At 61.9% G+C, this 226,410-nt stretch carries 207 protein-coding genes, 5 tRNA genes and 1 other RNA gene (1 of these 213 only partly in view); 132 read left to right on the top strand and 81 right to left on the bottom strand.

Going from position 1 to position 226,410, the window contains the following annotated elements; all coding sequences use genetic code 11:
- Positions 1-38 precede the first annotated feature (38 nt).
- Positions 39-788, bottom strand: coding sequence for a 3-oxoacyl-ACP reductase family protein (locus AC5PZ0_RS00005; RefSeq protein ID WP_493854058.1), 750 nt, complete (start codon positions 786-788; stop codon positions 39-41).
- A 118-nt stretch (positions 789-906) separates the two neighbouring features.
- Between AC5PZ0_RS00005 and AC5PZ0_RS00010 the strand changes: the two genes are divergently transcribed.
- Positions 907-1,845, top strand: a complete 939-nt coding sequence (locus AC5PZ0_RS00010; RefSeq protein WP_027596033.1) for a LysR family transcriptional regulator — start codon at positions 907-909, stop codon at positions 1,843-1,845.
- Between the two features lie 97 nt (positions 1,846-1,942).
- On the opposite strand, the gene AC5PZ0_RS00015 is transcribed toward AC5PZ0_RS00010, so the two are convergent.
- Positions 1,943-2,413 (bottom strand): GreA/GreB family elongation factor, encoded by a 471-nt coding sequence (locus tag AC5PZ0_RS00015; RefSeq protein ID WP_085273712.1) that lies wholly within the window; start codon positions 2,411-2,413, stop codon positions 1,943-1,945.
- Between the two features lie 2 nt (positions 2,414-2,415).
- Positions 2,416-2,802, bottom strand: a complete 387-nt coding sequence (locus AC5PZ0_RS00020) for a hypothetical protein (RefSeq protein ID WP_027596035.1) — start codon at positions 2,800-2,802, stop codon at positions 2,416-2,418.
- Positions 2,803-2,933: 131 nt separating this feature from the next.
- Here AC5PZ0_RS00020 and earP point away from each other — a divergent pair, with 131 nt between their 5' ends.
- Positions 2,934-4,067 (top strand): elongation factor P maturation arginine rhamnosyltransferase EarP, encoded by a 1,134-nt coding sequence (earP, locus tag AC5PZ0_RS00025; protein ID WP_493854059.1) that lies wholly within the window; start codon positions 2,934-2,936, stop codon positions 4,065-4,067.
- A gap of 48 nt (positions 4,068-4,115) precedes the next feature.
- Positions 4,116-4,685 (top strand): elongation factor P, encoded by a 570-nt coding sequence (gene efp / locus AC5PZ0_RS00030; RefSeq protein ID WP_265968164.1) that lies wholly within the window; start codon positions 4,116-4,118, stop codon positions 4,683-4,685.
- Positions 4,686-4,743: 58 nt separating this feature from the next.
- Here the strand turns inward: efp and AC5PZ0_RS00035 are convergent, their stop codons facing one another.
- The 3 genes from AC5PZ0_RS00035 to AC5PZ0_RS00045 all read right to left on the bottom strand — a co-directional run bounded on the left by AC5PZ0_RS00035 (position 4,744) and on the right by AC5PZ0_RS00045 (position 6,779).
- A complete protein-coding gene (locus AC5PZ0_RS00035) occupies positions 4,744-5,172 on the bottom strand; it encodes an organic hydroperoxide resistance protein (protein ID WP_493854060.1) in 429 nt (142 codons plus the stop codon).
- 140 nt (positions 5,173-5,312) lie between these two features.
- The gene (locus AC5PZ0_RS00040; RefSeq protein WP_027596039.1) at positions 5,313-5,768 is read right to left on the bottom strand and encodes a MarR family winged helix-turn-helix transcriptional regulator; all 456 of its coding nucleotides are present in this window, start codon (positions 5,766-5,768) and stop codon (positions 5,313-5,315) included.
- Positions 5,769-5,822: 54 nt separating this feature from the next.
- A complete protein-coding gene (locus AC5PZ0_RS00045) occupies positions 5,823-6,779 on the bottom strand; it encodes a LysR family transcriptional regulator (RefSeq protein ID WP_265968165.1) in 957 nt (318 codons plus the stop codon).
- Positions 6,780-6,893: 114 nt separating this feature from the next.
- Between AC5PZ0_RS00045 and AC5PZ0_RS00050 the strand changes: the two genes are divergently transcribed.
- Positions 6,894-7,643, top strand: a complete 750-nt coding sequence (locus tag AC5PZ0_RS00050; RefSeq protein ID WP_493854061.1) for a sulfite exporter TauE/SafE family protein — start codon at positions 6,894-6,896, stop codon at positions 7,641-7,643.
- A gap of 142 nt (positions 7,644-7,785) precedes the next feature.
- Here the strand turns inward: AC5PZ0_RS00050 and AC5PZ0_RS00055 are convergent, their stop codons facing one another.
- Complete coding sequence (locus AC5PZ0_RS00055; RefSeq protein ID WP_027596042.1) at positions 7,786-8,637, bottom strand: LysR substrate-binding domain-containing protein; 852 nt, start codon at positions 8,635-8,637, stop codon at positions 7,786-7,788.
- 96 nt (positions 8,638-8,733) lie between these two features.
- Between AC5PZ0_RS00055 and AC5PZ0_RS00060 the strand changes: the two genes are divergently transcribed.
- Positions 8,734-8,952: a DUF1127 domain-containing protein gene (locus AC5PZ0_RS00060; protein ID WP_493854062.1), complete on the top strand. Its 219-nt coding sequence runs from the start codon at positions 8,734-8,736 to the stop codon at positions 8,950-8,952.
- Positions 8,953-8,976: 24 nt separating this feature from the next.
- Here the strand turns inward: AC5PZ0_RS00060 and AC5PZ0_RS00065 are convergent, their stop codons facing one another.
- Positions 8,977-10,323 carry a class II 3-deoxy-7-phosphoheptulonate synthase gene (locus AC5PZ0_RS00065; protein ID WP_027596044.1) on the bottom strand — a complete coding sequence of 449 codons (1,347 nt, stop codon included), beginning with the start codon at positions 10,321-10,323 and terminating at the stop codon, positions 8,977-8,979.
- Positions 10,324-10,439: 116 nt separating this feature from the next.
- Between AC5PZ0_RS00065 and AC5PZ0_RS00070 the strand changes: the two genes are divergently transcribed.
- Both AC5PZ0_RS00070 and AC5PZ0_RS00075 read left to right on the top strand, forming a co-directional pair.
- Positions 10,440-11,195, top strand: a complete 756-nt coding sequence (locus AC5PZ0_RS00070; RefSeq protein WP_099453281.1) for a spermidine synthase — start codon at positions 10,440-10,442, stop codon at positions 11,193-11,195.
- Between the two features lie 432 nt (positions 11,196-11,627).
- Entirely contained in the window at positions 11,628-13,310 is a 1,683-nt protein-coding gene (locus tag AC5PZ0_RS00075; protein ID WP_027596046.1) for a DEAD/DEAH box helicase, read from the top strand.
- A gap of 182 nt (positions 13,311-13,492) precedes the next feature.
- On the opposite strand, the gene AC5PZ0_RS00080 is transcribed toward AC5PZ0_RS00075, so the two are convergent.
- Entirely contained in the window at positions 13,493-14,260 is a 768-nt protein-coding gene (locus AC5PZ0_RS00080; RefSeq protein WP_099428599.1) for a DODA-type extradiol aromatic ring-opening family dioxygenase, read from the bottom strand.
- Positions 14,261-14,371: 111 nt separating this feature from the next.
- Between AC5PZ0_RS00080 and AC5PZ0_RS00085 the strand changes: the two genes are divergently transcribed.
- Complete coding sequence (locus tag AC5PZ0_RS00085) at positions 14,372-15,022, top strand: thiopurine S-methyltransferase (protein ID WP_493854063.1); 651 nt, start codon at positions 14,372-14,374, stop codon at positions 15,020-15,022.
- A gap of 60 nt (positions 15,023-15,082) precedes the next feature.
- Here AC5PZ0_RS00085 and htpX read toward each other — a convergent pair whose 3' ends face one another.
- Both htpX and AC5PZ0_RS00095 read right to left on the bottom strand, forming a co-directional pair.
- Positions 15,083-15,970, bottom strand: coding sequence for a protease HtpX (gene htpX, locus AC5PZ0_RS00090; protein WP_003259721.1), 888 nt, complete (start codon positions 15,968-15,970; stop codon positions 15,083-15,085).
- A gap of 459 nt (positions 15,971-16,429) precedes the next feature.
- A complete protein-coding gene (locus tag AC5PZ0_RS00095; RefSeq protein WP_412765493.1) occupies positions 16,430-17,641 on the bottom strand; it encodes a pyridoxal phosphate-dependent aminotransferase in 1,212 nt (403 codons plus the stop codon).
- A gap of 167 nt (positions 17,642-17,808) precedes the next feature.
- On the opposite strand from AC5PZ0_RS00095, the gene msrB reads away from it, so the two are divergent.
- Together msrB and AC5PZ0_RS00105 are read left to right on the top strand one after the other, a co-directional pair.
- Positions 17,809-18,204 carry a peptide-methionine (R)-S-oxide reductase MsrB gene (gene msrB, locus AC5PZ0_RS00100; protein WP_027596050.1) on the top strand — a complete coding sequence of 132 codons (396 nt, stop codon included), beginning with the start codon at positions 17,809-17,811 and terminating at the stop codon, positions 18,202-18,204.
- A 13-nt stretch (positions 18,205-18,217) separates the two neighbouring features.
- Entirely contained in the window at positions 18,218-18,706 is a 489-nt protein-coding gene (locus AC5PZ0_RS00105) for a glutathione peroxidase (RefSeq protein ID WP_027596051.1), read from the top strand.
- Here the strand turns inward: AC5PZ0_RS00105 and AC5PZ0_RS00110 are convergent.
- Positions 18,696-21,053, bottom strand: a complete 2,358-nt coding sequence (locus tag AC5PZ0_RS00110; protein WP_493854064.1) for a hybrid sensor histidine kinase/response regulator — start codon at positions 21,051-21,053, stop codon at positions 18,696-18,698. The genes AC5PZ0_RS00105 and AC5PZ0_RS00110 overlap by 11 nt on opposite strands.
- A 199-nt stretch (positions 21,054-21,252) precedes the next feature.
- On the opposite strand from AC5PZ0_RS00110, the gene AC5PZ0_RS00115 reads away from it, so the two are divergent.
- Both AC5PZ0_RS00115 and AC5PZ0_RS00120 read left to right on the top strand, forming a co-directional pair.
- Positions 21,253-22,140, top strand: coding sequence for an ATP-binding protein (locus AC5PZ0_RS00115; RefSeq protein WP_027596053.1), 888 nt, complete (start codon positions 21,253-21,255; stop codon positions 22,138-22,140).
- Positions 22,141-22,623, top strand: coding sequence for a GAF domain-containing protein (locus tag AC5PZ0_RS00120; RefSeq protein ID WP_027596054.1), 483 nt, complete (start codon positions 22,141-22,143; stop codon positions 22,621-22,623).
- Positions 22,624-22,707: 84 nt separating this feature from the next.
- On the opposite strand, the gene AC5PZ0_RS00125 is transcribed toward AC5PZ0_RS00120, so the two are convergent.
- Entirely contained in the window at positions 22,708-23,475 is a 768-nt protein-coding gene (locus tag AC5PZ0_RS00125; RefSeq protein ID WP_027596055.1) for a hypothetical protein, read from the bottom strand.
- 332 nt (positions 23,476-23,807) lie between these two features.
- On the opposite strand from AC5PZ0_RS00125, the gene AC5PZ0_RS00130 reads away from it, so the two are divergent.
- From AC5PZ0_RS00130 to AC5PZ0_RS00150, 5 genes are all read left to right on the top strand, one after another.
- A tRNA-Glu gene (locus tag AC5PZ0_RS00130) sits at positions 23,808-23,883 on the top strand.
- Between the two features lie 4 nt (positions 23,884-23,887).
- Positions 23,888-23,963: transfer RNA gene (locus AC5PZ0_RS00135), tRNA-Gly, on the top strand.
- Positions 23,964-24,055: 92 nt separating this feature from the next.
- A tRNA-Glu gene (locus AC5PZ0_RS00140) sits at positions 24,056-24,131 on the top strand.
- Positions 24,132-24,134: 3 nt separating this feature from the next.
- Positions 24,135-24,210: transfer RNA gene (locus AC5PZ0_RS00145), tRNA-Gly, on the top strand.
- Between the two features lie 87 nt (positions 24,211-24,297).
- A tRNA-Gly gene (locus AC5PZ0_RS00150) sits at positions 24,298-24,373 on the top strand.
- Between the two features lie 57 nt (positions 24,374-24,430).
- Here the strand turns inward: AC5PZ0_RS00150 and AC5PZ0_RS00155 are convergent.
- The 4 genes from AC5PZ0_RS00155 to AC5PZ0_RS00170 all read right to left on the bottom strand — a co-directional run bounded on the left by AC5PZ0_RS00155 (position 24,431) and on the right by AC5PZ0_RS00170 (position 35,495).
- Entirely contained in the window at positions 24,431-25,735 is a 1,305-nt protein-coding gene (locus AC5PZ0_RS00155; protein ID WP_493854065.1) for a hypothetical protein, read from the bottom strand.
- A 279-nt stretch (positions 25,736-26,014) separates the two neighbouring features.
- Positions 26,015-28,195 carry an autotransporter outer membrane beta-barrel domain-containing protein gene (locus AC5PZ0_RS00160; RefSeq protein WP_493854066.1) on the bottom strand — a complete coding sequence of 727 codons (2,181 nt, stop codon included), beginning with the start codon at positions 28,193-28,195 and terminating at the stop codon, positions 26,015-26,017.
- A 182-nt stretch (positions 28,196-28,377) separates the two neighbouring features.
- Entirely contained in the window at positions 28,378-30,375 is a 1,998-nt protein-coding gene (locus AC5PZ0_RS00165; protein ID WP_493854067.1) for a hypothetical protein, read from the bottom strand.
- A 254-nt stretch (positions 30,376-30,629) separates the two neighbouring features.
- Positions 30,630-35,495: an RHS repeat-associated core domain-containing protein gene (locus AC5PZ0_RS00170; RefSeq protein WP_493854068.1), complete on the bottom strand. Its 4,866-nt coding sequence runs from the start codon at positions 35,493-35,495 to the stop codon at positions 30,630-30,632.
- 191 nt (positions 35,496-35,686) lie between these two features.
- Between AC5PZ0_RS00170 and AC5PZ0_RS00175 the strand changes: the two genes are divergently transcribed.
- The 6 genes from AC5PZ0_RS00175 to AC5PZ0_RS00200 are packed head-to-tail and all read left to right on the top strand — an operon-like array spanning position 35,687 to position 49,779.
- Entirely contained in the window at positions 35,687-37,501 is a 1,815-nt protein-coding gene (locus tag AC5PZ0_RS00175) for a hypothetical protein (RefSeq protein WP_493854069.1), read from the top strand.
- A 26-nt stretch (positions 37,502-37,527) separates the two neighbouring features.
- On the top strand, positions 37,528-40,053 hold the full coding sequence (locus AC5PZ0_RS00180) for a hypothetical protein (RefSeq protein ID WP_493854070.1): 2,526 nt from the start codon (positions 37,528-37,530) through the stop codon (positions 40,051-40,053).
- A 57-nt stretch (positions 40,054-40,110) separates the two neighbouring features.
- On the top strand, positions 40,111-42,540 hold the full coding sequence (locus AC5PZ0_RS00185) for a hypothetical protein (protein WP_493854071.1): 2,430 nt from the start codon (positions 40,111-40,113) through the stop codon (positions 42,538-42,540).
- Between the two features lie 4 nt (positions 42,541-42,544).
- On the top strand, positions 42,545-45,451 hold the full coding sequence (locus tag AC5PZ0_RS00190) for a hypothetical protein (protein WP_493854072.1): 2,907 nt from the start codon (positions 42,545-42,547) through the stop codon (positions 45,449-45,451).
- Entirely contained in the window at positions 45,441-45,935 is a 495-nt protein-coding gene (locus AC5PZ0_RS00195; protein WP_493854073.1) for a hypothetical protein, read from the top strand. The genes AC5PZ0_RS00190 and AC5PZ0_RS00195 overlap by 11 nt, the downstream gene beginning before the upstream one ends.
- 37 nt (positions 45,936-45,972) lie before the next feature.
- On the top strand, positions 45,973-49,779 hold the full coding sequence (locus tag AC5PZ0_RS00200; protein ID WP_493854074.1) for an RHS repeat domain-containing protein: 3,807 nt from the start codon (positions 45,973-45,975) through the stop codon (positions 49,777-49,779).
- A 53-nt stretch (positions 49,780-49,832) separates the two neighbouring features.
- Here the strand turns inward: AC5PZ0_RS00200 and AC5PZ0_RS00205 are convergent, their stop codons facing one another.
- The 6 genes from AC5PZ0_RS00205 to AC5PZ0_RS00230 form a co-directional block, all read right to left on the bottom strand.
- A complete protein-coding gene (locus tag AC5PZ0_RS00205) occupies positions 49,833-50,927 on the bottom strand; it encodes a fimbrial protein (RefSeq protein WP_493854075.1) in 1,095 nt (364 codons plus the stop codon).
- A 58-nt stretch (positions 50,928-50,985) separates the two neighbouring features.
- Entirely contained in the window at positions 50,986-53,481 is a 2,496-nt protein-coding gene (locus tag AC5PZ0_RS00210) for a fimbria/pilus outer membrane usher protein (RefSeq protein WP_493854378.1), read from the bottom strand.
- A 36-nt stretch (positions 53,482-53,517) separates the two neighbouring features.
- Complete coding sequence (locus tag AC5PZ0_RS00215; protein WP_493854076.1) at positions 53,518-54,270, bottom strand: fimbrial biogenesis chaperone; 753 nt, start codon at positions 54,268-54,270, stop codon at positions 53,518-53,520.
- Positions 54,271-54,354: 84 nt separating this feature from the next.
- Positions 54,355-54,897 (bottom strand): fimbrial protein, encoded by a 543-nt coding sequence (locus AC5PZ0_RS00220; RefSeq protein WP_493854077.1) that lies wholly within the window; start codon positions 54,895-54,897, stop codon positions 54,355-54,357.
- A gap of 182 nt (positions 54,898-55,079) precedes the next feature.
- Positions 55,080-55,490: a PA2817 family protein gene (locus AC5PZ0_RS00225; protein ID WP_099428616.1), complete on the bottom strand. Its 411-nt coding sequence runs from the start codon at positions 55,488-55,490 to the stop codon at positions 55,080-55,082.
- 83 nt (positions 55,491-55,573) lie between these two features.
- On the bottom strand, positions 55,574-58,021 hold the full coding sequence (locus AC5PZ0_RS00230; RefSeq protein ID WP_493854078.1) for an acyl-CoA dehydrogenase: 2,448 nt from the start codon (positions 58,019-58,021) through the stop codon (positions 55,574-55,576).
- 283 nt (positions 58,022-58,304) lie between these two features.
- On the opposite strand from AC5PZ0_RS00230, the gene AC5PZ0_RS00235 reads away from it, so the two are divergent.
- The 3 genes from AC5PZ0_RS00235 to AC5PZ0_RS00245 all read left to right on the top strand — a co-directional run bounded on the left by AC5PZ0_RS00235 (position 58,305) and on the right by AC5PZ0_RS00245 (position 60,770).
- A complete protein-coding gene (locus AC5PZ0_RS00235; protein WP_099453294.1) occupies positions 58,305-58,928 on the top strand; it encodes a glutathione S-transferase in 624 nt (207 codons plus the stop codon).
- 133 nt (positions 58,929-59,061) lie between these two features.
- Positions 59,062-59,994, top strand: coding sequence for an ABC transporter ATP-binding protein (locus tag AC5PZ0_RS00240; RefSeq protein ID WP_099428619.1), 933 nt, complete (start codon positions 59,062-59,064; stop codon positions 59,992-59,994).
- The gene (locus AC5PZ0_RS00245) at positions 59,991-60,770 is read left to right on the top strand and encodes an ABC transporter permease (RefSeq protein ID WP_016500910.1); all 780 of its coding nucleotides are present in this window, start codon (positions 59,991-59,993) and stop codon (positions 60,768-60,770) included. Before AC5PZ0_RS00240 ends, AC5PZ0_RS00245 begins: the two co-directional genes overlap by 4 nt.
- Here AC5PZ0_RS00245 and AC5PZ0_RS00250 read toward each other — a convergent pair.
- Positions 60,654-61,280, bottom strand: coding sequence for a DUF2062 domain-containing protein (locus tag AC5PZ0_RS00250; RefSeq protein ID WP_143491078.1), 627 nt, complete (start codon positions 61,278-61,280; stop codon positions 60,654-60,656). The genes AC5PZ0_RS00245 and AC5PZ0_RS00250 overlap by 117 nt on opposite strands.
- Positions 61,281-61,421: 141 nt before the next feature.
- Here AC5PZ0_RS00250 and AC5PZ0_RS00255 point away from each other — a divergent pair, with 141 nt between their 5' ends.
- The 10 genes from AC5PZ0_RS00255 (at position 61,422) to AC5PZ0_RS00300 (ending at position 71,299) form a co-directional block, all read left to right on the top strand.
- Positions 61,422-63,638, top strand: a complete 2,217-nt coding sequence (locus AC5PZ0_RS00255) for a DNA internalization-related competence protein ComEC/Rec2 (protein WP_493854079.1) — start codon at positions 61,422-61,424, stop codon at positions 63,636-63,638.
- A 179-nt stretch (positions 63,639-63,817) separates the two neighbouring features.
- Entirely contained in the window at positions 63,818-64,453 is a 636-nt protein-coding gene (locus AC5PZ0_RS00260; RefSeq protein ID WP_027596066.1) for a MotA/TolQ/ExbB proton channel family protein, read from the top strand.
- Positions 64,450-64,884: an ExbD/TolR family protein gene (locus AC5PZ0_RS00265; protein WP_027596067.1), complete on the top strand. Its 435-nt coding sequence runs from the start codon at positions 64,450-64,452 to the stop codon at positions 64,882-64,884. Before AC5PZ0_RS00260 ends, AC5PZ0_RS00265 begins: the two co-directional genes overlap by 4 nt.
- Positions 64,884-65,894 carry a tetraacyldisaccharide 4'-kinase gene (gene lpxK / locus AC5PZ0_RS00270; RefSeq protein ID WP_493854080.1) on the top strand — a complete coding sequence of 337 codons (1,011 nt, stop codon included), beginning with the start codon at positions 64,884-64,886 and terminating at the stop codon, positions 65,892-65,894. Before AC5PZ0_RS00265 ends, lpxK begins: the two co-directional genes overlap by 1 nt.
- A 43-nt stretch (positions 65,895-65,937) precedes the next feature.
- On the top strand, positions 65,938-66,123 hold the full coding sequence (locus AC5PZ0_RS00275; protein ID WP_003247142.1) for a Trm112 family protein: 186 nt from the start codon (positions 65,938-65,940) through the stop codon (positions 66,121-66,123).
- Complete coding sequence (kdsB, locus tag AC5PZ0_RS00280; RefSeq protein ID WP_099453299.1) at positions 66,120-66,884, top strand: 3-deoxy-manno-octulosonate cytidylyltransferase; 765 nt, start codon at positions 66,120-66,122, stop codon at positions 66,882-66,884. Before AC5PZ0_RS00275 ends, kdsB begins: the two co-directional genes overlap by 4 nt.
- Entirely contained in the window at positions 66,884-67,348 is a 465-nt protein-coding gene (locus tag AC5PZ0_RS00285) for a low molecular weight protein-tyrosine-phosphatase (protein ID WP_099428622.1), read from the top strand. Before kdsB ends, AC5PZ0_RS00285 begins: the two co-directional genes overlap by 1 nt.
- The gene (murB, locus tag AC5PZ0_RS00290; protein ID WP_493854081.1) at positions 67,345-68,364 is read left to right on the top strand and encodes a UDP-N-acetylmuramate dehydrogenase; all 1,020 of its coding nucleotides are present in this window, start codon (positions 67,345-67,347) and stop codon (positions 68,362-68,364) included. Before AC5PZ0_RS00285 ends, murB begins: the two co-directional genes overlap by 4 nt.
- Before the next feature lie 222 nt (positions 68,365-68,586).
- On the top strand, positions 68,587-69,828 hold the full coding sequence (locus tag AC5PZ0_RS00295) for a glutamine synthetase family protein (protein WP_265969592.1): 1,242 nt from the start codon (positions 68,587-68,589) through the stop codon (positions 69,826-69,828).
- Positions 69,829-69,958: 130 nt separating this feature from the next.
- Positions 69,959-71,299: an MFS transporter gene (locus tag AC5PZ0_RS00300; RefSeq protein ID WP_027593061.1), complete on the top strand. Its 1,341-nt coding sequence runs from the start codon at positions 69,959-69,961 to the stop codon at positions 71,297-71,299.
- 58 nt (positions 71,300-71,357) lie between these two features.
- Here the strand turns inward: AC5PZ0_RS00300 and AC5PZ0_RS00305 are convergent, their stop codons facing one another.
- The 5 genes from AC5PZ0_RS00305 to flgA form a co-directional block, all read right to left on the bottom strand.
- A complete protein-coding gene (locus AC5PZ0_RS00305) occupies positions 71,358-71,936 on the bottom strand; it encodes a hypothetical protein (RefSeq protein WP_493854082.1) in 579 nt (192 codons plus the stop codon).
- A gap of 151 nt (positions 71,937-72,087) precedes the next feature.
- Positions 72,088-72,831 (bottom strand): flagellar brake protein, encoded by a 744-nt coding sequence (locus AC5PZ0_RS00310; protein ID WP_099454954.1) that lies wholly within the window; start codon positions 72,829-72,831, stop codon positions 72,088-72,090.
- Between the two features lie 79 nt (positions 72,832-72,910).
- Positions 72,911-73,378, bottom strand: coding sequence for a flagella synthesis protein FlgN (locus AC5PZ0_RS00315; RefSeq protein WP_099428626.1), 468 nt, complete (start codon positions 73,376-73,378; stop codon positions 72,911-72,913).
- A gap of 50 nt (positions 73,379-73,428) precedes the next feature.
- Positions 73,429-73,743 carry a flagellar biosynthesis anti-sigma factor FlgM gene (gene flgM / locus AC5PZ0_RS00320; protein WP_099428627.1) on the bottom strand — a complete coding sequence of 105 codons (315 nt, stop codon included), beginning with the start codon at positions 73,741-73,743 and terminating at the stop codon, positions 73,429-73,431.
- 156 nt (positions 73,744-73,899) lie between these two features.
- Positions 73,900-74,652 carry a flagellar basal body P-ring formation chaperone FlgA gene (gene flgA / locus AC5PZ0_RS00325; protein WP_493854083.1) on the bottom strand — a complete coding sequence of 251 codons (753 nt, stop codon included), beginning with the start codon at positions 74,650-74,652 and terminating at the stop codon, positions 73,900-73,902.
- Between the two features lie 77 nt (positions 74,653-74,729).
- Here flgA and AC5PZ0_RS00330 point away from each other — a divergent pair, with 77 nt between their 5' ends.
- From AC5PZ0_RS00330 to AC5PZ0_RS00600, 55 genes are all read left to right on the top strand, one after another.
- The gene (locus AC5PZ0_RS00330; protein ID WP_412765469.1) at positions 74,730-75,659 is read left to right on the top strand and encodes a chemotaxis protein CheV; all 930 of its coding nucleotides are present in this window, start codon (positions 74,730-74,732) and stop codon (positions 75,657-75,659) included.
- A gap of 51 nt (positions 75,660-75,710) precedes the next feature.
- Entirely contained in the window at positions 75,711-76,538 is an 828-nt protein-coding gene (cheR, locus tag AC5PZ0_RS00335) for a protein-glutamate O-methyltransferase CheR (RefSeq protein ID WP_027593054.1), read from the top strand.
- Positions 76,539-76,950: 412 nt separating this feature from the next.
- Positions 76,951-77,358: a flagellar basal body rod protein FlgB gene (gene flgB / locus AC5PZ0_RS00340; RefSeq protein WP_099428630.1), complete on the top strand. Its 408-nt coding sequence runs from the start codon at positions 76,951-76,953 to the stop codon at positions 77,356-77,358.
- A 2-nt stretch (positions 77,359-77,360) separates the two neighbouring features.
- Positions 77,361-77,804 carry a flagellar basal body rod protein FlgC gene (gene flgC, locus AC5PZ0_RS00345; RefSeq protein WP_027593052.1) on the top strand — a complete coding sequence of 148 codons (444 nt, stop codon included), beginning with the start codon at positions 77,361-77,363 and terminating at the stop codon, positions 77,802-77,804.
- Positions 77,805-77,816: 12 nt separating this feature from the next.
- On the top strand, positions 77,817-78,518 hold the full coding sequence (flgD, locus tag AC5PZ0_RS00350; protein ID WP_493854084.1) for a flagellar hook assembly protein FlgD: 702 nt from the start codon (positions 77,817-77,819) through the stop codon (positions 78,516-78,518).
- Positions 78,519-78,545: 27 nt separating this feature from the next.
- Positions 78,546-79,868, top strand: a complete 1,323-nt coding sequence (gene flgE, locus AC5PZ0_RS00355; protein ID WP_099428633.1) for a flagellar hook protein FlgE — start codon at positions 78,546-78,548, stop codon at positions 79,866-79,868.
- A 154-nt stretch (positions 79,869-80,022) separates the two neighbouring features.
- Positions 80,023-80,214 carry a hypothetical protein gene (locus tag AC5PZ0_RS00360; RefSeq protein WP_274888745.1) on the top strand — a complete coding sequence of 64 codons (192 nt, stop codon included), beginning with the start codon at positions 80,023-80,025 and terminating at the stop codon, positions 80,212-80,214.
- 159 nt (positions 80,215-80,373) lie between these two features.
- Positions 80,374-81,114 (top strand): flagellar basal body rod protein FlgF, encoded by a 741-nt coding sequence (locus AC5PZ0_RS00365; protein WP_186679627.1) that lies wholly within the window; start codon positions 80,374-80,376, stop codon positions 81,112-81,114.
- A 46-nt stretch (positions 81,115-81,160) separates the two neighbouring features.
- Entirely contained in the window at positions 81,161-81,946 is a 786-nt protein-coding gene (gene flgG / locus AC5PZ0_RS00370) for a flagellar basal-body rod protein FlgG (protein ID WP_027593047.1), read from the top strand.
- 48 nt (positions 81,947-81,994) lie between these two features.
- A complete protein-coding gene (gene flgH / locus AC5PZ0_RS00375) occupies positions 81,995-82,690 on the top strand; it encodes a flagellar basal body L-ring protein FlgH (protein WP_016488460.1) in 696 nt (231 codons plus the stop codon).
- A 12-nt stretch (positions 82,691-82,702) separates the two neighbouring features.
- Complete coding sequence (locus tag AC5PZ0_RS00380) at positions 82,703-83,812, top strand: flagellar basal body P-ring protein FlgI (RefSeq protein ID WP_454244228.1); 1,110 nt, start codon at positions 82,703-82,705, stop codon at positions 83,810-83,812.
- A gap of 11 nt (positions 83,813-83,823) precedes the next feature.
- Positions 83,824-84,978: a flagellar assembly peptidoglycan hydrolase FlgJ gene (flgJ, locus tag AC5PZ0_RS00385; protein WP_027593045.1), complete on the top strand. Its 1,155-nt coding sequence runs from the start codon at positions 83,824-83,826 to the stop codon at positions 84,976-84,978.
- Between the two features lie 10 nt (positions 84,979-84,988).
- The gene (flgK, locus tag AC5PZ0_RS00390) at positions 84,989-87,031 is read left to right on the top strand and encodes a flagellar hook-associated protein FlgK (protein ID WP_493854085.1); all 2,043 of its coding nucleotides are present in this window, start codon (positions 84,989-84,991) and stop codon (positions 87,029-87,031) included.
- 12 nt (positions 87,032-87,043) lie between these two features.
- Entirely contained in the window at positions 87,044-88,609 is a 1,566-nt protein-coding gene (locus AC5PZ0_RS00395; protein ID WP_493854086.1) for a flagellar hook-associated protein 3, read from the top strand.
- A gap of 294 nt (positions 88,610-88,903) precedes the next feature.
- Positions 88,904-89,833, top strand: coding sequence for a ketoacyl-ACP synthase III (locus AC5PZ0_RS00400; protein WP_265970322.1), 930 nt, complete (start codon positions 88,904-88,906; stop codon positions 89,831-89,833).
- A gap of 370 nt (positions 89,834-90,203) precedes the next feature.
- Positions 90,204-91,907, top strand: coding sequence for a flagellin N-terminal helical domain-containing protein (locus tag AC5PZ0_RS00405; RefSeq protein WP_265970336.1), 1,704 nt, complete (start codon positions 90,204-90,206; stop codon positions 91,905-91,907).
- A gap of 76 nt (positions 91,908-91,983) precedes the next feature.
- A complete protein-coding gene (locus AC5PZ0_RS00410; protein ID WP_238215392.1) occupies positions 91,984-92,334 on the top strand; it encodes a flagellar protein FlaG in 351 nt (116 codons plus the stop codon).
- A 79-nt stretch (positions 92,335-92,413) separates the two neighbouring features.
- Positions 92,414-93,769, top strand: a complete 1,356-nt coding sequence (gene fliD, locus AC5PZ0_RS00415) for a flagellar filament capping protein FliD (protein WP_493854087.1) — start codon at positions 92,414-92,416, stop codon at positions 93,767-93,769.
- Positions 93,770-93,847: 78 nt separating this feature from the next.
- Complete coding sequence (gene fliS, locus AC5PZ0_RS00420; RefSeq protein ID WP_186703692.1) at positions 93,848-94,243, top strand: flagellar export chaperone FliS; 396 nt, start codon at positions 93,848-93,850, stop codon at positions 94,241-94,243.
- Positions 94,244-94,259: 16 nt separating this feature from the next.
- Entirely contained in the window at positions 94,260-94,553 is a 294-nt protein-coding gene (gene fliT, locus AC5PZ0_RS00425; protein WP_099428639.1) for a flagellar protein FliT, read from the top strand.
- A gap of 168 nt (positions 94,554-94,721) precedes the next feature.
- Positions 94,722-96,197 (top strand): transcriptional regulator FleQ, encoded by a 1,476-nt coding sequence (fleQ, locus tag AC5PZ0_RS00430; protein WP_099428640.1) that lies wholly within the window; start codon positions 94,722-94,724, stop codon positions 96,195-96,197.
- Between the two features lie 244 nt (positions 96,198-96,441).
- A complete protein-coding gene (locus tag AC5PZ0_RS00435; RefSeq protein ID WP_274888752.1) occupies positions 96,442-97,659 on the top strand; it encodes a sensor histidine kinase in 1,218 nt (405 codons plus the stop codon).
- Positions 97,659-99,023: a sigma-54-dependent transcriptional regulator gene (locus AC5PZ0_RS00440; RefSeq protein ID WP_027593034.1), complete on the top strand. Its 1,365-nt coding sequence runs from the start codon at positions 97,659-97,661 to the stop codon at positions 99,021-99,023. Before AC5PZ0_RS00435 ends, AC5PZ0_RS00440 begins: the two co-directional genes overlap by 1 nt.
- Positions 99,024-99,270: 247 nt before the next feature.
- Positions 99,271-99,603, top strand: coding sequence for a flagellar hook-basal body complex protein FliE (gene fliE / locus AC5PZ0_RS00445; RefSeq protein WP_027593033.1), 333 nt, complete (start codon positions 99,271-99,273; stop codon positions 99,601-99,603).
- A gap of 15 nt (positions 99,604-99,618) precedes the next feature.
- The gene (gene fliF, locus AC5PZ0_RS00450) at positions 99,619-101,397 is read left to right on the top strand and encodes a flagellar basal-body MS-ring/collar protein FliF (protein ID WP_027593032.1); all 1,779 of its coding nucleotides are present in this window, start codon (positions 99,619-99,621) and stop codon (positions 101,395-101,397) included.
- On the top strand, positions 101,390-102,409 hold the full coding sequence (gene fliG, locus AC5PZ0_RS00455; protein WP_027593031.1) for a flagellar motor switch protein FliG: 1,020 nt from the start codon (positions 101,390-101,392) through the stop codon (positions 102,407-102,409). The genes fliF and fliG overlap by 8 nt, the downstream gene beginning before the upstream one ends.
- Before the next feature lie 160 nt (positions 102,410-102,569).
- Entirely contained in the window at positions 102,570-103,340 is a 771-nt protein-coding gene (gene fliH / locus AC5PZ0_RS00460; RefSeq protein WP_085272502.1) for a flagellar assembly protein FliH, read from the top strand.
- Positions 103,330-104,688 carry a flagellar protein export ATPase FliI gene (gene fliI, locus AC5PZ0_RS00465; RefSeq protein WP_085272503.1) on the top strand — a complete coding sequence of 453 codons (1,359 nt, stop codon included), beginning with the start codon at positions 103,330-103,332 and terminating at the stop codon, positions 104,686-104,688. Before fliH ends, fliI begins: the two co-directional genes overlap by 11 nt.
- Positions 104,689-104,694: 6 nt before the next feature.
- On the top strand, positions 104,695-105,147 hold the full coding sequence (fliJ, locus tag AC5PZ0_RS00470) for a flagellar export protein FliJ (protein ID WP_027593028.1): 453 nt from the start codon (positions 104,695-104,697) through the stop codon (positions 105,145-105,147).
- 387 nt (positions 105,148-105,534) lie between these two features.
- Complete coding sequence (locus tag AC5PZ0_RS00475) at positions 105,535-105,840, top strand: STAS domain-containing protein (RefSeq protein WP_099428642.1); 306 nt, start codon at positions 105,535-105,537, stop codon at positions 105,838-105,840.
- Positions 105,841-105,848: 8 nt separating this feature from the next.
- The gene (locus AC5PZ0_RS00480) at positions 105,849-107,540 is read left to right on the top strand and encodes a SpoIIE family protein phosphatase (RefSeq protein WP_493854088.1); all 1,692 of its coding nucleotides are present in this window, start codon (positions 105,849-105,851) and stop codon (positions 107,538-107,540) included.
- 60 nt (positions 107,541-107,600) lie between these two features.
- Positions 107,601-107,948 carry an Hpt domain-containing protein gene (locus AC5PZ0_RS00485; protein ID WP_027593025.1) on the top strand — a complete coding sequence of 116 codons (348 nt, stop codon included), beginning with the start codon at positions 107,601-107,603 and terminating at the stop codon, positions 107,946-107,948.
- 72 nt (positions 107,949-108,020) lie between these two features.
- A complete protein-coding gene (locus tag AC5PZ0_RS00490) occupies positions 108,021-109,286 on the top strand; it encodes a flagellar hook-length control protein FliK (protein WP_493854089.1) in 1,266 nt (421 codons plus the stop codon).
- A gap of 158 nt (positions 109,287-109,444) precedes the next feature.
- A complete protein-coding gene (fliL, locus tag AC5PZ0_RS00495; RefSeq protein ID WP_085272506.1) occupies positions 109,445-109,942 on the top strand; it encodes a flagellar basal body-associated protein FliL in 498 nt (165 codons plus the stop codon).
- Positions 109,943-109,951: 9 nt separating this feature from the next.
- Positions 109,952-110,920: a flagellar motor switch protein FliM gene (fliM, locus tag AC5PZ0_RS00500; protein ID WP_027593022.1), complete on the top strand. Its 969-nt coding sequence runs from the start codon at positions 109,952-109,954 to the stop codon at positions 110,918-110,920.
- Between the two features lie 47 nt (positions 110,921-110,967).
- Positions 110,968-111,432: a flagellar motor switch protein FliN gene (gene fliN / locus AC5PZ0_RS00505; RefSeq protein WP_027593021.1), complete on the top strand. Its 465-nt coding sequence runs from the start codon at positions 110,968-110,970 to the stop codon at positions 111,430-111,432.
- Positions 111,433-111,444: 12 nt separating this feature from the next.
- Entirely contained in the window at positions 111,445-111,879 is a 435-nt protein-coding gene (fliO, locus tag AC5PZ0_RS00510; protein ID WP_033693999.1) for a flagellar biosynthetic protein FliO, read from the top strand.
- Entirely contained in the window at positions 111,879-112,634 is a 756-nt protein-coding gene (gene fliP / locus AC5PZ0_RS00515) for a flagellar type III secretion system pore protein FliP (RefSeq protein ID WP_027593019.1), read from the top strand. The genes fliO and fliP overlap by 1 nt, the downstream gene beginning before the upstream one ends.
- 21 nt (positions 112,635-112,655) lie before the next feature.
- Positions 112,656-112,925 carry a flagellar biosynthesis protein FliQ gene (gene fliQ, locus AC5PZ0_RS00520; protein ID WP_027593018.1) on the top strand — a complete coding sequence of 90 codons (270 nt, stop codon included), beginning with the start codon at positions 112,656-112,658 and terminating at the stop codon, positions 112,923-112,925.
- Between the two features lie 7 nt (positions 112,926-112,932).
- Positions 112,933-113,709: a flagellar biosynthetic protein FliR gene (gene fliR / locus AC5PZ0_RS00525; RefSeq protein WP_027593017.1), complete on the top strand. Its 777-nt coding sequence runs from the start codon at positions 112,933-112,935 to the stop codon at positions 113,707-113,709.
- 2 nt (positions 113,710-113,711) lie between these two features.
- Positions 113,712-114,854, top strand: a complete 1,143-nt coding sequence (flhB, locus tag AC5PZ0_RS00530) for a flagellar biosynthesis protein FlhB (protein ID WP_027593016.1) — start codon at positions 113,712-113,714, stop codon at positions 114,852-114,854.
- 318 nt (positions 114,855-115,172) lie between these two features.
- The gene (flhA, locus tag AC5PZ0_RS00535) at positions 115,173-117,302 is read left to right on the top strand and encodes a flagellar biosynthesis protein FlhA (protein ID WP_027593015.1); all 2,130 of its coding nucleotides are present in this window, start codon (positions 115,173-115,175) and stop codon (positions 117,300-117,302) included.
- An 11-nt stretch (positions 117,303-117,313) separates the two neighbouring features.
- Entirely contained in the window at positions 117,314-118,621 is a 1,308-nt protein-coding gene (flhF, locus tag AC5PZ0_RS00540) for a flagellar biosynthesis GTPase FlhF (protein WP_027593014.1), read from the top strand.
- Positions 118,622-118,714: 93 nt separating this feature from the next.
- A complete protein-coding gene (gene fleN, locus AC5PZ0_RS00545) occupies positions 118,715-119,548 on the top strand; it encodes a flagellar synthesis regulator FleN (protein WP_027593013.1) in 834 nt (277 codons plus the stop codon).
- Entirely contained in the window at positions 119,545-120,285 is a 741-nt protein-coding gene (gene fliA / locus AC5PZ0_RS00550; protein WP_027593012.1) for an RNA polymerase sigma factor FliA, read from the top strand. The genes fleN and fliA overlap by 4 nt, the downstream gene beginning before the upstream one ends.
- Before the next feature lie 117 nt (positions 120,286-120,402).
- The gene (locus AC5PZ0_RS00555; protein WP_077068541.1) at positions 120,403-120,777 is read left to right on the top strand and encodes a chemotaxis response regulator CheY; all 375 of its coding nucleotides are present in this window, start codon (positions 120,403-120,405) and stop codon (positions 120,775-120,777) included.
- A gap of 20 nt (positions 120,778-120,797) precedes the next feature.
- On the top strand, positions 120,798-121,586 hold the full coding sequence (locus tag AC5PZ0_RS00560; RefSeq protein WP_027593010.1) for a protein phosphatase CheZ: 789 nt from the start codon (positions 120,798-120,800) through the stop codon (positions 121,584-121,586).
- A 12-nt stretch (positions 121,587-121,598) separates the two neighbouring features.
- A complete protein-coding gene (locus AC5PZ0_RS00565; protein WP_099428647.1) occupies positions 121,599-123,818 on the top strand; it encodes a chemotaxis protein CheA in 2,220 nt (739 codons plus the stop codon).
- Between the two features lie 46 nt (positions 123,819-123,864).
- Positions 123,865-124,998 carry a protein-glutamate methylesterase/protein-glutamine glutaminase gene (locus tag AC5PZ0_RS00570; RefSeq protein WP_186679667.1) on the top strand — a complete coding sequence of 378 codons (1,134 nt, stop codon included), beginning with the start codon at positions 123,865-123,867 and terminating at the stop codon, positions 124,996-124,998.
- Positions 124,998-125,738, top strand: a complete 741-nt coding sequence (locus AC5PZ0_RS00575; protein ID WP_027593007.1) for a flagellar motor protein — start codon at positions 124,998-125,000, stop codon at positions 125,736-125,738. Before AC5PZ0_RS00570 ends, AC5PZ0_RS00575 begins: the two co-directional genes overlap by 1 nt.
- A 2-nt stretch (positions 125,739-125,740) precedes the next feature.
- Entirely contained in the window at positions 125,741-126,586 is an 846-nt protein-coding gene (gene motD, locus AC5PZ0_RS00580; protein ID WP_186679668.1) for a flagellar motor protein MotD, read from the top strand.
- Positions 126,587-126,761: 175 nt separating this feature from the next.
- On the top strand, positions 126,762-127,550 hold the full coding sequence (locus AC5PZ0_RS00585) for a ParA family protein (protein WP_027593005.1): 789 nt from the start codon (positions 126,762-126,764) through the stop codon (positions 127,548-127,550).
- Entirely contained in the window at positions 127,550-128,425 is an 876-nt protein-coding gene (locus AC5PZ0_RS00590) for a CheW domain-containing protein (protein WP_099428650.1), read from the top strand. The genes AC5PZ0_RS00585 and AC5PZ0_RS00590 overlap by 1 nt, the downstream gene beginning before the upstream one ends.
- A 42-nt stretch (positions 128,426-128,467) precedes the next feature.
- Positions 128,468-128,947 carry a chemotaxis protein CheW gene (locus AC5PZ0_RS00595; RefSeq protein WP_003254393.1) on the top strand — a complete coding sequence of 160 codons (480 nt, stop codon included), beginning with the start codon at positions 128,468-128,470 and terminating at the stop codon, positions 128,945-128,947.
- A 1-nt stretch (position 128,948) separates the two neighbouring features.
- Entirely contained in the window at positions 128,949-129,344 is a 396-nt protein-coding gene (locus AC5PZ0_RS00600) for a DUF2802 domain-containing protein (RefSeq protein WP_027593003.1), read from the top strand.
- Between the two features lie 186 nt (positions 129,345-129,530).
- On the opposite strand, the gene AC5PZ0_RS00605 is transcribed toward AC5PZ0_RS00600, so the two are convergent.
- From AC5PZ0_RS00605 to fliK, 3 genes are all read right to left on the bottom strand, one after another.
- Positions 129,531-132,269, bottom strand: a complete 2,739-nt coding sequence (locus AC5PZ0_RS00605; RefSeq protein WP_493854090.1) for a dermonecrotic toxin domain-containing protein — start codon at positions 132,267-132,269, stop codon at positions 129,531-129,533.
- A gap of 81 nt (positions 132,270-132,350) precedes the next feature.
- A complete protein-coding gene (locus tag AC5PZ0_RS00610) occupies positions 132,351-132,689 on the bottom strand; it encodes an EscU/YscU/HrcU family type III secretion system export apparatus switch protein (RefSeq protein ID WP_412765460.1) in 339 nt (112 codons plus the stop codon).
- The gene (gene fliK, locus AC5PZ0_RS00615) at positions 132,686-134,242 is read right to left on the bottom strand and encodes a flagellar hook-length control protein FliK (RefSeq protein ID WP_493854091.1); all 1,557 of its coding nucleotides are present in this window, start codon (positions 134,240-134,242) and stop codon (positions 132,686-132,688) included. The genes AC5PZ0_RS00610 and fliK overlap by 4 nt, the downstream gene beginning before the upstream one ends.
- A gap of 165 nt (positions 134,243-134,407) precedes the next feature.
- Here fliK and ccmA point away from each other — a divergent pair, with 165 nt between their 5' ends.
- From ccmA to AC5PZ0_RS00700, 17 genes are all read left to right on the top strand, one after another.
- Positions 134,408-135,040, top strand: a complete 633-nt coding sequence (gene ccmA, locus AC5PZ0_RS00620; RefSeq protein WP_027592999.1) for a cytochrome c biogenesis heme-transporting ATPase CcmA — start codon at positions 134,408-134,410, stop codon at positions 135,038-135,040.
- Positions 135,028-135,705, top strand: a complete 678-nt coding sequence (gene ccmB, locus AC5PZ0_RS00625; RefSeq protein WP_371097214.1) for a heme exporter protein CcmB — start codon at positions 135,028-135,030, stop codon at positions 135,703-135,705. The genes ccmA and ccmB overlap by 13 nt, the downstream gene beginning before the upstream one ends.
- Before the next feature lie 46 nt (positions 135,706-135,751).
- Complete coding sequence (locus AC5PZ0_RS00630; protein ID WP_027592997.1) at positions 135,752-136,519, top strand: heme ABC transporter permease; 768 nt, start codon at positions 135,752-135,754, stop codon at positions 136,517-136,519.
- On the top strand, positions 136,516-136,692 hold the full coding sequence (ccmD, locus tag AC5PZ0_RS00635) for a heme exporter protein CcmD (protein ID WP_099428656.1): 177 nt from the start codon (positions 136,516-136,518) through the stop codon (positions 136,690-136,692). The genes AC5PZ0_RS00630 and ccmD overlap by 4 nt, the downstream gene beginning before the upstream one ends.
- Positions 136,689-137,144: a cytochrome c maturation protein CcmE gene (gene ccmE / locus AC5PZ0_RS00640; RefSeq protein WP_099428657.1), complete on the top strand. Its 456-nt coding sequence runs from the start codon at positions 136,689-136,691 to the stop codon at positions 137,142-137,144. Before ccmD ends, ccmE begins: the two co-directional genes overlap by 4 nt.
- Positions 137,145-137,155: 11 nt before the next feature.
- Positions 137,156-139,129: a heme lyase CcmF/NrfE family subunit gene (locus AC5PZ0_RS00645; RefSeq protein ID WP_172960407.1), complete on the top strand. Its 1,974-nt coding sequence runs from the start codon at positions 137,156-137,158 to the stop codon at positions 139,127-139,129.
- Positions 139,126-139,662, top strand: a complete 537-nt coding sequence (locus AC5PZ0_RS00650) for a DsbE family thiol:disulfide interchange protein (RefSeq protein WP_027592993.1) — start codon at positions 139,126-139,128, stop codon at positions 139,660-139,662. Before AC5PZ0_RS00645 ends, AC5PZ0_RS00650 begins: the two co-directional genes overlap by 4 nt.
- The gene (locus AC5PZ0_RS00655) at positions 139,659-140,147 is read left to right on the top strand and encodes a cytochrome c-type biogenesis protein (protein WP_493854092.1); all 489 of its coding nucleotides are present in this window, start codon (positions 139,659-139,661) and stop codon (positions 140,145-140,147) included. Before AC5PZ0_RS00650 ends, AC5PZ0_RS00655 begins: the two co-directional genes overlap by 4 nt.
- Complete coding sequence (ccmI, locus tag AC5PZ0_RS00660; RefSeq protein ID WP_085272511.1) at positions 140,140-141,330, top strand: c-type cytochrome biogenesis protein CcmI; 1,191 nt, start codon at positions 140,140-140,142, stop codon at positions 141,328-141,330. Before AC5PZ0_RS00655 ends, ccmI begins: the two co-directional genes overlap by 8 nt.
- A 12-nt stretch (positions 141,331-141,342) precedes the next feature.
- On the top strand, positions 141,343-141,762 hold the full coding sequence (locus AC5PZ0_RS00665; RefSeq protein ID WP_493854093.1) for a hypothetical protein: 420 nt from the start codon (positions 141,343-141,345) through the stop codon (positions 141,760-141,762).
- Positions 141,763-141,858: 96 nt separating this feature from the next.
- On the top strand, positions 141,859-142,797 hold the full coding sequence (locus AC5PZ0_RS00670) for a 2-hydroxyacid dehydrogenase (protein WP_493854094.1): 939 nt from the start codon (positions 141,859-141,861) through the stop codon (positions 142,795-142,797).
- 51 nt (positions 142,798-142,848) lie between these two features.
- Complete coding sequence (locus AC5PZ0_RS00675) at positions 142,849-143,637, top strand: PhzF family phenazine biosynthesis protein (RefSeq protein ID WP_493854095.1); 789 nt, start codon at positions 142,849-142,851, stop codon at positions 143,635-143,637.
- Between the two features lie 388 nt (positions 143,638-144,025).
- Positions 144,026-144,967 (top strand): DMT family transporter, encoded by a 942-nt coding sequence (locus AC5PZ0_RS00680; RefSeq protein WP_493854096.1) that lies wholly within the window; start codon positions 144,026-144,028, stop codon positions 144,965-144,967.
- 41 nt (positions 144,968-145,008) lie between these two features.
- Entirely contained in the window at positions 145,009-145,347 is a 339-nt protein-coding gene (locus tag AC5PZ0_RS00685) for an FKBP-type peptidyl-prolyl cis-trans isomerase (RefSeq protein WP_493854097.1), read from the top strand.
- 309 nt (positions 145,348-145,656) lie between these two features.
- Positions 145,657-146,163: a hypothetical protein gene (locus tag AC5PZ0_RS00690; RefSeq protein ID WP_099428663.1), complete on the top strand. Its 507-nt coding sequence runs from the start codon at positions 145,657-145,659 to the stop codon at positions 146,161-146,163.
- 236 nt (positions 146,164-146,399) lie between these two features.
- Positions 146,400-147,062, top strand: coding sequence for a hypothetical protein (locus AC5PZ0_RS00695; RefSeq protein ID WP_027592985.1), 663 nt, complete (start codon positions 146,400-146,402; stop codon positions 147,060-147,062).
- A 45-nt stretch (positions 147,063-147,107) separates the two neighbouring features.
- The gene (locus tag AC5PZ0_RS00700; RefSeq protein ID WP_493854098.1) at positions 147,108-148,301 is read left to right on the top strand and encodes a D-amino acid dehydrogenase; all 1,194 of its coding nucleotides are present in this window, start codon (positions 147,108-147,110) and stop codon (positions 148,299-148,301) included.
- A 214-nt stretch (positions 148,302-148,515) separates the two neighbouring features.
- Here the strand turns inward: AC5PZ0_RS00700 and AC5PZ0_RS00705 are convergent, their stop codons facing one another.
- From AC5PZ0_RS00705 to AC5PZ0_RS00715, 3 genes are all read right to left on the bottom strand, one after another.
- Positions 148,516-149,244 carry an aspartate/glutamate racemase family protein gene (locus AC5PZ0_RS00705; RefSeq protein ID WP_027592983.1) on the bottom strand — a complete coding sequence of 243 codons (729 nt, stop codon included), beginning with the start codon at positions 149,242-149,244 and terminating at the stop codon, positions 148,516-148,518.
- 15 nt (positions 149,245-149,259) lie between these two features.
- The gene (locus AC5PZ0_RS00710) at positions 149,260-150,792 is read right to left on the bottom strand and encodes an NCS1 family nucleobase:cation symporter-1 (RefSeq protein WP_493854099.1); all 1,533 of its coding nucleotides are present in this window, start codon (positions 150,790-150,792) and stop codon (positions 149,260-149,262) included.
- A 471-nt stretch (positions 150,793-151,263) separates the two neighbouring features.
- A complete protein-coding gene (locus AC5PZ0_RS00715) occupies positions 151,264-151,701 on the bottom strand; it encodes an Lrp/AsnC family transcriptional regulator (RefSeq protein WP_027592981.1) in 438 nt (145 codons plus the stop codon).
- A 133-nt stretch (positions 151,702-151,834) separates the two neighbouring features.
- Between AC5PZ0_RS00715 and AC5PZ0_RS00720 the strand changes: the two genes are divergently transcribed.
- The gene (locus tag AC5PZ0_RS00720; RefSeq protein WP_493854100.1) at positions 151,835-152,731 is read left to right on the top strand and encodes a DMT family transporter; all 897 of its coding nucleotides are present in this window, start codon (positions 151,835-151,837) and stop codon (positions 152,729-152,731) included.
- Positions 152,732-152,878: 147 nt separating this feature from the next.
- Positions 152,879-153,805 (top strand): class I SAM-dependent methyltransferase, encoded by a 927-nt coding sequence (locus tag AC5PZ0_RS00725; protein WP_493854101.1) that lies wholly within the window; start codon positions 152,879-152,881, stop codon positions 153,803-153,805.
- Positions 153,806-153,924: 119 nt separating this feature from the next.
- Here the strand turns inward: AC5PZ0_RS00725 and AC5PZ0_RS00730 are convergent, their stop codons facing one another.
- The 4 genes from AC5PZ0_RS00730 to AC5PZ0_RS00745 all read right to left on the bottom strand — a co-directional run bounded on the left by AC5PZ0_RS00730 (position 153,925) and on the right by AC5PZ0_RS00745 (position 159,385).
- Positions 153,925-155,949, bottom strand: coding sequence for a mechanosensitive ion channel family protein (locus tag AC5PZ0_RS00730; RefSeq protein ID WP_493854102.1), 2,025 nt, complete (start codon positions 155,947-155,949; stop codon positions 153,925-153,927).
- A 93-nt stretch (positions 155,950-156,042) separates the two neighbouring features.
- Entirely contained in the window at positions 156,043-157,245 is a 1,203-nt protein-coding gene (locus tag AC5PZ0_RS00735) for an alginate lyase family protein (protein WP_493854103.1), read from the bottom strand.
- 102 nt (positions 157,246-157,347) lie between these two features.
- Positions 157,348-158,346, bottom strand: a complete 999-nt coding sequence (locus AC5PZ0_RS00740) for a sulfate ABC transporter substrate-binding protein (RefSeq protein ID WP_085272522.1) — start codon at positions 158,344-158,346, stop codon at positions 157,348-157,350.
- Positions 158,347-158,563: 217 nt separating this feature from the next.
- Positions 158,564-159,385 (bottom strand): ion transporter, encoded by an 822-nt coding sequence (locus AC5PZ0_RS00745; RefSeq protein ID WP_493854104.1) that lies wholly within the window; start codon positions 159,383-159,385, stop codon positions 158,564-158,566.
- A gap of 132 nt (positions 159,386-159,517) precedes the next feature.
- Between AC5PZ0_RS00745 and AC5PZ0_RS00750 the strand changes: the two genes are divergently transcribed.
- Positions 159,518-160,243 carry an RHS repeat-associated core domain-containing protein gene (locus tag AC5PZ0_RS00750; RefSeq protein WP_493854105.1) on the top strand — a complete coding sequence of 242 codons (726 nt, stop codon included), beginning with the start codon at positions 159,518-159,520 and terminating at the stop codon, positions 160,241-160,243.
- A 50-nt stretch (positions 160,244-160,293) separates the two neighbouring features.
- Here AC5PZ0_RS00750 and AC5PZ0_RS00755 read toward each other — a convergent pair whose 3' ends face one another.
- From AC5PZ0_RS00755 to gcl, 6 genes are all read right to left on the bottom strand, one after another.
- Positions 160,294-161,169 carry an urea transporter gene (locus AC5PZ0_RS00755; RefSeq protein ID WP_493854106.1) on the bottom strand — a complete coding sequence of 292 codons (876 nt, stop codon included), beginning with the start codon at positions 161,167-161,169 and terminating at the stop codon, positions 160,294-160,296.
- 188 nt (positions 161,170-161,357) lie between these two features.
- Positions 161,358-162,773, bottom strand: a complete 1,416-nt coding sequence (gene pyk, locus AC5PZ0_RS00760; protein WP_493854107.1) for a pyruvate kinase — start codon at positions 162,771-162,773, stop codon at positions 161,358-161,360.
- Entirely contained in the window at positions 162,770-164,044 is a 1,275-nt protein-coding gene (locus tag AC5PZ0_RS00765) for a glycerate kinase type-2 family protein (RefSeq protein WP_099428673.1), read from the bottom strand. The genes pyk and AC5PZ0_RS00765 overlap by 4 nt, the downstream gene beginning before the upstream one ends.
- A gap of 199 nt (positions 164,045-164,243) precedes the next feature.
- Positions 164,244-165,137 (bottom strand): 2-hydroxy-3-oxopropionate reductase, encoded by an 894-nt coding sequence (locus AC5PZ0_RS00770; RefSeq protein WP_099428674.1) that lies wholly within the window; start codon positions 165,135-165,137, stop codon positions 164,244-164,246.
- A gap of 166 nt (positions 165,138-165,303) precedes the next feature.
- Positions 165,304-166,086, bottom strand: a complete 783-nt coding sequence (gene hyi / locus AC5PZ0_RS00775; protein ID WP_493854108.1) for a hydroxypyruvate isomerase — start codon at positions 166,084-166,086, stop codon at positions 165,304-165,306.
- Between the two features lie 54 nt (positions 166,087-166,140).
- Positions 166,141-167,916, bottom strand: a complete 1,776-nt coding sequence (gcl, locus tag AC5PZ0_RS00780) for a glyoxylate carboligase (protein ID WP_027592968.1) — start codon at positions 167,914-167,916, stop codon at positions 166,141-166,143.
- 257 nt (positions 167,917-168,173) lie between these two features.
- On the opposite strand from gcl, the gene AC5PZ0_RS00785 reads away from it, so the two are divergent.
- Entirely contained in the window at positions 168,174-168,614 is a 441-nt protein-coding gene (locus tag AC5PZ0_RS00785) for a GlcG/HbpS family heme-binding protein (protein ID WP_027592967.1), read from the top strand.
- Positions 168,615-168,727: 113 nt separating this feature from the next.
- On the opposite strand, the gene AC5PZ0_RS00790 is transcribed toward AC5PZ0_RS00785, so the two are convergent.
- Positions 168,728-169,339: a TetR/AcrR family transcriptional regulator gene (locus AC5PZ0_RS00790; protein WP_099428678.1), complete on the bottom strand. Its 612-nt coding sequence runs from the start codon at positions 169,337-169,339 to the stop codon at positions 168,728-168,730.
- 130 nt (positions 169,340-169,469) lie between these two features.
- Here AC5PZ0_RS00790 and AC5PZ0_RS00795 point away from each other — a divergent pair, with 130 nt between their 5' ends.
- Positions 169,470-170,378, top strand: coding sequence for a DUF808 domain-containing protein (locus tag AC5PZ0_RS00795; RefSeq protein WP_454243150.1), 909 nt, complete (start codon positions 169,470-169,472; stop codon positions 170,376-170,378).
- Here the strand turns inward: AC5PZ0_RS00795 and AC5PZ0_RS00800 are convergent.
- Complete coding sequence (locus AC5PZ0_RS00800; RefSeq protein ID WP_493854109.1) at positions 170,368-172,311, bottom strand: LTA synthase family protein; 1,944 nt, start codon at positions 172,309-172,311, stop codon at positions 170,368-170,370. The two genes, AC5PZ0_RS00795 and AC5PZ0_RS00800, sit on opposite strands and share 11 nt — an antisense overlap.
- A 151-nt stretch (positions 172,312-172,462) precedes the next feature.
- Between AC5PZ0_RS00800 and AC5PZ0_RS00805 the strand changes: the two genes are divergently transcribed.
- Positions 172,463-172,777 carry a hypothetical protein gene (locus AC5PZ0_RS00805; RefSeq protein ID WP_493854110.1) on the top strand — a complete coding sequence of 105 codons (315 nt, stop codon included), beginning with the start codon at positions 172,463-172,465 and terminating at the stop codon, positions 172,775-172,777.
- Positions 172,778-172,842: 65 nt separating this feature from the next.
- Here the strand turns inward: AC5PZ0_RS00805 and AC5PZ0_RS00810 are convergent, their stop codons facing one another.
- The 7 genes from AC5PZ0_RS00810 to puuE all read right to left on the bottom strand — a co-directional run bounded on the left by AC5PZ0_RS00810 (position 172,843) and on the right by puuE (position 179,781).
- Positions 172,843-173,625 (bottom strand): outer membrane protein OmpK, encoded by a 783-nt coding sequence (locus AC5PZ0_RS00810; protein WP_027592962.1) that lies wholly within the window; start codon positions 173,623-173,625, stop codon positions 172,843-172,845.
- Between the two features lie 353 nt (positions 173,626-173,978).
- Positions 173,979-174,764 carry an outer membrane protein OmpK gene (locus tag AC5PZ0_RS00815; RefSeq protein WP_085272528.1) on the bottom strand — a complete coding sequence of 262 codons (786 nt, stop codon included), beginning with the start codon at positions 174,762-174,764 and terminating at the stop codon, positions 173,979-173,981.
- Positions 174,765-174,907: 143 nt separating this feature from the next.
- Positions 174,908-176,263 (bottom strand): nucleobase:cation symporter-2 family protein, encoded by a 1,356-nt coding sequence (locus AC5PZ0_RS00820; protein WP_027592960.1) that lies wholly within the window; start codon positions 176,261-176,263, stop codon positions 174,908-174,910.
- A gap of 163 nt (positions 176,264-176,426) precedes the next feature.
- Entirely contained in the window at positions 176,427-177,743 is a 1,317-nt protein-coding gene (locus tag AC5PZ0_RS00825) for a urate hydroxylase PuuD (protein WP_099428683.1), read from the bottom strand.
- A gap of 43 nt (positions 177,744-177,786) precedes the next feature.
- Positions 177,787-178,290, bottom strand: coding sequence for an ureidoglycolate lyase (locus AC5PZ0_RS00830; protein ID WP_027592958.1), 504 nt, complete (start codon positions 178,288-178,290; stop codon positions 177,787-177,789).
- Between the two features lie 49 nt (positions 178,291-178,339).
- The gene (gene uraD, locus AC5PZ0_RS00835; protein WP_493854111.1) at positions 178,340-178,855 is read right to left on the bottom strand and encodes a 2-oxo-4-hydroxy-4-carboxy-5-ureidoimidazoline decarboxylase; all 516 of its coding nucleotides are present in this window, start codon (positions 178,853-178,855) and stop codon (positions 178,340-178,342) included.
- Entirely contained in the window at positions 178,855-179,781 is a 927-nt protein-coding gene (puuE, locus tag AC5PZ0_RS00840; RefSeq protein WP_027592956.1) for an allantoinase PuuE, read from the bottom strand. Before puuE ends, uraD begins: the two co-directional genes overlap by 1 nt.
- 375 nt (positions 179,782-180,156) lie before the next feature.
- Between puuE and uraH the strand changes: the two genes are divergently transcribed.
- Both uraH and AC5PZ0_RS00850 read left to right on the top strand, forming a co-directional pair.
- Complete coding sequence (gene uraH / locus AC5PZ0_RS00845) at positions 180,157-180,510, top strand: hydroxyisourate hydrolase (protein ID WP_264312247.1); 354 nt, start codon at positions 180,157-180,159, stop codon at positions 180,508-180,510.
- A gap of 180 nt (positions 180,511-180,690) precedes the next feature.
- The gene (locus AC5PZ0_RS00850) at positions 180,691-181,407 is read left to right on the top strand and encodes an RHS repeat-associated core domain-containing protein (RefSeq protein ID WP_493854112.1); all 717 of its coding nucleotides are present in this window, start codon (positions 180,691-180,693) and stop codon (positions 181,405-181,407) included.
- Positions 181,408-181,465: 58 nt separating this feature from the next.
- Here the strand turns inward: AC5PZ0_RS00850 and AC5PZ0_RS00855 are convergent, their stop codons facing one another.
- Positions 181,466-182,815, bottom strand: a complete 1,350-nt coding sequence (locus AC5PZ0_RS00855; RefSeq protein WP_493854113.1) for an NCS2 family permease — start codon at positions 182,813-182,815, stop codon at positions 181,466-181,468.
- Positions 182,816-183,096: 281 nt separating this feature from the next.
- Between AC5PZ0_RS00855 and AC5PZ0_RS00860 the strand changes: the two genes are divergently transcribed.
- Together AC5PZ0_RS00860 and aqpZ are read left to right on the top strand one after the other, a co-directional pair.
- Positions 183,097-183,852, top strand: coding sequence for a GntR family transcriptional regulator (locus AC5PZ0_RS00860; protein ID WP_027592953.1), 756 nt, complete (start codon positions 183,097-183,099; stop codon positions 183,850-183,852).
- A gap of 236 nt (positions 183,853-184,088) precedes the next feature.
- Positions 184,089-184,787, top strand: coding sequence for an aquaporin Z (aqpZ, locus tag AC5PZ0_RS00865; RefSeq protein ID WP_027592952.1), 699 nt, complete (start codon positions 184,089-184,091; stop codon positions 184,785-184,787).
- On the opposite strand, the gene guaD is transcribed toward aqpZ, so the two are convergent.
- The 4 genes from guaD to xdhA form a co-directional block, all read right to left on the bottom strand.
- Complete coding sequence (gene guaD, locus AC5PZ0_RS00870) at positions 184,784-186,088, bottom strand: guanine deaminase (protein ID WP_493854114.1); 1,305 nt, start codon at positions 186,086-186,088, stop codon at positions 184,784-184,786. The two genes, aqpZ and guaD, sit on opposite strands and share 4 nt — an antisense overlap.
- A 10-nt stretch (positions 186,089-186,098) precedes the next feature.
- Positions 186,099-186,944 carry a xanthine dehydrogenase accessory protein XdhC gene (xdhC, locus tag AC5PZ0_RS00875; protein WP_085272530.1) on the bottom strand — a complete coding sequence of 282 codons (846 nt, stop codon included), beginning with the start codon at positions 186,942-186,944 and terminating at the stop codon, positions 186,099-186,101.
- A gap of 120 nt (positions 186,945-187,064) precedes the next feature.
- Positions 187,065-189,464: a xanthine dehydrogenase molybdopterin binding subunit gene (gene xdhB / locus AC5PZ0_RS00880; RefSeq protein WP_493854115.1), complete on the bottom strand. Its 2,400-nt coding sequence runs from the start codon at positions 189,462-189,464 to the stop codon at positions 187,065-187,067.
- Positions 189,457-190,911: a xanthine dehydrogenase small subunit gene (gene xdhA / locus AC5PZ0_RS00885; protein ID WP_493854116.1), complete on the bottom strand. Its 1,455-nt coding sequence runs from the start codon at positions 190,909-190,911 to the stop codon at positions 189,457-189,459. The genes xdhB and xdhA overlap by 8 nt, the downstream gene beginning before the upstream one ends.
- Before the next feature lie 267 nt (positions 190,912-191,178).
- Here xdhA and AC5PZ0_RS00890 point away from each other — a divergent pair, with 267 nt between their 5' ends.
- The 8 genes from AC5PZ0_RS00890 (at position 191,179) to AC5PZ0_RS00925 (ending at position 202,781) form a co-directional block, all read left to right on the top strand.
- The gene (locus AC5PZ0_RS00890; protein WP_027592947.1) at positions 191,179-191,838 is read left to right on the top strand and encodes a GntR family transcriptional regulator; all 660 of its coding nucleotides are present in this window, start codon (positions 191,179-191,181) and stop codon (positions 191,836-191,838) included.
- A 2-nt stretch (positions 191,839-191,840) separates the two neighbouring features.
- Entirely contained in the window at positions 191,841-195,329 is a 3,489-nt protein-coding gene (smc, locus tag AC5PZ0_RS00895) for a chromosome segregation protein SMC (RefSeq protein ID WP_493854117.1), read from the top strand.
- A gap of 204 nt (positions 195,330-195,533) precedes the next feature.
- The gene (zipA, locus tag AC5PZ0_RS00900; RefSeq protein WP_493854118.1) at positions 195,534-196,415 is read left to right on the top strand and encodes a cell division protein ZipA; all 882 of its coding nucleotides are present in this window, start codon (positions 195,534-195,536) and stop codon (positions 196,413-196,415) included.
- 239 nt (positions 196,416-196,654) lie between these two features.
- Entirely contained in the window at positions 196,655-198,985 is a 2,331-nt protein-coding gene (gene ligA / locus AC5PZ0_RS00905; protein WP_493854119.1) for an NAD-dependent DNA ligase LigA, read from the top strand.
- 255 nt (positions 198,986-199,240) lie between these two features.
- Positions 199,241-199,337, top strand: an RNA gene (gene ffs, locus AC5PZ0_RS00910) — signal recognition particle sRNA small type.
- A gap of 270 nt (positions 199,338-199,607) precedes the next feature.
- On the top strand, positions 199,608-200,690 hold the full coding sequence (locus AC5PZ0_RS00915) for a type I restriction endonuclease (protein WP_493854120.1): 1,083 nt from the start codon (positions 199,608-199,610) through the stop codon (positions 200,688-200,690).
- 251 nt (positions 200,691-200,941) lie between these two features.
- The gene (locus tag AC5PZ0_RS00920; protein WP_493854121.1) at positions 200,942-201,496 is read left to right on the top strand and encodes a GNAT family N-acetyltransferase; all 555 of its coding nucleotides are present in this window, start codon (positions 200,942-200,944) and stop codon (positions 201,494-201,496) included.
- Positions 201,497-201,590: 94 nt separating this feature from the next.
- Positions 201,591-202,781 (top strand): MFS transporter, encoded by a 1,191-nt coding sequence (locus AC5PZ0_RS00925; protein WP_493854122.1) that lies wholly within the window; start codon positions 201,591-201,593, stop codon positions 202,779-202,781.
- Here the strand turns inward: AC5PZ0_RS00925 and AC5PZ0_RS00930 are convergent.
- Entirely contained in the window at positions 202,728-203,171 is a 444-nt protein-coding gene (locus tag AC5PZ0_RS00930; protein WP_027592941.1) for a helix-turn-helix domain-containing protein, read from the bottom strand. The genes AC5PZ0_RS00925 and AC5PZ0_RS00930 overlap by 54 nt on opposite strands.
- Before the next feature lie 93 nt (positions 203,172-203,264).
- Between AC5PZ0_RS00930 and AC5PZ0_RS00935 the strand changes: the two genes are divergently transcribed.
- Positions 203,265-203,738, top strand: coding sequence for a DUF2938 domain-containing protein (locus AC5PZ0_RS00935; RefSeq protein ID WP_493854123.1), 474 nt, complete (start codon positions 203,265-203,267; stop codon positions 203,736-203,738).
- A 15-nt stretch (positions 203,739-203,753) separates the two neighbouring features.
- Here the strand turns inward: AC5PZ0_RS00935 and AC5PZ0_RS00940 are convergent, their stop codons facing one another.
- Positions 203,754-203,933, bottom strand: a complete 180-nt coding sequence (locus AC5PZ0_RS00940) for a hypothetical protein (RefSeq protein ID WP_085272538.1) — start codon at positions 203,931-203,933, stop codon at positions 203,754-203,756.
- A gap of 30 nt (positions 203,934-203,963) precedes the next feature.
- Positions 203,964-204,158 (bottom strand): hypothetical protein, encoded by a 195-nt coding sequence (locus AC5PZ0_RS00945; protein ID WP_085272539.1) that lies wholly within the window; start codon positions 204,156-204,158, stop codon positions 203,964-203,966.
- A 414-nt stretch (positions 204,159-204,572) separates the two neighbouring features.
- Here AC5PZ0_RS00945 and AC5PZ0_RS00950 point away from each other — a divergent pair, with 414 nt between their 5' ends.
- Positions 204,573-204,911, top strand: a complete 339-nt coding sequence (locus AC5PZ0_RS00950) for a hypothetical protein (protein WP_493854124.1) — start codon at positions 204,573-204,575, stop codon at positions 204,909-204,911.
- Between the two features lie 282 nt (positions 204,912-205,193).
- On the opposite strand, the gene AC5PZ0_RS00955 is transcribed toward AC5PZ0_RS00950, so the two are convergent.
- Positions 205,194-205,961, bottom strand: a complete 768-nt coding sequence (locus AC5PZ0_RS00955; RefSeq protein WP_493854125.1) for a substrate-binding periplasmic protein — start codon at positions 205,959-205,961, stop codon at positions 205,194-205,196.
- Between the two features lie 123 nt (positions 205,962-206,084).
- Between AC5PZ0_RS00955 and dnaX the strand changes: the two genes are divergently transcribed.
- The 3 genes from dnaX to recR all read left to right on the top strand — a co-directional run bounded on the left by dnaX (position 206,085) and on the right by recR (position 209,251).
- Positions 206,085-208,160, top strand: a complete 2,076-nt coding sequence (dnaX, locus tag AC5PZ0_RS00960) for a DNA polymerase III subunit gamma/tau (RefSeq protein ID WP_493854126.1) — start codon at positions 206,085-206,087, stop codon at positions 208,158-208,160.
- 64 nt (positions 208,161-208,224) lie between these two features.
- The gene (locus tag AC5PZ0_RS00965; RefSeq protein WP_008093501.1) at positions 208,225-208,560 is read left to right on the top strand and encodes a YbaB/EbfC family nucleoid-associated protein; all 336 of its coding nucleotides are present in this window, start codon (positions 208,225-208,227) and stop codon (positions 208,558-208,560) included.
- 88 nt (positions 208,561-208,648) lie between these two features.
- A complete protein-coding gene (gene recR / locus AC5PZ0_RS00970; protein ID WP_493854127.1) occupies positions 208,649-209,251 on the top strand; it encodes a recombination mediator RecR in 603 nt (200 codons plus the stop codon).
- Between the two features lie 134 nt (positions 209,252-209,385).
- On the opposite strand, the gene AC5PZ0_RS00975 is transcribed toward recR, so the two are convergent.
- The 16 genes from AC5PZ0_RS00975 to ccoN (AC5PZ0_RS01050) all read right to left on the bottom strand — a co-directional run bounded on the left by AC5PZ0_RS00975 (position 209,386) and on the right by ccoN (AC5PZ0_RS01050) (position 225,174).
- Positions 209,386-209,934: an adenine phosphoribosyltransferase gene (locus tag AC5PZ0_RS00975; RefSeq protein ID WP_252825231.1), complete on the bottom strand. Its 549-nt coding sequence runs from the start codon at positions 209,932-209,934 to the stop codon at positions 209,386-209,388.
- Between the two features lie 53 nt (positions 209,935-209,987).
- Complete coding sequence (gene fnrA, locus AC5PZ0_RS00980) at positions 209,988-210,722, bottom strand: Crp/Fnr family transcriptional regulator FnrA (RefSeq protein ID WP_027592933.1); 735 nt, start codon at positions 210,720-210,722, stop codon at positions 209,988-209,990.
- A gap of 186 nt (positions 210,723-210,908) precedes the next feature.
- A complete protein-coding gene (gene hemN, locus AC5PZ0_RS00985; protein WP_027592932.1) occupies positions 210,909-212,291 on the bottom strand; it encodes an oxygen-independent coproporphyrinogen III oxidase in 1,383 nt (460 codons plus the stop codon).
- 257 nt (positions 212,292-212,548) lie between these two features.
- Positions 212,549-213,232, bottom strand: a complete 684-nt coding sequence (locus tag AC5PZ0_RS00990) for a sulfite exporter TauE/SafE family protein (protein ID WP_099428696.1) — start codon at positions 213,230-213,232, stop codon at positions 212,549-212,551.
- Positions 213,225-213,440, bottom strand: coding sequence for a cbb3-type cytochrome oxidase assembly protein CcoS (ccoS, locus tag AC5PZ0_RS00995; protein WP_027592930.1), 216 nt, complete (start codon positions 213,438-213,440; stop codon positions 213,225-213,227). The genes AC5PZ0_RS00990 and ccoS overlap by 8 nt, the downstream gene beginning before the upstream one ends.
- A 13-nt stretch (positions 213,441-213,453) precedes the next feature.
- Positions 213,454-215,898: a heavy metal translocating P-type ATPase gene (locus tag AC5PZ0_RS01000; protein ID WP_493854128.1), complete on the bottom strand. Its 2,445-nt coding sequence runs from the start codon at positions 215,896-215,898 to the stop codon at positions 213,454-213,456.
- A gap of 148 nt (positions 215,899-216,046) precedes the next feature.
- Entirely contained in the window at positions 216,047-216,574 is a 528-nt protein-coding gene (locus AC5PZ0_RS01005) for a FixH family protein (protein WP_085272544.1), read from the bottom strand.
- A gap of 15 nt (positions 216,575-216,589) precedes the next feature.
- On the bottom strand, positions 216,590-218,005 hold the full coding sequence (gene ccoG, locus AC5PZ0_RS01010; RefSeq protein ID WP_027592927.1) for a cytochrome c oxidase accessory protein CcoG: 1,416 nt from the start codon (positions 218,003-218,005) through the stop codon (positions 216,590-216,592).
- A gap of 299 nt (positions 218,006-218,304) precedes the next feature.
- Positions 218,305-219,285 carry a cytochrome-c oxidase, cbb3-type subunit III gene (gene ccoP, locus AC5PZ0_RS01015; protein WP_027592926.1) on the bottom strand — a complete coding sequence of 327 codons (981 nt, stop codon included), beginning with the start codon at positions 219,283-219,285 and terminating at the stop codon, positions 218,305-218,307.
- Positions 219,282-219,479, bottom strand: coding sequence for a CcoQ/FixQ family Cbb3-type cytochrome c oxidase assembly chaperone (locus AC5PZ0_RS01020; RefSeq protein WP_033699345.1), 198 nt, complete (start codon positions 219,477-219,479; stop codon positions 219,282-219,284). The genes ccoP (AC5PZ0_RS01015) and AC5PZ0_RS01020 overlap by 4 nt, the downstream gene beginning before the upstream one ends.
- 5 nt (positions 219,480-219,484) lie before the next feature.
- Positions 219,485-220,093, bottom strand: a complete 609-nt coding sequence (ccoO, locus tag AC5PZ0_RS01025; RefSeq protein WP_003254286.1) for a cytochrome-c oxidase, cbb3-type subunit II — start codon at positions 220,091-220,093, stop codon at positions 219,485-219,487.
- A complete protein-coding gene (ccoN, locus tag AC5PZ0_RS01030; protein ID WP_027592924.1) occupies positions 220,093-221,535 on the bottom strand; it encodes a cytochrome-c oxidase, cbb3-type subunit I in 1,443 nt (480 codons plus the stop codon). The genes ccoO (AC5PZ0_RS01025) and ccoN (AC5PZ0_RS01030) overlap by 1 nt, the downstream gene beginning before the upstream one ends.
- A 454-nt stretch (positions 221,536-221,989) precedes the next feature.
- Entirely contained in the window at positions 221,990-222,931 is a 942-nt protein-coding gene (gene ccoP, locus AC5PZ0_RS01035; RefSeq protein ID WP_027592923.1) for a cytochrome-c oxidase, cbb3-type subunit III, read from the bottom strand.
- Positions 222,928-223,122 carry a cbb3-type cytochrome oxidase subunit 3 gene (locus AC5PZ0_RS01040; RefSeq protein ID WP_027592922.1) on the bottom strand — a complete coding sequence of 65 codons (195 nt, stop codon included), beginning with the start codon at positions 223,120-223,122 and terminating at the stop codon, positions 222,928-222,930. Before AC5PZ0_RS01040 ends, ccoP (AC5PZ0_RS01035) begins: the two co-directional genes overlap by 4 nt.
- A gap of 5 nt (positions 223,123-223,127) precedes the next feature.
- Positions 223,128-223,736, bottom strand: coding sequence for a cytochrome-c oxidase, cbb3-type subunit II (ccoO, locus tag AC5PZ0_RS01045; protein ID WP_027592921.1), 609 nt, complete (start codon positions 223,734-223,736; stop codon positions 223,128-223,130).
- A gap of 13 nt (positions 223,737-223,749) precedes the next feature.
- Positions 223,750-225,174: a cytochrome-c oxidase, cbb3-type subunit I gene (gene ccoN, locus AC5PZ0_RS01050; protein ID WP_027592920.1), complete on the bottom strand. Its 1,425-nt coding sequence runs from the start codon at positions 225,172-225,174 to the stop codon at positions 223,750-223,752.
- Positions 225,175-225,223: 49 nt separating this feature from the next.
- On the opposite strand from ccoN (AC5PZ0_RS01050), the gene AC5PZ0_RS01055 reads away from it, so the two are divergent.
- Positions 225,224-225,916 (top strand): alpha/beta family hydrolase, encoded by a 693-nt coding sequence (locus AC5PZ0_RS01055; RefSeq protein ID WP_265969799.1) that lies wholly within the window; start codon positions 225,224-225,226, stop codon positions 225,914-225,916.
- A 113-nt stretch (positions 225,917-226,029) separates the two neighbouring features.
- Here the strand turns inward: AC5PZ0_RS01055 and ppnP are convergent, their stop codons facing one another.
- Entirely contained in the window at positions 226,030-226,314 is a 285-nt protein-coding gene (gene ppnP, locus AC5PZ0_RS01060; protein ID WP_099454863.1) for a pyrimidine/purine nucleoside phosphorylase, read from the bottom strand.
- Positions 226,315-226,387: 73 nt separating this feature from the next.
- Positions 226,388-226,410, bottom strand: the end of a protein-coding gene (locus AC5PZ0_RS01065) for a 3'-5' exonuclease (protein WP_027592917.1). The gene runs 529 nt beyond the window's last position; the window shows 23 of its 552 coding nt (coding positions 530-552); its start codon lies beyond the right edge, outside the window; the stop codon is at positions 226,388-226,390.

Here is a 226,410-nt window from a genome sequence, read left to right on the forward strand (position 1 = left end):
TAAAAAAACCACGGCCTACCCCCAGAACCGCGCCCACCTCAAGCCGCAAACCCACCATCCGCCGTCAAACTGGCCCCAGTGATGTACCCCGCCTCTGGCCCTGCCAGGTAGGCCACGAAGCTGGCAATCTCATCCACCTGCCCATAGCGCCCAACGGCCATCAGCGGTATCAGGCTGTCGGCAAACTCGCCGCTGGCCGGGTTCATGTCGGTGTCTACCGGGCCGGGCTGCACGTTGTTGACGGTGATGCCCTGGGGGCCGAGGTCGCGTGCCATGCCGCGGGTCAGGCCCACCAACGCCGACTTGCTCATGGCGTAGGGGGCGCCACCGGCAAAGGGCATGCGCTCGGCGTTGGTGCTGCCGATGTTGATGATGCGCCCGCCCTGGCCCATGTAGCGCACGGCCGCTTGGCTGGCGACAAACACACTGCGCACGTTCACCGCCAGCATGCGGTCGAAGTCCCCCAGGTCAAACTCGGCGATCGGCGCCACCGTCAGCACGCCGGCGTTGTTCACCAGAATGTCCAGCCCACCAAAGGCCTTCGCGGTGTCATCCACCGCCAATTGCACGGCGGCGGCGTCGGCGCTGTCGGCGCGCAGGGCGAGGGCTTGGCCGCCGTTGCCGATGATTTCCTGGGCCAGCTGTTCTGCCGGGCCGGCGGAGCTGACGTAGGTGAAGGCAACCCGAGCACCGTCGCGGGCCAGGCGGCGCACGATGGCCGCACCAATGCCGCGGGAGCCGCCCTGGACCAGGGCTACCTTACCGTCGAGTGGAAGTTGTTTGGACATGCTGATCTCCTGCTGGGAAGCAAGGCCGAATGCCTTGGATGGGCGCAGTATCGGTGGCTAATTACCTGCTGATAAGATGGCAATCACTATTAGCAGAGTAAACCTTTGGTTGTTAATCATGGCCGTGGAATCGTTCAACGCCCTCGAATGCTTTATCCGCAGCGCCGAGGTCGGCAGCTTCGCCGAGGCCGCTCGCCGCTTGAGCCTGACCCCCGCCGCAGTGGGCAAGCATGTGGCTCAGCTGGAAGCCCGGTTGGGCGTGCGACTGTTCCAGCGTAGTACCCGCAAGCTGACCTTGACCGAAGCAGGCCAGCGTTTTCTGGGTGAAGTGAGTGACAGCTTTCGTACCATCCAGTACGCCGTGGCTAACCTGGCCAGTGCCGAAGGCCAGCCGGCCGGGCTGCTGCGGGTCAGCATGGGCACGGTGTTCGGGCGGTTGTACGTGTTACCCCTGTTGGGAGAATTCTTGCGCCGTTACCCGGCGATTACCCCGGATTGGCATTTTGACAATCGCCAGGTCGACCTGATCGGCCAGGGCTTCGATGCTGCTATCGGTGGCGGTTTTGATTTGCCGCCGGGGGTGGTGGCGCGCAAGCTGACCCCGGCGCACCGAGTGCTGGTGGCAGCGCCTGCCTACCTGGACCAACAGGCGCCGATCGAGGACCCGCAGGCGCTGCAGCGCCACGCCGGCATTCTGATTCGCTCACCGCAGACCGGCCGGGTGCGCTCCTGGCCGCTGACCAGTCGCTGGCAGGAGCAGCAGCCGTTGGTGCTGCGCCAAGCAATGACCATGAGTGATTCGGATGCGGCCTGCGCGGTGGCGCAGCAGGGGTTGGGGGTTGCCTTGGTCAGTCTGCCGTTTGCCGTGCCTTACCTGCAGGCCGGGCGGCTGCGGCGGGTGTTGCCGGATTGGTATGTGGACGATGGGCATATCAGCGTGTATTACGCCCAGCACAAATTGTTGCCCGGGAAGACGCGGGCGTTTATCGATTTTGTCGTGGAGCAGTTCGCGCAGCAGGGGTTGGCGGGGCAGTTCGATGCGCTGCAGGGCCTTTAGGTTGATGCTGCCTGATCCGGCCTCTTCGCGGGTAAACCCGCTCCCACAGGGATGGCGCAAAACCTGTGGGAGCGGGTTTACCCGCGAAGAGGCCTGTTCAGACAACATCAACAATGAAGAATACCTGCGCCCCCAAGCTAACCTCGTCATCCACCCGCTTGCCCACCAGCTGCTGCCCCAGCGGCGAGCGCGGTGTGATCACGGTCACCAGTTCATCCCCTTCACCCACTTTCAACCCCGCCGCCTCAGGCCCGAGGAACAGCCTACGTTGCTGGCCATCCTCGTCCTCAAGGGTCACCAGGTTGCTCACCTGCACGCCACGCGCAGGGTCGTAGTCACGCAACAGCAGTTGCTGGTAAATCTGCAATGCTTGGCGAATCTCGGCAGTACGCCGCGCCTGGCCGGTGGCCAGGTACGAAGCTTCAAGGCCCAAGGTGTCATACTTGTTTTCGGCGATGTTCTCTTCCGCGGTGGCGGCTTCGTACGCGGTCTGCGCGGCGCGGCTCAGCACGTCTACGTCATGTTCGAGGGTCGCGACGATGCGCGTGAGTAGCAGGGGCTTGTCCATCTTCAGTAACAGAACTCCAGCACATGGGCCTGGCTTTTTTCGGTGGGGGCGGTGCGGTTCTGTTGCAGCCAGAACTGGCACTTGGGGCTGTTGAGGTTGCGAGGGTTGCCTTGGGCAGCCTCGGCGGCCTGTTGCAGTTGCTGCTGGTGCAGGATGTCCTTGTAGCGCTCGAACATTTCGCCCTGGGCATCTACCGGTGGCGGCGCGGCGGGTTGGCTGCGGGCAGGGGCCACGGCCTGGGCGACCGGCTGCACCTGCTCTGGCCACAGCTGCAACGCCAACCACAGGCTCATGGCGATGGCCACGGCGCCCAGCCACAGGCCAAAGGCCACGCAGAGGATCAGTTGCAACGGCTTGAGGGTGATTTTCAGTTCGCGGTGGCGGGGCATGGCAGCCTCCTGGCAGGGCAGTTCGAGGTGCATTGTCGCACGCTGTCGGCGAATTTTACCCGTGGGTGCTTTTGTCCACGGCAATTAATCCGCAGAATTCGCGGTTTTGGGCATCATGAGGGGGAGGGCACATGAAGGCCACCTGGGACATCTTTTGCACCGTCGTCGACAATTATGGCGACATCGGCGTCACCTGGCGCCTGGCGCGGCAACTGGTGGACGAGCACGATCTGGCGGTGCGCCTGTGGGTGGACGACCTGAACGCCTTCGTGCCGATGTGCCCCGGCGCCGATGCCACGGCGCTGCAACAATGGCAGCACGGTGTCGATGTGCGCCAGTGGCCTGCCGAGTGGCTGCCGGTGGAGCCTGCCGAGGTGGTGATCGGCGCGTTCGCCTGCCAGCTGCCGGCGCACTATGTCGAGGCCATGCGTGCCCGGCCCAAGCCGCCGCTGTGGCTGAACCTCGACTACCTCAGCGCCGAGGACTGGGTTGAGGGTTGCCACGGTTTGCCGTCGCCCCAGCCCAACGGCTTGCGCAAAGTGTTCTTCTTCCCAGGCTTTACCGAGAAAACCGGTGGCTTGTTGCGTGAGGGCGATTTGCTGGCGCGGCGCGAAGCCTTCGCGCAGTCTGCCGAAGCCCGGCAGGCGTTCTTGCAGCGCCTGGGTGTACACCCCGAGGCGCAAGCGCGGCTGATCTCGCTGTTCGCCTATGAGAACACCCAGCTGGGCAACTGGCTGGATGCGTTGGCAGCAGATACCCAGCCGACCCACCTGCTGGTCCCGCAAGGGCGCATCCTGGCTGACGTCGCCCATTGGCTGGGCGAGCCGGGGCTGGCGGTGGGCGATGTGCGCCTGCGCGGGTCGCTGACGGTGCAAATTTTGCCGTTCGTCAGCCAGGACGATTATGATCGCCTGCTGTGGGCTTGCGACTTCAATGCCGTGCGCGGTGAAGACTCCTTCGTGCGTGCGCAGTGGGCTGGGCGGCCGATGCTGTGGCACATCTATGTGCAGGACGAGAACGCCCACTGGGAAAAACTCGAAGCGTTTCTTGCGCATTATCGACAAGGCCTGTCAGACGATGCCGCTGACGCACTGGTTGCGTTGTGGCGTGCCTGGAACATGGACAACGACGTCGGCCAGGCGTGGCAAGCGGCCCAGCGGCACTGGCCAGAACTGCAGCAGCATGCCCGAGATTGGGCGGCCCGGCAGGCCACTCGGCCGGACCTTGCCATGACGCTGGTACAGTTTTACCGAAATTGGCTATGATATGCGGCCTCGATTTTTATAAATCCATCCAGATTCGGATACTTCGTAATGAAAACTGGTAAAGAACTGAAACCCGGTACCGTACTGCGGATCGACAACGACCCGTGGCTGGTTCAAAAAGCTGAGTTCACCAAATCGGGCCGTAACAGCGCGATCATGAAAACCAAGCTGAAGAACCTGCTGACCGGCTACAAGACCGAAACCGTCTACGGTGCGGACGACAAGCTGGACGACGTGATCCTGGATCGCAAAGAAGCGACCCTGTCGTTCATCAGCGGTGACTCGTACACCTTCATGGACACCACCGACTACACCATGTACGAACTGAACGCCGAAGATATCGAGGCTGTTCTGCCGTACGTCGAAGAAGGCATGACCGACATCTGCGAAGCCGTCTTCTTCGAAGACCGCCTGGTATCGGTAGAGCTGCCGACCACCATCAGCCGTAAAGTTACCTACACCGAAAACGCTGCTCGCGGCGACACTTCGGGCAAGGTCATGAAGCCAGCCAAGCTGAGCAACGGCACTGAAATACAGGTTGCTGACTTCATCGAAATCGACGAGATGATCGACATCGACACTCGCGATGGCACCTTCAAGGGCCGTTCCAAGAAGTAATTCTTCTTGTGATGCGCACAAAAAACCCGGCCTCGGCCGGGTTTTTTTATGCCTGCATTCAGACCGTCACGTGCAGCCTTACATCCACATTGCCGCGGGTGGCGTTGGAGTAAGGGCAGACCTTGTGCGCCTTCTCCACCAAACCTTCGGCATCGACCTGGGCCAGGCCCGGCAGGTTGATGTGCAGGTCGATGTCCAGGCCGAAACCACCCGGGATCTGGCCAATGCCCACGTTTGCAGTGATCGAGGCATCGGCTGGAAGGGCTTTTTTCTCTTGCCCGGCGACAAATTTCAGCGCGCCGATGAAGCAGGCCGAGTAGCCGGCCGCGAACATCTGTTCAGGGTTGGTGCCGTCACCGCCCGCGCCGCCCAGTTCCTTGGGGGTGCTCAGCTTGACTTCCAGCTTGCCGTCGCTGGAGCGGGATTTACCGTCGCGCCCGCCAGTGGAGGTGGCTTCTGCGATGTACAGCGGAGTGACCTTTTGCATCTTGAGCCTCGCTAATGTGCTGTGCGCAACCGGGTGGCGGCGGCGCTGGGTAGGTGTGGGATTTAAATTAGCGCGCAATTAGTTTGCGCGCAAGATAAATCATCACCGTTCATCCGAACGGCCATCACACAGCATAGCGCTCAGAGGTTTTTCTGCAGGTTGTCGCGCAGTTCGAGCAGGTCGGCTTGCAGCTGTTTCAGGCGTTCCAGGCTGCGCCCGCTGGCCTTGAGGATGCACGGAGGCACCTGTTTGGCCTGTTGTTGCAAATCACGGCCCTTGTCGGTCAGTTGCACCAGTACCACCCGTTCGTCCTCGCGGCTGCGGGTGCGCTTGAGCAGGCCTTCGCTTTCCAAGCGCTTGAGCAGCGGGGTCAGCGAGCCAGGGTCGGTGAGCAGGTGCTGGCTGATCTCGCCCACGGTCAGGCCATCCCGCTCCCACAGCACCAGCATGGCCAGGTACTGCGGGTAGGTCAGGCCCAGCGCTTGCAGCAGCGGCTTGTAGACCTTGGTCATCAGCAACGAGGTCGAATGCAGGGCGAAGCAGACCTGGTTGTCCAGCAGCAGCTCGTCACAGGAGGCTTGGGTGTCGGCGTTCATGCAGGTCCTTGGAATAATCAATGGGGAAATCTAGCACGCTGATCATTAGTGCGTTCATTGCCAGCGCAGTTCACTGCGCAGAGCCAGGTCCCAGGGTGGAATGGGGCTGAAACGGCTCTTGAGAAATTCGAGCAGTAAACGGCTGCGAGAGTTCGTTTCATGTGCCAGGCGTAACGCATAAATGCCACTGGACTCGGCGGCTGGCAGGCCACCTTCGCAAAACAGCGGGACCAGTTCGCCGCGCAGCAGGTAGTCGCTGATCAGCCAGGTGGGCAGGTGGGCAATGCCCAAACCCGCGAGGGCGCCGAACAGCAGGGTTTCGGCGTTATTGGCGGCCATGCGCATGCGCGACGGCCGGTACAGGCGGGCCTGGCCGGCCACGCTGAAGCGCCAGGCAAACGGCGGCGCCAGGCCGTCCCAGTCTAGGCCGTCGTGCGCAGGCAACTCGCTGGGGCACGACGGTACGCCTCGGCTGGCCAGGTAGGCCGGGCTGGCGCAGGCGATGCGGACCATGTAGGCCAGCGGTGTGGCGACCAGGCGCGTATCGGCCAGGGGGCCTGCACGCAACACCAGGTCGACTTCGCCGAGGTGGCTGCCTTGCAAGTCGACGAAGCTGTCGATCAGGCGCAGGTGCACGTCAAGCCCGGGGTAGGCCACGAGGAAGTCGGCGATGGCTGGGGCGAGGTGGCGGCGGCCAAACGCGGCGGGGGCGTCGATGCGGATGAGGCCTTCCGGGGCGCTGCTCAACGAGACGGCTTCGGCGCGGGCCAGGCGCAGCTCCTCGATGATGCGTCGTGCGCGTTCGGCAAAGGCGTTGCCGGCCGGGGTGGCACGCACAGCGTGGGTGCTGCGGGTGAACAGCCGGCTGCCCACGGCGCTTTCGAGGTTGTCGATGCGCCGGGCAACGGCCGACGGCGTCAACGGGTGGCGCCGGGCGGCGGCAGAGAAGCTGCCGGTTTCCAGCACGTCGAGAAACAGGCTGAGTTGGTCGGTGAGGATATCGGGGTTCATGGTGGCTCGGCTTTGCATAAAACGCACAGCCATTGTGCGCTGCTGTGCGTTTCCCCACCAGCCCCGACTCGGTAGCATGCCCACCATTGCAAGCGAGAGGCGCAGAGGCCCCTGATGATTGAGTGGTTGTTGTATATCGCGTTGGGCGCTGCCCTGGGCACCATGGGTGGTTTGTTCGGCATTGGCGGTGGGTTGATAGCAATCCCGGCGCTGGGGGTGTTGTTCGGCTTGGACCAACAGCTGGCGCAGGGCACTGCGTTGGTGATGGTCGTGCCGAATGTATTGCTGGCGCTGTGGCGCTACCACCAGCGCAACCGCATCGAGCTGCGCCATGCGCTGCCGTTGGCACTGTGCAGTTTCCTGTTCGCCTGGCTGGGGTCGATTTGGGCGGTGGGCATCGATGCCCAGTCCATGCGGCTGGGCTTTGTCGGCTTTCTGATGGCGCTGGCGGTGTGGAACGTGGCGCGGATGTTCCTCAAGGTCGCGCCGCCCAGCCCTGAACTGCGTTACGCCTGGCCGTGGCTGGGCGTGCTGGGCAGTTTTGCCGGGACCATGGGTGGGTTGTTCGGGGTAGGGGGCGCGGTGGTCGCCACGCCTATTCTGACCAGTGTGTTCGGGACCACGCAGGTGGTGGCGCAGGGGTTGTCGCTGGCGTTGGCGGCGCCCAGTACGACGGTGACCTTGTTGACCTATGGCGTGCACCAGAGTGTTGACTGGGGGGTAGGGATCCCCTTGGCGGTGGGTGGGCTGCTCAGCATCAGCTGGGGGGTGAAGTTGGCGCATGCCCTGCCAGAGAAGGTGCTGCGGGCGATGTTTTGTGCGTTTCTGGTGGTGTGTGCGGTGATGTTGGGGTTTGAGCTTTAAGCGCACATGCAGCAGCCGTCTCCCTGTAGGAGCAGCCTTGCGCAGCGAAGAGGCCCGTTCAAGCTTCGCAAAATGTCGCTGAAATCACCGGCCTCTTCGCAGCACAAGGCTGCTCCTACACAAAGCTATGGCTGCCACTGATCTATTTGAACCCTTCGACGATGTAATCGGCCATGCAATCGGTGATCGGGGACGGGTGCTGCGTGCTGCGCACCAGCATCACATTGGCCACCGGTAACTGCGGCAGCCCGTCGCTCTCGCCCAAAATCCGTATGTTGCCGCCGATCAGGCTCTGCAACTGTGCCGTCACCGCCAACCCGGCAGTGACGATGGCAAAGATCGCCGCCAGGCTTGGGCTGGTGTAGGCAATGCGGTAGTCGATGCCTTGCGCTTCTAGCGCATTGCAGGTCCAGGCGCGGCAAAAGCAGTCGGTGTTGAACAGCGCCACCGGCATGGGCCGTTGCTCCTGCGGGCAAAACCCTTCGGCGGCAGCCCACACCAGCCGTTCCTGGCGCAACAGCTGGCCGACTTCGTTGCCCGGTTCGCGGGTGACGATGGTCAGGTCCAGGTCCTGGCGCAGCATCAATTGCTTTGACGAATCGCAATGCACCTCCACCTGCACCAGCGGGTAAGCCTGGGCAAAACTCGACAGGATGGTCGGCAGAAAGCGCATGGCGTAATCGTCGGGTGTGCCGATGCGTACCACCCCGACCATATGCGGCATGCGCAAGGTATTGAACACTTCGCCGTGCAGCTTGAGGATGCGCCGGGCATAGCCAAGCAGTACCTGCCCTTCAGCGGTGAGGCGTACCTGGCGGCCCTCGCGCTCGAACAGCTGGCGCTGCAGGATGTCTTCCTCCAGGCGTTTCATTTGCATGCTGACCGCCGACTGGGTGCGGTTGACCACCTCGCCGGCGCGGGTGAAACCGCCTTGCTCGGCAATGGCGACGAAGGTGCGCAACACGTCGGCATCAAGGCTTTGATACTGGGACATTGCATCAATCTCCGAGATGCATGGCATCAGAAACATTCGTTGGATTGATCTTAAGCCCGGCGCGAGACTGGAGCCATCAACACGGAGGGCTTCACGATGAAAGGTCAAGTCAGCAGCATCCAGCAACCTGCCTTTTCCCTGAACCACCTGTGGCACGCAGCCCTGCAGCGCCCGGCGCGTTGGTGGGAGCTGTACCGTCAGCGCCAGGAACTGGCCAGCCTCAGCGATGCGACATTGCACGACCTGGGCTTGAGCCGGGCGGATATCCAACAAGAAGCCGAGCGGCACTTCTGGGATGATCCGCTGCGCAAATAGGCCGTTTTTTGTAGGTGCGGCGGTTTAGCGGCGCACCTGCTTGAGGGTTTCGGCAATCAGAAACGCCAGTTCCAGCGACTGATCGGCATTCATGCGCGGGTCGCAGTGGGTGTGGTAACGGTCCGATAGGCCGTCTTCGGTGATCGGGCGGGCGCCGCCGATGCATTCGGTGACGTTCTGCCCGGTCATCTCGATGTGGATCCCGCCTGCATGGCTGCCTTCGGCCTGGTGCACCTGGAAGAACTGCTTCACCTCATCGAGGATCTGCGCAAAGTCGCGGGTCTTGTAGCCACTGCTGGCCTTGATGGTGTTGCCGTGCATGGGGTCGGAGCTCCACAGCACCTTGCGCCCCTCGCGCTCGACAGTGCGGATCAACCCTGGCAGGTGGTCGCCGACCTTGTTGGCGCCCATGCGCACGATCAGGTTGAGGCGGCCGGGGTCGTTGCTCGGGTTGAGGGTGTCGATCAGGCGGATCAGTTCTTCGGGGTTCATGCTGGGGCCGACCTTGACCCCGATGGGGTTGTGCACGCCGCGCAGGAACTCGACATGGGCGCCGTCGAGCTGGCGCGTGCGGTCGCCGATCCACAGCATGTGCGCCGAGCAATCGTAGTAGTCGCCGGTCAGGCTGTCCTGGCGCACGAAGGCTTCTTCATAGTTGAGCAGCAACGCTTCGTGGGCGGTGAAGAAGCTGGTCTCGCGCAGTTGCGGCGCGCTGTCCAGCCCGCAGGCACGCATGAAGGCCAGGGTCTCGTCGATACGGTTGGCCAGTTGATGGTACTTGTCGGCCAGCGCCGAGTTGGCGATGAAGTCCAGGTTCCACTTGTGCACCTGGTGCAGGTCGGCAAAGCCACCTTGGGCAAAGGCGCGCAGCAGGTTGAGGCTGGCGGTGGCCTGGTGGTAGGCCTGCAGCAGGCGGTCCGGGTCGGGGATGCGGCTTTTTTCATCAAAGCCGATGCCGTTGACGATATCGCCACGGTAGGCGGGCAGGGTGACGTTGCCGATGGTCTCGTCGCCCGCGGAGCGCGGCTTGGCAAATTGCCCGGCCATGCGCCCGACCTTGACCACCGGGCAGCCGGCAGCAAAGGTCATGACGATGGCCATCTGCAGCAGCACCTTGAACGTGTCGCGGATCTTCGCGGCGGAAAACTCGGCAAAGCTCTCGGCGCAGTCGCCGCCCTGCAACAGGAACGCGCGGCCTTCGGTGACCTCGGCGAACTGCCGGCGCAGCTCGCGGGCCTCGCCCGCGAACACCAGCGGCGGGTAGCTGGCCAAGGTCTGTTCGACCTTGAGCAGGTGCGCGGCGTCGGGGTAGGTCGGTTGCTGCTGGATAGGCAGGGCACGCCAGCTGTCAGGGCTCCACGGTGCGTTCATTTCGGGCTCGATCTTGTGGGTTGTAGGCTTTGGGTCATGGTAACAGTTGCCGCCGCGCTTGTTGCATCGGGGGTGTTGGCGGACAATGCGCGTTTTTGCACGGGCGAGTGGCGAACATGACGGCGGAACGGGAAGAGCGGCTACTGGCACGGGTCGAAGATGCCTTTGGCGTCATCAGCGTGTACGAGGTGGACGACTACCGTTTTCTCGAATTCGGCGACGCGATCGAGCAGAGCTGCGTGTTCACCGCCGACCCCAGCTGGCTGGAATATGACTACACCCGCGCCATGCTGGTCGGCGCCTTGTGCCACGCGCAGCCCGAGAGTGCGCTGTTTCTGGGCCTGGGCGCCGGCACGCTGACCCAGGCCTGCATGAAGTTTCTGCCGCTGGACGATATCGAAGCCATCGAGCTGCGCCCGGACGTGCCGCGCCTGGCCATGGAATACCTGGGCCTGGACGATGACCCGCGCCTGTATGTGCGGGTGGGCGATGCCATCGAACTGCTGCCCAGCGCAGAAAAGGCCGACCTGGTCTTCGTCGACCTGTACACCGACTTTGGCCCGGGTGTCGGGCATTTGGCCTGGGGGTTTCTGGACAACTGCCAGAAGCAGCTCAACCCTGGGGGGTGGCTGGTGATCAACCAGTGGGCCAGCGATGACGGCAGGCCGCTGGGCGCGGCGCTGCTGCGCGGCTTGTACCACCGGCATTATTGGGAGTTGCCGGTGAAGGAGGGCAACGTGATCCTCTTGGTGCCGGCGGACCTTGAGCAAACGCTGGACATGCAAGGGCTGCGAGCGCGGGCTGAGGCGCTGGCGCCGCAGTTGGGGTATAGCCTTGACGGGCTGATAAAAGAAATTCGGCCTGCTACCTGAGCAGATGACATCCCCTTGTAGGAGCAGCCTTGTGCTGCGAAGAGGCCGGTGAAAGCAGCAAGAATTTACGCTGCCTGCAATGGCCTCTTCGCAGCGCAAGGCTGCTCCTACAAGGGGATGTGAATTAACGATTCAGCCCGTCGTCCCTAGTGGCTACGTGGTGGCTCCGGTCTACCGAAAATTTTCCTCACGTAACCCATTAATTCGGGTATAGTACGCGCCGGTCTTTTAGCGGACCTCAAAATCAGGTGGTGCAAATCCTCCGAGTCCAGCTTCGGCTGCACGTCCGCTAGGCGGACCTTCCCAAGTTTTTCTTTTTCAATCGTTTTCGCAAATCCCCGCCGCCAAAGCTGCCTGGGTGACCTTCTGGTCTTTCAAGGCATGTGCAGCTTTGGAGCATGGGTCTTTGCGGATGCACCTAGAGGCAGACCCATGACCCAGGAAACCGGCGGATTCGCCGCTCTCGATCTCAATCCGAATATTGTTGCTGCTGTACTGGCTACCGGCTATGAAGAGCCGTCCGCCATTCAGCATCAGTCGATCCCGATCATCCTCGCCGGTCACGACATGATCGGCCAGGCGCAGACTGGCACCGGCAAGACCGCTGCCTTCGCCCTGCCGATCCTCAACAAGATCGACGTGAGCAAGCGCGAACCGCAAGCCCTGATCCTGGCGCCAACCCGTGAGTTGGCGCTGCAAGTTGCTACCGCTTTCGAAACCTACGCCAAGCAGATGCCGGGCGTTAACGTGGTCGCTGTTTACGGTGGTGCCCCGATGGGCCCACAGCTGCGTGCCATCCGTAACGGCGCACAAATCGTCGTCGCTACCCCAGGCCGTCTGTGCGACCACCTGCGTCGTGACGAAAAAGTCCTGTCGACCGTACAGTACCTGGTACTGGACGAAGCCGACGAGATGCTCAAGCTGGGCTTCATGGATGACCTCGAAGTGATCTTCGACGCAATCCCAGCTAGCCGTCAGACCGTTCTGTTCTCCGCAACCCTGCCGTCGTCGATCCGCTCGATCGCCGAACGTCACCTGCGTGAACCCAAGCACGTCAAGATCCAGAGCAAGACCCAGACCGTTACCGCGATCGACCAGGCCCACCTGATGGTCCATGCCGACCAGAAGATCCCGGCTGTTCTGCGTCTGCTGGAAGTTGAAGAGTTCGACGCGCTGATCGCCTTCGTGCGTACCAAGCAAGCCACCCTGGACCTGGCCGCCGCGCTGGAAGCCAAGGGCTACAAGGCTGCTGCGCTGAACGGCGACATCGCCCAGAACCAGCGTGAGCGCGTCATCGACTCGCTCAAGGATGGCCGCCTGGACATCGTCGTCGCCACCGACGTCGCTGCCCGTGGTCTGGACGTACCGCGCATCACGCACGTGTTCAACGTTGACATGCCGTACGACCCAGAGTCCTACGTTCACCGTATCGGCCGTACCGGCCGTGCCGGTCGCGAAGGCCGTGCACTGCTGCTGGTCACCCCGCGTGAGCGCCGCATGCTGCAAGTGATCGAGCGTGTTACCGGGCAGAAAGTTGCCGAAGCACGCCTGCCGAATGCCCAGGCCGTTCTGGATGCTCGCATCAAGAAACTGACCTCGAGCCTGGCGCCGCTGGTGGCCGAATCGGAAGCCAGCCATGGCGACCTGCTCGACCGTCTGACCACCGACCTGGGTTGCAGCCCGCGTGCCCTGGCTTCGGCCTTGCTGCGCAAAGCCACCAATGGTCAGGCGCTGGACCTGGCTGCCGTAGAGCGCGAGCAGCCGCTGGTACCGGGCGTTGGTGCACCGCGTGAGCGTACCGGTGAGCGTGCCGAGCGTGGCGAGCGCAGTGACCGTGGTGACCGTGAGCGTCGTGCGCCAATGCCGCTGGCTGAAGGCCGCGTGCGTTGCCGTACTGCCCTGGGTGCCCGTGACGGCATCGCGGCCAAGAACCTGTTGGGTGCGATCCTCAACGAAGGCGGCCTGGCCCGTGACGCTATCGGCCGTATCCAGGTACGCGACAGCTTCAGCCTGGTCGAGCTGCCGGAAGATGGCCTGGAGCGTCTGCTGTCCAAGCTCAAGGACACCCGCGTGGCTGGCAAGCAGCTGAAGCTGCGTCGCTACCGCGAAGATTGATCCTGGCGTAATAAAAAAATCCCCAGCCTGAGCTGGGGATTTTTTTTGCCTGCATGAAGCGCACAAGGCCCCTTGTAGGAGCAGCCTTGCGCTGCGAAGAGGCCAGTGCAACCACAGTGAATGCTTGCTGCTTGCACCGGCCTCTTCGCAGCACAAGGCTGCTCCTACAGGGGATCTGTGTTTCAGTCGAACCTGTAGATATCCATCCCCAGTGCGCCCAAGGTGAACCCCTGGTGGACGATGCCGAACGTGCCCCCAGCCCCGAGGGCAAAAAACAGCGGCAGCAAATGCTCATCACTGGGATGGTTGCGCACCGCAAACGGTGCCGCTTGCCGGTAACCCACCAGCGCCTCCCGGTCATCCTCCTGCAGCCGCGCCACCACCCAATCCCGAAATGCCAGCGCCCAAGGCTCGATCACGTCCGGCCCGGCGTGCCAGTCCAGTTCGCCCAGGTTATGGGTAATGCTCCCCGAGCCCACCAGCAGTACCCCCTGCGCGCGCAACCCAGCCAGTGCCTGGCCAACCTTGAGCTGCAAGGCAGGCCCCAGCTGACTGGGCAGCGACACCTGGAGCACCGGGATATTGGCGCCCGGGTACATCAGCGATAACGGCACCCAGGCGCCATGGTCGAACGGCCGGTGCGCATCGGTGCGCGCCGGCAAGCCGGCAGCGCCCAGCAACGCGCACACCTGCTCGGCCAGCGCAGGGGCACCCGGTGCCGGGTACTGCACGGCATACAGCGCCTGGGGGAAGCCGTGGAAGTCGTGCCAGGTCTCGGGCTGCTGGCTGCCGGTCACCAGCAGCTCACGGCTTTCCCAGTGCGCCGACACCACCACGATCGCCTTGGGTTGCGGCAGGGCGTTGGCCAACCCGGCCAGGGCCGGCCCGCTGGCGCCTGGCTGCAGGGCAAGCATGGGGGAACCATGGGAAATGAACAGGCTGGGCAGCATGGCGATGTCCTGAGGGTTAAGATGCAGTCATCTTCGATCAGTTATCGATCGAAATCCAAACCAAGTTTTCTGCGCTATGTATCGAAGCGCTTGATAAGTACAGGAGCAACCATGGAGCCAGCGTTCTGGCACAAACGATGGGCCGACAACCAGATCGGCTTCCATCAAGCGCAGGTCAACCCCTACCTGCAAGCGCACTGGCCAGCGCTGGCGCTGCCGGCTGGCAGCCGTGTGCTGGTGCCGTTGTGTGGCAAGAGCCTGGACCTGGCCTGGCTGGCAGGGCAGGGGCATCGGGTGCTGGGGGTGGAGCTGTCGCGGCGGGCAGTGGAGGGCTTTTTCCAGGAGCACGGGCTTGAGGCAGACGTTACGCAGAAGGGCGCGTTCGAGGTTTGGCGCAGCGCCGAAGTAGAGCTGTGGTGCGGCGACTTCTTTGCCTTGCAGGCCCAGGATGTAGCCGATTGCGCGGGGTTCTATGACCGTGCGGCGTTGATTGCGTTACCACCCCAGATGCGCCTGCGCTACATGCGGCTGTTGGCTGACATGCTGCCAGCGGGGTGCCAAGGGCTGTTGGTGACGCTGGATTATGACCAGGCGCTGTTGGCTGGCCCGCCGTTTTCGGTGGCCGATGATGAGGTGCGGCACGGCTTTGCCGGTCGGCAGGTGGAGCCGCTAGAGGTGCTTGAAATCATCGAGCAGAGCCCGAAATTTGCCCAGGCCGGTGCTACCAGCCTGCTCGAGCGGGTGTATCGCATAGGCCTCTGAAGGGGGCCACCCACAAAAAAGGGCGACCGAAGTCGCCCTTTCTTGTTTTTGCCGGGTGGATCAACCGCGACGGCGCAGCGCCTCGATACGGTCTTCCAGCGGCGGGTGGCTCATCAGCAGCCCGGCCAGGCCGTGCTTGAGGCCGCCATTGATGCCAAAGGCCTTCATGGTGTCCGGCATATGGACTGGCAGGCCTTGCTCCACACGCAGGCGCTGCAGGGCGCCGATCATCGCGGCTGTGCCGGCCAGCTGTGCGCCGGCTTCGTCGGCGCGGTACTCGCGGCGGCGCGAGAACCACATGACGATCATGCTGGCCAGGATGCCCAGGATCAGCTCGGCAACGATGGTCGCGACGTAGTAGGCAATACCCTGGCCTTCTTCGTTCTTGAAGATGACCTTGTCGACGAAGTTGCCGATGATGCGGGCAAAGAACATCACGAAGGTGTTCACCACGCCCTGCACCAGCGCCAGGGTGACCATGTCACCGTTGGCCACGTGGCCGATCTCGTGGGCCAGCACCGCACGCACTTCATCGGGCGAGAAACGCTCCAGCAGGCCCTGGGACACCGCTACCAGGGCGTCGTTGCGGTTCCAGCCGGTGGCGAAGGCGTTGGCCTCGTAGGCCGGGAAGATACCCACTTCGGGCATCTTGATGCCGGCCTCGCGCGACAGCTCCTCGACCGTTTGCAGCAGCCACTGTTCGTGGCGGGTGCGCGGCTGCGAGATGATCTGGGTGCCGGTGGTCATCTTCGCCATCCACTTGGAGATGAACAGCGAGACAAGGGAGCCGGCAAAGCCGAACACGGCGCAGAACACCAGCAGGCTGCTGAGGTTGAGGTCGACCCCGTTGGCGGCCATGAACCCGTTGAAACCGAACAGGCTCAGGGTAATGCTTGCAACCAGCACCACCGCGAGGTTGGTGGCTACAAACAACAGAATGCGCATCATGGTTGTTACGTTCTCCTGACGGATGAGTGTGTTGCTTACTGCGGGGTATATAAGGTGCAAGCCGTGCCGATTCAATCGGGCGACTATTTCAAACTGTGTACGGCGGAGTATGGCAGAGGATGCGGTGGGGGCTGTGAGGTAGAGCGTTGCAGGATGTAAGAAGATTGTTGCAGGGGTGCTTGCCTTGAGTGTTGTGTCGTTTTCAGGATCGAGCGCCGCCCGCGCGGCGCATCGCGAGCAACGCTCGCTCCTACGTTTGTTACTGGCCAGTAACGCCTGTGACAGGCGCGCGCGACCGCCTTGTTTGTTAGACGCGATATTACGCCATGCGCCAAGGCGGTCGCGCGCATTTACCCCAGAAATAACTGGCCCGAAACAAACGTAGGAGCGAGCGTTGCTCGCGATGCGCCGCGTGGGCGGCGCTCGATCTCCGCGCCACCGCAAAAACCCCGTCGAACCCTACTGCGAATACCCTTTCAGGAAATTCCCGATCCGCCCGATCGCCGCTTCCAGGTCGTCCACCCGCGGCAAGGTCACCACGCGGAAGTGGTCCGGCCATGGCCAGTTGAACGCTGTACCTTGCACGATCAGCAGTTTTTCCGACAGCAGCAGGTCTAGCGCGAACTTCTCGTCATTGAGGATCGGGCAGACCTTCGGGTCGATCCGCGGGAACGCATACAGCGCGCCCATCGGCTTCACGCAGCTCACGCCCGGGATGTCGTTGAGCAGCTCGTAGGTGCGGTTGCGCTGCTCCAGCAGGCGGCCTTGTGGCAGCACCAGGTCGTTGATGCTCTGGTAGCCGCCCAGGGCGGTCTGGATGGCATGCTGGGCCGGCACGTTGGCGCACAGGCGCATGTTGGCCAGCATGTCGATGCCTTCGATGTAGCTCTGGGCGTGGTGCTTGGGCCCCGAGATGATCAGCCAGCCGGAACGGAAACCCGCCACCCGGTACGACTTGGACAGGCCGTTGAAGGTCAGGCACAGCAGGTCGGGGGCCAGCGAGGCGGTGCTGATGTGCACGGCTTCGTCGTAGAGGATCTTGTCGTAGATCTCGTCGGAGAACACCACCAGGTTGTGCTGGCGCGCCAGCTCCAGCATGCCCAGCAGCAGCTCCTTGGAGTACACCGCGCCGGTCGGGTTGTTCGGGTTGATGATCACCAGGGCCTTGGTGTTCGGGGTGATCTTGGCCTTGATGTCTTCAAGGTCAGGGAACCAGTCGGCCTGTTCGTCGCACAGGTAGTGCACCGGCTTGCCGCCAGCCAGGCTCACTGCGGCGGTCCACAGCGGGTAGTCGGGGGCCGGGATCAGCACTTCGTCGCCGTTGTTGAGCAGCGCCTGCATCGACATGACGATCAGCTCGGACACGCCGTTACCGAGGTAGATGTCCTCGATGGTGACGCCTTCGATTTCCTTCTGCTGGCAGTACTGCATCACCGCCTTGCGCGCGCTGAACAGCCCTTTGGAGTCGCTGTAGCCCTGTGCGGTGGGCAGGTTGCGGATCACATCCTGGAGGATTTCGTCCGGCGCCTCGAAGCCAAACGGCGCCGGGTTGCCGATGTTCAGCTTGAGGATGCGGTGGCCTTCCTCCTCCAGGCGTTTGGCGTGCTTGAGCACTGGGCCGCGAATGTCGTAGCAGACATTGGCGAGCTTGTTCGATTTGCTGAACTGCATGATGGGGTCCCGGTTGAGAATACGCACCGCGCCCTTTCGAAAGGTTTGAAAGGGCAGGAAGCGGGTGCCAGACTGAACGCCTGGCACACGAAGCCAACTAATATACGTGCCACCCGCGTTACGGAAAAGACGGCGCGGGGTGAAATTAAGCCTGTCGAGGTCCCTACATGCAAAAGATCGAGAAGACACTTGAACAATGGCGGTCGATGCTCGACCCCGAGCAGTACCAGGTGTGCCGCCTCAAAGGCACCGAGCGGCCGTTCAGCGGCAAGTACAACAGCGAGCGCCGTGATGGTATCTACCATTGCATCTGCTGCAGCCTGCCGCTGTTCGATGCGCAAACCAAGTTCGATTCTGGCTGCGGCTGGCCGAGCTTCTACGCGCCGATCGAAGACAGCGCGATGATCGAGATTCGCGACACCACCCACGGCATGATCCGCACCGAAGTCACCTGCGCCCGCTGCGATGCGCACCTGGGCCACGTGTTCCCCGACGGGCCACCCCCGACCGGCCTGCGCTATTGCATCAACTCGGTGTGCATCGACCTTCGACCACGTGACTGACCGGAGCCTGAACATGGCTGGATCGATGCTGGACATCCCTTGCGTGACCCTGGGGGGCGAGCACAAGAAGCTCGGTGACTTCCCAGGCAAAGTCCTGTTGGTGGTCAACACCGCCAGCCAGTGCGGCTTTACCCCGCAATACAAAGGCCTGGAGCAGTTGTGGCAGGCCTACCGCGAGCGCGGCCTGGTGGTGCTGGGCTTCCCTTGCAACCAGTTTGGCAAGCAAGAGCCGGGCGAAGCGCGGGACATCGCGCAGTTTTGCGAGCGCAATTTCGGCGTGAGCTTCCCGCTGTTTCGCAAGGTCGAGGTCAACGGGCCGGGTGCTCACCCGCTGTTCGTCGAGCTCAAGCAGCGCGCCCCCGGCCTGCTGGGCAGCCAGAAGATCAAGTGGAACTTCACCAAGTTCCTGGTCGACCCGGCCAGCGGCCAGGTCACGCGCTATGCGCCGACCACCAAACCGCAGGCACTGGAAGCAGACATCGAGCGCCTGCTCAGCCGCTGATCGGCACCCAGTGCTCGACCAGCGCCAGCAGCTCTTCGCGGCGGAACGGCTTGGCCAGGTAGTCGTTCATGCCCGCCGCCCGGCAGCGTTCGCGCTCTTCGGGCATGGCATTGGCGGTGAGCGCGACGATTGGCAAGTCTGGCCAGCGGCCACTCTGGCGGATACGTCGGCTGGCTTCGTAGCCGTCCATCACCGGCATGTTGCAGTCCATCAGCACCAGGTCGAAATCCTCTTGTTCTAGCCACGCCAGGGCCTCGGCGCCCTGGGTGGCCAGCTGTACCTGGCAGCCGAGCTTGGCCAGCATGCCCTTGGCCACCAGTTGGTTCACCGGGTTGTCCTCCACCAGCAGAATCCGTGCACGGCCTTCTTCCGGGGAGGTGTGCGGGTTGGCCAGCGGGTGCTCGGGCTCGTGGCCTTGCAGGATGCGCCGTAGCGTCTGGTACAGCGCATTGCGCGCCAGTGGCCGGGCCAGTTGGTGCAACGGCGCAAGGTTGATGGATTGCTCATTGGGCAGGAAATTGCCGTAGGCCGTCACCAGCAGGATGGGCGTTTTCACTGCAGGGCGCAGCGCCAGCAGGTGCTCCAGGTCGTCGGTGATCAGCAGGTCGAACGTCGCAGTGTGCAGGCCTGCGCTGCTGTCGTGGCGTTGGTACGCCAGGCCCCAGGCGGGCAGCAGGTCTTGCAGCAGCTCATGCAGCCCGCTGCTGGCATCGCTCAGGGCCACCACGCGGCCCTGCAGCGGCGCCGGCGGGATGGCTTCAGTGTGCAGGGCCAGTGGCAGCTCTGCGCTGAAGCGGCTGCCAAAGCCTGGTTCGGACTGGATATGCAGGTGCCCCTGCATCGCCTTGCACAGGTTGCGCGTCAGTGCCAGGCCCAGGCCGGTGCCGCCGTACTGGCGGGTGATGCCAGCGCCAGCCTGGGTGAAGGGCTGGAAAATCCGCGCCTGCGCCTCCTCGGGGATGCCGATGCCGGTATCGCGCACTTCCAGGCGCACACCGCCGACAATCGTCACCAAGCGGATGTCGACGCGGCCGAAGCGGGTGAACTTGAGCGCGTTGGACAGCAGGTTGCTGACGATCTGGCGCACCCGTGTCGGGTCGCCGAGCACGCTGCTGGGGAAGTCGCGGGCGATAAGGCAGGTCAGCTCGACGCTTTGCGCGGTGTTCTGCGACAGCAGGTTGGCGGTGTCCTCGACCATCGAGCCCATGTCGAAGGCAATGCGTTCGAGCTCCAGCTGGCCGGCATCGAACTTGGACAGGTCGAGAATATCGTTCAGCAGCTCCACCAGTACCTTGCCTGAGTCGTGGGCGATGGTCATCTGTTGGCGCTGCTCGCTGGGCAGCGGGCTGTCCAGGGCCAGGGCGATCATGCCGAGCATGCCGTTGAGCGGGGTGCGGATCTCGTGGCTCATGTTGGCCAGGAAGGCCGCGCGTGCCTGGGCCATGTCCAGGGCCCGGCGCCGGGCTTCTTCGAGCTCTTGGTTAGACAGGCTCAAGCTGCTGTTGCTGGCCTTGAGCTGGTCGGTGCGCGCCGACACGATGTCTTCCAGCTCGTTCAGGTACTGGGTCAGGCGGTTTTCGGCGTTACGCCGCTGCTCGATCTCGGTGGCCATGCTGACGAACTGCTGGTTGGCGACTTTGACCAGCACGCCGATCTCGTCGTGTTCGTGGCCGTGGGGGCATTCCAGCCGGGTTTGCCGCGGCTTGCGCGGGTCGCTGCCGCTGAGCGCGCCAATCACGGTCACCAGCGGTTTGGTCAGCATCATGTAGAACAGCGCCAGCAGGATCCCGGTCAGCACCAGGCTGCGGGCGAAGCCGTTGAACAGGGTGATGCCGGCGCGGTCGAGGAAGCGGCTGCCGAAGGCGTAGGTGTCGACGTCCAGGTACAGGGTGCCCAGGTATTCATTGGGCATATGGGCGAGAAACAGGCGGTCTTGAAGCTGGCGCTGCTCGCCGAACAGGAAGTCGCTGAGCGGGCGGTAGCGGTCTTCAAGGCGCGGGCGCTCGACGTCGGCCAGCACGGTATCGTTGTTGTCGATCAGCCGGGCGCGGATCACCGCTGGCGATTGCAGCAGGCCCCGGGTCAGCTCCAGGGCCAGTTCGGCATCGATGTTGTAGGCGATGCGCGAAGCCGGGTTGTGGCTGATTTGCAGCAGTGCACGCACTTCACGGTTGATGGATGCGTCTTCGCTGGCATAATCGATGCCGATCTGGATGAGACTGAGCAATGTTCCCAGGATGAAGCCGACCAGGACTGTCAGCCGGGCTTGCTTGTATGACAGGCGATTGGTGAACTTGATATCCATGAGTCCCGAGCCGGTTTCACGTCCCTTGCGCTGCGCAAGCATAGCCGAATAGCCCCGGCTGCTGGCGGGTCTGTCACACATTCAACCTTGATTGCTTGTATGCAGTGCCGGCCTCTTCGCGGGTAAACCCGCTCCCACAGGTTATTTCGCAGCCTTCAGCGCTGTGCAGTACCTGTGGGAGCGGGTTTACCCGCGAAGAGGCCGGCACTGCATCCCAGAATCTGAATTTGTAGGAGTCGTCATGGACGCTCGCTTGATTGCTTTTCTGGACCGCGCCGAATCGGTACTGGCGCGCCTTGAGCCGCTGTTGCCCGCACCACGCCCGGACATCGACTGGCACACCACCTTGGCCGCCCGCTGGCAGCGCGATGGCCGCACCGGTTACCTGATGCCCCTTGAAGTCAGCCTGGACATCCGCCTGAGCGACTTGATCGGGGTCGACCAGCAACGTGACCAGCTGGGCCGCAACACCCACCAGTTCATCAATGGCCTGCCCGCTAACCACGCCTTGCTGTGGGGCTCGCGTGGCACCGGCAAGTCGTCGCTGGTGCGCGCCTTGCTGGCCGAGCACGAAGGTGCCGGCCTGCGCCTGATCGAAATCGAGCGCGACCACCTGGCCGACCTGCCGCGGGTGGTCGAGCAACTGCAAAAACTGCCACAACGCTTCATCCTGTTCTGCGACGACCTGTCGTTCGAAGCCGGGGAGGGCGACTACCGGGTGCTCAAGAGCGTGCTCGACGGTTCGCTGGAGCAAGCCCCCGACAATGTCTTGCTGTACGCCACCTCCAACCGTCGCCACCTGGTGCCGGAGAAAGAGAGCGACAACGAGAACTGGAAGCGCGTCGACGGCGAGCTGCACCCCAGCGAAGCCGTGGAAGACAAGATCGCCTTGTCTGACCGCTTTGGCCTGTGGCTGTCGTTCTACCCCTTCACCCAGGACCACTTCCTTAATGTGGTCGAACACTGGATCGGCCAGTTGGCACGTCCTGCCGGGTTGAACTGGCAGCGGGACGAAGCCCTGGACATCCTCGCCGTGCGCTGGGCCACTGGCCGCGGCAACCGTAATGGCCGTTGTGCCTATCAGTTCGCCCGCTACTGGGTCGGGCTGCAATTGCTGGAGCAAAAGTAAATGATCGACCTCAATGCCAGTGGCGCCGGCCTCGATGGCTATAACCTGCTGGCCGCGCAAGTGCAGGCGCTGTTTGCCGACGAGCGTGACTTCATCGCCAACGCCGCGCAGTTTTCGGCGTTTCTCTATAACCAGGTGGACGACCTGAACTGGGCGGGGTTTTACCTGAACCGCAACGAAGAGCTGGTGCTCGGGCCGTTCCAGGGGCAGGTGGCGTGTGTGCGCATTCCGTTCAGCAAGGGTGTGTGTGGCGCGGCTGCGGCCACGCGGCAAACCCAGCGTGTGGAAGACGTGCATGCGTTCCCGGGGCATATCGCTTGTGACAGCGCGTCCAACAGCGAGCTGGTGATTCCGTTGGTGAAGGCGGGCAGGTTGATTGGGGTGCTGGACCTGGACAGCCCGAAGGTGGGACGGTTCAGTGAGGCGGACCAGGTGGGGTTGGAGCGGTTGGCGGCGATTTTTCTGGAATTGACCGACTGCTGATAATTGGGTTGCCTGTTCCGGCCTCTTCGGGTCCACCCTGTGGGAGCGGGCTTGCCCGCGAAGAGGCCAGTGCAGGTTTAGCAATCAGTCGTACATCGCCTTCTTCTTCCAGGTCTCTTCCTCGTCGGTCTTCAGGCCGTCGGTCAGTTCGTTGTGCTCGTCCTCTGCCGGTGCCATGCGGTCCATCACCTGGGCGTTGGCCCGTGCCAGCAGTTTCTCCAAGTAAGTCAGCTGCTCTTCATACACCTTCGGCTCTGGCTGCTTGCGCAAATACTGCACACCCCGCTCGAAGGCGAGGCGTGCCTGGCCCGGCTGAGCTTTCTGCAAGGCCAGCTGGCCAAGGTTGTTGAAGAACTCGATGTGCAGCAGCACCAGGATATGACGGATCTCCTTGACCCACTGCTTGGCCTCGTTGGCAGGCAGGAAGCCCTCCTGTGCGGCGCGGGCGACCTGCGTGTGCAGCGCTTCGAGCAGAAAACGCACGTCCTTGGCCTTGGCCTCGGTCTGGATCGGGTTAGGCGGGTTGTTCACGGGGATCTTTTCGCCCAGGGCGATCTGGCCTTCCAGCTCGGCGATGCGCGCTTTGAGTTCAGCATTGTGCTTGTCCACCGTCAGCTGGCGCTGGTTGAGGTTCAGCTCCAGGCGGGCCAGCAGCAGCTTGAGGGCCGGTGTCATGAACTGGCCAGGGAAGGTCTCGGTGATTTCGCCGCAGCGGCGCAAGCGGTCGGCCAGCTCGATCTTCAACCGTGCGCGTTCCAGCTTGCTGTTCTCGACCACATTGTTGAGGTAGCCGATCACGATCAGCAACGCGATACCCGCCACGATGAGCAGAGTGATCAGAAGTGGTGTCACCGTTAATGCCTCATGAATAGGTTTGCATTATTGAGTGTAGGCGCGAGCTTGCTCGCGAGAGGCCCTGACAGGCATTCTCTTTCTATCGGCAAACTGTGCCATGGCTGGATGCTGGCACATTAATGCTGACTTGACGCCAGAAAATCAACGCCAAACCCCTGCGGGCTGCCTGAAACAGCGCTCGGCACACCCGGAAGTCATTGATTTAAATAAATTTCTACAAAGGGGTTGACGCACCTTCGAAGCATCCATAGAATGCGCGCCACTTGCAGCGTAAAGCACACAGCGAAACGCGGTAGGGAGTGAAAGCAGCATGTAAATGCTTGCAGCGTGTCCCCTTCGTCTAGTGGCCTAGGACACCGCCCTTTCACGGCGGTAACAGGGGTTCGAGTCCCCTAGGGGACGCCATATTGCGGGAATAGCTCAGTTGGTAGAGCACGACCTTGCCAAGGTCGGGGTCGCGAGTTCGAGTCTCGTTTCCCGCTCCAGTTTCTCCGGCAGCGCTTAACGGCGGGGCAGGAAAAGAAAGCCCAGGTTGAATCGTGAGGTTCAATATCTGGCGCACTGAAAAGTGTTGTGTGTCCCCTTCGTCTAGTGGCCTAGGACACCGCCCTTTCACGGCGGTAACAGGGGTTCGAGTCCCCTAGGGGACGCCATTTGCGGGAATAGCTCAGTTGGTAGAGCACGACCTTGCCAAGGTCGGGGTCGCGAGTTCGAGTCTCGTTTCCCGCTCCAGTTTAAATACTGTGGCGTCTATGCGGTGCAGTGGTGGTGAAGGTCGTCAAGGCGCTTCACGCCGATTAGCGGTAAAAGCTTCACAATGCGGGAATAGCTCAGTTGGTAGAGCACGACCTTGCCAAGGTCGGGGTCGCGAGTTCGAGTCTCGTTTCCCGCTCCAAACATGAAAAACGCCACTCTTCGAGTGGCGTTTTTTTTTAACCTTTTAAAAGGTCTACTAAAAAATCGGCCGGTCCTCAAGCGTAGCCGCCGCATAGGGGAATTTCAGCCAGCTCACTTTATCGTCGAACGAGACCTCTACCGATACGTGGAACTGATAGTTCAGCGCCAGTTTCATCAGGTCAGTCTTGCTCACCGCGCCCAGTGTCAGGATGCCGGCCTCGGTGGATACCGGGAGTTCATTGGCGATGGCAAGCCTGATGACCTTGGAGACGTCGCCGCGCTCCACCCCTTCAATCCAGGCGTTGACGTATTGCGACGGGTGCCGGAGTTGCCAGTCTCCCAATGTGAACGTAGCGCTTTCCCCCATTGAGCGCAGGTTAATCGCGCCATTCTGGATTTTGCTGCACTGCACGATCGGTAGGCCTTCGATCGCCCGTACCGTAACAAGATGTGAGGGAGAGACCGGCACATCGGGTTTATTGATTTGGTAACGCAACTCGGCCCGATTGTTCATGTGCGGCGGGATATGCACACGTGGGATACGGACCTCACGCACGCCTGGTGGCATGCTGGCGGAGGTCCCCCCCAGTGTTCCTGGTTCGCCCCAGAATGCGGTGACGGTTTCATTCGGCCTGATGTCCGCATCGTCCGGGATGACGAATGTCACGCCATTGACTGCGTCTCTCGGAACCAGCGTGCTGAAGTACTCGTTGCCTTTGGCTTCTTTGATGCGTGGTGGCGGTAGCACGCGTGGCGGGGGAGAAGGGTCTGAGCTGAGCGAGCGTGCCAGTGCCCGCTGGGGCGCCGTACCGGCCCGGTCCTGCACTTCATAGCGGGCGAAGCGGGTACCGTTCCTGGACTGGCGAATGAAATCACCGGGATAGATAAGCGTGACCGGTTTGCTGATACTTTGCGCGCCCAGGGTTTCAATGTGGTCGCTGGCAAGTGTCATCATGCCGACCATGTGCTGGCCTACGGGGTCGTCGCTCCAGTACCACTTCACGGTGTCGCCCACCTCCGCACCCAGGATGGGAGGGACAGTGGCTTCTACCTTGTCACCATTGGCCGCGAGGTAATCTTCAGTGACCCCCTGGCGGATGACGTAATCGGAAAACTCAAGCCTGTCGTCATCCGGGTTCAGCAAGGGTGGGGTCTTGTCGATGTAGATATCCAGCGGCCGCGAAGCCCCTGGGGTGTCATTGAAAATGGTGACCTCGTAGTGCAACTGGTGCGGCCCTTCGACCATCGTGCGAACGGGTACAAGAATAAAGAGCTCTTCAGGCTTGATGGGCTGGTTGAAGGTCTTCTTTTCAACCAGCACGCCGTTCCAGTACAGGCATAGATATTCTTCGTCCGTCACGCTGGGGTTCGAGTGAGCCCACAGGGGGAATTCTACCCGCAAGGGCAGATAGGTTGCCCGGAACGACACCGTGTTCGGTATTCCTCCTTCTATATCGGGCACTAGTTCTGGCACGTTTGGAGGTACGAGGAGGGCTGTGTCTTTGGCGGTCGCTTTCTTTGCAGGTGCCTTCCTGGTAGACGATTTCGCTTCAACGGAGCTTTTTTTCTGTGTCATCGACCTTCCCTTCCTCTGATGCATGAATGAAAAAGGGAAGGCGCTTGGGCCTTCCCTTCGTTGTCACCAGTTGTAACGCACGCCGAAATTAACGCCCCACGGCTGTTCTATCTTGCTGCCGTTGCTGTAGTCGAAGTCGGCGTGTGCTTGCCATTTATCGTCCCAGGCGACTGCCATCCCGACACCCACTTCGCCGCGCGAGCCTGACAGGTCGGTGCCGAAGCGGTTGTCGTTCACTTTCACCTGGTTGTCATTGACGAATTCGTGAACGGCGGCAACCCGCAGGTAAGGTTGCACGCTGCGCCCTTCGCCGGCGGTGAAGGTGCGCCCGACGGTGCTGCCCACTTTGCCCAGCACCGAACGGGTGCGTTCGCTTTCGGCACGCATGCCGTTATCCAGGGTGTAGTCCTTGCCTTGCACCACAAGCCCGGACAATTGCGCGAAGGGTTCGACGAACCAGCCATCTGCCAGGGCCAGTTGGCGCCCCACTTCCAGCGATACGCCGGCGCCCAGGGCGGCATAATCGCCCTTGGCCTTGCTGTCGTCGCTCATGCGCACGTCAGCCTGGTTCTTGAACCGGTTGAGCCGAGCCACGGCGTCGAAGTAGTAGCCGCTGTCGGGATCCAGCCAGGTGGCATAAGCGCCGGCATGGTAGCTGTCGACGCTGGCCGACGAGCCCCGGGTGAGGTTGAGGTCGGAGTTGCTGTAGCCAGCCGTGACCCCGACCAGCCAGTTACCGTCGCCGGCTGCCACAGGTGTGTCGGTACCGATCGACAGCCCTTGCTGCTGTTGCTGGTAAGCAGCGCCAGAGGTGCCCGAAACGTTGTACTGGTTGGCGTAGGTCCGTACCCAGCCACCGGCCTTGCGCGGGTCACGGCGCACCTCGCCCATGCGGCTGCGCAAGGTGCCCAGCTCGCCATACCAGATGGTGGGTGCCACATTGGCCAGTGCCATGACCGACTGTGTGCCTGGGCTGACCGTGCGGGTAGCTACGTCCAGGTACCAATCGTTGCTGTCTCGTTGCACCAGGTCGTAGGAGTACGCACCCAGGTCCACAGCGCCCCCCGCCAGTGAGAACTGCGCATCGCCCGCGGCGGTGTGCACCACATGCAGGCTGTTGTCGGCAAGCGGGTCATTGCCGCTGGGGCTGATCAGCAGCTGATGAGTGCCGCTGGCGGTGCCGGTCACCTCAAGGAAGTCCGACTGAGCGGTGCTGAAGTCAGCCTCCATGATAAAGGTGCCGTTGCCTGCCAGCTTGTCCACCGACAGGGTGAAGAAGTCCCCTGGCCCGCCGAAGCGCACTGCCCCCCCATTGAGGGTGAGGTCGCTGGTGTGGCTGTTCTCGATCAGGACCCACTCGGCGCCGCTGTTGATCCCCAGGCTGGCGACGTTATCCAGGCGGCCCGTGAGGGTGGCGCGGTTCTCCAGCAACACGTTCGCGGTGCCGCCGGCGGCCGCGACGATATCGCCGTGCAAGTGGCTGTCATTGACCCGCAGGTTGGCCGAAGCGTCGTCCGCCACCTCTAGCAATACGCCGTTGCCACCGCTCAAGGTAGCGCCGTTGAGCACGTCGATCTGCGCGGAAGCTGCTAAGCCTGCACCGCGGCCTACCATGATTGCTGGGCCGTTGCGCCCTTCGACCAGGCTGTTGTCCACGACCAGCGTCGAGCCGCCGCGGCCATTGTCCTCAAGGATGCGCGCACCATAGCTGCCACCACTGAGGGTGCTGCCCTCTTTGGCAGTCAGGGTGCCCGCCACCATGCGCACCCCCTCGCTGGCATCATCAGTACCCCTCAGCGCGCTGCGTTGCAGTTCGGCAGTGCTGGCGTTGATGGTTGCGCCCTGGACGCCGCCCTCGACCACGCTGTCGCTGATCACGGCGGTCGAACCGTTGCTCAAGCCAAGGCCGCGGGTGTTGCTGCTGATGGTGGTACGTTGCACGGTGGCGCTGGCGCTTCTGAGCGACAGGCCATTGGCGTTGGTTTCGGCCGTGACCTGGCTGTCGGACAGGTTCACGGTGGAGCCTGCCTCGGCGGCGATCTGCAGGGTCGTCGCACCCTCGGCGGTAAGGGTGGCTGGGCCGATTACCCGGTAGCTGTCCAGCGTGCTGCCTGCACCGAGCTGGGTATCGTCGCTGATCAGGGTTTCGCCCCAGGCAGAGGTGGCGAACAGCAGGGGGCCGAACAGCATGAACCCGGCCGCTGGTGAACGGCGGCGGGCAGGGAAGGGAGGGCGACTTGGCATGGGGGCACCATCAAAGTGAATGTTTTCCTGTAAGACCCTTCTCTTATTTGTGAGGGACGGATCTGTTAAGCCGCGAGGTTAGTCACGGTTGGTCGCGAAAAATGTAGGAAAACTCCTACTCAATCGATGGAAAATTCGTCACCAGGCAACGGCCCTGGATTCAGGCCGTTGCTGGTGCAGGATCACGGCCTGATCAAGTCGCAAGAATCGGTGGTGCCCTGATCGGACATGCTGATCCTGTTCTCGGTTGGTCTGGATATACGGGGGGGGATGGTGTTGATGACGTAACTCACCTGCGCGCGCCCACCTTGGCGGTTGGCCGTGAAAATGGGCTGGATATGCTTGAGGTAGGGCTCGACCCTCCAGATGAAGCCGTTACTGATCTGGTCTGCGGTCAATGTCAGGGTTTCCTGCTTCTCCACCCCAGCGATCAGGTGACCGCCCACAGTTTCGTTATACATCAACCAAGACAGCGTTATGGTGGTCTTCTCTTCTAAGCCGCGGCAGGGGGGTACAAAAACCCTGATTGCCGGGGCTGCGGCGGGGTCGACGGGGTCCCAGATCGACGGGCAGCTCAGCCAGCCTCGGTCGGTAAGGCCATGGAACGCAAGATCGTCCGGCGTCATGTCGATAGCCGTTACATGCACGTACCGAGGGAGGGATTCCTGCTCGTTGATTGCTGTGAGGCTGGCACGTACGGTGTAGTGCACGGGCAGTGCCGAGTCGTTGCCTGCACGCTCGATATAGCTCCAGGGAATCGTGACGCTCTTTTCGGTGTCGGTGGCTTGATCTACCACCCAGCGAGCCTCGGTCACCAGGGTGCCTTTCCAGTAGAAGTCCACTACCTGGCCGTTTGCGGCGTCGGGGTATACGTCGAACGTCAGGGTGGCATCTTGGCCACGGTCTGGTAGTGCAATCTCGTTTTCAAGTCCTGTGAAGCTGGTAATCGTTGGCGCAAGCAGGGCGGGGTTGACTGGCCAGGTTGGGTCTGGGTCTGGGCGTTCGGGGCCGGCGATGGACAAGTCGACATTGAAGTCATCGTCTGCCGGCCCATAAGGGGCGTGATGGCGCAGCACTTTGTAGCTGACGTTGGTGGGCACTACCCCGGTGGCTTTACCGTATTCGTCACGCAATACACGGTGGGGAACGAAAATCTTGATCGGGAATGGACCTGAGCCTACCTGCTCTGTGGGAAGGACCGTCGAGCCCCAGGTCACCAAGATTTTGTCATCGTCTTTGCGGTTGGTGTACAGCTCTATTTCGACGGCCACACCTGCGTGAGCATCATCCAAGCTCAGCACGCCATCATCCGTAGCCAAAGGCACTTTCGGTCGCTGAAGGTTGGCAGGCTCCGGCGTGAGTACCACGTCGATCGTGGCCGGCAAACGGATGCGACTGCGGTTGCGTGCTTTATCGAAGAGGTAGTACACGATATAGAACCTGCCATCGCCCAATAGGCGGACTGAGTCTGCCGGTAAGATGACCTTGAGGTCGTCGGTAACGGCGCCTGCAGCGGCTGGGTTGTCATAATCGGTATCTTCTTCGGACCATTCTTTCAGGTAGAAGACCTGATAAGTGTCACCTGGTGCCCGGTCTTGGTAGTCGGGCAAGTCCAACTCGATGCCTTCTGGGTGGTTGACCAAATAGCGTTCGTTGATGATTTCGATGGGCGGCAGGAGTGGGGGCGCGGGGTCGTCCCCCCATGGGGCGACGCTGTCACAGATCAACTCGATAGGGAGAGAAACGTACTTATCGCCTAAATGGTCTATGAGTTCATAGCGCACCCAGAGTTTGCCATTGCGTGGAATGGAGTCTTGGGGGAACTCGAGAATAAGTGGGAAGTCGCCAGGGACAATCGGTGGGTCGAATCTCCTTACAGGGCCAATAGCCACAAAGGTATGCTCGGCGCCGGTCAAGGTAAATTGCAACTGCAGCGTTACATAGTCTGAAGGATCACTGCCGGGGGGCAGAAAAGGCCATTGAGGGATCTCTACGATCAGGTTCTGCTTCAAGCTGTCCTTGTGCAGCGTGCCGTCTTTGTCGTCGACGATGCCGAGGACGTTGGGTTTGGTGAGTTCAGCCAGCGCAGGCGTTGAGGGTGCGTCTTGTAGTTTCAGAAAGTTGCGCCGGGCTTTTTCGGCACGGAAGAATTTGAGAGAAGTTGATTTTGAATTGTTCATTGTCACTCTCCGGGGATGCAAGTACTTGTTTTGCTGTTAGTGGCTTGTGCAACACCGCCGGGAAATTCAGGGTGATGTTGGCGGTGAATTATTTGCTAGCGGCTTCAATTTATTCTAATTCCGAGGCCAGCGAGTTCGTGTCGAATAAAATCTCGTCGTAAAAATACGGAGTTTGCAACACGCTCCGGGTCGTTACGGCGGATGCTGATGCCTGGGCAGCACTCGACACTTCCAACGGCGGTAATGACAATTTTCTAGATGCGTGTGCTAGGAATGTTAAAACCCCTGGCCCGCAAAAACACGGCATTTGCGCTGATCTTTGGAACTGCGGTGGGGACCCCGGGTGTGTTGACTGCGGCGAATGCAGTGGGTGTAGCAGATACGGTGGCTGCGGCAGATGCTGGTGCCTGGACAATCCTCGAAACTTCCATAATTGCCTTAGCTGCCGTTTTGGCAAGCTGGAAAGTACCGGCGACCATCAGCGGCAACCCCACGATTGTCGCCGCTATGCCGAGAGCCGCTGCGATTCCTTGTCTGTCTTGGCTGCCAGACAATGTCGCTTCGATGCTGATAATGAAACCCGCGGTTCCTAGCCCAGCAGCTGTAGCCCCCACAGCTGCGCCTACGAGCATTGCAGTCGTCGACATACCAACCGCCGCTGCGGTTGTTGTCATGGCAGCGCTCAATGTCATTGTTGGTATGGCTACGGTTAAGCCGATTGCCGCGAGTGGGGGAGCCAACAAGGCAGCAGCTGCGACGAGGCCTAACAGGATCGCGGTAGCCGATATCCCTGTACTGGTCCAGAACATGGCATCTGGCCTGAAACCGCGCGAGCTTCGGTTCCTTGCCAAGTCCTCCAGCGACCGGGTCTGCCCCGTGTTACCGATGCTGTAATGCCCGGTCGGGTCGCGGAACGTCACCGGGTTGCCCTGGCAATACCCGTAGTAATTCAATCCCCCTTCACCGAACGGGCTGAGCGCATCTGGGCTGTTGAAGCGCATGAGCGCAGGGTTGTAGGCGCGGTAGCCATTGCCCAGCAGGTACCAGCCACTGTCCGGGTCGAGTGCTTCGCCGTTGTAGCCCAGCGCGCTGTGAGCAGGGTCGTCGGTGTGGCGCTCGCCGTACGCCGAGTAGCGGATGGCGCCCAGTCTGCCTGCCTGGCTTTCGGCAACCACGCTGTGGCTGGCGCTGGTATGCAGCAGCACGGGTGGTTGCGCGCCAACGCCAGATTGCTGTTGGCCCAGCGGCTGCTCGCCCTGGTGCAGGAACAGTGTTTCCAGGCCATCACGCACGGCCATGCGCAACTGCAGGCCGTCATGCAGCAGCAGGGTCGGCTTGCCCGCTTGCAGGGCGGTGATCAACAGGCCGTTGGCGTCGTGGCCGTAGCTGTCGAGGTCACCCGCCTGGTTGAGGCCAAGCAGCCGGTTCTGGCTGTCGTAACGGGCCGGGCGGCCGCGCTCGTCGCGGGTCAGGTTGCCATTTTTGTCGTAGGTTAAACGGGGGGTGGGCTCCGTACGCGGTGGGTTGTACTCGATGCGTTGTAGCTGGCATGGGTCGCTTTCGGCATAGGTGAACCTTGCCTGCTCAGGGCGAGGCCCGCCGGCGAACATTGTGAGGGTTACGCTGATGTTGTCGTAGGCATCGAACGTGAATGTCTGCCGCGTTATGCTGCGGCCTTGCGGGTCTTGGGGCAGCTCAAGGCCAGTACAGGTGTGGGTGACAAGGCGCGAGCGCTTGTCGTACCCGAAGCCCTCTTGCAACAACGACACCGCGGCGGCTTTCAAATGCCGGCTCTGCAGCAGGTCATCATCGCCCCAGACCTGCTCCTGGGTGCGTTCGGCATGCCCGGCCTGGCGCCAGGTACGCTTGTCCTCGCGGTCCTGATCGTCGTACGTGATTGCGGTTTCCACCACGTTACCGGTGCTCAGGTCATGGCTGCTGATATGCGATACAAGGCCCAGATCATCGTAGGTAAAGCTAGCCTGCATTAGCCCCTGGCGGGTAGACGCAAGGCGGCCAGTGGCGTCGTCATAGCTGTGCTCGGTCTTCACGCCATTGGCTTCAGTGGTTGTCATGAGCCGGTCGTGAAGCGTGCTGAGGTGCGTTCTGCTCCAGGTCTTACCGCTGCCGTTGTCATCCCAGTGCTCTGCGACCAACTGGTTGGCGATGTTGTAGTCGAAGCGCCGTTTGCCTTGTCTGTTGTTGCAGCTCAGCAGCCGCGCGCTGGAGTCGTGATAGTTGAAGCTGGCGCGATCGTCCGGCGCATCACTGCTGATGGGTTCATTGGTCAGTTGCAAGTTGTAGTCCAGTTCGAGGGTTTCACCGGCAGGGCTGATGCGCTGACGGGGCATCGGTTCGCCATCACGGAACAGGAAATACTCGGTACGGTTACCGGTGGTGGCACCCATCAGCCGGTTGAGCCCGTCATGGTATTGCGCGCCAATTTGCCGAGCGGGCTGCAGGACGTTGGCCGGTTTCACCACAAGGCTAGCCGGTAGGTCGTCGGAAGCATGTGCGGCATAGGTGCGCGTGAGCTGGGTGTTGTCGGGCAAGTGAGTGCCGAGCATGCGGCCCCAGGCGTCGTAACTGAACGTGGTGGAATGGCCGCGCTCGTCCTTTTCTTCGAGCGTTCGCCCCAGGCCGTCGTAGCGGTAACTGCGCTCGGCGAGCAGCTCGCCCAGCGCGTTCAGGCGCTTGCGCAGCACCGGCTTGTCGAACAGGTTCAGCCAGGTTTCGGTCCGGGCGCTGACCGCGCGCGCTTTTTGGGTGAACTTGGCTTTTTTGCCGTGCCGTGAAACCACTACAGTACGTGTTTTCAGCTCGCCACCTTCGCGCCAGGTGCGACGGATGGGGCCTTTGTGGGTGGGCGTGCCGATGGGGCAAAGTACGTTGTGCTCTTCAACACCATCCGGGCCTATGGTGCAGCTCTGCTCGCCCCAGTCATCGTATTGGAAGCGGGTCGTCAGGGTCAGCGACTTGCTGCCTTGCAGCCAATCTGTGCTGGTTGTTTCAACTCTGTTGCCGAAGGCGTCATGCTTGAAGGCTGATATTTCGAAGAACATACCTGGGCGTGCCTCAAGCACATTGTCCCGTTTCTCGGTAACAGGCCTGCCCAGGCCGTCCAGTTCGGTCAGCGTGCTGACCCCTCGCGCGTTTTTCACCTGCTGGCTGGCAATGTCGCCGTTGGCCGCACAGAGGGAGTAAACGTAATGCCTGCTGGCTTCATAGCGTGTTCCGGGCGATACCTTTTCACAGGTGGTACGGCGCAGAACATCGAAGTCACGCTGGGTTTCAACGCCGCTTTGATCACGCTCGAAGAGTGTTTCGCCAAGCAGTAACGAGCGTCGCTGTAGGGTTGATTGCGTTGTGCCGTCATAACCGATCAGGGTTTCGATGGTTTGCAGGGCCGAGTGCAGGCTGAGGGGGTCGACCACCACTGTGAACTGATGCTGGGTTGTGGTCTCGAGCTTGTTGCGCTTGACGACCTGCTGATAGCGCCGGCCATGCAGCAAGCTGGCGCTGGGTGCGTCTATGTAACTGTACGTGGTGTGCTCCAGCGGTTGCGCTTCGTTACCCTGTTGCACCAGCGTTTCGCTATGCTCGACCACCATGGGATTGAGCTTTGTGGCATTACCTGCCAGGGGTGGCAGAGCGCTGTATCGGTAGTGGTGAGTGAGGGTAGGGGCCGCCCCCTTGCCAGTGCTGGCAGGGGTGGTCGTTTTACTTTTGAGGTGGCGAACAAAACCATTGGCGTCGCCTGGGTAGCCATCTTGCTCCTCGGTGCTATACCAGGTACTGGTTTCGGTCACGCCGTTGGCGAGCTTGCGCAGGGTCACGTTACCGTGGGTGTCGTAGGTTGTCTCGACGGTTTCCAGGCGGCTGCGTGTCACGTCATAGGTCTTCGACCAGCGTATCTGCTCTTTGATGGGCAGTTGCAGGGTGGGCGGTTGCTGGTCGAACGGCACATCCCGGAGGTTGTAGGTGGTGCTGGCCTCGTGAACGCTTTCGTTCTGGACGGTCCTGGTTGAGGTCAACAGGTGAAAACGGTTGAAGGTGCGGGTGATGCTGCGCAGGGGCTTGGCATCGGCGTCACACAGCGTCTCCACAGACTTATATTCATAATTACCCGTGTGCTTGTAGAGGTTATCTCTGCCATCGTCGGCCCAGGGTACCTGAATGCCGTGGCCCAGGAAGTTGGCTGAGTTTGGGTAGGTATAGTCACTCATAAACGAGGGTTGCCCCAGGCCGGGTTCGACGATGTGACGGGTGACACGGGGCAACGGGTCGCGACGGCTGCCGGCAGGGAACAGGTGGCCGCCGTCGCGGTATTGCAAGTACTCGCGCGCACCGGTCGGCGTCTCTATTTTCTCAAGGCACAGATGGCCCAATACTTGCCGGTATTCCAGGCGCCAGCTGGCCTGTTCCGGGGTTGGCAGCACAATAGACTTCACCCAGTCGCCGTTGACCAGGTTCATCACATAACGGGCAACCGGCTGGCCATCACCGCCCTCATACGGCCGCTCGCGAAGTTCGATGCTGCCATTAGCACGTTCAACCTCCAACAAGATCTGCCCACGCCCGTCGGTGATCGTGCTGAGCATCATGTAGGCAGCGTTGAACGGTTTGTATGCGAAGTTGAGCCTGTGCCCGGTAGGGGAATACACCTCGACGGGCAGGGCGATGCGCCCGAGCAGGCTGCCCATCACTTCGAGGATTTCCACCATGCCCGAGCGGTGGACAACGCGATAACGTGCGTTGCCGCCAGGCCCTGCGGGCTCCCGATAGAAATGGAAGTGAGGCAGTTTTTGTTCGGGCATGTACAGGCGATCGCCCGAAGTACCCGTAACTTTGAATGTTTCACCGGTATGGGTGGTGATGACCTGGTTGTGTTCAGTGAACTGCGTCAGTAACAGGTTCCAACCTTTGCCCCACCCCGAGTCGATGATGTTGAGCGGGTTGAAGGTTATTGTGAGGGGTACATCCGGGCCTTGGAAGTAGTTGGCGCCAAGTTCCGGCAGCGCGATAGACAAAGTGTATTGCCCAGTGCGGGTGTCTACGCCACTTTCCATAAAGCTCATGAAGTTCAGGGCGTTGGAGTGTAATGAAGATTCCGTGCTCATGGTGGAAGTGCTCGCTTTACACGTGGTGAAAGAGGTTGGGCGCACGACCGTTGTGCCCGGAATATGAGCAGACACTAGTCGAAGTATGCCTCGCTGGCACCTAGCATTTTTGCCAGGTGTGGGGGCGTGAGTGGGGTGATATACCTGTCGTCAATTCCCATGATTGGTTATTGGCCACAGAGGACACTTTCATGAATACGCCAGATATGCCGGACGTTGCGCACCTCGACGTGAGGACAAATTCGGTTGATCTGGATGCGCTGGCATCAGGCCCATTGGATACCTGGATAACCTACCGCGGTATCACTGCTGGAGATTACGTGAAGATCAACTGGCGTGGCCTGATGGAAGATGGCTCCGTTGATGATATTTTCGGTGAGGATGAAGTGGATGTAGTTGACGCTCAGCAGCGCTGGCGGTTCAGGATCGAGTTCGATCGTGTTTCGAAGTTGCGAGGCGGTACGGTGTTCTATTCGTTCCAACTTCCGGATAGCACCGGCGCTTTTACGAGGGAGTCGAAGCGCAGGCACTTTTACATTAACCGAATGGCCGACGGCCTGTGGGCCTTGCCGGTCGCGCACCTGCAGGGTGCCCATGACTTGATCATTGATGTTACTCAACTCAAGGATGAGGGCCTGCAACTGGCGACTCCGCCATATGTCTCCATGGCTGAAGGGGACAAGGTATTCCTGGTGTGGGAGCCTTATTACGGCGAGTTCATGCCTGGCGAACCGATCGAATTGCTGCATGAAGTCAGCAACGCTGACCTCGGCCAGCCGTTGCTTTGGCACTTGGAACGTGGTGATGTCGAAAACTACATGTTCGGCTTCGGGGTTTTGCGCTACCGCATCGAATATACCGGTGGCTCGGTAAGCCGTTCGCCTGAGCAACGTTTCGACATTGTTTGGCCCGATCCAAGTGACCCTCCTGCCACGCCTCTGCTGGCGGCGCCCAGTATTCCGGGGCATGTAGGAGACACGCTCGACCCCGATGGCGATGCTTATAAGGACGGTCTCTGGCTGCTGGCCGAGCCTTACCCAGACCTACGCCTGGGCGATTCCCTGATGCTCTATGTAGAAGGCCCGGAGGTGAGCCTGCGCAGCGTGCGAGCAGATGTCAGTTCGCTCGACAGCCAACACTTGGCGTTTCATCTGGACCGTGCGTGGCTGCAGAGCGAGGTCAACCGTGGCAAGCAAATTACCTTCAGCTATGAGTACGGACGCCCTGGGGCACAAAAGCGCTCGGAGGGGCTGGCCGTGGCCTTGCAGCGCCCCTTGAACCTGCCACTGCCCGTCATCAAAGATGCCGTGCCGGAATGGAACGATGAGCCGCATCAGGGCACTGTCCACCCGCGTAACCTCAATGGCGGCGCCGAAGTGCGTATTCCGGCGGATGCAGAGTTGGGCGAGGGGGAGCTGCCGGCACCGCAGGTCAGTGTGCACTGGGAGGGGCATGGCAGCACGGGCTCGGTCATCGTGCCACAGCCCGTCTCTGGTGACCTGCGCCTGTTCAGGGTGCCGCGAACGGCCATCGCCGCCAACATGGGCAGGCGCCTTGATGTCTATTACACCGTTACCAAAACTGGCGAATTGCCCCGCAGCTCACAGAAATTCGACCTGAAGGTGGCCGATTACGGCCAGCAGAGCTACCCGCTCATACAGGTGGCGGGGGTTGAGAACGAGCAACTGTCGTTGGGCATAGTGCCGTCTGGCGGCGCGCTTTGCACTTTGGGGGCATGGGCATTCATGGCAGAAGGGCAGCTGCTGGGGATCGAAGCCGAAGGTGTGCCGAAAAGCCGTAAAAGTGCCAAGCATATCCTGCGCCCGCGCTCAACCGAGGTGAGTGCTGACGAGTATTACGATGGCCGTGTCGAGGCGTACTTGCCCAAAGCATTTCTTCAAGGGTTGCAACTGAACAGAAAGTTCAGGTTGACGGTGTCTGCCAGTTTTGATGATGGCGACACCTGGCGGAACTTTCGTTCCGTCGATATCGAATTGATTGCTTGAAATCCAACTCTTGCGTGAGGTGAATCATGTCGACTAATTCCAAGGCGAGCTTGCTGAAGTGGTTGGAGACGGGTGATCGACTGCTGGGCAATGACTCTGTTTTTGCAATTGATAAAGCCAAGGCAGACAGGCTGCTGACTCAAGAGTATATCAGGCGCTTCAAGACCAGTTCGTACCTGCCGCCGGTGAATGGTGAGACCGAGGCAGACAATGGTTACAAGGTTTTCATGCAGAATTTTATTCTGGATCACCCTAGGCTGTCTTTCGATAACACCGATATTACCAGCTCCCGCGCCAGCCTGCGTATGAAGATGGTGGGCGGCAATCAGGTAGGCTTGAAGCAGGCTGGCGCTAACTGGTACCCCCAGCGTATTGATCGGATCGAACCTTTGGTGGGCCCAGAGTTGCGTTTGAATCTGCAGTTGAGTGAGGTGCCGGGGCATGTCGATGCTGGCGGCGCGTTGACCTTGGACCTGCGCAATAGTGACGATTTTGTCATGATGTTTTCCGATTCCAGGCGTATTCGAGAGTCGGGTGGCGACTTTTTTAAAGCGTTGTTCAAAGCGTTGCCGGATGAAAAACGCGTCTGGTCACTGGGGCATATCGAGCACGGTGATGATGACTTGCTGCGGCCGGAGTCGTTTCAATTGTATACCCAGCGCAATCCTTCGGTAACGCGTTCGCCGATGGATATCGAGGGGGATGCTGATACGGACGGGGCGTTGCTGGGGACGATTCGCATGGTCGGTGGCAGTAGCGAAGAAGATTCTACACCTGGGAAAGACTATCGTTATTTGATACCTGGCGACAGCAGTGAATATTCCGCGGCGGTGATGTTCGGGAAAAATAGGGTTGCGCTCGCAACTATTCTTCGGAATATGCCGCGGACCCTTTTCGAGGCGGCAGAATTCAACGTTGAGTACGCGAATGATGGCGCGGCAGCAACCGCAACGTTCACGGATGGGCAACTAAAGTTTTCAGGTGGGGCCGATAGCGCATTTTTTGAAGGTGACTACGCCGATAGCGGTTATGGGTGGTTTTTCAGTGAGATGAATATGCGGGTGCCAGCGGGGACGATGCCGTTGGCGGGAAATCTGAAAATTCATATTGCTAATGGTCAGGCGGTCTTGGAGTTTGATAAAACGGCTTGGCTGGATGTTGAGGTAACCCGGTATTGGGATTCTTGGGGGTATGCGGACCCTTGGAACCCAGGAACGCACCCGAGTTTTATGCTGGGGGGGTGGTCGGCGGAGTCTCGATTAATTATAAAAATTACTTGGAACATTGATGATCAGCAAGGCGGTATGTTGAAGTTGGCAGGCATCAACATTGATTTTCCGAATGCGTGGGATTTGTATAATCTTGAGAGAGGCTGGCCAGTGCCTCCGGCGGAGGGTAATCAATTTGGTACCAGTGTAGCGCACGCTGTTTGGATGAGGAAAAGTGTGTACGCGGCAGTGGAAAATGTTGTACGTGGCACGTCTATACCTCAGTTGCGGGCCGCACTCGCAAAAGACCTTGCCACCGATTTGTATATGAATGAGGTGGTAGAGAAAACGATCCAGCTTAACTTCGGCGGTGCCATCGCTGGGCGCGATCTTTACTTGCCTCGCGACGTGGTGAGCTTCGGTAGCGTCAACCCGAAATTGACTACGTTTACCGTCTCGCCACTCGAAAAAGTCATGGTCCAGGGGGACAAGCTACAGCTCTCTGTCGTGCCTGCGCAACAGAAGATCGAGTGGTCCGTCGAGTCAGTGGAAGGCTCTGCTGACGATGCGGGCAATTTCGACCCCGCTACTAATGGACTTTACCTGGCTCCCGGTGCCAGTGGTATCGGAGGCGACTTTACCCGTGTGCGCATCACCGCCACCGCGCCAGCCACAGGTTTCTCCAGTTCCGCGTTGGTCACCGTGGTGAAAAACGCGCTCGGTGTGAGCCCACTGGTGGAGCTTTGCCAGGTTGGGGATGAAGGGGTGACCCTCAAGGCTGGTCATGTGTCCGAGGGCGAATTGAACTGGAGAATTCTGGGCGCGCAACCTCATGGCTCTCTCGCTCATGCATCCGGTGCCACCAACACCTACATACCTGGCCCAGACCTGCAGGGCAAGGCATTTGTGCTTGAGGAGGTAGAGGTCAGCAACAGCACCGGTGAACGCCGTTCGGTGTGCCTGATCACAAATAGCAAACTTAAACCTCCCACCACAGTGATCATGTCAAAGCACGATGTGAAGTTGGGCAGGGCATGGCTGCAGTTATTTAGCGGCGGTGCTGCTATTCCGGGTGAACTGACAGTGGTCCATGGCCCAGGCCAGATCGGCAAAGACGAAGACGGCAATCCCTATTATCAAGCCGTTACGTCAGATGCTCCGTTCAGTGTGGTCCGGTGCAACTTGCAGACGCAGGCGGAGGTGGAGTTCCCGCCAGGCTCGGGGAACTTCATCCCCATCCCCCTCAATTATGACGGTTTCATTGTACTGCCGTTGCCCTTGGTTGAGCACCCGGGGGCCTATGGAACGCTCGAGCGGGCCGCAAGGCGTCTCACACGCAAGTAGCTGAACAACGTTCAATCACACGAATGCCTTACAGCATAAATTGAACAGGGCCATATCATGTCTAGTAACTATCTGTCAGTCATCCTGGCATGGATGAAGCAGCACCCCAGCCATATGAATTGGGACCTCACGTTCGCAATGCGTCCCGAGCAGGCCAACGACCTTGTGGAGCTGGCGCACTACAGTCGCGAGAGCAGCGCGCTGGGCGATATCGAAGGCGAGATCGCTGTGCCGGGTAGCGGTATTACCCACGTGCTGACTGGCTACCGCATGGGGCCGCCACGGTTAGGGGATATCGAGGCGGCGTATTCATCGCCCAACGTGCGGCAAACCATCGCACTGGAAGGCGGTATGCACTTTATCATGGACAAGGCCGACGGCCTTCTCGGTGTGGCGATGCACGACCTGCTGGATCCGTTGCAGGTCAAGCAAGAGCTGGCATTGACAGCCAACTCGCAAGGTGTGCAGGCCGACTTGAAAGAGGGTGTGGAGACTGAGCTTGACCTGGGCGGTGGATTGCCCCAGCGGCTGGCTGCCGGGCGCTTTTTCAAGGACTTCGTCAGTGGGCTGGATATCGCCCGTCGAGTCTATCCGTTGGTGGACTTTCAGGCGCTGGCTGGCAATCCGTACCTGCAGGTGCGTGACAGTGCGGTCCGTACACATGTCAGCAAATTAGACGGCAAAGCTGCGATGGTGGTGTTCGCAGGCCTGGAAAATGGCCCGTTGGGCAACTTCCCTACCGAGCAGAACAATTACCCTTTCCTGCTGCCGGATGATCTGTCGCAACCGGTCACCTCCACCCTGCTGCTGTCTTCGCGCTTGTTGCACAGGGCTGCTTACGCTACAGGGCTTGAGGAGATGCTTGAAGGCGGGGTGTTCGAGTCGCACCTGGACGCGGATAAAACGCTAGCGCGTATGGACGCCAAGGCCGGCCAGTTGCGTGTTCACCCCAGCACCTATGAGAGCAACGATTACCAGTTCGAGTGCGATGAGTTCGTTATTCCGGTGGGGGGGGCTGCGCCTTCAGACGCCGCAGGGGGCAACCGTTCCCTCAGCCAGCATGGGCAGGCATGCTGCTGTTGCTGCACTCCCGCCACTGAGAGCGCCCGCGGACAGGCGCCCCAAGGCGCTTTCCAGTCGCCGCTTAGCATTGAGTTCGACCACGATGAAGTTCGCCAGCATTGGCAGTCGTTCTGTACCTTGACACTGCGTTACAGGAGCAAACGCGACAACGTGTGGCAAACCCATACAGCGACCTTCAAGTTCGATCTGCGCACGTTGTTCCACTTGGACAAACCTGCAACGCCAGAGGAAGACGCTGGGTGCATGCTGCTGGGCCATGTGTTGTGGCCTTGGGAGCAGGCAGCCGAGGTAACACCGGTCAATGGCCTACCCGATGGTCTGTCAGCGCAGACGAAACGAGAGATCAATGCGTTCGTCGCCTTCGTCATCAAGCAAGCAGTGCTGGAAGGGTTGGCCAAAAAGCTGACGGCGATGGTGCCGGAGCAGATGAGCAACGGCGTGACGCTGGCCCCTGATCATCGGTTCGTCCCATTCCACTTTGAGCTTCCCGCGGGTATGGCGTTGTTCGCGAACCAGAACAGCGCTGCATTTTTCCGTGTTGTTGACCCACCCGTGGTGATTGCACCCGGCAAGCGCCATACCTTTACCGTCGAACCCGCGCGTGAGGGGCTGGTCTGGAGCCTTGAGGCGTTGCCCGGTGCCCAGGGTGATATTGGGCGGATCGACGCTCAGGGTGAATACCGCGCACCGCCAGCGCATGCGATGGGCGGGCAGCAGGTTCGCGCGCGGGTCATCGCCACGGACCCGTTCACTGGCCAGCGCAGCATGAGCAGGGTTACGGTGTTGCTCGCTGCATTGACCGTCAACCCCTTGATTCGCGTGTGTTACATCGACAATCAGTTGACCCTCACGGCTGGCACGCTGGGTGGGGATTTGAAGTGGTCGGTACTCGACCCCGACGCAGAGGGGCGGGGTTCGGTGCAGCCCAGCGAAGATGGCAAGCGGTGCATTTACACCGCAGGTGGCCTCGTAGATGCCAACCAGACCTATGTGCTTGACCAGATCAAAGTAGAGGACGCTCAAGCGGGCGAGTCTCGCTTGATTCATGTGCTGGTGCGCCAGCGCAGTCCGGAGCTCATCATTGAGGTTGCCCGTACGTTGCCCAATGGCGCCTTGCAGTTGCAGGTGCGGTTGAGCGGGAATGTCATACCCGGTGTGGAACAGATCCTGCCGATTGCGGGTACCGGCGAGATCGATGCCAGTGGCGTCTTCACGCCTCCTGACCCTGACGCCGGTATGCCTTTCGCGCTGATCCTGGCCAAGTTAGCGATACCAGATTACAACCTCATTTTCGAAGGCCATCTGATCCTGCCGCTGCCTTTGTCGCAGTATTTCGATGCCACGCGCCGCGCTGCCATTCCGGCGGGCCTGCGTGTGCGCTCGCAACAGTCTTTCGGAGGGTAATGCCATGTCTAATTCATTGGCGCAGTTGCTTGCACACATGCGTAAGGGGTCGGTGACGCTGGGTTGGGGGGCAGTTGCTGCCTACAGTCGCCAGCGGCTGAACCATTTGCTGGAGCAGCAATACTTGACGCGACTTAAGGAAAACACGTACCTGCCGCCCTACAGTGACTCGCTGCCAGGGCAGGGCGTGGGTGACTCTCTGAGATTACAAGGTCTGGAGTTTGGTTCGCCGTTGCTGTCTTTCGACAGCGCATCGATGAGCGACGCCAAAGCCACGGTGGCCATGAACATTATCAAAGGTACGGTCATTACTACTGGGGCTTTGATCAGCGATATCAAGATTACTGAGGCAGCGGGGTATTGGCTGAAAATGGAGGTAGACCTCGAAACGGTACTCGGTGAGGTAGATCCCTATGGCCGAGTTACGTTGAATCTGGCCAAAGGTGCGTCTTTCAGGACCAACCTGCTGGAGGAGGATGAAAACTTTAACGAGGTGCTTATCAAGGCACTGGAAAGCTGGATGCACGAAAGGCCTGCCCGTTGCGCAATGTTCGATCTTGGGACGGTGGACTTCGAAGGGTACGAACCGCTGACACCCAAGCGTTTCATTCTGCGTACCCAGGCTGCCCCAGGTGCACGCGTGCGTGGTGCGAGCAATCAAGGGGATGGGGCGGTACTGGTATTCATTCGTCTGCGTGACAACACAGTTGACGGGCAGTCACCTGATGACAGTTTTCCGTACCTGCTGCCCGATGGCGACTACTCGGCGACGCTTGTACTGAACAAAGACATGCTCGGCCATGCGTCCGACGAGGGCCTGGAGTTGCTCGCAAGCCTGTTGTTCCCCGAGCTCAATGCGTTTGTAAAAAAAGAAGATCATGTACCGCTGGACCGGGCCGTGTTTGGCAATATCGATCCGCTGCGCACGAGCTTGACGGTTGAACCGGCGCAGCGAGCAGTGATAGCTGCAGGCAAACAGCAGCAGTTCGTGCTGCACGACGGCGAGGGCAAGCCGCTCAGCGCTTCGCGTTGGAGCGCAGTTAGCCCACAAAGCAGTACCCCGGAAGGCCACGGCAAAATCGATAACAATGGCCTGTACACCGCCCCCTCCCAGGAAGACATGGCGGAGGAGATCCAGACCATCATCGTTATCGCTGAGTACGACGAGGGCGACAACACTTACAGCGCTGCAGCCCGTCTCTTGGTTACCTTCGAGGGCTTGTTGGTAACGCCCAGTGCCGTTGCTTTCCGCCCTGCACGTCATGCAGCGGGGGTGGACGTATGGAATGCGGGTGAAGAGCCCGTCGGCTGGGAACTGCTTGAGCCACCTATGGGTGAGTTGGCGACCCTTGGCGACAGGCATGCGCGGTTTTCCCCTCATCGTAGAGCATTGAGACGGATCCTGACTGTGCAGCAGGTACAGGCCGCGGCGAGTGAGCAGAGGAACGCTGCGCTGATCATGGTGAATAGCCAGCCACTGGTGACGCTCGCACCCCCTTTCGTGCCGAAGCTCGCTTATGGTGGCAGTATCCAGCTGAACGACGTCCAACGCATTATGCCTAATGAACCCAGACGTTGGCGGGTGTTGGGCGGCGCTGGCAGCGTGACGCCATCGGGTCAGTTCACCGCATCGGCGCAGCACAAACCGCAAAGCAATGTGGTGGCCTGTGAAGTGGTGCGCAACGGTGTGGTATTCGCCACAGGCTACAGCGTGCTGAAAACGTCCGCACTGCAGGCGCAGGCCAGTTGGAAGTCGCTGCAACGGTTCGACATCACCGTCGGCAAGAGCAGCCAGGGCACACGCGGGATGATTGACTCCAACGGCTATCAGCAGCTGGAGGTGGAAGTTACCGTGGAAACCGACCAGGTGGATGGCAAGGATTACAAACTCAGCCCGGCAGAAATCGCGTCAATGACGCTGTTCGATCGGGCGGGACAGAAAATCCCCAGCCTGTGTGACAACGAGGAAGGCATTGGTTCTGTTTACGGAAGTGTCTGGCGCACCAGCTTGAAAAGAAACATTTTTTTGCTGGGCAACGAAACCAGCCCCGTGGCTGTCGAGACAGCAGCGCAGCCTGTTACCGAACGGGTGCCGGAAAACCGCACCATCAGGCAGATCTTCTACCTGCAGCGGCGTGGAACATCCAGTTCGCAGGTGTTTTACGCGGGCTTTCAGGCCGCGAGTGGCGAGTGGTTCTACTCCAATGACACTTCACACACCAATGCCACCATTGAAGTTCAGGTCCGCACACCGGAGCCTTACAAATCCAGTGATTACACCTTCATTCGCAAGCGCGTGGCGGGCGGGGGCGGGGACCTGGGGGGGGCGGACCCGGAGCATGCAGATTTCGATATGCACCCGATCACCGACGATTACTGGATGCTGGATTACAAGGCGGGAACGTTCTATACCGCCGAGTTTGTAAAGGCTCGGCAAAGTGACAGGGAGCGCGACGTCAATACTTCAATGGTTCGCTGGGAAAGCAGCGCGGGTAACGAAGTGTTCCACAGTTACACGGGGTATTTGTTCCAGAACCAGGGGACGGCGGAACCGCAGAAAGTGTCTTTCGACGGTGGCATGGCAGCGGTGTTGGGGCGACTGGACTTCGAGCGGCCGGTGGCGACGGAATATGAGGCCGGATTGCTGGTGATTGCGAACTTCCGCAATTGGAATCGCTCATTAAGCGATGCACGTGATCTTGACGCATTTGCCAAGATGACCAAGCCGTTGCGTGTGCAGTTACGTGACGCACGGGGCAACCTGCACCTGATTCAAATTGATTATCTGTCGGCCGACACCATTGGTGACCGGAATGTGCTGGTGCACAGCGTGCCTTCACGTCCACGTGCAGAAAACGTTACGACGATTCGCTTGACTGACCGAAGTGCAGGGGGTTGTGATGAAAACTAATGCTCACGTGTTAAGCATGCTGTTTGCGGGCCTTCTTATTGGCGGCGGTGTTGGGCAAACGGTGCAGGCAAGTGAAACGCAGGCCGCAGCAATCATAAAGTTCGCGCAAAGGATGGATGGCGATCAACTCCCTGGCGGCAAACAATGTTCTGTAACCGTGCCGGCTGCAGGGGCGGATGCCAAGCAGTTCAAGATGGACGACTGTGGCAACGACGTGGCGACATTCGTTAAATTCGAAAACGTCCCCTCCAGTACCATTGTGACACTGATGTCTGAGAGGTCATGTTCTTACAGCGGGGATTGGTGGTTCGATGTTCGCGCTATCAAGCATCCCACCTCTTCGCTTTGGTTTGATATTCGTGATCTCAAGGATGCTGTCGATACAATTATCGTGCCGGGTGTCATGAGGACGACGGGTGACTATGATCACGGAAATATTGAGGGGAAGTTGTCCTGTGCGGTTATTCGTTCTCCTCGGAAGTGAATAAAGAAGTTTGATTATGGCTTGAGGGCTACTTAAAATGAGTGCATCAACTTCCGTACATTCCAATGCTTTTAATTTTTCCTCTTACATCGAATCGGGTGTCGACTCGCGCACAGGCCAATACACGGTATCCATCAAGCTGCCTGAGTTGAAAGGTAACGACCTGCAGGGTCCGGACTTCAACCTGGGTTTGTTCTACAGTCCCTTGAACGTTGAAGACTCGGGCTTTGGCAAGGGCTGGAACCTGCAACTCACCCAAGTGCGCAACAATATAGTAACGTTGCGCAGCGGCGAAACGTACAAGATTACCGGTGAGTCCACGGTCACCGGCCGTCTGGAAATGAGTGAGCAGAAACTCAGGCAGTTTGACCTCTACCATGAACCGCCAGGCCAGAATGGTGCCAAGCGTTACCGCGTTGAACACCGTTCTGGCCTGGTCGAAGTGCTGGAGACCATGGGCCCTCAGCAGGCACAGGTCTCTCTGCCCATCGAGTTGCATTCGCCCCTTGGGCATGTGCTCAACCTGACATACGAGCCGGCGCTGGCTAACCATATGCGCTTGCGCACTGTTACCGACGGCACTGAGGAAATCCTCAGGCTCGAGCGGCAAGGCAACAGCCGGGTCGATATTCTCTGTTACCCCTATGGTGGCGATGATGGTAGCCCGCTTGCTCGTTACGTGATGACCCTGAGCCAAAGTGATAACCGAGTCAGCGAGATCATCCTGCCCACCCCCAACCAGGCTCGTTGGCGTTTTACCTATCGTGACGTGCGCGGTTTCTTGTGCCTGAACGAGGTCACGACCCCGTACGGGGGGCACGAGAGCATCTTTTACGACGACTTGGGGCATGAATTTCCACCCAGCGCCGGGCGTGCCAATCTGCCCCGGGTAACCCGCCATGAAACCTCGCCGCGTTTCGAGCAGCCGACGATGGTGGTGAAGTATGAATACCCTGGCGTGAACAATTTCGTCGGGGGCGGCCGTACGATCCCCTGGGATGACGAAGGGCTGGATAATCTCTACAAGGTGGCGAAGGACTATTCCTACCAGACGCGCGAGATACAAGAGTCGAATAACAATCGAACGATTACGCGCACGTTCAATCGTTTTCACTTGCTGGTGTCCCAACAGACCTCTCAAGGTGAGAATGAGCTGGATGTCACCACTGCCTACGGTGAAATTGACGGCTCTTTCGACCAGCAACCGCCTGCCTTCCAGCTTCCGGTCGAGGTAACCAGCCGTTGGACCGGGCCCTTCCAGGAGCCCGGCAAGCCTCCAGTGGAAAAACAGCGGTTGGAAAAGCAGGTCACCAGCTACGATAATCAGGGAAATGTGCTGACCCGCCTGGAACCCAACCAGGTGCTTGAAACCAATGTCTGGTACAGCGCCGAGGAGGAAGGCAAGCCTCACGGTTTCGTGCGCCATTTGAAATCCCGAACCGTACGGCCCGCCCCCAATGGGCAAGGGGCCGCGCCCACCCTGACCCAGCTCTATGCATACAAGCCGCTGGCGCCGCGGGGCAGCTATCTGACGCAACCCTGGTGGCTGGTGGAAAGTGAGAGCATTTTCGAGGCGGGCGGCAAGCCTGATGATTTCATCGAAAAAATCAGTTTCGAATACTATGACGCGTTAACCGCACCCACTTACCAGTACGGACGAGTCAGTACCAGAACCGTGAGTTACCACGGGTCCGAGGCTTACGATACGATCACCCGTTACGCCTACAGTACACCCGTAGCGAAGGCCGTGTTGCAGACCACCGAGACGCTCGAGGGTTTCGATGGGCAAACCAAGGTCATCACCCTGGAGCACGACCTCCAGACCGGTGAGACGGTGCTCAACCGTGACGACAACAACGTCGAGATTCGTTACGAATTTGACGCGCTGCGTAGAGTAACGCGTGAGACCGTTGCTCCGGGCACGGACTTCGAGGCGTACCGGCGTTACAAGTACCACCTGTGCGCTTATGACAATGAACAGGCCCAGCAATGGGCGTACGACGTCAAGGGGGTCGAGACCAGCACGTACTTCGACGGGCTCAGCCGGGCAATTCTAGAAACACGTGAAGACCATGACAGCAAGACGTTCGCGGGGGGCTCGAGGCCGATCTACCGTGCGAAGTACGATCAGCTGGGCCAGTTGAGCGAGGAAACCGAAATCGACTGGCTGGGTGACCAACTGCTGGAGTTGACCAGCACTTACGCCTACGACGACTGGGGCCAGCAGCGGTCCGTCACTGGCCCCGATGGGGTGACGGAGGTTGAGGAAGTCAGCCAGGTGCAAAGCCCCGATGGCCCGGTTCAGCACAACTGGCGTGAACGTGATGGAATACGGCTCAGCGGTATCACGCAGACATGGCACAACCTGTTTGAAAAGCCAGCGAAAATCGAGCGTTTTGCCCTAGATGGAACGACGAGCATCAGTCTGCAGGTCAATGGCTACGACGGGCTTGGACGGCTCAGCAAGGAGGCCAAGGGCAGCGGCACCGGCCAACGGATCGACGAGTATGTATATGACGCCTTTGACCGTTTGCTCGTCCACACATTGGCTGACCGTAATAATCGGGTTTATCGTACGTATGCCAAGCACAGCCGCAACGACCTGCCAGTCAGCATCAAGGTGGGCACTACCGAAGCGAACGCCAAGTTATTGGGCGAGCAGGCGTTCGATGGCCTGGAGCGGCGTATCAGCGCCACGACCGGTGGGCGCCTGCAAACCTTCGAGTACGACCCGGGTGAGCGGCAGCCGCGCTGGGTGACGGCCCCAGATGGCAGGAAGATCGAATACACCTACGTCCCCGTACTGGGCGAGGAGCCCACAACGCGTGTGCTCAGCGGAAAGCCCGCTTCTTACGTATACGATCCCAAGAATGCCAAGCTGACCCATTGTGAAGAACCAGGGGACGCCAGAGACCCCGGGCATAGCATGGACAGAACCTATTTCCTCAGTAACGGCGAGGTCAAGACCGAAACGCGTATTCTGGAGGGTGAAACCTTCAGCATGACCTATGACTACAGCTACCGTCGGCGGATGCGCGCTTATCTGGACGTGCAGGGTCAGAACCAGGTCTATGCATACGATGATTGTGGGCGCCTGGAAAGCACCACGCTGAGTAAACCTGTGCCCACCCCTTCCCGTTACCGAGTGCGCCGCAATCCGCTGGCTGATCAGATACTCTTGTCGGCATCGTTCACCTATGACGATCTTGGGCGTATGGAAAGTACCACCACCCAGGATGTCACTACCGGTCAGCAATTGACCACACGGCTTGAATACGACGAGTTCGACCGGGAAACGCAGCGCACCTTCGACTTTGGCGACATTCTGCAAACGCTGGAGCAGGGGTATGACGAGTTCGATTGCCTGACGCACCGAATACTCAAAGAGCGCCCCAAGGATGCAGACGAAGAGGATGCCAAGCTGTTGCGCCATGAAAAATACGCGTACGACCGGCGCGGTCGGCTGCAGCGTTATGACTGCACCGGCCCTGAGGCGCCGGTCGATCCTTCCGGCAATATCATCGAATGGCAGACGTTCGGTTTCGATGGCTTGGACAACATCACCTCGGTCATTACCAAGAGCCCAGGGGGAACACCGCAGCGGACACTGTACGAGTTCACGAATGTCGACCCGGCGCAATTGAGCAAGATCGTTCCGCCGGCTCCGCAACCCGCTATCGACTTGCATTATGACGCCAATGGCAACCTGATCAGCGATGAGCAGAAACGTGTGCTGGTGTACGACGAGCTCAACCGCCTGATCAGTGTCGAAACCCAGCAAGGGGAGGCCTGTCGTTACCACTACGACCCTGAAAACATCCTGTCGGGTACCACACAGGCTTAGCCGGATTAACCAGGTGAAACCAGGCCGGCCAGAGGGGCCGGCCTTTTTACCCGCTAGCGGTAGCGGATGGTGAAGTTCAATGCGCCCTTGGCCAAGCCAGCACGCAGGTTGCTGCTTGGCTCTGTTTGGTAGAAGCGCGCCTCGAAGTTCAAGGGTACGGTGCCATCTTGTACCGACCTCAGCCCAATTTCGGTATTCAATGGCATCGGCTGGCCGTTGTGAAGCATCTGGATTCCCATCCCTCGGGCGTCGGAATCGCTGGTCAGGCTGAACACATGCTCACCCACAGGCCCAATGGGTTGTGAGCCATCTCGTCCCTCAAGTTCGATGGTCGCAAGGGTTTCGTTGTCCGGGTCGGGGTCGACCTGGCAACTGCTCAGGCGGATCTGGAACGGCGTAGCGGTGGTGGTGTAACCGGCGCCGGTGAAGTCGCTGGTGCTCCATTCACCGAGCTTCACCGGGTTGGCGCTGACCGCGTCGCTGAGGACCTCGCACTGGCTCTGAATGATCGTTGCCCTGAGGGTGTACTCCATTACCTGGCCCATACCTTGGAAGTCGAGGTGGCCGGTAATCAGTTGGCCATCCAGCTGGTGGACGCCAGGGGCCAGGTCGCCGGTCTTCACCAAGGTAACCTCATGAGCGAATCTGAGCAGCGCTACGCCACCTAGCAGCGTAGTTTCGTAATAGGCCGCGAAAGGGACCAGCGGTGGGTTGCTGCCAATCGGAATCCACTGATCGGTGCCTCCATTAAAGGGGCGCCGTACCTTTACGATTGCACCTAAACCAGGAATGTTGGTCCTGAGAACGTGACCGTCCATATTTTGGCCATCAATGGGAGCCATTGGAGGGTGGACGCCGCGGGCTGCTTTCATGTCGAAGTTCATTCGCACACCGTAGCTGAAACACCTCAAGCTCAAATTATTCTGGTCGCTTGTTTGCTCGTAGGCGTCAGCGGGGCCGATTAGCGTGCCGACTCGCGCGTCCCGTGGCACGTACAACGTACCCATGTCGCGGACGAATACCTTGAGCAAGTTGCTCTTGAGCGGCCCGAATTCGCAGCGGGTGTCCGCGCTGGCCATGGCCTCGGCCGCCGGCCATGTCATTGCGGCCAGCAATGCCAGGCGCAAGGTTGTTTTGATGTTTTTCATAGATGTCCTGGAGCTCCCAGCGCGGCAGAATGCGAGGGCCGCATTGCGAGCTTGGTCGCTAAATACAGGGCAGGGTTTGCAGGCGATAGCCGTCAACGGGCGGCGTGGCGTCTGAGTCGATGGCCAGCTGGCAGCTGTTGTCCGGCCGGTCACCCCAGCTCACCTGCAACGGGCGATCGGAGGCCTGATGCGTGAGCATTACTTGGCCGGCTTGGCCTACCATGCCGAGCAGTTCGCCTTGCTGGTCTTTTACCTGGGCCCCGAAAGGCAGTGGCTGGCCACTGGCGTCGTGCAGGGTCAGGACCATCCGCGAGACATGGCGTGCTTCGAAGCGGCTTTTTACGATCGCGCCTCGGCGGGGGACCACCTGTGCTGCGCCGTTTTCGATCTCCACGTCAGGCCCCAGCCGGTCGATATCCAGTACAACCGCGTTGGTCCTGTAGGGTTGCAGGTAAGGCAGCAGCGCATACCCACGCGCGTTGGTGCGCGTGCCGGGTACGTTGTGCAGGCCCACATCGGCCACACCCGGCACTTCGATCAGGGCCGCGGTATCTCCCAAGTAGGGGCCGAACTCGACGCCGTCAGCGTGCAGCAGCACGGCCCCACTGGCATTCAACGACAGATTGCGATAGTCCTCAGCTTCGGTAAAACCACCCGCCAACGTTGCATAGGGGGCCTGATAGCCAAGCGACAGTGCCGCAGTCCGGCGATTGCTTTCGTCCTCGCTCAGGCTGGCGCTGTAGCTCAGCGCTCGCTCGGCGATGCCGCCACCGAGGGAGGCGCGTTGGCTAAGGCCCCGGGCATTGTGTTGCATATCGAAGGTGGCATTGGCGCGGTGACCGAACTGCAACGGCAACGATATGCTCAAGCCGAATTGACGATCGCTGCCATATCGGTCGGTCAACGACTGAGAGGCAAACAGGTTGTAGTTTACGCCGCGGTGATGCGTGCTGAAGTTGAACTGGTATTGACGCTGGGTATCGCTGCGCTGCCAGTAATCCTGCTGAGACAGGGTAAGGGTGAGCGAGCTGTTCTTGCCCATGCTCTGGTGGACCGATGCCTCCAGGCGGCTGCGGCTACTGCCGGTATACCCTGATGCCTGGCTGCGCTGGCGCACGGCTTCATCGAAGTCGCGGTAACCCTCAGTCGAATAACGGTAGCCGGCAAATCGCAGATTGGTCTGGCTGGTGAAGGCTTTACCGTATTTCAGGGCATAACTCGTACCCTGTACGTCACGCTCATGTGGGGTGTCGACCTCGCTGAACGATTGCGTCAAATCGAAAGCCAAGGCACCCAGGCTACCCAGATCCTTACTGATGCCCAGGCTGCCCGCCCGGTAGTAGTCGCTGGCCATCAACCCGCCGTAGAGCGTCGTGTTCCAGTGGCTGCCCATGGCCAAGGTGCCTTGCCAGAGCAAGGGGGTGTCTACATCACTGGAAGGGTTATAGCGCCCAACCGTCGCACTGTAACGCCAAACACCCGGCCTCAGCAGGTTGCTGATGGTCGAAAAGGGCTGAATGAAGCGCCGGACCTGGCCGTCTGACTCGGTCAGAACAATTTCCAGTTCGCCGCTGCCCGAAGTACTGAGGTCGTCAATGGCGTAAGGGCCAGCGCTGACATACGTGGAATAAATTGAATAGCCGTTCTGCCAGACCTCAAGCTTCGCTCGGCTCTGCGCGACACCACGGATGACAGGGGCATAGCCCCGTTGATTGTCGCCGAGCATGCTCATGTCCGATGCCACGCGTATGCCAGAGATGGGAATGCCGCGGAATATATCGCTGTCGGTGAATGTTTCCCCGACTGTTAGGTTGGCGCGGGTCCCGGGGATATCGCGTTGCGCGTAAGTCTGGGCCCTGGTCCATTCACGGTTACCCTGTTGGTCCTGACGCCAGGACTGAGTGCTGCGCAAGCGCCATTCGCCAAGGTTGACGCCGCTGTTCAAGTGCAGGTCGTCACTGCTGTAATTGCCCGTGTAACGGCTGCGGCCTTGCAGGGTGGAGGCTTGATAGCTGACGAAGGCAGCGTTGATACCGCTGTCCCAGTGCGCGGGGTCGGCCTGGCCGCTGGCGTCTCGGCGCATGGCGATTTGCGGAATCGAAATGGCCACCCGCAATTCGCTGGCCCTGAAGTCGATTTGCGCGCCGGGGACAACAGCCTTCAGGTCCAGGCAGGCGCGATGCTGATCCTCGATGTTGGCCAGTGCATCAAGTCGCAAACCCCATTCACCCAGCAACTTGGCGGGCAGGCAAGGTTGCAGCTCACCCTCGGCGGTAGGCTGGAAATCCAGTTCGTGCTCGCCCTGTGGTTCAAGGTTGACGTGCACGCTCACCCGGTAGAGGCCTGGTGCAAGGTCCTGGTCGCGGGTCAACATGCCCAATGACCAGGCGCCTACGTCTTCGGATTGGCCCGGCACCTGGCGAAGAAAGCCGCTCTGGAAGCCGGTCTCCGCTTTAACAGTGGGCACCAGTATCAATGCCGAGCTACCTAGCAGGCACAGCAATGCGCCGCGCTGATGGCGTGACGCACGCCAGCGTGATAAGGGGAGGAACATCATGACGATTCCTTGCGACTTGCGTGGTGGCTGGCTCTAGTTAGGCAGGTGGATCGGCAGCGTCAGAGGCTCGGTGTAACCGCCATAGTCATTGATGACGGAAAACTGTGCCTGCAAGCCTGGAGCGGGCTTGATTCCCGTGAGCGGGTAGGCATGCTCGGCGAAGGGTTCCAGCATGTCGGTGTTGTTCAAGGTGTGCTGCTGCCCCTGGCCGCTGACCTCGAGTCGAACGAAGGTGATGTGAAACGGCGATGGGTTGCGAACCAGCAAAGAGTGGGTGCCATTTTTCTCGCTCAGCGAGAACACCAGAGACTTCAACTGGCCCGCGGGCGTGCCCTTCAGCGCTGGCGGCCGATAGAACAGTTTGATTCGCGTGCGCAGGGCGATATTGAGTTGGTTGCCGGGCTCGGTGCTGGCTTGGGGGATTTCTTGCAAATTGAAAAAAAACAGTGACTCGCGGTCATTCGGTAATGTGTGGGGTAAACCGCTTATTTGGATAAGTTGTTCGTTGGCCGCGCTGAGTTTGAATAAGATGGGCGAGATGGCGAACGGAACAGCCGTGGTGGTGTCATCCGCGACGGTATTGATCCAGGTTTGTACCGCGTACGTACTCTTGGACGGGTTTTTCACGATGACGGACGTGCTTCGCTTATCGCCATTGAAAACAATGCGGGTATTATTCAATGTCAAAGCGGCCTGGCTGATGGCAGGGGCGGCGAGCATGCTTATGGCCAGGGAAATACAAGCGGCAAAACGTAAGCCAGCCGTGAATCTGAGTGGATTGATCATAACGGTTACCCATTGCACCCAGGCGTATCATCAACGCCTGGATGGTTTAGCGAGGTGCGCAAGGCACCGGGTGACACGCGTTGCTTACTTATAAGCAACCGAATAGCGGACGTGAGCCGATGCTGGGCCTGCGGTTACCGTAGCGGCGGTGGAGCGGTAGTAGGCATCAAACTTCAGGTCGGTGGGCCCAATGGCGTTGAGTGCATAGTCAACCGACGTTCCGCCAGGCGCGACCGATGCCTTGCTGCTGTCGCGGATCACGATCGAGACACCCGTGGCGGCGCCGCTCACAGGGTTGACCTTGAAGTAGCTTCCGCTGCCGTCCGCGTCACCGTTGAAGGTGACATTCGCATTGTTTTCGGTAACGCCGCAGCTACCTTTATCCGGTACGCGGACGGCAAAAGTGGCACCACGTACTTCGGTGCCGGCGGCGCCACCGAACCTGCCCAGCGGGACGTCACCCATTGCAACCCGATTGTCCACGCTACCATCGCCTGGGTTAACAATTTCGATCGGGCATGTTTCAGCAGTGATGCTGCCTTCGAAGAAAACGGAACTGGCGAAGGCGGAGCTGCCCATCAAGCTGGCAAAGAGGCCTAGGGGGAGTGCGATTAGTTTGCGTTTCATACTGTGGCTCATGGTTGAAGGGGTTAGTGAGGGTGAGGAAATTGCACGAAGCGTGCCTGTAACGCCTCGACGCAAATACTAACGGCCATGAGTTTTGCAGGATGTAGGAATAAACTAATTGATTGTAGGATTTTTAACGGAGCGCCTTGATGCAAAGCAAGGCGCTGGGGAGGTGTTTCAGTTTAGTGGGTACTGCCTTTGTCAGTTTGACTCAGTCGTTGCTTTTCCAAGTGCCAGTCGAATGGCTCACCCTCTTGCTCAGCTTCATGGCGGCGCTCTTCCAGTTGCTGGTAGAGGTCGAGTTCATCGTCGGGCATGAAGTGCAGGCAATCACCACCAAAGAACCACAACAAATCGCGTGGCACGAGGTGAGCAATTTGCGGATAACGCTGGATCACTTGGCAGAGCAGGTCCTGGCCGAGGTACTGGCTTTCCAGCGGGTTCTGGGGCAGCAGGGTGAGCAGTTCGTCGAAACGCTCGAGGAATAGGGCGTGGCTTTCTTCCGGCACCTGCTCGGCTTCACCGAGGGCAGCCAGGATGGTGCGCAGGTGTTGCAGCAGTTGCAGGTGATACTCCAGGTGCGGGTTGGCCATGAAAGGGTCCTCGGTGTGTCTGAAAAACGGGGCCGGAGTATACGCTGGCAGGGACCGCTGTGCGGCCCCTTTTGCGCGACCGTTCAACGTACCTTGCCGGTTGTAGGCCCCAGCTGCTCCTTATCGAAAGCATCGACATCGATCACTGCGCGCCGAGCCTGTTCCGCGGCATGAAGGCGCTGTGCCTCAGCAGGCTGCAGTGCGCCAGCCTCGACAGCAGCATCGATAGCCGATTGCCCTGCGGCCGGTTTTACTCTGCCTTCCTTCAGGGCCTGATGCAGTGCCTTGTGCAAAGGTGCGGCGTCATCCAGTAAGTCGCTCGCACGCTGCAGCGCAGCGACCGGATCACCCTCAGCTTGTGGTCGATAACACCCAGCCAGCAGTTCTTCCAGCGCCGGGTCACCCTGCTGCCGGCCAATCAGTTCCGCCACTTCGGCGTCCAGTTCATCGCTGGGGCCGGTGTGGCAGCGGCCGAAGGGGAAGACCAGCACGCGCAGGGTGCAGCCGACGAAGCGGTTGGGGAAGTTGTCGAGAAGCCGGTCGAGCGCCTGCTCGGCCTTGCCCAGGCTCTCTTCCATAGCCCAGCGCAGAAGAGGTTGCATGTGCTCCGGCGAGCCGAGGTCGTGATACCGCTTGAGTGCCGCGCTGGACAGATACAGGTAGCTCAGCACGTCACCCAGGCGAGCGCTCAGGCGCTCGCGGCGCTTGAGTGCACCGCCCAGCAGCATCATCGACAAATCTGCCAGCAGAGCAAAAGCTGCAGCCTGGCGATTCAAGGCACGGAAATAGCCCTGGCTCAAGGCATCGCCTGGCACCCGTTCGAGGCGCCCCAGCCCCAGGCCGAGCACGATGGTGCTGGCGGCGTTGCCGGCAGCGAACATGATGTGCTTCATTAGCAGCTCATCGAACTCGACCAGCGCCTGCTCACGGTCTTCGCGGCCGGCCAGCGCCATTTCCTTGAGCACGAACGGGTGACAGCGAATGGCGCCTTGGCCAAAGATCATCAGGTTGCGCGAGAGGATGTTGGCCCCCTCGACGGTGATGAAGATCGGCGCACCCTGCCAATTGCGCCCCAGGTAGTTGTTCGGGCCCATGATGATGCCCTTGCCGCCGTGCACGTCCATGGCGTGCTGGATGCACTCGCGGCCACGTTCGGTCAGGTGATACTTGAGGATCGCCGACAGCACCGAAGGTTTTTCGCCCAGGTCCACTGCTTTGGCGGTCAGCAATCGGGCGCTGTCCATCAGCCAGGCATTGCCGCCAATGCGCGCCAAGGACTCCTGGATGCCTTCGAAGGCTGCCAGCGGCACGTTGAACTGTTCGCGGATATTGGCGTACTGGCCCGTCACCAGGCTGGTGTACTTGGCGGCACCAGTGCCCACTGCTGGCAGCGAGATGGAGCGGCCCACCGACAGGCAGTTCATCAGCATCATCCAGCCCTTGCCGAGCATGGCCTGGCCGCCGATCAGCATGTCTAGCGGGACGAACACGTCCTTGCCGCTGTTGGGGCCGTTCATGAAGGCGGCGCCGAGCGGCAGGTGGCGCTTGCCGATCTCCACGCCCGGAGTGTCGGTAGGAATCAGCGCCAGGCTGATGCCCAAGTCCTCTTCGTCGCCCAGCAAGTGCTCTGGGTCGTAGGCCTTGAACGCGAGGCCGAGCAGGGTCGCGACCGGGCCGAGGGTGATGTAGCGTTTTTCCCAGTTCAGGCGCAGCCCGATGACTTCTTCGCCTTGCCAATGGCCTTTGCAGATGATGCCGGTATCCGGCATGGCGCCGGCATCCGAGCCCGCCAGTGGGCCGGTCAGGGCGAAGCAGGGGATCTCGTCGCCGCGCGCCAGGCGCGGCAGGTAGTGGCTGCGTTGTTCATCGGTGCCGTAGTGCAGCAGCAGTTCGGCCGGGCCGAGCGAGTTGGGCACCATCACCGTGGACGCCAGGTCACCACTGCGGGTGGCCAGTTTCATGGCTACTTGAGAGTGGGCGTAGGCGGAAAAGCCCTTGCCGCCGTATTCCTTGGGGATGATCAGGGCGAAGAAGCCCTGCGCTTTGATGTGCGCCCAGGCTTCAGGGGGCAGATCCATGTCCTGGCCGATCTGCCAGTCGCTGACCATGGCGCACAATTCTTCAGTGGGGCCGTCGATGAAGGCCTGTTCTTCTTCAGTCAGTTTCGGCGCCGGGTAGGCCAGCAAGGTGCGCCAGTCGGGGCGGCCGCTGAACAGTTCGCCATCCCACCAGACGGTGCCGGCGTCGATGGCTTCTCGCTCGGTCTGCGACATGGGCGGCAGGGTATGCTGGAACCACTTGAACACCGGGCCGGTGAACACCTTGCGTCGCCATTGTGGCAGGGCCACCAAGGCGATTTTCACGGCCAGCACGACCCACAGCAGGGCCAGCAGCCAGCCGGGTGCGCTGCTGAAAATACCCATCAGCAGCACGTAGGCCGCCATGATGCCCAGTATCTGCAAGGGCGCCAGGCGCCGATGCGTGAGGTATGCCGCGCCGATCACCAGTACCACCAACCACAACAGCAACATAATCGGTCCTCCTTGGAACCAAGGGCTTGAGCCGTCCCAGACAGCTTAGACGCAACGCTGTGAACGGCCTGTTCAGAACAGTGACAGGGTGTGGCGGTGGGAGTTTCAGATCATTGTTGGCCTGTGCCGGCCCTTTCGCGGGCAAGCCCGCTCACACAGGGTTACCCGTGGCTTGAAGATTGGGGTGCTTCCTGTGAGAGCGGGCTTGCCCGCGAAGAGGCCAGTACAGGCAATAAGACTCTGGAGTAGACTGGACCACCTCCGCATTTATAAGGACGTTGCCATGCTGAAGATCTGGGGCCGCAAGAATTCGAGCAATGTGCGCAAGGCGCTGTGGATCGCCCACGAGCTGGGCCTTGATTTCGAATCCATCGACGCCGGCGGCGCCTTCGGCGTGGTCAACGAGCCGCATTACCGCGCCCGCAACCCCAACGGCCTGGTGCCGATGCTCGAAGACGGCGACCTGACGCTGTGGGAGTCCAACACCATCGTCCGCTACCTGTGCGCCGAGTATGGTGCCGAGCAGGGCTGGTACCTGGAAGACCCGCGCCAGCGCGCCTTGGCCGACAAGTGGATGGACTGGACCACCTCGTCCTTCGCTACCCCCTTCCGCCCGCTGTTCTGGGGCCTGCTGCGCACGCCGGAAGACCAGCGCGACTGGGTCGCGATCAACGCCGCGCACAAGCAGTGCGCGCAATTGCTGGCCATCGCCGACGAAACCCTGGCCCAGCAGCCGTACCTGTCCGGTGACCAGATCGGCATGGGCGACATCCCACTGGGTAGCTTCATCTACGCCTGGTTCGAAATGCCTATCGAGCGCCCGGCCATGTATCACCTGGAGGCCTGGTACGCGCGCCTGAAGCAGCGCCCGGCCTACCAGGCGGCGGTGATGACCGCGCTGACTTGAACCTGCCTCGATAGTCATTATCAATACATGTGACTGTACTTGTGTGGCCGGGCCTTGCACCATGGCCGCACTCACTGCGCCAGTGACTTTGCCTGGCGTGTCCTGAACCTTTTTTTTCGGTAAATGGCCCGCTATGAGTTCCGCCCTGTCCATTCGACAGCTGACCAAGACCTACGGTAATGGCTTCCAGGCCCTCAAGGGCATCGACCTGGACGTTGCCGAAGGCGACTTCTTCGCCTTGCTCGGCCCCAACGGCGCCGGCAAATCCACCACCATCGGTATTCTTTCGACCCTGGTCAACAAGACCAGCGGCACGGTGAACGTATTCGGCCACGACCTGGACCGCGAGCCCTCGGCGCTCAAGCGCTGCCTGGGCGTGGTGCCGCAAGAGTTCAACTTCAACCAGTTCGAGAAGGTGTTCGACATCGTCGTCACCCAGGCAGGCTACTACGGCATCCCGCCAAAGCTTGCCAAGGAGCGCGCCGAGCAGTACCTGACCCAGCTGGGGCTGTGGGACAAGCGTGACGTGCCTTCCCGCTCGTTGTCGGGTGGCATGAAGCGCCGCCTGATGATCGCCCGTGCCTTGATCCACGAACCGCGCCTGCTGATTCTCGACGAGCCCACCGCGGGTGTGGACATCGAGCTGCGCCGTTCGATGTGGAGCTTCCTCACCGAGCTCAACCAGAAGGGCATCACCATCATCCTGACCACGCACTACCTCGAAGAGGCCGAGCAGCTGTGCCGCAACATCGGCATCATCGACCACGGCACCATCGTCGAGAACACCAGCATGCGCCAATTGCTGGGCAAGCTGCATGTCGAGACCTTCGTCCTCGACATCAAGCAGGACCTGGCCTCGGCGCCTGTGCTGCAAGGCTACCCGTGCCGGCTGCTGACCCCGCACACCCTGGAAGTGCAGGTGGACAAAGACATCGGCATCACCGCGCTGTTCGGCCAGCTGGCGCTGCAGAACATCGAGGTGCAAAGCCTGCGTAACAAAACCAATCGACTCGAGGAGCTGTTCGTGTCCCTGGTGGAAAAAAACCTGTCGAAGGTGGCCGTATGAGTGTGGAACTGCGCACCAACTGGGTGGCCCTCAACACCATCGTCTACCGCGAAGTACGGCGCTTTTTACGCATCTGGCCGCAGACCCTGCTGCCGCCAGCGATCACCATGGTCCTGTACTTCGTCATTTTCGGTAACCTGATCGGCCGGCAGATCGGCGACATGGGCGGCTTCACCTACATGCAGTACATCGTGCCGGGGCTGATCATGATGTCGGTGATCACCAACTCCTACGGTAACGTGGTGTCGAGCTTCTTCGGCAGCAAGTTCCAGCGCTCCATCGAGGAGCTGATGGTGTCCCCTGTGTCGCCACACACCATTCTCGTGGGGTATGTGCTGGGTGGCGTGCTGCGTGGCTTGGCGGTCGGGGTGATCGTCACCATCCTGTCGATGTTCTTCACCGACCTGCAGGTGCACCACCTGGGTGTGACCGTGGTCGTGGTACTGCTGACGGCAACCATCTTCTCGTTACTGGGCTTCGTCAACGCGGTGTTCGCGCGCAACTTCGACGATATCTCGATCATCCCGACCTTCGTGCTGACGCCGCTGACTTACCTGGGCGGGGTGTTCTACTCGATCAACCTGCTGCCGCCGTTCTGGCAGACCGTGTCACTGGCCAACCCGGTGCTGCACATGGTCAACTCGTTCCGCTACGGCATCCTAGGGGTGTCGGATATCAGTATCGGGACGGCGATCACCTTTATGTTGGTGGCTACCGCAGTGCTGTACACCCTGTGCATCCGCCTGCTGGTCAGCGGCCGCGGCATGCGCGCCTGAGCCTTTGAGTTTGCGCCGGCGCCACTGCCGGCCCACCCACCAACGCCAGTACAGCAAGGTGCTGAAGTAGGCGAGGATGCCCAGCACCACGCCACACACCACCGAGCCGAGCAGGAAGGGTTGCCACAGGGTCGACAGCTGGTCGGTGATCCATTCGAAGGTCAGGTCGTCGGGCAGGGTGCGCGGCGGTATCTGCAGCAGCCAGGCGCCGGTCATGTAGGTGACGAAGAACACCGGTGGCATGGTCAGCGGGTTGGTCAGCCACACCAGGCTGACCGCGATCGGCAGGTTGCCGCGCACCGGGATCGCCAGCGCAGCGGCCAGCAGCATCTGCATGGGGATGGGGATCAGCGCCGCAAACAGGCCCACGCCCATGGCCCGGGCCACCGAGTGCCGGTTCAGGTGCCAGAGGTTCGGGTCGTGCAGCAACGTGCCGAAAAAGCGTAAGGACTTGTGTTCCCGAATGCTGGTCGGATCCGGCATGTAGCGTTTGAAAAGTCGGCGCGGCATGTAGGCTCCCGGGGCGTTGATCGGGGCAGTATGCCTTGATTCCTTAACGGCCTCGTTTAGAGTTTGTGACAATTGTTGAGCAAGCTTTGCCGGCATTTGCGCTATGCCTGAGAAGGTCATTTCGCAGCGGAGCTCTACCTCATGCGCACAGGGATGTTTGCGCTCGCGCTCGGGCTGCTCTGCCTGGGCTTTCTCCCCGTATTGCCATCGGTCGGATGGCTACTTCTGCTGTTTGTCGGTGGTGTTGCCAGCCTGTTCACGCGGTTTTGGCCAGTGGGCTGTTTTCTGTTGGGCTTGTGCTGGGCGTGCGGATCGGCCCAGCGAGCGCTGGATGATCGACTCGCGCCTGAACTGGATGGCCGCACGTTGTGGCTGGAGGGCAAGGTTGTCGGGCTGCCGAGCCGTACCGCGCATGGCGTGCGCTTCGAACTGGAGCAGCCCCACTCACGGCGTGGCGAACTGCCGCGGCGCTTGAAACTGAGCTGGTTCAACGGGCCGGCTGTGCGTGCGGGCGAACAGTGGCGGTTGGCAGTGACCCTGCAGCGGCCTGCCGGGCTGCTCAACCCCCATGGGCCTGATCGAGAGGCGCAGTTGCTGGCTCGGCGGGTCGGGGCTACCGGCACGGTCAAGGCTGGGCAGGTATTGAGCGCTGTCGCGGGCAGCTGGCGAGACCAACTGCGGCAACGGTTGTTGGCGGTCGAGGCCAATGGGCGGCAAGCGGCGTTGGTGGCCTTGGTGCTGGGCGACGGTGCGGGCCTGGCCCGCGAGGACTGGCAGACGCTGCAGGCCACAGGCACGGTGCACCTGCTGGTGATTTCCGGGCAGCACATCGGCCTGGTGGCGGGTTTGCTCTATGGCCTGGTTGCCGGGTTGGCACGCTGGGGCCTGTGGCCCGCGCGGCTGCCCTGGCTGCCCTCGGCCTGCGGCCTGGCGATGGCCGCTGCGCTGGCCTACGGCTGGCTTGCCGGTGGCGGTGTGCCGGTGCAGCGGGCCTGCCTGATGCTGGCGGTAGTGTTGCTTTGGCGTCTGCGCTTTCGTCACCTTGGCGCAATGCTGCCATTGCTGCTGGCGCTGGTCGCGGTGCTGTTGTTCGAACCCTTGGCGGCGCTGTTGCCGGGGTTCTGGCTGTCGTTTGCCGCTGTGGCGACCTTGATCTACTGCTTCAGTGCCCGCTTGGGCGGCTGGCGGCCCTGGCAGGCCTGGACGCGTGCGCAGTGGGTGATCGCCATCGGCTTGCTGCCGGTGCTGCTGGCCACTGGCTTGCCAGTGAGCCTGAGTGCGCCCCTGGCCAACTTGCTGGCGGTGCCGTGGGTCAGCCTTGCTGTGTTGCCGTTGGCTTTGCTGGGCACGCTGCTGTTGCCTGTGGCGGGCGCCGGCGAAGCGTTGCTGTGGCTGGCTGGGGGCTTGCTGGAGGTGCTGTTCAGGGTCTTGGCCCTGGCCGCGAGCTGGCGCCCGGCGTGGGTGCCGCCAGCCTTGCCGCTGTGGGCTTGGTTAGTGGTGTGCCTGGGTGCGTTGCTGGTGCTGCTACCCCGTGGCGTGCCCTTGCGGGGGGTGGGCGGCCTCATGCTGCTGGCGTTATGGGTGCCCCGCGAGTCGGTGCCCTTGGGGCAGGTAGAAGTCTGGCAGTTGGACGTCGGCCAGGGGCTCGCGGTGCTGCTGCGTACCCGCCATCACAGCTTGCTCTACGATGCGGGGCCAGCAAAAGGGGAGTACGACGCGGGGGAGCGGGTGGTGCTGCCGACCCTGCGCAAGCTGGGCGTAAGCCACTTGGATGCGATGCTGATCAGCCACGCCCATGCCGACCATGCCGGGGGCGCGCTGGCCATTGCGCAGGGCATCCCGGTCAAGCGGGTGCTCGGTGGCGAGGGGCTGGAGGGCCTTGGGCTGCAGCCGTGTGTCACGGGTGAGCAATGGGAGTGGGATGGCGTGCGTTTTTCCCTGTGGCATTGGGCTGAAGGGCAGAGCAGCAACGACCGCTCATGCGTGCTGCTGGTCGAGGCGCAAGGGGAGCGCTTGCTGTTGGCTGGCGATTTGGAAGCCGCTGCCGAACGGGCCTGGCTGGCATCCACTGAAACACCCCGCATCGATTGGCTGCAGTCCCCGCACCATGGCAGTCGCAGCTCGTCCACCGAGGCATTCATCCGCGCCACGGCGCCACGTGGGGTGCTGATTTCGCGGGGGCGCAACAATGGTTTTGGGCATCCGCATGCCCAGGTGCTCGAGCGCTATCGGCGGCATGGGCTGGCGATTCATGATACAGCGGTGGAGGGCGCGTTGCGCTTGGTGCTGGGGGGGCAGGGTGACGTTGAGGGTGTGCGGGGGCAGCGGCGCTTCTGGCGTGAAGCCGGCAGTGGCTGATCGGGCCCTTTCGCGGGCAAGCCCGCTCCCACAGGTGCAGCACTCCTTTCAGGTTTGGTGCTGTATCTGGACTGCCCCCAAGGCGGTAAGTGGGTCCGGCCAATTCCCTGACCTTCGGCAGATGAGCCCCCGGCGGTCCTATGGTAGAGTGGCGGCCTTTTTCCGAAGGGGCGTTTACTGTGTGGGAATTGGTCAAGTCCGGTGGTTGGATGATGCTGCCGATCATTCTGAGTTCCATCGTTGCCATGGCTATCGTCGTCGAGCGCCTGTGGACCCTGCGCGCCAGTCGCGTGACCCCGCCACACCTGCTAGGCCAGGTCTGGATGTGGATCAAGGACAAGCAACTCACCAGTGACAAGCTCAAGGCCCTGCGCGCCGATTCGCCGCTGGGCGAAATCCTTGCCGCAGGCCTTGCCAACTCGCGCCATGGCCGCGAAATCATGAAAGAGTGCATCGAGGAGGCCGCATCGCGCGTCATCCACGAGTTGGAGCGCTACATCAGCACCCTCGGCACCATTGCCGCGATGGCCCCGTTGCTGGGCCTGCTGGGCACCGTGCTGGGCATGATCGACATTTTCAGCGCCTTCATGGGCTCGCAGATGACTGCCAACGCTGCCGTATTGGCCGGGGGTATTTCCAAGGCCCTGGTCACCACCGCAGCCGGCTTGATGATCGGTATCCCGGCGGTGTTCTTCCACCGTTTCCTGCTGCGCCGCATCGATGAGCTGGTGGTTGGCATGGAACAAGAGGCGATCAAACTGGTGGAAGTGATCCAGGGCGACCGTGAAGTCGAAGTGGCCGGAGGCAAGGCGTGAAGTTTCGGCGCAACCGCCAGCGGGAAAACGTCGACATCAACCTGGCGTCGCTGATCGACGTGGTGTTCGTCCTGTTGCTGTTCTTCGTGGTCACCACCACCTTCACCCGCGAGACGCAACTGCGCGTCGAACTGCCCGAGGCCGCCAGCGCCGAGCAGCCGCCGGCCGATGAGCGCAAGCTGGTGGAAGTCACCATCAGCGCCGAGGGCGTGTATTCGGTCAACAACAACCTGCTGCCCAAAAGCGACCTGGCCACCTTGAGCGAGGCCATCGAGCGTGAGTCGGGCGGTGATCACACGTTACCGCTGGCGATCAGCGCCGACGGCAAGACACCGCACCAGGCCGTGGTGACCGCGATGGATGCGGCCGGCAAGCTCGGTTTCAGCCAGTTGCGCATGACCACCGTCGAGGCAGCCCAGGGGACGCCTTGATGGCCTTTGCCGACCGTTTGCTCGCCGCCTGGTACGCCGGGCACCCGGCCCTGGCGCTGCTGCGCCCGCTTGAAGCCCTGTACCGCCGCGTGGTGACGCGCAAGCGTGCGCGGTTTCTCAGTGGCGAAAGTGCCAGCTACCGCGCGCCGGTGCCGGTGATCGTGGTGGGCAACATTACCGTGGGTGGCACTGGCAAGACGCCGATGATCCTCTGGCTGATCGAGCATTGCCGCCGGCAGGGGCTCAAGGTCGGTGTGGTCAGCCGCGGTTATGGCGCCAAGCCAGTTCACCTGCCTTGGCGCGTTGAGGCCGACCAGGCTGCCGACCAGGCTGGTGACGAGCCGCTGTTGATCGTCCAGCGCACGGGCGTACCGTTGATGATCGACCCCGATCGGTCGCGCGCGGTGCAGGCGCTACTGGTCAGTGAGCCGCTTGACCTGGTCCTGTGCGATGACGGCATGCAGCACTACCGCCTGGCGCGAGACCTGGAGCTGGTGCTGATCGACGCCGCCCGTGGCCTGGGTAATGGCCGCTGCCTGCCCGCCGGGCCGCTGCGCGAGCCGGCCGAGCGCCTGCAAGAAGCCGACGCGGTGCTGTTCAACGGTGCCCGCGACGACTCACCCGCGGGCTTTGCCTTCAGCTTGCAGCCCTCGGCACTGGTCAATGTGCGCAGCGGTGAGCGGCGTGGCGTGGATCTGTTCCCGCCTGGCCAGCGCCTGCACGCGGTGGCGGGCATCGGTAACCCGCAACGTTTCTTCAATACCCTGCAAGGGCTAAACTGGCAGCCGGTGCCGCACCCGTTCGCCGATCACGCGCAGTTCAGCGCCGAGCGCCTGTCGTTCACGCCGCCGTTGCCGTTGGTGATGACCGAGAAAGATGCGGTCAAATGCCGTGCCTTCGCCGCTGACGACTGGTGGTACCTGGCCGTCGAGGCGCAGCCGTCGCCTGCCTTCAGCGCCTGGTTCGACAGCCAGTTGCAGCGCCTGCTGCCTGGGCATCCAACGCCCTGAGCCCCTTTTCAATTTCCGGCCACCTGGCCTCAAGGAAGCTTCCATGGACACCAAACTGCTCGATATCCTGGCCTGCCCGATCACCAAGGGCCCGCTTAAGCTCAGCGCCGACAAGACCGAGCTGATCAGCAAGGGCGCGGGCCTGGCTTACCCGATTCGCGACGGCATCCCGGTGATGCTGGAAAGCGAAGCGCGTACCTTGACCGACGATGAGCGCCTGGACAAATGAGCCTGGACTACACGGTAGTGATCCCCGCCCGCCTGCGCTCTTCGCGCCTGCCGGGCAAGCCGCTGGCGCTGATCGCCGGTAAGCCGATGGTCCAGCACGTGTGGGAACAGGCGCGCAAGAGCGCGGCCAGCCGTGTGGTCATCGCCACGGATGACGCCAGCATCGTCGAGGCCTGCCAGGCATTTGGCGCCGAAGTGCTGCTGACTCGCGCCGACCACGAATCCGGTACCGACCGCCTGGCCGAAGTGGCAGCGCACCTCGGGCTGCCCGCCGACGCCATCGTGGTCAACGTGCAGGGCGACGAGCCGCTGATTCCGCCGGTGATCATCGACCAGGTGGCGGCCAACCTGGCGGCCCACCCGGAAGCTGGTATCGCCACCTTGGCCGAGCCGATCCACGAGCCACAGGTGGTGTTCAACCCTAATGCGGTCAAGGTGGTCTGCGACAAGAACGGCCTGGCCCTGAGCTTCAGCCGTGCGCCGCTGCCCTGGGCGCGTGATGCCTTCGCCGCCAACCGCGAGCAACTGCCGGAAGGTGTGCCTTATCGTCGCCACATCGGCATGTATGCCTACCGCGTGGGCTTCCTTCAGGACTTCGTCGGTTGGGGCCCGTGCTGGCTCGAGCAAACCGAAGCCTTGGAGCAATTGCGTGCCTTGTGGCATGGCGTGCGCATTCATGTCGAAGACGCCCTCGAGGCACCCGCGGTGGGTGTCGATACCCCTGAAGACCTGGAGCGCGTACGGCGCTTGCTGGAGGCCTGATGCGCGTCCTGTTCGTTTGCCTGGGCAACATCTGTCGCTCGCCTACCGCCGAAGGCGTGCTGCGCCATCAGTTGCAGGCTGCGGGGCTTGCCGAGCAGGTGCACGTGGCGTCCGCCGGTACCGGTGACTGGCATGTCGGCAAGGCGCCCGACAGCCGCACTTGCAAGGCCGCCATGGTGCGGGGTTACGACCTTTCGCAGCAGCGCGCCCAGCAGGTCAATGTGGCCCACTTTGCCGAGTACGACCTGATCCTGGCCATGGACGAAAGCAACTTGAGCCATTTGCGTGCCATGCGCCCGCAGTCTGCGCCCGGCGAGCTCGACCTGTTCCTGCGCCGCTATGGCGCGAAACTCGATGAAGTGCCAGACCCGTACTACGGCGGCGCGGAGGGTTTCGAGCAGGTCCTGGACCTGATTGAGGAAGCGTGCAAAGCGTTGGTCGTGGAAATCAAGGGGCGGTTATGACAGCGCTGTGGCAGGAGCACGTTTCGCTCAAGCCTTACAACACCTTTGGCATTGACGTCTGGGCCCGGCATTTCAGCCAGGTGCATGATGATGACGAGGTGCGTGAGGCGCTGGCCGAAGCGCACCGCCGAGGCGTGCCGGTGCTGGTCATTGGCGGTGGCAGCAACCTGCTGCTGACCGGTGATGTCGACGCGTTGGTGCTGCACATGGCCAGCCGTGGCCGCCGCGTGCTCAGCGATGACGGTGAGCACGTTGTGGTCGAAGCCGAGGCGGGCGAGCCCTGGCACCCGTTCGTGCAGTGGACGCTGGCACAAGGTTTTTGCGGGCTGGAGAACCTCAGCCTGATCCCGGGCACGGTGGGCGCTGCGCCCATGCAGAACGTGGGCGCCTATGGCGTCGAGATCAAGAACGTGTTCGCCGGCTTGACTGCGCTGGACCGCCAGACCGGTGAGCTGCGTGACTTTGGGCTGGAAGAATGCGCCTTTGGCTACCGCGACAGCCTGTTCAAGCGTAACCCTGGGCGCTGGCTGATCTTGCGCGTGCGCTTCATGCTGACCCACACGCTGCAAGCCCACCTGGACTATGGCCCTGTGCGCCAGCGTTTGGTGGAGCAGGGCGTAGTGCAGCCGAGTGCGCAGGCGATCAGTGATGCCATCTGCAGCATTCGCCGCGAGAAGTTGCCGGACCCAGCCGAGTTGGGCAATGCCGGGAGCTTTTTCAAGAACCCAGTGGTGTCTGCCGCGCTTGTCGAGCGTATACGGGGGCAGTTCCCGAGTGTCGTGGCTTATCTCCAGGCCGATGGCCAGGTGAAGCTGGCGGCAGGCTGGTTGATCGAGCAGGCGGGATGGAAGGGCTATCGCGATGGCGATGCCGGCGTGCATCGGTTGCAGTCGTTGGTGCTGGTCAATTATGGCCAGGCGAGCGGGGCGCAGCTGCATGACCTGGCGCGACGGATTCAGGCAGATATCCACGAACGATTCGGGGTCGAGCTGGAGATGGAGCCTAACCTGTACTGAGGCGTGCTGTAGATACAAGGCTGCTCCAACAGAATGGGGGCCATCCAGAATCAGGTGCTTGATATTTTAAACACCCCCAGCCTATGTTGTTGCCAACCTATAACAACAAGGACAAGCGTCATGACCACCCCAGGCCCGAGCACCCTCGCCGAGCACCTCCAGGGCATCGATGAAATCGAATGCGTCACCCCCGACCTCAACGGAGTGCCGCGCGGCAAGGTGATGACCGCCGAGGGCTTCCTCGAAGGTCGGCGCCTGCAGATGGCGCGCGGTGTACTGCTGCAATGCATCATGGGGGGTTACCCGCCGGCAAGGTTCTATGGCAGTGATGATGGCGACCTGGCGCTGGTGGCCGAGCCCGCTCACATTCACCGTCTGCCCTGGAGCGAAGACGGCCGGGCCTTGGCGATCTGCGATGCCAATGAACTGGATGGCAGGTCTTCGGCGTTGTCCACCCGCGGTCAGCTCAAGGCGGTCATCGCCCGCTATGCGGCGTTGGGCCTGGCACCGGTGGTTGCGACAGAGCTCGAGTTCTTCGTCTTCGCCCCCAACACCGACCCGCTGCAGCCGTTCTTGCCGCCACTGGGCAAGGATGGCCGCCGGGAGCTGGGCCATTCGGCGTTCAGTGTCAGCTCCAACAATGGCCTGCGGCCGTTCTTCAATGAGGTCTACCGCTGCATGGCGGCGCTTGGCCTGCCGCGCGACACCTTCATGCACGAGATGGGCATCAGCCAGTTCGAGATCAACCTCTTGCACGGTGACCCGCTGCTGCTGGCCGACCAGACGTTCCTGTTCAAACACCTGCTCAAGGAAGTGGCGCTCAAGCATGGGCTGACCGTGGTGTGCATGGCCAAGCCATTGGCGCATACGCCGGGCAGTTCCATGCACATCCACCAGAGCCTGGTGGACATCGACAGCGGCCGAAATGTGTTCAGCGATGACCAGGGGCAGCCGACCGAGACCTTCTACCACTTCATTGGCGGCCAGCAGGCGTGCATGGCCGACTTCACCGCGCTGTTCGCGCCCAACGTCAATTCGTATCAGCGGCTTTGTCACCCCTACGCCTCGCCCAACAATGCCTGTTGGTCCGAGGACAACCGTGCCGCAGGGCTGCGCATCCCGGCCAGTGCGCCGGTGGCCCGGCGTGTCGAAAACCGCCTGCCGGGCGCCGACGCCAACCCCTACCTGGCCATCGCCGCCAGCCTGGCTGCCGGGCTGCATGGCATCGAGCAACGCCTGCAGCCGACCCCGGCGATTCAGGGTGAGTTCGCTGTGCCAGAGCACCTGAGCCTGCCATGCACGCTGCACGCGGCACTCGAACGACTGAAGCGCAGTGCACTGGCGCGGGAACTGTTCGGGGCTGAGTTCATCGAAGGCTACGTCGCCACCAAGACCCTGGAGCTGAGCGATTTCTTCGACGAGATCACACCCTGGGAGCGGCGTGTGCTGGCAGCACAGGCCTGATCGCGACACAACCACTACTGGACGCGTCCCCCGTTGGCTATTTCGCCGGCAGGGGACTGCGCCGCGGCAAAATTGCTTTTATGCTAGCCAGCAAGCCAACGCCACCTGACCAGGGAGCCCGACGGGACGTATGCGAAACATCTGGAAGCCGTTTCAGTCGCTGTATTTCGCTGCCTTGATGATGCTTATCGGCTCGGGCCTGCTCAGTACCTACCTGGCACTGCGCCTGGCAGCCGATCATGTCGACAGCTTGTGGGTCGGTGCGTTGATGGCCGCCAACTACTTTGGCCTGGCCGTGGGCGGCAAGGTCGGCCACCGGCTGATCGGCCGGGTAGGGCACATCCGCGCCTATGCGACTTGCGCCGGCATTGTCTGTGCGGCGGTGCTTGGCCATGGCATGACCAACTGGCTACCGGCCTGGGTCGGGCTGCGGATGGTGGTCGGCTTGGGGATGATGTGCCAGTACATGGTCATCGAGAGCTGGCTCAACGAACAGGCCGACGCCAAGCACCGAGGTGCGGTGTTCAGTGGCTACATGATCGCCTCGTACCTCGGGTTGGTACTCGGCCAACTGATTCTGGTGGTGCACCCTGAACTCGGCCCTGAGCTGCTGATGCTGGTTGCCATGTGCTTTGCCCTGTGCCTGGTGCCGGTGGCAATGACCCGGCGCATCCACCCGGCGCCTTTGCGGCCGGCGCCGATGGAGCCGAAATTTTTCATCAAGCGCGTGCCGCAGTCACTCAGTACGGTGCTGGGTTCGGGCTTGATCGTCGGTTCGTTCTACGGCCTCGCGCCGCTGTACGCCTCCAGCCAGGGGTTGAGCACCGAGCAGATCGGTCTGTTCATGGGTAGCTGCATCTTTGCCGGGCTGGTGGTGCAGTGGCCATTGGGCTGGCTGTCTGACCGTTACGACCGCGCGGTGCTGATCCGCAGTGCCGCGGTAGGGCTGGCGCTGGCCTCTGCGCCCTTGGCGATCTTGCCCAGCGTGCCGCTGGAGCTGCTGTTCGGCATCGGCTTTGTCATCTCGTTGCTGCAGTTTTGCCTGTATCCATTGGCGGTGGCGTTTTCCAATGACCATGTGGAGAGCGAGCGCCGCGTCTCGCTGACGGCCATGCTACTGGTCACCTATGGTGTCGGCGCCTGCATCGGGCCGCTGGCAGCTGGGGTGCTGATGAAGGTGTTGGGCGCGCAGATGCTCTATGCCTTCTTCGTGTTCTTCGCGCTGGTGCTGGTGTGGCGCATTCGGCCGAAAGCGGTCACCGGGCTGCACCAGGTGCAGGACGCTCCATTGGGCCACGTGGCGATGCCAGCGGCTGGTTCGCCGTTGTCGGCGGCGCTCGACCCGCGGGTCGATGAGCAGACCGTGCAGGATGTGATGCAGACGCCGGTGGCGGCCGAGGATACCGAAGAAGAGCAGGCGGCGAGTGAGCGAGGGGTCAAGCCTGAAGTCGAGGTGGACAGGTCGGTTTGAGGCGGTGTGGTCACCGACGAAGGGGCGTTGCTCGCTTCATCGGTGGGCCACGCGGCAGTCACTCTACCTTGATGTCGTGCAGGTGGAATCTCAAGATATCGCCTTCTTTGTTACCGGCGTGCAAGAACCAGTTACGTAGCGGTGGGCTGGTTCTTGAATATCGCGCCTCCACTTGCGCGACTCTGTGGCCTTCTTTGTCACGCAGGTAGAACTCGACATTCTCGGCGCTCTCCAGGTTGCCATCCCAGGTGCTGAGCAACTCCATTTTCCACGTCTGCTGCAGGATAGGCAGCCGGCGCAACAGGTTGGGCGGAAAAATACAGCTGAACAGGTCATCCCCCCACGCATACCCATACAAGCCCAGCCAGCCGTTTGAGTTCTTTTCGAGTTGGCCGCTGAGAAACTTCACGCCAGTCGCGCAGTTGATCTTGTAATAGAGACGATCTTCGGTTGCCTCGATGAAAGTGAAGGTGAACTTGATCGGCTTGAAGCTGACGGAGTCGCCGCGCTTGTAATCGGTGCACAGCCAGCCATCCTGGTCGGCGGAAAAAAACGGATGGGCCCATAAAGGCGTATCGACCACCCCGACTTGGCCGTATTGGCAATGCAGCGCGGCAGTGAATGTTGAACGAATCATAGTGTCCGGCTCCTGAAGGCGCCTGAAGTCGGCGCGGCGCAAGCCACACTATGCAGTCGGTCAAATAACGGTAACGGGGAATCCCTTCTGGCTACAGCGATGGGGCCGCGCAGCAGCCCCTTCGGCTTTCGCTGAAAGCCAGGCAGGCGGATCAGTAATCGTCTTTATCGAACCGTCGCGCTTCGCGCTGCAGCTGGTAGACGAAACTCTCGATCTTGCGCTGCGCCTGGCCGCTGAGGTTATGGAAGCGCACGCCCGCGAAGGTGGTGTTGATACGTTCCTCGAAGTGCAGGTGGCGCAGTTCGACCATGGTGTCGACCAGGCCCAGCGGGTTGCCAGCCTTGAAGCGCTCGTACACCTGGCCCAGTTGCAGGCGATCCTCGACGTTGCCGTCGAAACGCAATTTGCAGCCGGTAGCCGAGATGTCCAGCAGCTTGCCGCGCAGGGCGCCGTTGCCTTTGAGGTGGGTGCCGTCGAGGATGATGTCGACCAGTTGCGACAGCTTCAGCGCAGCCCGGAAGGCATTGCGGCGCTGGTGGTAGGTCATTTCTTCAGGCATCGCGCCGCGGTAGCAGCGGTGGCCATCGACTTCACTGATGGTGAGCGGGGCATTGCATTCCCAGGCGATGCGCACGCCATCGTGGAAGCCCTCGACGCGGAACGGTTCGCCGTTCTCGATGAATTTTTCCCCGTCGCGGGGGATCATCTCGTCCAGTGCCAGGGTATTGCTGTCGCGATCGACATGCACCACGTAGCTCTGGAAGCGCTGGCTGCGATCAGGGAAGGTGATGATCAGGGGGTCATGGCTTTCCTGCAGCTGTCGCAGGTTGGCCGCGATCTCCAAAGGCGTACTGAGCACCTTTGGCGGCTGCGGGGCATCGGCTTCATTGAACACGGCTAATCACTCTCCAGGCAAAAACGACACACGCAAGTAACGGCATTTTGCCAGTATGTGACGTGGCTTGATAGAAGTATCACACTTGGCTGAGGGCGCGCGGCTTGGCCAGCAGCGAGGTGCTGCCGCGGCTGTCGTAGAGCGACGGAGAATCGCCACCCATGAGGATTCTGACCTGATTGTTGGTGATGTGTTGCTGCACCTGGATGATCCGGCCGTTGGTCTCGTTGACCTGCTGGCAGGTGTCCATCAGCTGCGAGAGCATGTCCAGCCGTTGCAGCATCGCGTCGCCATGCTGTGACTGCGCCGCCACTGCCTGCACACCGGCGCGGTCGGCGCTGAGGCCGAGGCTGGTGAGCAAGTGGCTGCGCCGCTGCCCATGCTGCTCGAGCAAGATGATCAATGACTGCTTGCGGGCCAGGATCTGTTCCAGCAGCGCCATGTCGCGGCCATGCAGGGCAATCGCTTCTTTTTGAAGAAGGTCGAGCAGTTCCTGCATCGGGGCGATGTCATCTTCGATCAGTTGCAGCAAGGTGGTGTCGTGCATGGCTAACTCTTGGCTTTAGTAAGCGTCCGTGAAGTCAGCGCGCCGAACGGTCAGCGCTGGGCTTCGAAATCGAGCAGTTTGCTGGCAACCCGGCCGGCATCGACCTGGTAGCTGCCATCGGCGATGGCCTGTTTCAACTGGGCCACGCGGGCGCTGTTGACGACGGGCTGGTCGCGCAGCGTATCGCTGACCTTCTGCAACTGCTGTGCCTCTTGGCTGAGGTGTACTGCCTCTCCGCTGGCGCTGGTGCCTTTTGGCGCTTCCGGGCTGGTAGCGGCCTTTTCGGCGCTGCCGGCCGCAGCATTGCCGCGAACGCCGCCCGTAACGGACGGAGAGTTATTCAAACGACTGAAGTCGATGACCATGATCAGAAACCCCTGGGTATTTGGACGCTTGCCTTGTTTTCGGCCAACCCGAAAGAAACTTTAGGCCCAATTGCGTAGCCGCCTGTCAGCAAGCCCGCGAACCCGTTTTCTGACACAGTTTAGGAAAAGCGGTTCCACACCGCCAGTACAATGCCGCTACATCGTCACCTCGACCTGGCCGGGGCCGGTCACCCTGGCCTTGATCACCCGTTTGGAATGCAGGTTGCGCACCCGGATCTGTTCGCTCAGGCCGCCCTTGCTCAACGCTTCGCCGGGCATGCGCACGCTCAGGCTGCCGCTGCGGGCAATGATCACCACCTGGTCGCCCTTGCGCACCACCTCCGCTTGCTCAAGGTGCTGTGGGGTAAGAACCTGGTCGATGACCGTGGGGCGTAGCATCTTCATGCCCACCGCCTGGTCCAGCTCGCTGAGAAAACCTTGGCCGAGGGTGCCGACATCGCGCTCGCGCAGCGCCACGTCGCCTTCGCCTACCACGTTGTCACGCTTGAGCGGGCGGGTGACCACCACCACGTCGCGGAACAGCCGCACCGTTGCCGGCACGAACACGGTCCACGGTGCGGCGCTGTCGCAGCGGACCCGCACCGTGACCCGGCCTAGTGGCTGCGCGGGGCTTTCCAGCGACGCGTCCAGCGGCTGGCTGCACAGCGGCATGCGCAAGCGTGGGTCAAGGGTGCTGACCTGGATCTCGTAACGGCCGGCGGTCTGGGTGCTGGCCAGATAATCTTCTACGGTGAATTCAAGAAACCCTTGGGTGACACCGATAAGCTGTTCAGGCAAGGTAAAAGCGTCCGCCAGCGTGCGAACGCCGGGCGCCAGCAGGCACAGCGTGGCCAGCGAGCCAGTCAGCAGGTGCGTCAATCGTCGGAAAAATGTCGTTTTCGTGTACATGGCGCTCAAAAAAGCAAAGCCCGTGCCGACTCGGTACCTGAATTGCAACGAAAGGCTGAAACGTTAAGGAGTCTGGCATGGCGGGTGTTATGGATTCGGTCAACCAGCGCACTCAGCTGGTGGGGCAGAATCGCCTGGAATTGTTGCTGTTCCGCCTCAATGGCGGTCAGCTCTACGGCATCAACGTGTTCAAGGTCAGAGAGGTGCTGCAGTGCCCGGTGCTGACCTTGCTGCCCAAGTCACACCCGGTGGTGCGCGGCGTGGCCAACATTCGTGGGGCGACCATCCCGATCCTCGACCTGTCGATGGCCACCGGGTTGGCGCCGCTGCAGGAAGACACGCGCAACAGTTTTGTGATCATCACCGAATACAACACCAAGACCCAGGGCTTCCTGGTGCACTCGGTCGAGCGCATCGTCAACATGAACTGGGAAGAAATCCACCCGCCACCCAAGGGCACCGGCCGCGACCATTACCTGACCGCTGTCACCCGTGTGGACAACCGCATGGTCGAGATCATCGACGTGGAGAAGGTGTTGGCCGAAGTGGCGCCGTCGTCCGAACAGGTGTCTGCGGGGGTGGTCGATGCCGAGGTGCAGGACAAGGCCGTACTGCTGCGGGTGCTGACCGTCGACGATTCGTCGGTGGCGCGCAAGCAGGTCAGCCGCTGCCTGCAAACCGTCGGTGTCGAGGTGGTGGCGCTTAACGACGGCCGCCAGGCGCTCAATTACCTGCGCCAGTTGGTGGAGGAGGGCAAGCGGCCGGAAGAAGAGTTCCTGATGATGATCTCGGACATTGAAATGCCAGAAATGGACGGCTATACGCTCACCGCAGAGATCCGCAGCGATCCGCGCATGCAAAAATTGCACATCGTCCTGCATACTTCGCTCTCCGGGGTATTCAACCAGGCGATGGTCAAAAAAGTCGGCGCCGATGATTTCCTGGCCAAGTTCAAGCCGGACGACCTGGCCCAGCGCGTGGTCGACCGGATCAAGGCAACGCATTGAAGCAGCCGGGAGCCCGCTCCCGGCACCAGCGATTGAAAAGAGGCGGCAAGAGTGTCTACGGGTAATTTGGATTTCGAACAGTTCCGGGTCTTCCTGGAGAAAGCCTGTGGCATCCTGCTGGGCGAGAATAAGCAGTACCTGGTCTCCAGCCGTCTCAACAAGCTGATGGAGCAACAGGGCATCAAGAGCCTGGGCGAGCTGGTGCAGCGCATCCAGGCCCAGCCGCGCAGCGGTTTGCGCGAACAGGTGGTCGACGCGATGACGACCAACGAAACCCTGTGGTTCCGCGATAGCTACCCCTTCGAGGTGTTGAAGAACAAGGTTATTCCCGAGTTCATCAAGAACAATCCAGGCCAGCGCCTGCGCATGTGGTCGGCGGCTTGCTCCTCGGGGCAGGAGCCTTACTCGATCTCGATGGCCATCGACGAGTTCGAGCGCAGCAACCTGGGCCAGTTGAAGATGGGCGCGCAGATTGTCGCCACCGACCTGTCCGGGACCATGTTGAACAACTGCAAGACCGGCGAATACGACAGCCTGGCCATCGCCCGCGGCCTGTCGCAAGAGCGCCTGCAGCGCTACTTCGACCCCAAAGGGCCGGGGCGCTGGGCGGTCAAGCCGGCCATTCGCAGCCGCGTTGAGTTCCGCTCGTTCAACCTGCTCGACAGCTACGCGAGCCTGGGCAAGTTCGACATCGTGTTCTGCCGCAACGTGCTGATATACTTTTCGGCCCAGGTGAAGAAGGACATCCTGCTGCGCATCCACAGCACGCTCAAGCCTGGCGGGTACCTGTTCCTCGGTGCCTCGGAGGCGTTGAACGGGTTGCCGGACCATTACCAGATGGTGCAGTGCAGCCCAGGGATCATCTACCAGGCCAAGTAAAGCCAAACGCGAGTCCTGTAGGAGCAGCCTTGCGCTGCGAAGAGGCCGGTGTAGGAGCAGCCTTGTGCTGCGAAGAGGTCGGTGTAGGAGCAGCCTTGTGCTGCGAAGAGGCCGGTGCAAGTGCAGTAAATCTACTGTGGCTTCACCGGCCTCTTCGCAGCACAAGGCTGCTCCTACACGGGCCTGAAATCGGCCGTGATGGTCTGACGTCAATATTTTGTTTTGCCGCTTTTGCCGCCCGGCGATTGCCGCTTTTACCTCCCCAAGCGGAAGCACTTTGCCGCTTTTCTGGCATCCCGCCTGCCAGCATCCCCCTTGCAACCCCGTGTTTCCGGCCTTTAAGCCGGTTGGCACAGCCCTTGCTATACCTTGACCAACGACACTCCGGTCAACCTCCGAAGGTTTCCCCGACATGAGCATCAGTTTCGACAAGGCGCTTGGCATTCACGAAAAGGCCTTGGGCTTCCGCGCCCAGCGCGCCGAAGTGCTGGCCAATAACATCGCCAACGCCGACACGCCCAACTACAAGGCGCGTGACATGGACTTCTCTTCGGTGCTCGCCGCCGAGAGTGAAAAGCAGCAAAGCGGCCGCTTCGCCCTGGACCGGACCAACAGCCGGCACATCGAGGCCGACGGCCTGGCCCTCAGCGACGAGGCGCTCAAGTACCGCACGCCGTTGCAGCCTTCGATCGACCAGAACACCGTGGATGCCCAGATCGAGCAATCGAACTACACGGAAAACGCCATCGGTTTCCAGGCCAGCTTCACCTTGCTCAACAGTAAATTCAAAGGGCTGGTTTCGGCCCTGCGCGGAGAGTAACCATGTCCCTTTCCAGTGTTTTCAACATTGCCGGCAGCGGCATGAGCGCGCAGAACACCCGCCTCAACACCGTGGCCTCGAACATCGCCAACGCCGAGACCGTGTCGTCGAGCATCGACCAGACCTACCGCGCCCGCCACCCGGTGTTCGCCACCACCTTCCAGAACGCACAGGGCGGCGCCAGCCAGTCGCTGTTCGAGGACCAAGGCGAAGCGGGGCAGGGCGTGCAGGTCAAAGGCATCGTCGAAGACCAGAGCAATCTGGAGGCGCGCTACGAGCCTAACCACCCAGCGGCGAACAAGGACGGCTACGTCTACTACCCGAACGTCAACGTGGTTGAAGAGATGGCTGACATGATCTCTGCCAGCCGTGCGTTCCAGACCAACGCCGAACTGATGAACACCGCCAAAAGCATGATGCAGAAAGTCTTGACCTTGGGTCAGTGATAGGAAGCCGACATGACCACGACCAATTCCACCAGTGACGTCGGCAGCGCGTACCTGACCTCGCTGCAAAAGCAGACCAGCAAGACCGACAGCAGCACCGGCGCTGCCGGCAGTGCGCTGGGCAAGGATGCGTTCCTGCAGTTGCTGGTAACGCAGATGAAAAACCAGAACCCGCTCGACCCGCAGGAAAACGGCGAGTTCGTTGCGCAGCTGGCGCAGTTCAGCAGCCTTGAAAGCATGCAGACGCTGAACGACACGGTGAACTACATCGCCGGGTCGTTCCAGTCTTCGCAGGCGTTGCAGGCCTCGTCGCTGGTTGGGCGCAATGTGATCGTCCAGACCGACAAGGCCTTGGTCGACACCAGCAAAGAGATGAAAGGGTCGGTCAACCTGACCTCGTCGAGTACCGCCACGTCTGTCGGCATTTATGACAAAGACGACAAGCTGGTGCGCACCCTGGACCTGGGCTCCAAGGCCGCCGGCAAGGCCGACTTCAGCTGGGATGGCCTGGACGACGACGGCGAGGCGTTGGAGGCGGGTACCTACACCTTCAAGGCCACCGCCAGCATCGATGGCACGTCCACGGCCATGACCACCAACCTGCCGGCCACGGTCACCAGCGTGACCATGGGTACCAACGGCGCCGAAATGACGCTCAACCTCGCCGGGCTGGGCAGCGTCGCGCTGTCCAAAGTTCAAACCATTGGCATCTAGGGCCTAAGCTAACGACAGGAGTAGCACATGTCTTTCAATACCGGCCTTAGCGGCCTCAATGCAGCAAACAAGGCCCTGAACGTCACTGGCAACAACATTGCCAACGTCGCCACTACCGGCTTCAAAGCCTCGCGCGCCGAGTTCGCGGATCAGTACTCCAACTCCATTCGCGGCACCAGCGGCGGCAAGACGGTCGTCGGCACTGGCGTGAGAACCGCTTCGGTGTCGCAGATGTTCACGCCGGGTAACATCAACGGTACCGGCCAAGCCCTGGACATGGCGATCGACGGCAACGGCTTCTTCGCCTTGAATGACAATGGCTCGAAGATCTACACCCGTGCCGGCATGTTCTACAGCGACAAGGAAGGCAATGTCATCAGCTCGTCGGGCGCCAAGCTGCAAGGTTATGGGGTTGATGGCAATGGCAATGTCGTCCCGGGCGCGCTGACCGACTTGAAGATCGACACGTCCAACCTGACGCCCAACCCTACCGGGCGCATCACTGAGACGCTCAACCTCAAGTCCAGCGATACCGCCCCGGCCGAGTCGCCGTTCGACCCGGGTAACGTCAAGACCTACAACTACACCTTCAACACCGATGTGTATGACAGCCAGGGCAACCTGCACCAGATGAACCAGTACTTCATGAAGGATGCGGGTACTAACTCCTGGACCATGTACACCACCATCGACGGCCGCAACCCAGCCGACCCGACGTCGACCACCCCGCTGGCAAACACGCTGCCGTTCAAGAGTGACGGCACCTTGGACACGGCGCTCATGAACGAGGGTGCAGTGGCAGGTGGGCTCACCATCAACGCCGACAAGACCTTCAACTTGGACGGCTGGGTGCCGGCGCAGAAGACAGTTGCAGGTGTGTGGGCCGCCAACGGCGCCAACGCGCATGCCTCTGGGGTCAAGCTGGACATGATCGCCACCACGCAATACAACGCCGCGTCCGCCACGACCGCCAAGAGCGGTGATGGCTTTGCGACGGGTGAGTTGTCTGGCCTGAGCATCGATGCCAGCGGCAACATGTTCGCCAACTTCACCAACGGTGAGAACAAGGTGATCGGCCAGGTCGCGCTGGTCAACTTCGCCAACCTCCAAGGCCTGACGCCGGTGGGCGGCACTGCCTGGAAAGAGTCCTACACATCGGGCGTGCCTGTTGTCGGCCAACCGGATACCGGGACGCTGGGGCAGATCACCGGCGGCGCGCTGGAAGACTCGAACGTCGACCTGACCGGCGAGCTGGTCAACCTGATCAAGGCGCAGAGCAACTACCAGGCAAACGCCAAGACCATTTCCACTGAAAGCACCATCATGCAGACCATCATCCAGATGAGCTGATGGTGGTTAGTGTGGTGTGTTGTTTTCTGTAATTGGGGCTGCTTTGCAGCCCATCGCCGGCAAGCCAGCTCCTACAGGGATCGCGTGACCTGTAGGCGCTGGCTTGCCGGCGATGGGCCGCAAAGCGGCCCCAGATTTTTCAAAGGTTACCCCCATGAAAAGGCTGCTGCTACTAGCGCTTCTCCCCATCCTCGCCATGGCCCCCTTGCTCGCCGCCGCCCCCGCCCCCTTCTACCAATGGCAAAGCCTGACCACCGGCCGTTTCATGTGCTCGGCCACCAACCCAGGTGAAGGCTGGATGCGCTTTTCCGGCCCCTACAACAACGCCGGTTGCCGCGCGTACTGAACGCTGCCTTGCCGCTCGCGGCAAACATCCGCCGACAAACTGACGGTTTTTGCCTCTCGGCGCGCTGCAACCCCTGAATTCATTGGTTTGCGGACCTGGTTCGATTATTGCTTATCCCTGCTCAGTGACAGCGCGGCAGGTACGCGCATAGGAGATGCTGTGGACAAGATGCTTTACGTGGCCATGACCGGCGCCAGCCAGAACGCGCTGGCGCAGAAGGCCCATGCCAACAACCTGGCGAACATTTCCACCAACGGCTTCCAGCGCGACCTGGAGCAGGCGCGCTCGATGCCGGTGTTTGGCGACAGCTTTCCGGCGCGCGCCTTTGCCATGACCGAGCGCCCGGCCACCGACTTCAGCGAAGGCCCGATGGTCGAGACCGGCCGCGAGCTGGACGTGACTGTGACCGGCAAAGGTTTCATCGCTGTACAGGCACCGGATGGCAGCGAAGCCTACGTGCGCACCGGCAGCCTGAACATCGACGCCCTGGGCGTGCTGCGTGCCGGCAACGGCATGCCGGTGATCGGCAACGGCGGCCCGATTGCCATTCCACCCGAGCAAAAAGTGGAAGTGGGTGAAGACGGCACCATCAGCATCCGCGCCATGGGCGAAGACCCGCGCATGATGGCCGAGGTCGACCGCATCAAGCTGGTCAACCCCGACATCAAAAGCCTGACCAAGGGCCTGGACGGCATGATCCACACCACCAATGGCCAACCGGCGGATGCCGACGTCAACGTGCGCGTGGTGTCGGGCTTCCTGGAAGGCAGCAACGTCAACGCCGTCGAGGAAATGACCTCGGTGCTGGCGTTGTCCCGTCAGTTCGAACTGCACGTCAAGATGATGAACACGGCCAAGGAAGGCGACGAAGCCATGGCTCGGGTTTTGCAAATCGGCTAATCACATTTGAACGGGTGCCGTAAAACAGGCGCACGAGGAGAACAGCATGCTTCCGGCTCTTTGGGTCGCTAAAACCGGCCTGTCCGCCCAGGACACCAACCTGACGGTCATTTCCAACAACCTGGCCAACGTCTCGACCACCGGCTTCAAACGTGATCGCGCCGAATTCCAGGACCTGCTCTACCAGATCAAGCGTCAACCCGGCGCCCAGTCGACCCAAGACAGCGAGCTGCCTTCGGGCCTGCAGGTGGGTACCGGTGTGCGCATTGTCGGCACCCAGAAAAACTTCACCGCCGGCAGCCTGCAGACCACCGAAAACCCGCTGGACATGGCGGTCAATGGGCGTGGCTTCTTCCAGATTCTGCAGCCGGATGGCACCGTTTCCTACACCCGTGACGGCACCTTTCACCTGAATTCCGATGGCCAGATCGTCAATGCCGATGGGTTGGCGTTGGAGCCTGCGATCGTCGTGCCGAATGACGCACAGACGTTCACCGTTGGCCAGGACGGTACCGTGTCGATCACCACTGCCGGTAACCCGGCTGCTCAGGTCATTGGCAATCTCCAGACTGCCGACTTCATCAACCCTGCCGGCCTTCAGGCAATCGGCAACAACCTGTTCCTGGAAACCGCCGCCAGCGGCGCGCCGCAAGTCGGCACCCCAGGCCTGAACGGCTTCGGCACCACCCTGCAGCAGACCTTGGAAAACTCCAACGTCAGCACTGTGGAAGAGCTGGTGAACATGATCACCACCCAGCGTGCCTACGAGATGAACTCGAAAGTCATCTCCACCGCCGACCAGATGCTGTCGTTCGTCACCCAGCAGCTGTAAGCCCCTGATCCCGGCCCCGTAGCCCAGATACACCGTGAGGTAAGCGTCATGAATCGTCTGTTGTCCGTCTTCGCCCTGGGGGGAGCGGTGTTGTTGGCAGGTTGCGTCGGGCCGACGCCCAAGCCCAACGACCCGTACTATGCGCCGGTGTTGCCGCGCACCCCGTTGCCGGCGGCGGCCAACAACGGTTCGATCTACCAGGCCGGTTTCGAACAGAACCTGTACAGCGACCGCAAGGCCTTCCGGGTCGGTGACATCATCACCATCACCCTTAACGAGAAGACCTCGGCCAGCAAGAACGCAGGTTCGCAGATCCAGAAGAACAGCAAGGCCGACATCGGCCTGACCTCGCTGTTCGGCAGCACGCCCAACACCAACAACCCGTTCGGCGGCGGTGACCTGTCGCTGGAGGCCGGTTACAACGGCGAGCGCGCTACCAAGGGCGACAGCAAGGCCACCCAGGGCAACACCCTGACCGGCTCGATCACCGTGACCGTGGCCGAAGTGCTGCCCAACGGCATCATCGCCGTGCGCGGCGAGAAGTGGCTGACCCTGAACACCGGTGAAGAGCTGGTGCGCATTGCCGGCATGATCCGCGCCGATGACATCGCCACCGACAACACCGTGCCGTCCACCCGCGTGGCCGATGCGCGCATCACCTATTCGGGCACCGGCTCGTTTGCCGATGCCAGCCAGCCCGGGTGGCTGGACCGCTTCTTCATCAGCCCGCTTTGGCCTTTCTGAGTACAGATGACCATGTTCAACGTGAGGCAGCTGATTGCCGCAACCCTGCTAATGTCCTGCGCCTTCGCGGCCCAGGCCGAGCGCTTGAAGGACATCGCCAGCATCTCTGGCGTGCGTTCCAACCAGCTGATCGGCTATGGCCTGGTGGTGGGGCTCAACGGCACGGGTGACCAGACCACCCAGACGCCGTTCACCCTGCAGACCTTCAACAACATGCTGTCGCAGTTCGGCATCAAGGTGCCGGCCGGTTCCGGCAACGTGCAGCTGAAGAACGTCGCGGCGGTGTCGGTGCATGCCGACCTGCCGGCGTTCGCCAAGCCGGGCCAGGTGGTGGACATCACCGTCTCCTCGATCGGTAACTCCAAGAGCCTGCGCGGCGGTAGCTTGCTGATGACCCCGCTCAAAGGTATCGATGGCAACGTCTACGCCATCGCCCAGGGCAACCTGGTGGTGGGCGGCTTCGATGCCGAAGGCCGTGACGGCTCGAAGATCACCGTCAACGTTCCGTCGGCAGGGCGTATTCCTGGCGGCGCCAGCGTCGAGCGGTCGGTGCCGAGCGGGTTCAACCAGGGCAACAGCCTGACCCTGAACCTTAACCGCCCGGATTTCACCACGGCCAAGCGTATCGTCGACAAGGTCAACGAACTGCTCGGCCCAGGTGTTGCCCAGGCTGTGGATGGCGGGTCGGTGCGCGTCAGTGCGCCGATGGACCCGAGCCAGCGCGTGGACTACCTGTCGATTCTGGAAAACCTCGATATCGACCCAGGCCAGGCCGTGGCGAAAGTCATCATCAACTCGCGTACCGGCACCATCGTCATCGGCCAGAACGTCAAGGTGTCGCCAGCGGCGGTCACCCACGGCAGCCTGACCGTGACCATTACCGAAGACCCGATCGTCAGCCAGCCGGGCGCGTTCTCCAACGGCCAGACCGCCGTGGTGCCGCGTTCGCGAGTCAACGCCGAGCAGGAAGCCAAGCCGATGTTCAAGTTCGGCCCGGGCACCACGCTGGATGAAATCGTCCGCGCGGTGAACCAGGTCGGCGCGGCACCCGGCGACCTGATGGCGATCCTTGAAGCCCTGAAACAGGCCGGCGCCTTGCAGGCCGACCTGATCGTGATCTGAGGACGCCGCGCATGAACAGCAAAAGCTTGGTGTCTGGCAGTGCCGACAGCGGCGCCTACACCGACCTCAACCGCCTGAGTTCGCTCAAGCACGGCGACCGCGACAGCGAAGCCAACGTGCGCAAGGTGGCCCAGGAATTCGAGTCGCTGTTCATCAGCGAAATGCTCAAGGCCTCGCGCAAGGCCAGCGATGTGCTGGCCGACGACAACCCGATGAACACCGAGACGGTCAAGCAGTACCGCGACATGTATGACCAGCAGCTGGCCGTGAGCATGTCCCGCGAGGGGGGCGGTATTGGCCTGCAGGACGTACTGGTGCGCCAGTTGACCAAGAGCAAAAGCACGGCTGGCGCCACCAGCCCGTTTCCGCGCAGCGAGGGCAGTGGCCCGGCGCTGTGGGGCAACAAGGTGGCCGAACCCGCGCATGCCGCCCAGACCAGTGCAACGCGCAATGACGTCGCGGCCCTCAATGCGCGGCGCCTGGCCTTGCCGAGCAAGCTCACCGACCGCCTGCTGGCAGGCATCGTGCCGTCGGCTGCGACCACCAACACCGCCAGCGTGCCGGCCCGTGACGGCCAGCAAGTGGCCAAGGCTTTTGCCGTGCCGGAAAACGGCCTGCGCATTGTCGGGCGTGCCGTCGCCCAGCCGCCGCTGGCGCCGAACAAGGCCTTCGCCGACAGCGACGCCTTTGTCGCCACCATGCTGCCGATGGCGGAGCAGGCCGCCAAGCGCATCGGTATCGACCCGCGTTACCTGGTCGCACAGGCGGCCCTGGAAACGGGCTGGGGCAAGTCGGTCATGCGCAACACCGATGGCAGCAGCAGCCACAACTTGTTCGGCATCAAGGCCAGTGGCAACTGGCAAGGCGAGCAGGCGAGGGCGATCACCAGCGAGTTCCGCGATGGCCAGTTCGTCAAGGAAACCGCAGCGTTCCGCTCGTACGATTCCTACCAGGACAGCTTCCATGACCTGGTGAACCTGTTACAGGGCAATTCCCGCTATCAAGGTGCGCTGGACGCGGCCGATAACCCTGAGCAGTTTGCAAGAGAGCTGCAAAAAGCAGGTTATGCGACCGACCCGGGCTATGCGAAGAAGATCATCAGCATCGCCCAGCAAATGCAAGCAACCCCGCAATACGCCATGGCTGGCAGAACTACGAATCTATAAGGACTAAAACATGTCGAGTCTGATTTCGATCGGTCTGAGTGGCCTGGGTGCCAGCCAGGCGGCACTGTCGGTTACCAGTAACAACATTGCCAACGCCGCCACCAGTGGCTATTCGCGCCAGCAAGCGGTTCAGGTTGCGGGCCCTTCGCACAATATGGGCGCGGGCTTTTTGGGTACGGGCACCACGCTTTCGGATGTGCGCCGGATCTACAGCGCCTACCTGGACAATCAGTTGCAGACCGCGACCTCGCTGCAGGCCGACTCGCTGGCGTTTCAGGACCAGATCACCAGCGTCGACAAATTGCTGGCCGACCGTGATACCGGCATCAGCTCGGTGCTGACCGCATTCTTCTCGGCGTTGCAGACCGCTTCGGCCACGCCGGGTGATGTCGCTTCGCGGCAGTTGCTGCTGACCCAGGCGCAAACCCTGAGCAACCGCTTCAATGCGGTGGGCACTCAGCTGACCCAGCAGAACGAAACGATCAACTCTCAGCTCGGCACGCTTGCAGGCCAGGTGAACAAGCTCACCAGTAACATCGCCGAGTACAACAAGCAGATCGTCGCGGCCACCGCCACCGGCAATACCCCTAACAGCCTGCTGGATGCGCGCAGCGAAGCCGTGCGCCAGCTCAACGAGCTGGTCGGGGTCACGGTGCAGGAGCGCGACGGCAACTACGACGTCTACCTGGGCAGTGGCCAGTCACTGGTCACCGGGGTCAAGGCCAACACCTTGTCGGTGCAGCCAGGTGTGGCTGACAAAAGCCAAGCCAGCCTGCGCGTCAACTACGAGTCGTTCAGCTCCGACGTGACCTCGGTGGTGACCGGTGGCACGATCGGCGGCCTGCTGCGCTACCGCCAGGACGTGCTGATGCCGTCGATGAACGAGCTCGGCCGCGTGGCCCTGGTGGTTGCTGACAGCATCAACAGCCAGCTGGGCCAAGGCCTGGATGCCAACGCCCAATTCGGCAGCGCGCTGTTCTCCAGCATCAACAGCGCCAGTGCATTGGCCCAGCGCAGCCTGGCTTCGTCGAGCAACAGTGCCGGGTCCGGCAACCTCGATGTGACCATTGCCGACAGCGGCGCGCTGACCACATACGATTACGAAGTGAAGTTCACCAGCGCCAACCAGTACAGCGTGCGCCGCTCCGATGGCACCGACATGGGCAGCTTCGACCTGAGCGCCGACCCGGCCCCGGTGATCGACGGCTTCAGCCTGGCGCTCAAGGGCGGTGGCCTGGCCGCGGGGGACAGCTTCAAGGTGATCCCGACCCGTTCCGCGGCGGGCAACATCTCGACCATCATGACCGATGCCAACAAACTGGCTTTTGCCGGGCCGATCAGCGCCACGGCGGGCAGCGGCAACGGTGGCACCGGCACCATCACCCAGCCAGTGCTGGGCGATTCGCTGGATATCTACGGCGGTGCCGATACAGCGCTGGTACAGCAGGCGATTCGCGACTCGATGCCGGTGCGCGTGGTGTTCGACGCCGCCAACGGCGGTTCCCAAGGCTACAAGCTGTTCGATGCCAAGGGCACGCAGATCGGCACCGGCAGCGTGGTGCCTGGCCAGGACAACAAATTGTCCGTCGCCGTGCCAATGCTCGATGCCGCTGGCAAGCCGATCCTTGATGGCGACGGCAAGCCGCGCAGTTTCAATGTCGAGACCACCATCGGCGGCAGCCCGTCTGCCAACGACAGCTTTACCCTGTCGTTCAATGCCGACGGCAAGGCCGACAACCGCAACGCTACCTCGCTGCTGGAACTGCAGACCAAATCGACCGTGGCCACCGGCTCTGGCGGTGGCACCAGTTTCACCTCGGCCTATGCCTCGCTGGTCGAGCGCGTGGGGGCCAAGGCCAGCCAGGCCGCCATCGACACCACCGCGACCCAGGCCGTGTTCAAGTCCGCCGCCGAAAGCCGCAGTGCGGTGTCGGGGGTCAACCTCGATGACGAGGCGGCCAGCCTGGTGAAGTTCCAGCATTACTACACCGCGTCGTCGCAGATCATCAAGGCGGCGCAAGAAACCTTTTCGACCTTGATCAACGCCCTTTAAGGAGTGCTGGCCGTGCGTATTTCTACTGCTCAGTTTTATGAGACCAGCGCCAACACCTACTCGAAGAACTTCTCGGACACGGCCAAGACCACCGAGCAGATCACTTCCAAGTCGCGTATCCAGACGGCGGGCGATGACCCGGTCGGTGCCGCGCGCCTGCTGTTGCTGCAGCAGCAGAGCGCGCTGCTGGACCAGTACAACGGCAACATGACCACGGTCAAGAATGCCCTGCTGCAGGAAGAGAGCGTGCTCTCGACCATCAACGATGCCCTGCAGCGTGCCAGCGAGCTGGCACTGGAGGCGGGTAACGGTGGCAAGAGCGATGCCGACCGCGCATCGATCGCCAGCGAGATCAAAGAGATCGAGGCGAACGTCTTCGGCCTGCTCAATTCCCGTGACGCCAATGGCGACTACATGTTCGGTGGCTCCAAGTCGTCAACGCCGCCCTACGTGCGCAATAGCGACGGTACCTACAGCTACCAGGGTGACCAGACCCAGCTCAGCCTGCAGGTCTCCGATACCTTGAGCCTGGCGACCAACGACAGCGGTTTCAGCATCTTCGACCAGGCGACCAACAACAGCCGTACGCAGTCGAGCCTGCAGGCGCCGACCCCGGACGATGGCAAGGTGCTGTTGTCCGGTGGCCTGATGACCTCGGCGAACACCTACAACAACCAGTTCGCCGGCGGCCAGCCGTACACCATCACCTTCACCAGTGCCACCGAGTACAGCGTCAAGGATGCCACCGGCAAGGACATCACCAGCGAAACTGCGAGCAACGGCAAGTTCGACGTCAACACCGAAGGCGGCAAGATGATTTCGCTGCGCGGTGTCGATTTCGAGATCAACCTGAACCTGCAGGAAGGTGACGATGCCGACGCGGCGGTGGCGGGCCATGTGTTCACCCTCGAAGCCAAGCCCGACACCCTGAATGCCACGCGCAGTGCGGGTAACCCATCGACCGCGCAGGTTACCGGCAGCAGCATCACCGATGCCGACGTCTATCGCAGCACCTTCCCCAGCAATGGCGCGGTGATCAAGTTCACCAGTGCGACCGAGTATTCGCTGTATGCGCAGCCGTACAGTGCCGACAGCAAGCCGGTGGCCTCGGGCACGGTCGGGGCGGGTAATGCGGTTACGGTGGCGGGCGTGACCTTCCAGCTCGACAGTGCGCCTGGCGAAGGTGACCAGTTCGCGGTGACGGCCAACACGCACCGCACGCAGAACGTGCTCGACAGCCTCGGCCAACTGCGCACGGCGCTGGGCAAGCCGGTCGACAGCCCGGAGGCGCAGGCAGCTCTCAAAACGGCCACCGACTCGGCGATCTCCAACCTGGCCAGTGCTCGTGAGCGTATTGACATTACTCGCGGTTCGATTGGTGCGCGGGGTAACTCGCTGGAGATCCAGGAGCAGGAGAACATCAGCCTGGGTCTGGCCAACAAGACCACCCAGAGCGCCATTGGCGATACCGACATGGCGTCGGCGACCATCCAGCTGACCCTGCAACAGGCGATGCTCGAGGCCTCGCAGCTGGCGTTTGCGCGGATTTCGCAGTTGAGCCTGTTCAACAAGCTTTGATCTTGCTGTGAGATTTTGGGGGCGCAAAGTGCCCCCAAATCCCTCAATCCCCCCGCAAAACCCTCCAGTCTCCACACCCCCCGCCAGGCTTTCGTAGCATTTCAATGTGACCAATGAGTCAAAACGGTCATCTTCCCTGTATTCTATGCAGCAGCTGTTGCAGCATTTTGTTACCGGTTTGCATTCGAGCGAGGCTGCCAGGCCTTGCTTGCCCCCTGTGGGGTGACGCTCCGGTATTTGGCGCCCTCAATTCATCGAGTGGTGGTCTTTGGCTGTTTTCATTGGGAAGCCAGAATGATTGGCATCAAAAGCATCGCGAGTTACGTGCCCACCGCTGGCCTGGACAACTACGTCCAGGGTGCGAAGTTCGGCAAGGACGAAGAGTTCATGTTCGGCAAGATCGGCGCGTCCTTCCTGCCGCGCAAGGCCGAAGACCAAGAAACCTCGGACCTGTGCGTCGAAGCGGCCAAGGCCCTGTTCGCCGCCAACCCTGACCTTGATCCGCAATCGATCGATGCGTTGATCGTGGTCACCCAGAACGGTGACGAAGAAGGCCTGCCGCACACGGCCGCCATCGTCCAGAGCAAGCTCGGCCTGTCGACCCGCGTGGCGGCGTTCGACGTGTCGCTGGGCTGCTCGGGTTATGTGTATGGCCTGTATGCGATCAAGGGCTTCATGGAAGCGGCAGGGCTGAAGAATGGCCTGCTGATCACTGCCGACCCGTACTCGAAAATCGTCGACCCCGAAGACCGCAACACCACCATGCTGTTCGGTGATGCCGCCACGGCCACCTGGATGGGCGAAAACGCAGTGTGGAACCTGGGCCAGGCGCGTTTTGGCACCGACGGTTCTGGCGCGGAGCACCTGAAGGTCAACGACGGCAAGTTCTTCATGAACGGCCGCCAGGTGTTCAACTTTGCCCTGATCAAAGTACCGGCGCACCTGCATGAGCTGCTCGACGCCAGCGGGCTGACCTCGAAGGATATCGACGCCTTCTGCATTCATCAGGGCAGTGCGGCGATTGTCGATGCCGTGGCGCGCCGCTTCGAGGAAGAAAACCCGGAGAAGTTCGTCAAGGACATGCTCGAGACCGGCAATACCGTGTCGTCCAGCGTGCCGCTGCTGCTGCAGAAGCACATGCTCGATGGTAACTGGAAGCGTGTGGCGATCAGCGGGTTCGGTGTGGGCCTGTCGTGGGGCTCGGCGATTCTCTATCGCGACTGACCCTCAGCAGCCTCAAAAAAAGCGCCCGGCGGCCACCGCCCGGCGCTTTTTTTGTGCCTACTACACAGGCCTCAGCTGCCACAACTCTCCCCTTGTGGGAGCGGGCTTGCCCCGCGAACACCGGCAAAGCCGGTGCCATCCACCGCGTTGCCTGTTTCGCGGGGCAAGCCCGCTCCCACAACAATTTGACGCCAAAAAAAATTCATAACCCCCTGATTTCACTGGGCTGGCAGCGTGCCACCATTTTTTTTTTGAAAAACCCCTCAAGCAACCCGCGCACCCGACGATAACCATTACGAAGGTTCTCTAGGCCACACCCGGCGGTTGCCAGGGCCGGAAGCCGCTGTATCCATTCAACGAGGAATTCGTCATGGCTTTGACCGTTAACACTAACATCACCTCCTTGGGCGTTCAGAAGAACCTGAACCGTGCTTCCGACGCGCTGGGTACTTCGATGTCCCGCCTGTCTTCCGGCCTGAAAATCAACAGCGCCAAAGACGACGCCGCCGGCCTGCAGATCGGCAACCGTCTGACCAGCCAAATCAAAGGCCTGAGCGTTGCCGTGAAAAACGCCAACGACGGCATCTCCATCGCCCAGACCGCTGAAGGCGCGATGCAAGAATCGACCAGCATCCTGCAGCGTATGCGCGAACTGTCCCTGCAGTCCGCCAACGGCTCGAACAGCGATGACGATCGTACTTCCCTGCAACAAGAATTCACCGCGCTGTCGGGCGAACTGACCCGTATCGCCAACACCACCACCTTCGGTGGCCGTAAAGTCCTCGACGGTTCGTTCCAGAACGTCAGCTTCCAGATCGGTTCCAGCGCCAACGAAACCATCTCGTTCGGCATGACCGACATCAGCTCGACTGGCCTGAAAGGCTCGTTCAGCGAAGCTAAGACTGATGGCGTTGCTACTGACCTGTCCGCAGTCGTTACTGGTGCTGTTGCCCCGGCCGCTACTCGCTACTCTGCTGCAGCGGTAACCTTCGCTGCGCCAGCAACTGGTGAAACTGTAGCCCTGACGCTTAACGGTGCTGCTAGCCCGATCACCTTGGACGAGAACGATGACACTGCCAGTGTAATCGGCAAAATCAATGCTCAAACCGCCAGCACTGGCGTAAGTGCTGCTGATGATGGTACTGGCAAGATCGTAATGAGCTCTGCCTCTACCTTCACTGCAACTGCAGTGGGTAGTGCCACCCCAGGTGCCACCGGCGGCTTCGCTGCGGCAGCAACTGTTACTCCATCGGCTGGCTTCGCTGCTGATATCTCCTTCAACATCAACGGTGTTCCGGTCGGCGCAGCCGCTGGCGAGCAAATGTCTGATGTCCTGGCTGCCATCAACGCTGAAACCACCAACACCGGCGTCAGCGCAACCCTGAGCTCCGAAGGCCGTCTGCAACTGAGCTCCGCTGATGGCAAAGCCATCAACCTGACCAATGGCACTGGTGCCGCTGGCCAAGGCGCCCTGGCTAAAATCGGCCTGGCTGCTGGCACCACCGAAGCCAAGCTGACTGCTGACACCTCGATCTCCCTGAACGGCACTGAAGTCAAGTTCACCAAGGGCGATACCCTGGACGGCATCATCTCGGCGATCAACACCGCGAGCACCGGCGTCACCGCCAGCAAGAACGCCGACAACACCCTGAAGCTGTTCTCGAAAGAGAACATCACTGTTGCCGACGGCAGCCAAGGTACCGGTCTGGCCGCTCTGGGCCTGGCTACCACCAACAGCACCACTGCCATCACCCAGGAAACCACCGTTTCCAACCTGAGCATCACCACTGCTGCCGATTCGCAGAAAGCCATCCAGGCTCTGGATGCCGCTATCGCTCAGATCGACAGCCAGCGCGCTCAGCTGGGTGCTGTGCAAAACCGCTTCGACAGCACCGTTGCCAACCTGAACAGCATCTCGGAAAACTCCACCGCTGCCCGCAGCCGTGTGCAGGACGCCGACTTCGCTTCGGAAACCGCCGAGCTGACCAAGCAGCAAACCCTGCAACAGGCTTCCACCGCGATCCTGTCCCAGGCTAACCAGCTGCCGTCGTCGGTACTGAAACTGCTGGGCTGATCCTGATCGCTAAGTAGTTTGACGAAGGGTACGGTGACGTACCCTTTCGTCTTTCCGAGAACAAGAGGTGCCAGAAATGGATATGAGCGTGAAACTGGGCCTGTCCTATCCCGCCTCCGCTGCTCCCGAAGCAACAGCGAGCAAGCGGCAAGAGAACGAGCTGGCGGCCAACGAGCCTGCCAAGCAAGAATCCCAGCCTGTAGCCCGAGAAACCCTGGAGACCGCAGTCAATGCGATCCAGGACTTCGTCAAGGCTTCAGAGCGACAACTCGATTTTTCGATCGATGACTCCACCGGCCAGGTGGTCGTCAAGGTCATCGCCCGCCAGAGCGGCGAAGTCATCCGTCAGTTGCCCTCCGAAGTGGCACTGAAACTGGCGGAAAACCTGAAGGATGCCAACAGCCTGTTGTTTGATACCCAGGCATGAGTTGGCACGGCTTTTGTTGTAAAGCCGCACGGACGCGTTTTCGTCGGATTTCCGACGGTCACCGATAAGGAGTGTGAAGATGGCGAGTTCTACTATTACCGGACTGGGTTCGGGTCTAAAGATCGACGAGCTTGTTGCGGCGTTGGCGGGTGCAGAAAAAGCCCCCAAGCAAACCCAGATCAATAATCAGACCGCCACCGCCACCACCACCTTGTCGGCCATCGGTACGATCAAAAGTGCGCTGGAAACGTACCGCGCGGCGCTGGTCAAGCTTAATACCGCAGCGAGCTTCAATGGTTTGTCTGGCTCGTCGTCTGACGAAGCTATCGCCAAGATCAAATTGGGTGATGGCGCGTCGTCGGGCACGTACTCGCTTGAAGTGACGCAGCTGGCAACGGCATCCAAGATTTCGACTCAGGTTTACAAGAACACCTCGACCATCATCAACGATTCGGGCGAGTCGCAAACCCTGACCATTAGCCAGGGCAATGCCACGCACAACGTGTCCATCGCTGCGGGTGCAACGCTGCAGCAGGCGCGCGACTCGATCAACGATCAACTGCAATCCAAGGGCATCACAGCCAACATCGTCACTGACGCCAGTGGTTCGCGACTGATCTTCTCGTCGACCAAAATGGGTGATGGCACCGAGCTGACCTTGGGTGGCACCGCCGACATGGCCACCGGTGTGACGACCATTGCAGAGCCGCAGAATGCCAAGTACAAGCTCGACGGCCTCGAGCTGGAATCGGCTTCCAACACCGTGACCGGTGCGGTCAGTGGCGTGGACATCACCCTGGTCAAAGAAGGTAAGTCGAGCCTTGTGGTGGCGAGCAACAACGACACCCTGAAAACCTCGGTGCAGTCCTTCGTGACCGCTTATAACGCCTTGATGACGACCATCAATGCGCAGACCAAGGTCACCACGGGCGCCGACGACAGCAGCGCCTCGGGTGCATCGCTGACAGGGGATGCGACCATGCGTTCGCTGGTCAGCTCGATCCGTAGCGAGCTCACCCGCAGTGTGGGTACCGGTGGCCTGCGTACGCTGTCGCAGCTAGGCATCAATACCGTACAGAAGACGGGGTTGCTTGAGCTCAACAACGACAAGTGGGATGCCGCAGTCAAAACGATGGGCGCTGACATCAGTGGCCTGTTCATCGGTAAGGAAGGCCTGCTCAGTCGCATGACCGCGGCCACTGAAGAATACGCCAAGACAGGGGGTATCCTCGCGTCGCGCCAGGCGAGCCTGACCACCCAGCTCAAGCAGTTGGAAGAGTCGCAGACCGCGCTTGATCGCCGTATCGAGTCGCTGACCGACACCCTGACCAAGAAGTACAACGCCATGGACACCTTGGTGGCCAAGCTCAAGGCGACCAGCGACAGCGTAATGACCACGCTGAACGCGCTGAACAAGGCCAACAGCGACTCCTAATAGCCTAAAGAAATCCAGCTCAGGGCCGATTACCTAGGTATACGGCCACTGTTCTGCCCCGTTCACTGAGGATCCCCCATGCACCCGATGAGAGCCCTTCGCCAGTACCAGAAGGTCAATTCCCACGCCCAGATCTCCGAAGCGACCCCGCACCGCCTGGTGCAGATGCTGATGGAAGGTTCGCTGGACCGTATGGCCCAGGCCAAGGGCGCGATCAGCCGCGGCGACGTGGCGCAGAAGGGTGTGATGCTGGGCAAGGCGATCGACATCATCGGTGGCCTGCGTGAAGGGCTGGACAAGGACAAGACCGACAACCCAGATGAGCTGGACCGTCTCGACAGCCTGTATGCCTACATGGCCACCCGTCTGATCCAGGCCAACCTGGACAGCGACCCCGCCATCATCGACGAAGTCGCCCAGCTGATGATCACCGTCAAAAGCGGTTGGGATGCCATCGCCACAGCCGAGCAGTGACACGCCAGGAGGCCACATGAACGCGTTGCAGCGAATCGAAGACACCCGTCAGGCCCTGAACGAGGCACTGCAAGCGCGCGACTGGGCCGCCATCGGCGAGCTCGACCTGGCCTGCAGGGCGCAGATGGACGAATTGCTGCAAGGGGCGGTGGAGGATGAGGCGGCGGTTCGGGTGAACCTCGAAGCGCTGATGGACGTTTATCGCCAACTAATCGACGTTGCAAGTGACGAACGTCAATCTTTAGTCCAGCAAATGACCAATATCAATCAAGCGAAACAGGCCACAAAGGTATACCATCTGTTCAGCTGACGCTGAGCAGAACGCAAAGCTCGGCGCCATAAATTTGACTGCTTCTAAGTTTTTGACTTTACTAGTGGCTGTTTTCGAATTTCAGACGTCCGAACACTGACCATTCAGTCGGAATGATGTCGAGCACGCCCCACAGGGCGCCGATATGACTAGGGAAGTTGCTATTGCATGTGGCGTGAAACCAAGATTCTTCTGATCGATGACGACAGCGCCCGCCGCCGCGATCTGGCGGTGGTCCTGAATTTTCTAGGCGAAGAAAACCTCGCGTGCTCGAGCCAGGACTGGCAGCAGGCGGTGGAGTCGTTGTCTTCGAGTCGGGAAGTGCTGTGCGTGCTTGTCGGTGCCGTGAATGCTCCGGGCAATCTCCTTGGGCTCGTTAAGACAGTGGCCGGGTGGGATGAGTTCCTTCCGGTGCTGCTTTTAGGTGAAATTTCTTCTGCAGAGTTGCCGGAAGAGCTTCGCCGTCGAGTCCTCTCCAACCTCGAAATGCCGCCGAGCTACAGCCAGTTGCTCGATTCGCTGCACCGTGCCCAGGTCTATCGCGAGATGTACGACCAGGCACGCGAGCGCGGGCGCCAGCGCGAGCCGAACCTGTTCCGCAGCCTGGTCGGCACCAGCCGCGCCATCCAGCATGTGCGGCAGATGATGCAGCAAGTGGCGGACACCGATGCCAGCGTGTTGATCCTCGGCGAGTCGGGCACCGGCAAAGAGGTGGTGGCGCGCAACCTGCACTACCACTCCAAGCGCCGCGATGCGCCGTTCGTGCCGGTCAACTGCGGGGCGATCCCGGCCGAGCTGCTGGAAAGCGAACTGTTCGGCCACGAGAAGGGCGCCTTTACCGGTGCCATCACCAGCCGTGCCGGGCGTTTCGAGCTGGCCAACGGCGGCACCCTGTTCCTTGACGAGATCGGCGACATGCCGCTGCCGATGCAGGTCAAGCTGCTGCGCGTGTTGCAGGAGCGCACCTTCGAGCGGGTGGGCAGCAACAAAACCCAAAGCATCGACGTGCGCATTATCGCCGCGACCCACAAAAACCTCGAAAGCATGATCGAGGATGGGACGTTCCGCGAAGACCTGTACTACCGCCTGAACGTCTTCCCCATCGAGATGGCGCCCCTGCGTGAGCGGGTGGAAGACATCCCGTTGCTGATGAACGAGCTGATCTCGCGCATGGAGCACGAGAAGCGCGGTTCGATCCGGTTCAACTCGGCCTCGATCATGTCGCTGTGCCGGCATGGCTGGCCGGGCAACGTGCGCGAGCTGGCCAACCTGGTCGAGCGCATGGCGATCATGCACCCGTACGGGGTGATCGGCGTGTCCGAACTGCCGAAAAAATTCCGCTACGTCGATGATGAAGACGAGCAGATGGTCGACCACCTGCGCAGTGATCTCGAAGAGCGCGTGGCCATCAACGGCCATGCACCGAACTTCGCCAACCCCGCGATGCTGCCGCCCGAAGGCCTTGACCTCAAGGACTACCTGGGCAGCCTGGAGCAGGGCCTGATCCAGCAGGCGCTGGACGATGCCAACGGTATCGTTGCGCGCGCGGCTGAACGTTTGCGTATCCGCCGTACCACGCTGGTCGAGAAGATGCGCAAGTACGGCATGAGCCGTCAGGGTGGCGAGGAACAGGCGGAGGATTGACCCCCTTTGCGCCTGTTTCAGGCAGTCGGTAAACCCGTGTAGGAGCAGCCTTGTGCTGCGAAGAGGCCGGTGGCAGCACAGAAAGGCTCTGTGCATGCACCGGCCTCTTCGCAGCACAAGGCTGCTCCTACACGGGTTGCACAATACGCATCGCAGTTTGGTAAAACCCCATCTTCGGCACGGCTATTGCTACACCGCTGGCACCACACCGTTTTTATGACGGTCAGCCACGCGAGAGAGCACGATGCCCCAGGCCGCCCACGTTTCCCGAGCCCCCGATCTGCAGGGGCATACCCCGGTCGAGCAGGAAAGCCGACAGGGTGTCGAGCAGGCTTTCGCCTTGTTCAATCAGGTCTCCAGCCAGCTAAGCCAATCCTACAGCCTGCTCGAAGCCCGCGTCAGCGAGCTCAAGGGCGAACTGGCCGTGGTCAGCGCCCAGCGCATGGACGAACTGAATGAAAAGGAACGCCTGGCCAACCGCCTGCAGAACCTGCTGGACTTGTTGCCGGGTGGGGTGATCGTGATCGACGGCCAGGGCAGGGTGCGCGAAGCCAACCCCGCCGCCTGCGAACTGCTCGGCGAGCCGCTGATCGGTGAGCTGTGGCGCCAGGTCATTGCCCGCAGCTTTGCCCCGCGCAAGGATGACGGCCATGAAGTGTCGCTGCGCGACGGCCGCCGCCTGTCCATCGCCACCCGCTCGCTGGATGCCGAGCCCGGCCAACTGGTGCTGCTCAACGACCTGACTGAAACCCGTCGCCTGCAAGACCAGTTGGCGCGCCATGAGCGCTTGTCGTCGCTGGGACGCATGGTCGCCTCGTTGGCCCATCAGATTCGCACGCCACTGTCGGCGGCCATGCTCTACGCCAGCCACCTGGCCGACAGCGAGCAAGACCTGAGCGCCGAAACCCGCCAGCGCTTCGCCGGTACCTTGAAGGAACGCCTGCACGAGCTGGAGCACCAGGTGCGCGACATGCTGGTGTTCGCCCGCGGCGAGCTGCCGCTGGGTGATCGTGTGACCCCGAAAGCATTGTTCCAGGCCCTGCAGCAGGCGGCGCAGTCGCACGTGCAAGGGCATGCCGTGCGCTGGCAGTGCGACAGCCACCTGGGCGAGCTGCTGTGCAACCGCGACACCCTGGTTGGCGCCTTGCTCAACCTGATTGAGAACGCCCTGCAAGCCAGCGAAGAACCGGCCCGGCTCAAGGTGCACGTGTTCCGTCGTGAGCAGGTGTTGTGCCTGTGCGTGAGTGATGCCGGCAGCGGTATCGACGCCGATTTGCTGGGCCGCCTGGGCGAGCCGTTCTTGACCACCAAGGCCACCGGCACCGGGCTAGGCCTGGCCGTGGTCAAGGCTGTGGTGCGAGCGCATCAGGGCACCCTTAGCCTGCGTTCGAAGGTTGGGCGCGGCACCTGCGTGCGGGTCGAGCTGCCGCTGATCGATGGGCAACTGGCGGAGGCGGGCTGATGGCGATCAAGGTGCTGCTGGTCGAGGATGACCGCGTATTGCGCCAGGCGCTTGGCGACACCCTGGAAATCGGCGGCTTCGACTACCGGGCCGTGGGCAGTGCCGAAGAGGCGCTGGAGGCGGTGCTGGCCGAGGCGTTCAGCCTGGTGGTCAGCGACGTGAACATGCCCGGCATGGATGGGCATCAGCTGCTGGCGCAATTGCGTCGCCAGCAGCCGCAACTGCCGGTACTGCTGATGACGGCGCATGCCGCAGTCGAGCGTGCCGTGGAGGCGATGCGCCAAGGCGCTGCCGATTACCTGGTCAAGCCCTTCGAGCCCAAGGCGCTGTTGAGCCTGGTGGAGCGCCACGCCGCAGGCCGTGTCAGTGCAGCGGAAGAAGAAGGGCCAGTGGCCTGCGAGCCTGCCAGCCGGCAGTTGCTCGAACTGGCTGCGCGGGTAGCGCGCAGTGACTCGACCGTGTTGATCTCTGGCGAGTCGGGTACCGGCAAGGAAGTGCTGGCGCGCTACATTCACCAGCAGTCCCCGCGGGCGGCCGAGCCCTTTGTGGCGATCAACTGCGCGGCCATCCCTGACAACATGCTCGAGGCCACGCTGTTCGGCCACGAGAAAGGCGCCTTCACCGGCGCCATCGCGGCGCAGGCCGGCAAGTTCGAGCAGGCGGAGGGTGGCACCTTGCTGCTCGACGAGATTTCCGAGATGCCGCTGGCCTTGCAGGCCAAGCTGTTGCGGGTGCTGCAGGAACGCGAGGTGGAGCGGGTAGGTGGGCGTAAGCCGATCAGCCTGGACATCCGCGTGCTGGCTACCACCAACCGCGACCTGGCAGGCGAAGTGGCGGCTGGCCGCTTCCGTGAAGACTTGTATTACCGGCTGTCGGTGTTCCCCCTGGCCTGGTGTGCGCTGCGCGAGCGCAAGGGCGATATCCTGCCGCTGGCCGAGCGTTTGCTGGCACGTCATGTCAGCAAGATGAAGCACGCACCCGTGCGCCTGTCTGCCGATGCGCGGGCCTGCCTGCAGGCGCATGCCTGGCCCGGCAACGTGCGCGAACTGGACAACGCCTTACAGCGCGCCTTGATCCTGCAGCAGGGCGGGGTGATCGAAGCGGCGGATTTCTGTCTGGCGGGCGCCATTCCATTGTCGGCCGGCGCGGCGCCGTCAGTGGCAGCCGTGGTTGCCGAAGCCAGTGGCCTGGGCGATGACCTGCGCCGCCATGAGTACCAGACCATCATCGACACCTTGCGCGCCGAACGCGGCCGCCGCAAGGAAGCCGCCGAGCGCCTGGGCATCAGCCCACGCACCCTGCGTTACAAGCTGGCGCAGATGCGCGATGCCGGGTTCGACGTCGAGGCCAGCCTCTTCGGCTGATGCATCGCACCCACAGGCACCCGCTAAATCAACAGGTTATGGGTTTTTCTGTAGGAGCTGGCTTGCCTGCGATGGGCTGCGAAGCAGCCCCTGGATTTCAGCTCCACAGCAAACATCACCAAGCCTGCTTTGCAGGGATCGCGCTAAACCAAATGGACAGGGTGGCAAGGCTGGCACCTTTGTTGCTTTACACGAGCTATCCGCCGCATGAGTGTCAAAAAAATGCGGCCGCCGGAGAGAGAAGGTCATGAGCCAAGGTGTTGAATTCAATCGTCTGATGCTGGACATGCGCGCGATGCAGGCTGATGCCATGTCGCTGCCCAAGGTGTCCGCTGCCCCCGAACTGGCCCCGGGCCAGAGCAGCTTTGCCGACATGCTCGGCCAGGCCATCGGCAAGGTGCATGAGACGCAGCAGGCTTCCACCCAACTGGCCAACGCCTTCGAAATTGGCAAGACCGGCGTCGACCTGACCGATGTAATGGTCGCCTCGCAAAAAGCCAGCGTCTCCATGCAGGCACTCACCCAGGTACGCAACAAGCTGGTCCAGGCGTATCAAGACATCATGCAGATGCCGGTTTGAGGACGGACGTAACCCATGGCTGAAGCAGTCGTCGATAACGCCCCCGCCAAGAGCGGCCAGCCAGCGGCCAAACCGCCGCTGTTCGGCATGGCGTTTCTGGAAAACATTTCGCAGATGCCCATGCTGCGTCAGGTCGGCCTCATGGTCGGGTTGGCGGCGAGCGTGGCGATCGGCTTCGCCGTGGTGCTGTGGTCGCAACAGCCGGACTATCGGCCGCTGTATGGCAGCCTGTCGGGCATGGACACCAAGCAGGTCATGGAAACCCTGGCCGCCGCAGACATTCCCTACAACGTCGAGCCCAATTCCGGCGCGCTGCTGGTCAAGGCCGACGACCTCTCCCGTGCGCGCCTGAAGCTGGCGGCCGCAGGCGTGGCGCCGAGCGATGGCAATGTCGGTTTCGAGCTGCTCGACAAGGAGCAGGGCCTGGGCACCAGCCAGTTCATGGAGGCCACCCGTTATCGCCGCAGCCTGGAAGGCGAACTGGCCCGTACCGTTTCCAGCCTGAACAACGTCAAGGCTGCACGCGTGCACCTGGCCATCCCGAAAAGTTCGGTGTTCGTGCGTGACGAACGCAAGCCCAGCGCCTCGGTACTGGTCGAACTGTACCCAGGCCGTGGCCTGGAAGCCGGGCAGGTGATGGCGATCGTCAACCTGGTCGCCACCAGCGTGCCAGAGCTGGACAAGTCGCAAGTCACTGTCGTCGACCAGAAGGGCAATCTGCTCTCCGAACAGCTGCAGGACACCGCCCTGACCATGGCGGGCAAGCAGTTCGACTACAGCCGCCGCATGGAAAGCATGCTCACCCAGCGCGTGCACAATATCTTGCAGCCGGTGTTGGGTAACGATCGCTACAAAGCCGAAGTCTCCGCCGACCTGGATTTCAGTGCGGTCGAGTCGACCTCCGAGCAATTCAACCCCGACCAGCCTGCGCTGCGCAGCGAACAGTCGGTGGACGAACAGCGCGCCAGCAGCCAGGGCCCGCAAGGCGTGCCCGGCGCGCTGAGCAACCAGCCACCGGGTGCTGCGTCTGCGCCGCAAACCACGGGTGCAGCCGCCACCCCGGCCGCCGCGATCCAGCCCGGCCAGCCGCTGGTGGATGCCAACGGCCAGCAGATCATGGACCCGGCCACCGGCCAGCCGATGCTTGCGCCTTACCCGGCAGACAAACGCCAGCAAAGCACCAAGAACTTCGAGCTGGACCGCTCCATCAGCCACACCCGTCAGCAGCAGGGCCGCATGACCCGCCTGTCGGTGGCGGTGGTGGTCGACGACCAGCTCAAGATCGACCCCACCAGTGGCGAGACCACGCGTGCCCCTTGGGGTACCGAGGACCTGGCGCGCTTTACCCGCCTGGTGCAGGACGCGGTCGGCTTCGATGCCAGCCGTGGCGACAGCGTGACGGTGATCAACGTGCCGTTTGCCGCCGACCGCGGCGAAGAAATCGCCGACATCGCCTTCTATCAGCAGCCGTGGTTCTGGGACATCGTCAAGCAAGTGCTGGGCGTGGTGTTCATCCTGGTGTTGGTGTTCGGCGTGCTGCGCCCGGTGCTCAACAACATCACAGGGGGCGGCAAGCAGGCTGCCTCGGACAGCGACATGGAGCTGGGCGGCATGATCGGTCTGGATGGCGAACTGGCCAACGACCGCGTCAGTCTGGGTGGCCCGACAAGCATTCTGTTGCCAAGCCCGAGCGAGGGCTACGAGGCACAGCTCAACGCAATCAAAGGCCTGGTGGCCGAAGACCCGGGCCGCGTGGCCCAGGTCGTGAAAGACTGGATCAACGCCGATGAGTGATAACCGAGCCGTTACCGCCAAGCTGAGCCGCGTCGACAAAGCGGCGATCCTCCTGCTCTCGCTGGGTGAAACCGATGCTGCCCAGGTACTGCGGCACATGGGCCCCAAGGAAGTGCAACGTGTGGGCGTGGCCATGGCGCAGATGGGCAACGTGCACCGCGACCAGGTCGAGCAGGTGATGAGCGAGTTCGTCGACATCGTCGGCGACCAGACCAGCCTGGGCGTGGGCTCTGACGGTTACATCCGCAAGATGCTCAACCAGGCCCTGGGCGAGGACAAGGCCAACGGCCTGATCGACCGCATCCTGCTGGGGGGCAACACTAGCGGCCTGGACAGCCTCAAGTGGATGGAGCCGCGTGCCGTGGCCGATGTGATCCGCTACGAGCACCCGCAGATCCAGGCCATCGTGGTCGCCTACCTGGACCCTGACCAGGCCGGTGAAGTGCTGAGCAACTTCGACCACAAGGTGCGCCTGGACATCATCCTGCGCGTGTCGTCGCTGAACACTGTGCAACCGGCGGCGCTGAAAGAGCTGAACCAGATCCTTGAGAAGCAGTTCTCGGGCAACTCCAATGCTGCGCGGACCACCTTGGGCGGTATCAAGCGGGCTGCCGACATCATGAACTTCCTCGACAGTTCGGTGGAAGGTGCGCTGATGGACTCGATCCGCGAAGTCGACAACGACCTCTCGGAGCAGATCGAAGACCTCATGTTCGTCTTCAACAACCTGGCCGATGTCGACGACCGTGGCATCCAGGCGCTGCTGCGCGAGGTGTCTTCGGACGTGCTGGTGGTGTCGCTCAAAGGCGCCGACGAACGGGTCAAGGACAAGATCTTCAAGAATATGTCCAAACGTGCGTCGGAACTGCTGCGCGACGACCTGGAGGCCAAAGGGCCGGTACGGGTCAGCGACGTGGAAACGGCGCAGAAAGAAATCCTCACCATCGCCCGACGCATGGCCGAGGCCGGCGAGATCGTGCTCGGCGGCAAGGGTGCCGAGGAAATGATCTAACGTTGCCGGATTCTGCCGACTGGCGCAGCCCACTGTGGGAGCGGGCTTGCCCGCGAAGGCGCCAGATCGGGTGATGAGGTTGTCCCTGCCGACGCATTCGCGGGCAAGCCCGCTCCCACAGGGATCGCGTTGGCTGAACGTGGTTTGAGAACATCACAGCATGTCCAGCAAAGAACATCACCCCAGCGACCTGATCCGCGCCCGCGACCTTGAGGGCGTCGATGTTTGGGCGCTGCCCAGCTTCGACCCGGAACCCGAGCCGCAACCCGAGCCCGAGCCGGAACCCGAAGTCATCGAGGAAGAAGTCGAGGAAGTGCCGCTGGAAGAAGTCCAGCCGCTGACCCTCGAAGAACTCGAAGCCATTCGCCAGGACGCCTACAACGAGGGCTTTGCCACCGGGGAGCGCGAGGGCTTTCACAGCACCCAACTGAAGGTGCGCCAAGAGGCTGAGCAGGCCCTGGCGGCCAAGGTCGGCAGCCTCGAGCGGCTGATGGTCAACCTGATGGCGCCCATCGCCGAGCAAGACACGCAGATCGAGAAAACCCTGGTGCACCTGGTCGCGCACATGACCCGCCAGGTGATCGGCCGCGAGCTGCGCAGCGATTCCAGCCAGATTACCCACGTGCTGCGCGAAGCCCTCAAGCTGCTGCCAATGGGCGCCGACAACATCCGCATTCACCTCAACCCCCAGGACTTCGAACTGGCCAAGGCCCTGCGCGAGCGCCACGAAGAAAACTGGCGGCTGCTCGAAGACGAGGCCTTGCTACCGGGTGGCTGCCGCATCGAGACCGCCCACAGCCGTATCGACGCCAGCATGGAAACGCGCATCGAGAAGGCCGTGGCGCAGCTGTTCGACCAGCTTCACGACCATTCCCTGCACCCCGCACCGGCCGATGTGTCGATCGACCTGGACCGCCCCGATGCGCCTTGACCGCACCAGTTTCGGCAAGCGCCTGGGCAGTTACGCCGAGGCGATCGAGCTGCCGGTGCAGCCAATCGTCGAAGGCCGCCTGCTGCGCATGGTTGGCCTCACCCTCGAAGCCGAAGGCCTGCGCGCCGCAGTGGGTAGCCGCTGCCTGGTGATCAACGACGACAGCTACCACCCGGTGCAGGTCGAGGCCGAAGTCATGGGCTTTGCCGGGTCCAAGGTATTCCTCATGCCGGTTGGCAGCATCGTCGGCATCGCCCCCGGTGCGCGGGTGGTACCGCTGGACGACGGCGGCCGCCTGCCCATGGGCATGAGCATGCTCGGGCGGGTGCTGGATGGCGCCGGGCGCGCCCTCGATGGCAAAGGCGGCATGAAGGCTGAAGACTGGGTGCCGATGGATGGGCCGGTGATCAACCCGCTCAACCGCGACCCCATCAGCGTGCCGCTGGACGTGGGCATCCGCAGCATCAATGGCCTGCTCACCGTCGGCCGTGGCCAGCGCCTGGGCCTGTTCGCCGGTACCGGTGTGGGTAAGTCGGTGTTGCTGGGCATGATGACGCGCTTCACCGAAGCCGAGATCATCGTCGTTGGGCTGATCGGCGAGCGGGGCCGCGAGGTGAAGGAATTCATCGAGCACATCCTTGGTGAAGAAGGCCTCAAGCGCTCGGTGGTGGTCGCCTCGCCCGCCGATGACGCGCCGTTGATGCGCCTGCGCGCGGCCATGTATTGCACGCGCATTGCCGAATACTTCCGCGACAAGGGCAAGAATGTCCTGTTGCTGATGGATTCGCTGACCCGTTTTGCCCAGGCCCAGCGTGAGATCGCCTTGGCGATCGGCGAGCCGCCGGCCACCCGGGGTTACCCGCCGTCGGTGTTCGCCAAGCTGCCGAAGCTGGTGGAGCGGGCGGGCAATGGCGAGCCTGGTGGCGGCTCGATCACTGCGTTCTACACGGTATTGTCGGAGGGCGACGACCAGCAGGACCCGATCGCCGACTCGGCGCGGGGGGTGCTCGACGGCCACTTCGTGTTGTCCCGGCGCTTGGCCGAAGAAGGCCACTACCCCGCGATCGACATCGAAGCGTCGATCAGCCGGGTAATGCCCCAAGTGGTCGATGCTGATCATCTGCGCCAGGCGCAAAAATTCAAGCAGTTGTGGTCGCGCCTGTCGCAGAGCCGCGACCTGATCAGCGTCGGTGCCTATGTGGCCGGTGGTGACCCGGAGACCGACCTGGCGATCGCCTTGCAGTCCCGCTTGGTGGACTTTCTGCGTCAAGGCCTGGACGAGAACGTCGGCATGGCGCAGAGCCGCGATCAGCTGGGGGCGATTTTCACGCCTCCGGCGGGCGGTTGATAGGCCATGGCACTGCCCGGACGAGCCGCGCGCCTGGCGCCGGTGGTGGACATGGCCGAAGAGGCCGAGCGCAAGGCCGCCCAGCGCCTTGGGCATTTTCAGCAACTGGTGACCCAGGCGCAGGTCAAGTTGGCTGAGCTGGAGCGTTTTCGCGAGGACTACCAGCTGCAGTGGATCAACCGCGGCGGGCAGGGCGTCAATGGCAGCTGGCTGGTCAATTACCAGCGCTTTCTCGGGCAGCTGGAAACAGCCATGACCCAGCAGCGCCAGAGCCTGACCTGGCACCAGAACAACCTGAACAACGCCCGCGGCACCTGGCAGCAGGCCTATGCCCGGGTCGAGGGGTTGCGCAAGTTGGTACAGCGTTACCTGGATGAAGCGCGGCGCGCCGAAGACAAGCGCGAGCAGCGCCTGTTGGATGAGCTCTCGCAGCGCTTGCCCAGGCAGAATCACCCCTGATTTCTTATCGCCGGCCGCACAATTCCTTGTTTCTAATCGTCGACGCACAATTCCTTGTAGGAGCAGCCTTGCGCTGCGAAGAGGCCAGTAGCCCCAGCTTGCCCTCACGACCCCTTCGCAGCACAAGGCTGCTCCTACAGGCAGAGCGATCTCCCAGGCCGTCTCGCTTGCTTCTGAGCAGCGGCGCACAATTCCTTGTAGGAGCAGCCTTGCGCTGCGAAGAGGCCAGTAGCCCCAGCTTGCCCTCACGGCCTCTTCGCAGCACAAGGCTGCTCCTACAGGGGGTGCGTCGCTGAGGGGGATCTGTTGGCCGTCTCGCTTGCACTCCCACCCCAGGCTGCTAAACCTTAAAGGGTTGCATCCGCCATCATCGAAGGAATCGCTAGCATGGCAGTCGAGACTGATTTTTCGCAGGACGGGAAAAAGCTGACGATCAAGGTCAAGGGTCGTTTCGATTTCGGCAAACATCAGGAGTTTCGCGAAGCCTACGAGCGCCAGCCGGGTCGGCCGGACTCGGTGGTCGTGGACCTGAAAGACACCACCTACCTCGATAGCTCCGCGCTCGGCATGTTGTTGCTGCTGCGCGATCACGCGGGCGGCGACGATTCGGACGTGCGCGTGGTGCATGCCAGCTCCGATGTGCGCAAGATCCTCGCCATCTCCAATTTCGAAAAACTGTTCGACATCAGTTGAGCCGCGTGATGGCTGCCGAACAGGCGTTGACCGTGCTGGTCGCCGAAGACGGGGCCGCCGACCGCTTGTTGCTGGCGCAGATCGTCCGGCGCCAGGGCCATCAGGTGTTCACGGCAGAAAACGGCGAGCAGGCGGTGGCGCTGTTTGTCGAGCAGCGCCCGCACCTGGTGCTGCTCGATGCGCTGATGCCGGTGATGGACGGTTTCGAAGCGGCCCGGCAGATCAAGGTCCTGGCCGGCGAAACGCTGGTGCCGATCATCTTCCTCACCTCGCTGAACGAGGAGGATGCCCTGGTGCGCTGCCTAGAGGCCGGCGGCGATGACTTCATGGCCAAGCCCTACAGCGCGGTGATCCTCGCCGCCAAGATTCGCGCCATGGGCCGCCTGCGCAGGCTGCAGGCCACCGTGCTGGCCCAGCGCGACGAGATCACCCGCCACCATCACCACCTGCTCAACGAGCAGCGGGTGGCCAAGGCGGTATTCGACAAGGTGGCCCATGCGGGCTGCCTGGCTGCCCCCAATATTCGCTACCTGCAATCGCCCTATGCGCTGTTCAACGGTGACCTGCTGCTGGCCGCGTTCACGCCCTCGGGGGACATGCAGGTGCTGCTGGGGGATTTCACCGGCCACGGCCTGCCCGCCGCCGTCGGCGCCATGCCCCTGGCTGAAGTGTTCTACGGCATGACAGCCAAGGGGTATGGCCTGGCGCAAACCCTGCGCGAAATGAACGCCAAGCTCAAACGCATCCTGCCGGTGGACATGTTTTGCTGTGCAGTGATGCTCAACCTGAGCGTGCAGCGTGGTTCGGTGGAGGTGTGGAACGGCGGCATGCCAGACGGCTATCGCTTGTCTGCAGGCGGCGAGGTGCTGTCGACCCTGGCTTCGCGCCATTTGCCGCTGGGTATTCTTGCCCCTGAGCGCTTCGACCACAGCACTGAAGTGCTGCCGCTGGCCGCGGGTGAGCGTTTGCTGCTGTTGTCAGACGGCGTGCTGGACACAGCCGATGACCAGGACCGCTTGTTTGGCGTCGAGCGCTTGCAAGGGGTGCTGGCTGACAACCGAGACCCGGCCCACCTGTTCGATGAGGTGATGCAGGCCCTGGAACGTTTCGGCGGGCAGCCTCGGGACGACATCAGCCTGTGCGATATCCGCATGTTCGCGGCCGATGAGCGGGTGCCGGCACCGATGATCTACGCTGAACGCGGTCGCCCCAGCCCGCTGGATTGGTCGCTCGGGTTCGAACTGCGCGGCGAAAGCCTGAAGCAGTCCAACCCAGTGCCCTACCTGGTGCAGCTGTTGCAGGAAATTCACCCGCTGCGCGCGCGCACCGGCAATCTGCACAGTGTGCTCAGTGAGCTGTTCTCCAATGCCTTGGAGCATGGGGTGTTGGGCCTGGATTCACGGCTCAAGCGCGATGTGCAGGGCTTTGCAGATTACTACCGGGAGCGAGCCCAGCGCCTGGCGGCATTGGCTGACGGGTTTGTGCGCATTGACTTGAAGGTTGAACCCCGCGCTGATGGCGGGCGTCTGATGATCGAGGTGCGTGACAGCGGCGCAGGGTTCGATGTACAGCGGGTGCTGTCGCAACCGCCCTCGGAGCAGGGCCTGAGTGGCCGTGGCTTGCAACTGGTAACGCGGCTGGGCAGTAACGCGCAATGGTGCGAAGGCGGCCGCTGCGCCCGGGTAGAGTTTGTATGGTGAGCCCGCCTGTGACCCTGGGGCTGGCTCGGGCATAATCTGGCTTGATCAAGGAGTGAACAAGTGACTGAGATTCATATCGACCACAAGGTGCTCAACGACCTGCGTGAGGTCATGGAGGATGGCTACCTGCATCTGGTGCAGACATTCCTGGATGACTCCGAGCGGCGCTTGAGCGAGTTGCACGCTGCCAAAAACGCCGATGAGCTGGGCTCAGCGGCGCATAGCTTCAAGGGCAGCAGCAGCAACATGGGGGCTGTCGCGCTGGCTGGCCTGTGCCAGCAACTGGAAGACCGCGTGCGCCAGCCACCGCTGTATGGCATCGAGGACCTGATCAACCGTATCGACCTGGAATATGTAGAGGTTCGGCGCTTCTACCGCGGTGAGGAGCACCGTATCTCGGCGGGCTGATGCGGTACTTGGCGCGAGTCTTGCTTTTCTTTGCCCGGATGACTTTTCAGTTTCTGGCGCGGAGACCGCTCAATGCCTGTCGCACCCAATCCTTTGTTGCAAGCAAACGCTGTTGGCAAGTCGTCGCGAGCGACCAGCTCGATGGTGGACAAGCCCTCGCAGGCGCTGGGTGACGCGGGCGGTGGCTTCGACCAGGTCATGGCCAAGCAGAAAGCGTTTGGGCAGGACGACAAGGTCGCCCAGGCCAAACCCAAGGACAAGCCAGAAGTGGCACACGGCGGCAAGAAAGATGCTGCCGACAAGCCATCGGTTGCCGATGACGGCAACAAATTGCCAGCCGACGATCAGGCCTCAGACCCCGCTGACACAGGGTTGCGCGACGCCAGCCTGGTGGCCGGCCAGGTCACCGATGCGCAGCCCGGTGCGCAACTGATTCAAGCCCAGGCTGAGGCCGTGGCGCCCGTGCTTCAGGCTGCCACTGCACAGTCGCAAGCCAGCGCAGCGCTGACGGAGGAGCCTGCCGCCGAAGAGGCGTTCGACCCCGACGCCGACCCCTTGGCCAACCTGCCAACCTTGCGCCTGGCACTGGAACAGAGCGCCCAGGCCAAAGGCACCACCTCGGCACACGCCGTGGACCCCTCGCAAGCTCAGGGTGATGAAGGCCGAGGAGCCGTCAATACCTTGGCGAATCTGGTCGATACCGCTGAGGGCGAGGCGGGCGAGCCAGGCGACAAGGCCTTCGGTGCACTGCTAGAAGAGGGCCTGAAGGACACCAAGAGCGCCAGCAGCGACACGCGCGTCGACGATTTCGCCGATCGCCTGGCCAGCCTGACCCAGGCGGCCACAGCGAAAACCGCCAATGCCGTGCCGGCGAGCGCCAGCCCTTTGCACCAACCCTTGCCGATGAACCAGAACGCCTGGACCGAAGGCCTGGTGAATCGGGTCATGTACCTGTCCAGCCAGAACCTCAAGTCGGCAGACATCCAGCTGGAGCCCGCCGAGTTGGGGCGGCTGGACATTCGCGTCAATGTAGCGGCGGATCAGTCGACCCAGGTGACCTTCATCAGTGGCCACGCCGGTGTGCGTGATGCCCTCGACAGCCAGGTGCACCGCTTGCGCGAGCTGTTTACCCAGCAGGGCCTGGCGCAGCCAGACGTCAACGTTGCTGACCAGTCACGCGGGCAACAGCATCAGCAGGCGCAGGAACAGGGCAGCAATCTGTCGGGCGTCGCGGCGCGGCAGCAAGCCGGGCAGGGCGGCTCCGAGCAGGTCGATAGCAGCAGGCCGGTTGAGCAGCAGGTGGTGATTGGCGACAGTGCGGTTGATTATTACGCCTGATCCGCGGTGGGCTGTGCGGGCTTCTTCGCGGGCTTGCCCGCGAAGAGGCCGGCACCGGTAAACCTGGATAAACCCCTTGGCTCCACCAAATTTGGCATAACACTTGCTCAAGCCACGTCATCCTCCTTTGAACCCCCGATGGACGACGGATTATTGGCATGGCGAAAACCGAAGCAGTAAAAGACCCCGCCACAAAAGGCAAACTCAAGCTGATCCTGCTGTTGGTGCTGGGCCTGGTGCTGGCGATCGGCCTTTCGGTGGGCGCTACCTGGTTCATCATGCACAAGAGCGAGTCCGCGCCGGCCACCGACCCGGCCGCCGCCAACGTCAAGCCTGTGGCCATCTACGAAGCCCTCACCCCGGCCTTCGTGGTCAACTTCAACCAGAACGGCCGCCAGCGCTACATGCAACTGAGCATCACCCTGCAAGCGCGTAACCAGGCTGACCTGGATGCCCTCAAGGTGCACATGCCGGTGATTCGCAACAACCTGGTGATGATGTTCTCTGGGCAGGGCTTCGACACCCTGGCCGGCAGCCCGGTAGGGCAAGAGATGCTGCGCCAGAAAGCCACCGCCGTGGTGCAGGAAGTCGCCCAGAAGGAAGTCGGCAAGCCGGTCATCGACCAATTGCTGTTCACCAATTTCGTATTGCAGTAGGAGTCCGCAATGGCCGTACAGGACCTGCTGTCCCAGGATGAAATCGATGCGCTGTTGCACGGTGTCGACGATGGTCTGGTGCAGACCGAGAGCGCTTCCGAACCAGGCAGTATCAAAAGCTACGACCTGACCAGCCAGGATCGTATCGTCCGCGGTCGTATGCCGACCCTGGAAATGATCAACGAACGCTTTGCCCGCTACACCCGTATCAGCATGTTCAACCTGCTGCGCCGCTCGGCGGACGTGGCGGTGGGCGGCGTGCAGGTGATGAAGTTCGGCGAGTACGTGCATTCGCTGTATGTGCCGACCAGCCTCAACCTGGTCAAGATCAAGCCACTGCGCGGCACCTCGCTGTTCATCCTCGACGCCAAGCTGGTGTTCAAGCTGGTGGACAACTTCTTTGGCGGTGACGGCCGTCACGCCAAGATCGAAGGCCGCGAGTTCACCCCGACCGAGTTGCGCGTGGTGCGCATGGTCCTCGACCAGTGCTTCGTCGACCTCAAGGAAGCCTGGCAAGCCATCATGCCGGTCAACTTCGAGTACATGAACTCCGAGGTCAACCCGGCCATGGCCAACATCGTCGGCCCCAGCGAGGCGGTGGTGGTGTCGACCTTCCACATCGAGCTGGACGGCGGTGGCGGCGACCTGCACGTGACCATGCCGTACTCGATGATCGAGCCGGTGCGCGAGATGCTCGATGCGGGCTTCCAGTCCGACCTGGACGACCAGGACGAGCGCTGGGTCAAGGCCCTGCGCGAAGACGTGCTGGACGTGGCCGTGCCACTGACCGCCACGGTTGCCCGCCGCCAGCTGAAGCTGCGCGACATCCTGCACATGCAGCCTGGCGATGTGATCCCGGTGGAGCTGCCCGAGCACCTGGTGCTGCGCGCCAACGGCGTGCCGTCGTTCAAGGCGCGGCTGGGTTCGCACAAGGGCAACCTGGCCCTGCAGATCATCGACCCGATCGAACGCCGCTGACGGCGTGCCGGTCGCTCACTACGAATTGAATGCCTGTCGAGGAAATCATGGCTAACGAAAACGAGATCACGTCCCCGGAAGACCAGGCCCTGGCCGACGAATGGGCGGCGGCGCTGGAAGAAACCGGTGATGCCGGCCAGGCCGATATCGACGCGCTGCTGGGCGGCGACACCGGCAACAGCGGCGCGGGCCGCCTGCCGATGGAAGAGTTCGCCAGCTCGCCGCGGCCGAACGAGAACGTCAGCCTCGAAGGCCCTAACCTGGACGTGATCCTGGACATTCCGGTGAACATTTCCATGGAAGTGGGCAGCACCGAGATCAACATCCGCAACCTGCTGCAGCTCAACCAGGGGTCGGTGATTGAACTCGACCGCCTGGCCGGCGAGCCCCTCGACGTGCTGGTCAACGGCACGCTGATCGCCCATGGCGAAGTGGTGGTGGTCAACGAGAAGTTCGGCATCCGCCTGACCGACGTGATCAGCCCCAGCGAACGTATCAAGAAGCTGCGCTGAGTGAAGGGCACGATGCGCGCCGGCGCTGCTTTTGCCGGGCTGCTCGCCAGCCAGTGGGCCTGCGCGGCGGCCAACCCTGCGGCAACCACCGCTGCCGCGCCTGGCAGCCTGGGTGGGCAGTTGGCGCAGATGGTCTTTGGCCTGCTGTTGGTGGTGGGCCTGATCTTCTTCCTGGCCTGGATGTTGCGCCGCATGCAAGGCGCGGCGGTCAAAGGTGGCCAGGTGATCGAGATCGTCGGCAGCCGGGCCATTGGCCCGCGTGACCGCCTGTTGCTGGTGCAGGTCGGCAAGGAGCAGATCCTGATCGGCCACACCCCAGGCAGTATCGAGGCCCTGCATGTGCTGGCCGAACCCGTCGAAGTGCCCGCAGCTGCCCGTCAGGCAGCGCCGGAGTTTGCCCAGCGGCTGATGGAGCTGATGGGCAAGGACCAGAAGGACAAGAAGTGATGACCGGCGTGCTGCGCATGATGTTGACCCTGGCGCTGCTGCTGGCCGCGCCATTGGCCCTGGCCGCCGATCCGCTGTCGATCCCGGCCATCACCCTGTCCAATGGGGCAGATGGGCAGCAGGAGTATTCGGTCAGCCTGCAGATCCTGCTGATCATGACGGCGCTGAGCTTTATCCCGGCGTTCGTCATCCTGATGACCAGCTTCACCCGCATCATCATTGTCTTCTCGATTTTGCGCCAGGCCCTGGGCCTGCAGCAGACGCCTTCGAACCAGATTCTGACCGGCATGGCGCTGTTTTTGACCATGTTCATCATGGCGCCGGTGTTCGATCGGGTGAACCAGGATGCGCTGCAGCCCTACCTGAAAGAGCAGATGACTGCCCAACAGGCCATCGACAAGGCCCAGGGGCCGCTCAAGGACTTCATGCTGGCGCAGACCCGGCAGAGCGACCTGGACTTGTTCATGCGCCTGTCCAAGCGCACTGACATCGAAGGCCCTGACCAGGTGCCACTGACCATCCTGGTGCCGGCCTTCGTCACGTCCGAGCTGAAGACCGCGTTCCAGATCGGCTTCATGATCTTCATCCCGTTCCTGATCATCGACATGGTGGTCGCCAGCGTGCTGATGGCCATGGGTATGATGATGCTGTCGCCGCTGATCATTTCGCTGCCGTTCAAGATCATGCTGTTCGTCCTGGTCGATGGCTGGGCGCTGATCATGGGCACACTGGCCAGTAGTTTCGGCGGCGTCTGACGCCGTCAAGGAGAGCCACGCATGACCCCTGAAGTTGCTGTCGACCTGTTCCGCGATGCACTTTGGCTGACCACGCTGATGGTCGGCATCCTGGTGGTGCCGAGCCTGCTGGTGGGCCTGATGGTGGCGATGTTCCAGGCCGCCACGCAGATCAACGAACAGACCCTGAGCTTCCTGCCGCGTCTGCTGGTAATGCTGGTCACGCTGATCGTCGCGGGGCCTTGGCTGGTGCAGAAGTTCATGGAATACATCACCACGCTCTACACCAGCATCCCGCAGCTGATCGGTTGACACGGCCATGCTGGAGCTGACCAACGCACAGATCGGCACCTGGGTCGCCACCTTCATCCTGCCGTTGTTCCGGGTGACGGCGGTGCTGATGACCATGCCGATCTTCGGCACGCGCATGCTGCCGGCGCGGGTGCGCCTGTACGTGGCGGTGGCCATCACCGTGGTGATCGTCCCGGCGCTGCCGCCGTTGCCCGAGTTCGAGCCGTTGAGCTTGCAGGGCCTGCTGCTGTGTGGCGAGCAGATCATCGTCGGGGCGTTGTTCGGGTTCTCGTTGCAGCTGCTGTTCCAGGCCTTCGTCATCGCTGGCCAGATTGTCGCAGTGCAGATGGGCATGGCCTTCGCCTCGATGGTCGACCCGGCCAACGGCGTCAACGTAACGGTGATCAGCCAGTTCATGACCATGCTGGTCAGTGTGCTGTTCCTGCTGATGAACGGGCACCTGGTGGTCTTCGAAGTGCTGACCGAAAGCTTCACCACCTTGCCGGTGGGCAATGCGCTGATGGTCAGCCAGTTCTGGGAAATGGCCGGACGCCTGGGTTGGGTGTTCGGTGCCGGGCTGTTGCTGATCTTGCCGGTGATTGCCGCGTTGCTGGTGGTGAACATCGCCTTTGGCGTGATGACGCGGGCGGCGCCACAGCTGAACATCTTCTCCATTGGCTTCCCGCTGACGCTGGTCATGGGCATGGGGATTTTCTGGGTCGGCCTGGCCGATATGCTTTCCCACTACCAGGCATTGGCCAGCGACGCGCTGCAATGGCTGCGTGATCTGGCAAGGGCGCGCTGAGTATGGCTGAAAGCGAGAGTGGTCAGGACAAGACAGAAGACCCCACCGACAAGCGCAAGCGCGATTCGCGCGAAAAAGGTGAGATCGCCCGCTCCAAGGAGCTGAACACGGTGGCGGTGACCCTGGCAGGCGCCGGCGGCCTGCTGATGTTCGGCGGCCACTTGGCCGAGACGCTGCTGAGCGTGATGCGCATGAACTTCAGCCTGACCCGCGACATGATCGTCGATGAGCGCGCCATGGGCGCGTTTTTGTTGGCCTCGGGCAAGATGGCGATCTGGGCGGTGCAGCCCGTACTGATTCTGCTGTTCGTGATCTCGTTCGTTGCCCCGATCGCGTTGGGTGGCTTCCTGTTTTCCGGCAGCCTGCTGCAGCCCAAATTCAGCCGCATGAACCCGCTGTCGGGGATCAAGCGCATGTTCTCGATGCATGCCCTGACCGAGTTGCTGAAGGCCCTGGCCAAGTTTTTCGCGATCCTGATCGTGGCGGTGGTGGTGCTGGTCAGCGACCGCCAGGCGTTGCTGTCGATTGCCAATGAGCCGTTGGAGCAGGCGATCATTCACAGTGTCCAGGTGGTGGGGTGGAGTGCGCTGTGGATGTCGGCGGGGCTGCTGCTGATCGCGGCGGCGGACGTGCCGTTCCAGCTGTGGCAGACGCACAAGAAAATGAAGATGACCAAGCAGGAAGTGCGTGACGAGTACAAGGACTCGGAGGGCAAGCCTGAGGTCAAGCAGCGTATTCGCCAGTTGCAGCGCGAAGTGTCGCAGCGGCGCATGATGGCGGCGGTGCCGCAGGCGGACGTGATCATCACCAACCCCACGCACTATGCCGTGGCCCTGCAGTACGACCCGGAGAAGGGCGGGGCAGCGCCCTTGCTGCTGGCCAAGGGTACTGATTTCATGGCGTTGAAGATTCGCGAGATTGGTGTCGAGCACAAGATCCAGATCCTTGAATCGCCAGCCCTGGCGCGGGCGATCTATTACTCCACCGAGCTTGAGCACGAGATCCCGGCGGGGTTGTACCTGGCGGTGGCGCAGGTGTTGGCGTATGTGTTCCAGATTCGTCAGTACCGGTCGGGCAAGGGCAAGCGGCCGGAGCCGTTGAAGGATGATTTGCCGATTCCGCCGGATTTGCGGCGTGATAGCTGATAGGTGCTTGGCGATGGTCGTTCAGCGCCTGTGAGATCGAGCGCCGCCCGCGCGGCGCTTCGCAGCACAAGGCTGCTCCTACATCTGTTTCGGGCCAGTGAGGCCTGTGATATTTGCGCGCGATCGCCTCAGGAATAATTGGCCCGAGAAAAATGTAGGAGCAGCCTTGTGCTGCGAAGCGCCGCGCGGGCGGCGCTCGATCTCAAACCCACCAAAAACCCCAAGGCGAACACCCAAATAGCAAAGTTGGAAGGCTTCTTGCAGAGCCACGCCCAGGCGCCCCCTGGGCGTCAAAGTTTTGCATCAAGAGGACTCGCGGTGGATCGCACTCAGTTAATCAACAACGCACGCCACAACCTGGCCGGTCTCGGCCGGGGCAACCTGGGTGTGCCGCTGTTGCTGCTGGTGATGTTGGCAATGATGATGTTGCCGATACCGCCGTTCCTGCTCGACGTGTTCTTCACCTTCAACATCGCGCTGTCGATCGTGGTGCTGCTGGTCTGCGTCTACGCCTTGCGCCCACTCGACTTCGCCGCATTCCCCACCATCCTGCTGGTGGCGACCTTGCTGCGCCTGGCCCTGAACGTTGCCTCCACCCGTGTGGTCATGCTCCACGGCCAGGAGGGCCATGGCGCTGCGGGCAAGGTGATCCAGGCCTTCGGTGAAGTGGTCATCGGCGGCAACTACGTGGTCGGTGCGGTGGTGTTCGCCATCCTCATGATCATCAACTTCGTCGTGGTGACCAAGGGTGCCGGGCGTATTTCCGAGGTAAGCGCGCGCTTCACCCTCGATGCCATGCCCGGCAAACAGATGGCCATCGACGCCGACCTCAACGCCGGCCTGATCGACCAGGCCCAGGCCAAGGCCCGCCGCTCCGAGGTCGCGCAGGAGGCCGAGTTCTATGGCTCGATGGACGGTGCCAGCAAGTTCGTGCGCGGCGACGCCATCGCCGGCCTGCTGATCCTGTTCATCAACCTCATCGGCGGCATGCTCATCGGCATGCTCCAGCACGGCATGCCGTTCAGCGAAGCCGGCAAGGTGTACGCCTTGTTGACCATCGGTGACGGTTTGGTGGCGCAATTGCCATCACTGCTGCTGTCCACCGCTGCGGCCATCATGGTCACCCGGGCTTCGGGCTCGGAAGACATGGGCAAGCTGATCAACCGGCAGATGTTCGACTCACCCAAGGCCCTGGCGGTCTCCGGTGCGCTGATGATCATCATGGGCCTGGTGCCGGGCATGCCGCATGTGGCCTTCCTCAGCCTTGGCCTGATGGCCGGCGGCGGTGCCTACCTGGTGTGGAAGAAACAGCAGCAGGTGAAGGTCAAGGCCCAGGAAGAGGCGCAGCGCCAGCAGGACCTGCTGCCCTCGCCACAGCGTGCGCTGGAAACCAAGGAGCTGGGCTGGGACGACGTTACCCCGATCGACATGATCGGCCTTGAGGTCGGTTACCGCTTGATCCCGCTGGTCGACCGCAACCAGGGCGGCCAGTTGCTGGCGCGGATCAAGGGCGTGCGCAAGAAGCTGTCCCAAGACCTGGGTTTCCTCATGCCCACCGTGCACATTCGCGACAACCTCGACCTGCAGCCCAGCGCCTACCGCCTCACGTTGATGGGGGTGATCCTGGCTGAAGCGGAGATTTACCCGGACCGCGAACTGGCGATCAACCCGGGCCAGGTATTTGGCACCCTCAACGGCATTGCCGCACGCGACCCGGCCTTTGGCCTGGAGGCGGTGTGGATTGACGTTGGCCAGCGCTCCCAGGCGCAGTCGCTGGGCTATACCGTGGTCGATGCCAGTACGGTGGTGGCCACGCACCTCAACCAGATCCTGCAAAAGCACTGTCACGAGCTGATCGGCCATGAGGAAGTGCAGCAATTGCTGCAAGTGTTGTCCAAGGCTTCGCCTAAACTGGCAGAAGAATTGGTGCCGGGTGTCATTTCCTTGTCGGGGCTGCTGAAGGTCCTGCAGGCATTGCTGTCCGAGCAAGTGCCGGTGCGCGATATCCGCAGCATCGCCGAGGCCATCGCCAACAACGCGGGCAAGAGTCAAGATACCGCCGCGCTGGTGGCCGTGGTGCGCGTCGGATTGTGTCGCGCCATCGTGCAAAGCATTGTCGGCGTTGAGTCTGAGCTGCCGGTGATCACCCTTGAACCGAGGTTGGAACAGATTTTGCTCAATAGTCTGCAAAGGGCCGGGCAGGGTCAGGAAGACGGTGTTCTTCTGGAGCCGAGCATGGCTGAAAAGCTGCAGCGTTCGCTGATTGACGCGGCCCAGCGCCAAGAGATGCAAGGCCAGCCGGCCATTCTCCTGGTCGCCGGCCCGATCCGCGCCATGCTGTCGCGCTTCGGTCGCCTGGCTGTACCGAATTTGCATGTTCTGGCGTATCAGGAAATACCTGACAACAAGCAAGTCACCATCGTTGCCACCGTGGGCCCTAACGGCTGAGGTAGTGGATAATGCAAGTTAAGCGATTTTTCGCCGCCGATATGCGTCAGGCCATGAAGCTGGTCCGGGATGAGCTTGGCTCCGATGCCGCCATCATCGGTAACCGCCGCATCGCCGGTGGTGTCGAATTGACGGCCGCGCTGGACTACAAATTGTCCGCCCTGGCCCCGCGCGTACCCAACGCCGAGCTTGAAGAAGAGCTGCGCAAGACCCACACGCGCATTGCCACGGCCCAGGCCGAGCTGGACCAGCGCAGCGACACCAGCGACAACAACCGCCAATTGTTCGCCGGCCAGTCGCTGACGGCCTCCGAACCGCTGGTCGAGCCCCACGTGGACGCCCCGGCACCTGCCGCTGCGCCAGCCCCGGCGCCGGTCGACCCGCGCCTGTTCGATGCCATGCGCTCGGAGCTGTCGGGCCTGCGCGAGCTGCTGGAAGTGCAGCTCGGCTCGCTGGCCTGGAGCCAGCTGCAAGGCAGCAAGCCGCAGCAGGCCAACCTCTGGCGCCGCCTGCAACGCATCGGCCTGTCCGGCCCGATTGCCCGTGAACTGCTCGACCTCACGACTGAGATCGAAGAGCCACGCCAGGCCTGGCGCATGCTGCTGGCGCACCTGGCGCGGATGATCGAAATCCCCGAGGTGGAGCCGATTGAAGAGGGCGGTGTAATCGCCATGGTCGGCCCGGCCGGCATGGGCAAGACCACCACTCTGGCCAAGCTGGCTGCGCGCTACGTGCTCAAGTACGGCGCCCCGCAGTTGGCGCTGGTGAGCATGGACAGCTTCCGCATCGGTGCCCAGGAGCAGCTCAAGACCCTGGGGCGCATCCTCAATGTGCCGGTGACCTACGTCGACCCGGGCCAGTCCCTGGCCCAGGCGCTGGAACCGCTGCTGCGTAAACGCGTGGTGCTGATCGATACCGCTGGTCTGCAGGCCAGCGACCCGGCCCTGCGCATGCAGCTGGAAACCCTGGCCAGCCGCGGCATCGCCGCTAAGAATTACCTGGTGCTGGCAACCACTAGCCAGAAGCAGGTGCTGACCGCCGCCTACCACAGCTACAAGCGCTGTGGCCTGGCCGGCTGCATCCTGACCAAACTCGACGAAACGGCAAGCCTCGGCGACGTGCTGAGCCTTGCCATCAGTCATGAATTGCCGGTGGCCTACCTGACCGATGGGCCGCGCATTCCCGACGATTTGCACTTGCCCCGGGCGCACCAGCTGGTCACCCGTGCGGTCAATGTGCAGCAGCAGGACGAGCCCAGCGAAGAGGCCATGGCCGATATGTTCGCTGATCTCTATCACAACCCACGGCGAGCGGGTTGATGATGAAGTGTGTGCAACGTAGCTATGCCAAGGGGCACGCAGAATTGCCTCACGTGTGGCCTGAGTCCCAGCGAGACAAGGTAAAGAACAGACATGGGTAGCATGCATCCCGTACAGGTGATCGCCGTGACCGGTGGCAAAGGTGGCGTCGGCAAGACTAACGTTTCAGTGAACCTGTCTCTGGCGCTGGCCGAGCTTGGCCGCAGGGTCATGTTGCTGGACGCCGACCTGGGCCTGGCCAATGTCGACGTATTGCTTGGCCTGACCCCCAAACGCACCCTGGCCGACGTTATTGAAGGGCGCTGTGAGCTGCGCGATGTGATGCTGCAAGGCCCCGGCGGTGTGCGCATCGTACCGGCGGCCTCCGGCACCCAGAGCATGGTGCACCTGGCGCCGGCCCAGCACGCTGGCCTGATCCAGGCGTTCAGCGACGTCGGCGACAACCTCGACGTGCTGGTGATCGACACCGCTGCGGGTATCGGTGACTCGGTGGTCAGCTTCGTTCGCGCGGCCCAGGAAGTGCTGCTGGTAGTGTGCGACGAACCCACCTCGATCACCGACGCCTACGCACTGATCAAACTGCTCAACCGTGACTACGGCATGAACCGCTTCCGGGTGCTGGCCAACATGGCGCAGAGCCCGCAAGAAGGGCGCAACCTGTTCGCCAAGTTGACCAAGGTCACCGATCGCTTCCTTGACGTTGCCCTGCAGTACGTGGGCGCCGTGCCGTACGACGAGTGCGTGCGCAAGGCGGTGCAGAAGCAGCGCGCGGTGTACGAAGCGTTCCCGCGTTCCAAGTGTGCGTTGGCCTTCAAGGCCATTGCGCAGAAGGTCGACAGCTGGCCGTTGCCGGCCAACCCGCGCGGGCATCTGGAATTCTTCGTCGAGCGTCTGGTGCAGCCCACCAGCGCAGGACCGGTACTATGAATGCGAGCGGCTTCAAGATGTACAGCAGGGCGTCGAAAGACGCCCAGTACGAGCTGATCGAACGCTACGCCCCGCTGGTCAAGCGCATCGCCTATCACCTGTTGGCGCGGCTGCCGGCCAACGTCCAGGTCGAAGACCTGATCCAGGCCGGCATGATCGGCCTGCTGGAAGTGGCCAACAAGTATGACGCCAGCAAGGGCGCCAGCTTCGAGACCTACGCCGGCATCCGCATCCGCGGCGCCATGCTCGACGAGGTGCGCAAGGGCGATTGGGCACCGCGGTCGGTGCACCGCAATACCCGCATGGTCAGTGATGCAATGCGCGCCGTTGAAGCAAGAACCGGTCGCGACGCTAAAGATCACGAGGTTGCTGCCGAACTCCAATTGAGTCTCGATGATTACTACGGGATTTTGAACGATACCCTGGGCAGCCGGCTGTTCAGCTTCGACGACCTGTTGCAGGACGGCGAGCACGAAGGCCTGCACGAAGACGGCGCCAGTGGCCAGGTCGAACCGGCGCGGGGCCTTGAAGACGAGCGCTTCCAGGCTGCCCTGACCGATGCGATCGCCAACCTGCCAGAGCGCGAGCGGCTGGTGCTGGCGCTGTACTACGACGAAGAGCTGAACCTCAAGGAAATCGGTGAGGTGCTGGGCGTCAGCGAGTCGCGGGTAAGCCAGTTGCACAGCCAGTGCGCCGCACGTTTGCGCAGCCGTCTGGGTGAGTGGCGGGCGCGCTGAGCGCCAGCCGTTGCACTGAAGACGCTGCAGCCGTTTCACGTTGTGCCGAATTGAATGAATGCGTGCTCGGGGGCCGAGCGCGTTTGAGACTGCTTGGAGGTCTAATTGGACAAGAACATGAAAATCCTCATCGTTGACGACTTTTCGACGATGCGGCGGATCATCAAGAACCTGCTGCGTGATCTGGGCTTCACCAACACCGACGAAGCTGACGACGGCACCACTGCGTTGCCGATGCTGGAAAACGGCCACTACGACTTCCTGGTAACCGACTGGAACATGCCGGGCATGTCCGGTATCGACCTGCTGCGCAAAGTCCGCGCCAGCGAAAAGCTTAAAACCATGCCGGTACTGATGGTGACGGCCGAAGCCAAGCGCGACCAGATCATCGAAGCGGCCCAGGCCGGCGTCAATGGTTACGTGGTCAAGCCGTTCACCGCTCAGGTGCTCAAAGAAAAGATCGAGAAGATCTTCGAACGCGTCAACGGCTGAGTCACGTCAGGGGGCGCGCCATGGATTCATCACAAACGTCTTTGGGGGAGTTCGAATCGACCCTGAAGAAGCATGCCCAGGAGCTGGTCGAGAGCCTGGAACGCGGGCGCTTCGGCGAGGCGGTGCAGCTGATTCATCAGCTGAACCAGACCCGCGACCGCGGCCTGTATCAGGAAGTCGGCAAGCTGACCCGTGAGCTGCACAGTGCGATCGTCAGTTTCCAGATCGACCCGCACATGCCACAGGCCGAGGAGGTCTCGCAGATCACCGACGCCACCGAGCGCCTGTCCTATGTGGTCAAGCTGACCGAGGGTGCCGCTAATCGCACCATGGACCTGGTCGAGGAAAGCACGCCGGTGCTCAACGACCTGGCGGGTGAGGCCAAGGCCCTGAGCGTGGACTGGCAGCGCTTCATGCGCCGCGAAGTGGCCGCGCCGGAATTCCGTGACCTGGTCAAACGCGTCGACAGTTTCCTGACGCACAGCGCTGAAGGTAACCGCAAGGTCTCAGGCCACCTCAACGACATTCTGCTGGCTCAGGACTATCAAGACCTGACCGGGCAGGTGATCAAGCGGGTCACCGCGCTGGTCACCGAGGTGGAAAGCAACCTGCTCAAGCTCGTGCTGATGGCCAGTCAAGTCGACCGTTTTGCCGGTATCGAACATGACCACCAGCAGCTGCGTGCTGAAAAAGATCAAGAAAAACATCCGACTCGGGGTGAAGGTCCGCAGATTCATGCCGATAAGCGTGAAGACGTCGTGTCCGGTCAGGACGATGTCGATGATCTGCTGTCCAGTCTGGGTTTTTAAGGAGCACGTTTAATGAGCTTCGGCGCCGATGAAGAAATCCTTCAGGATTTCCTGGTAGAAGCCGGCGAAATTCTTGAGCAACTGTCCGAGCAACTGGTCGAGCTGGAAAGCCGACCGGATGATGCCGACCTGCTCAATGCCATTTTTCGCGGTTTCCACACTGTAAAAGGGGGCGCCGGCTTCCTCCAGCTCAACGAGCTGGTGGAGTGCTGCCATATCGCCGAGAACGTGTTCGACATCCTGCGCAAAGGTGAGCGCCGGGTCGACGCCGAATTGATGGACGTGGTGCTGGAGGCGCTGGACACGGTCAACAGCATGTTTGGCCAGGTCCGCGAGCGCAGCGAGGTCATCCCCGCTACCCCAGAACTGCTGGCGGCGTTGTCGCGCCTGGCCGAGCCTGCTGCTGCCGACGCGGTCGCAGCGCCTGCGGCTGCAGCCGAGCCGGTCGCCGCGGCGCCTGCCGAAGAGCCAGACATCACCGACAGCGAATTCGAGCAGCTGCTCGACTCGCTCGACGCGGTCAAGGCCCAGGCTGCTGCCGATGAGCAGATGCAAGGCGAAACCGTCAGCAGCGCCGGTGACGAAATCACCGACGCCGAATTCGAGTCGTTGCTCGACCAGTTGCATGGCAAAGGCCAGTTCAGCGCCGAAGTCGCCGCTGAGCCTGTGGCCAGCGCTGCGGCCCCAGTCAGCGATGAAATCACCGATGAAGAGTTCGAGTCGCTGCTCGATCAGTTGCACGGCAAGGGCACCTTCCAGGCCGATGCCTTGCCGGCCGCCAATGCGCCAGCAGCGGCAGCGCCGCAAAGCGTTGCAGCGGCCAGCCCAACGAGTGACGAGATCAGCGAGCACGAGTTCGAAGCCTTGCTCGATGAGTTGCACGGCAAGGGCAAGTTCTCGGGTGACGCGGTCGCGGTCGAAGCGCCTGTCGCCGCCAAGGTCGAGAGCAAGCCGGTGGCCAAACCGGCACCTGCTCCAGCCGCCGCCCCAGCAGCTGCCAGCAAGCCCGCACCTGCGCCTCGCGCGCCGGCCCCAGCGGCAGAAAAACATGCGGTCAGCGAGGCGGAAACCACCGTGCGCGTCGACACTGCGCGCCTGGACGAGATCATGAACATGGTCGGCGAACTGGTGCTGGTGCGTAACCGCCTGGTGCGCCTGGGCTTGAACAGCGGTGACGAGGCCATGTCCAAGGCCGTGTCAAACCTCGACGTGGTCACCGCCGACCTGCAGACCGCGGTCATGAAGACCCGCATGCAGCCGATCAAGAAAGTCTTCGGCCGCTTCCCGCGCCTGGTTCGCGACCTGGCCCGCCAGCTCAAGAAAGAGATCAACCTGGAGCTGGTCGGTGAAGAAACCGACCTCGACAAGAACCTGGTCGAGGCCCTGGCCGACCCGTTGGTGCACTTGGTGCGCAACGCCGTCGACCATGGCGTCGAGATGCCCGACGAGCGTGAAGCCACCGGCAAGGCGCGTACGGGCCGGGTGGTGCTGTCGGCTGAACAGGAAGGCGACCATATCCTGTTGTCGATCTCTGATGACGGCAAGGGCATGGACCCCAACATCCTGCGCGCCAAAGCCGTGGAAAAGGGCCTGATGGACAAGGACGCCGCCGAGCGTCTGAGCGAGTCGGACTGCTACAACCTGATCTTCGCCCCGGGCTTCTCGACCAAGACCGAGATCTCTGACGTGTCTGGCCGTGGTGTCGGCATGGACGTGGTGAAGACCAAGATTTCCCAGCTCAATGGCTCGATCAACATCTACTCGGCCAAGGGCCAGGGTTCGAAGATCGTCATCAAGGTGCCGCTGACCCTGGCGATCATGCCGACCTTGATGGTGATGCTGGGCAACCAGGCCTTCGCCTTCCCGCTGGTCAACGTCAACGAGATCTTCCACCTTGACCTCTCGCGTACCAATGTGGTCGATGGCCAGGAAGTGGTGATCGTGCGCGACAAGGCATTGCCGCTGTTCTACCTCAAGCGCTGGCTGGTCCAGGGCCAGGTGCACGAAGAGCAGCACGAGGGCCATGTGGTGATCCTGTCGGTCGGCACCCAACGCATCGGCTTTGTCGTCGATCAACTGGTGGGCCAGGAAGAAGTGGTAATCAAGCCGCTGGGCAAGATGCTGCAGGGCACGCCGGGCATGTCCGGGGCCACGATCACCGGCGACGGTCGTATCGCGTTGATCCTCGACGTTCCGAGCATGCTCAAGCGTTACGCCGCGCGGCGTATTTGATTTCGGTGGCGCGCCCTGGCGGGTTGCGCCGCCTAATGGAGTGTTTATGGCAGTCAAGGTCCTGGTGGTGGATGATTCCGGTTTCTTCCGCCGCCGCGTCTCGGAAATCCTCTCGGCGGACCCGACGATCCAGGTAGTGGGTACCGCGACCAATGGCAAGGAAGCAATCGACCAGGCGCTGGCGCTCAAGCCCGATGTCATCACCATGGACTACGAAATGCCCATGATGGACGGCATCACCGCAGTGCGGCACATCATGCAGCGCTGCCCGACGCCGGTGTTGATGTTCTCTTCGCTGACCCATGAAGGCGCCCGGGTGACCCTCGACGCGCTGGATGCCGGTGCAGTGGATTACCTGCCGAAGAACTTCGAAGACATCTCGCGCAACCCCGAGAAGGTCAAGCAGATGCTGTGCGAAAAGGTGCATACCCTGTCGCGCAGCAACCGTCGTTTCGGCAGTTACAACCCAGCACCTGCTGCTGCGCCTGTCACTACCAGCAGCAGCCATGCGCCGACCAGCAGCTTCGCAAGCCCGGCCTCGGCCCCGGCGCGCACGGCACCGCCGGTACGCACCCCGGCCGCAGCGCCCGCGGCACATGCCCCGGCACCCAAGCGCAAACCTTACAAGCTAGTGGCCATTGGTACGTCCACGGGCGGCCCGGTGGCGCTGCAGCGGGTGCTGACGCAACTGCCCGCCAACTTCCCGGCGCCGATCGTGTTGATCCAGCACATGCCAGCGGCCTTCACCAAGGCGTTTGCCGAACGCCTGGACAAGCTGTGCAAGATCAGCGTGAAGGAAGCCGAGGACGGTGACCTGTTGCGCCCAGGCTTGGCGCTGCTGGCCCCGGGTGGTAAGCAGATGATGATCGACGGCCGTGGCACGGTGAAGATCCTGCCGGGTGACGAGCGCCTGAACTACAAGCCGTGCGTGGACATCACCTTCGGCTCGGCGGCCAAGTCGTACGGCGACAAGGTGCTGTCGGTGGTGCTCACCGGCATGGGCGCCGACGGCCGTGAAGGCGCGCGCCTGCTTAAGCAGGGCGGCAGTACCGTGTGGGCCCAGGATGAAGCCAGCTGCGTGATCTATGGCATGCCCATGGCCATCGTCAAGGCCAACCTGGCCGACGCGGTGTACAGCCTGGACGAGATCGGCAAGCACCTGGTCGAGGCCTGCGTCTGATGGACGTGCTAAGCCTGATCGGCCTGATCCTGGCGTTTGTCGCGATTGTCGGCGGCAACTTCCTCGAAGGCGGGCATGTCGGCGCGCTGATCAATGGCCCGGCGGGCTTGATCGTGCTGGGCGGCACCTTGGCGGCGGCGCTGTTGCAGTCGCCGCTGTCGGCCTTCAAGCGTGCCTTGCAGATTTTGCGCTGGATCCTGTTCCCGCCCCGGGTCGACCTGGCAGGCGGTATCGACCGGGTGGTGAACTGGAGCTTGACGGCGCGCAAAGAGGGCCTGCTGGGCCTGGAAGGGGTGGCTGATGCCGAGCCCGACCCCTATGCGCGCAAGGGCCTGCAGTTGCTGGTCGACGGTGCCGAGCCCGAAGCCATCCGCAGCATTCTTGAAGTCGACTTCCTGACCCAGGAGGGCCGTGACATCCAGGCCGCCAAGGTGTTCGAGAGCATGGGCGGCTACGCCCCGACCATCGGCATCATCGGCGCGGTCATGGGCCTGATCCATGTGATGGGCAACCTGGCCGACCCGTCGCAGCTGGGTAACGGCATCGCCGTGGCGTTCGTCGCCACCATCTACGGCGTGGCCAGCGCCAACCTGATCCTGTTGCCGATCGCCAACAAGCTCAAGGCTATCGTCATGCGCCAGTCGCGCTACCGCGAGATGCTGCTTGAGGGCCTGCTGTCGATTGCCGAGGGTGAAAACCCGCGCTCGATTGAGCTGAAGCTGCAAGGCTTCATGGAGTAACCATGCGCCGCCGTCGTCATACCGAGGAACACGAGAATCACGAGCGCTGGCTGGTGTCGTACGCCGACTTCATCACCTTGCTGTTCGCGTTTTTCGTGGTCATGTACTCGATTTCCTCGATCAACGAGGGCAAGTACAAGGTCATTTCGCAGGCCTTGCTCGGGGTGTTCAACGACCCCGAGCGGAGCATGAAGCCGATCCCCATCGGTGATGAACAGCCGCTGAGCGTGCGCCCGGCCGAGCCTTTGGTCAGGGACAGCGAGCAGACCGAAGCGGGCCTGGCGCAAACCAACGTCGACCCGCTGAAGACCATCAGCGACGACGTGCGCGACGCCTTTGGCGACCTGATCAAGACCGACCAGATGACCGTGCGCGGCAATGAGCTGTGGATAGAAATCGAGCTCAGTTCCTCGCTGCTGTTCGGCAGCGGTGATGCCATGCCCAGCGACAAGGCCTTCGACATCATCGAAAAGGTGGCGAACATCCTCAAGCCGTTCGCCAACCCGGTGCATGTCGAAGGCTTTACCGACAACCTGCCGATTCGCACCGCGCAGTACCCGACCAACTGGGAACTGTCGTCGGCGCGGGCGGCCAGCATCGTCCGCCTGCTGGCCATGGAAGGGGTCAACCCGGCGCGCATGGCCTCGGTGGGCTATGGCGAGTATCAGCCGGTCGCCAGCAACGACAGTGCCGAAGGCCGTGCGCGCAACCGCCGCGTGGTGCTGGTGATTTCGCGCAACCTCGAAGTGCGCCGCAGCCTGACCGGCACAGGCAGCGCCAATGCCACGCCGGATGCGGCGTTGCGCCGTGCTGGCACACAAAGTGCACCGGCAACAGCGAGTCAGTAACTCGTCAATTCTCCGTCACTGCGTATTGTCTTGCTTGCTGAGCGCGGTACCTGTGGGAGCGGGCTTGCCCCGCGAAGCAGGCGACGTGGTGGATGGCACGGGCTACGCCCGTGTTCGCGGGACAAGCCCGCTCCCACAAGGGTGGGCGCTAAATTTATGAGTCAAGAGTTGTCCTATGAGAGTCTGGGCAGTAGCCAATCAAAAAGGTGGCGTCGGCAAGACCACCACGACCATCGCCCTGGCTGGCCTGCTGGCTGAGGCGGGCAAGCGCGTGGTCGTCGTCGACCTCGACCCGCATGGGTCGATGACCAGTTATTTCGGGCACAACCCCGATGCGCTGGAACACAGCTGCTATGACCTGTTCCTGCACCAAGGCAGCGTGCCCGAGGGCTTGCCGGGGCAATTGCTGCTGCCGACGAGCGACGAGCGTATTTCGCTGTTGCCATCGAGCACCGCGCTGGCGGTGCTGGAGCGTCAGTCGCCGGGCAAGAACGGCCTGGGGCTGGTGATCGCCAAGAGTCTGGCGCAGCTGTGGCAAGACTTCGACTTTGCCTTGATCGACAGCCCGCCCTTGCTCGGCGTGCTGATGGTCAACGCCCTGGCCGCGAGCCAGCAACTGGTGATCCCGGTGCAGACCGAGTTTCTCGCGGTCAAGGGCCTGGAACGCATGGTCGGGACCCTGGCCATGGTCAACCGTTCGCGTAAACAGGCCTTGCCTTACCAGATCGTGCCGACCCTGTTCGACCGCCGTACCCAGGCCTCCCTGGGCACGCTCAAACTGCTGCGCGACACCTATGGGCAGCATGTCTGGCAGGGTTACATCCCGGTCGATACGCGCTTGCGCGATGCCAGCCGCAAGGGCGTGACGCCTTCGCAGTTCGATGGCAAGAGCCGTGGGCTGATTGCCTACCGGGCGCTGCTCAAGCATTTACTGACCTACAAAACCGCAGTGCAGGTGGCCTGATGACGCAGACACGGCAAACCAGCACGCGGCCGCAGATGGCCCTGCAATCCTACCTCGATGGCTTGTTGCAAGAGGCCACCGAGGCCGACGACCTGATCGAGCTGCCGACGGCACCGGAGGACTTCGCCGACGCGGTGCGCGAGGAGCAGGCGCGTGATGCACGCCAGCCTGCCCAGGCCACCCTCGCGGCGCCCCGGCCCTTTGCCGAGCCGCGGTTACAGGTGCTGCCCAGCGTGCTGCCGGTGGAAGAACCGGTGGTGGCGGTGGTCGAGCAGCAGGTAGTGGCCGAGGCCAGCATCCCGGTGCTGATCGAAGCGCCCGCGGTAGAACCGGCGGTGCCGGTGGTGGATGTGCACCTGCCTGCGCCGAACTTGCCGGTGCCGCCGGCAAGCATCGATGGCCGCCCGGCCTGGGCAGCGGAGCCGTTCGAGTGCCTGCTGTTCGACGTCGCCGGGCTGACCCTGGCGGTGCCCTTGGTGTGCCTGGGCTCGATCTACAACCTGGCCGGCCAGGAGCTGACGCCGCTGTTCGGCCAACCGGACTGGTTTCTTGGCATCCTGACCTGCCAGGCCGGCAACCTGAAGGTCCTCGACACCGCGCGTTGGGTAATGCCCGACCGCTACCGCGACGATTTTCGCCAGGGCCTGCAGTATGTGATTTCGGTCCAGGGCTATGAATGGGGGCTGGCCGTGCACCAGGTCAGCCGTTCCCTGCGCCTGGACCCGTCCGAGATCAAGTGGCGCAGCCAGCGTGGCCAGCGCCCCTGGTTGGCCGGCACGGTGATCGAACACATGTGTGCCTTGCTTGACGTCGCCGAACTGGCCGAGCTGATCGCCAGCGGCGCAGTCAAGCAGATGCACGCCAAACACAAATGACACCGAACACACCGCCTAGCGCGGATTTTGAGGGGTAGGGGAATGAAAAAGTCGTCCGCACAAGGTTCCGAAGATCCGATCCTGCAATGGGTAACCTTCCGTCTGGACAACGAGTCCTACGGGATCAATGTCATGCAGGTGCAGGAAGTGCTGCGCTACACCGAGATCGCCCCGGTACCGGGCGCGCCGAGCTATGTGCTGGGCATCATCAACCTGCGTGGCAACGTGGTGACGGTGATCGACACCCGCCAGCGTTTTGGCCTGATGCCGACCGAGGTGACCGACAACACCCGTATCGTCATCATCGAGGCGGACAAGCAAGTGGTCGGTATCCTGGTCGACAGTGTTGCCGAGGTGGTCTACCTGCGTCAGTCCGAGATCGAGACGGCGCCAAATGTGGGTAACGAAGAATCGGCCAAGTTCATCCAGGGCGTGTGCAACAAGAACGGCGAGCTGCTGATCCTGGTGGAACTGGACAAGATGATGACCGAGGAAGAGTGGTCCGAGCTTGAGAACATCTGAGTTGATCCTTGAGGTTGCTGTCATCTTCCTGGCGCTGCTTTGGGCGCTGGGTGTGTGGATGTTCCTCAACCACACCAAGCGCCAGCGCGAGCTGGCGGCGCAACAGGCTGCGGGCGATGCGCTGCGTGATCAGCGTATCAAGGACCTGGCCAAGCGCCTGGACGACTACCAGAACGGTACCGTGCGCATGGGTGAGGCTATCCAAGACGTGCGCGAGACGTTGGCCACCTTGCCGGATCGGCTGGAGCGGCTGGAGCAGCGTGACCCCAGCAGCGTCACCTTCAGCCAGGCGGCCAAGCTGGTCGGCATGGGGGCGAGCGTGTCCGAGCTGACCGAGACCTGCGGCCTGACCCAGGCCGAGGCGGAGTTGATGAGCAAGTTGCACCGTACCGAGTGAGCTGAATCCTTGGGGCCGCTGTGCGGCCCTTCGCAGCGCAAGGCTGCTCCTACAGAATGTGCGGTGGTCCTTGGGGCCGCTTTGCGGCCCTTCGCAGCGCAAGGCTGCTCCTACAGGTACAGCGCCATTTTGTAGGAGCAGCCTTGTGCTGCGAAGGGCTGCACAGCAGCCCCAATGGCTCACACCTCAGGTGGTAGCCCAGGAATGCATGCCACCCACCTTGGCCAGGCGATTGAGCGGCAAGCGGTCACGCCAGACGAGCCGCAAAGCTTCCATATCGATGTACAGAAAGCTGTTGATACGCGGCATCGTGTACAGGTTGTACAGCTGACGAATCAGGTACAGGTCGGGCAGCAAGCGGTCGGTCACGGCGCTGAGCATCGCCGGGCCGGTGATGTGGCTGAGGCGTTTGGCGTACGCATAGAACCCTCGCGGGTCGCTGGCCAAGGTCGGCCGCGCCCGGTAGAAGTCCGGGTCGGCAAGAAAACGCGCCTGCATCTCTTCCGATATCGCCAGCAAGGTCGGGTTGCCGGCATGGCTGCCAATCATGCTGGTGTTATACAGGGTGTTCATGCCCAGTTTCTGGTTGGACATAGGCGGATGCAGGAGCAACCCGTCATCGGTGGTCGCGAGCTCCACATCATTGATCGCCGCCTGTGCGCTTTGGCCCAGTAGTTGGTCATCGACGTCCATGTACAGCCCACCTTCGGCGTGCAGCATCGGGTAGCGCAACACGTCCGACGCGGAAGAGAAGTTGGTGGCCACGCCATTATTGCCCTCGATCGCTGCCTGGTAATGGCTGAAATACTGACTTCGCTCGAAGGCTTTGAAAAACGCTTGGTCCTCCAATGGCAGTACCTGCAGCCCCAGCACCTTGCTGGCCAGTTCGCCGACGTTGTGCGCATACGCCTGCGGGTTTGCCTTGGACAGGTACAGCCGGTACTGGTATGGCCCTTCTTGCAGGCGCCGGGCATTGCCAGCCAACGTCTCAAGCAACTCGGGGCCTAGCGTCTTGTCGCCTACCCACAGCGATGTAATCCGTTGCGGGATGGGGCGGGCGCCGGCGGGAAATGGGCTGGGTAGCTGCACGGGCAGTTGCAGGTCGATACCCAGGCCGCGCAGTGATGCCATGCGCATCGGGTCGGTGACGGCCCGGCCTTCGGGGTTGGCCGGGCGCATGGTGCCGGTGAGCGGCTGCGCTTCGAAGTACGTCGGCTCTACCTGATTGGTGCCTTCCTCGGTGATGAACAGGTCGGTCTGCATGTCGTAGACCAGATCAAGCTCTTGCGGATAATCAGGCGTCTCTTCGTAATAGCCGATCATCCGATCAGTGTCGCCGTTGTACCGCGGGTAGCGCCGCACGGCCTTGGCCACTGCGGCATCGCCGTCCGGTAGTGGCGCAATGGGAGCAGGGCGGTGGAAGTAGGGCGCGACATCCACGGGGGGCAAATGTGGTGGGTCGGAAGGGCTCAGCGGGTAACCCCACTGCTCGTTCACCCGGCGCGGGGCGACGAAGCCGTCCTGCTCGAAACGCAGCAGGCCCTTGCCTTTGGCCACTGCTTCCAGTGCCAGCGGCGTTGCATTGAGCAGGCCATAGGTTATGTTGCCGATGCCGTCGAGCTTGTCGTGCAGGGTCTTGCCATTGATGGCTTGGTCCAGGCCCAGGCCCAGTTGCACGATACCGCCCAGCGCCAGCAAGGGCGCCAGGCCAGGCACCACGAAGGTCAGCGGCGCCAGCAGGTTGAGCGTGCTGTTGAGGTAGCTGCGCCATTTGCGTTTGCTGATCTCGCTGTTGCTGGTGATGATGAAGTCGGCATCGTCGTAGCAGCGCTGCCGCTGACGCAGGGCCATGGCCTGGAACAGGTCGCCGGTGATCCGCGGGTTGTACTTGCCGGGGCGGTAGTTGACATAGGTGCGCGGGGGCCAGGTGCCGTCGTCGTTGAAAAAGCCATGTTCCGGTGGCAGGCGATGGCTGCGTGGATATTCGCCCAAGCCTTCAAGGGCGGTGTCCAGGCCGCTGAAGTCGATACCCTGGGGGCCATCGGCCAAGCGAAAGTGTTGCTTGAGCGCCTGGCGTCGGGTGGCGTCCTTGCACTGTTGGCCGACCCAATCCTTCAACAGGGCTTCGCTGGCGAATTCCAGCAGGGGCGAGCTGTTGCCGGGTACATAGAGCAAGGTCAGGTCGCTATGGCTGTCGTTGATGTACAGCAGGTCCGTGGATGCGTAGCCGTAAATGCTCAGGGTGCTCAGGCGCAGGCCCTTGCCGCGTGGGATGACATCGGCCGCGCGCCAGGCCAGCTGGCGCGCGGCGTCGCTGAGGCTGCCGTCGCCGATCTGCTTGTTGCAGGCAGCAAGGAAGTTGAGTTTGCAGCACAGGCGGTAGCTGGGCAGTTGGTCGTGCCAGTAGGCGTCGAGCGACGCCTTGTAGCGCGTGTGGAAGTCCAGAGCCTCGATGTGACGCTGCAGGGCTTCGGCGCGCACGTTCAGCAGCGTCGAGTGGTCGTAGCGGGCAGGTTCGGTCCGCTTGAACAGGCCGTTGAACACCTCATACCAGGCCCCGTTGTCGACGTGTGGTTGTGCCGGGAGTTGCTCGACACAGGTGATTGGGCCGTCTTCGGGCAGCCTGCCGGCCCAGGGGGCTTTGAACAGGCCGCCGAAAAAGTCGTTGTTGGATTCACCTTGCCAGTTCATCAGTACGGCTTGCGTCAGGCTCACACGCTGCACTACCTGTGCCTGGTACTGGGTGGCTCCGGCCGGGTGTATGTGCAGCGTCACCACCTCGACCTGGTCGGGGTCCAGGTGCACGCCTTGTGTCGCCAGCCAGTCCTGGATGGCCTGCTTGGCGTCGCGGTCGGGTCGGGGCAGGGTGGCTAGGTGGTTGCGTACGTACTGCACGCCAGCCGCGTTAATGTGGGTGGTCGGCATGTCGGTCTCCGTGGCTCGGGAAAAACCACAGGATCGACCGACAGGGCAAGGGGGCGACGGTAGATAATGCTTGCGGACGGTTCAGCCCGCTTGGCCGGGCAGGCGCGGCAACAACTCGGTGACGTCACGCTCGGGTTTGGTGGAATCGTCAAAGCCTGGCGGCACCTTGCCGCGCAGTTGCCAGGCAAAGGCAATGATCTCGGCGATGGTCAGGTACAGCGCCTCGGGTATCTGATCGCCCAGCTCCAGCCGGGCCAGCAGGCGCACCAGCTCGGCGTTTTCGTAGATCGGCACCTCGTGTTGGCGGGCCAGGGCGAGGATGGCTTCGGCCAAGGCATCGTCGCCCTTGGCGCTGAGGGTGGGTGCCTGTTGGCCGTCGTAGCTCAGGGCAATGGCCTGGCGGGGTGTTTTGAGGGTCATGCGTTTTCGTCCACCCAGCGTTGTTCGACCCGCGTGCGGGGGCCTTGAGGGGGGATGCCGGGGTGGCATTCCAGGTCGCCGACGTCCAGGCCGCGGGCCAGCAGGCGCTCGCGCAGGGTGCCGAGCTGGCTGTCGATCAGCCGTGCGGTGGGTTCACGTTCTGCCCACAGCTGGCCATTCAAGCGGCCCTGGCTCAACTGGGCCTGGACTTGCAGCGGGCCAAGCGGCGCGAGGTCAAAGGCCAGCTCGATGCGCCACAGGGCCTGCAGCGGGTCTTGCGATTCCTGCTGGCGGTCGGCTTGCTGCTGCGGCGTTTCCTCGCGTTGCAGCTTGACCTGCAGCGGGATGAACTCCTGGCCATGGCGAATGGGGACTTCGGTCTGCCAGGTGGTTTGCAGGTTGCCGTTTTCAAGCGTGCCAGTTTGTTGCAGGCTGCTCATGGCGTGGCTTTGCAGGCGCGAGACAGCCGCCGCGGCCAGGCGCAGCAGTTGTTGCAGGTCACCTTCGTCTTCCATGGCCTTGAGTAGCCGTGAGGGCAGCGGAAACGCCCCAGGCTGGGGTTTCGGGCTGACTCGGTCCAGCATGCCCAGCGCCCCGCGGGCCAAGGCCGGCATTGTCAGGGCCAAGGTACTGGGGGCTAGGGCTGGTGCGCCGGGTGTGGTGACCGAGGCCTGGGTCACCAACCTGAGCAGGTGCGCCTTGAGGTCGGTCGCGACGCTTGCTGGCAGGCCGCCCAGCAGCTTTGCCTCGAGGAAGGCGCCGCTGTTGTTCAGGGCCTGGGCGACGGCCTTGGCATCGCCGAGCTGGCGCGCGTCCGGCAGGCCGGCGAGCACGCGGTCGGCGGTCGCGCGCAAATCGCCGTCGGCGCCGGGGTCGCGGGCGAGCTGTTGCAATGCGCTGAGCAGGCCCGGTAACGAGGCCTGACGGTTTTGCTGGGTGAGCAGTTGCTGGGCAATGCTGAGCTGGTCTTGCCGGCCACTGAGTGGCACGAATTGCAGCGACTGGTCGCCTTGCACCCGCGCGCTGAGCAGGCTGCCCACCGGCAGCGGGCGTGGGCTGTCGATGGTCAGGGTGGCGCCGGCTTGGGCACTGTTGAGCAGGCTGACCAGCGAACGGTAACCGGCGGCCTGGCCCTGCGCTTGAAGGATGGGCTGGTTGGTCAGGACCTTGCCTTGCAGCAGGGTGCCGACCGGTACCTTGGCCGTGTCCAGGCGGGTGAGGGTGGCGATGTTGCTGGTGCTGGCCTGTTGCAACAGGATGGCCAGGCGATTGCCTTCGGTTTGACTGACCGTGACCTGGCTGCCCGGGGGCAAGGGCTGGCTGGCGCTGGCTTGCAGTTGGGTCTGGGCGCCGTTGGCCTGCATCAGCCGCAGCACGAGCTGGAATTCCCGGCCCAGCTGGCGCATCGACAACACCTCGGCCTGCGCCGTTTCGCCCGGGGCCAGCAAGCCGGGTTGTGCTTGCGTGAGGCGCAGCAGTTCGCCGGTCATGCCCGCCTTGATGGCCTGGGCGCTGATCGCGGTTTGTGCGCCGAGACTATTGATTTCAGTCATGATTGTATACAACCTGTCGAACCCGCCCTCTTGGCAGCGAGGCCGTGCATGTAATAATGCCGCCCGTCCGCCACTGCCACTGTAACGGCAGGGAGGGGGGCGACTTGAGACACTGGGTTGAAGATCGGCGACTGGTCTTGAACCCTACACAGATAAGGCGAAACCGTGACCCTTCACCTCCAAGCCGCGGGCCTGGCCTGCGAGCGCGACTGGCGCCTGCTGTTCGAGCACCTGGATTTCGAGCTGCGGCCCGGCGACATGCTGCAGATCAGTGGCCCCAACGGCAGCGGCAAGACTAGCTTGTTGCGCCTGCTGGCCGGGTTGATGCAGCCGACTGCCGGGCAGATTCTGCTCGGTGGCCAGCCGTTGGCCGAACAGCGCCATGCCTTGGCCAGCATCCTGCTGTGGATTGGCCATGCTGCGGGGATCAAGGACCTGCTCACCGCCGAGGAGAACCTCACCTGGCTCTGTGCTTTGCACCAGCCGGCCAGCGCCGAGGCAATCTGGGCGGCGCTGGCGGCGGTCGGCCTGCGCGGTTTCGAAGACGTGCCTTGCCATACCTTGTCCGCCGGCCAGCAGCGCCGTGTGGCCCTGGCCCGCTTGTACCTCGAAAGCCCCCCCTTGTGGATTCTCGACGAGCCGTTCACCGCCCTCGACAAACAAGGCGTGGCGCAGCTCGAAGCGCACCTGGCGGCGCATTGCGAGCAGGGCGGCACGGTGGTACTGACCACCCACCACAGCCTCGAACGCAAACCGTCGGGCTACCGTGAACTGAACTTGGGGCAATGGGCGGCATGAGCGTATTCATCCTGTTGTTGCGCCGCGAAGCGCGCCTGTTGTTCCGCCGCCCGGCCGAGCTGGCCAACCCGCTGGTGTTCTTCGCCATCGTCGTGGCCCTTTTCCCGCTGGCGGTCGGCCCTGAGAGCCAATTGTTGCAAACCTTGTCGCCGGGCCTGGTGTGGGTGGCGGCCTTGCTGGCCGTGCTGCTGTCGCTGGACGGCCTGTTCCGCAGCGATTTCGAGGATGGCTCGCTGGAGCAGTGGGTGCTGTCGCCGCATCCGCTGGCGCTCCTGGTATTGGCCAAGGTGCTGGCGCACTGGATCTTTTCCGGCCTGGCGCTGGTATTGTTGGCGCCACTGCTGGCTCTGATGCTAGGGCTGCCGAGCCATTGCCTGCCGGTGCTGCTCGCCTCGTTGCTGCTGGGGACGCCCGTGCTGAGCCTGTTGGGCGCGGTGGGGGCGGCGCTGACAGTCGGTCTTAAACGCGGTGGTCTGCTGCTGGCATTGCTGATTCTGCCGTTGTATATCCCTGTATTGATCCTGGGCAGTGGTGCGTTGCAGGCGGCGTTGCAAAATATGCCAGCCACCGGCCATCTGCTCTGGCTTGCCAGCCTCACGGCCCTGGCGGTGACACTGGCACCCTTTGCGATAGCGGCTGGCCTGAAGATCAGCGTCGGCGAATAACGAGTCCTGGGCTCTCAAGCCTGGCTAATACCCTGGATGTACCCTGATGAAAATGAGTTGGACGTGGTTCCACAAGCTCGGTTCCCCCAAATGGTTCTATGCCATCAGCGGCCGTATGTTGCCGTGGCTGGCCATTGCCTCCCTTGCGCTGTTGCTGGTGGGCATCACCTGGGGCCTGGCATTCGCGCCCCAGGACTACCAGCAGGGCAACAGTTTCCGCATCATCTACATCCATGTGCCGGCGGCGATGCTGGCACAGTCCTGCTACGTGCTGCTGGCGGTGGCCGGGGTGGTGGGGCTGGTGTGGAAGATGAAACTGGCCGACGTCGCCCTGCAGTGCGCAGCACCGATCGGCGCCTGGATGACCGCCGTGGCGCTGGTCACCGGTGCCATCTGGGGCAAGCCGACCTGGGGCAGCTGGTGGGTGTGGGATGCCCGCCTTACGTCGATGTTGATTCTGCTGTTCCTGTACTTCGGCATCATTGCGCTTGGCCAGGCAATCAGTAACCGTGACAGCGCGGCCAAGGCCTGTGCGGTGTTGGCGATTGTCGGTGTGATCAACATCCCGATCATCAAGTACTCAGTGGAGTGGTGGAACACCCTGCACCAGGGCGCCACGTTCACCCTGACTGAAAAACCGGCGATGCCTGCCGAAATGTGGTTGCCGCTGCTGTGCACGGCGCTGGGTTTCTACTGCTTCTTCGGCGTGGTGCTGTTGATGCGCATGCGCCTTGAAGTGCTCAAGCGCGAGGCACGCGCCAGTTGGGTCAAGGAGGAAGTATTGAACAGCCTGGGGCGGAGGGCCGCACGATGAGTTTTGCTTCGTTCGGTGATTTTCTCGCCATGGGCCACCATGGCCTGTACGTGTGGACGGCCTATGGCATCTGCCTGGCGGTGCTGGCGCTGAATGTCGCCGCGCCGCTGCTGGCCCGCCGTCGCTACCTGCAAGAAGAGGCGCGCCGTTTGCGCCGGGAGAACAACCAGTGAATCCGCAGCGCAAGAAACGCCTGTTGCTCATCGTCGGCCTGTTGGTCGGTGTCGGGATTGCCGTCGGCTTTGCCCTGAGCGCCTTGCAGCAGAACATCAACCTGTTCTACACCCCCACCCAGATCGCCAACGGCGAGGCGCCGCAGGATACCCGTATCCGTGCCGGTGGCATGGTCGAAAAAGGCTCGGTGCAGCGTTCGGCCGACTCGCTCGACGTGCGTTTCGTTGTCACGGACTTCAACAAGTCGGTGCCGATCACCTACCGCGGCATCCTCCCCGACCTGTTCCGCGAAGGGCAGGGCATCGTTGCCCTGGGCAAGCTCAATGCCGAGGGTGTGGTGGTGGCCGATGAAGTGCTGGCCAAGCACGACGAAAAATACATGCCGCCCGAGGTCACCAAGGCCCTGAAAGAAAGCGGCCAAGCCGCCGCCGGCGCGGAGGCCAAACCATGAACGCGGCACTGGTGATACCCGAACTCGGCCAGTTGGCGATGATCCTGGCCATCTGCTTTGCCGCCGTGCAGGCCAGTGTGCCGCTGCTCGGCGCCTGGCGCGGCGACAGCCTGTGGATGAGCCTGGCACGCCCGGCGGCCTGGGGGCAATTCGCCTTCCTGACCTTTGCTTTTGCCTGCCTCACCCATGCCTTCATGACCGACAACTTCTCGGTCGCCTACGTCGCCAGCAACTCCAACAGCGCTTTGCCCTGGTACTTCAAATTCAGTGCCGTGTGGGGCGCGCACGAGGGTTCGTTGCTGCTGTGGGCGTTGATCCTGGGCGGCTGGACCTTCGCCGTGTCGGTGTTCTCGCGCCAGCTGCCGCAAGTCATGCTGGCCCGTGTGCTGGCGGTAATGGGCATGATCAGCGTGGGCTTCCTGAGCTTTTTGATCATCACCTCCAACCCGTTCCAGCGCCTGCTGCCGCAAGTGCCGACCGATGGCCGTGACCTCAACCCGTTGCTGCAGGACATCGGCCTGATCGTCCACCCGCCGATGCTGTACATGGGCTACGTGGGCTTCTCGGTGGCCTTTGCCTTCGCCATCGCCGCCTTGCTTGGCGGGCGCCTTGATGCCGCCTGGGCACGCTGGTCGCGGCCGTGGACCATCGTCGCCTGGGCCTTCCTCGGCGTGGGCATCACCCTGGGCTCGTGGTGGGCTTACTACGAGCTGGGTTGGGGCGGCTGGTGGTTCTGGGACCCGGTGGAAAACGCCTCGTTCATGCCTTGGCTGGTGGGCACAGCCTTGATCCACTCGCTGGCGGTGACCGAGAAGCGTGGCGTGTTCAAGAGCTGGACCGTGCTGTTGGCGATCGCAGCCTTCTCGTTGAGCCTGCTGGGCACCTTCCTGGTCCGTTCCGGGGTGCTGACCTCGGTGCATGCCTTTGCCGCTGACCCGTCACGCGGCGTGTTCATCCTGATCTTCCTGCTGTTCGTGGTGGGTGGCTCGCTCACCCTGTTCGCCCTGCGTGCGCCGGTGGTCAAGAGCCAGGTCGGCTTTGCCCTGTGGTCGCGCGAGACGCTGCTGTTGGCCAATAACCTGGTGCTGGTGGTGGCGGCTTCGATGATCCTTTTGGGCACCCTGTACCCCTTGGTGCTCGATGCCCTGACCGGGGCCAAGCTGTCGGTCGGCCCGCCATACTTCGATGCGTTGTTCCTGCCGCTGATGGCACTGCTGATGGTGGTGCTTGGGGTGGGCGTGGTGGTGCGCTGGAAGGACACGCCCGGCAAATGGCTGGCAAGCATGATGACCCCGGTACTGATCGGCAGCGCAGTGCTCGCCCCGGTCGCGGGCTTCATCGTCGACGACTTCGACTGGCCAACGCTGACGGCCTTTGCCCTGGCGGCCTGGGTCGTGCTCAGCGGGTTGCGTGATGTGCTCGACAAGACCCGCCACAAGGGCCTGGCCAAAGGCATGCGCGGCCTTACCCGCAGCTACTGGGGCATGCAGCTGGCACACCTGGGCCTGGCGGTGTGCGCGCTGGGCGTGGTGTTGTCGAGCAACAACAGTGCCGAGCGCGACCTGCGCATGGCGCCGGGCGAAAGCGTGGAGCTTGGCGGTTATCACTTCCTGTTCCAGGGTGCCAAGCACTTCGAGGGGCCGAACTTCATTTCCGACAAGGGCACCGTGGTGGTGTCTCGCGACGGTCGCGAAGTGACCACGCTGCACCCTGAGAAGCGGCTGTACACCGTGCAACAGTCGATGATGACCGAAGCCGGCATCGACGCCGGCTTCACCCGCGACCTGTACGTGGCCCTGGGCGAGCCGTTGGAAAACGGCGCCTGGGCGGTGCGTGTGCATATCAAGCCTTATGTCCGCTGGATCTGGCTGGGCGGTCTGCTGACCGGCCTGGGCGGGTTGCTGGCGGCCCTCGACCGGCGTTACCGCGTCAAGGTCAAGACCCGGGTGCGTGATGTCCTGGGCGTGTCTGGAGCAGCTGCATGAAGCGTTGGATCATGGTGGTGCCACTGGCGGTGTTTCTGCTGGTGGCGGTTTTCCTCTACAAAGGCTTGTTCCTCAAGCCCGACGAACTGCCTTCGGCGATGATCGGCAAGCCCTTCCCGGCGTTCTCCCTGGCCTCGGTGCAAGGTGATCGCAATTTGACCCAGGCCGACCTGTTGGGCCGCCCGGCGCTGGTCAACGTGTGGGGGACCTGGTGCCCGTCGTGCAAGGTCGAGCACCCGTACCTGAACCAGCTGGCCGAGCAGGGTGTGGTGATCCACGGGGTCAACTACAAGGATGACAATGGCGCGGCGCTGAAGTGGCTGGCCGAGTTCCACAACCCCTACCAGCTGGATATCCGCGATGAGCAGGGCACCCTAGGCCTGGACCTGGGCGTGTATGGCGCGCCGGAAACCTTCCTGATCGACGCCAAGGGCATCATCCGCTACAAGCACGTGGGCATTGTCGATGCCAGCGTCTGGCGCGAGCAGCTGGCGCCGCTGTATCAGGGCCTGGTCGATGAGGCCAAGCCATGAAGCGCGGGCTGGCAGCAGCCGTACTGGGGTTGGGCCTGGGCCTGGGCGTGGCGGGCGTGGCCAGGGCGGCCATCGATACCTACCAGTTCCGCGATGACGCCGAGCGTGAGCGGTATCAGCAACTGACCAAAGAGCTGCGCTGCCCTAAGTGCCAGAACCAGGACATCGCCGACTCCAATGCACCGATTGCCGCCGACCTGCGCCGCGAAATCTTCCGCATGCTGGGCGAAGGCAAGAACAACGAGCAGATCGTCGACTTCATGGTCGACCGCTATGGCGACTTCGTGCGCTACAAGCCCGCGCTCAGCGGGCGCACCTGGTTGCTGTGGTTCGGCCCGGGGATCCTGCTGGCCGGTGGCTTCGTGGTGCTGCTGGTGATCGTTCGCCGCCGCCGCGGTGCAGCGGCCCAAGGTGCGCATGAGCTATCCGTCGACGAACGCGAGCGTCTCGCCAAACTGCTGGAAAAAGAACAGACCCATGATTGAATTCTGGCTTAGCGCGGGCCTGCTGCTGCTCGCTGCCCTCAGCTTTCTGCTGATCCCGATCCTGCGTGGCCGTCGCCGTCAGCAAGAGGAAGACCGCACCGCCCTGAACGTCGCCCTGTACCAGGAGCGCGTGGCCGAATTGGCTGCGCAGCAAGCCGCCGGTGTGCTCGATGACGTGCAATTGGCCAAGGGCCGTGACGAAGCGGCCCGTGAACTGCTGGCTGACACCGAAGGGGGCGAGGCCGCGCGCCAAGGCCATCTGGGCAAAGCGCTGCCGCTGTTGGCGGCGGTGCTGGTGCCGCTGATGGCGTTGGGGCTGTACCTGCACTTTGGTGCGGCGGACAAAGTCGAACTGACCCAGGAATTTGCCCAGGCGCCCAAGACCATGGAAGAGATGACCACGCGCCTTGAGCGTGTGGTGAAGGCCCAGCCGGATTCCGCCGAAGCCCTGTATTTCCTTGGGCGTGCCTACATGGCCGAACAGCGCCCGGGCGATGCGGCGCGTACCTTCGAACGTGCCGTGGCCCTGGCGGGCCGTCAGCCCGAGTTGCTGGGGCAATGGGCCCAAGCGCAGTACTTTGCCGCCGATAAACAGTGGAACCCGCAACTGCAGGCGTTGACCGATGAAGCCCTCAAGGCTGACCCGAACGAAGTGACCAGCCTGGGCCTGCGCGGCATTGCTGCGTTCGAGGGTGAGCGTTACCAGGAAGCCATCGACTATTGGAAGCGCCTGCTGGCACAACTGCCTGAAGGCGATGCCTCGCGCGCCGCCTTGCAAGGCGGTATCGACCGAGCTGCCGAGCGCCTGGGCGGTGAGCCTGGCCAAACCGTCACACCCGTGGCTGCCCGGCTGAAGGTGCGTGTGGAGCTGGCAGCGGCGCTCAAAGACAAGGTCAAGCCCGACGACACGGTGTTCATTTTTGCCCGTGCCAGTAATGGCCCGCCCATGCCCGTGGCAGCGAAGCGGGTGACCGTGGCGCAGTTGCCGATTGAGGTGGAGTTGTCCGATGCCGACGCGATGATGCCGCAGATGAAACTGTCGGACTTTACTGAAGTCCAACTCGTTGCCCGTGTGTCGCGTGCCGGCCAGCCCACTCATGGCGAGTGGATCGGCCAGGGTTCGCCACTGGCCACTGCCACCCAGGCCACGCAACACCTGACCATCGACAGCCCAGACCCGTAAGAGAGCATTGCCATGCACAGCACCGTCCGCCTGACTCTGATCACCCTGGCCCTGGGTTTGTCCGCGTGTACGGTGCATGAACCTTACGAGCAGCCCGCGCCACCGATCGAGCGGCTACCACCGCACCAGGGGCCGGTGGTCAAGCCGTTGCCGGGCGGGCAGCCTTCGACCCAACCGAGCAAACCCGCAGCGACGCCCAAGCCGATGCCCCGCACGTCCGCCAGCTTTGCACCGCCGCCGGGTGGTTCCAGCCATTGGGACCCTAAGCTGGGCGTGTACGTGCTAGAGAAAAAACCCAACACCTTCTACCGCCAGCGCACCTACTACCACTACGACGGGGGCTGGAGCTGGTCACTGAGCCCCGATGGCCCATGGCAGGACACCGACAGCAGCGGTGTACCCGGTGGCCTTGGGCGGGCGTTCGCCCAGTAAGTTGCCCGGTACAGTACAGTTTTCTGCTGATTTATCGATTGACTGTACCGCCCGCTGATTACGCATAATGCCCCTTCGATCAGACGCGGAGGTGGCATGAGCAAGACAGTCCTGGTGTTGGTGGAAACCGTCGACGATTACCTGCCTCTGCTGGAACAGGCGGGTTATCGGCTGATCCGCGCTCCGTCGCCGCAACTGCGTACCGAAGCCATCCAGCGCCACGCCCGCGAAATCGATGCCGTGCTCACCCGGGGCCCATTGGGCCTGACTGCCGCGGAAATCGAGGCGCTGCCCCACTTGCAGATCATCTGCGTGATCGGTGCCGGCTACGAGCAGGTCGACCTGGCCGCCGCCGCCGCGCGCGGTATTACGGTGACCAACGGTGCCGGGGCCAATGCCGCCGCGGTCGCCGACCATACCCTGGCAATGGTACTGGCGCTGCTGCGCGACATTCCCCGTGCCGATGCCAGTACCCGCCGTGGCGAGTGGAACCGTGTGATCAGCCCGTCGGTGAGCGGCAAGCGCCTGGGCATTCTCGGCCTGGGCGCGGTGGGGCTGGCGATCGCCAAGCGTGCCAACCTTGGCTTCGACATGAGCATCAGCTACCACAGCCGTACGCCGCGCCCGGATGTGCCGTACACCTGGTACGACAGCCCGCTGCACCTGGCCGATGCCGTCGACATTCTGGTCGTGGCCACGCCAGGCGGCGCCGCTACCCATCACTTGGTCGATGCACCGGTGCTCAAAGCCCTCGGCGCCGAGGGCTACCTGGTCAACATCGCCCGTGCCAGCGTGGTGGACACCCAGGCCCTGGTGGCGGCGCTGGCGGGCGGCCAGCTTGCCGGTGCCGGCCTGGACGTATTCGACGACGAGCCGGCAGTGCCCGATGCCCTCAAGGCGCTCGGCAACACGGTACTGACGCCCCATGTGGCGGGCCAGTCGCCGGAGGCCGCGCGCGACACGGTGACGTTGGTAGTGCGCAATCTGCAGGCGTTCTTTGCCGGTGAGCCGGTGCTGACCCCGGTACGAAACTGACTCTTTTCACCCATGAGCCCGGCAGCGTCCCGGCCAACAAGGAGTGTGTGCATGCAACTCGAGATCTTCCAGGTCGATGCGTTTTCCGCTGAGCCTTTCGGTGGCAACCCGGCGGCAGTCATCCCGCTGGACAGTTGGCTGCCGGACGATGTGCTGCAACGCATCGCCGAAGAGAACAACCTGTCCGAAACCGCCTATTTCGTGCGTAACGGTGAGGCATACGACCTGCGTTGGTTCACCCCGACGGTCGAGGTCGACCTGTGCGGCCATGCCACCTTGGCCTCGGCTTATGTGTTGTTCGAGCAGTTGGGTGTGCAGGCGCCCGTGTTGCGGTTCAATACCCGCAGCGGCGAGTTGCGCGTCAGCCGTGGCGCCGACGGGCTGCTGGCGATGGATTTCCCGGCCAAGCAGCCGGAAGCGGTGCAGGCCCCAGCGGGCCTGTTAGAGGCGCTGGGCCTGAGCAGTGCGCGTGCGGTGTACCGCAGCGATGACTTGGTGGTGGTGATCGATGACGCGTCGTTGCTGGGCCCGTTGAAACCCGATTTTGTCGCCCTGTCGGCCTTTGATGTGCGCGGGGTCGCCGTGACTGCGGCGGGGCGCGGGTTTGATGTTGTCACACGGTGGTTCGGCCCGCGGGTGGGCGTGAACGAGGACCCGGTAACGGGCTCGGCGCACACCTCGCTGGCGCCGTTGTGGGCCGAGCGGCTGGGCAAGAATGTGCTGAGCTGCGAGCAGGGCGGGGTGCGCAAGGGGCAGTTGCTGTGCGAGGTGCCGGGCAATGGGCGGGTGATTATCAGCGGGCGGGCGGCGTTGTATCTGCGGGGGCAGGTGTTTATCTGAGGGATGTTTTTGGTGCCTGAGGTGCATGCCTTGGGGTTTGCAGCGCCTGTGAGATCGAGCGCCGCCCGCGCGGCGCTTCGCAGCACAAGGCTGCTCCCACATCTGTTTCGGGCCAGTCACGCCTGTGGGGGCGGCGCGCGACCGCCTTGTTGGTCCGACGCGATATCATGGTGTGCGCCAAGGGGCCGCGCGCCAATGCCCCAGGACTAATTGGCCCGAAACAAAAGGAGCAGCCTTGTGCTGCGAAGCGCCGCGCGGGCGGCGCTCGATCTCCCAGGCGCTGCAAACCCCAAGACATGCCCCCGCAACCCCACCCGCATCCCCCAAATCATTGCCTCCCCCCCGCACAACCAGTAGCCTGCGCCCAATTCAAACGAGGATCGCAGACGTGAAACGCGGTGTGATGTACGCCGGCATGGCCGGTGCGTTGTGGGGCATGGTGTTGATGGTCCCTGAGCTGCTGCCTGAGTTCAACCCGATGCTGCTGAGCAGCGTGCGCTATGTCATGGTCGGGGTCATCTCGCTGCTGCTGGCACTGCCCATGGCCCGCCAGCTGCGTCAGCTGACCCTGCACGACGCGTGGATGCTGTTACGCCTGGCCGTCATCGGCAACCTGGTCTATTTCGTTTTCCTGGTGGCCGCCATCCAGCGTCTGGGCGTGGCGCCGGCTTCGCTGATTGTCGGCGTACTGCCCCTGACCATCACCCTGTACGGTCGCAACGACAGTGGCGCGGTACCGCTGGCGCGGCTGATCGGCCCATTGGCGCTGATCCTGGCGGGCATGCTGTGCATCAACCTGCAGACGTTCGCCTTCGCCCCCGGCGACATCGGTGACAAGCTCCTGGGCCTGTTCTACGCATTGGCCGCCCTGGCCTGCTGGACCTGGTACGCGGTACAGAACAGCCGTTACCTCAAACAATGCGGGCATTTCGACAGCCATCAGTGGTCGGTGCTGTGTGGGGTGATGACCGGGCTGGCCAGCCTGGTGATGGTTGCAGCTCTGGCCCTGTGGCAGCCGCAACAGTTGCAGGTGGACGCGCCGATGGGGCGCTGGTGGTTGTTCTGGGCGGCCAGCCTGGGCTGCGCGGTGCTGGGTTCGTGGTTGGCCATGGCGCTGTGGAACGCCGCCTCCAAGCGTCTGCCACTCACCCTGAGCGGCCAACTGATCGTCTTCGAGACCTTGTTCGCCCTGCTTTATGCTTTCCTTTGGCGGCAGACCGGGCCGAGCGTACTAGAGGCGGCAGCGATCATTCTGGTGATTGGCGGCGTGCTGTGGTCCATGCGTCAGCATGGAACGCCGCGAGAACTTGCCAAACCGGTGCATACCTGAGAAAAGGGCGGCTTTGATTTTTTCAGCGTTGGAGCATGCCCATGAGCAGCGAACTGCAGATCATCGACCTCGTCGAAGGCGACGGTAAAGCCGCCGTCAAAGGCGCCCTGATCACCACCCAGTACACCGGCTGGCTGGCCGACGGCAACACGTTCGATTCATCCTGGTCGCGCGGCAAGCCCTTCCAGTGCGTGATCGGCACGGGGCGCGTGATCAAAGGGTGGGACCAGGGCCTGATGGGCATGCGCGTCGGCGGCAAACGCAAACTGCAGGTGCCGGCGCACCTGGGGTACGGCGAGCGCAGTGTGGGGGCGATCCCGCCAAATTCGGATTTGACGTTTGAGATTGAGCTGCTGGAAGTGCTGACGCGGGATGATTGAATAATCCAGTCCTACGCCAGATAGGAAAAGGATTACACGCCTTGTCGGCCCCCGTCTGATTGAGCAGTCATTCAAGGATGGTTACTCTTCAACATGACTTGAGTGAAGAGGGCATGGCTATGAAATCGCATTTTTCCTCGCGAGTGGTGCGAGAGGCAAATGCCTTGTTGGTGGCGTCCGGCGCCCGAATGGAGATTTCGCTACCGCGCGAATTGGCAGGCGTCCTCACCTGTACCCAAAAATCTCGCTCGGAATTGAAAGCAGCATTCAACGCGGCGTATTCACGGTTGCGCAAGGAGTAACAGCCAGATGGCCGATGGCTGTTACAACCACATCTACTCGGTCCTTGTAGAGAATGAGCAAGATACGCTGGGTATCATTGCCTATTCGTTGTACAAGAGGCAGAAGATCGAATTCATCCAGGCCTTCAAGGTCAAGCATGACAGGGAACCCAAAGACGAAGACCTGGCGCCTTTCCACGATGTCAGCAATAGCCCCACCCAGCTTGAAAGCTATCGCAACCAGGCCAGCCAGCTTGCTCAGGGGTTTCTTGATGCGTCGATAGCCGCGCAGGCTGTAGAGCTCGAGCAGTATTATTCCGACAAAGCCAGCAGCGAAATCAGAAATACCAAACCAGGGTTTTGGCTGGGGGTGGCGCAGAGTCTCGTGGGGTCGGTCCTCTTCGTATTTTTGCTCGGCTTTCTTGTTTTCTTTACCTGGAGCCTGAATCAAGGCCCTAGGCAGGTAATCGAGCAGGTGTTTGGTGTAACCATTATCGTTCCAACCTCTGCGATCAACGCAGGCAACCTACCTTAGCCGCTGCTTGCGCGCGTATTGGCCTGATCAGGACATAATTCAGCAACACACATCCTCTAACGTTGGCCTTGCCTAGGGAACGGCAATCACGCTCAGGGAGGAACCAAACGGGTTGACGGCACTCTGACCCTCACTCGTTGCCAGGGATGGCACTCACTACAAGGACGCCCTGCGGCTGCGACGCAGGGCAACGTGGCGGGTCAACCCGATTTTCTCTGCCACAAGAGCCTGCCTTGATGAAGTTGCCAACCTTTCTCCGCCGTCGTCGCCACTTGCTGTTGAGCCTCGCGCTCACAGCTGTGGCCATACCGCTGGCGTTGGATGCTGTCGAAAGCCGTGCGCAGCCGGTCGATGGCACCCAGACCCTGGTCTTCCTGCGCCACGCCGAGAAACCGGGCGAGGGGCTGGGGCAACTGAACTGTCAAGGCCTCAACCGGGCATTGGACCTGGCCACGTTGCTGCCAGAACGTTTTGGCAATGCCGACTACGTGTTCGCTGCCAACCCGTCGCGGCATGTCGAGGAGGGCAGCAAGGACGAGAGCTACAGCTATATCCGCCCGCTGATGACCATCACCCCCAGCGCCATCCGCTTGGGCCTGCCGGTGAACATCGACTACGGTGCCAACGACACCGACGCGCTGGCCGAAGAGTTGCTGAGCGACAAATACCGCAACGCGACGGTCTACACCGCCTGGTCCCACGGCTACCTGCCAGAACTCATCAATACCGTGGCCGGCAAGGCCCTGGGTGAGGAGCGGGTGATCACCGAGGACTGGAACGGCGACGATTTCGACACCCTGTATGTGCTCACGCTGACCTGGCACGACGGCAAGGCCAGCCTGCTCAGCCGCAATGTGCGGCAGGGCCTCAATGACGGTGCCCATAGCTGTCCGAGCTGATGCGCTGCTACTGTTTGGGCAAGGAAGCCGAAACAGGGGCCATGCATGAAGCACGAGGTGACGGTCATTGGAGGGGGGGTCATTGGCCTGGCGACGGCCTATGCGCTGGTGCGCGAAGGGTTGTCGGTAGCACTGATCGAGGCGCGGGACAGCCTGGCGTCTGCCACCAGTTTCGCCAATGGCGGGCAGTTGTCGTACCGCTATGTGGCGCCATTGGCCGATGCCGGTGTGCCGTGGCAGGCACTGGGCTGGATGCTGCAGGGGGATTCGCCGCTGCGTTTGCGGTTGCGATTTGACCCGGCGCAGTGGCGCTGGTTACTGGCGTTCATGATGGCCTGTCGCAGCCGTGTCAATGCTCGCAATGGCGCACAACTGCTGGCGTTGGCGCTGGAAAGCCAAGCCGCCCTGGCGCGCTGGCGCGAGGAGGATGGGCTGACGGATTTTGCCTGGCGGCGTAACGGCAAGCTGGTCGCCTTTCGCAGTGAGCGGGCATTCGCCCAAGGGCGCAGGCGCCTGCTCGATCCTGTCAGCCAACGCGTGCTCGATGCCACCGAGCTCAAGGCCCTGGAGCCGGCCTTGGCCGGGGCGCCGTTCGTGGGGGGCGTGCTCACACCTGATGAGGAAGTCGCCGACTGTCACCGCTTCTGTGTACGCTTGGCCGAGCGCTTGCGTGCATCCGGGCAGTGCCAGTTTTTGCTCGGTAAGCCAGTGACTCAACTGGTCACACATCACGATCGGGTGGTTGCGTTGCAATTGGGCAGCGAGCAGGTGGATGTGCAGCGCCTGGTGTTGTGTGCGGGTCATCGCAGTGCGGGGTTGGCGCTACCGGGGTTGAAGTTGCCGGTCTATCCGCTGAAGGGCTACAGCCTGACTGCGCCGATTGCCCCTGAGCATCGGGCGCCGGAGGTCAGTGTTACCGACTACGAGCGCAAGATCGTCTATGCGCGCCTGGACCGCCACCTGCGGGTTGCGGCGATGGTGGATATCGTCGGTTACGATGAAGCGGTGGATGCGCGCCGACTCGACAGCATGCGCCGGCTGGCGCTGGATACGCTGCCCAACGCCGCCGACTACGGGCAGGCGGTGGAATGGGCGGGGATGCGACCAGCGACGCCTACCGGGGTGCCGATCATTGGGGCGACGGCGTATCGGAACCTGTGGCTGAACGTGGGGCATGGGGCACTGGGTTTTACGTTGGCCTGTGGCAGTGGGGAGCGGTTGGCCAGAATGTTGCGCTGACTGGACCGGCCCTATCGCTGGCAAGCCAGCTCCCACCCGAACTATGTAGCCTTCAAGTCTAGCGCCGCACCTGTGGGAGCTGGCTTGCCAGCGATGAGGCCGGAACAAGCACCACAAGACAGTTGCTCCCACAGGTGTCTCAGAACCTTCCGGCCTGTGGTCATCCTGTGGGAGTCGGCTTGCCGGCGTTAGGGCCACTTAAGGCACCTGAATCTTACCGACCGAAGCGCATCGGCCAGCCCACCACTTTCTTCACCCTCGGCGTGGCATAGGTCCGCACTTTGGACGTACTCAACCCCATCCGCACCAGCGACTCGGCAATGGTTACCGCCGCACTTACACCGTCCACCACCGGCACGCCGGTGCGTTGACGGATCTGCTCATCCAGCCCCGCCATGCCACCACAACCCAGGCAGATCACCTCGGCCTTGTCGTCGCGCACTGCGCGCTCGGCCTGCTCGACGATAGCTTCCACGGCACGCTGCGGGTCGGCTTCCAGCTCGAGCACGGCCAGGCCACTGGCGCGCACCGACGCGCAGCGGTCGTACAGGCCGGAAAGCCGCAAGCGGTCTTCGATCAAGGGCACGGTGCGGTCCAGGGTGGTCACCACCGAGTAGGCGTGGCCCAGGTACATGGCCGTGCTGGCGGCAGCATCGGTGATGTCCACCACGGGCACGTTCAACAGCTCTTGCAGGCCTTCGCGGCCGTGCTCGCCGTAGCCGGCCTGAATCACTGCATCGTAGGGCCCATCGTAGGCCAGCACCCGGTCCATCACCGCGATGGCCGCCAGGTAGCTTTCAAAGTTGCCTTCCACCGACTCGGCGCCAAACCACGGGGTCAGGCCGATGATTTCGGTACCTGGCGCGGCAACGGCGCGCGCCTGCTCGGCGATGGCCTCGGTGATGGCTTCGGTGGTGTTGACGTTGGCAATCAGAATACGCATGGCAGTTCTCCCTGATCAGTGGCTGCTGTGGTCAACGGCGATGCACTCACCGCTGACATCCAGGTAGTGGCGGTTGCGTGGCGCGATCAGCAGGTAAAGGGCCGCGGCGATGCCGGCACCGATCAGCCAGGAGAACGGCGCCACGCTATGGAAGTTGGGTACCAGGGCGAGCACGATGGCCAGCACTGCGGCCGGCACAAACGCGGCCACGGCGCGCAGGTTGATGCCCTTGGTGTAGTGATAGGCGCCGGCCGGGTCTTCGCTGTACAGCTGCGGCACGTTGATGCAGCCTTTGCGCAGCAACCAGTAGTCGGCCATGATCACCCCGTACAGCGGGCCAAGCAGGGCGCCCAGGCCCGACAGGAAGTACACGATCACCAGCGGGCTGTTGTACAGGTTCCAGGGCAGGATCAACACCGCGAGGGTGGCGCTGATCAGCCCCGCGCGACGGAAGTTCAGGTGGCGTGGCGCCAGGTTGCTGAGCACGAAGGCTGGGGCGACGAAGTTGGCCATGATATTCACGGCCACCGTGACGATCAGGAAGGCCAGGCAACCCAGGACCAGGAAGAGGGTGTTGGGGATGCTGGCGACGATCTGCGTCGGGCTGTCGATGATCTGGCCGTTGATCTGGAACTGCGCGCCGCACAGCACCACGGTGATCATCGCGAACACCAGGATGTTCACCGGCAAGCCCCAGAAGTTACCGACGCGGATGGTCTTGCGGCAGGGCGAAGAGCGGGCGAAGTCGCAGAAGTTGAGCACCAGGGTGCCGTAGATCGCCAACCACAGGGCACCGCCCGCGAAGATGTTGCGCCACATCTCGTAACCGGTCAGCGGCGCCGCCACCGACCAGGCGATACGCGCGTCGGCCTTGAAGTACATGAACACCGCCAGGCTGGCGACGGTGAGCAGGATCACCGGGCCGGCGAAGGCCTCGTAGCGGCGCACCATCTCCATGCCGTAGGCGAGGATCACCAACTGCACCAGCCATATTGCCACGAAGCAGACCCAGCCCAGGCTCGACAGGCCAAGGATGCTGTCCTGGTCGTGGACGGCAAGTTGCGGCCACACGGCGGTCAGCAGCACGCGCAGCACCACCGAGGCCAGGTAGGTTTGGATGCCGAACCAGGCAATGGCAATGACCGCGCGGATCAACGCCGGTATTTGCGCACCATGGATACCGAAGGCAATGCGGCTGATGACCGGAAACGGTACACCGGTCTTTTGCCCCATGTAACCGGACAGGTTCATGAAGAAGTACACCAGCGCCGCACCAATGGCCAGCGACACCAGTATCTGCCAGCCGCCCAGCCCGAGGGCGAACAGCCCCATGGCGAACGAGTAGTTGGCAATGTTGTGCACATCGTTGGTCCATAACGCAAAGATGCTGTAACCGCCCCAGCGCCGACCTTCGGCCCGTGTTGGGGCGAGGTCGCGGTTGTGCAGGCGTGGGCTCAGTTCAAGTGCTGGCGCAGGGCCGGCAAGTGTGGAGATGGGGTTGCTGCTGGCGACGGAAAGTTCAGGGGCAAGGTCGAGGCTTGTACGCATTCCGGCAGGCTCCTGATGCACGTGGACTGCGATGAGCGGGCAATGCGCACGGGCTCGCCATCTCGTCGGTGCAGCGTTGGCATCACTGGGTTCTGGGCGCGGCGGCCGACGGGTAGGGCGGCGTCGCGGGTTCTTGTGTATTTATGTTTTGCCTAACTTGTATACAAAACACGAACACACAAAAGCGAGTTCCATGCCAGCCGAAAAGCGACGTTCAAGTTGCCATTATTTTGATTTCGTCTTGTTTAACGCTAACTAAATGAAATTAATGAAATAAAAATTGACCAACTAAACAGCTTTTATTTTTTGATCGTTTTGTTAGTTGATCAATTGGTCAAAATTAGTGGCGTGAAGGGTGTAACGTATTGGGGCGAGGCTGAGAAAAGTGCACACAAAAATGGCACCTATGGTGACATTTATGTGTACAAAAAATAGTCAGCTTTTGCCTGTGCCGACCACTTCGAGGCAGGTTCAGCCCATCGGCGGCAGGCGTCGCTTCACCGGGCTCTTCTTGATGATCGCGGTGTTGGTTTCGGCCAGCACATTGATCCGGTCGAGCAGGGTGTCGAGCTGTTCCATCGAGCGCACATGCAAACGCGCAATGAAGCAGTCCTCGCCGGTCACCTTGTCGCATTCGGTGAATTCAGGGATCGCAATGATCTGCCGCTCCACTTCCTGCAACTGCCCCGGCAGCGGGCGAATACGCACGATCGCCTGCAACTGGTAACCAAAACTGCGTGGGTCGACATCAACGGTGTAACCGCGCAAGACGCCGCGTTCTTCCAGGCGGCGCAAACGCTCGCTGACGCTGGGGGCAGACAAGCCACTGATCTGCGCCAGGGCCTTGAGTGAGCGCCGCGAGTCTTCCATCAACGCGTTGATCAGCAGTTGGTCGATAGCATCGGTCATGCGTAACCTCATCAGGCTATTCGGGTGATTTGCCTTGATAGTAAAGGCAAGCTGGCGGATGCGCCTTTGATATCCGCTGGAAGGTCCCCCGCCACCCTTTGCATACTGTTGCCATTATCAACGGAGGTGTGAGATGGACAGTTCATTGCGCCGTGGCTCGCTGGAAATGGTCGCTGCCATGCTGATTTCCGGGACCATCGGCTGGTTCGTGCTGGTGTCGGGCCAGCCAGTACTCGACGTGGTGTTCTGGCGGTGCGTGTTCGGTACCGGCACGTTGCTGGTGATCTGCGCGGCCTTGGGCTTTCTCAAACCGGGTGTGATCGGCCGCACGGCGTTTGTGCTGGCGATTGCCAGCGGTGTGGCCATCGTCGGCAATTGGGTGTTGCTGTTCGCCTCTTATTCACGCGCTTCGATCGCCATCGGCACCGCCGTTTACAACGTCCAACCGTTCATGCTGGTGGGCCTGGCGGCTGTGTTTCTGGGCGAGAAGATCACCTTGCCCAAGGTCACCTGGTTGAGCGTTGCCTTCCTGGGCATGCTGGCTATCGTCAGCGCCCATGGCGTGGGGCAGGGCAGTGGCGAGGATTATCTGCTGGGTATTGGCCTAGCGCTGGGCGCGGCGTTTTTGTATGCAATCGCTGCGTTGATCATCAAGCGCCTTAAAGGTACGCCACCGCACCTGATTGCATTGATCCAGGTTGCCACCGGCGTGCTGCTGCTGGCGCCGTGGGCCAAGCTGGGTGGGTTGCCGGGTGAGACTTCGGCGCTGGCCAGCCTGGTGACCCTCGGCATCGTTCATACCGGGGTGATGTATGTGTTGCTGTACAGCGCTATCCAGCGCTTGCCTACCGCACTGACTGGCGCGCTGTCGTTCGTTTACCCGATTGCGGCAATTCTTGTCGACTGGGTGGCCTTTGGGCACCGGCTGGCACCGTTGCAATGGCTGGGCGTGGCACTGATTCTGCTGGCAGCGGCGGGGATGCAGCAGGGGTGGTGGTTTAGTTCTGCGCGGGTTGCAGCCAAACATTGAGGTGACCTTGCGGGCCTCTTCGCGGGTAAACCCGCTCCCACAGGTATCGTGCTGTCCTTCGAAGCGGTGCAGTACGGGTGGGAGCGGGTTTACCCGCGAAGAGGCCCGCAAGGGTAGAATGCCGCTTTTTCCAGCTTGCGACCCGCCATGACCTCGCCGATCCAGACCCTTGAGCAACACCTGCTCGCCGCCCTCGACCCCGCCCCACAGGAAACCCGTCGCCTGTTCCACGGCCGTGGCCGCTGCTGGCCGGGCCTTGAGCAGGTGACAGTGGACTGGCTGCAAGGCGTGCTGTCGGTGGCGCTGTTCCGTGAGCCGCCTGAAGGCCAATTGGAAGAGTTGGAGGCCATGCTGCGTAACCTCGCCCAGCGCCCGCAATGGCATGGCCAGGCCATCCTCATCCAGCACCGCTACCTGCCGGACAGCCCCGGCCAATGGCTGTGGGGCGAGCCGTGCCAGCAGCGGGAGGTCGTCGAGGATGGCCTGACTTACCTGCTGGACCTGGGCGTACGTCAGAACAATGGCCTGTTCCTGGACATGCGCTATGGCCGACGCTGGGTACGCGAACAGGCAGCAGGCAAGCGGGTGCTCAACCTGTTTGCCTATACCTGCGGTTTCTCGGTAGCGGCCATTGCGGGTGGGGCGGAGCAGGTAGTGAACCTGGACATGGCCAAGTCGGCGTTGTCCCGCGGGCGAGACAACCACCGGCTCAATGGCCACGATGCGTCACGGGTGGCGTACCTGGGGCATGAGCTGTTCAAGTCCTGGGGCAAGGTGCGTAAGTACGGGCCCTATGACTTGATCATCATCGACCCGCCCACCTTCCAGAAGGGCAGCTTTGTGCTGACCCAGGATTACGCGAAGATTCTGCGGCGGTTGCCGGAGCTGCTGAGTGAGGGCGGGACCGTGCTGGCCTGTGTGAACGACCCGGCGATCGGGCCAGAGTTTTTGATCGAAGGCATGGCCGAGCAGGCGCCGGCGTTGGCTTTTGTCGAGCGGCTGGAGAACCCGCCGGAGTTTCCTGATGCGGATCCGGCTGGGGGCCTTAAAGCCTTGGTATTCCGGCAGGGTTGAGGCTTGCTTTGCCGGCCCCTTCGCGGGCAAGCCCGCTCCCACAGGATCAGCTCAACATTCGAGCGCAATAGAGCCCTGTGGGAGCGGGCTTGCCCGCGAAGGGGCCGGTGAAGCCTGCATCACGCTGAAACTCCACGCATAGGCAGCGGATACACCTGGGCAAAGCTCACCTGCTCCGTCTGGTCCACCCGCTTCTTCAGCCGCTCGTTGAACGCGCGGCTCACCGCATACTGCCCACCGGAAATGGTGCGGAACTGCGCCGTCAGCACAAACCCGTTCAAGTCCATGCGGTCCACCCCGAATACCTGCAACGGCCCCTGCAGGTTGATGCGCAGCAGCGGGTCGTCGCTGATCGACTGCCCCACCTCATGGATCAGCGCCAGCGACTGGTCCACATCGCTGTCGTAGGTGAATTGCACCGAGAAAAACGCATAGGCGAACTGCCGCGACTGGTTGGTAACCGCCTTGATCTGGCCAAACGGCACCGAGTGCACAAACCCCTTGCCGTCGCGCAGGCGCAGGGTACGGATGGTCAGGCTTTCGACAGTGCCGGCGTGGCCGGAGTCGAGCACCACCCAGTCGCCGATCGAAATGGTGTCTTCGATCAAGATGAACAGCCCGGTGATCACGTCCTGCACCAGTTGCTGCGAGCCAAAGCCGATGGCCAGGCCGATCACCCCGGCACCGGCCAGCAGCGGCGCGACGTTGATGCCCAGGTTGGCCATGGTGGTGATGGTGCAGATGACGATCAGCACCACTTTGATGGCATTGCGCAGCATGGGCAGGATGGTCCGCACCCGCGTGCTCGGCTGGCGCGCGGTACGGCGCCCGGGCGCTGGTTTGAGTGCTTCCTGGATGGCGGTGTCGAGCACCACCCAGAGCAGCCAGGTGACCAGCAGGATCAGGCCGATGCTCGACAGCGAATTGCTGATGGCCTGGCCCAGGCGGTTGCTCAGGGCGAAGCCGATCACCGAGACGCCCCAGATACGCCCCAGCAGTTCGATGAAGGCCACCGCCATGGCAATGCGCAGCAGCGCGTGGGCCAGGCTGCGCAGCAGTTCCTTGTAAGGCCGTACCCGTTGCCCAGCATCGGCTTCGCGGGGCGCCAACAGGTGTTGCAGCAAAGTACTGAGAAAAACCGTGGACACCAGCAGCACCGTGGTCAGCAAGGCTTTTTGCAGCGCCTTCTGGCTTTCTTCGCCAGCGCCGATCAGGTGAATGGCCGAGACCAGGATCATCAGCAGGATCGGCAAATACCACACCACCGAGAAGATGCGCAGGGTTTCCTGCACCGCCCGGTGTTGCAGGCGGTCCTTGAAGGCGCGGTTGCGGATCAGGTGGGCAACCGGGCGGCGCAGGCGAATCACCAGGCTGGCAAAGATGACTGTGGCGGTGAGGCCGGTGAATACCGCGATGCTGGCGGTGATGTTGCCGCCTAACTGGCGGGCGATCTGAGGGCTGGTCAGCGCATCGCTCCAGGCAGCCAGGAAGCCGATCAGGAACAGCGGGCGCGGTGCCAGGCGTTTGATCACTGCCACGGCCGGGCGTTTGTGGCCGGCATCGAACAGGGTGATCAGGCACAGGATGATCGAGGTAGAGAACAGGCCGCTGCTGGTGGCGTACGCCAGGCTCAGGCCCAGGGCGCGGGCGATCGATGGGTCAAGGAAGCGGCTGACATACAAGGTCAGCGGCAAGCTGGCCAGGGCGGGAAGCGTATAGGGCAGCAGGTAGCCGAGCAGGCTGCTGGCGCGCGGGCGGTCGCGCAGCCATGCCGTGCGGGCGCTGCGCGTGGCGCCCCAGCGACCAAGGGTGGTGAGCACTGCGAAGGCCGCGGCCCAAGTGAATGTCAGCAGGATGAAGTTACCTGCCAGGGTGAGCGAGTCACTGGCCGAATGGCGATCGACCAGGCGTTCCATTTCCTGTGCCGCACGGTCGGTGCGCAGGCGCCAGGCGTCAACCAGGTGGGCATCCAGGTCAAGCTCCTGGGCGGCACTGTCCAGGCCGTCGGCCAAGGCACCGAGCAGGCCGCCCTGAAGTACCGGCTCCGGTTCGGCAGGTTGTGCTTCGGTGGGGGCGGGGTCGGCCGCCAGTAGGTGGGTGCTCAGCAGGCAGCCGAGCAGCAGGGTGGTGAGGTAGCGCAGCACTGGAGTACTCCTTGGGCCGGGATGAGCGGGGCAGGGTTACTCCAGAAACTGAGCCGTTCAGCGTCGCGAAAGTTCGATGTGGGTGTGAATGGGTCAGCGATCGCCTTGCAGCGAGCCCGTCAGCCCATGGGTGAGCGTTTCCCAGCGCAGGTGAAACGCGCCAACTTGTGGGCGTACTTTGGCCAGAAATGTTTGCGTCTCGGGCAGGTTGGCCCCTTTGCGCAGTGCGTAATGGTTGTAGGCAATTTCGAAGGTGCCGCTGATGTTGTCGCGGATAGGCGCCTTGCAGAGCGGCTGCGGGATGTTGCCATTCATCTGCGCGCTATGCAGTTCCAGCGCTGCGACGATGCGTTGCTGCTCTTTGCTATACAAATCGACGCCCTGCAGCCTGGCGGTTTCTGCGACATTGATGATGGCTGCCAAGCCCATCGAAGTGTGAGCGAGGTCACGGCAGGTTTCTTGGCTAAGGCCCTTCACGTAGTGAGTGGGAAAGTGCCAGTGCGCCTCGATCCGATCGTCATCGAGTTTGCACCACGGCGCATTGGGCGGCCTGTTATCGTCTTGCTCGTCATAAATGTAAGCAGGTACGAGTTGATGCCAGCGCTCGATGGCTTCGTCGAATAACGCGCGGTCATCCGTGACGATACCGATATTGGTCATTGCCTCAATCGCGGTGGCATGCCAGTTCTTGTTATGGCACAGCGAGCCAGAGATGAACATCTGCTTGATATTTGGGAGGTGCTGCTCTGTGAGCATTTTCTTAACCTTCGCCCGTTCATCCGGCAACCAACCGGTGTAGCCTTCATCGACGATTTCAAGGCCCCGGGTAAAGAGTGCGGCGGTCCAGGCAGCTTGCAATGGACCATTACTTGCCTGATGTCCGCCCGTGAGCGTCGTTGCCCACGCCAGCAGAACGCTTCTAACATTCGCGGCATATTGAGGATTACCGGTATACGACCACAGCAACGCCTGTGTGTACGTCGCCGCTGCGTCATCCATTTCTTCAAAGCAGCCAACGCGCGGATTAGTGGAGCCTGAGCCGCATTCAACTGTGGCGAAGGGGGTGGCCTTGTAGTCCTCAGCGGCCCATTTACTGTCTTTGGCTTGCGCAAAGGCATCCTTCCAAGGCTGCGTGTCCAATCGGGCTTTGACGAGATTCAAAAGTGCGGTGTCAACCAGGATGCCCGGGTGGTTCAGTGGGAGCGTGACAGGCGGCGAAAGGCGGTGGGAGTCTGCAGAAATGGCCGTACTGAGGCCTGCAAGGGCGAGCGCGGAGATTAAAAGGAATTTACGCATGTGAGTGCCTCATTGAGTAATGAGGCCCATGCTGTCAAGTTTCTGAAGTACGGCTACTCCTAGAACTATCAGTAGCCGTACGGTGAGGACTGTGTTTGTAAGTTACTGCCCGCTGTAAATCTGGTCGAACACACCACCGTCGTTGAAGTGGGTCTTCTGCACGGTACGCCAGTCACCAAAGGTTTTTTCCACCGACAGGAAGTCCACTTTCGGGAAGCGGTCGGTGTACTTGGCCAGCACCGCCGGATCACGTGGGCGCAGGTAGTTGTTTGCAGCGATTTCTTGTGCCGCTGGCGACCACAGGTACTTCAGGTATTCCTCGGCCACGGCCTGGGTACCTTTTTTCGCCACCACCTTGTCGACCACGCTCACCGGTGGCTCGGCTTCGGCCGAAACACTTGGGTAGACCACTTCGAACTGGTCGCGGCCGAACTCGCGGGCGATCATTTCGGCTTCGTTTTCGAAGGTCACCAGTACGTCGCCGATCTGGTTGGTCATGAAGGTGGTGGTCGCGGCGCGGCCACCGGTATCCAGCACTGGCGCCTGTTTGAACAGTTTGCCGACGAAATCGCGGGCCTTGGTCTCGTCACCGCCTTGCTTGAGCACATAGCCCCACGCCGAGAGGTAGGTGTAACGGCCGTTACCCGAGGTTTTCGGGTTGGGCACGATCACTTGTACGCCGTCCTTGAGCAGGTCTGGCCAGTCTTTCAGTGCCTTGGGGTTGCCTTTGCGCACGATGAACACGGTGGCCGAGGTGAACGGCGCGCTGTTGTTCGGCAGGCGGGTGACCCAGTTGTCCGGCACCAGCTTGCCGTTGTCGACCAGGGCGTTGATGTCGGTGGCCATGTTCATGGTGATGACATCGGCCGGCAGGCCGTCGATCACCGCGCGCGCTTGCTTGCTCGAGCCGCCGAAGGACATCTGCACATTGACCTTCTCGTTGTGCTCGGCTTCCCAGTGTTTCTGGAAGGCCGGGTTGTAGTCCTTGTAGAAGTCGCGCATCACGTCGTAGGAGACGTTGAGCAGGGTCGGGGCGGCCTGGGCGAGGTTGCCGAGGGCCAGGCCTGCGGCGAGCAGCGAGGCGGTGAAGAGTTTTTTCACGTTGCTTCCTTGTTCTTGAAGGTTATTGGGGCAGATTGCCAGCGACTATAGCGGCTGGGTTTATGCGGGTTAAAGAACAAAAACGACTTTGGTTATGCTTCTGCCTGTGCCGGCCCTTTCGCGGGTAAACCCGCTCCCACAGGATCACCACAGGCCTGAGCAGTGCGCGTTCCCTGTGGGAGCGGGTTTACCCGCGAAAGGGCCGGCACAGGCAGCATCACTGCTTGGGAAATAGCCCATTGCCGCAGCGCGAACAGAATGACGCATCGTGTTCGTGGCTGCTCTTGCGGCAGGTTGGGCAGTCATGCTGCAACTGTTCACCGCGCATGGCGTTAGCCAATTCGGCGGTAAAGATGCCGGTAGGCACGGCGATGATCGAATAACCGGTGATCATCACCAGTGACGACAGCACCTGCCCCAGCGGCGTCTTCGGCACGATATCGCCAAAGCCTACCGTGGTCAGGGTGACAATGGCCCAATAGATGCCTTTGGGAATGCTGGTAAAGCCGTGCTCCGGCCCTTCGATCACGTACATCAAGGTGCCGAACACCGTCACCAGGGTCGAGACAGTGACCAGGAACACGATGATCTTCTGCTTGCTGCCCCGCAGCGCGGCCATCAGGTAGTTGGCCTGCTTGAGGTACTGGCCAAGCTTGAGCACGCGGAAGATCCGCAGCATGCGGATGACCCGGATGATCAGCAGGTATTGCGCGTCGCTGTAATAGAGGGCGATGACCCCGGGGACGATCGCCAGCAGGTCGACCAGGCCGTAGAAGCTGAAGGCGTAGCGCAGGGGCTTGGGCGAGCAGTACAGGCGCGTGAGGTATTCGGCCAGGAAGATCGCGGTGAAGCCCCATTCGATGGCAGCGAGCAGGCCGGCGTAGCCTTGGTGTATTTCGTCGATGCTGTCGAGGATCACCGTGACCAGGCTGGCAAGGATGATCAGCAGAAGGGTCTTGTCGAAGCGGCGCCCGGCGACGGTGTCGGTCTGGAAGACGATGACGTAGAGCCGTTCGCGCAGGGATTGTGGGGTGGACATGGTACCTGTTCCAGTAATGTAAGCGCCAAGCATAGAGGGTCTTGACCTGTGCGACCTGATAAATTTGTCAGTTTCAACTTTGCTGGCGATGGTCACAATGTGATGTGGGTACCTATCCGAGCAGAGGATGCTATGAACAAAAAACAATTTCAGTCTTTGATTCTGCAATCAGATCTTACGGCCAGTGTGGTTGGCGAGCTCGGCAAGGCTCAAGCAACTCTGAGCTATACGGTTTACGGATATATGGCAAGCAGGGAGCTTGGTGGGTTGGGCTTTCAGGGACAATGGTTGAATGATCTTACCCACAGCTACCCACTGGGTAATGGATACCGGCTATATAGCCCATCGCTGATGAGGTTTTTAAGCCAGGATGCATTAAGTCCATTTGATAAGGGCGGGCTGAATGCTTATGCATATTGCGAAGGTGATCCGGTCAATCGCTCAGACCCGACGGGCGGAACATGGGGTGGCAGAAGCAATTCGCCTCCCCCACAGCAAAGGATGGTAGTCAAGCCCGTGACAAATGATCGATTTGCCCTGAATTTCAAAAAAATTCCGGGAAGGGCTGTGCGTGTGGAACCTGTTTCTGCAGAAGTCGTAAAAGAACGTTCATTAGACGAAAGCTTGGTGTCACCATTACCAACCATTAATAAGCATGGAGAGTTTCGGCAAAAAGATGGGGGATCGCAAATAAGTCCGGTTGAGCAGCCGATTGGGCCTGACCAGTGGATTGCTAATCACCAGCGTGCCCAGGGCAGTGAAATTGGCGATATTGAGCGTAAGATGATTCTAGTCAGGGAGCAGCAGAAGCGGGAGGAAATTGTGAATCGGGTGTTCGTTTTCGGCGACGTCTATTAAATATGACTGCTTGTCTGTGAGAGACCGGCACGTCCGATGTGCTTCAGTCATCAATTGGGTAGACGCCAGGAGTATCGCCGCAGTAAAAGTTGCCAGAACTGGTTACCTGAATGCATTAGCCAGCAGGCCAGTACAAAGGGGGCTGTCAGTCCTGAAATCGGCATCAAGTTCAACAGCGCTTGCAGCAACAGGGCCAGGGCAATTGCCAACAACGTCACCCAGGGTTTTTCACTCTGGCGGCTGAAGGCCAGTGCCGCAAGCGCTGCGTTGAAGCCGTATAGTCCCATCCAGGCCACCTGCGTCTGGTCGATGAGCAGCGCGACGCCGCCCCCGATGGCAGAGCCGATCACGGCCCACATAGCCGCGTAGGGGCTGGCGATGAACATGCCGACGATGATCAGCAGCCCGGCGAATGGATTATCAAGCAGGAAGATCTGGCCGACACCGCGCGCCAGGGCGTACAGCGGGTCTGGCTCGGCAAAGACAGCCGTCGAGGGTTCAGCGATCAGCAAAGCGCCCCAGCCCAACAGCACGAACGGCGCCGTATAAGCGATCAGCAACTTGCCACCGCGCTTGCGCCATTGGTGGGTGATGATGCTCGATAGCCCACCGGCTGCGAGGATCAGCGGCGGCATGATCGCTGACCACGGCAGTACCGCACTGATCAGGATGCCGATCAGCACGCCGTTGTAACAGTACAACCCGGCCTGGCGGTCGGCGCGGTCGTAGCCGCGGCGCTGGGCGGTGAGCAGGCCTGCAAGGGCGCCGAGCAGGGCGCCGCCGACCAGGTTGGGGGCGGTCAGCAGGATGGCCAGCAGGCAGCACAGGCCGCACAGGGGGTTGCGCAGCAGCAGCACCTGGCTGAAGCCGTTGAGCAGCGCCGTGGCCCAGTCGGGGCACGGGTTGACGAAATTTTTGGTGTACATGGGCAGTCGGTAAGGTTGATTGAAAAGCGGTGGGCCTCTTTGGGCCTCGGTTTTCCGCAGGGTTTTTGACGCTGAGCAAGGGGAGGGCTTTGCCCTCCATCGCAGGCAAGCCAGCTCCTACAGGGACCGCGTACGGCCTGTGGGAGCCGGCTTGCCGGCGAAAGGGGCGCAGAGCGCCCCCCCGGATTTCAGACCAAGGTCTCGATCCGCAGCGTATTAGTCGAACCCGGCTTGCCGAAAGGCACACCGGCGGTGATCAACAGCGTATCCCCGCGGCTGGCCATGCCTTGCGCCTGGGCAATTTCCAACGCGGTCGAGCAGATTTCGTCAACCTGACGCAGGCGGTCGTTGACCACCGAATGCACACCCCAGGCCACGCTCAGGCGGCGCGCCGTGTTCAGGTTCGGCGTCAGGTTGAGGATCGGCGCCCGTGGCCGCTCGCGCGCGGCACGCAGCGTCGAGGCGCCCGACTCGCTGTAGTTGACCAGCACCGCCACCGGCAGAATGCCGCTGATACGGCGGATCGCGCAGCTGATGGCGTCCGACACGGTGGCTTCGGCTTTCGGCCGGCCAACGTCGAGCTGGGCCTGGTAGTCGGGGCCGTTTTCCACTTGGCGGATAATCTTGCTCATCATCTGCACGGCTTCCAACGGGTAGTCGCCCGACGCGGTCTCGGCCGACAGCATCACCGCATCGGCACCTTCGGCCACGGCGTTAGCCACGTCGGTGACTTCGGCGCGCGTGGGCGCCGGCGAGAAGCGCATGGATTCGAGCATCTGCGTGGCCACCACCACCGGTTTACCCAGCTGGCGGCAGGTGCCGATGATGCGCTTCTGGATCTGCGGCACGCTTTCGGCGGGTACTTCCACGCCCAGGTCACCGCGGGCCACCATGATCGCGTCTGCCAGTTCGGCGATTGCCTGCAGCTGTTCGACCGCCGAGGGTTTCTCGATCTTGGCCATCAGGTAGGCACGGTCGCCAATCAGCTGGCGTGCTTCGGTGATGTCTTCCGCGCGCTGCACGAACGACAGGGCCACCCAGTCCACGCCCAGCTCCAGGCCGAAGGCCAGGTCGCGACGGTCTTTTTCGGTGAGCGGGGAGAGGTCGAGCACCGCTTGCGGCACGTTGACGCCCTTGCGGTCGGACAACTCACCACCGTTCAGCACGGTCGTGTCGATAGCGTCGGCGTGCTTGGAGGTCACCCGCAGGCGCAGGCGGCCGTCGTCCACCAGCAGGTCCATGCCCGGCTCCAGCGCGGCGATGATTTCCGGGTGGGGTAGGTTGACCCGCTCGCTGTTGCCCGGCGTTGTGTCCAGGTCCAGGCGCAGTGACTGGCCGCGCTGCAGTTGCACCTTGCCTTCGGCCAGGCGGCCAACGCGCAGTTTCGGCCCCTGCAAGTCCATGAGGATGCCCAGCGGGTAGTTCAGTTGCTGCTCGACTTCGCGGATCCACTGATAGCGCAGGGCATGGTCGGCGTGCTCGCCGTGGCTGAAGTTGAGGCGGAAGATGTTCACCCCGGCTTCGACCAGTTGACGGATGTCGTCGATGCCGTTGATCGCAGGGCCAAGGGTGGCGAGGATTTTGACTTTTTTATCAGGCGTCATGATTGCGGAGTCTCGAGGATCAGAATGGCGCGGAAGTCGTTGACGTTGGTGCGTGTCGGTTCGGTGACGATCAACGCATCGAGCGCGGCGAAGTAGCCGTAGCCGTTGTTGTTGTCCAGCTCGTCACTGGCCGACAGGCCCAAAGCTTCGGCGCGGGCATAACTGCAAGGGGTCATGAAGGCGCCGGCGTTTTCTTCGGAGCCATCAATGCCGTCGGTGTCACCGGCCAGCGCGTACACGCCCGGCAGGCCCTTGAGGTTTTCGGTGAGGCTGAGCAGGAACTCGGCGTTGCGCCCGCCGCGGCCGTTGCCGCGTACGGTGACGGTGGTTTCGCCACCCGACAGGATCACGCAGGGTGCCTTGAGCGGCTGGCCGTGCAAAACGATCTGCCGGGCAATGCCAGCATGCACCTTCGCCACTTCACGCGACTCGCCCTCCAGGTCGCCCAGAATCAGCGGGCTGAAGCCAGCCTGGCGCGCTTTGACGGCGGCGGCTTCCAGCGACTGCTGGGGCTTGGCGATCAGTTGGAAATGGCTGCGGGCCAGAGCCGGGTCATCGGCCTTGACGGTTTCCGAGGCCGGGTTGTTGAGCCAGTCGATGACGGCCTTGGGCGCTTCGATGTTGTACCGCTTGAGGATGGCCAAGGCGTCGGCGCTGGTGCTTGGGTCGGCGACGGTGGGGCCGGAGGCGATGACCGTGGCCAGGTCGCCCGGTACATCGGAAATGGCATAGGTGTAGACCGTGGCCGGCCAGCAGGCCTTGGCCAGGCGGCCGCCCTTGATCGCCGAGAGGTGCTTGCGCACGCAGTTCATCTCGCCGATGGTGGCGCCGGACTTGAGCAGCGCCTTGTTGATGTGTTGCTTGTCGGCCAGGGTCAGGCCCTCGGCGGGCAGTGCCAGCAGTGCCGAACCACCGCCAGAGAGCAGGAAGATGACACGGTCGTCTTCGTTCAGGTTGCTGACCAGCTCCAGCACGCGCTTGGCCACGGCCAGGCCGGCGGCATCGGGGACCGGGTGAGCGGCTTCGACCACCTCGATTTTCTGGCAGTTGGCGCCGTGGCCATAACGGGTGACGACGAGGCCGGACACTTCGCCCTGCCAGCTTTTCTCGACCACTTCGGCCATGGCGGCTGCGGCCTTACCGGCGCCGATGACGATCACCCGGCCGCTACGGTCGGCGGGCAGGTAGGGTTCGAGGACTTGGCGCGGGTGGGCGGCGGCGATGGCTGTGTCGAACAGCTCGCGAAGAATTTTTTGCGGATCGACCGACATGGCAGGCTCCCAAATTATTGTTGTTCTGCAGAATCGAAAACGCCCCTGGAACTGCCTCCGTGCAGGCCGAACCAGGGGCGGGTGTTGCTCGGTGTTGGCTGCTTCGCGGGCAAGCCCGCTCGCACAGGGTTGTCGTGGCCCTCAGGCCTTGTAGATAACCTGTGGGAGCGGGCTTGCCCGCGAAGGGGCCAATGGATGCTTACTTGTCGTCGCGGATCGAGAAGTTGGCCATGTGCTCCAGGCCTTTGATCAGCGCCGAGTGGTCCCAGTTGCCGCCACCCAGGGCCTGGCAGGTGTTGAACACTTGCTGGGCGTTGGAGGTGTTGGGCAGGTTGATGCCCAGTTCCTTGGCGCCTTGCAGGGCCAGGTTCAGGTCCTTCTGGTGCAGGTTGATGCGGAAGCCTGGGTCGAAAGTGCCTTTGATCATGCGCTCGGCGTGCACTTCGAGGATTTTCGACGAAGCGAAGCCGCCCATCAGTGCTTCACGCACCTTGGCTGGGTCGGCGCCGTTCTTGGCGGCGAACAGCAGGGCTTCGGCAACCGCCTGGATGTTCAGCGCAACGATGATCTGGTTGGCCACCTTGGCGGTCTGGCCGTCGCCGTTGCCACCCACGCGGGTGATGTTCTTGCCCATGGCTTCGAACAGCGGCAGGGCGCGCTCGAAGGCTTTCGGGCAGCCACCGACCATGATGCTCAGGGTCGCGGCCTTGGCGCCGACTTCACCGCCGGACACCGGGGCGTCCAGGTAGGCGGCGCCGGTGGCCTTGATCTTCTCGGCGAAGGCTTTGGTAGCGGTCGGCGAGATCGAGCTCATGTCGATCACGACCTTGTTCGGGCCGACACCTTCGGCCACGCCGTTCTCACCGAACAGGACGGCTTCCACCTGCGGGGTGTCGGGGACCATGACGATGATGAATTCAGCTTCCTGGGCCACTTCTTTCGGGTTGGCCAGGGCCACCGCGCCAGCGGCGATCAGGTCGGCCGGGGCGGCGTCGTGGTGGGTGGAAACGAACAGGCTGTGACCTGCTTTTTGCAGGTTCTGAGCCATGGGCTTGCCCATGATGCCGGTGCCGATAAAGCCGATTTTAGCCATGAGAGATTACCTCGTTGTATTTGTTGAATCTCGATGGAGCAGGCAATGCAGGCCCTTGTAGGAGCAGCCTTGTGCTGCGAAGAGGCCGGTATGACAGGCAGATCTTCTAGCGCAGCGATGGCCTCTTCGCAGCACAAGGCTGCTCCTACAACGTGCGTATGCGCCCTTAAATTGCGTTGTGGGTCTTCAGCCAGCCCAGGCCCGCTTCAGTGGTGGTCAGCGGCTTGTACTCTGCGCCCACCCAACCCTGGTAGCCGATGCGGTCCAGGTGCTCGAACAGGAAGCGGTAGTTGATCTCGCCGGTGCCTGGCTCGTTGCGGCCTGGATTGTCGGCCAGCTGGATGTGGTTGATCAGTTTCAGGTTGGCTTCCATGGTGCGAGCCAAGTCACCTTCCATGATCTGCATGTGGTAGATGTCGTACTGCAGGAACAGGTTGTCGCTGCCGACTTCGGCCTGGATTTCCAGGGCTTGCTTCGTGGTATTCAGGTAGAAGCCTGGGATGTCGCGGGTGTTGATCATTTCCATGACCAGGCGGATCCCGGCGGCTTTCAGTTTTTCGGCGGCAAACTTCAGGTTGTCGACGAAGGTTTTGCGCACGTCGGCGCATTGCAGGCCTTGCGGGCGGATGCCGGCCAGGGCGTTGACCTGGGTATTGCCCAGGACCTTGGCGTATTCGATGGCCTTGTCGACACCGGCGCGGAACTCTTCAATGCGGTCGGGGTGGCAGGTGATGCCACGCTCGCCTTTGGCCCAGTCGCCGGCCGGCAGGTTGAACAGCACCTGGGTCAGGCCGTGCGCATCGAGCTGCTGCTTGATTTCGGCGGCGCTGAAATCGTACGGGAAGAGGTATTCGACGCCGCTGAAACCAGCATCGGCGGCGGCCTTGAAGCGGGCCAGGAAGTCCTGTTCGGTGAACAGCATGGACAGGTTGGCAGCGAAGCGAGGCATGAGTTGTCTCCTTGCGATGAAGGCCCCCAGGGCATGCCTGGGGGCGTCAGGCGATCAGTCCAGCATCGAGATGGCGGTTGGCGCGTCGTTACCGACCAGGGCCAGGTCTTCGAACTCGTTGACCGCGTTGATCTCGGTGCCCATGGAAATGTTGGTCACACGCTCGAGAATCACTTCAACCACCACCGGCACGCGGAACTCTTCGGCCATCTTCTGCGCCTTGAGCAGGGCAGGGGCGATCTCGCCTGGCTCGAATACGCGGATGGCCTTGCAGCCCAGGCCTTCGACCACGGCGACGTGATCGACACCGTAGCTGGCGGCGTCGCTGGAGTTGATGTTCTCGAACGCCAGTTGTACACAGTAATCCATGTCGAAGCCACGCTGCGCCTGGCGGATCAGGCCGAGGTAGGCGTTGTTCACCAGCACGTGGACGTACGGCAGGTTGAACTGCGCGCCGACTGCCAGCTCTTCGATCATGAACTGGAAGTCATAGTCACCCGACAGGGCGACCACTTTGCGCGATGGGTCGGCCTTGACCACACCCAGTGCGGCAGGGATGGTCCAGCCCAGCGGGCCAGCCTGGCCGCAGTTGATCCAGTGACGTGGCTTGTACACGTGCAGGAACTGCGCGCCGGCGATCTGCGACAGGCCGATGGTGCTGACGTAGGTAGTGTCCTTGCCGAACACCTGGTTCATCTCTTCATACACGCGCTGCGGCTTGACCGGCACGTTGTCGAAGTGGGTCTTGCGCTGCAGGGTGGCCTTGCGCTCCTGGCAGTCTTCCAGCCAGGCCTTGCGGCACTTGAGCTTGCCAGCGGCTTTCCACTCGCGGGCCACTTCGAGGAACACATCCAGCGCCTTGCCAGCGTCCGACACGATACCCAGGTCTGGGGTGAATACGCGGCCGATCTGGGTCGGTTCGATGTCCACGTGCACGAACTTGCGGCCTTCGGTATAGACGTCGACGGAGCCGGTGTGGCGGTTGGCCCACCGGTTACCGATGCCGAACACCAGGTCGGATTTGAGCAGGGTGGCATTGCCGTAGCGGTGCGACGTCTGCAGGCCGACCATGCCGACCATCAGGGCGTGGTCGTCCGGGATGGTGCCCCAGCCCATCAGGGTCGGGATGACCGGTACACCGGTCAGCTCAGCGAACTCGACCAGCTTGTCGCTGGCGTCGGCGTTGATGATGCCGCCGCCTGCCACCAGCAGTGGGCGCTCGGCGTCATTGAGCATTGCCAGGGCTTTTTCGGCCTGTACACGGGTGGCGGATGGCTTGTTGACGGCCAGCGGCTCGTAGGCGTCGATGTCGAATTCGATTTCGGCCATCTGCACGTCGAACGGCAGGTCGATCAGCACAGGGCCTGGGCGGCCGGTGCGCATTTCATAGAAGGCCTTCTGGAACGCGTAAGGCACTTGGCCTGGCTCCAGCACGGTGGTCGCCCACTTGGTCACCGGCTTGACGATGCTGGTGATGTCGACGGCCTGGAAGTCTTCTTTGTGCAGGCGTGCACGCGGGGCCTGGCCAGTGATGCAGAGAATTGGGATGGAGTCGGCCGACGCACTGTACAGGCCGGTGACCATGTCGGTGCCGGCAGGGCCGGAAGTGCCGATGCACACGCCGATGTTGCCTGGGTTGGCACGGGTGTAGCCCTCGGCCATGTGCGAGGCACCTTCAACGTGGCGAGCGAGGACGTGATCGATGCCACCGACTTTTTTCAGGGCCGAGTACAGCGGGTTGATGGCAGCCCCTGGGATGCCGAACGCGGTATCTACACCTTCACGGCGCATGACCAGAACGGCTGCATCGATTGCTCTCATTTTGCTCATGGGTTGTGCCTCATCGATTTTGTAATTGTATACAACTTGCTGTGCGGCAGAGTGTATTCACGCCTGCCTGCTTAGGTCAATGGATTTTCATCGGGGAGAATGGCTTTCGTCGGAGCGCCCGTGAAAACGGCGTTCTGTCGGATCGAGTACGATCGTTTCAAAATATTGTATACAAAAATATCTTCTGTTGTGTTCTATTTGCGCTATTGGTTTTCAACTGCCCTTAGGGCTTCTCACAACAAGAAGAGGACCTTTTCATGAACGTTCTGAACCTGAAAGTCGCGGTAAGCCTGGTCAATGCTGCGCTGGCGGCAGGCCGCCAGATCAACGCTGCGCCGTTGACTGTGGCGGTGCTGGATGCGGGCGGGCACTTGCTGGCGCTGCAGCGCGAGGATGGCGCTAGCCTGATTCGGCCGGAAGTGGCCACCGGTAAGGCCTGGGGGGCGATTGCCCTAGGCAAGGGCTCACGCTTGTTGGCGCTGGATGCGCAGCAACGTCCGGCGTTTTTTGCCGCATTGAATGGGCTGGGGGAGCGGCCGGTGGTGCCGGCACCGGGTGGTGTGCTGATTCGTGATCAGGACGGCAAGGTGCTGGGTGCTGTGGGGATCAGCGGGGATACGTCGGATATCGACGAGCAATGCGCAATCAGTGCGATCGAGGCGGTTGGGTTGAAGGCGGATGCGGGGGTGGCTGCCTAAATCTCTAGTGGTTGTACTGGCCTATTCGCGGGCAAGCCCGCTCCTACACGTCACCGCAATGCTGGAAACTGCGGTGAACCTGTGGGAGCGGGCTTGCCCGCGAATGGGCCCTGTCAGGCCGCCTCAGGCTCACAGCCCTTGAGCACCAGCCGAATGATGGTCTCGGCCGCCGCGTCATAATCACTCTCGGCCAGCTTAGCCTTGCCCGTCACCGCCGAAATCTGCCAATCGAAATCGGCATAGGTCTGGGTCGCCGCCCAGATGCTGAACATCAGGTGATGCGCATCCACATTGGCGATCTGCCCGCGCTCGATCCAACCCTGGATGCACTCGATATTGTGCCGTGCCTGCTCGTTGAGCTGCTCGACCTGGTTGGGCGACAAATGCGGCGCACCGTGCATGATCTCGCTGGCAAACACCTTGGAGGCATGCGGCAAATCGCGGGAAATGCGGATTTTCGAGCGAATGTAGGCACTCAGCACTTCTTTAGGGTCACCGTCAGCATTGAATGGCGTCGAGGCCTGCATGATCGGCGCGATGATGCTCTCCAGGACCTCGCGGTAGAGGTTGTCCTTGGATTTGAAGTAGTAATACACGTTCGGCTTGGGCAGGCCGGCCTTGGCCGCGATATCGCTGGTCTTGGTGGCGGCGAAGCCCTTGTCGGCGAATTCCTCGCTGGCCGCGCGCAGGATCAGTTCCTTGTTGCGCTCGCGAATGGTGCTCATTGTCAGGGATCTTCCTCGTGTCTGGCCACCTCTAAGAGGGATCGGGCATGTTAGCACCGCGGCTGAAGGGCGCTCAAGGCAGCGACTTTCGGCTAGACTCCGGCACATTCATTTCACGGGAAACAGGCACATGGCAGGAAGCAGTCTACTGGTACTGATCGACGATATCGCCACGGTACTCGACGACGTGTCGTTGATGACCAAGGTCGCGGCGAAAAAGACGGCCGGCGTGCTGGGGGACGATTTGGCGCTCAATGCCCAGCAGGTAACCGGCGTGCGCGCGGAACGCGAAATCCCGGTGGTCTGGGCGGTGGCCAAAGGCTCGTTCGTCAACAAGGCGATCCTTGTGCCGGCAGCGTTGCTGATCAGCGCCTTCATCCCGTGGGCGGTGACGCCGTTGCTGATGGTCGGTGGCGCGTACCTGTGCTACGAGGGGTTCGAGAAGCTGGCGCACAAGTTCTTGCACAGCAAGGAAGAGGACAGCGCCCAGCATGAGGCCCGCAAGGAGGCCGTGGCCGACGCCAGTGTCGACCTGGTCGCCTACGAGAAGGCCAAGATCAAGGGTGCGGTGCGCACCGACTTCATCCTGTCGGCCGAGATCATTGCCATCACCTTGGGGATCGTGGCGGATTCGCCGCTGCCCCAGCAGATCATCGTGCTGTCGGGCATCGCCGTCGTCATGACGGTTGGCGTTTACGGGCTGGTGGGCGGCATCGTCAAGCTCGATGACCTGGGCCTGTGGATGACCCAGAAAGCATCCAAATTATCCCAGGCGGTCGGCAACGGCATCCTGCGCGCCGCGCCCTACATGATGAAGAGCCTGTCGGTGATCGGGACGGCGGCGATGTTTTTGGTCGGCGGCGGGATTCTGGTGCATGGCATCGCGCCCCTGCATCATGCCATCGAGGCCTTCAGCGTGGGGCGCGGTGGTGGGCTGACCGTGGCCTTGCTCAACGGCGTGTCCGGTGTCGTGGCCGGGGCCGTGGTGCTGGCGGTGGTCAGCGGCGTAACGAAGGTGTGGCGCGCCGTCAGGGGCTGACGACCACGCCGTTTTCCTCCGGCTTCCAGGCCAGCAGGCCCTTGCTGAAGCCGTAGGCGGCGCTCTGGTAGTAGGCAATGGCCCGGCGTACCAGCGGGTTGTCGTTGCCCACCGTGCTTTCATGGCTGTTGCCCAAGGCGTTTTCATGCACGCGCATGCCACCGCGTGGGCTGAGGATGGCCAGGTTTTTGCCGTCGAACAGGCCCAGGTGCTGGTAGTTGCCGATCAGTACGCGAGGTGGCAGTGCATCTTCCTTTAGCAGGTCGCGGCCGAAAAAGGTCGAGGTGTAGTCAAGGTTGAGCAGGCCGAGCACGGTCGGCGCCAGGTCGATCTGGCTGGCCAGCTTGGCGTCCTCTTGGGGCGCGATGAGCTTGGGTGCATAGATCCACAACGGGATCTGGTAATTGCTCACCGGCAGGTCTTCCACGCCAGCGCTGCCAGCGGTGTGGTCGGCGACGAAGATGAACAGCGTGTTGTCGAACCACGGCTTGTGCTTGGCCGCCTGCAGGAACTGCGCGATGGCATGGTCGGTGTACTTCACCGCACCTTCACGGCCATCACCGGATGGAATGTCGATGCGGCCTTCCGGGTAGGTGTAGGGGCGATGGTTGGACGTGGTCATCAGTTGCAGGAAGAACGGCTGCTGCTTGGCATGGTCAGCGTCGGCCAGCTTCAGGGTTTGCCGATACAGGTCTTCATCAGCCATGCCCCAGGCGTTCTTGAAGCTGATTTCGCTTTCATCGATGCTGCTCTGGTCGACGATTCGATAGCCATTGCCACTGAAGAACGCGTTCATGTTGTCGAAGTAGCCGCGCCCACCGTAGACGAACACGGCATCGTAGCCCCTGGCCGTCAACTGCTGGCCGAGGCTGGCATAGCCGCTTTCGCGACCGATGCGCTTGACGATCGAGCGCCCCGGGGTTGGCGGAATCGACAGGGTGATGGCTTCCAGGCCGCGGTCGGTGCGGGTGCCGGTGGCGTAGAAATTGTTGAAGTACAGGCTCTCGCGGCGCAAGGCGTCGAGGTTGGGCGTGAGGTTGCGCGCGTCGCCGTTGCTGCCCATGTATTTGGCGCTGAAGCTTTCGAGGGTCACCAGGATGATGTTCGGGGTGCGCTGTGGGCCATGGACGCTGATGTGGCGGCGAATGTCCTGTGGCTCCTGGCCCTGGAAGCGGACGTCGGGTTCGGCCAGCTCCTGATGCATGTGCGCGCCGACGTCAGCTGCGTCGAGGCTGGCATAGAACTGCGTGTAGTCCAGTTCATTGTTACGGAAGGCGGCGAAGAACTGATACGGGCCGTTGCTGGCCAGCTCGCGCTGGTAGGCGTTGCCGCCTTGGCCGCGCGGAAACTGCTGATCGATTACCACGCCATTCAGGCCAGCCAGCGCGGCCAGCAGGGCAATGCCCAGCACGCGTTGACGCATGCTCGCGGCGGGGGCGGCCAGGGCCTGGGCCAGTGGTTTGCGCAGCAGCACTGCCAGCACCACTGCGACCAACGCGATGGTGCTGAGCAGCGTGGGCAAGGGGTAGGATTCGCGGATGTTGTCCAGTACTTCCTTGGAGTAGACCAGGTAGTCGACGGCGATGAAGTTGAAGCGCACACCGAATTCGTCCCAGAACAGCCATTCCGACACTGCGACGAACAGCATCACGAACAGGCTGACCACCAGCAGCCCGTTCAGCAGCCCACGATGGGCGCGCGTACGCCACAGCGAGGTCGGGCAAAGCGCCAGGCATACGCCGATCGGCAGGGCAGCATAGACAAGAAAACTCAGGTCGTAGATTGCCCCGTCAAAAAACAATGAGAAGTAATTACCACTGACTTCATCCAGGTGGGTTACCAGCAATACCAACCGCGTCAGTAGGAAAATGCCGAACCAGAGTGAGCAAAGTAGTACCAAGTAGCGCCAAGGGGCGGCGAGGGTAGTGCGCATCAAATAGCCCTGTTGTCTTTTTTAGTTGTGCAGAGGGCGGCAGGTTAGATCAGCGTTTGCAAAAAAAATGTCAAAATTTTGCGGTGCGCACATGGAATGTCAGAATTATAGTTAGGCACTGTCGCTAACAGACTTGATGGGAGGTGTGCACATGTTCGGCAATGTATTGACCTACGACGCCTATCACTTGGCGTTGTATCTGATCACGGCGATTGCCTGGGTGAGTCTGGGCTTTGGCTTCCTGCTGCGTGGGATAGACGTTCAGGCGCTCTACAAGGGCTGCGCGATGTTCGGTGTGGCGCTGACCATCAGTGTGGTGATGCTGGTGGTGGATATCATGCAGATGCTTGAGCACCATCAGGTGGAAATGGCATTGGTGATAGTTGGCATGGTACTGCCGGCTGGGGTTATTCTGACCTACAAGGCAAGTTATTTGTTAGGTAGGTTTTCTACTAAAAGCTTGTAAGAACTTTCTTGAAACTTAGTGCGTGACAGCGTTGCCGGTTAGCAACGCTGTCACGTTTCAGCGGTTTAGAAGTGTACTTTTACCAAGAAGCTCGCCGTGTTTTGGTCAGTGGTAAAGGCATCGGAATCCTTGATGCCGTACTTGTTCTTCCAGTAATCGTATTCAAAACCGACATACAGTTGCTTCTCACCCAGATGCAATGCTTTGCCCAGGTCATATTTGACCTGTGGGTTGAAGTGCAGGTTGGCTTGGTAGGTGCCGCGACGGTTCTCGTCGTTGTCCACGACCCAATCCATGAAGCCGTCGATGAGGATGTCGGACGAGCCGACTGGAATGGTGTAGGACCAGACCGGGGTAATCTGCCAAACGTTGTCACCCGCGCGGCTGCCGTCGGTGGTGCGCTGGTAGAAGTTCAGCTGGAAGTAGTCGAAGCCTGGGATGTCCAGGTCGAAGCCCGGGCCGATCAGGTAGGACTCGGTATCACCCTCGCCGAACTCGTAGGTCATTGCCAGCAGCACGTCCTTGACCGGGCCGAACGCCAGCTTCTGGTCGAAGATCTTGCCAAACGACAGGCGCGGGCTGATTTCACCGTAGTAGGTGTTGGGGCCGTTACCCGCGTCTTTCTTGCCTTGGTAGAAGATCTTGTCGACGAAAATGAAGTTGTCGCCGTACTTCCAGCCATCGGCGTGCTCGAAGGTCACGGTTTGCTGGATCTCGGGGTTGACCTTGAAGTTCTTGCCCCACAGGTAGGTGAGGCTGTTGTTCTGCCACTGCAGCAGGTCGCCGCCGAAGGTGGTGCCGCAGGCCAGCAGGCCGCCGGCGAGGATCAGGCTGTTGATGGTACGCATTGCGAGTGTCGCTCCCTTGATTGATCTGTTGTCAGCGCTCGGTGTTGGCGCTGTTTTTGTCTTTTGAGTCAGCTTTTTTCGATAGGCCACAGCTGTTTGGCAAGAGCTGAGCCAACTTTTCCGGGCTGGCACAACCTTCCTGCTCGACTTCGTTCTGAACGGATGAAAAGGGTCTTTCAGGCTGGCAACACGTTGGCCAACCGCCCGTATTCATTGACTGAGCGGTCAGTAAACGCAGGCAGAATCCGTTCTGCCCTGATCGAGGGGGCGCGCAGATTACTGGCTTGCGCGCCGGTCCTCAAGTGCTCCGTCCTGGAGCGGTGTGAATCAAACTTGTGCGTTTGGTCAGGTTATTAGAAATGGACTTTGATCAGGGCGCTTGCAACGCTCTGGTTGCTGTCCACATTGCCGCGGCTGTCGATGCCGTATTTGTCCTTCCAGTAGCTGTATTCAAAGCCTACGTACAACTGCTTGGCACCCAGGTTCAAGGCCTTGCCCAGGTCGTACTTGACCTGCGGGTTGAACTGCAAGTTGGCGTGGTAGGTGCCACGGCGGGTCTGGTCGTTGTCCACGACCCAGTCCATGTAGCCGTCGATGAGGATGTCGGACCTGCCCACGGGAATGGTGTACGACCAGGCCGGGGTGATCTGCCATACGTTGTCGCCGGGGCGGCTGCCCTCGGTGTTGCGCACGTAGAAGTTCAAGGTGAAGTAGTTGAAGCCGGGGACGGCCAGGTCGAAGCCGGGGCCGATCAGGTAAGCCTCGTTGTCGCCTTCGCCACGCTCGTAGGTCATGGCGATGAGCACGTCTTTGATCGGGCCGAATTCGAATTTATGGCCGGTCATCTTGCCAAGCGACAGGCGTGGGCTGAACTCACCGTAGTAGGTGGTCACGCCTTTGCTGCGGTCGGCCTTGCCGTTGTAGAAAATCTTGTCGACGAACATGAAGGTGTCGCCGTACTTCCATTTGTTGGCGTGCTCGAACGTGATGGTCTGCTGAATATCAGGGTTGACCTTGAAGTCCTTGCCGTACAGGTAGCTCAGGCTTTCGCCATGCCATTGCAGCCATTCGCCTGCATGCGAGGGGAGGGTGGCCAGCAGGCTGCTGCCCAATAACAGGGACGTGGTGATGCGCTTCATGTCGTGATTCCCGGACTTATTGTTTTTGTTGGCGGTTTTTTTAGCGCGCAGGGGCGCCCCGAGCGGCCCATTCCGGCGGGCCGACGGTGTAGCGGTTACTGCGGGTGTGAGTCAGGGGCGGCCATTGCGCCGCCCCGTCTGGCTCAGTGCTGGTGACAGGCGTCGTTATGCGCCGCGCGGTCGGCACCCCCGAGGATGTTGAACAGCACGTTCAACACCAGGGCGCTGACCGTGGCCATGGCGATGCCACTGTGGGTGATCGGTTCCATCCACTGCGGCATCTGTGCGAAGAACTCCGGGCGTACCACGGGGATCAGCCCGAAACCGACACTCACCGCAACCAGCAGCTGGTTGCGACGGTCGCCGATGTCTGCTTCCTGAAGGATCTTGATCCCGGTGGCGGTGACCATGCCGAACATGGCGATGGACGCGCCGCCCAGTACCGCAGGCGGGATCGAAGCTATCAGGAAGGCCGCCTTGGGCAGCAGGCTGAGCAGGATCAACAGCGCGCCGGCCACCACGGTGACGTAGCGGCAGCGTACCCCGGTCATCTGCACCAGGCCGATGTTCTGGGCGAACGAGGAGTGCGTGAAGGTGTTGAAGAAGCCCGCGACAAACGACGCGCCGGCATCGCACAGCAGGCCGCGACGCAGCATGCCAGGCGTTACTTCACGATCGGTCACCTTGCCCAGGGCGAGGAACATGCCCGTGGACTCGACGAAGATGATCACCACCACCAGACACATCGACAGGATCGGTGCCAGGCTGAAGGTCGGCATGCCGAAGTGCAGTGGGGTAACCACTTGCAGCCACGGTGCGTCTTTCAGGCCGGTCAGGTCGACCATGCCGATGGAGCCGGCCAGGATGTAACCCAGGCCCATGCCCACCAACACCGAAACGTTGACCCAAAAGCCACGCATGAAGCGGTTGATGAGCAGGATCACGGCCAGTACCAGGCCTGCGACCATCAGGTAGATGGGCGAGCCGAAGGCTTCTGCCTCATGGCCGCCACCGGCCCAGTTGACCGCGACCGGGAACAGCGACAGGCCGATCGAGGTAATGACGGTACCGGTGACCAGCGGTGGGAAGAAACGGACGACCTTGGACATGAACGGCGCGATCAGCATGCCGAAGAACCCGGCGGCGATGGTCGCGCCGAAGATCCCCTGCAGGCCGACGCCGGGCATGCCAGCCATGGCCACCATGCTGCCGACGGCAGCGAAGCTGGCGCCCATCATCACGGGCATGCGGATGCCCACCGGGCCGATACCGAACGACTGGATGATGGTGGCGACGCCTGCGACCAGCAGGTCGGCGTTGATCAGGAAGGCGACTTCTTCACGGGACAATCCGGCGGCTTGGCCAATGATCAAAGGCACGGCAATCGCGCCTCCGTACATCAACAGCACATGTTGCAGGCCTACCAGGATCAGTTGGAACAGGGGCAGAGGCTGACGCGGCGGCGCAACGGGAATGTACGCCTTGCGTGACTCGGACATGCAGCACCTCGAGTTTTGTTTTTATTCTCGGATCCAAGCGCCAGGCTGCAGGCCTGGGCGCTCGATGCTTGCTGGTTGCGTATTGCCTTGAAACAGAGGCCGGACAGGCCGGCCTCTTCGCGGGTAAACCCGCTCCCACCGGGAGCGGTGTGTGCCCGATGGGTCAGTTGACCGGGGCGCCTTTGGCGATCCAGTCACCGACGAGCTTGCGCTCTTCGGTGGTCATCTGGGTGATGTTGCCCAGCGGCATGATCTGGCTGGCGACCGCTTGCGCCTGGATGCGCGCGGCTTGGGCCTGGATCTGCTGCGGGGTGTCGAACATCACGCCGGCAGGGGCGGCGCTGAACAGTGGGCTGGTCGGCTTGGACGAGTGGCACACGGTGCAGCGTTCCTGGATGACATTGTGGATCTTGTCGAAGCTGTCGCCGCTTGCCTGGGCAGTGGCTTGCGCCGGTGCCGCAGGGGCTTCGGCGGGCTTGCTGGCCTCCTCGGCGCGCAGCTCGGCAGCCGTCTTGCCGCCGACGGCGGTGGCGGGCAGCGGCTGGTACTCGATCTTCGCGGCTGCTTGCTCAGGGCTGACGGCCATCGGCTTGGGGCCGGTGACGTAGGCCAGGCAGATCATCGCCAGGGCGCCGACGGGCAGGGTCCAGGCGTACTTGCTGCTGTCATGGCGGGTGTTGAAGTAGTGACGGATCAATACCGCCGCCACTGCAATGCCGGCCAGGATCAGCCAGTTGTACTGGCTACCGTAGGTGCTCGGGAAGTGGTTGCTGATCATGATGAACAGCACCGGCAGGGTGAAGTAGTTGTTGTGACGCGAACGCAGCAGGCCTTTGGCCGGCAGGCGTGGGTCAGGCGTGGTGTTGTTCTCGATCGCTGCCACCAGCTGGCGCTGGGCCGGCATGATGATGCGGAACACGTTGCCGACCATGATGGTGCCGATGATCGCGCCGGTGTGCAGGTATGCGCCACGGCCGCTGAATACCAGGCTGAAGCCCCAGCACGCAGCGATGATCAGCACGAACAGCACGCCACCCAGCAATGCCGGGCGCTTGCCCAGCGGCGAGTCGCAGAGCAGGTCGTAGATGAACCAGCCGGCCACCAGCGAACCGATACCAATGGCCACGCCCTCGGCACCGCTCAGGGTGCTGCCAGGGGCCAGCAGGTACAGGGTCGGGTTCCAGTAGAACACCACGCACAGCAAGGCGATACCGGACATCCAAGTGAAGTAGGCTTCCCATTTGAACCAGTGCAGGTTCTCGGGCATTTTCGGGGGTGCCAGCTTGTACTTTTCAAGGTGGTAGATACCACCGCCGTGGATGGCCCAAAGGTCACCCGACAGCCCGTCACGCGGATTGCTCCGGTTCAGGTTGTTTTCCAGCCAGACGAAGTAGAACGATGCACCGATCCAGGCGACACCGGTGATCATGTGAACCCAGCGAATGCTCAGGTTCAGCCATTCGTGAAGGTGTGCTTCCACAGTATGTACCTCTGCCGATCACCTTACGATGATCGACCTTTTCTTATTGGTGGGGATTGAGGATCAGCATCTGTTCCTCGGTGAAGTAATGCTCATCGCAGTTGTTGCCAGAACCACTGCGATCAACCACCAGGAAATCATCCCGCTTTTCGATCGTAAGCACCGGGTGGTGCCAAACGCCGCGATGGTAATTGATGCCCTGCCTGCCGTTACTGCGGAAGGCGCGGACCAAGCCTGATACAGGTGCATCGCCAACGGGCGCGACCACGATCAGAAAGGGGTTGCCGAGCAGCGGGATGAAAGCCTGGCTGCCCAGCGGATGGCGTTCCAGCATGCGTACGGTCAGCGGCATGTCCAGCGCGTCGGCGCGGAAGATGCTGATGATCGCTTTGTCTTCAGGCTCGGCGGTTTCGACCGTGGCGAGCTTGTGAAAGCGCATGGTCGAGCCGTTGTTGATCATGAAGTGGTCGCTGCCATCGGTTTCGATCACGTCACCGAAGGGGGCGAAGGCTTCTTTGGTCAGGGGCTCGATCATCAGGGTGCGCATGCGGTTATCTCTTCTATTGTTCGTTTTCTGAATGAGGTTCGGCTGTTGCTTACAGCTGCAGCAGACGGAACAGGGCGATCAGGTTGATCTGCGCCAGGGCTTCCTTGAATTCGGCATCCGCGTCGTTGTGGATGCGTTTCTCGAAAGCGGCGAGGATCTGGTGCCGGTTGCTGCCCTTCACGGCCATGATGAAGGGGAACTGGAACTTGGCCTTGTAGGCGTCGTTGAGTTCGGTGAAACGGGCGAACTCTTCGGCGGTGCACTGGTGGATACCGGCGCCGGCCTGCTCGTTGGTGCTCGATTCGGTCAGCTCGCCCTGGATGGAGGCTTTGCCGGCCAGGTCCGGGTGAGCGTTGATCAGCGCCAGCTGGTCGGCGTGGTTGGCGCTGAGCAGGATGTCGCTCATGCGCTGGTGCAGGACTTCGATCTCGTCCAGCTCGCTCAGGTTGCCCAGGCCATAGGCTTTTTCAGCGACCCACGGCGAGTGCTCGTAGATGTCGGCGAAGGCGGCGACGAAGGCGTCGCGGCCCAGGGTCGATGGCGTGAGGGTCTTGAAAGCGGTCATCAGGCGTTCTCTTTCTTGTACGGGTGGGTGGTGTGCCAGTGGCGGGCGATGTCCGCGCGACGGGCGAACCAGACCTGGTCATGGCTCTTGGCGTAGTCGACGAAGCGCTTGAGCGCGGCCAGGCGCGCCGGGCGGCCGACCAGCCGGCAGTGCAGGCCGATGGAGAGCATCTTCGGCGCTTCGGCGCCTTCGGCGTACAGCACATCGAAGGCGTCCTTGAGGTACTGGAAGAACTGCTCGCCGCAGTTGAAGCCTTGTACCTGGGTGAAGCGCATGTCGTTGGTGTCCAGGGTGTAGGGGATCACCAGGTGCGGCTTGCCGGTGGGGTTGTTCGGCTCCCAGTAGGGCAGGTCGTCGTCGTAGGTGTCGCTGTCATAGAGGAAACCACCTTCCTCCATCACCAGACGGCGGGTATTCGGGCCGGTGCGGCCGGTGTACCAGCCCACAGGGCGCTCGCCGGTCAGCTCGGTGAGGATGCGGATGGCTTCGAGCATGTGCTCGCGCTCTTGGGCCTCGTCCATGTTCTGGTAGTCGATCCAGCGGTAGCCGTGGCTGCAGATCTCGTGGCCGGCTTCGACCATGGCGCGGATCACATCCGGGTGGCGCTGGGCGGCCATGGCCACAGCGAACACGGTCAGCGGTACGCCGCTGTCCTTGAACAGCTTGAGCAGGCGCCACACGCCGGCACGGCTACCGTACTCGTACAGCGACTCCATGCTCATGTTGCGTTGGCCCTGCAACGGCTGGGCGGCGACCATCTCGGACAGGAAGGCTTCGGACTCTTTGTCACCGTGCAGGATGTTGCGCTCGCCACCTTCTTCGTAATTGAGGACGAAAGACAGGGCAATGCGGGCGTTGCCCGGCCATTGCGGGTGAGGTGGGTTGTTGCCGTAACCGATCAGGTCGCGAGGATAGTCAGCGCTCACTGCAGTCTTCCTTCTTGTGTGTTAGTGCGGGGTGGGCGGGCCGCGTCGGTATGTCGCACCACCGGATGGGCTGATTGTATACAACTTCTGAAATCTTTTGTAAGCCTGTTTTTCCGCATTTCTTCCCTTTTGTCGCCTGAGAATCCCTTGCAATAAACCTGCCTGATTGGTCAGCTAATGGCGTTGGCCTCGGCACGGTGCCTGTATTTGCGACTGTTGGCGGGTTTGCCTGGGCCGCGACGGACGGGTTCAAAAAATTGTGTACAATTTGGCGATGGAATGTCTTAATAACGTCATTCCCGCACATCGCAGGCCGGTTGGCGTGATGATGGCCGTGTATTTTTTGCCCACAGATTGAACAAGAGGCGACAAGCAATGGGACGTTTGACCACACACGTACTGGATGCCGCGCATGGCTGCCCGGGCAGCTCGATCAAGGTCGAGTTGTACCGTGTCGAAGGCCAACAGCTGGAGCTGGTGAACACCGCCCTGACCAACAGCGATGGCCGTGTTGATGCGCCGTTGCTGCAGGGTGACGATTACCGCACGGGCGTTTACCAGTTGCAGTTCAGCGCTGGCGATTACTACCGCGCTCGCGGTGTGCAACTGCCGGCCCAGGCGTTTTTGGATGTTGTCGTGCTGCGCTTTGGCATCGATGAGCAGCAGGATCACTACCACGTGCCGCTGCTGATCTCGCCGTACAGCTATTCGACCTATCGCGGAAGCTAGTTGGTCGCTAGAAGAATCTTCGTAGGTCCTTTGGCCCGCTCTCACACTGGCGGGCTTTTTTTCGTCTGGTGTTTTTACACGTTGAGCTGGCATCAACCCCGCTTACTGATATTTTTGTCAGTTGTCTCTTCTGGATGTGTCTGAAATGATCAAATGACAATCCACACTGGAGCGTCAGGCATGATGATTTCAAAAAATGCATATGCACCTTATGGCTACCGTCTGCCCAATCATTACACTCTGGGCTTCAATGGTGAATGCCTGGATCCGGTCACTGGATTTTATAATTTGGGTAATGGTTATCGTGGGTATAATCACGTTTTGATGCGCTTTAATAGCCCAGATAGTTTGAGCCCATTCGCCGAGGGTGGTTTTAATGCATATGCCTACTGTCAAGGGGATCCTGTGAATTTCCTTGACCCAAGCGGCCATCTCATAGTGAGTCTAGTGAAAATGGCAGCTAGGCGACCTTTGCTTTCGTTAGTGCAGCCTATAGTTAAAGAAGTGATAGCGAACGAGACTCCGATTGGTCTGTTTAGTAGGAAGCTTGGCTGGCATGGTACGAATATTTCGAATCTAAAATCTTTAGAAAATGGTCTACAGCCAGGGCATTCGAAGGAGGGCAGGCAATTGCAAGGGGCGGGATTTTATTTTGCGCCCGACATTTGGGAGGCCGCGCCGTATGCTCAAGAGCATGCCCCTAACGGAGCAATATTTGTGGTGTTAATACGCAAGGATGTTAGGTTGATTCCCGGTCTGGGCTATACAACAGATGAGCGAGGTAGGGTGCTGCTCAAGAAAACGGCATTTAATGTTGTTAGGGTGCAAGAGACTGTTCCAGAAAATGCGACGTCAGTAAAACTCCCCCCGGCGCCCTATAAGTTGTGGGAAAAGTAATAATACCCTGATCCCAAAACGAGGAGGGCGCCGAAGCGCCCTCTATTGAAGTGTAGGGTCAGAGAAATACAAACTTAGCTATGAAAATCGCGCAAAGTACCCACAGGCTGGCCGAGATTTCCTTGTACTTGCCAGTCCCCGCCTTCAGTGCCACATAGGTAATGAACCCCAGGGCAATACCGTCCGCGACCGAGAAGGTCAGCGGCATCATGATCACCGTGACGATCGCCGGAATGCTGTCGGTGGCTTCGTCCCAGTGGATGTGCGCCATGCTGCCCATCATCAGCATCGCTACATAGATCAGCGCACCGGCAGTGGCATAGGCAGGAATCATCCCCGCCAGCGGCGCGAAGAACATCGCGGCGAGGAACAGCAGGCCGACCACGACGGCAGTCAGGCCCGTACGGCCACCCGCCGCAACCCCCGCAGCACTTTCCACATAGCTGGTCACTGGCGGTACGCCGACCACGGCACCGAACACGCTCGATGCACTGTCGGCCTTCAACGCCCGCGACAGGTTTTCGATGCGGCCATCCGCCGCCACCAGGTTGGCACGTTGCGCCACGCCCATCAGGGTGCCGGCGGTGTCGAACATGTGCACGAACAGGAACGCCAGCACCACGCTGATCATGCTGACGTTGAACACGCCGGCCACGTCCATCGCCATCCAGGTCGGTGCCAGGCTCGGCGGCATCGACATCACCCCGCCAAATTTCACCAAGCCCAGGCCCCAGCCAGCCAGGGTGACGCCGATGATGCTGATTAGGATCGCGCCGAACACCCGCTTGTAGCTGAGGATGGCAATCGACAGGAAGCACACCGCCGCCAGCAGTGGGCCGGGTTCATGCAGCGAACCGAGCTTGATCAGCGTGGCCGGGCTGTCGACGATGATGCCTGCAGTCTTGAGGCCGATCAGCCCGAGAAACAATCCGACGCCGGCCCCCATTGCATGGCGCAGGCTCAGCGGGATGCTGTTGAGCAGCCACTCGCGCACTTTTGACAAGGTCAGGAACATGAACAGCACACCCGAGACGAACACCGCGCCCAGTGCCGTTTCCCAGTTGTAGCCCATGGTGCCGACCACGGTGTAGGTGAAGAACGCATTCAGGCCCATGCCTGGCGCCAGGCCCACCGGCCAGTTGGCGTACAGGCCCATCAGCAGGCAGCCCAGCGCGGCGGCGATGCAGGTGGCGACGAACGCCGCGCCGTGGTCGATGCCGGCGTCAGCCATGATGTTGGGGTTGACGAAGATGATGTAGGCCATGGTGATGAAGGTGGTCACCCCGGCGATCATTTCGGTTTTGACAGTGCTGCCATGTTGCTTGAGTTTGAAAATCCGCTCCAACCAGCTCGTTTCGAGCGGTGGGGCGAGATCCAGCGTAGGGGCTTCGGATTTGCGGCTTTCCACAGCGGGTACTCCTCAAGTCTTTCTTGTTGTTTTGGAGCCATTGTCCTGCGCTTGCACTTGGCGGCTCCGCGAGGGAAGGCAGACGCCTGACCGTTTTGTTGACTTATGGGTCAGGAAGTTGCACGGTGGATTATGCTTTTGTGTACAAAGAAAGCAAATAATGTTTTATCTTTTGTGTGCGCAATGCGCAGTACAACGGCTATATAGGTAAAAGGCCACCTGCAGAAACGGCTCAGCCTGTGTACAATGGCGCCATACTTTCCTTCGTGCCTCGAGAGCCCATGAACGAACAGCTGCAACCTCTGAAAAAACCTGTGCGCGCTGGCAAGGCCGGGCGCAGCGGTACCCAGGACGACATCGTCTACGCGCATATTTTCGAGGCGATCCTCGAACAGCGTCTGGCGCCGGGCACCAAGTTGAGCGAGGAAGCGCTGGGCGAGATCTTTGGCGTCAGCCGCACCATCATCCGTCGCGCCTTGTCGCGCCTGGCCCACGAAAGTGTGGTGCTGCTGCGGCCCAACCGCGGTGCGGTGGTGGCCAGCCCGACGGTGGAAGAGGCACGCCAAGTATTCTTCTCGCGGCGCATGGTTGAACGCGCCATCACCGAACTGGCCGTGCAGCACGCTACCCTTGAGCAGCTCAACGAGCTGCGTCAGATGGTGCGTGAGGAGCGTGACAGCTTCTCCCGTGGTGACCGCGGCGCGGGCATCCGCCTGTCTGGCGAATTCCACTTGAAGCTGGCCGAGGCGGCGGGTAATGCGCCGCTGGTCAGTTTCCAGCGCAGCCTGGTGTCGCAGACCTCGCTGATCATTGCCCAGTACGAAAGCGGCAACCGCTCGCATTGCTCGTACGACGAGCATATGCAGCTGATCGATGCCATCGAGGCGCGTGACGCCGAGCAGGCGGTAAGCCTGATGATGCATCACATGGACCACATCGACAGCAAGCTGAACCTGGACGAAGAAAGTGCCTCGGACGATCTGCATGCGGTGTTTTCGCATCTGTTGAAAAAGCCCAAGGTTGCTGCCAAGGGTTGATCGTTTGCTTGTATGAACTAGGGGGCCGCTTCGCGCCCCATTCGCAGCACAAGGCTGCTGCTACAGGGGTTACGCAATCCTTTGTAGGAGCAGCCTTGTGCTGCGAATGGGGCGCAACGCGGCCCCTGGTCGTTACTGGCCATAAACCAAACGTCTGCTAAATTCTTGTGAGCAAACCTTCATCAAGCAGTTGGGCTTGCGCATTCGTTGCGTTCAACTTCTTGAGGAAAGGGTTCATGAGCATGTCCCTCGGTACACGCATGGGGGCCGAACTGATCGGCACCTTCTGGCTGGTCCTCGGTGGCTGCGGCAGTGCGGTAATCGCAGCCAGTTCCCCGCTTGGCATCGGCGTTCTCGGTGTCGCCTTCGCGTTTGGCCTCACTGTCCTGACCATGGCGTTCGCCATCGGTCACATCTCTGGCTGTCATCTCAACCCCGCCGTGTCGTTCGGGCTGGTGGTGGGCGGGCGCTTCCCCGCCAAAGAACTGCTGCCCTACGTCATCGCCCAGGTGATTGGCGCAATCCTTGCGGCAGCGGTGATCTATTTCATCGCCAGCGGCAAGGCCGGTTTCGAGCTGTCGTCGGGGTTGGCGTCGAACGGCTACGCCGATCATTCGCCCGGCGGCTATTCGCTGGGGGCGGGGTTTGTCAGTGAGGTGGTGATGACGGCGATGTTCCTGGTGGTGATCATGGGGGCCACCGATGCCCGCGCCCCGGCAGGCTTTGCGCCGATTGCCATCGGCCTGGCCCTGACCCTGATCCACCTGATCTCGATCCCGGTGACCAACACCTCGGTCAACCCCGCGCGTAGCACGGGGCCGGCACTGTTCGTAGGTGGTTGGGCCCTGCAGCAGCTGTGGCTGTTCTGGCTGGCGCCGCTGATCGGGGCAGCGATCGGCGGCGCGTTGTACCGGGGCCTGGCGAAAGAGCCTTAGCGCTGGTGCACGCAACGCCCAGCGGCGTAGGTTTCGCGCACAGTGCGGTCATCGCCCAGGGTGGTGAGCACGAACAAGGTCTCTTCGATGCTGTTGGACTGCTGAATACGGTAGTCCAACAGCGGCGTGGCCTTGTAGTCGAGCACCACGAAATCGGCATCGTTACCGGCGCGCAGGCTACCGATGCGGTCGTCCAAGCGCAGTGCGCGGGCGCCGCCGAGGGTGGCCAGGTACAGCGACTTGTACGGGTGCAGGCGTGCGCCCTGCAGTTGCATGACCTTGTACGCCTCGTTCAGCGTGTTGAGCAGCGAGAAGCTGGTGCCGGCGCCCACGTCGGTGCCCAGGCCAACGTTGACCTTGAAGCGCTCGGCCTGCGGCAGGTTGAACAAACCGCTGCCCAGGAACAGGTTGGAGGTCGGGCAGAAGGCCACGGCCGAGCCGGTTTCGGCCAGGCGCTGGCACTCGTCGTCGCACAGGTGCACGCCGTGGGCGAACACCGAGCGCTCACCCAGCAGCTCGAAGTGGTCATAGACGTCCAGGTAGCCTTTCTGCTCGGGGAACAGCGACTTGACCCAGTCGATTTCCTTGAGGTTCTCCGACAGGTGCGTGTGCAGGTACACGCCCGGGTGCTCCTTGAGCAGTTGGCCGGCCAGGGTCAGTTGCGCTGGGGTGCTGGTCGGTGCGAAGCGCGGGGTGACCGCATAGTGCAGGCGGCCCTTGCCGTGCCAGCGCTCGATCAGTGCCTTGCTTTCGGTGTAACCAGACTCGGCCGTGTCGGTCAGGTAATCAGGGGCATTGCGGTCCATCATCACCTTGCCGGCGATCATCCGCAGGTCGAGGCGTTCGGCTTCTTCGAACAGGGCGTTGACTGACTCCGGGTGCACGCTGCCGAATACCAGGGCTGTGGTGGTGCCGTTGCGCAGCAGTTCCTTGAGGAAGATTTTCGCGACCTGGTCGGCGTGGCCTTTGTCGGCGAACTGTTTCTCGCACGGGAAGGTGTAGGTGTTGAGCCAGTCCAGCAGCTGTTCGCCGTAGGAGCCGATCATGCCGGTCTGTGGGAAGTGAATATGGGTATCAATGAAGCCCGGGGTGATCAGGGCATCCTGGTAATGCACCACGTCGATACCGGCATCCAGGGTCGGCAGCAGCTCGCTGGCGTGGCCGATGGCGCTGATGCGGCCATCGGCGACCACCAGCAGGCCGTCTTCGTAGTATTCATGGGAGGCCTCCAGGCCGACCTCGGCCGGGTCGGCGATGCTGTGCAGGATGGCGGCACGGTAGGCTTTGCGGGTTGCGGTCATAAAGCGCTCGTCAAATGGCTTGGCTGCGCCGGGAAGGCGGCAGCAACTGGGCAATGGGGCCGGCGTTGGCGGCAGCGTCATGCTGGCCGAAGCAGGCGTTGTAGGTGGCAATGATTTCCGCGGCGATGGACACGGCGATCTCGATCGGCAGCTTGCCCTTGACCTCTGCAATGCCCATCGGGCAGCGCATGCGGGCCATGACGGCAGCGTCGTAGCCGCGCTCGCGCAGGCGGTGCTCGAACTTGGCCCGTTTGGTCTTCGAGCCGATCAGGCCGAACCAGGTGAAATCGTTGCGCTTGAGAATGGCGGCGGTCAGTTCCAGGTCGAGCTGGTGGTTATGGGTCATGACGATGCAATAGCAACCGGCTGGCAGCTCGGCCACTTCATCGACCGGCTCCTCGTTGACCACCTTGGTCACCCCAGGGGGGATGAGCTCGGGGAATTCCTGTTCGCGCGAATCGATCCAGCGCACCCGGCAGGGCAGCGCGGCGAGCAAGGGTACCAGAGCGCGGCCGACATGGCCCGCACCGAACACCGCGATCTGCGCCTGCACTGCGGCCATCGGTTCGAACAGCAGCACGGTGACGCCGCCGCAGCACTGGCCGAGGCTGGCGCCGAGGCTGAAGCGCTCCAGGTGCGGGGTGGTGCGTTGTGCTTCGAGCATCTGCCGGGCGATGTGCAGGGCCTTGTATTCCAGGTGGCCGCCGCCGATGGTGTCGAACAGCGCGGTGGCACTGACGACCATTTTCGAGCCGGCGTTGCGCGGGGTAGAGCCGCGTTCCTCGATGATGGTGACCAGTACGCAGGGTTCGCCACGGGACTGGTGATCGGCGAGGGCGTTGATCCATTGGTGCATGATTCAACCTCTCTTGAAGGCTGACATTGTCCTTGTGGGAGCGGGCTTGCCCCGCGAATGCGGCAGTGGCCACACCCTCGTATTCGCGGGGCAAGCCCGCTCCCACAGGGTTACGCGATGTCAGTGAGTCACGGTTTCCAGTTCTTGTTCGGCAGATTGTTGCTGAGCCACTTCCTTGCGCATCTGCTCACAGCCCCACAACACGCGCTCCGGGGTCGCCGGTGCGTCGATGTTCGGCTGCACGCGGTAGTCGGCCAAGCTCGCCACGGCGTCCTTGATCGCACACCAGGCGGCGATGCCGAGCATGAACGGCGGCTCGCCCACGGCCTTGGAATGGAACACCGTGTCCTCCGGGTTCTTGCGGTTTTCCACCAGCTTCACACGCATGTCCAGCGGCATGTCGGCTACTGCCGGGATCTTGTAGCTGGCCGGGCCGTTGGTCATCAGTTTGCCCTTGGCATTCCACACCAGTTCCTCGGTGGTCAGCCAACCCATGCCCTGGATGAAGCCGCCTTCGACCTGGCCGATGTCGATGGCCGGGTTTAGCGAGTCGCCCACGTCATGCAGGATGTCGGCGCGCAGCATCTTGTACTCGCCGGTCAGCGTGTCGACGATCACTTCCACGCAGGCCGCGCCAAAGGCGAAGTAGTAGAAAGGCCGGCCGCGGGCCTGGCTGCGGTCGTAGAAGATTTTCGGCGTGCGGTAGAAGCCGGTGCTCGACAGCGACACCTGGGCGAAGTACGCCTGCTGCACCAGTTGCTCGAAGCTGACGATCTGGTCGCGCACGCGCACATGGCCATTGCGGAACTCGACGTCCTCCTCGGTCACCTGATAGTGCCGCGCGGCGAATTCGGTCAGGCGCTTCTTGAGGATCTCGGCGGCGTTTTGCGCTGCCTTGCCGTTCAGGTCGGCGCCGCTGGAGGCCGCGGTAGGCGAGGTGTTGGGCACCTTGTCAGTGTTGGTGGCGGTGATCTGGATACGGTCGAAATCGACCTGGAAGATCTGCGCGACCACCTGGGCGACTTTGGTATTCAGGCCCTGGCCCATCTCGGTGCCGCCGTGGTTCAGGTGGATGCTGCCGTCGGTGTAGATGTGGATCAGCGCCCCCGCCTGGTTGAGGAAGGTGGCGGTGAACGAGATGCCGAACTTGACCGGGGTCAGCGCCAGGCCCTTCTTGAGGATCGGGCTGTTGGCATTGAACCGGCGGATCGACTCACGGCGTTCGGCGTAATCGCTGCTGGCTTCGAGGTCGGCGGTCATCTCGTCGAGCATGTTGTGCTCGACGGTCTGGTAGTAGTGGGTGACGTTGCGCTCGGTCTTGCCGTAATAGTTGGCTTTGCGCACGGCCAGCGGGTCACGGCCCAGGTGGCGGGCGATGTGGTCCATCACCTGTTCGATGGCGACCATGCCCTGTGGGCCGCCGAAGCCGCGGTAGGCGGTGTTGGAGGCGGTGTTGGTCTTGCAGCGGTGGCCATGCACGGTGGCATCGCCCAGGTAATAGGCGTTGTCGGAGTGGAACATGGCGCGGTCGACGATCGAGCCGGACAGGTCGGGCGAGTAGCCGCAGTTGCCGGCCAGGTCGAAGTTGATGCCGTGCAGGCGGCCGTTGTCATCGAAGCCGACGTCGTACTCGACATAAAACGGGTGACGCTTGCCGGTCATGGTCATGTCTTCGACGCGCGGCAGGCGCATCTTGGTCGGCTGGCCGGTCAGGCGCGCAATTACCGCGCACAGGCAGGCCGGGCTGGCGGCCTGGGTTTCTTTGCCGCCAAAACCACCACCCATGCGGCGCATGTCGAGGATGACCTTGTTCATCGGCACGTCCAGCACCTCGGCCACCAGCTTCTGCACTTCGGTGGGGTTTTGCGTGGAGCAGTAGACAATCATGCCGCCGTCCTCGGTGGGCATCACCGAAGAAATCTGCGTCTCCAGGTAGAAGTGCTCCTGGCCACCGATGTGCAAGGTACCTTGCAGGCGGTGCGGAGCACTGGCCAAGGCCGCGGCCGAGTCGCCGCGTTGGTGGGTGTGGCTGTCGAGCACGAAGTGCTTCTTGCGCAACGCTTCGACCACATCCAGTACCGGCTCCAGGTCTTCGTACTCCACGATGGCCGCCATAGCGGCGCGGCGGGCGGTTTCCAGGTCATGGGCGGCCACGGCGAGCACCGGTTGACCAAAGAACTCGACCTTGTCGATGGCCAGCAGCGGGTCACCGGCTACGACTGGGCCGATGTCCTTCAGGCCCGGGATGTCTTCGTGGGTGATGGCGATGCGCACGCCTTCGAAGGCATAGCACGGCGTAGTGTCGATGCGCAGGATGCGCGCATGGGCACGGTCGGCGGTGCGCGCATAGACGTGCAACTGGTTGGGGAATTCGAGGCGGTCATCGATGTACACCGCTTCGCCGGCCACGTGCTTGTCGGCGCTGTCGTGCTTGACGCTGCGGCCGACCCCGGTGGTCAGGTCCTGGCTGAACAGTTCGGCCATCTCGGCCTGGCTCTTGGCTACGTGATGGTTAGACATAAGCGGTCACCCGGGTTTCGATGTGCGGCGTTTGCTGTTCGATGAAGTACTTGCGCAGCAGATTCTGTGCTGTCAGCAGGCGGTATTCCTTGCTGGCGCGGAAGTCGCTGAGCGGGGTGAAGTCTTCGGCCAGGGCCTGGCAGGCGCGCTCGATGTTGGCCTGGTTCCATGGCTTGCCGCGCAGGGCTGCTTCGCAGGCGCGGGCGCGTTTGGGGATCGCGGCCATGCCACCGAAGGCGATACGCACACCGCTGACCACGCCGTTCTCGATGCTCAGGTTGAACGCTGCGCACACGGCAGAGATGTCGTCATCCAGGCGCTTGGACACTTTATAGGCGCGGAAGGCCCAATCCTCACTGGCGCGCGGCACGATGATCTTCTCGATGAACTCGCTGTCCTGGCGCGCGGTGATGCGGTAGTCGATGAAGTAGTCCTCCAGCGCCAGGGTGCGCTGGCGTTCGCCTTGACGCAGCACCACCTGGGCATCCAGGGCGATCAGCAGGGGCGGCGAGTCTCCAATCGGCGACGCGTTGCCGATATTGCCGCCCAGGGTGCCCTGGTTGCGGATCTGCAGCGAGGCGAAGCGGTGCAGCAGGTCGCCGAAATCAGGGTACTCGGCGTTGAGCGCCTCGTAGCAGTCAGTGAGCGGGGTGCCTGCGCCGATTTCCAGGTGGCTGGTGGTTTTGTCGATGCGCTTGAGCTCGGCCACATGGCCGACATAGATCATCACCGGCAGGGTCTTGTGGAACTGGGTCACTTCCAGCGCCAGGTCGGTACCACCGGCCAGCAGACGTGCTTCGGGGTGCGAGCTGTACAGGTCGGCCAGGTCGGCCACGGTCAGCGGCACCAGGCAGCGTTTGTCGCCGCTGTTGAGCTCGCCGGTCTGGGTTGGCGCAATGGCCTTGAGGCGGCTGATGGTTTGGGCTTGCTGGGCGTCGAACTGATCGCGGCAAGGCTGGCGGCAGCTTTGCTCGGCGGCATCGAGGATCGGCCGGTAGCCGGTGCAGCGGCACAGGTTGCCGGCCAAGGCTTCCTGGGCCTGATGCACGTCGGCGCCTTGGCTGTTTTTCTGCAGCGCGAACAGCGACATGACAAAGCCTGGGGTGCAGAAGCCGCATTGCGAGCCATGGCAGTCGGCCATGGCTTTTTGCACGCTGTGCAGTTCACCCTGGTGCTTGAGGCCTTCGACGCTGATCAACTGCTTGCCGTGCAGTGACGAAACGAACGTCAGGCACGCGTTGAGGCTACGGTAGCGCAGGGTATCCAGGCCTTGGTCGTCCTGGGTCAATTCACCGACCACCACGGTGCACGCACCGCAGTCACCGCTGGCGCAGCCTTCCTTGGTGCCGGGTTTGCCCAGGTGCTCGCGCAGGTATTGCAGCACCGTCATGTTCGGGTCCAGGGCGTGCTCATTACGCAGCTCCTGGTTGACGAGAAACTGGATCACGGGGATGGCCTCGCAATGGTTTTATTGTTGTTGGGCGGACAATAAGCAGACCTGACGAACTGGTCAATATTTTTCTGACTCAAAGGTCAGGAAAATGCGTATGTCTACACCCGGCCGAACACATTGCCCATATCACAAGCATAGATCGCGCCGTGCAGGCAGCTGCCTGGCAGGCCAAATAAAGCGCAAGGTCCCTCTGCGCGAGTGCGGGTCAAGTACGCTACAATCCGCCCCTTGTGCCCAGTTCAATGATTTTGAAGGAAAACCATGACGTTCAAGGCCCCGGACAGCCTCTCCGAGCAGATTGCCGATTACCTGGCCGAACGCATTATTCGCGGCGAGCTGGCGCCGGGCGAGCGCATTCAGGAGCAGAAGGTTACCCAGGCGCTGAATGTCAGCCGCGGCTCGGTGCGTGAAGCGCTGTTGATCCTCGAACGTCGCCACCTGGTAGCGATCTTGCCGCGTCGCGGTGCGCATGTGACCAAGCTGGACGAGCGCAGTGTGCGCAGCCTGTGCAACTTGATGGGTGAGTTCTACATCCTGCTGGGCAACGCCGTTGCACAAAAATGGCGCCTGGAGGCCGACTTGCGCCCGTTTCTGGAGATCCAGCAGCGCTTGCAGCATGCCCGCGATCAGCAAGACATCAAGGCCTTCGTCGCTGAAAGCTTCGCCGTCATGCGTGCTGCCTATCCGTTCGCCGACAACCCGTACCTGCAGGAAACCGTCGAAAACCTGCAGCCGGCCATGAGCCGCGCCTACTACCTGGCCCTGGACCAACGCCAGGCCAGCACGGACGACTACCTGGAGCTGTTCGCGCGCCTGCTCGAGGCGGTGGTCGCCCGCGACCTGCCGCGCATTCGCGAGGTGCTCACCGCCTATTGCCAGCGCAGCTGTGAGCTGGTGCTGGCGGCGTTGGCCCGGGCCTGACGATGCGCCTCAAGTGCATTCGCCTGGCCGGGTTCAAGTCGTTCGTCGACCCCACCACGGTCAACTTCCCCAGCAACATGGCGGCCGTGGTAGGCCCCAACGGTTGCGGCAAATCCAACATCATCGACGCGGTGCGCTGGGTGATGGGCGAGAGTTCGGCGAAGAACCTGCGTGGCGAGTCGATGACCGACGTCATCTTCAACGGCTCTACCAGCCGCAAACCGGTCAGCCAGGCCAGTATCGAGCTGGTGTTCGACAACAGCGATAACACCTTGGTCGGGGAGTACGCGGCTTACGCTGAAATTTCCATCCGCCGCAAGGTGACCCGCGACGCGCAGAACAGCTATTACCTCAACGGCGCAAAATGCCGTCGCCGGGACATCACCGATATTTTCCTCGGCACCGGCCTTGGGCCGCGCAGCTACTCGATCATCGAGCAGGGCATGATCTCCAAGCTGATCGAAGCCAAGCCCGAAGAGCTGCGCAACTTCATCGAAGAAGCGGCGGGTATCTCCAAGTACAAGGAGCGCCGCCGCGAGACCGAGAACCGCATCCGCCGCACCCAGGAAAACCTGGCGCGCCTGACCGACTTGCGTGACGAGCTCGAACGCCAGCTCGAACGCTTGCACCGTCAGGCCCAGGCAGCCGAAAAGTACCGTGAGTACAAGGCCCAGGAACGCCAGCTGAAAGCCCGCTTGTCGGCCCTGCGCTGGCGCGACCTGGACGAACGCGTACGCCAGCGCGAGGCGGTGATCGGTGATCAGGACGTGTCCCACGAGGCCTTGGTGGCCGAGCAGCGCAACGCCGACGCGAGTATCGAGCGCCTGCGCGATGGCCACCACGAATTGTCCGAGCGCTTCAACCAGGTGCAGGGCCGCTTCTATTCAGTAGCGGGCGACATTGCCCGGGTCGAGCAGAGCATCCAGCACGGCCAGCAGCGCCTTCGCCAGTTGCAGGACGACTTCAAGGAAGCTGAGCGCACGCGCTTGGAGACCGAGTCCCACCTGGGCCATGACCGCACTTTGCTGGCCACCCTCGGCGAAGAACTGGCCATGCTCGAGCCCGAACAGGAAATGACCCTGGCGGCCGCCGAAGAAGCCGCTGCCACGCTCGAAGAAGCCGAGCTGGGCATGCACGGCTGGCAAGAACAATGGGACACCTTCAACACCCGGTCCGCCGAGCCCCGCCGTCAGGCAGAAGTGCAACAGTCCCGCCTGCAGCAGCTTGAAGCCAGCCTGGAACGCTTGTCGGAGCGCCAGCGCAAGCTGGGTGAAGAGCGCGACCTGTTAGGTGCTGAGCCGCAGGACGCGGCCCTGGTCGAGTTGTCCGAGCAGTTGGCCAGCAGCGAGATGCTGCTCGAAACGTTGCAGCTGTCCGAAGAGCAAGTGGTCGAGCAACTCGAAGGCACGCGCGAGCAATTGCAGCACGCCACCCAGGCGCAACAACAGGCGCAGGGTGACCTGCAGCGCCTGGGCGGGCGGTTGGCATCGCTGGAGGCCTTGCAGCAGGCCGCGCTGGAGCCGGGTGTGGGTGCCGCAGACTGGTTGCGCGAGCAGGGCCTGGCACAGCGCCCGCGCCTGGCCGAAGGGCTGCGGGTCGAGCCGGGCTGGGAGCTGGCCGTGGAGACGGTGCTTGGCGCCGATCTGCAGGCCGTGCTGGTTGATGATTTCAACAACCTCGCTTTTGCCGACCTGGAGCAAGGCGAGTTGCGCTTGCTGCTGGCAAGCGGCGAGGGTGCGCGGCTGGCGGGCAGCCTGGTGGACAAAGTCGAAGGGCGTACCGACCTGACCCCCTGGCTGGGGCAGGTCAAACCGGTCGATGACCTGGCCCAAGCGCTGGCACTGCGTGCGACTCTGGCTGAAGGGCAAAGCCTGGTTAGCCGCGATGGTTATTGGGTTGGCCGGCATTTTTTGCGGGTCAGCCGAGGCGGCGAGGCCGAAGGTGGGGTGTTGGCCCGTGGCCAGGAAATCGAGCGCCTGGGCCAGCAACAGCTGGAGCAGGAAGCCGCCCTGGAGCACCTTGAGCAACAGCTTCAAGATGTGCGCGAGCAGCAATTGGGCCTGGAAGAACAGCGCGAGCAACTGCGCCGCCGCACCCAGGAAGAAAGCCGCCAGCACGGCGAGCTCAAGGCCAGCCTGTCGGCCAGCCGGGCCCGTGCCGAGCAAGTCGAATTGCGTCGCCGCCGCCTGCACGAAGAGCTGACCGAGCTGCAAGAACAGCGCGCCCTGGAGCACGAGCAACTGGGCGAGGCGCGGTTGGTGCTGCAAGAAGCCTTGGACCTGATGGCCCAGGACACCGAGCAGCGCGAACAGTTGATGGCTCGCCGCGATACCCTGCGCGAAGGCCTTGACCGCATCCGTCAGGAGGCCCGCCAGCACAAGGACCACGCCCACCAGTTGGCCGTGCGCCTAGGCTCGCTGCGTGCCCAGCACGACTCCACCCATCAGGCCCTGGAGCGCCTGGAACAGCAGGCAGCACGCCTGACCGAGCGCCAGGAGCAGCTGAGCCTGAACCTGGAGGAGGGCGCAGCGCCCCTCGAAGAGCTGCGCCTCAAGCTCGAAGAGCTGCTGGAGCGGCGCATGAGCGTCGACGAAGAAATGCGCCAGGCGCGCCTGCACATGGACGAAGCCGACCGCGCCCTGCGCGACGCGGAAAAACGCCGCACCCAAGCCGAGCAGCAAGCCCAACTGCTGCGTGGCCAGCTGGAGCAGCTACGCCTGGAGTGCCAGGGCCTGGATGTGCGGCGCAAGACCCTGCAGGAGCAACTGCTGGCCGACGGCTACGACCTGCAAGGCGTGCTTGCCACCCTTGAAGCCGACGCCACCGAACAGAGCACCGAACAGGCGCTGGAGCAGACCGAGGCGCGTATCCAGCGCCTGGGCGCAATCAACCTGGCGGCCATCGAAGAGTACGAGCAGCAGTCCGAACGCAAGCGCTACCTGGACGCCCAGAACGCCGACCTGGTCGAGGCCTTGGAGACGCTGGAAAACGTCATCCGCAAGATCGACAAGGAAACGCGCAACCGCTTCAAAGATACCTTTGATCAGATAAATGCCGGATTACAGGCACTTTTTCCAAAAGTTTTCGGTGGTGGCAGCGCTTATCTGGAACTGACAGGCGAAGATCTACTCGATACAGGGGTAACGATCATGGCGCGACCCCCGGGCAAGAAGAACAGCACCATCCATCTGCTGTCCGGTGGCGAGAAGGCACTGACCGCCCTGGCGCTGGTGTTCGCCATTTTCAAGTTGAACCCCGCACCGTTCTGCATGCTCGACGAAGTCGATGCGCCGCTGGACGATGCCAACGTCGGGCGTTACGCCCGGCTGGTGAAGGAAATGAGTGAAAGCGTGCAGTTCATCTACATCACCCATAACAAGATTGCCATGGAGATGGCGGATCAATTGATGGGGGTGACGATGCACGAGCCGGGCTGCTCACGCCTCGTTGCAGTGGATGTGGAGGAGGCGATGGCCATGGTCGACGCCTGATGCGCGAAGATAGGGCACATTCTGTAGCGAAATGGCCCCGCCATGTGCGACAGACGGTGTAAAGTTGTCTTTGGTCGTGCTAGCTTAATGTCACTCGTTTTTTGCGTGGGTAAAACGCCTGTCAGAACATAGAGTTGGCGCCACGTGTTAAAGGGCTTTGAACCCTTTGTTTTCAAGCATATTTTTATAGAGGCACGGGATTACATGGAAATCGGTCTGCGCGAGTGGCTGATCCTCATCGGCATCATTGTCATTGCCGGTATTCTTTTCGACGGCTGGCGCCGCATGCGCGGCGGGAAAGGCAAGTTGAAATTCCGTCTGGACCGCAGTTATTCCAATGTCCCTGACGAAGAGGGCGGCGCCGAAGTGCTCGGCCCATCGCGGGTATTGGATAACCACAAGGAGCCAGAACTGGACGAGAGCGACCTGCCCTCGCTCAGTGCGTCGTCGCGCGATCGCGAACGCGAGCCCAAGCCAGTCAAGGCCAGCAAGCGTGGCAAGCGCGCCGCAGAAGTGCCGCAAGGTGACCTGAACCTGGTCGCAGTGGCGCGCGAGCCTGATCTGTTCGCCGATGCCGATGATGATTTTGCCGCCGACAACAACCGCAACAGCGGTGCGTCGTCCAGCAACAACACGGTCAAGGAACTGCCTCCCGCTGAAGAGGTGCTGGTGATCAGCGTCATCTCCCGTGACGAGGGTGGTTTCAAGGGCCCGGCACTGCTGCAGAACATTCTCGAGAGCGGCCTGCGTTTTGGCGAGATGGACATCTTCCACCGCCACGAGAGCATGGCCGGCCACGGCGAAGTGCTGTTCTCCATGGCCAACGCCGTGAAGCCCGGTATTTTCGACCTGGACGACATCGACCACTTCAGCACCCGTGCGGTGAGCTTCTTCCTGGGGCTGCCAGGCCCGCGTCACCCTAAGCAGGCCTTCGACGTGATGGTCGCGGCGGCGCGCAAATTGGCCCATGAGCTCAATGGCGAACTCAAGGACGACCAGCGCAGCGTGCTGACCGCCCAGACCATCGAGCACTACCGCCAGCGCATCGTCGAGTTCGAGCGCCGCGCGCTGACCCAGAAACGCTGATAGATCCAGACGAAAGAGCAGCCTGCGGGGCGTGCTGGCCGGTTCGGGATTTGATGTTGTCGGTACCGGCCCTTTCGCGGGCAAGCCCGCTCCCACAGTTACCCCACAGCCTGTGAGCTCCGTGGAGTACCTGTGGGAGCGGGCTTGCCCGCGAAAGGGCCGGTATAGGCAGCATCTTTCCCAGCCCTTGCCACCATTCCTCCAGGCTGCTCTTTTGCTTTGCAAGAGAAGACAAACGAATGACCGCCGAATCCCGAATCCACGCCCTGCGCGCCGAGCTCGACCAGCATAACTACCGCTACTACGTGCTCGATGAGCCCAGCGTGCCCGATGCTGAATACGACCGCCTGTTCAATGAGCTCAAGGCGCTGGAAGCCGAACACCCGCACCTGGTAACGCCTGACTCGCCAACCCAGCGCGTCGGCGGCCAGGCCCTGGCTGCATTCAGCCAGGTGCGCCACGAAGTGCCCATGCTCAGCCTGGGTAACGCCTTCGAAGAAGCTGACCTGCGTGAATTCGGCCGCCGTGTGGTCGATGGCCTCGATCAGCCGGGTGCGGTCGACTACAGCTGCGAACCCAAACTCGATGGCCTGGCGGTAAGCCTGCTGTACCGCGATGGCCAATTGGTGCAAGGCGCCACCCGTGGCGATGGCACCACCGGCGAAGACATCAGTGCCAACGTGCGCACCGTGCGCAACATCCCGCTCAAGCTGCAGGGCGAAGGTTGGCCCGCGGTGCTGGAGGTGCGTGGCGAGGTGTACATGAGCAAGGCCGGTTTCGATCGGCTCAATGCCGCCCAGGCAGAAGCGGGTGGCAAAACCTTCGCCAACCCGCGCAACGCGGCCGCCGGCAGCCTGCGCCAATTGGATTCGAAAATCACCGCCAGCCGCCCGCTGGAGTTCTGCTGCTATGGCGTAGGGCAGGTGTCCGCAAGCATCGGCGACAGCCACATAGGCATCCTCGAACAGCTCAAGGCCTGGGGCCTGCCGATCAGCCGTGAGCTACGGCATGCCGCTGGCATCGAAGAGTGCCTGGCGTATTACCGCGACATCGGCGAGCGCCGTAACAGCCTGCCGTACGAGATCGACGGCGTGGTGTTCAAGGTCAACAGTCTGGCGTCTCAGCGTGAACTGGGCTTCCGCGCCCGCGAGCCGCGCTGGGCGATTGCCCACAAGTTCCCGGCCATGGAAGAGCTGACCGAGGTGCTGGATGTGGAATTCCAAGTGGGGCGGACCGGGGCGGTGACGCCTGTGGCACGCCTGAAGCCTGTCAAAGTGGCCGGCGTGACCGTGTCCAATGCCACCCTGCACAACATGGACGAAATCGCCCGCCTGGGCCTGCGCATTGGCGACACGGTGATCATCCGCCGTGCTGGCGACGTGATCCCGCAAGTCATGCAAGTGGTGCTCGAGCGCCGCCCCGAAGATGCCCGCCCGGTTGAAGTGCCGAGCGCATGCCCGGTGTGTGGCTCGCAGGTCGAGCGCACGCAGCTGGTCAAACGCAGCAAAGGCAAGGAAACCACCAGTGAAGGCGCGGTGTACCGGTGCGTCGGTCGCCTGGCCTGTGGCGCCCAACTCAAACAGGCGATCATCCACTACGTTTCGCGCCGCGCGATGGATATCGACGGCCTGGGCGAAAAGAGCGTCGAGCAGTTGGTGGATGAAGGGCTGATCGGCTCGCCAGCAGACCTGTACAAGCTTCAGTTCGACCAGATCGTCGGGCTGGAAGGGTTTGCCGAAGTTTCCAGCAAGAAGCTGCTGGATGCCATCGAAGCCAGCAAGCGCCCGAGCCTGGCGCGCTTCATCTACGCCCTGGGCATTCCGGATGTGGGTGAGGAAACCGCCAAGGTCCTGGCTCGCTCGCTGGGCAGCTTGGCGCGGGTGCAGCAGGCGCTGCCACAGGTGCTGACCTACCTGCCAGACATCGGGCTTGAAGTGGCATACGAAATCCACAACTTCTTCGAAGACGAGCACAACCGCAAAGTCATCGAGCAACTGCTCGCCTGCGGCATGCAGTTGCAGGACGAAGGCGACTTGGCCGCCGAGTTCGCCGCCAGCACCACCCTGGCCGGCATGATTGCCAAGCTCGACATCGCCTCGGTCGGCCCGACCGGCGCTGAGAAGCTGGTGGCCAAGCTCGACAGCCTGGACAAGATCATCGCCGCCGACGGTATCGACCTGCGCCAGGCCCTGGCCGCCAAGCAGGCCGAGGCCGTGCGCGAGTTCTTCAAGGACGAAGCGAACCAGACGCTGGCGCGGGACATCGAAGCCCAGTTGCTGGCGTTCGGCATGCACTGGAACAGCGAGAAGAAAGTCGCCGAAGGCCTGCCTCTGGCCGGGCAGACTTGGGTGTTGACCGGCACGCTGGAGCGCATGAGCCGCGACATTGCCAAAGACAAACTGGAAAGCCTCGGCGCCAAGGTGGCCGGTTCCGTTTCCGGCAAGACCCACTGCGTGGTCGCCGGCCCTGGCGCGGGCTCCAAGCTGGCCAAGGCCAGTGAGCTGGGTGTGAAGGTGCTGGACGAAGACGCGTTCATCGCCTTCCTGGCGGAGCAGGGCATCGCAATCTGACTTCTGATCCTGCGCGCTCCTGGTAGGAGCGGCCTTGCGTCGCGAAAGGGCTGCAAAGCAGCCCCGGCGATCTAACGCAGATCCCCCGGGGCCGCTCCGTGCGACCCTTTTTGCCCCAAGAGACCGGCAAGGCCCCTCAATTTAAACAAGTCATTGAGAAATGATGACTTTTTCTCCCCGCAGAGGTTGTAACTTCGCCTCAGACCGGTACAATGGCGCGGCTCGCTGCTTAGCGAGTTGCGTCAGTGGTGGCCCCATCGGTCCCCCCGCATTGATTACCCGTTAACCTGGTCAGGCCCGGAAGGGAGCAGCCATAGCGGGAACATCGAGTGCCGGGGTGTGGCTGGTGGGGCTGCCTCCATTCTTTAAATCCTTGAGCTCTCAAGGATCTCTTGTGAAAAATTTCAAAGCATAACAGCCAGGTCCACCTTGGTTGCGCATATACTCGTGCATTTTGGATTCGTCCCGCCTTCCCTCCAATGTCCTTAGTATCTAAGGTCGTGTGCAGCGTAGGAGCCACTCCAGATCCCACTTGACTTACTCCCTCCACATTCGTTGTGATTGGTAATTGCCAGCATGGCGCAGTGCTACTAGGATGGGGCATCTGAGTGAGGAGCGCGAGATGGAATTCGTAGAGCGACTGAACGCATTATCAGCCAAGATTCGCCAGCAGGGTCCTGCTATCCAAACGGAAGAGGCGACCAAAATCGCCTTTGTCATGCCCTTCATCAACTCCGTCCTAGGTTACGACGTCTTCGACCCATCAGAGGTGACGCCAGAATACGTCTGCGACGTTGGGACGAAGAAGGGTGAGAAGATTGACTACGCCATCATGAAGAATGGCGAAATCCAGATCTTGATTGAGTGCAAAAAGATCGGTGAGCCGCTGCATATTAATCACGCAAGCCAGCTCTTCAGGTATTTTCACGTCACCACTGCCCGTATCTCGATCCTTACCAACGGTCAGGTCTATCGATTCTTCACCGATCTCGATGCTCCTAACAAGATGGATGAGAAGCCATTCTTGGAGTTGGATCTTCTTGATATAGACGAACACGCTCTTCCAGAGCTACAGAAGCTGACCAAGTCTGCATTCGATGTTGATTCGATAATTAGCGCTGCTGGTGAGCTGAAGTATGTTGGGCAGATCAAGAAAGAGATGGCTTCGCAGTTCAGTCAGCCGAGCGACGAATTTGTTAAGTTCTTTGCGACTCGTGTGTACGATGGGATCATTACGCAGAAGGTCAGGGAGCAATTTACGACCTTGACCCGTAAGGCTGCGATTCAGTTCTTGGGAGATCAGATCAATGATCGCCTGAAGTCCGCTATGAGCGGTGCAGTTGAGCCTTCATTTGCTATGGAGGCTGTCAATACTAGCCCTGTTCCGGAGCCTGCTGAGGATAGCGCTGAAGATCAGATTCAGACGACTCTTGAAGAGTTGGAAGGTTTTCATATCGTCAAGGCAATCGTTAGGGCGGTTGTTGATGCGAAACGAATTGTCCATCGCGATACTAAAAGTTACTTTGGTATCTTGCTTGATGACAATAACCGTAAGCCTATCTGTCGTCTGCACTTCAATCGAAGTCAAAAGTATATTGGTCTATTTGATGCTGAAAAGAACGAGACCCGCCATGCCATATCCTCGTTGGATGAGATTTATGGCTTCGCGGAACAGCTCAAAGGCGCGATTTCACTGTATGAATAGTTGATGCTTCTGTGTGTCCGTGCAGATGTTCGGTGGGGCTCTCGGTATGAGGCTCGCAGAGCGTTTGCGATACAGTTGGAGGGTCGCTCGAGGTTCCTAAGAGCCGGGCTCGTGCTCAGCATGAGCTATTGGAAAACGTAAGTGGTCTGTAGGTGCGTGGATGCTCCGGGTGTGTTCAGCTCCGGAGCGCGCTTTATGTAAAAGATGGACTTTGCCCGCACGCTATATGCCTGTGAACGGACTTCACGAAAATGGACAGCCTTCCTACCCTCGAAACCTCGCGCCTGATACTCACGCCGCTGCAGCTTGGCGACGCACCCGCTATTCAGCAGCTGTTCCCGCACTGGGACATTGTTCGCTACCTGGACAGCCGCGTGCCATGGCCCTATCCCGAAGACGGCGCACTCGTCTACGTGCGAGACATCGCATTGCCTGCCATGAACGCTGGGTGTGAATGGCACTGGATGATCCGCCTGAAAACCGCGCCTACGCAGGTCATCGGCAGCATCAGCCTCTATGACCAGCCGGGTAACAACCGTGGCTTCTGGCTCGCCCCTGCATGGCAAAAAAACGGCTACATCCGCGAGGCCTGTGTGGTCATCAACGACTATTGGTTCGAAACGCTTGGGCGTTGCGTCATGCAGGTGCCCAAGGCGGCGAGCAATGACAGGTCGCGCAGTGTTTCCCTGCACGAAGGCATGCGCCTGGTCGGGACTGAGCCGGGGCATTTCGTCTGTGGCGCCGTGCTCAAAGAGATCTGGGAGTTGAACCGCGATCAGTGGCGTCAAAGGGTGGCGGTCGATTAGGTACTGAAGTGACGATCTCAACGTCAGCAAATGCATGCCTTTGCCAGTGCCGTGCCGTGATAGAAAGCAGTACCTTTCAGCAAGGACTGCTTACATGAAGTCGTCTGTACCCCCGCCACGGTTTCAGCACTTTACCGTGTTCTGCATCGCCTGTTTCCTACTGTCCATCAGCTATGGCTCGACGTTTCTGCTCTCTATGCTGGTGCAGGCGTTGGGCGGCACTGCGAGCGATGCAGGGCGGGTATTTGCAGTCGCGATGCTCAGTACGCTGCTGTCTGTGGTGGGCTCGGGGCATCTGTTGCAGCGCGTTGGCGCTGCTCGCGCTATCGCTGTCGGGGCGTTCTGCCTGGTCGTGGCGTCAGTGGGTTTTGCCGTGGTGCCCGGCCTGGGCGGCGCGTTGTTGGCGTGTGGCTTGATGCTTGGGGTTGGTTGGGGGCTCTTCTACACGGTAGGGCCGATCATGGTTGCTCAAATGGTCGAGCCATCACGCCGCACGCACTGTTTTGCATTGCTCTCCGGCAGCATGTTGACTGGCATAGGTACCGGGCCATTACTGGGCAAGTTCGCGGCCTTCGTGGCGCTGCCTACCCAGCTCGCTTTTTGGGTGGCGGCGTGCGCTGCAGGGTTGGCGGGGTTGTACTTTGCTTGGCTTGGTTCGACTTCGCTGGGGCAACGACCGGCTGAGAAGGTGCAGATCGGTTTGGCGTCCGCGCTCAGGGTGATGCGTTCGCGTTCGGGCTTGTCGATTTTGATGGTAGGGCTGGGTGGGGCGATTTTCGGCACGATGGGCAGTTTCCAGACCAGCTATGCCGACCGCCTCGGGCTTGATTACTCGATCTTCTTCATTGGCTTCATGGGCGCTGCGATCGCCTGCAGGCTCTTGCTGGCCGGCTGGGTTGTGAAGCAACCGCCGCTGGCGACTTCGTGGGTTTTAACCTTGATCATGGCCACTGCCGTAGTGGGCTTTGATCAATGGGTGCACAGCGCCGAACGCTATCTGGCGATGGCCATGTTGTTGGGCGTGGGTTATGGCTTGAACTACTCGGTAATCAACGGGCTGGCTGCCAATGAGGCGCCAGCGGGCCTTACCGCGCAAGCACTGCTGCTGTTCAGCCTGTCGTATTTCATCGGTGTGTTCGGGTTCCCCTTCGTAGCCAGTCAATTGATCACGCAGCTAGGCATCAGTGCGATGATGTTGAGCATCGAGGGCGTTGCGCTTTTGGTTGTAGGGCTAAGTACGGCGAGGTGGCTGGCTTCGCGTTTTTCCAGGCCCGCCCTGGTGTAGGTGCTTTTCCCCCAACACCCCGGCGGCTGAAAGCTTCATCAAGCGCTGAAATTTCGGACACGCCAGGTGATCGTCCTCCGGGCACTGCGCTGCATGCCGCAGCCCCTTGCTCATTGCTTGCAAGCGCTTGACCCGTGCATCGATTTCGTCCGCTTTAGCTATCAGCATTTGCCGATCGACCTGCAGGTCCACCAGCATCGCGCCCACTTCATCCAGGGAAAAGCCTGCGGCCTGGCCTAGGGCAATCAGTGCCAGCCGGTCCGCCACGTCGGCAGCAAACTGCCGCCGCTGGCCGCGGCCGGCGAGGGACTTGAGCAAGCCTTTCTTTTCGTAATAGCGCAGCGTTGATGCGGGTACGCCTGTGCGCTTGGCGACATCGGCAATGTCCATTCTGGGCCTTGACTTGAAGTTGACTTCAACTTCTATGCTGCGCGGCATGTTGCTGAACGTCAATCTTAGAGGGCTGAATCGATGACGCTTGCCATGCTAAAAGCCGCTTTGCTGATCGGGGTTGGGGCCACCGTGATCATGGACCTGTGGGGGATGTTGCTGCGGCGCTTGGGTATCCCTACCTTGAATTTCGCCATGTTGGGGCGCTGGGCGGGCCATGTGATGAAGGGGCGGGTGCGCCACGATGCTATCGCCAAGGCCGAACCGGTTGCGAACGAACTGGCCTTGGGGTGGGTTATCCACTACGTGATCGGTGTGTTGTTTGCCGTGATGCTGGTGGGGATGGTCGGGGAGGGCTGGCTGAGTGCCCCGACGCTGTGGCCTGCGCTGGTTTGGGGTGTGGCGACGGTGGCGGCGCCGCTGTGCTTCATGCAGCCGGTGATGGGGGCGGGGTTCTTTGCCTCGCGGACGCCGACACCTGGGCGTAACTGCCTGAAGAGTCTGGTGACCCATACGGTGTTTGGGGTTGGGATGTTCTTGAGTGCCGGTTTGATTGCGTCAGGTTGAAGACAGCGCTCGGGATTACAGCAGTCTCAAGATCAAGAGGCCGGCGAGAAGTAACGCCAAAGCAAAGCCCGCACCTAGGCTGAACGGCAAAAGCGCTGACCAAGGAGAAAAGGCTCTTGCCTTGCGCATTTCTTCGGCCAGGGCCTCAACTTCGCGATGGGATTGTTCAACCCTATCTTGAGTGGAACGGGGCATGATCTTTCCTCTTGCCATAAACGAGCGTGCTTAGAGTTTAACCAGCAGGGCCATGATACCCGCAATGGCAGTCAGTATGACCGAGCCGGTTGCGAAGGGGTGCCAGAACGCCTCTTGTCTAAGCTTGCGCTCTTCAGCCATGAATTTGAGTGCTTCTGCAGCTAGCTTGCGATTCTCGATCTGTAGTCTGTCGAGTTCGAGATTGTCTCGATCATCTTGGAGCATCGGGAGGTGTCTTTTTGAGGGGTGGCGAAAATTATGCGCCACCAGGCGAGAGGTCGGAATCGCTCTATACACCAGATTTCGTAGTCCAATTGCCAACAAGGAAGGATCCTACTCTCGTATAGGCGGTTTCCTGCTGCATTTGTAAGGCTTGCAGAAATATCCTACGCATCCCGTCGACTCCCGTCTGATTGTCCTTGGAAACCCCACCCAATAGGCTTTTGCGGTCGCTGTCGGTTCAGCGATCGGGTGTGGAAGCCCGGGAACGACTTGGAGCAGTTGTCTGTTATGGCAGCTGTGCGCGGGAGGTACTCGTACCTGCCGGGTTTTCCATGTGCCTGGTCTTCCACCCCGCGTACAGTTGTCACCCTAATGCGTGGAAGCAAAAGGGTGCAGCTCAGGTCACATGGAGCTTGCATGAAAAAAATCGTCCCCGACCCACCCCATACCTTCGACCTTCCCCCCGGCAAATCCCTTTCCCGCGCCATCAGCGAAGGCGTCGTGCCAATAGAGTTCGCGCTGATGAATGTCTCCCACTACCTGATGTTCGCCTACAGCGACAGCCGTCGAGCACTTGAGCGCATCCAAGACGAAGAAACGCGACAGCTACTGGAGCATGGCCTGCGTGCCATGCAAATCGCCTGGGGCCAGGCGCATGGCGTGAGTCTTGTGTGGTCGTTGAGATCGAGCGCCGCCCGCGCGGCGCTTCGCAGCACAAGGCTGCTCCCACATCTGTTTCGGGCCAATTATTCCTGAGGAATTGGCGCGCGCCCCTTGGCGCCCGCCTCAGTATCGTGTCGTACGAAAAAGGCGGTCGCGCGCGCTGGCACAGGCGTGACTGGCCCGAAACAGATGTGGGAGCAGCCTTGTGCTGCGAAGCGCCGCGCGGGCGGCGCTCGATCTCGAAGGCGCCATAACGCTTCCCGCGAACACCTGTCAGCCCCAACGCGCTCTAAAACTAGGACGGTTCATACATCTATCTAGACGACTTCCTGCTGCATCTGTAGGGCTCGCAAAAATTGTGCGAAACGTCTCTATTTAGGGCGTCCGCGCTGCGGCATTCCCAGCATACCCCGCACCCCCATACCGCTGGCTGATCCGCTCAATCTCCCCGGACTGCTTCATGCGCACCAGTGCCCTGAGCACCCCTTGCGTCGGTACCCCAGGGTCAGTGCGCACCATGCATCCCAAGTCCTGCTCTTCCAGCACTGCCAGCGTTTGCAGCTGTTGCCCCGCCGGCAAGCCTTGGTTGAACCACTGCAACGACAGCTCGTTGCTCACCGCATGCAGATACCGCCCCGCGTGCAGCTTCTGCAGGGCCAGCAGCTGACTGCGGCTGTCTTCGCGGTGCAATCGGCCCTGCTCGAACAAGGGTTGCAGGGTGCCGTAGGCATAACCCAGCACAGTGCCGATGGCTTGCGGCGCCAGTTGCTCTGGGCGGGTAGGGTTGCTTGCATCAGCGCCGCCAACCAATACGTCGCGCTGGTGGATCACGGGGATGCTCCAGACAAAATTGCCCGGCCGATCCTGAAACCACTGGGTGCTGACATAGCAGCGCACGTCGATATCGCCGCTTTCCATGGCCTCCTGCAGGCGCAGGCGTGCCAGTACGTGATACTCCGGTCGTACACCCACTTCCCGGGCAATGGCCTGCATCAGGTCGAACAGCAAACCTTCCACCGGTTGATCGCCTTCGACGCGCATCAGCGGCATGCTCCAGCTCTCGGCGACGGAAAAACGCAGCACGGGTGGGTCGGCCAGGCCGTGGGTGGTCCACAGCAATAGCAGGGGCAACAGTCTTCGCAAGGCACATCCTCCCTGGATAGCGCGCCAGTTTCATAGCTTAGACCAGTCGCGCAGGGTGCAATTTCGGCCCCGCTCCGCTAGCATTAGCGATCTTCCGCTCGATCAGGCTACGATGGTTTTTCGATGAGTTATCAGGTTCTTGCACGAAAATGGCGTCCGCGCTCGTTCCGCGAAATGGTCGGCCAGGCCCATGTGCTCAAGGCCTTGATCAATGCCTTGGACAACCAGCGCCTGCACCATGCCTACCTGTTTACCGGCACCCGCGGTGTGGGCAAGACTACCATCGCCCGCATTATCGCCAAATGCCTGAACTGCGAAACCGGCATCACCTCGACGCCCTGCGGCACCTGTTCAGTGTGCCGGGAGATCGACGAGGGCCGTTTCGTCGACCTGATCGAGATCGACGCCGCCAGCCGCACCAAGGTCGAAGACACCCGCGAGTTGCTGGATAACGTGCAATATGCCCCGAGCCGTGGGCGCTTCAAGGTCTATTTGATCGACGAAGTGCACATGCTCTCGACCCATTCGTTCAACGCCTTGCTCAAGACGCTGGAAGAGCCGCCGCCCTACGTCAAGTTCATCCTCGCCACCACCGACCCGCAGAAGCTGCCAGCGACCATCCTGTCGCGCTGCCTGCAGTTCTCGCTGAAGAACATGAGCCCGGAGCGGGTAGTCGAGCACCTCAGCCATGTGCTGACCGCCGAAAACGTGCCGTTCGAGCCAGATGCCCTATGGCTGCTGGGCCGCGCCGCCGACGGTTCGATGCGCGATGCCATGAGCTTGACTGATCAGGCCATCGCGTTTGGTGAAGGCAAGGTGCTGGCGGCTGATGTGCGGGCCATGCTCGGTAGCCTCGACCATGGGCAGGTTTATGGCGTGCTGCAGGCGCTGCTAGAAGGCGATGCCCGCGCGCTGCTGGAGGCTGTGCGCAACCTTGCCGAGCAAGGGCCGGACTGGAGTGGCGTGCTGGCCGAAATGCTCAACGTGCTGCACCGTGTCGCCATTGCCCAGGCTCTGCCGGAGGCGGTGGACAACGGCCAGGGCGACCGCGACCGCGTATTGGCGCTGGCCTCGGCATTGCCGGCCGAGGACGTGCAGTTCTATTACCAGATGGGCCTGATTGGCCGCCGCGACCTGCCCTTGGCGCCGGACCCGCGGGGTGGCTTCGAGATGGTCCTGTTGCGCATGCTCGCGTTCCGCCCGGCCGACACCGATGACGCGCCGAAGCCGGTGCTAAAGCCGGTGGGGATCAGCCAAGCCACAGCTGATCCTGCAACACCGGTGGCAGCTGCGGGAATGGCCCATCAGCCAGCCGCAGCGCCTGTGGCGCCGGTTGTCGCGCAAGCGGTGGAGGTGCCGCCCCCTGTAGCACCCGCTGTAGAGCCGACGCCTGCCGTTACCCAGCCAGCGCCAGTTGAACCTGCTGCGCCGGCACCCGCACCTGTCGAGGATGTCATCGACCTGCCTTGGGAAGAGCCTGTAGCGCCCCCCGTGCCGGTTGCCGCCTCGCCGGTGCCTGTGGCTGAGCCAACACCTGAGCCAACACCCGCGCCCCAGCCAGCCATGGCCGAGCCGCAGCGCGAGCAGCCGGCCTACGACGAGCCGCCGTTCGACCCGTCGGCCTATGCGGCAGCGGGCATGGACCGCGACGACGAACCGCCAGCGGACGAAGATTACTACGTAGGTGACAGCGACCCCGTCGGCTTCAGTTACCTCGATGAGCTGGCCGAGCACGTCCAGGAAGAGCAGCCCAAACCTGCTGCCGAACCGCTGCCGGCCGCCCAGCCGGCTACCGGCCTGGCCCTGCAATGGCTGGAATTATTCCCACAGTTGCCTGTCTCCGGTATGACAGGCAACATCGCCGCAAACTGTACGCTGATTGCCGCCGACGGCGACGACTGGCTGTTGCACCTGGACCCAGGCCAGGGCGCACTGTTCAACGCCACCCAGCAGCGGCGCTTGAACGACGCGCTCAATCAGCACCTGGGGCGCACCCTGAACCTGCGTATCGAGCTGATACGCCCTGAGCAGGAAACGCCAGCCCAGGCCGCTTCGCGCAAGCGTGCCGAGCGTCAGCAAGACGCCGTGGTGTCGATCGAGCAGGATCCGTTGATCCAGCAGATGATCAAGCAGTTCGGTGCCAAGGTGCGACAGGATACTATTGAGCCTGTAGAGGCCCTGGCCAATCAGGGCCAGTAACGGATAACCATGCGGCTGGCCCGGTGCCGGGCCGCATCACATGACCCAATCGAGGTATACCCCCATGATGAAAGGTGGCATGGCCGGCCTGATGAAGCAGGCCCAGCAGATGCAGGAAAAAATGGCCAAGATGCAAGAAGAACTGGCCAACGCCGAAGTGACCGGCCAATCCGGTGGCGGCCTGGTGAGCGTGGTGATGACCGGTCGTCACGACGTTAAGCGCGTCAGCATCGACCAAAGCCTGATGTCGACCGATGAAGACGACAAGGAAGTGCTTGAAGACCTGATCGCTGCCGCACTGAACGATGCGGTCCGTAAGGTCGAGCAGAGCAGCCAGGAAAAAATGGGCGGCATGACCGCTGGCATGCAGTTGCCGCCAGGCTTCAAAATGCCGTTCTGATTCACCTTTTGCGTCAAATGGGGAGCAACGGCCTTGGGGCCGTTGCTCCCTTGTTCATTCTGTTCCCCCGACTTGCAGGCCTGCCTACATGAGCTTCAGCCCCCTGATCCGCCAACTGATCGATGCCTTGCGCACCCTGCCGGGTGTCGGCCAGAAAACCGCCCAGCGCATGGCCCTGCAGCTGCTTGAGCGTGACCGCAGCGGCGGCCTGCGGTTGGCTCAGGCGTTGACCCAGGCCATGGAAGGGGTTGGCCATTGCCGTCAGTGCCGCACCCTGACCGAGCAGGAACTGTGCCCGCAGTGCGCCGACCCGCGCCGTGACGGCACGCAGTTGTGTGTGGTCGAGGGGCCGGTGGATGTGTATGCGGTGGAGCAGACCGGTTACCGCGGCCGCTATTTCGTGCTCAAGGGGCATCTGTCGCCGCTCGATGGCCTGGGGCCTGAGGCGATCGGCGTGCCGCAGCTGATGGCGCGAATCGAGGAGCAGGGCACCTTTACCGAGGTTATCCTGGCGACCAACCCGACGGTGGAAGGGGAGGCGACGGCGCATTACATCGCGCAGTTGCTGAACGAGAAAGGCCTGGTGGCGTCGCGCATTGCCCACGGTGTGCCGCTGGGTGGCGAGCTGGAGCTGGTAGATGGCGGGACATTGGCGCATGCCTTTGCGGGGCGCAGGCCGATTTCGCTCTAAAAACCTTACTCGCTTTTTGTAGGAGCAGCCTTGTGCTGCGAAGAGGCCGGTAATGGCAACGAAAATAGCCTCGTTGTCATTGGCCTCTTCGCAGCGCAAGGCTGCTCCTACAAAAAGCGATGGCTGCAATGCACTCAGTATTCGTTCAGCGAAAACTCGGTCAGGCAGAAGGTCGGCACACCCGCAGCCTGCAGCCGGCGCGAACCGTCCAGCTCCGGCAGGTCAATGATCGCTGCCGCTTCAAATACCTGAGCCCCGGTACGACGCACCAGGTTGGCTGCCGCCAGCAGGGTGCCGCCAGTGGCAATCAGGTCATCGAAAATCAACACCGAGTCGCCTTCGCACAGGCTGTCGGCATGCACTTCGAGGAAGGCCTCGCCGTACTCGGTCTGATAACCCTCGCTCAGCACGTCAGCCGGCAGCTTGCCCTGTTTGCGGAACAGGATCAGCGGCTTGTTCAGCTGGTGGGCGATGATCGAGCCGATCAGGAAACCGCGCGCGTCCATGGCGCCAATGTGGCTGAACTCAGCCTCGACATAACGCTCGATGAACTGGTCGGCGACATAGCGCAGCCCGCGTGGGGATTGGAACAGCGGGGTGATGTCGCGAAAGATCACACCCGGTTTGGGGAAGTCCACTACCGGGCGGATCAGGGCTTTGAGGTCGAAGGCTTCGCTATGCATTGTTGCGGGTATCCTGGAAAAACGATGGCGCCAGTATACCCGTTAACAAAAGCTCAGGCCTCTATTGCACCGCCGGCTAGCGCGCACAACTGAATCGGGTCGAGGATATGCACTTCCTTGCCTTCGGCGCGAATCAGGCCGTTTTGCTGGAAGCGGGTGAAGACCCGCGACACGGTTTCCACCGCCAGGCCCAGGTAATTGCCGATTTCGTTGCGCGACATGCTCAGGCGGAACTGGTTGGCCGAGTAGCCACGTGCGCGGAAGCGTGCGGACAGGTTGACCAGGAAGGTGGCAATGCGTTCGTCGGCGGTTTTCTTCGATAACAGCAGCATCATTTGCTGGTCGTCGCGGATCTCGCGGCTCATCACACGCATCAGCTGACGACGCAATTGCGGCAATTGCACCGAGAGTTCGTCGAGGCGTTCGAAGGGGATTTCGCACACCGACGTGGTCTCTTGGGCCTGGGCCGACACCGGGTAGGCTTCGGTGTCCATGCCGGACAGGCCGACCAGTTCGCTGGGCAGGTGGAAGCCGGTGATCTGCTCTTCGCCGCTGTCGCTGAGGCTGAAGGTTTTGAGGGCGCCGGAACGTACTGCGTAGACCGAGCCGAAATTGTCACCCTGGCGGAACAGGAACTCGCCTTTTTTCAGCGGCCGTCCACGTTTGACGATTTCATCCAGTGCTTCCATGTCTTCCAGGTTCAGCGAAAGAGGCAGGCACAGGGGGGCCAGGCTGCAATCCTTGCAATGGGCCTGGGTATGTGGGCGCAGTTTAACTGGCTCGGACATTTTCAATCGATCCTTGTGGGAAAGCACACATAAGACGTAAGGGTAACTCACGGCGTAGGTTGTAGGCCAGCGTGCGCTATTGTGGTGCGTGCTGGCGAAGCCTCGGCGGGTGCGCGCCGAGGCCTTTCGTGTACCCATAGTGTGCCGCACAAGCCCACTTGTCCATGCGGTTGAACGTCTCGCTTTTCAGATGACCCGTGAGAAGCGCTGGCGGTTTTGCATCGCCAGGTAGGCGTCGAACACCATGCACACCGATCGCGCCAACAGGCGGCCGGCGGGCAGGATGCGGATGCCCTTGTCGTCCAGGCTGATCAGGCCATCACGCTGCAAGGTCAGCAGTTCTGGCCAGAGGTCGTTGAAGTAGCCGCGGAAATCGATGGTAAAGGCCTGTTCGATCGGCTCGTAGTCCAGTTCGAAATGGCAGATCAATTGCTGGATCACTGCCCGGCGCAGGCGATCGTCGTGGTTGCACAGCAGGCCGCGCTGCGTGGCCAGTTGGGCGTTGGAAAGGCTGTCCTGGTAGGTGTTGAGGTCGCTGCTGTTCTGGCAATAGAGGTCGCCGATCTGGCTGATGGCAGACACCCCCAGGCCGACCAGGTCGCAATGGCCGTGGGTGGTGTAGCCCTGGAAGTTGCGTTGCAGGGTGCCTTCTTCCTGGGCCATGGCCAGCTCATCGTCGGGCAGGGCGAAGTGGTCCATGCCGATGTAGCGGTAACCGGCGGCGGTCAGCTGGTCGATGGTGGCATGCAGCATTTCGAGCTTGGCTGACGGGCTCGGCAGGTCATTGTTGTCGATGCGTCGCTGAGGCATGAAACGCTCGGGCAAGTGGGCGTAGTTGAACACCGATAAACGGTCGGGTTGCAGGCGGATCACCTCTTCGACCGTGCGGGCGAAACCTTCCGGGGTCTGCTTGGGCAGGCCGTAGATCAAGTCCAGGTTGATTGAGCGGAATTGCAGGGTACGCGCTGCCTCGATCAGGGTGCGGGTCTGCTCCAGGCTCTGCAGGCGGTTGACCGCCCGCTGCACGGCCGGGTCCAGGTCCTGCACGCCCAGGCTGACACGGTTGAAGCCCAGCTCGCGGAGCAGGCCCATGGTCGACCAGTCGGCTTCGCGTGGGTCGATTTCAATGCCGTAATCGCCGGAATCATCGTCCAGCAGGTTGAAATGCTGGCGCAGGGTGGCCATCAGCTGGCGCAGTTCCACGGGGCTGAGGAAGGTGGGCGTGCCGCCACCGAAGTGCAGTTGCTCGACCCGTTGCTTGGGGTCCAGGTGGCAGGCGATCAGCTGGATTTCCTGCTCCAGGCGTTGCAGGTAGGGCGCAGCGCGGCCACGGTCCTTGGTGATGACTTTGTTGCAGGCGCAGTAGTAGCAGATGTTGGCGCAAAACGGCACGTGCACGTACAGCGACAACGGGCGCACCGCCCGGCGGCTCTCGCGCAGGGCGTGGAGCAGGTCGAACGAGCCCACTTCGCTGTGCAGTTGCACGGCGGTCGGGTAGGAGGTGTAGCGTGGTCCGGCCAGGTCGTAGCGGCGGATCAGGTCGGTGTCCCAACGTAGGTCGTCGAGCATGTGGGCGGTCCCCGGATAGAGCGAGCAGTGTCCGGAGTCTATGGCCGTCTGTAGGAATCTGTGTTGATTTGTATCAAGAGCCTTTAGGGCCGCTTAGCGGCCCATCGCCGGCAAGCCAGCTCCCACAGGGGCCTCACTGCCTTAGTGCTTGTGCTGTAGCTGTGGGAGCCAGCTTCCAAAGGGGCCTCACTGCCTCAAGGCTTGTGCTGTAGCAGTGGGAGCTGGCTTGCCGGCGATGGGCTGCACAGCAGCCCGCTTCAATGCCCCATCAACCAATGCTGGTGTGGCCCAGGCAGCGTCCACAGGCCAAACAGGATGACCAGCAACCCACCCGCCATGCGCACGCTGCGCCGTCGCAACAGGCTGCTGACCCGCTCCGCCGCCAAGCCCGTGGCCAGCAATACCGGCCAGGTGCCCAGCCCGAAGGCCAGCATCAACGCCGCGCTGTACCCCGCATTCCCTTGGCTCGCAGCCCACAGCAACGTGCTGTACACCAGCCCGCACGGCAACCAGCCCCACAAGGCCCCCAGCAACAGGGCGCGCGGCAGGCTCGACACCGGCAGCAAGCGCGAGGCGACTGGCTGGATATGCCGCCACAGCCCTCGGCCCAGGGCCTCGATACGGGTCAACCCGCTCCACCAGCCGGCCAGGTACAGCCCCATGGCAATCAATAGCAATGCGGCTACTACCCGCAGCGCCAGGGCGGCCGGGCTGCTGGCCACGGCCCAGCCAGCCAGGCCTACCAGCAGGCCGGCGCAGGCATAGCTGAGAATGCGCCCGATGTTGTACGCCAACAGCAGTTGCAAGCGTCGGCCGCGTTGCTCGGGCGGGATGGCCAGGGTCAGCGCGCCCATCAGGCCGCCGCACATGCCCAGGCAGTGGCCGCCACCGAGCAGGCCAAGGATCAGCGCCGAGCCGAGCAGGGGCAGCAGGTCAGGCACGGGGTGGGGGTTCCTTGTCGTCTTCGGCCAGGCTGTCGTCCGGCTTGACCGCAGCCTGGTGGCGCGGGTCCTGGTCGTCGAACAGGATGCTGTGGGCAGGGCCTTCGAGGTCGTCGTACTGGCCGCTGTCCACGGCCCAGAAGAAGATGTACACGGCGACGCCGACAAGCAGCAGGGCGGCCGGGATCATGACATAGAGGGCTGGCATGGGCGGCTCCTGATCAGGCGGTGGCGGGTTGCGGGTGGCTGCTGGTGGCCGCCACGCCTGGCAGCCGGGTCAGGCGCAGGGCGTTGAGGACCACGATCAGCGAGCTCACCGACATGCCGATGGCCGCCCACACGGGGGTGATCCAGCCGAGCGCGGCAAACGGCAACATGAGGCCATTATACAGGGTCGCCCACAGCAGGTTCTCGAGGATGTTGCGGCGCGTGCGGCGGGCCAGGTCGAAGGCCTGTACCAGCGCCTGCAGGCGGTTGGACAGCAGCACCGCATCGGCGCTGGTCTTGGCCAGGTCAGTGGCGCTGCCCATGGCGATGCTGATGTCGGCGGCAGCCAGCACCGGCACGTCGTTGACCCCATCACCCAGCATCAGCACCTTGCGGCCAGCGGCTTGCAGCGCCTTGAGCCGGTCCAGCTTGTCGTCCGGGCGCAGGCCGCCGATGGCCTGGTCGATGCCCAGTTGCGCCGCCACTTCGGCGACCATCGGCGAGCTGTCACCCGACAGCAGCAGCGTCCGCCAGCCCCGCGCCTTGCAGGCAGCGAGCAAGGCCGGGGCGTCATCGCGCAGGCGGTCATCGAGGCCGAACCAGGCCAGCGGCCCTTGGCGATCACCCAGCAGCAGCCATTGGCCGCGTGGCTCGGGCACGCCGGGGATTTCTGCGCCACTCAGGGCGCACACGAACGTGGCCTGGCCGATACGCAGGCGTTGGCAGTCAACCAGCCCCTCCAGGCCCAGGCCTGGCACGGTCTGCACTTCGTCGGCGGGCGCGGCGGTGCGGCCGAAAGCGCGTGCGATGGGGTGTTCGGAGCGGTTTTCCAGGGCGGCGGCCAGGGCCAGGCAACGGTCGGCGGCCAGGTCGCCCAGCGGGCGAATGTTGCGCAAGGTCAGGCGGCCTTCGGTGAGCGTCCCGGTCTTGTCGAAGATGACCGTGTCGATCTGGTTGAGCCCTTCGAGTACGTGGCCGCGGGTCACCAGCAGGCCGAGTTTGTGCAGGGTGCCGGTGGCGGCGGTAAGGGCCGTGGGCGTGGCCAGGGACAAGGCGCAAGGGCAGGTCGCCACCAGCATGGCCAGCACGATCCAGAAGGCGCGGTCCGGGGCCAAGTGCCACCACCACAGGCCGATGGCCACGGCGGCTATCAAGGTAAATAGCAAGAACCACTGCGAAGCGCGGTCGGCGATCTCGGCCAGGCGCGGTTTTTCGGTCTGCGCGCGTTCCAGCAGGCGGACGATGGCCGACAGCCGCGAGTCGTGGCCGAGGGCTTCGACTTCCACGTTCAGGGTGCTCTCGACGTTCAGGGTGCCACCGGTGACCCGATCGCCGACGCGACGCGGTTGCGGCAGGTATTCGCCGGTCAGCAGTGACTCGTCGACGCTGGAGCGGCCTTCGACGATGCGCCCATCGGCGGGGATTACCGCGCCGGGCAGCACTTGCACCGTGTCGCCGCGCTGCAGTTCGCTGAGCAGGATGCGCTCGGCACGGCCGATGAGGTCCAGGCGCAGGCACGAGGCGGGCAGCAGGTTGACCAGTTGCGCGGTGGCCGCTGCAGTGCGCTCGCGGGCGCGCCGCTCAAGGTAGCGACCGGTCAGCAGGAACAGGGCGAACATGCCGACGGTATCGAAATACAGCTCGCCGCTGCCGCTGATCGCGGTCCAGATCCCGGCGCCGAACGCCAGGGCGATGGCCAACGATACCGAGACGTCCATGGTCAGGTGGCGGGTGCGCAGGTCGCGCGCTGCGCCTTTGAAGAACGGCGCGCAGCTGTAGAACACGATCGGGATGGTCAGGAACAGCGCGACCCAGCGCAGGATGGTGTGCAGCTCGGGCGACAGGTCGATGTTGAATTCGGGCCAGGTGGCCATGGTTGCCATCATCGCCTGGAACCACAGCAGCCCGGCGACACCCAGGCGCCGCAAGGCGCTGCGGTTCTCCCGGGCCAGCTGTTCGGCGGCCTGGTCCGGTTGGTAGGGGTGGGCGGCGTAGCCGATCTGGCGCAGCTCGGCGAGCAGGCGCGAGAGGGGCAGCTGGTGGTCGTCCCAGGCCAGCAGCAGGCGATGATTAGACAGGTTCAGGCGTGCTTCGGCGACCCCGGGCAGGTTGCGCAGGTGCTTTTCGATCAGCCAGCCGCAGGCGGCGCAACTGATGCCCTCGACCAGCAAGGTGGCTTCGGCCAGTTCGCCGGCGTGGCGGACGAAGGTTTGTTGCACGTCGCTGCGGTCGTAGAGCGCCAGTTCATCCTGCAGTTGCCTGGGCAAGGCTTCGGGGTTGGCGCTGGTGTCACTGCGGTGCTGGTAGTAGTGCTCCAGGCCCCCGGCGACGATGGACTCGGCCACTGCCTGGCAGCCTGGGCAGCAGAACTGCCGTGGCTCGCCGAGGACCACGGCGGTGAAGCGGTTGCCGGCGGGGACGGGCAGGGCGCAGTGGTAGCAGGGGGTGGGTTGGGTCATTGGGCTGTTGCCTTACACAAATCAGCTGGTTTGCATCGAACCCTGTGGGAGCGGGTTCACCCGCGAATGCGATAGATCAGGCAGTGGTGATTACAGGTCTGACGCATTCGCGGGTAAACCCGCTCCCACAGGGGCAGTGGTGTCGCGATTATTTGTGTTCTGCGCCTAGCAACGCTTCATCGCCCAGCTGCAGGGTCACACCATGCTCCACCTTTTCTTCCTCGAACAACCGCCACACCTGCCCTTGCTGGCTGCCCAGCAACTCGACGAAGCGCCGCCCTTCGACCTTGTCGTCCAGTTGCCCGACATAGCGCCCAGCCTCGGCACGGGTTAGCGCCACCTTGCGGTCCTTGTCCGGCTGGGTGGGCGAGATCAGGTTCAGTTCCAGCGTTTGCGGGTCGCTGTCGCCCGTCAGGCGCAGGTCGACTTCGCCGGTCAGCTCATCCAAATGCACGCTGGCCTTGAGGTTCAAGGTCTGGGCCAGCAGCTCACGGTCCAGCGAGCGGTTGATGCCTTTGCCGGCCTCGTAGTAGTTGTCGTTGACCAGGTTGTCCGGGTTGCGCACGGCAATGCTGACCATGGTCAGGCTCAGGCACACCGAGGTGGTGAGGATGCCGATGATGATCCAGGGCCAGAGGTGCTTGTACCAGGGGCTGGCGGCGGTGGCGGCAGGCATTGTCGATAATCTCTCTTAGCGGATCTGTGGGCCGATGAAGCGGCTCTTGGCTTCAACCTGGGCGTCGCTGTCATCGGCGCTCTTGAGGATGAAGGTGATTTCGTTGGTGGTCGATGGCAGTTTCTCGGGCGCTATCGACAGCTGCACGGGCAGGCTGACGATGTCACCGGCCGCCACGCGGATCTCGCGCTGGCCTTCTAGCTTGAGGTCTGGCAGGCCGGCGGCATCGAGCACGTAGACGTGGTCGCGTTGGTCCTTGTTCATGACCTTGAGGCTGTAGACGTTCTCGATCCGGCCCTGGGCGTTTTCGCGGTACAGCACGCGGTCCTTGCTGACGTCGAAGCCGACCAGCGAGCGGGTGGCGAAGGCGGTGGCCAGGGCGCCGATCATGACCAGCAGCACCAGCGCATAGCCGATCAGCCGAGGGCGCAGCATGTGAGTTTTCTGCCCGGACAGGTTGTGCTCGGTGGTGTAGCTGATCAGCCCTTTGGGGTAGTTCATCTTGTCCATGATGGTGTCGCAGGCGTCGATGCACGCGGCGCAGCCGATACACTCGATCTGCAGGCCGTCGCGGATGTCGATGCCGGTGGGGCAGACCTGCACGCACATGGTGCAGTCGATGCAGTCGCCCAGGCCTTGGGCCTTGTAGTCGATGTCTTTTTTACGCGGGCCACGGGTTTCGCCACGGCGCGGGTCGTAGGACACGATCAGCGTGTCCTTGTCGAACATCACGCTCTGGAAGCGTGCATAGGGGCACATGTACACGCACACCTGCTCGCGCAGCCAACCGGCGTTGCCGTAGGTGGCGAGGGTGAAGAAACCGACCCAGAAGTAGGCCCAGCCATCGGCTTGGCCGGTGAAGAACTCGATGGCCAGCTCACGGATCGGCGAGAAGTATCCGACAAAGGTCATGCCGGTGACGAAACCGATCAGCAGCCACAGGCTGTGCTTGGCGAATTTGCGCAGGAACTTGTTGCCGCTCATGGGGGCGCGGTCGAGCTTCATGCGCTGGTTGCGGTCACCCTCGGTGACTTTTTCGCACCACATGAAAATCCACGTCCACACGCTTTGCGGGCAGGTATAGCCGCACCACACCCGGCCGGCATACACGGTGACGAAGAACAGGCCAAACGCGGCGACGATGAGGATGCCTGACAGGAGGATGAAGTCCTGGGGCCAGATGGTGGCGCCGAAGATGTAGAACTTGCGCTCGGGCAGGTTCCACCAGACGGCCTGGTGACCGCCCCAGTTCAGCCACACGGTGCCGAAGTAGAGCAGGAACAGTACTGCACCGCCGACCATGCGCAGGCGGCGGAAGACGCCTGTGAAGGCGCGGGTGTAGATTTTCTCGCGGGAGGCGTAGAGGTCGACGGAATCCTTCCCTTTGTTGGCAGGCGGGGTGACGTCATGTACCGGAATTTGCTTGCTCATCATCAAGTCCCACGGCAGTGGAGAAATGCCGCGGCCAGTGCATGCCGGCCGCAGTCTCGCGCAATCTGCTAGCGCTCTGCGACCCATGATACGCCTGTGATGGCACCCAGGGGTTGCACTGCGACCTTTAGTCGCGTTGGGTTCGTGGTGTGAATCGTGATATGGCGGGTGTCAATTGATCCAGGTCAGCTTGTGCTGGATTCTTCGCGGGTAAACCCGCTCCCACAGGGACCCCGCTGCCCTCAGGCTCGGCGAGATACCTGTGGGAGCGGGTTTACCCGCGAAGAGGCCGGACCTGCTTACTCAGCCTTTTGAGGCTCCTGCTCCTGATGCGACAGGCTATACACATACGCCGCCAGCAAATGCACCTTGTCGTTGCCCTGCAGTTGTTCCTGCGCCGGCATCTGCCCTTGGCGGCCGTAGCGAATGGTCTGCTGAAGTTGGGCAAAGCTCGAGCCGTAGATAAACGCCTGCGGATGGGTCAGGTTTGGCGCACCCATGGCCGGCGTACCCTTGCCCTCTGGCCCGTGGCAGGCCACGCAGTTGGCGGCGAAGATCTTCTGCCCGTTTTCGGCATCGGCCTTGGCGCCTTCCGGCAGGGTGCGGCCATCGAGCTTGCTGACCACAAAGGCTGCCACATCGGCAACGCCTTGCTCGCCGATCACCTCGGACCAGGCCGGCATCACGCCGTGGCGACCGCCCATGATGGTGGTCTTGATGGTTTCCGGCTCACCGCCCCAACGCCAGTCGTTGTCGGTCAGGTTGGGGAAACCGTAGGCGCCCTTGGCGTCGGAGCCGTGGCACACCGAGCAGTTGGAAGCGAACAGCCGTGCGCCCATTTTCAGGGCCTGCGGGTCTTTGGCGACTTCCTCGATGGGCATCGCCGCGAACTTGGCGAAGATCGGCCCGAAGCGGGCATCGGCCTTGGCCATTTCCTTTTCCCACTCGTGCACGCCGGTCCAGCCCGGCTGGCCGTTGGCAAACTCGGTCTGCTTGTCGGTGTCCAGGTACGAATAGCCCGGCAGCATACCTTTCCAGTTACCCAGGCCTGGGTACAGCACCAGGTAGCCGAGGGCGAAGATGATGGTGCCGACGAACAGCCAGAACCACCATTTGGGCAACGGATTGTCATATTCCTCGATGCCATCGAAGGCATGCCCGACGGTCTCGTCGGTGACCTCTTCGCGCTGGCCCTTGCGGGTCGACAGCAGCAGCCAGGTCAGTGAGAAGATGGTGCCCAGGGTCAGGACGGTGACGTACAGACTCCAGAAGGTTGTCATTGTTTTTTGCTCCCAGAAGCTTTTGCTTGCGCTTGCTCGACGTGCCGGGTGGCTTCGGGATCATCCGCGAAGGGCAACCGGGTCGCCTCGTCGAACTCCTGCTTGCGCCGTGGGTTGAACACCCACAGCGCCAGGCCTACGAAGGCCACCATCACCACGACGGTGCCCAGGCCGCGAATCATCCCGATATCCATCAGCGTCACCGTTTGCTTTTGATGATGGTGCCAAGACCCTGCAGGTACGCGACGATGGCGTCCATCTCGGTCTTGCCCTTGACCGCGTCCCGCGCGCCGGCAATGTCGGCGTCGGTGTACGGCGTGCCGAGGGTCCGCAGGACTTCCATCTTCTTCGCGGTGTCCTTGCCGTCGAGTTTGTTCTCGACCAGCCACGGGTAGGACGGCATCTTCGATTCGGGCACCACGTTGCGCGGGTTGTACAGGTGCGCACGGTGCCAGTCATCGGAGTAGCGGCCGCCCACGCGGGCCAGGTCCGGGCCGGTGCGCTTGGAGCCCCACAGGAAGGGGTGGTCCCACACGCTTTCACCGGCCACCGAGTAGTGGCCGTAGCGCTCGGTCTCGGCGCGGAACGGGCGGATCATCTGCGAGTGGCAGCCCACGCAGCCTTCGCGGATGTAGATGTCGCGGCCTTCAAGCTCCAGCGCGGTGCGCGGCTTCATGCCTTCAACGGGTTTGTTGGTGACGTCCTGGAAAAACAGCGGGACGATCTGGGTCAGGCCACCGACGCTGACGGCGATGACCATGAAGAAGGCCAGCAGGCCTATGTTCTTCTCGACGGCTTCATGCTTCATCAGTGCGCTCCCACGACGACGATCTTGGCGGCTTCATCTGCTTCAACCGGGTTGGCCGCGCGTACGGTGCGGAACACGTTGTAAGCCATCAGCAACATGCCCGAGGCGAAGAATGCACCGCCCAGCGCGCGGACGATGTAGCCCGGGTGGCTGGCCTGCAAGGCTTCGACGAAGGAGTAGGTGAGCGTGCCGTCATCGTTGATGGCGCGCCACATCAGGCCCTGGGTGATGCCGTTGACCCACATCGAGGCGATGTACAGCACGGTGCCGATGGTCGCCAGCCAGAAGTGCGCGTTGATCAAGCCGACGCTGTGCATCTGTGCCCGGCCATACAGCTTGGGAATCATGTGATAAACCGCGCCGATCGAGATCATCGCTACCCAACCAAGGGCGCCGGCGTGGACGTGGCCGATGGTCCAGTCGGTGTAGTGCGACAGCGAGTTCACGGTCTTGATGGCCATCATCGGGCCTTCGAAGGTGGACATGCCGTAGAACGCCAGCGATACCACGAGGAAGCGCAGGATCGGGTCGGTGCGCAATTTATGCCAGGCACCGGACAGGGTCATCATGCCGTTGATCATGCCACCCCAGCTTGGCGCCAGCAGGATGATCGACATCACCATGCCCAGCGACTGTGCCCAGTCGGGCAGGGCGGTGTAGTGCAGGTGGTGCGGGCCGGCCCAGATGTACAGGGTGATCAGCGCCCAGAAGTGCACGATCGACAGGCGATACGAGTAGATCGGCCGCTCGGCCTGTTTGGGCACGAAGTAGTACATCATCCCCAGGAAGCCGGTGGTGAGGAAGAAGCCCACGGCGTTGTGGCCGTACCACCACTGGATCATGGCGTCAGTGGCGCCGGAGTAGGCCGAGTACGACTTGAACAAACTGACCGGCAGCGAGATGTGGTTGACGATGTGCAGCATCGCGGTGACCACGATGAATGCGCCGTAGAACCAGTTGCCGACGTAGATGTGCTTAGTCTTGCGCTTGACGATGGTGCCGAAGAACACCAGCCCGTAGGTCACCCAGACAATGGCCAGCAGGATCGCCAGTGGCCATTCCAGCTCGGCGTATTCCTTGGTGGTGGTGTAGCCCATCGGCAGGGTGATCAGTGCGCCGACGATCACCGCTTGCCAACCCCAGAAGGTGAAGGCCGCCATGCTGTCGGAGATCAGCCGGGTCTGGCAGGTGCGCTGCACCACGTAGTAGCTGGTGCCGAACAACGCACAGCCGCCGAAGGCGAAGATCACCAGGTTGGTGTGCAACGGGCGCAGGCGGCCGAAGCTGGTCCAGGGCAGGTCCAGGTTCAGTTGCGGCCATACCAGTTGCGAGGCGATGAAAACGCCGAGGCCCATGCCAAGGATCCCCCAGACCACCGTCATGATGGCGAACTGGCGGACGACCTTATAGTTATAAGCAGTCGGACTGATTGCTGTGCTCATTCTAAGGTTCCACGGTTTTGATGTTCTTGTTGGTCGAAAAATCGGCGCCAGTATCGATAACCCCTCGGGTTACCGCAACGCAACTTTGGTACGCCGACCCGTGTCCAAGCCCGTCCACCTGTGTCCAGCGGTGTTGGGTTCGAACGATTGTACACAAATAAATATTTGTAATGTGTACCGTTTTTCATCTTTTTCTGATCGATCGGTCAGGCTTTTTTGTCGGACGGCACCAGGCTATGCGCCGCGTCTGCTTCGCTGGATTGGCAGCGAAGCCCACTGAGGCAACAAGCTTAGTTCGGTTAGGGGGGGGTGCAAGGGGAGGGGTATGGCGGGGAAGGGCGCGGGGGCTGCTTTGCAGCCCATTCGCAGCACAAGGCTGCGCCTACAAGAAGCATGCGATCGCCTGTAGGAGCAGCCTTGCGCTGCGAATGGGCCGCAAAGCGGCCCCCGGGTATTACTTAACAGTCACTGCTTCAGGCGCGTCACCGTGCGACAGGCTATACACATAAGCCGCCAGCAAGTGCACCTTGTCATTGCCCTGGATCTCGGCCTGTGCCGGCATCTGCCCCTGGCGACCATAACGAATGGTCTGTTGCAACTGGGCGAAGCTCGAACCGTAGATGAACGCCTGCGGGTGAGTCAGGTCAGGCGCGCCCATGGCTGGGGTACCTTTGGCTTCAGGCCCGTGGCAGGCCACGCAGTTGCCGGCGAAGATTTCCTTGCCCTTGGCCGGGTCGGCCTTGACCCCTTCCGGCAAGCTGCGGCCATCCAGGTTGGTCAGCACGAACGCCGCCACATCGGCCACGCCCTGCTCGCCAATGACCTCGGCCCAAGCCGGCATCACGCCGTGGCGACCGTTCATGATCGAGGCCTTGATGGTCTCCGGCTCGCCGCCCCAGCGCCAGTCCTTGTCGGTCAGGTTGGGGAAGCCATAGGCGCCTTTGGCGTCCGAGCCGTGGCACACCGAGCAGTTGGAGGCGAACAGGCGGCTGCCCATCTTCAGGGCTTGCGGGTCCTTGGCCACTTCCTCGACCGGCATGGCCGCGTACTTGGCGAAGATCGGCCCGAACTTGGCATCGGCCTTGTCCATTTCCTTCTGCCATTCGTTGACCCCGGTCCAGCCGTTGTCGTAGCCCGGCAGGATGCCTTTCCAGTTACCCAGGCCTGGATAGAGGATCAGGTAGCCGACCGAGAACACCAGGGTGCCCACGAACAACCAGAACCACCACTTGGGCAGCGGGTTGTCGTATTCCTCGATGCCATCGAAGCTATGGCCCATGGTCTGGTCGGTGGTGTCGGTACTCTGGCCCTTGCGGGTCGACAGCAGCAGCCAGGTAAGGCCGATCAAACTGCCGATGGTCAGTACGCTGATGTACGTACTCCAGAAGGTGGTCATTGCCCGGAACTCCTCTTGGCAGCAGGTTCCTGCCCGGCAGGGGGCAGGCGGTCGTCGACGAAGGGCAGCAGGCGCGCTTCGGCGAAATCACGGTCGCGGCGGCGGTTGAATACCCAGAGCGAGAGGCCGATGAAGGCGATCATCACCACCAGGGTGCCCAGCCCGCGGATCATGCCGATGTCTATTTCCATCGCACTCACCTCTTGTTCTTGATCGCGGTGCCGAGCACCTGCAGGTAAGCGACCAGCGCGTCCATCTCGGTCTTGCCCTTGACCGCGTCGCGGGCACCGGCGATGTCCGCGTCGGTGTACGGCACACCGAGGGTTCGCAGGGTGCGCATCTTGGTTTCGGTGTGGCTGTTGTCGACCTGCTCGGCGACCAGCCACGGGTAGGACGGCATCTTCGACTCGGGCACGACGTTGCGCGGGTTGTACAGGTGCGCGCGGTGCCAGTCGTCCGAGTAGCGGCCGCCCACGCGGGCCAAGTCCGGGCCGGTACGCTTGGAGCCCCACAGGAACGGGTGGTCCCACACGCTCTCGCCAGCGACCGAGTAGTGGCCGTAGCGTTCGGTCTCGGCGCGGAATGGGCGAATCATCTGCGAGTGGCAGCCGACGCAGCCTTCGCGGATGTAGATGTCGCGGCCTTCCAGTTGCAGTGCGGTGTAGGGCTTCATGCCTTCGACCGGCTTGTTGGTGACGTCCTGGAAGAACAGCGGGACGATCTGGGTCAGGCCGCCGATGCTGACGGCAAACACCATCAGCAGCGCCATCAGGCCGATGTTTTTCTCGATGACTTCATGTTTCATCAGGCGTGTCTCCTCAGGCCAGCTGGGCGTTCGCAGGGGCGGCGTCAGTGGCTGGCGCACGCACCGTGCGCCAGGTGTTCCAGGCCATCAGGAACATGCCACTGAGGAAGATCGCACCGCCGACGAAGCGCACGATGAAGCCAGGGTGGCTGGCCACCAGGGTTTCAACGAACGAGTAGGTGAGCGTGCCGTCGCTGTTGACCGCGCGCCACATCAGGCCCTGGGCGATGCCGTTGACCCACATCGAGGCGATGTACAGCACGGTGCCGATGGTCGCCAGCCAGAAGTGCGCGTTGATCAAGCCGATGCTGTGCATCTGCTCTTTGCCGAACACTTTGGGGATGGTGTGGTACAGCGCGCCGATCGAGATCATCGCCACCCAACCAAGGGCGCCGGCGTGGACGTGGCCGATGGTCCAGTCGGTGTAGTGCGACAGGGCGTTGACCGTCTTGATGGCCATCATCGGGCCTTCGAAGGTGGACATGCCGTAGAACGCCAGCGATACCACGAGGAAGCGCAGGATCGGGTCGCTGCGCAACTTATGCCAAGCGCCAGAGAGGGTCATCATGCCGTTGATCATGCCGCCCCAGCTCGGTGCCAGGAGGATCAGCGACATCACCATGCCCAGCGACTGTGCCCAGTCGGGCAGCGCGGTGTAGTGCAGGTGGTGCGGGCCGGCCCAAATGTACAGGGTGATCAGTGCCCAGAAGTGCACGATCGACAGGCGATAGGAATACACCGGCCGCTCGGCCTGCTTGGGCACGTAGTAGTACATCATGCCCAGGAAGCCTGCGGTCAGGAAGAAGCCCACCGCGTTGTGGCCGTACCACCACTGGACCATGGCGTCGGTGGCGCCCGCGTAGACCGAGTAGGACTTGGTCAGGCTGACCGGCAGCTCCAGGTTGTTGATGATGTGCAGCATCGCCACGGTCAGGATGAAGGCCCCGAAGAACCAGTTACCCACGTAGATATGCTTGGTATTGCGCTTCATCAGCGTGCCGAAGAACACGATGGCGTAGCAGACCCAGACAATGGTGATCAGGATGTCGATCGGCCATTCCAGCTCGGCGTATTCCTTGGAGCTGGTGTAGCCCAGCGGCAGGCTGATGGCCGCGAGCAAGATCACCAGTTGCCAGCCCCAGAAGGTGAACGCGGCCAGTTTGGGTGAAAACAGGGTGGTCTGGCAGGTACGTTGCACCGAATAATACGAGGTGGCGAACAGTGCACAGCCGCCGAAGGCGAAGATCACCGCATTGGTATGCAGGGGGCGCAGGCGGCCGAAGCTGGTCCAGGGGAGGTCGAAGTTGAGGGACGGCCAGGCGAGCTGGGCGGCGATGAAGACGCCGAGCCCCATCCCGACGATTCCCCACACCACCGTCATGATGGCGAATTGGCGGACCACCTTGTAGTTGTAGGCGGTACTGCTGGTTGTGTTCATGTATGGGTTCCCATCCACGGTTATTGGCAGGCTATAGAGCGAGGCAAGCATGATTAATGGGCAAAGTGCCGGTATTGACGGGGATCAATGGGCGAAGGTCGGAAATGTCCCAGGCTTGCGCTGCGATCTTCCGCAAATTCAAGGGGATGACGGCTACAAAGGCTGTCTGATCCTGGCCCATGGTGCCGGTGCGCCGATGGACAGCGGGTTCATGGACGAGATGGCGCAAAGGCTCGCGGCGCTTGGGGTCGGGGTGATTCGCTTCGAGTTCCCGTACATGGCCGAGCGCAGGGTGAACGGCGGCAAGCGGCCGCCCAATCCGCAGAAGGTGCTACTGGAATGCTGGCGCGAGGTGTACCAGCAGGTGCGACCTTTGGTCACAGGTAAGCTGGCCATCGGTGGCAAGTCCATGGGCGGGCGCATGGCCAGCTTGTTGGCTGACGAGCTCGAAGCGGATGCACTGGTGTGCCTGGGGTATCCGTTCTATGCCGTGGGCAAGCCGGAGAAGCCCAGGGTCGAACACCTGGCGGGGCTCAAGACACCGACGTTGATCGTGCAGGGCGAGCGGGATGCGCTGGGTAACCGTGAGGCTGTGGCAGGGTATGCACTGTCACCGGCGATCGAGGTGAGCTGGCTGGTGGCGGGCGATCATGACCTGAAGCCGTTGAAGGCTTCGGGGTTCAGCCATGCGCAGCATTTGCAGGCGGCGGCTGAGAAGGTGGCGGGCTTTTTGTCGAAATAGTGCTGGATTCTTCGCGGGCAAGCCCGCTCCCACAGGTGTGGCACAGGACTCAAGCATTGTGATGTCCCTGTGGGAGCGGGCTTGCCCGCGAAGAGGCCGGTGCAGGCCAGCGCTTAGTCGCGGTACTCGCACAGGTAGGCGGTATCCACTTTCACTTGCAGCTGGAACTTGCTGTCAGCGGCCACATTGAACTTGTCGCCAGCCTTGAAGGTTTCCCAGTTGTCGCTACCCGGCAGCTTGACGGTCAAAGCACCGGAAATCACATGCATGATTTCGCGCTTGGCCGTGCCGAACTCGTATTCGCCCGGTGCCATCACACCCACGGTGGCCGGACCTTCTTCGCCTGCGAATGCGATCGACTTGACGGTGCCGTTGAAGTACTCGTTGACCTGGAACATGGGCGACTCCTGAACAGGGGGATGAAAAAGGGCTGGCCAGTATGCCCAAGGCCTTCCCCGTCGTCATCTGCTTTCAGGTGCCATTGGCCGGCAGGC

The sequence above is a fragment of the Pseudomonas sp. 5.2 genome, from assembly GCF_059025405.1.

Excerpts from the sequence above, each read along its gene's own strand:
- zipA (WP_493854118.1), top strand. The coding sequence starts at position 195,534 with ATGGAAATCGGTCTGCGCGAGTGGCTGATCCTCATCGGCATCATTGTC.
- pyk (WP_493854107.1), bottom strand. The coding sequence starts at position 162,773 with ATGACGCCTGATAAAAAAGTCAAAATCCTCGCCACCCTTGGCCCTGCG.
- AC5PZ0_RS00695 (WP_027592985.1), top strand. The coding sequence starts at position 146,400 with ATGAAGTTGCCAACCTTTCTCCGCCGTCGTCGCCACTTGCTGTTGAGC.
- AC5PZ0_RS00075 (WP_027596046.1), top strand. The coding sequence starts at position 11,628 with ATGACCCAGGAAACCGGCGGATTCGCCGCTCTCGATCTCAATCCGAAT.
- AC5PZ0_RS00715 (WP_027592981.1), bottom strand. The coding sequence starts at position 151,701 with ATGACCGATGCTATCGACCAACTGCTGATCAACGCGTTGATGGAAGAC.
- ccoO (WP_003254286.1), bottom strand. The coding sequence starts at position 220,093 with ATGAAGCATGAAGCCGTCGAGAAGAACATAGGCCTGCTGGCCTTCTTC.
- AC5PZ0_RS00380 (WP_454244228.1), top strand. The coding sequence starts at position 82,703 with ATGTTCAACGTGAGGCAGCTGATTGCCGCAACCCTGCTAATGTCCTGC.
- AC5PZ0_RS00490 (WP_493854089.1), top strand. The coding sequence starts at position 108,021 with ATGCCTGTCGCACCCAATCCTTTGTTGCAAGCAAACGCTGTTGGCAAG.
- AC5PZ0_RS00665 (WP_493854093.1), top strand. The coding sequence starts at position 141,343 with ATGCACAGCACCGTCCGCCTGACTCTGATCACCCTGGCCCTGGGTTTG.
- AC5PZ0_RS00275 (WP_003247142.1), top strand. The coding sequence starts at position 65,938 with ATGGACACCAAACTGCTCGATATCCTGGCCTGCCCGATCACCAAGGGC.
- AC5PZ0_RS00860 (WP_027592953.1), top strand. The coding sequence starts at position 183,097 with ATGAACGAACAGCTGCAACCTCTGAAAAAACCTGTGCGCGCTGGCAAG.
- AC5PZ0_RS00945 (WP_085272539.1), bottom strand. The coding sequence starts at position 204,158 with ATGCTCCAAGATGATCGAGACAATCTCGAACTCGACAGACTACAGATC.
- ccoN (WP_027592924.1), bottom strand. The coding sequence starts at position 221,535 with ATGAGCACAGCAATCAGTCCGACTGCTTATAACTATAAGGTCGTCCGC.
- flhF (WP_027593014.1), top strand. The coding sequence starts at position 117,314 with ATGCAAGTTAAGCGATTTTTCGCCGCCGATATGCGTCAGGCCATGAAG.
- AC5PZ0_RS00225 (WP_099428616.1), bottom strand. The coding sequence starts at position 55,490 with ATGGCCAACCCGCACCTGGAGTATCACCTGCAACTGCTGCAACACCTG.
- AC5PZ0_RS00480 (WP_493854088.1), top strand. The coding sequence starts at position 105,849 with ATGGCTGCCGAACAGGCGTTGACCGTGCTGGTCGCCGAAGACGGGGCC.
- AC5PZ0_RS00190 (WP_493854072.1), top strand. The coding sequence starts at position 42,545 with ATGTCTAATTCATTGGCGCAGTTGCTTGCACACATGCGTAAGGGGTCG.
- fliS (WP_186703692.1), top strand. The coding sequence starts at position 93,848 with ATGCACCCGATGAGAGCCCTTCGCCAGTACCAGAAGGTCAATTCCCAC.
- murB (WP_493854081.1), top strand. The coding sequence starts at position 67,345 with ATGACAGCGCTGTGGCAGGAGCACGTTTCGCTCAAGCCTTACAACACC.
- AC5PZ0_RS00170 (WP_493854068.1), bottom strand. The coding sequence starts at position 35,495 with ATGAGCACGGAATCTTCATTACACTCCAACGCCCTGAACTTCATGAGC.
- flgG (WP_027593047.1), top strand. The coding sequence starts at position 81,161 with ATGCTTCCGGCTCTTTGGGTCGCTAAAACCGGCCTGTCCGCCCAGGAC.
- AC5PZ0_RS00785 (WP_027592967.1), top strand. The coding sequence starts at position 168,174 with ATGAACGTTCTGAACCTGAAAGTCGCGGTAAGCCTGGTCAATGCTGCG.
- AC5PZ0_RS00655 (WP_493854092.1), top strand. The coding sequence starts at position 139,659 with ATGAAGCGCGGGCTGGCAGCAGCCGTACTGGGGTTGGGCCTGGGCCTG.
- fliD (WP_493854087.1), top strand. The coding sequence starts at position 92,414 with ATGGCGAGTTCTACTATTACCGGACTGGGTTCGGGTCTAAAGATCGAC.
- dnaX (WP_493854126.1), top strand. The coding sequence starts at position 206,085 with ATGAGTTATCAGGTTCTTGCACGAAAATGGCGTCCGCGCTCGTTCCGC.
- AC5PZ0_RS00590 (WP_099428650.1), top strand. The coding sequence starts at position 127,550 with ATGACGCAGACACGGCAAACCAGCACGCGGCCGCAGATGGCCCTGCAA.
- fliO (WP_033693999.1), top strand. The coding sequence starts at position 111,445 with ATGCGCGCCGGCGCTGCTTTTGCCGGGCTGCTCGCCAGCCAGTGGGCC.
- AC5PZ0_RS00185 (WP_493854071.1), top strand. The coding sequence starts at position 40,111 with ATGTCTAGTAACTATCTGTCAGTCATCCTGGCATGGATGAAGCAGCAC.
- uraD (WP_493854111.1), bottom strand. The coding sequence starts at position 178,855 with ATGACCGCTTTCAAGACCCTCACGCCATCGACCCTGGGCCGCGACGCC.
- AC5PZ0_RS00400 (WP_265970322.1), top strand. The coding sequence starts at position 88,904 with ATGATTGGCATCAAAAGCATCGCGAGTTACGTGCCCACCGCTGGCCTG.
- AC5PZ0_RS00770 (WP_099428674.1), bottom strand. The coding sequence starts at position 165,137 with ATGGCTAAAATCGGCTTTATCGGCACCGGCATCATGGGCAAGCCCATG.
- flgD (WP_493854084.1), top strand. The coding sequence starts at position 77,817 with ATGACCACGACCAATTCCACCAGTGACGTCGGCAGCGCGTACCTGACC.
- AC5PZ0_RS00435 (WP_274888752.1), top strand. The coding sequence starts at position 96,442 with ATGCCCCAGGCCGCCCACGTTTCCCGAGCCCCCGATCTGCAGGGGCAT.
- AC5PZ0_RS00195 (WP_493854073.1), top strand. The coding sequence starts at position 45,441 with ATGAAAACTAATGCTCACGTGTTAAGCATGCTGTTTGCGGGCCTTCTT.
- AC5PZ0_RS00105 (WP_027596051.1), top strand. The coding sequence starts at position 18,218 with ATGGCTGGATCGATGCTGGACATCCCTTGCGTGACCCTGGGGGGCGAG.
- xdhB (WP_493854115.1), bottom strand. The coding sequence starts at position 189,464 with ATGTCTAACCATCACGTAGCCAAGAGCCAGGCCGAGATGGCCGAACTG.
- AC5PZ0_RS00790 (WP_099428678.1), bottom strand. The coding sequence starts at position 169,339 with ATGAGCACCATTCGCGAGCGCAACAAGGAACTGATCCTGCGCGCGGCC.
- ccoG (WP_027592927.1), bottom strand. The coding sequence starts at position 218,005 with ATGAGCAAGCAAATTCCGGTACATGACGTCACCCCGCCTGCCAACAAA.
- AC5PZ0_RS00295 (WP_265969592.1), top strand. The coding sequence starts at position 68,587 with ATGACCGCCGAGGGCTTCCTCGAAGGTCGGCGCCTGCAGATGGCGCGC.
- AC5PZ0_RS00210 (WP_493854378.1), bottom strand. The coding sequence starts at position 53,481 with ATGTTCCTCCCCTTATCACGCTGGCGTGCGTCACGCCATCAGCGCGGC.
- ccmI (WP_085272511.1), top strand. The coding sequence starts at position 140,140 with ATGATTGAATTCTGGCTTAGCGCGGGCCTGCTGCTGCTCGCTGCCCTC.
- AC5PZ0_RS00610 (WP_412765460.1), bottom strand. The coding sequence starts at position 132,689 with ATGACCCTCAAAACACCCCGCCAGGCCATTGCCCTGAGCTACGACGGC.
- AC5PZ0_RS00110 (WP_493854064.1), bottom strand. The coding sequence starts at position 21,053 with ATGCTTGCGCAGCGCAAGGGACGTGAAACCGGCTCGGGACTCATGGAT.
- flgJ (WP_027593045.1), top strand. The coding sequence starts at position 83,824 with ATGAACAGCAAAAGCTTGGTGTCTGGCAGTGCCGACAGCGGCGCCTAC.
- AC5PZ0_RS01055 (WP_265969799.1), top strand. The coding sequence starts at position 225,224 with ATGATTAATGGGCAAAGTGCCGGTATTGACGGGGATCAATGGGCGAAG.
- AC5PZ0_RS00935 (WP_493854123.1), top strand. The coding sequence starts at position 203,265 with ATGCTAAAAGCCGCTTTGCTGATCGGGGTTGGGGCCACCGTGATCATG.
- AC5PZ0_RS00235 (WP_099453294.1), top strand. The coding sequence starts at position 58,305 with ATGCTGAAGATCTGGGGCCGCAAGAATTCGAGCAATGTGCGCAAGGCG.
- AC5PZ0_RS00805 (WP_493854110.1), top strand. The coding sequence starts at position 172,463 with ATGTTCGGCAATGTATTGACCTACGACGCCTATCACTTGGCGTTGTAT.
- fliM (WP_027593022.1), top strand. The coding sequence starts at position 109,952 with ATGGCCGTACAGGACCTGCTGTCCCAGGATGAAATCGATGCGCTGTTG.
- AC5PZ0_RS00315 (WP_099428626.1), bottom strand. The coding sequence starts at position 73,378 with ATGCACGACACCACCTTGCTGCAACTGATCGAAGATGACATCGCCCCG.
- AC5PZ0_RS00080 (WP_099428599.1), bottom strand. The coding sequence starts at position 14,260 with ATGCTGCCCAGCCTGTTCATTTCCCATGGTTCCCCCATGCTTGCCCTG.
- hyi (WP_493854108.1), bottom strand. The coding sequence starts at position 166,086 with ATGCCTCGCTTCGCTGCCAACCTGTCCATGCTGTTCACCGAACAGGAC.
- AC5PZ0_RS00175 (WP_493854069.1), top strand. The coding sequence starts at position 35,687 with ATGAATACGCCAGATATGCCGGACGTTGCGCACCTCGACGTGAGGACA.
- earP (WP_493854059.1), top strand. The coding sequence starts at position 2,934 with ATGAAGGCCACCTGGGACATCTTTTGCACCGTCGTCGACAATTATGGC.
- AC5PZ0_RS00015 (WP_085273712.1), bottom strand. The coding sequence starts at position 2,413 with ATGGACAAGCCCCTGCTACTCACGCGCATCGTCGCGACCCTCGAACAT.
- AC5PZ0_RS00920 (WP_493854121.1), top strand. The coding sequence starts at position 200,942 with ATGGACAGCCTTCCTACCCTCGAAACCTCGCGCCTGATACTCACGCCG.
- AC5PZ0_RS00045 (WP_265968165.1), bottom strand. The coding sequence starts at position 6,779 with ATGAACCCCGATATCCTCACCGACCAACTCAGCCTGTTTCTCGACGTG.
- AC5PZ0_RS00795 (WP_454243150.1), top strand. The coding sequence starts at position 169,470 with ATGGCAGGAAGCAGTCTACTGGTACTGATCGACGATATCGCCACGGTA.
- AC5PZ0_RS00815 (WP_085272528.1), bottom strand. The coding sequence starts at position 174,764 with ATGAAGCGCATCACCACGTCCCTGTTATTGGGCAGCAGCCTGCTGGCC.
- kdsB (WP_099453299.1), top strand. The coding sequence starts at position 66,120 with ATGAGCCTGGACTACACGGTAGTGATCCCCGCCCGCCTGCGCTCTTCG.
- AC5PZ0_RS00565 (WP_099428647.1), top strand. The coding sequence starts at position 121,599 with ATGAGCTTCGGCGCCGATGAAGAAATCCTTCAGGATTTCCTGGTAGAA.
- AC5PZ0_RS00410 (WP_238215392.1), top strand. The coding sequence starts at position 91,984 with ATGGATATGAGCGTGAAACTGGGCCTGTCCTATCCCGCCTCCGCTGCT.
- flgB (WP_099428630.1), top strand. The coding sequence starts at position 76,951 with ATGAGCATCAGTTTCGACAAGGCGCTTGGCATTCACGAAAAGGCCTTG.
- flgE (WP_099428633.1), top strand. The coding sequence starts at position 78,546 with ATGTCTTTCAATACCGGCCTTAGCGGCCTCAATGCAGCAAACAAGGCC.
- flgK (WP_493854085.1), top strand. The coding sequence starts at position 84,989 with ATGTCGAGTCTGATTTCGATCGGTCTGAGTGGCCTGGGTGCCAGCCAG.
- AC5PZ0_RS00700 (WP_493854098.1), top strand. The coding sequence starts at position 147,108 with ATGAAGCACGAGGTGACGGTCATTGGAGGGGGGGTCATTGGCCTGGCG.
- flgA (WP_493854083.1), bottom strand. The coding sequence starts at position 74,652 with ATGTACACGAAAACGACATTTTTCCGACGATTGACGCACCTGCTGACT.
- AC5PZ0_RS00405 (WP_265970336.1), top strand. The coding sequence starts at position 90,204 with ATGGCTTTGACCGTTAACACTAACATCACCTCCTTGGGCGTTCAGAAG.
- AC5PZ0_RS00570 (WP_186679667.1), top strand. The coding sequence starts at position 123,865 with ATGGCAGTCAAGGTCCTGGTGGTGGATGATTCCGGTTTCTTCCGCCGC.
- aqpZ (WP_027592952.1), top strand. The coding sequence starts at position 184,089 with ATGAGCATGTCCCTCGGTACACGCATGGGGGCCGAACTGATCGGCACC.
- AC5PZ0_RS00650 (WP_027592993.1), top strand. The coding sequence starts at position 139,126 with ATGAAGCGTTGGATCATGGTGGTGCCACTGGCGGTGTTTCTGCTGGTG.
- AC5PZ0_RS00215 (WP_493854076.1), bottom strand. The coding sequence starts at position 54,270 with ATGATCAATCCACTCAGATTCACGGCTGGCTTACGTTTTGCCGCTTGT.
- AC5PZ0_RS00630 (WP_027592997.1), top strand. The coding sequence starts at position 135,752 with ATGAAAATGAGTTGGACGTGGTTCCACAAGCTCGGTTCCCCCAAATGG.
- AC5PZ0_RS00165 (WP_493854067.1), bottom strand. The coding sequence starts at position 30,375 with ATGAACAATTCAAAATCAACTTCTCTCAAATTCTTCCGTGCCGAAAAA.
- motD (WP_186679668.1), top strand. The coding sequence starts at position 125,741 with ATGCGCCGCCGTCGTCATACCGAGGAACACGAGAATCACGAGCGCTGG.
- ccoO (WP_027592921.1), bottom strand. The coding sequence starts at position 223,736 with ATGAAACATGAAGTCATCGAGAAAAACATCGGCCTGATGGCGCTGCTG.
- AC5PZ0_RS00830 (WP_027592958.1), bottom strand. The coding sequence starts at position 178,290 with ATGCGCACCCTGATGATCGAGCCCCTGACCAAAGAAGCCTTCGCCCCC.
- fnrA (WP_027592933.1), bottom strand. The coding sequence starts at position 210,722 with ATGTCCGAGCCAGTTAAACTGCGCCCACATACCCAGGCCCATTGCAAG.
- AC5PZ0_RS00285 (WP_099428622.1), top strand. The coding sequence starts at position 66,884 with ATGCGCGTCCTGTTCGTTTGCCTGGGCAACATCTGTCGCTCGCCTACC.
- fliR (WP_027593017.1), top strand. The coding sequence starts at position 112,933 with ATGCTGGAGCTGACCAACGCACAGATCGGCACCTGGGTCGCCACCTTC.
- ccoP (WP_027592923.1), bottom strand. The coding sequence starts at position 222,931 with ATGACCACCTTCTGGAGTACGTACATCAGCGTACTGACCATCGGCAGT.
- AC5PZ0_RS00725 (WP_493854101.1), top strand. The coding sequence starts at position 152,879 with ATGACCTCGCCGATCCAGACCCTTGAGCAACACCTGCTCGCCGCCCTC.
- AC5PZ0_RS00095 (WP_412765493.1), bottom strand. The coding sequence starts at position 17,641 with ATGCAGTTCAGCAAATCGAACAAGCTCGCCAATGTCTGCTACGACATT.
- fliI (WP_085272503.1), top strand. The coding sequence starts at position 103,330 with ATGCGCCTTGACCGCACCAGTTTCGGCAAGCGCCTGGGCAGTTACGCC.
- AC5PZ0_RS00180 (WP_493854070.1), top strand. The coding sequence starts at position 37,528 with ATGTCGACTAATTCCAAGGCGAGCTTGCTGAAGTGGTTGGAGACGGGT.
- flgM (WP_099428627.1), bottom strand. The coding sequence starts at position 73,743 with ATGGTCATCGACTTCAGTCGTTTGAATAACTCTCCGTCCGTTACGGGC.
- fliQ (WP_027593018.1), top strand. The coding sequence starts at position 112,656 with ATGACCCCTGAAGTTGCTGTCGACCTGTTCCGCGATGCACTTTGGCTG.
- fliP (WP_027593019.1), top strand. The coding sequence starts at position 111,879 with ATGACCGGCGTGCTGCGCATGATGTTGACCCTGGCGCTGCTGCTGGCC.
- AC5PZ0_RS00250 (WP_143491078.1), bottom strand. The coding sequence starts at position 61,280 with ATGCCGCGCCGACTTTTCAAACGCTACATGCCGGATCCGACCAGCATT.
- AC5PZ0_RS00305 (WP_493854082.1), bottom strand. The coding sequence starts at position 71,936 with ATGATTCGTTCAACATTCACTGCCGCGCTGCATTGCCAATACGGCCAA.
- AC5PZ0_RS00890 (WP_027592947.1), top strand. The coding sequence starts at position 191,179 with ATGACGTTCAAGGCCCCGGACAGCCTCTCCGAGCAGATTGCCGATTAC.
- ccoS (WP_027592930.1), bottom strand. The coding sequence starts at position 213,440 with ATGCCAGCCCTCTATGTCATGATCCCGGCCGCCCTGCTGCTTGTCGGC.
- ccoP (WP_027592926.1), bottom strand. The coding sequence starts at position 219,285 with ATGACAACCTTCTGGAGTCTGTACGTCACCGTCCTGACCCTGGGCACC.
- lpxK (WP_493854080.1), top strand. The coding sequence starts at position 64,884 with ATGGCCTTTGCCGACCGTTTGCTCGCCGCCTGGTACGCCGGGCACCCG.
- AC5PZ0_RS00070 (WP_099453281.1), top strand. The coding sequence starts at position 10,440 with ATGACGGCGGAACGGGAAGAGCGGCTACTGGCACGGGTCGAAGATGCC.
- AC5PZ0_RS00705 (WP_027592983.1), bottom strand. The coding sequence starts at position 149,244 with ATGCGTATTCTGATTGCCAACGTCAACACCACCGAAGCCATCACCGAG.
- fliK (WP_493854091.1), bottom strand. The coding sequence starts at position 134,242 with ATGACTGAAATCAATAGTCTCGGCGCACAAACCGCGATCAGCGCCCAG.
- fliL (WP_085272506.1), top strand. The coding sequence starts at position 109,445 with ATGGCGAAAACCGAAGCAGTAAAAGACCCCGCCACAAAAGGCAAACTC.
- recR (WP_493854127.1), top strand. The coding sequence starts at position 208,649 with ATGAGCTTCAGCCCCCTGATCCGCCAACTGATCGATGCCTTGCGCACC.
- AC5PZ0_RS00720 (WP_493854100.1), top strand. The coding sequence starts at position 151,835 with ATGGACAGTTCATTGCGCCGTGGCTCGCTGGAAATGGTCGCTGCCATG.
- ppnP (WP_099454863.1), bottom strand. The coding sequence starts at position 226,314 with ATGTTCCAGGTCAACGAGTACTTCAACGGCACCGTCAAGTCGATCGCA.
- AC5PZ0_RS00965 (WP_008093501.1), top strand. The coding sequence starts at position 208,225 with ATGATGAAAGGTGGCATGGCCGGCCTGATGAAGCAGGCCCAGCAGATG.
- fliG (WP_027593031.1), top strand. The coding sequence starts at position 101,390 with ATGAGTGATAACCGAGCCGTTACCGCCAAGCTGAGCCGCGTCGACAAA.
- AC5PZ0_RS00160 (WP_493854066.1), bottom strand. The coding sequence starts at position 28,195 with ATGCCAAGTCGCCCTCCCTTCCCTGCCCGCCGCCGTTCACCAGCGGCC.
- fleN (WP_027593013.1), top strand. The coding sequence starts at position 118,715 with ATGGGTAGCATGCATCCCGTACAGGTGATCGCCGTGACCGGTGGCAAA.
- AC5PZ0_RS00555 (WP_077068541.1), top strand. The coding sequence starts at position 120,403 with ATGAAAATCCTCATCGTTGACGACTTTTCGACGATGCGGCGGATCATC.
- ccmD (WP_099428656.1), top strand. The coding sequence starts at position 136,516 with ATGAGTTTTGCTTCGTTCGGTGATTTTCTCGCCATGGGCCACCATGGC.
- AC5PZ0_RS00065 (WP_027596044.1), bottom strand. The coding sequence starts at position 10,323 with ATGAACGCACCGTGGAGCCCTGACAGCTGGCGTGCCCTGCCTATCCAG.
- AC5PZ0_RS00200 (WP_493854074.1), top strand. The coding sequence starts at position 45,973 with ATGAGTGCATCAACTTCCGTACATTCCAATGCTTTTAATTTTTCCTCT.
- msrB (WP_027596050.1), top strand. The coding sequence starts at position 17,809 with ATGCAAAAGATCGAGAAGACACTTGAACAATGGCGGTCGATGCTCGAC.
- fliT (WP_099428639.1), top strand. The coding sequence starts at position 94,260 with ATGAACGCGTTGCAGCGAATCGAAGACACCCGTCAGGCCCTGAACGAG.
- AC5PZ0_RS00820 (WP_027592960.1), bottom strand. The coding sequence starts at position 176,263 with ATGTCCGAGTCACGCAAGGCGTACATTCCCGTTGCGCCGCCGCGTCAG.
- AC5PZ0_RS00975 (WP_252825231.1), bottom strand. The coding sequence starts at position 209,934 with ATGCATAGCGAAGCCTTCGACCTCAAAGCCCTGATCCGCCCGGTAGTG.
- AC5PZ0_RS00710 (WP_493854099.1), bottom strand. The coding sequence starts at position 150,792 with ATGCGTACAAGCCTCGACCTTGCCCCTGAACTTTCCGTCGCCAGCAGC.
- AC5PZ0_RS00205 (WP_493854075.1), bottom strand. The coding sequence starts at position 50,927 with ATGAAAAACATCAAAACAACCTTGCGCCTGGCATTGCTGGCCGCAATG.
- AC5PZ0_RS00930 (WP_027592941.1), bottom strand. The coding sequence starts at position 203,171 with ATGGACATTGCCGATGTCGCCAAGCGCACAGGCGTACCCGCATCAACG.
- AC5PZ0_RS00950 (WP_493854124.1), top strand. The coding sequence starts at position 204,573 with ATGAAAAAAATCGTCCCCGACCCACCCCATACCTTCGACCTTCCCCCC.
- AC5PZ0_RS00685 (WP_493854097.1), top strand. The coding sequence starts at position 145,009 with ATGAGCAGCGAACTGCAGATCATCGACCTCGTCGAAGGCGACGGTAAA.
- fliF (WP_027593032.1), top strand. The coding sequence starts at position 99,619 with ATGGCTGAAGCAGTCGTCGATAACGCCCCCGCCAAGAGCGGCCAGCCA.
- ccoN (WP_027592920.1), bottom strand. The coding sequence starts at position 225,174 with ATGAACACAACCAGCAGTACCGCCTACAACTACAAGGTGGTCCGCCAA.
- AC5PZ0_RS00690 (WP_099428663.1), top strand. The coding sequence starts at position 145,657 with ATGGCCGATGGCTGTTACAACCACATCTACTCGGTCCTTGTAGAGAAT.
- htpX (WP_003259721.1), bottom strand. The coding sequence starts at position 15,970 with ATGATGCGCATTCTGTTGTTTGTAGCCACCAACCTCGCGGTGGTGCTG.
- AC5PZ0_RS00255 (WP_493854079.1), top strand. The coding sequence starts at position 61,422 with ATGCGCACAGGGATGTTTGCGCTCGCGCTCGGGCTGCTCTGCCTGGGC.
- AC5PZ0_RS00745 (WP_493854104.1), bottom strand. The coding sequence starts at position 159,385 with ATGTCCACCCCACAATCCCTGCGCGAACGGCTCTACGTCATCGTCTTC.
- flgH (WP_016488460.1), top strand. The coding sequence starts at position 81,995 with ATGAATCGTCTGTTGTCCGTCTTCGCCCTGGGGGGAGCGGTGTTGTTG.
- AC5PZ0_RS00575 (WP_027593007.1), top strand. The coding sequence starts at position 124,998 with ATGGACGTGCTAAGCCTGATCGGCCTGATCCTGGCGTTTGTCGCGATT.
- AC5PZ0_RS00595 (WP_003254393.1), top strand. The coding sequence starts at position 128,468 with ATGAAAAAGTCGTCCGCACAAGGTTCCGAAGATCCGATCCTGCAATGG.
- hemN (WP_027592932.1), bottom strand. The coding sequence starts at position 212,291 with ATGCTCGACGACCTACGTTGGGACACCGACCTGATCCGCCGCTACGAC.
- AC5PZ0_RS00605 (WP_493854090.1), bottom strand. The coding sequence starts at position 132,269 with ATGCCGACCACCCACATTAACGCGGCTGGCGTGCAGTACGTACGCAAC.
- AC5PZ0_RS00915 (WP_493854120.1), top strand. The coding sequence starts at position 199,608 with ATGGAATTCGTAGAGCGACTGAACGCATTATCAGCCAAGATTCGCCAG.
- AC5PZ0_RS00925 (WP_493854122.1), top strand. The coding sequence starts at position 201,591 with ATGAAGTCGTCTGTACCCCCGCCACGGTTTCAGCACTTTACCGTGTTC.
- AC5PZ0_RS00585 (WP_027593005.1), top strand. The coding sequence starts at position 126,762 with ATGAGAGTCTGGGCAGTAGCCAATCAAAAAGGTGGCGTCGGCAAGACC.
- AC5PZ0_RS01040 (WP_027592922.1), bottom strand. The coding sequence starts at position 223,122 with ATGGAAATAGACATCGGCATGATCCGCGGGCTGGGCACCCTGGTGGTG.
- uraH (WP_264312247.1), top strand. The coding sequence starts at position 180,157 with ATGGGACGTTTGACCACACACGTACTGGATGCCGCGCATGGCTGCCCG.
- fliA (WP_027593012.1), top strand. The coding sequence starts at position 119,545 with ATGAATGCGAGCGGCTTCAAGATGTACAGCAGGGCGTCGAAAGACGCC.
- AC5PZ0_RS00040 (WP_027596039.1), bottom strand. The coding sequence starts at position 5,768 with ATGAACGCCGACACCCAAGCCTCCTGTGACGAGCTGCTGCTGGACAAC.
- AC5PZ0_RS00475 (WP_099428642.1), top strand. The coding sequence starts at position 105,535 with ATGGCAGTCGAGACTGATTTTTCGCAGGACGGGAAAAAGCTGACGATC.
- AC5PZ0_RS00850 (WP_493854112.1), top strand. The coding sequence starts at position 180,691 with ATGATGATTTCAAAAAATGCATATGCACCTTATGGCTACCGTCTGCCC.
- AC5PZ0_RS00810 (WP_027592962.1), bottom strand. The coding sequence starts at position 173,625 with ATGCGTACCATCAACAGCCTGATCCTCGCCGGCGGCCTGCTGGCCTGC.
- AC5PZ0_RS00050 (WP_493854061.1), top strand. The coding sequence starts at position 6,894 with ATGATTGAGTGGTTGTTGTATATCGCGTTGGGCGCTGCCCTGGGCACC.
- AC5PZ0_RS00085 (WP_493854063.1), top strand. The coding sequence starts at position 14,372 with ATGGAGCCAGCGTTCTGGCACAAACGATGGGCCGACAACCAGATCGGC.
- AC5PZ0_RS00245 (WP_016500910.1), top strand. The coding sequence starts at position 59,991 with ATGAGTGTGGAACTGCGCACCAACTGGGTGGCCCTCAACACCATCGTC.
- AC5PZ0_RS00940 (WP_085272538.1), bottom strand. The coding sequence starts at position 203,933 with ATGCCCCGTTCCACTCAAGATAGGGTTGAACAATCCCATCGCGAAGTT.
- ligA (WP_493854119.1), top strand. The coding sequence starts at position 196,655 with ATGACCGCCGAATCCCGAATCCACGCCCTGCGCGCCGAGCTCGACCAG.
- AC5PZ0_RS01005 (WP_085272544.1), bottom strand. The coding sequence starts at position 216,574 with ATGCCTGCCGCCACCGCCGCCAGCCCCTGGTACAAGCACCTCTGGCCC.
- AC5PZ0_RS00755 (WP_493854106.1), bottom strand. The coding sequence starts at position 161,169 with ATGTACACCAAAAATTTCGTCAACCCGTGCCCCGACTGGGCCACGGCG.
- fliN (WP_027593021.1), top strand. The coding sequence starts at position 110,968 with ATGGCTAACGAAAACGAGATCACGTCCCCGGAAGACCAGGCCCTGGCC.
- AC5PZ0_RS00020 (WP_027596035.1), bottom strand. The coding sequence starts at position 2,802 with ATGCCCCGCCACCGCGAACTGAAAATCACCCTCAAGCCGTTGCAACTG.
- AC5PZ0_RS00735 (WP_493854103.1), bottom strand. The coding sequence starts at position 157,245 with ATGCGTAAATTCCTTTTAATCTCCGCGCTCGCCCTTGCAGGCCTCAGT.
- fliE (WP_027593033.1), top strand. The coding sequence starts at position 99,271 with ATGAGCCAAGGTGTTGAATTCAATCGTCTGATGCTGGACATGCGCGCG.
- guaD (WP_493854114.1), bottom strand. The coding sequence starts at position 186,088 with ATGACCGCAACCCGCAAAGCCTACCGTGCCGCCATCCTGCACAGCATC.
- fleQ (WP_099428640.1), top strand. The coding sequence starts at position 94,722 with ATGTGGCGTGAAACCAAGATTCTTCTGATCGATGACGACAGCGCCCGC.
- AC5PZ0_RS00120 (WP_027596054.1), top strand. The coding sequence starts at position 22,141 with ATGATCGACCTCAATGCCAGTGGCGCCGGCCTCGATGGCTATAACCTG.
- AC5PZ0_RS00765 (WP_099428673.1), bottom strand. The coding sequence starts at position 164,044 with ATGTCGGTCGATCCGCAAAAAATTCTTCGCGAGCTGTTCGACACAGCC.
- AC5PZ0_RS00440 (WP_027593034.1), top strand. The coding sequence starts at position 97,659 with ATGGCGATCAAGGTGCTGCTGGTCGAGGATGACCGCGTATTGCGCCAG.
- AC5PZ0_RS00230 (WP_493854078.1), bottom strand. The coding sequence starts at position 58,021 with ATGTTGCTGTTGTGGTTGGTGGTACTGGTGATCGGCGCGGCATACCTC.
- flgC (WP_027593052.1), top strand. The coding sequence starts at position 77,361 with ATGTCCCTTTCCAGTGTTTTCAACATTGCCGGCAGCGGCATGAGCGCG.
- AC5PZ0_RS00060 (WP_493854062.1), top strand. The coding sequence starts at position 8,734 with ATGAAAGGTCAAGTCAGCAGCATCCAGCAACCTGCCTTTTCCCTGAAC.
- AC5PZ0_RS00115 (WP_027596053.1), top strand. The coding sequence starts at position 21,253 with ATGGACGCTCGCTTGATTGCTTTTCTGGACCGCGCCGAATCGGTACTG.
- efp (WP_265968164.1), top strand. The coding sequence starts at position 4,116 with ATGAAAACTGGTAAAGAACTGAAACCCGGTACCGTACTGCGGATCGAC.
- AC5PZ0_RS00035 (WP_493854060.1), bottom strand. The coding sequence starts at position 5,172 with ATGCAAAAGGTCACTCCGCTGTACATCGCAGAAGCCACCTCCACTGGC.
- smc (WP_493854117.1), top strand. The coding sequence starts at position 191,841 with ATGCGCCTCAAGTGCATTCGCCTGGCCGGGTTCAAGTCGTTCGTCGAC.
- gcl (WP_027592968.1), bottom strand. The coding sequence starts at position 167,916 with ATGAGCAAAATGAGAGCAATCGATGCAGCCGTTCTGGTCATGCGCCGT.
- AC5PZ0_RS01000 (WP_493854128.1), bottom strand. The coding sequence starts at position 215,898 with ATGACCCAACCCACCCCCTGCTACCACTGCGCCCTGCCCGTCCCCGCC.
- AC5PZ0_RS00360 (WP_274888745.1), top strand. The coding sequence starts at position 80,023 with ATGAAAAGGCTGCTGCTACTAGCGCTTCTCCCCATCCTCGCCATGGCC.
- AC5PZ0_RS00750 (WP_493854105.1), top strand. The coding sequence starts at position 159,518 with ATGAACAAAAAACAATTTCAGTCTTTGATTCTGCAATCAGATCTTACG.
- AC5PZ0_RS00670 (WP_493854094.1), top strand. The coding sequence starts at position 141,859 with ATGAGCAAGACAGTCCTGGTGTTGGTGGAAACCGTCGACGATTACCTG.
- fliJ (WP_027593028.1), top strand. The coding sequence starts at position 104,695 with ATGGCACTGCCCGGACGAGCCGCGCGCCTGGCGCCGGTGGTGGACATG.
- AC5PZ0_RS00220 (WP_493854077.1), bottom strand. The coding sequence starts at position 54,897 with ATGAAACGCAAACTAATCGCACTCCCCCTAGGCCTCTTTGCCAGCTTG.
- ccmB (WP_371097214.1), top strand. The coding sequence starts at position 135,028 with ATGGGCGGCATGAGCGTATTCATCCTGTTGTTGCGCCGCGAAGCGCGC.
- AC5PZ0_RS00005 (WP_493854058.1), bottom strand. The coding sequence starts at position 788 with ATGTCCAAACAACTTCCACTCGACGGTAAGGTAGCCCTGGTCCAGGGC.
- AC5PZ0_RS00330 (WP_412765469.1), top strand. The coding sequence starts at position 74,730 with ATGGCGGGTGTTATGGATTCGGTCAACCAGCGCACTCAGCTGGTGGGG.
- AC5PZ0_RS00055 (WP_027596042.1), bottom strand. The coding sequence starts at position 8,637 with ATGTCCCAGTATCAAAGCCTTGATGCCGACGTGTTGCGCACCTTCGTC.
- AC5PZ0_RS00010 (WP_027596033.1), top strand. The coding sequence starts at position 907 with ATGGCCGTGGAATCGTTCAACGCCCTCGAATGCTTTATCCGCAGCGCC.
- AC5PZ0_RS00240 (WP_099428619.1), top strand. The coding sequence starts at position 59,062 with ATGAGTTCCGCCCTGTCCATTCGACAGCTGACCAAGACCTACGGTAAT.
- AC5PZ0_RS01020 (WP_033699345.1), bottom strand. The coding sequence starts at position 219,479 with ATGGATATCGGGATGATTCGCGGCCTGGGCACCGTCGTGGTGATGGTG.
- xdhC (WP_085272530.1), bottom strand. The coding sequence starts at position 186,944 with ATGCACCAATGGATCAACGCCCTCGCCGATCACCAGTCCCGTGGCGAA.
- fliH (WP_085272502.1), top strand. The coding sequence starts at position 102,570 with ATGTCCAGCAAAGAACATCACCCCAGCGACCTGATCCGCGCCCGCGAC.
- AC5PZ0_RS00300 (WP_027593061.1), top strand. The coding sequence starts at position 69,959 with ATGCGAAACATCTGGAAGCCGTTTCAGTCGCTGTATTTCGCTGCCTTG.
- AC5PZ0_RS00675 (WP_493854095.1), top strand. The coding sequence starts at position 142,849 with ATGCAACTCGAGATCTTCCAGGTCGATGCGTTTTCCGCTGAGCCTTTC.
- AC5PZ0_RS00560 (WP_027593010.1), top strand. The coding sequence starts at position 120,798 with ATGGATTCATCACAAACGTCTTTGGGGGAGTTCGAATCGACCCTGAAG.
- flhB (WP_027593016.1), top strand. The coding sequence starts at position 113,712 with ATGGCTGAAAGCGAGAGTGGTCAGGACAAGACAGAAGACCCCACCGAC.
- AC5PZ0_RS00800 (WP_493854109.1), bottom strand. The coding sequence starts at position 172,311 with ATGCGCACTACCCTCGCCGCCCCTTGGCGCTACTTGGTACTACTTTGC.